Source organism: Burkholderia sp. LA-2-3-30-S1-D2 (assembly GCF_001523915.2).
Taxonomy (GTDB): Bacteria; Pseudomonadota; Gammaproteobacteria; order Burkholderiales; family Burkholderiaceae; genus Burkholderia; species Burkholderia diffusa.
The window spans coordinates 2348198-2570627 of sequence record NZ_CP013383.1 but is presented as its reverse complement, the minus strand read 5'-3'; the positions used below and the strand labels follow the sequence as shown (position 1 = coordinate 2570627).

Here is a 222430-nt window from a genome sequence, read left to right as displayed (position 1 = left end):
CGCACCGATCAGCGCGAGCCCCGCGAGGATCGCGACGAACGCCTTCGGCAGTGCAAAGAACAGCGTGACGATCGTCCCCGCGAAGAGCCCGCCGATCAGGTAGATCACGCCGTTCGCGATGCCCGCGATGTAGCGCCGGTCCGGATCCTCGTGCGAATCCTTGCCGGTGCACAGCGCCGCGGTGATCGCCGCGACGACGATCGTGATCCCGCCGAAGCACGCGACGACGAGCGACATCACGCTGGTTGCGGTGATGATCGGCCGCGCGGGCGTGTGATAGCCCGAGACGCGCAGGATCGTCATCCCCGGCAGGAACTGGCCGGTGAGACTGACGACGACGAGCGGCAGCGCGAGGCTGAGCGTGGTGCCGAGCGTCCATTCGGGCGCGATGAAGATCGGCCGCGCGATGCTCGGCGACACGTTGCCGAGATGCGCCATCCCAAGCAGCGTCGCGAGCGCGGCGCCCGTCAGCAGCACGAGCACGATGCTGTAGCGCGGCAGCAGGCGCTTGAAGATCACGTATGCCGCGATCATCCCGAACCCGAGCACCGGCTGCGCGGTCGCGGCGGAGAACGCATGCATGCCGAACGGCAGCAGGATCCCCGCCATCATCCCGCACGCGATGCCGCGCGGAATGTGGCGCACGAGCCGGTCGAAATAGCCGGTGATGCCGATCACGAGGATGATCAGCGCGGCCGTGATGTACGCGCCGACGGCCTGGCTCAGCGTCAGCTGCGGAAAGAGGCCGACGAGCAGCGCGGTGCCGGGCGCCGACCATGCGGTCACGATCGGCACCTTCAGTTTCCAGCTCGCGAAGAGGCCCGACACGCCCGCGCCGATCGAGATCGCCCAGACCCACGACGCCACCATCTCGTTGGAGACATGCGCGGCCTGCGACGCCTGAAAGAAGATCGCGAGCGGGCCCGCGTAGGAAATCAGCACCGCGAGAAAGCCCGCGGTCACCGCGGAGACGGACCAGTCGTTGCCGATCGAGCGGATCGCGCCGGGCGAGGTGTTCGGTTGCATTGTCGTAGGGGAGTGCGGCGCGCGGCCGGGCGGCTGAGCCGGGGCGAGTGATTGTCGGAGGCCCCGGACGATCCGTCATTCTGGGCATTGCCGCCGAAATTGGCAATTTGCCGATGCAGATCGATGTTGTCGGCTTTTCGTAAGAAATGCGCGTCGGGGCGGCCGTGCGGCATTGCGCGGGCGTCGTCGCATCGGGCGCCTTCACGGCGAAGCGCGACTCACTCAAGCACTACGTACTGATCTGAAGATACCCGTCGACGGCGGCGACCTTCGCACCACCGCCCGTCGACAGCGACGCCGTGCCCTGGTCGAACGGATGCACGGGCGTGTCGGTCGGCGTCCACGCATGGCGCGCCAGCAGTTCGCGATAGCCGCCGCGGATCACGAAGCCGCCGCATTTCTCCGCATACGCATCGCGCCGCATCCGGTACGCGCGCGGCAGGTCGTACCACGGCAGCGTCGGCAGGTCGTGATGCACGAGGTGATAGTTGTTGTTCAGGTACAGCAGCCGCATCGCGAAGCCGGCTTCGTTGATCGCGATGCGCGCCTTCGGGTGCCGCGCGGCGCGATGCTCGTACAGCGAACGGATCATCGCGAGCGACAGCGCGGGCCACGTGATGGCCAGCAGGTAGTACCACCACGGCACGCCGATTGCCCACTGCAGCCATGCGAGCAGCGCGACCACGCAGGCGGCGTGCGTGATCCACATCCGCAGATGGCGGAAGTCGCCGCGCCGGAACGCGGCGAATGCGTCGGCGAACATCGCGGCGACGCTCGTCGGCGGCCCGAACACGAGGCGTCCGGCGAAGGTGGTGCGCGCAACCGTCAGCGCGCGACGCCAGCGCAGCAGCTGCGCCCACCGCTCGCGCGACACGTAGTTCGTTTCCGGATCGACGCCCGGCACGGTCAGGTCCTCGTCGCCGTGATGGTCGAGGTGCGTGTCGCGATAGAGCGTGTACGGATACCAGATCGTCAGCGGCGGGTAGCCGAGCAGCCGGTTCACGAACGCGGAACGCGTCGGATGGCCGTGCAGCAGCTCGTGCTGCAGCGACAGGTGCCACGCGCCGAGCAGGATCAGCGGCGGCGTCGCGGCCGCGAGCGACAGGCGCTCGGCGCGTACGAGCAGCAGCACGGCGAGCCAGCCGCCGTAGATCGCGACGACCAGCAGCCACGTCGGCCACTCGGTGCGGGCTGTGAAGCGGGCGTTGAGTGCGGCGATCGCGCGCGCGTGGTCGACGTCGAAGTATTCGGCCATGGTGCTGGGGCGGGATGAAGCGGGTGATTCGGGTGCTATACGGGTAACGGGTAGCGGACGATCGCGCCGGCGTGGGCCGCGATGCTGTTGACAGACACGGGGCGCGGCGCGCGGTCGGCCGCTACAGCGGCTTGCGACGGTGTCGCGACACTGGAACGCTAACCGGCTCGCGTAGTCAGGCCAACCAAGCAATTCGCATTTGCTTATCGTTGCGCGGCAGATAAGCATTGACCGCCCCTGCGCATGCCGGACCGGCGCGAACCCCGGGCGAACGGGCTTTCTCCAACGCATCGCCGGTGCGTAGAATGCGCGAATGAGCCCATGGATCGCCGGACTGCCGATGTACAACGTGACGCCGCGCCACGCCGCACTGTGGCGCGCGTTGCTGCGTGACGCGCTCGATGCGTTCGCGCGTGCCGGCGGGCCTGCCGGCGTCGCGCTGCTCGACGAGCCGTTCGGGGATCTGCACGCGCTGTGGCACCGCAACGACTTGCTGTTGTCGCAGACATGCGGTTATCCATACCGGATGCTCGGATTGCGCGATGCCGTGCACCTGATCGCGACACCGGCATTCGATGCGCCCGGCTGCGACGGCGCGCGCTACAGCAGTGTGCTGGTGGTGTCGGCGCGCGTGCACGCAGGCGGCGCGACGACGCTGACTGCCTGTCGCGGATTGCGGGCAGCATTCAACGGCGCGGATTCACACAGCGGGATGAACGCGTTCCGGCATGCGGTCGCGCCGCATGCGCATGACGGGCGTTTCTTCAGTTCGGCCGTGTCGTTCGGCTCGCACCTGAACGTGCTGCGCGCGCTGGCGGCAGGCGTTGCCGATTGCGCGGCGATCGACTGCGTGACGTTCGCGTATGTGCGTGATGCACTGCCCGAGTTGTTGAACGACGTCCGGATCATCGGCATGACGGCGTCGGCGCCGGGCTTGCCGTTGATTGCGTCGAAGGCGCTGGACGCAACGCTGGCAGGCGCGTTGCAGGATGCGCTCGATCGCGCGGTCTCGGTCGATCCGGCGCGGGCGAACGCACTGCGGCTGAAGGGTTTCGAGCGTCTGCCGCCGAGTGCCTACGACACGATTGCCCGGCTCGCGCGGGACGCGGCCGCGCACGGGTATCCCGAGCTGGTGTGAGTGCAGCGTCCGCGCGACGGTGGCTAGAACGGCAAGGTGCCGGGCGGCGCGTTGCGTACCACGGCGAGCGTCGTGCCGATATGATCCTCGAGCGCGAGTGCCGCGCGCGCATCGGCGCGGCGCATCGCGGCCTCGAACAGGCATGTGTGCTCCGCATGCACGTCGCGCTTCGAATCGCCGAGCCCGATGCACACGCGCCGATAGCGTTCGCTTTGCTGCGACAGCATGCGCAGGATCAGGTACGTCCAGGGCGTCGCGGCCGCCGAAATCAGCGCTTCGTGAAAGCGCCGGTTGCACGCTTCCCATGCGGCGCGGTTTTCGATGGACACCGGCTGCTCCCAGGCCGACAGCATGTCGAAACTCTGCCGCACGCGTTGCGCCCATGCGTCGTCGCCGCGCCGCACGGAGTCGCGCAGCGCATCGACCTCGATATGAATGCGCAGCCGCGTGATGGCTTCGAGATCGTCGACCGACATCGGCGTCACGCGAAACCCGCGCTGCCCTTCGGCGACGACCAGCGCATCGCTGACGAGCCGCGTGAGCGCCTCGCGCAGCGTGCCCGCGCCGACGCCGTACACGTCCTTCAGATGCTCGACGCGCAGCTTCGTGCCGGGCGGGTGATGTCCCTCGATGATGTGTTGCCGGAGCTGGTGATAAGCATGCTCGCTGAGCGTGCGGGCATGCGGCTCGGCGGCGTCGGCGTCGGCCGGCTCGTGCGCCGGCGGCGGGTCGTCGAACGGATGGGCGGGCAGGATGGTGTTCATGTCACGCGTCCTCCTGATCCTGTTTGCGGTTGAGCCGATAGCTGAGTTGCGCGCGCGTCAGGCCGAGCAGGCGCGCGGCGGCCGACAGGTTGCCGTTCGCGCGGTCGACGGCCTCGTGCAGCAGCGCCCGCTCGAGGCCGTCGAGTCCGCCGCCGCCCTGCAACTGGTCGAGGATGGCGCCGCAGTCGATCGACATCGCGGCCGCCGGCCGGATCTGCCCGGCCCGATCGACCGTCGCGCCACCGGGCGCGCCGACGCCGGGGAACAGGTCCTTCGCGTCGACCGGACGGTTCGGGCGCGACAGGATCACCGCGCGCTCGATCAGGTTCTCGAGCTCGCGCACGTTGCCGGGCCAGCGGTAGCCGCGCAGCGTGTCGTAGGCGTAGTCGGTCAGCGTCGGCGCCGGCTTGCCGTGCACGGCCGCGAAGCGTTCGAGCATTGCGTCGGCGAGCGGCGCGATGTCGTCCTGCCGGTCGCGCAGCGGCGGAATCAGCACGGGGTAGACGTTGATCCGGTAATAGAGATCGGCGCGAAAGGTGCCGTCGCGCACGGCCTGCTCGAGATCGCGGTTGGTCGCCGCGACGACGCGGACATCCACCTTCCTGCCGTCGGTCGCGCCGAGCCGCTCGACCTCGCCCTCCTGAAGCACGCGCAGCAGCTTTGCCTGTACGTCGAGCGGCAGCTCGCCGATCTCGTCGAGAAACAGCGTGCCGCCGTCCGCGCGCTCGAAGCGGCCGGCGCGCGCGGCTTGCGAGCCCGTGAACGCGCCTTTCTCCGCACCGAACAGTTCGGACTCGATCAGCGCATGCGGAATGGCCGCGCAGTTGATCGCGACGAACGGCTTCTGCGCGCGCGGGCTGAGGCCGTGCAGCGCACGCGCGAAGCGTTCCTTGCCGACGCCCGTTTCGCCGGTGAGCAGCACGGCGACCTTGGTCGGCGCGGCCGTTTCAAGCAGCGCATAGGCTGCACGAAATGCGTCGGAACGCCCGACGAGCCGGGTCCGGCTGTCGTCCGGCGCGATCTCGAGGCGCAGCGATTCGACTTCGGTCTGCAGGTCGCGGATCGTGTTGATCAGCGAGTCGGCCTTGAACCACGAGGAGATCTCGTCGGCATCCGGCCATTCCTCGGCTGGCTTGCCGACGATCGTGCAGTGCGGGTCGTGCATGCCGACGCAGGCCGTTTCCTTGAACAGGATCGTCCGGCCGATGAACGCGCTGGTGTAGCCCGTCGCATAGCCGATCAGCATCCAGCAGACGGGTTCGGGCTGCGGCCCGAACGTGCGGCGGTGCACGTCGGCCTCCCATGAATGTTCCCAGCGGTACTCACAATAGAACGCGCCCGTCGCGGGATCGGCCTCGAAGCGCAACGGCGTGACCTGAACGGCGCCTTCGAGCATGTGCAGTTGCGGGCCGACATGGAACATGTCGAACAACGACGCGCCGCTGCGAATTTCGCGGGCGAGTGCGGCGTCCCGTTCTCCGGCGGCGAAGCCGACCCGCGTGAAGAAGCGTCGCGTCTGTGCCGGTCCGACGCTTTCCATCAGTTCCTGGCGCAGCGTCGCCAGTGCGCCGGCATGCAGCAGCACCATCCGCTGACCGGCCAGCCAGATGCGACCGTCGCTCGCCGAAAAATGGATCAGCTTGCGCAGGTCGGTGTCCGGCGGCAATGGGGGCAGGCTGGGCCGCATCGTGTCTCCTCCGTCGAGATTTCTCGTGATTTTCAAGGTTTTCGCCAGCGGCGCCGCGGCGGGCGGATCGATTTGATCATTTCGTCAAATGCGTTCGACGGTGTTGCTCAAATGATGAAAAGCGCCACCGGATATGGGTTCAGGCGCGGTCGCCGGCGAGCGATTTCCGTTCTGGTTAACCGCCATTGTGGATCGCGAATTTGAACTTCGCGTCAGGGCTTTCCCTCAATTATCGAGATTTTTTGAGCGCGTGCCCGCACGTGGCACGGATGCTGCATTGAAGTGCGGCATGGAGGCGACACCGATCATGAATCAGCACCCGACCGATCTTTCCCCGCTCGACCCTGGCCGCAAGTGTGCGCGCGTGACCGGCATGAACGTGCGCGGCTTCGTCGAATTCGAGTTTTCGCTCGGCGGCGCGCCGGATCTGTTCGTCGAGCTGACGTTGTCTCCTGCCGCCTTCGACGCGTTCTGCCGCGAACAGCAGGTGACGCGGCTCGACGTCGAAGCGAACCCATGACCTTGAGGAGCAAGAAGTGACCATCGAGCTGAAGACAGTCGACATCAAGCCGCTCCGGCACACCTTCGCGCATGTCGCGCAGAACATCGGCGGCGACAAGACGGCGACGCGCTACCAGGAAGGCATGATGGGCGCGCAGCCCCAGGCGAACTTCCATTACCGGCCGACCTGGGACCCGGACCACGAGATCTTCGATCCGTCGCGTTCGGCGATCCGGATGGCGAACTGGTACGCATTGAAGGATCCGCGCCAGTTCTACTACGCGTCGTGGGCGACGACGCGCGCGCGCCAGCAGGACGCGATGGAGTCGAACTTCGAGTTCGTCGAATCGCGCCGGATGATTGGCCTGATGCGCGACGACGTGGCCGCACAGGCGCTCGACGTGCTGGTGCCGCTGCGCCATGCCGCGTGGGGCGCGAACATGAACAACGCGCAGATCTGCGCGCTCGGCTACGGTACCGCGTTCACCGCGCCCGCGATGTTCCATGCGATGGACAACCTCGGCGTCGCGCAGTACCTGACGCGCCTCGCGCTCGCGATGGCCGAGCCCGACGTGCTCGATGCGGCCAAGGCCAGCTGGACGAACGACGCCGCATGGCAGCCGCTGCGCCGCTATGTGGAGGACACGCTGGTCGTGGCCGACCCGGTCGAGCTTTTCGTTGCGCAGAACCTCGCGCTCGACGGCCTGCTGTATCCGCTCGTCTACGACCGCTTCATCGACGAACGGATCGCGCTCGCGGGCGGCTCGGCGGTCGCGATGCTCACCGCGTTCATGCCGGAATGGCACGCCGAATCGAATCGCTGGATCGACGCGGTGGTGAAGACCATGGCCGCCGAATCCGACGACAACCGCGCGCTGCTCGCCCGCTGGACCCGAGACTGGTCCGCACGGGCCGACGCGGCGCTCGCACCGGTCGCGGCGCGCGCGTTGCAGGATGCCGGCCGGGCGGCGCTCGACGAAGTGCGCGAGCAGTTTCAAGCACGCGTCGCAAAGCTCGGCCTCGCGCTCTGACGCCGCGCATATCCCCTCAATCCAAGGAAAGCCAGCATGTCGAACGTATTCATCGCCTTTCAGACAAATGAGGACTCCAGACCGATCGTCGACGCGATCGTCGCCGACAACCCGCACGCGGTGGTGGTCGAGTCGCCCGGGATGGTCAAGATCGACGCACCGGACCGGCTGACGATCCGCCGCGAAACGATCGAGGAACTGACCGGCACGCGCTTCGACCTGCAGCAGCTGCAGGTGAACCTGATCACGCTGTCCGGCCACATCGACGAAGACGACGACCAGTTCACGCTGAGCTGGTCGCACTGAACGCCGCGCAACACGCACCGACAACACCGGAGACACGAATGGACACGCCAACGCTCAAGAAAAAGCTCGGCCTGAAGGACCGCTACGCGGCGATGACGCGCGGCCTCGGCTGGGAAACGACCTACCAGCCGATGGACAAGGTCTTCCCGTACGACCGTTACGAAGGCATCAAGATCCACGACTGGGACAAGTGGGTCGACCCGTTCCGCCTGACGATGGATGCGTACTGGAAATACCAGGGCGAGAAGGAGAAGAAGCTGTACGCGGTGCTCGATGCGTTCACGCAGAACAACGCGTTCCTCGGCGTGACCGACGCGCGCTACATCAACGCGCTGAAGCTGTTCATCCAGGGCGTGACGCCGCTTGAATATCTCGCGCATCGCGGTTTCGCGCACGTCGGCCGGCACTTCACCGGCGAGGGCGCGCGCATCGCGTGCCAGATGCAGTCGATCGACGAGCTGCGGCACTACCAGACCGAAACGCACGCGATGTCGACGTACAACAAGTTCTTCAACGGCTTCCATCATTCGAACCACTGGTTCGACCGAGTCTGGTACCTGTCGGTGCCGAAGTCGTTCTTCGAGGACGCGTATTCGTCGGGGCCGTTCGAGTTCCTGACGGCGGTCAGCTTCTCGTTCGAATACGTGCTGACGAACCTGCTGTTCGTGCCGTTCATGTCGGGCGCCGCGTACAACGGCGACATGTCCACCGTCACGTTCGGCTTTTCCGCGCAGTCGGACGAATCGCGTCACATGACGCTCGGCATCGAGTGCATCAAGTTCCTGCTCGAGCAGGACCCGGACAACGTGCCGATCGTGCAGCGCTGGATCGACAAGTGGTTCTGGCGCGGCTACCGGCTGCTCACGCTGGTCGCGATGATGATGGACTACATGCAGCCGAAGCGCGTGATGAGCTGGCGCGAGTCGTGGGAGATGTACGCGGAGCAGAACGGCGGCGCGCTGTTCAAGGATCTCGCGCGCTACGGCATTCGCGAGCCGAAGGGCTGGCAGGACGCGTGCGAAGGCAAGGATCACATCAGCCACCAGGCATGGTCGACATTCTACGGCTTCAACGCGGCGTCGGCGTTCCACACGTGGGTGCCGACCGAGGACGAGATGGCGTGGCTGTCCGCGAAGTATCCCGACTCGTTCGACCGCTATTACCGCCCGCGCTTCGACTACTGGGGAGAGCAGGCGAAGGCCGGCAACCGCTTCTACATGAAGACGCTGCCGATGCTGTGCCAGACCTGCCAGATCCCGATGCTGTTCACCGAGCCCGGCAACCCGACGAAGATCGGCGCGCGCGAGTCGAACTACCTCGGCAACAAGTTCCATTTCTGCAGCGATCACTGCAAGGAAATCTTCGACCACGAGCCGCAGAAGTACGTGCAGGCGTGGTTGCCCGTGCACCAGATCTATAAGGGCAATTGCTTCCCGCCCGATGCGGACCCGAGCGCGGAAGGCTTCGATCCGCTCGCCGCGGTGCTCGATTACTACGAAGTGCAGATGGGCCGCGACAACCTCGATTTCGACGGCTCGGAAGACCAGAAGAACTTCGCGGCCTGGCGCGGCCAGGCCACGAGCAACTGATCGATACACAACCTTGAACGAGACCGGCGTACGCGCGAATGCGCAAACGCCGGCCGACAGGAGACAAGCATGACCGTCATCGCGCTCAAACCCTACGACTTCCCGGTGAAGGACGCGGTCGAGAAGTTTCCGGCGCCGCTGCTCTACGTGTGCTGGGAAGACCACCTGATGTTCCCGGCGCCGTTCTGCCTGCCGCTGCCGCCCGACATGCCGTTCGGCGCGCTCGCGCGCGACGTGCTGCCACCCATCTACGGCTATCACCCCGACTTCGCGAAGATCGACTGGGGCCGCGTCGAGTGGTTTCGCTCTGGTGAGCCGTGGACGCCCGACGCAGCGAAGAGCCTGGCCGACAACGGCCTCGGGCACAAGGACCTGATCAGCTTCCGCACGCCGGGCCTCGACGGCCTCGGCGGCGCGAGCTTCTGACCGCCACGCGGACGAGCGAACCATCATGAGCCACCAACTTACCATCGAGCCGCTGGGCGTCACGATCGAGGTCGAGGAAGGACAGACGATGCTCGATGCCGCGCTGCGCCAGGGCATCTACATTCCGCATGCGTGTTGTCACGGCCTGTGCGGCACCTGCAAGGTCGCGGTGCTCGACGGCGAGACCGATCTCGGCGACGCGAACCCGTTCGCGCTGATGGATTTCGAGCGCGAGGAAGGCAAGGCGCTCGCGTGCTGCGCGACGCTGCAGGCCGACACCGTGATCGAGGCCGACGTCGACGAGGAACCGGACGCGGAAATCATTCCGGTCAAGGACTTCGCGGCTGAAGTGACGCGCATCGAGCAGCTCACGCCGACCATCAAGTCGATCCGACTGAAGCTGTCGCAGCCGATGCATTTCCAGGCGGGCCAGTACGTGCAGCTGGAGATTCCCGGTCTCGGGCAGAGCCGCGCGTTCTCGATCGCGAACGCGCCGGCCGACGTCGCGGCCACCGGCGAGATCGAGCTGAACGTGCGGCAGGTACCGGGCGGGCTTGGCACCGGCTACCTGCACGAGCAGTTGGCCACCGGCGACCGCATGCGGCTGTCGGGCCCGTACGGGCGCTTCTTCGTGCGTCGCTCGGCTGCGCGGCCGATGATCTTCATGGCTGGCGGATCGGGGTTGTCGAGCCCGCGCTCGATGATCGCGGACCTGCTCGCCAGCGGCGTCACCGCGCCGATCACGCTGGTCTACGGCCAGCGCAACGCGAAGGAGCTGTACTACCACGACGAATTCCGCACGCTCGCCGAACGCCACCCGAACTTCACGTACGTGCCGGCGCTGTCCGAAGGCGCGCCGGATGCCGGCGGCGACGTCGCGCAAGGGTTCGTGCACGACGTCGCGAAGGCGCATTTCGACGGCGACTTCTCGGGGCACCAGGCCTACCTGTGCGGCCCGCCCGCGATGATCGACGCGTGCATCACGACGCTGATGCAGGGGCGCCTGTTCGAGCGCGACATCTATCACGAGAAGTTCATCTCGGCGGCCGACGCGCAACAGACGCGCAGCCCGCTGTTCCGGCGGGTGTGACATGGATGCGGGTCGCGTATGCGGGACGGTCAGGATCGCGCAGACCGACGAGCGCTATGCGTGCGTGTCGGGCGAGTCGTTGCTGGCCGGCATGGCGAAGCTCGGCCGGCGCGGCATTCCGGTCGGCTGCCTGAACGGCGGGTGCGGCGTGTGCAAGGTGCGCGTGCTGCGCGGCGCGGTGCGCAAGCTCGGGCCGGTCAGCCGCGCACACGTCAGCGCCGAAGAGGAGAACGACGGCTATGCGCTCGCGTGCCGTGTGGTGCCGGACGGCGACGTGGAACTCGAGGTGGCCGGCCGGTTGAAAAAGCCGTTCTTCTGCGGCGCGGCCCGTGCCGGCGCGCCGACGATCGACAAGTAACCAGGAAACCAGGAGGAGACACATCATGGGTGTGATGCGTATTGGTCATGTCAGTCTGAAGGTGATGGACATGGAAGCGGCGCTGCGTCATTACGTGCGCGTGCTCGGCATGCAGGAGACGATGCGCGACGCGGCGGGCAACGTCTATCTGAAATGCTGGGACGAATGGGACAAGTATTCGCTGATCCTGTCGCCGTCCGATCAGGCGGGGCTCAAGCACGCCGCGTACAAGGTCGAGCACGACGCCGACCTGGACGCGTTGCAGCAGCGTATCGAGGCATACGGGATCGCGACCGAGATGCTGCCCGAAGGCGCGCTGCCGGCCATCGGCCGTCAATTGCGGTTCCTGCTGCCGAGCGGGCACGAACTGCGGCTGTTCGCGAAGAAGGAGCTGGTGGGCACCGCGGTCGGCTCGCTGAACCCTGATCCGTGGCCCGACGATGTTCCGGGCTCGGCCGTGCACTGGCTCGACCACTGCCTGCTGATGTGCGAACTGAACCCCGAAACCGGCGTGAACCGTGTCGAGGAGAACACGCGCTTCATGGCCGAGTGTCTCGACTTCCATCTGGCGGAACAGGTGATGGTCGGCCCCGGCAACACGATCCGGGCCGCGACGTGGATGTTCCGCAGCACGACGCCGCACGACATCGCGTTCGTCGGCGGCCCGAGCAACGGCCTGCATCACATCGCGTTCTTCCTCGACGACTGGGCCGACGTGCTGAAGTCGGCCGACGTCATGGCGAAGAACAAGGTGAAGATCGACGTCGCGCCGACGCGGCACGGCATCACGCGCGGCACCACCATCTATTTCTTCGATCCGAGCGGCAACCGCAACGAGACGTTCGCGGGGCTGGGTTATCTCGCGCAACCCGATCGCCCGGTCACGACGTGGACCGAGGAGGAGCTCGGGCGCGGGATCTTCTTCCACTCCGGCGAGCTGAACGAAGCGTTCACGACCGTCTACACCTGAGCTGCAAGGAGCCCAGCGTCATGGATCGAAACGACACGAACCGCAGCATCGACACGCGCGCGATCGACTGGCCCGCCGCGGCGCGCGCGGCGCAGGCGGCGGCCGAGGCCGCCGAACGGCTCGGCGTGCGCGTCAACGTCGCGGTCGTCGATGCGGCCGGACTGCTCGCGGCATTCGTCCGCATGCCCGGCGCACCGCTGCATTCGATCGATATCGCGATCGACAAGGCGTACACGGCCGCGAGCTTCGGTTTGCCCACCGGCGCGTGGCACGCCGTATTGGCGTCGCACTCGGACGCGGTGCGGCAAGGCCTCGTGCTGCGGCCGCGCTTCGTCGCATTCGGCGGCGGGTTGCCGATCGTCGAAGACGGCGCGTTGATCGGCGGCATCGGCGTATCGGGCGGCAGCGAGGCGCAGGACGAGCAATGCGCGAGCGCGGGGCTCGACGCGGCCGGCTTCGGCGGGCCATGACGCACGGCACGCAAACGCGCTCCACGAACCCACGGATTCACGACTATCGGCACACACATCATGTACGACACCGAACCCATCGCCGCGACACGCGGCCCCGCCGGCGGGCAGCCGGAACCGCGGCTCGTCCGCAACTTCATCGACGGCGACTATCGCGCGGGCGAACGCTGGTTCGACAAGCGCTCGCCGCTCGACAACGCGGTGATCGCGCGCGTCGCCGAAGCGAGCCGCGCGGATGTCGACGCGGCGGTACAGGCCGCACGCGCGGCGCTGGCCGGCCCGTGGGGCGGCCTGACCGTCGCGCAGCGCGTCGAGCGCCTGTATGCGGTGGCCGACGGCATCACGCGCCGCTTCGACGATTTCCTCGAAGCCGAAGTGGCCGACACCGGCAAGCCGGTGAGCCTCGCGAGCCATATCGACATCCCGCGCGGCGCCGCGAACTTCAAGGTGTTCGCCGACGTGGTGAAGAACGTGCCCGGCGAAACCTTCGAGATGGCGACGCCGGACGGCGCGGGCGCGCTCAACTACGCGATCCGCCGGCCGGTCGGCGTGGTCGGCGTGATCTGCCCGTGGAATCTGCCGCTGCTGCTGATGACGTGGAAGGTCGGGCCCGCGCTCGCGTGCGGCAACACGGTGGTCGTGAAGCCGTCGGAGGAGACACCGCAGACGGCCGCGCTGCTCGGCGAGGTGATGAACGCGGCCGGCGTGCCGCGCGGCGTCTACAACGTCGTGCACGGCTTCGGGCCCGGCTCGGCCGGCGAATTCCTGACGACCCATCCGGGTGTGAACGCGATCACGTTCACCGGCGAGACGCGCACCGGCGCGGCGATCATGAAAGCAGCGGCTGACGGCGCGCGGCCCGTCAGCCTCGAGATGGGCGGCAAGAACGCGGCGATCGTGTTCGCCGATTGCGATTTCGATGCAGCCGTCGAGGGCACGCTGCGCTCGTGCTTCGCGAACGCGGGGCAGGTTTGCCTCGGCACCGAGCGTGTGTATGTCGAGCGTCCGCTGTTCGAGCGTTTCGTCGCCGCGCTGAAGGCCGGTGCCGAACGGCTGCGGCCCGGCCGCCCGGAAGCGGAGTCGACCGGCCTCGGCCCGCTGATCAGCCAGGAGCATCGCGACAAGGTGCTGTCGTATTACCGCAAGGCGGCCGAACTCGGCGCGACGGTCGTGACGGGTGGTGGCGTGCCCGACATGCCGGAGGACCTGCGCGGCGGCGCGTGGGTGCAGCCGACGATCTGGACCGGCCTCGGCGACGATTCGCCGATCGCGCGCGACGAGATCTTCGGGCCGTGCACGCTCGTGATGCCGTTCGATTCCGAAGCCGAGGTCATCGGCCGCGCGAACGCGAATGCGTACGGGCTGTCGACCGCGATCTGGACGACCAACCTGTCGCGCGCGCACCGCGTCGCGGCGTCGATCGACGTCGGCATCGCGTGGGTCAATTCATGGTTCCTCCGTGACCTGCGTACCGCGTTCGGCGGCGCGAAGCAATCGGGCATCGGCCGCGAGGGCGGCGTGCATTCGCTCGAGTTCTACACGGAGCTCCGCAACGTCTGCATCAAGCTCTGACCTTCTGTTAATGACCGGAAAACTCTTATGGACTCCACGTTGATTACCACGCTGGGCGACCGGCTGTACGACGCGATGACGTCGCGCGAGCCCATCGCGCCGCTGACGTCGCAGCACGAGGACCTGTCGGTCGACGACGCGTACCGGATCCAGCAGCGCTTCGTCCAGCGCCGCCTGGATGCCGGCGAGACCGTCATCGGCAAGAAGATCGGCGTCACATCGAAGGCGGTGATGGACATGCTCGGCGTCTACCAGCCCGACTTCGGCTACCTGCTGTCGGGCATGGTGTACGGCGAGGGCGAATGCATCGCGCTCGACACGCTGATCCAGCCGAAGGCCGAAGGCGAGATCGCGTTCGTGCTGAAGCGCGACCTGCTCGGCCCGGGCGTGACGAACGCGATGGTGCTCGCCGCGACCGAGTGCGTGATGCCGTGCTTCGAGATCGTCGACTCGCGCATCCGCGACTGGAAGATCCGCATCGGCGACACGGTGGCCGACAACGCGTCGTGCGGCGTGTTCGTGCTCGGCGACCGGGCGGTGAGCACGCGCAGCGTCGATCTGTCGACCTGCGGCATGGTGCTCGAGAAGAACGGCGACGTGATCGGCACCGGCGCCGGCGCGGCCGCGCTCGGCTCGCCGGTCAATGCCGTCGCATGGCTCGCCAACACGCTCGGCCGCCTCGGCATCCCGCTGAAGGCCGGCGAAGTGATTCTGTCCGGCGCGCTCGCAGCGATGGCGCCGGTCGGGCGCGGCGACAACTTCCGCGTGTCGATCGGCGGGATCGGCGCGTGTTCGGTGCGGTTCGCGTGAGCGCCGCCCGTTCCCCTTTCCACGCAAACGAGGAATCCCCCATGACCCGAAAGATCCGTTGCGCGCTGATCGGTCCCGGCAACATCGGCACCGACCTGCTCGCCAAACTGATGCGCAGCCCCGTGCTCGAACCCGTGTGGATGGTCGGCATCGATCCCGATTCCGATGGCCTGAAGCGCGCGCGCGAACTCGGCCTCAAGACCACCTCGGACGGCGTCGACGGCCTGCTGCCGCATGTGCAGGCCGACGGCGTGCAGATCGCGTTCGACGCGACGAGCGCATACGTCCACGCGGAAAACAGCCGCAAGCTGAACGCGCTCGGCGTGCTGATGATCGACCTGACGCCGGCCGCGATCGGCCCGTACTGCGTGCCGCCCGTCAACCTGAAGGATCACATCGGCTCCGGCGAGATGAACGTGAACATGGTCACGTGCGGCGGCCAGGCGACGATTCCGATGGTGCGGGCGATCTCCCGCGTGCAGCCGGTCGCGTACGGCGAGATCGTCGCGACCGTGTCGTCGCGCTCGGTCGGCCCCGGCACCCGCAAGAACATCGACGAATTCACGCGCACCACGGCCGCGGCCGTCGCGCAGGTCGGCGGCGCGAACCAGGGCAAGGCGATCATCGTGATCAACCCGGCCGACCCGCCGCTGATCATGCGCGACACCGTGCACTGCCTGACCGAAACCGCGCCCGACGAAGCGCGCATCGTCGAATCGGTGCACGCGATGATCGCCGACGTGCAGCGCTATGTGCCCGGCTACCGGCTCGTCAACGGGCCGGTGTTCGACGGCAACCGCGTGTCGGTCTATCTCGAGGTCGAAGGTCTCGGCGACTACCTGCCGAAATACGCGGGCAACCTCGACATCATGACGGCCGCCGCTGCGCGCACCGCCGAGATGTTCGCCGAGGAACTGCTGGCCGGCCGCCTCACGCTGGCATCGGCCGCCCAGGCGGCCTGACGCCGGCAGACGCGACTTCCACGACCGGACGAAAGGAACGGAAATGAATCTCAAAGGCAAACGAATCACCGTCCACGACATGACGCTGCGTGACGGCATGCACCCGAAGCGTCACCAGATGACGCTCGACCAGATGCGCTCGATCGCGAGCGGGCTCGACGCGGCCGGCGTGCCGCTGATCGAAGTCACGCACGGCGACGGCCTCGGCGGCTCGTCGGTCAACTACGGCTTTCCCGCGCATACCGACGCGGAATACCTCGGCGCGGTGATCCCGCTGCTCAAGCGCGCGAAGGTGTCGGCGCTGCTGCTGCCGGGCATCGGCACCGTCGACCACCTGAAAGAGGCGCACGCGCTCGGCGTGCATACGATTCGCGTCGCGACGCACTGCACCGAGGCGGACGTCTCCGAGCAGCACATCGCGATGGCGCGCAAGCTCGACATGGATACCGTCGGCTTCCTGATGATGAGCCACATGAACAGCCCCGATGGGCTGGTGAAGCAGGCGAAGCTGATGGAGTCGTACGGCGCGAACTGCATCTACATCACCGATTCGGCCGGCTACATGCTGCCCGACGACGTGAAGGCCCGCCTGGCAGCCGTGCGCGACGCGCTGATGCCTGAAACGGAACTGGGTTTCCACGGCCACCACAACCTCGCGATGGGCGTCGCGAACTCGATCGCCGCGATCGAGGCCGGGGCGAACCGGATCGACGGCGCGGCGGCGGGGCTCGGCGCCGGCGCCGGCAACACGCCGCTGGAAGTGTTCGTCGCCGTCTGCGAGCGGATGGGCATCGAGACCGGCATCGACGTGTGGAAGATCCAGGACGTCGCCGAGGATCTCGTCGTGCCGATGATGGACTTCCCGATCCGCATCGACCGCGACGCGCTGACGCTCGGCTATGCGGGCGTGTACGGCTCGTTCCTGCTGTTCGCGAAGCGCGCGGGCGAGAAGTACGGGATTCCGGCGCGCGACATCCTCGTCGAGCTCGGCCGGCGCGGCATGGTCGGCGGGCAGGAGGACATGATCGAGGACACCGCGCTGACGCTCGCGAAGGCGCGCGCGGCGCAACCGAAGCGGGAGGCCGCATGAATCTGACGACCGACACGATCGAGTCGCTGGCCGCGCATCTCGACGACTGCATGCGCGAGGCGCGCGACACGCCGAAGATCACCGACCGTCATCCGGAGATGGACTGGGACGACGCGTACGCGGTGCAGGATGCGATCCGCCGCCGGCAGCTTGCGCGCGGCGCGCGGATCGTCGGCTACAAGGCCGGCCTGACATCGCACGCGAAGATGCGGCAGATGGGGGTGGACACGCCCGTGTTCGGCTTCCTGACCGACGTTCATGACCTGCCCGACGGCGGCGAGTGCGATACGTCCGCGCTGATTCATCCGAAGGTGGAGCCGGAGATCGCATTCGTGACGAAGGCCGAACTGAAGGGGCCGGGCTGCCATGTCGGCGCGGTACTCGCCGCGACGGACTTCGTCGTCGCCGGGATCGAGGTGATCGACAGCCGCTACCGCGACTTCAAGTTCGACCTGAAGAGCGTGGTGGCCGACAACACGTCGGCCGCGCGCTTCGTCGCGGGCGGACGGCCGCTGGCTGTGGACGGCGTCGACCTGCGCACGCTCGGCATCGTGCTCGAGAAGAACGGGCTGCCGGTAGCGTTCGGCGCCGGTGCGGCCGTGCTCGGGCATCCGGCCGCCGCGATCGCGATGCTCGCGAATCACCTAGGGGCGCGCGGCGAATCGATTCCGGCGGGCAGCCTGATCCTGTCGGGCGGCATCACGGAGGCGGTGGCCGTCGCGGCCGGCGACAACGTGACGCTGCGCGTGCAGGACATCGGGTCGGTCGGCCTGCGATTCATCTGAACGTTCCGAACGCAAAGGGAGGCCATCGTGCCGGTAGCACATCTGTACATCCTGGAAGGCCGCGACGACGACAAGAAGGAACGCCTGATCGCCGAAGTCACGGAAGCCATCCATCGCTCGCTCGACGCACCGCTCGAATCGGTGCGCGTGATCATCACCGAGATGCCGAAGGCGCACTTCGGGATCGGCGGTCAGAGCGCGAAGAAGCGCGGGCGCTGACGCGCCGCGCACCATCGAAAATCGACTGGAGGACGTCATGTCAACCAATCCCGAACGGGGCCGCCGGATCGTCGCGGGCGGCCTCGACACCAACTATCACGACGTCGGCGACGGGCCGCCCGTGCTGCTGATCCACGGTTCGGGGCCGGGTGTCACGGCCTACGCGAACTGGCGGCTCACGATGCCCGCGCTCGCCGAGCAGTTTCGCGTGATCGCACCGGACATGGCCGGATTCGGCGAAACCGAGCGGCCGCGCGATTACGTGTATTCGATGGACCACTGGGTCGACCACGCGCTCGGCCTGCTCGATGCGCTCGGCGTCGAGCGCGCGCACGTGATCGGCAATTCGTTCGGCGGCGCGCTGGCGCTCGCGCTGGCGATCCGCGCGCCGGAGCGTGTCGGCCGGCTCGTGCTGATGGGCGCGGCCGGCACGCGCTTCACGCTGACCGAAGGGCTCGACGCGGTGTGGGGCTACACGCCGTCGATCGCGAACATGCGCGGCCTGCTGGACATCTTCGCGTTCGATCGCACGCTCGTGAACGACGAGCTCGCGAAGCTGCGCTACGACGCGAGCGTGCGGCCCGGCTACCAGGAGGCGTTCGCGAACATGTTTCCGGCGCCGCGCCAGCGCTGGGTCGATGCGCTCGCGAGCGACGAGGTGAAACTGCGCGCGCTGCCGCACGACACACTGATCGTCCATGGCCGCGAGGATCGCGTGATTCCGCTCGACAGCTCGATGAGGCTGCTGGAACTGCTGCCGAACGCGCAACTGCACGTGTTCGGCAACTGCGGACACTGGACGCAGATCGAGCATGCGGCGCGGTTCAACCGACTGGTGATCGATCACTTCAGCGAGTCGACGGACTGATCGATCCGCGCCGACGACGGTATGCCGTGCGACGGCGCGCGGCAGGTTGGGTGTGGCACGAGGAATCGCATGTCGTGATCGTGCGGATTGCCGGACGGAGGCCGGCGAGATCCCGCTGATCGCGAGCCGGGCGCAATTTCAAGCGATGGATAGCAGCTTTATAAACGATTAGCACTATTTAATTATAAATGGGTAAGGAGACGTCCGTGAAAGGCATGTATGTTCGATTGGCAGTCGTGGCATGCGCCGCGGCATGGGGCACGCATGCGCGTGCGACCGACGTGTTCAATCTCGAAGGCTACGGTCCGGTCTCGCGCGCGATGGGCGGGACGGGCGTGGCCTACGACGTCGGCGGGGCGGCGATGATGCTGAACCCGGCCACGCTCGGCCTGATGACCGAGGGGCGCTATGTGGACCTCGGGCTCGACGTGGTCACGACCAACATTCACGTGAAGAACGCGTCGACCGGCGAGGGCGCCACGTCGGGCAATCACGGCAACAACAACGGGCCGTATTTCGCGCCGCAGCTGGCCGTCGTCTATCGCCGCGCGAACTATGCGTTCGGCATCGGCGCGTTCGCCGAAGGCGGGCTCGGTACGCAATTCGGCGGCAGCAGTTTCCTGTCGCGGACGGCGACCAACAACGTCGATACCGGGCTCGACCAGTTTTCGCGGCTGCTGGTGCTGCGCGTCCCGCTGTCCGCGGCGTACAACGTGAACGACCGGTTGACGGTCGGGGCGTCGCTGGACGTCGTCTGGACCTCGCTCAACCTGGGATCGCTGCTCGACGTGTCCCAGATCGGCACGCTGGCCGCGCAGCGCCGCGTGTCCGGGTCGCTGGTGCCGGCGCTGCTGAGCGTGCCCGGCCTGTCGGGCGGCTACGTCGGGTTTTCGCACAGCGGCATCGTCGGCGGCGGAGCCGACGCCTGGGGTGTCGGCGGCAAGCTGGGCCTCACGTATCTGCTGACGCCCGACACACGGGTCGGCATGGCGTACAGCTTCAAGACCGCCGTGGGCGATCTGCGCGCCGGGCATGCGAATCTGACCGCCGTCAGTTCGGTCGCGGGCAATATTCCGCTGAGCGGCGACATCGTCGTGAAGGACTTCCAGATGCCGGCCCAGTTCACGATAGGTATCAGCCACCGCTTCAACGACCAGTGGTCGGTTTCGGCCGACTACCAGCGCGTGTTCTGGTCGAGCGTGATGAAGGACCTGAACATGCGCTTCACGCAGGCCGGAACCGGCGCGAACCTGAACCTGTCGATCCCGCAGAATTATCGCGACATCAACGTCTTCGCGGTCGGCGCGGAATATCGCTACAACGCGAAGCTGACGCTGCGTGCGGGGTTCCAGTACGCGCAGGAGGCCGTACCGAACGACACGTTGCTGGCCGTCGTTCCGGCGATTCCGACGACGCACCTGAGCGCGGGCGCGTCCTACGCGTTCGACAAGGACGATCTCGTCAGCTTCGCACTATCGGTCGGCCTGCAAAAGACGTTGTCGAACGGCAGCCAGCCGAACACCGCGGTGCCCATCGTCGCAACGCACTCGCAAATCAACGCGGTCGTCGGATATCAGAAGCGCTTCTGACCGGACGCCGGGCGACGCGCATCGATGCCGCGTCGCCCGGCGCTTGTCGGGTCATTCGGCGGCGATGCCGTACTTGCGCAACCGGTAGGCCAGTGTCGGCCGGCTGATGCCGAGCACACGCGCTGCCAGCGAGAGGTTGCCGTTTGCCTCGGCGATCGCGGCGCGCAGCATCGCCACCTCGGTTTCGGCGAGCCCGGGGCGGGCGCCGGGGCCGGTCGAGGCCGGGGCCAGGGCCGTCTCGACCGGCTCGTCCATCAAGGCGATGTTGCCACTGCGTTTCAGAATGAACGACGACACGTCGATTTCCTCGCCGGTCGTGAACAGGTGGCAGAGGTCGAGCGCACCGCCGTCCTCGGCGAGAATCACCGCGCGTTCGATCATGTTCTCCAGTTCGCGCACGTTGCCGGGCCAGTCGTAGTTGAACATCGCGTCGACCGCGCGCTCGCGAAAGCCGGTGATGTGCTTGTCGTGCTTCTTGGCGAGCCGCTGAAGGAACCAGTTCATCATCAGCGGGATGTCGTCGCGCCGTTCGCGTAGCGGCGGCACCTGGATCGGAAACACGTTGAGGCGGAAGAAGAGATCCTCGCGGAATTGCCCGGCCTTGACGGCTTCCCGCAGGTTGACGTTCGTTGCGGCGATCACGCGCACGTCGATCTTGCGCGTCCGTGTGTCGCCGACGCGCTCCAGCTCGCCCTGCTGAAGCGCGCGCAACAGCTTGCCCTGCGCGGTGAAGCTGAGCGTGCCGATTTCATCGAGAAAGAGCGTGCCGCCATCGGCCCGCTCGAACCGGCCGGGCCGCGACGAGGTCGCGCCGGTATAGCCGCCGCGTTCGACGCCGAACAGTTCGGATTCCATCAGGTGTTCCGGAATCGACGCGCAGTTGACGGCCACGAACGGCTTCTCGGCCCGCTTGCTGAGCCGATGCAGGTTGTTCGCGAACACCTCCTTGCCAACCCCGCTTTCGCCGAGAAACAGCACGGTGGCCTCCGTGGGTGCCACCTTGTTGACCATGTGGCACACGGTGTTGAAGCCGGCCGAGATGCCGACGACGCCGAAACTGTTCTCGGGCGCGCGCGCGATCCGCTCGGCGATCCGGCTGGTGGCCGGCGGCATGGTCTGCGGCTCGAGCGACCATTTGACGAAATCGCCGATCTGCAGGAAGCGCAGATCGTCCTGCGGATCGTCCCATTCCTCGACCGGCTTGCCGACGACGCGGCATTTTGCATGCCCCATCCCGCGGCATTCGATTTCCCGCCACAGGATCGGCCGGCCCATGAACGAGCTGGTATAGCCGCACGCATAGCCGATCAGCATCCAGCAGACGGCGTCGTTGCCGATTCCGTAACTCGCGATGTGCGCCTCCGCCTCCGACGAGTCGATCAGATAGAAGTCGCCGAAATAGTGGCCGCGCTCGACATCGATGTCGAGCGCGATCGGTTCGCAGTGGACGATCCCTTCGAGCGAGACGAGCTGCGGGCCGGCCAGGAAGTCGTCGTAGGTGTTGAAGCCGGCTCGTACCTTGCGCGCCATGGCGGCATCGTGCGTGCCGGCCTGGTAGCCGATGCGGGTGATGAGGCCGCGTGCGGTTTCCTTGCCGAGGCTCTCGATCAGCTCCTGGCGCAGCGCGCCGAACGAACTGATGTGCATCAGCATCATGCGCTGGTCGTCGAGCCAGATCCTGCCTTGCTGGGGCGCGAATCGCAGACGCTTTGCGAGGTCGTGGATGGCGGGTACGCGAATCTCGGGATGCCCGGCATCGCGCGGAGAATGTCCCGCGCGATGCCGGGGCGCGGAACCCGGTTTGCCGTCGTGCATTTCGCTCCTTGACATGCTTGCCTCGCTTGCGGCCGGTTCGGCCGGTGCTCCCCTGTGCTGGTGATGCATGTGGCGCACGGGAACATGCATGCCGGCACGCATTGCGACCGAATCGCCCGGGTCAGCTTAGCCGGTGCGTGTCGTCGTGGCGATTGGTGAAACTACGCGCGGGAAATTCGCAGAGGAATGCACGCGGCCCGCCCGGGAGGGCCACGTGCAACGGGGTCAGACGAATCGATCGAAGTGGAGCTGTGCGAAGGGGACCTTGTGCCGGAGCATCAGCAGGTCCTGCACGGCCTCGATCATGGGCGGCGGGCCCGCGAAGTAGAAGCGGTAGCGGTCGAGCGGTTGCGCGAGCCCGCGCTCTGCCTCGTCGTGGACGAAGCCCGTCGCACCATGCCATGGCTGCGACGCATCCGGGGCGGACAGCACGACGGAAACCGACAGTCGTTCGTGCGCCAGCGCATCGAGTTCCGCCGCGGCGCCGAGATCCGCCTGCGAGCGCGCGCCGTAGAAGAAGTGGACACGCGGGGATCCCGGTTGCGCCAGCGCGCCGCGTGCGATCGACAGCATCGGTGCGAGCCCCGAGCCGCCGGCGATGCAGACGATGTCGCGGGCGTCGTCGTCGCGCAGGTAGGCGTGCCCGTAAGGCCCGTCGAGCAGCACGCGCTCGCCGATGGCGATACGGTCGAACAGCGCGTTGCTGCCCGCGCCGCCGGGCAGGCGCCGGATGACGAACTGCCAGAGGCCGTCGCCGTTCGGCAGATTCGACATCGAATAGGCGCGCGCGCCTTGTGCCGAAGGCGGATAGAGGAGTGCATACTGGCCGGCGCGGAACGCCGCCTCGCCCGGGGCGCGGAACGTGAATTCGCTCATGTCCGGCGTCACGCTGCGACGCGCGACCAGTTCCGCCTCCCGGCGCGACGGGGTGACGACGGGCAGGTAACTGTCGTCGCAGCGCACGCGGATCGTGCAATCGCCGGTCGGGCGCGACTGGCATGCGAGCCGCTTGCCGCGCTTGCGATCGCGTTCGGAGAGGCCCGGTGCGTCCGGCCACAGCGTGTCCATCGCGCCGGACACGAGCTCGAAGCGGCAGGCGCCACAGCCGCCCACGCTGCATTCGTGCGGCAGTCCCACGCCGGCACGCAATGCGCCGCGCAGCAGCGCGTCTTCCGACGCGTCGACGGCGAATGTCGCGCCGCCTTCAATCGTGATCTGATGTTCCATCTTCAGGTTCCGCGTTACGGGGGGCCGGCACGGGCCGGCCCCGGGTTCATCCAGCGGTCACAGGCCGACGCCGCGCCGGAATTCGCCGACCGCCGCGCGCGCACGCGCTGCCGCATCCTGCGCGTCGGGCAGTGCATCGCAATACGCGTCGATGGCGGCATCCGCGAGCGGCGCCCACTTGTCGATCCAGGCAGCGAGCACCGCGCGGTTGCCGTCCTGTTCCAGCGCCATGCGCACGAGCTCGCCTGCCCAGCGGCGATGCCGTTGCGCGTCGGCCAGTTGTGCATCGGTCAGCAGGCCGAGCAGCGTATCGCCGTTGTGGCGGGCCGTCTGGCCGAGCGTGCGCAGCACGGTCTCGTCGATGGCGGGCCGTGCGACCAGGTTCAGCGCGACGAAGCTCTCGGCCCAGTCCCATGCGACGAGCGCTTCCTCGACGAGCCGCCGCCAGCCCTGCCATGCGGGGCTCTGTTCCCAGATGCGACGTTCGTCGCTCGCGAAGCCGAGATCGGGAAAGGCCTGTGACAGCTCCCTGGTCCGATACGCGGTATGCGTGAGCCAGCGCAGGGAGTCGGCCGTCTGGTAGGCGGCGCAGTTGGAGATCGTCGACGCGGGCGCGAGCTGCGTCAGATAGGCGGAGCCCATCTGCAGCGCGTGGAACAGGTAGCGCGCGGGGGTATACAGATGCGCGAGGTGTTCCGCCCAGTCGCGCCCGAGCATCGTGTCATGGCCGCGCGACGAGAACTGGTCGAGCAGACCGAAGACGTATGTCTCCTGGCCGTCCTGCAGCATGTTGTAGGTGCGATAGACCAGCTCGTCGGGATCGCGGAACGCGTTCCAGTCGGCGTGTTGCAGCGGCGACGCGTTGCGGTATCGCTTGAACCACTGCGCCATCCCGAAGTTGGGGTCCAGTTCGAACGGCGCGTCGGGGTTGTCGGTCGTGTAATGGAGGTTGGTCGAGACGATCTCGTATTCGCTCGGCTTGCGCCGCCGCGCGGCCAGATGGCTCCACGTCTTGAGCGGCTTCAGGATTTCGGGTTGCGTCATGCTGGTCTCCGGTCAGAGCGTCTTTTCGTAATAGAAGCGGACGTAGTCGTCCGTCGTCTCGATGCGGCCCGCGAACGAGCTGAGGTTGATTTCCAGTTCCGACATCTTGAATGGCCGGCCGAGCGCGGCCTCCAGGGTCGCGCGGCGCAGGACCAGTTCGCCGTCGGTGTCGATGCGCACGTAGGCGAGCTTGTCGTCGATGCGGATCTCCTTGTCCGGGTTGTCTTCCTGGGCGGCCTCGATGACGCCGGCCGTGATGCTGCTCGCGCGCAGGATAGGGCCGACGCGGTTGTTGCGATAGGCGTCCGCCGTGTTGTCGTGACTCATGGTGTGTCCTACGTCAGGTCAGGAATGGGCGAAGAGCGGTTCGACGCCCTCCACGGCAACGAGGATGTCGTCCCCGTCGAGTTTCACGGCATATTCCGCGAGCCGGCAGTCGCCGGGATTGATGCCCTTGCCCGTATTCGCATCGAAGGTCCATTGATGTGCGCGGCACATCAGCACGCGGCCGTCGAACTTGCCTTCCGCGAGCGGAATGTCCTGGTGCGGACAGATGCCCTGGAACGCGCGCGGCTCGCCCCCTTCGGGGCGGACCAGCACGATCACGTGCCCTTCGACCTCGACTTCGGTCATGTCGCCTTCCCACAGCTCGTCGAGCGTGCATGCTTTGTGAAATGTCATGTCGGCCTCACGCGTCGCAGAAAATGAACTCGAGCGCTTCCATCGGCCGGATGTCCGTCTCGCCGAGCCGCGCGTCGCGCGGGAAGAACGTCTCGCTGCCCTGGCGCCGCACCCTCACGACCTTGTCCGGCCGCGGCGCGACGCGCCGGCCGACCGAGTGATGCGCGGCCGCGGCCGCGACCTCGTCCATGGTGTTGTCGGTATCGACCGCCACGAGCTGCAGCAGGAAGTCGTACTGGAAATTGGAAATCACCGGAAAAAGTGCCATGTCGTCCTCCATTGATCGGCCGTCTTACGCGGCTTTCTGTTGATTGCCGCGATTGCGGTAGGCCTCGACCCACGCGTATCGATGTGCGTCGTCGCCGCTCTCGCCGGGGGCGAGGCTCATGTACTTGAGCGCGCCCATCAGGTCGGGCGGCTGGATATGCCCGGCGAGGAAGCGATCGACGAGCGTCATGTGATCGCGATAGCGCAGCGGGTCCTGCTGGAAGACCCAGCGGTCGATTTCCGAGTTGAAGTGATAGGTGCGGCCGTTGTAGTCGAGCGGGTAGTCCTTCACGTTCCAGCCGTTGCCGGGAATCGCGCAGATCGGCAACTGGCTCATGTTGCAGACGATCGGCAGGGTTTCCGGCATCGTCAGGTGCGTCCGGCCCGCGACCAGGTTGTCGATGATGACGTCCCAGGCCTTGCCGAACGTGTCGTTCCAGCCGGGATACTTCTCTTCGAGCCAGTCGCGGCAATCCGGCGTCATGCCGGCGGCGGGGTTCCACCAGATGGTCGGCCGCCAGAACCAGATGCCCATCTGGTACGCGTGATGCTGGTAGTCGAACTCGTTGATCATCTGATCCCAGTACCACGGCAGGTCGAGGCCGAGATCGATCAGCGTGCGTTCGAACTGGCCGACGATCCACTCGCGCATGAACTCCTTGAACGATTGCTTGCGGTGATGCAGCGGCGTCGCGTAGTCCATCGAGGTGCCGGTCAGCAGGCAGAAGAGACGCCATGCGCGGGCGATGGCGACGTCGACGAGCTTCTGCGCCTCTTCCTTGCGGCCGTTCGCGATCAGGATCTGCAGCGCGGGGCCGCCGATCTGCGCATGGCGCGATTCGTCGGTCTGGATGCTCGAGATCAGGCTCGCGAACGTGAAATCGCCGGCTTCGGCGGCGTCCGCGGCGAGGCCCAGGAACTGCATGTTGGTGAAGCCGGTTTCGAACGCGAACGTGAGCATCACGGCGATCTCGAGCGCACTGCGCGACATGAACAGGTCGTCGAACGTGCTGCGCGCGGCGATCGCACCCCACTCGTTCGTGTGGTAGGCCTTGTGGGCCCAGTCGAACTGACGGTCCTTGTGGCAGTAATCGTGCGGGAAATACAGCTGCAGTTGCCCGTGGCGGTTCTCGTCCAGCATGCCGAACGTCGCCATGTTGCGCATGCCGGGGGCGCGGCCGAAGCGGGCCATGCGCGCTTCCGCGCTCATGGCGGCGTATTCGCCGAGCGCGATGGCGCCGTAGTGCGACTTCAGGATCGACAGCCAGCCGGGATCGGCCTCCTCGAACATGCGGCTGCGCTCCAGCGCGGCCTTCACGGAATAGGCGCCGGCATCCTTTTCGCGCTGAATGCGGACGTATTCGGAATAGGAAGTCTTGTACGGCTCGTCGTAGGCTTCCCACGTTTCCATCGGAATGCCTTGCGCGCCAGTCATGATCTCGGGGAAAAGGTCGGACTCCGTAACATATCGGGGGGTCCAGTTCGTCGAGCGGGCAATGTCGTACCACGCCGACCGTTCCAGTAACGCCATGGTCATGTCTCCTTGATTGGGATCGTTCGAACCGGTTGTCTGCGCACGGAGGGTGTCGCGCAAGGGGCCGGTGTGAATGACTGAGCAAGGGCAGTGCCAGGAACGGGCTGCAACGGGAATGTGTGCGCTGCAAAAATCCCGACATTCCTGGTTTGGCGGTATGAAGGGCGCGGCAGATATTTGGTATGGTGCGACGCACAAGCAACCTGGAATCAGGCCGATTTGATGATTTGGTCAAGCGAGTCCGGCCTGCGCGCGACGAACCCTGCTGATCTTTTGATAAAAATCTCGATATTCGTGCGTCGACAGTCGGCGATGCGCGCTCGCTTCACGGCCCGGCGTGGCTGTTTTCGATACGAAGCTGGCGCGGCGGACGGCAGGCAACCAAGCCGGGAAGGGGGCGCGACCGGCAGCCGCTCGCGAAGCGGCGCTCGATGAGCGTCGCGGCGTTGGCGGACGAACCGTTCATTTTCTATGCGGCCGACGGTGACGACGAAGGGCAGCTGGCGATCCTGCGGCGGGTGCTCGGCCGGGCGCCGCGCATCGTGCACAAGGTGAGCAGCACGCTGTCCGTGCTGGCGCTGGTGGGGGCCGGCCTCGGCGTGGCGCTGGTGCCGGCGCCGCTCAGCCGGATCGCGGCGCCGAACATCGTATACCGGAAACTCGCGGGCAACGTGCCGGGCGCCGAACTCGTCGTGCTCTGCCGAATCGGCGGGGAATGGGGAGCGGTACAGCAGTATCTGGCGATGCTGGGCGGGCGCGCCGCGTAAGCGTTTCGGCCCGCGCCGGCATCACGTCGTCATTCCTCGTCCATCAACCGGACCTTGACCCGCTTGCCCTTGATCTTCCCCGCATTGAGCTTGCGCAGCGCGTCGTGCGCGACGCCGCGCTCGATCGCGACGTAGGTCGAGAACTCGGTCACGTTGATCTTGCCGATCTGCTTGCCGTCGAACCCCGCGTCGCCGGTCAGCGCGCCGAGCACGTCGCCCGGCCGGATCTTGTCCTTGCGGCCGCCGAGGATCTGCAGCGTTTCCATCGGCGGCAGCAGCGTGTCGTTGCCGGCCGGCTTCAGTTCCGCGAGCGGATGCCATTCGACTTCGCGCTTTTGCGCCTGCTCGATCGCGCCGACGCGCCCCATCTCGTCCATGCTGGCGAGGCTCAGCGCCCAGCCTGCCTGGTCCGCGCGGCCGGTGCGGCCGATGCGGTGCACGTGCACTTCGGGGTCGGGCGTCACGTCGACGTTGATCACCGCCTCGAGCTGCGCGATGTCGAGCCCGCGCGCGGCGACGTCGGTCGCGACCAGCACCGAGCAGCTGCGGTTCGCGAACTGGATCAGCACCTGGTCGCGTTCGCGCTGTTCGAGCTCGCCGTGCAGCGCGAGCGCGTGGAAACCCTGTGCGTGCAGCACGTCGAGCAGGTCGCGGCATTGCTGCTTGGTGTTGCAGAACGCGATCGTGCTCACCGGCCGGTAGTGGTTCAGCAACTGGCCGACCGCGTGCAGCCGCTCGTTCTCGGTCACTTCATAGAAGCGCTGGCGGATCTTGCTGTCGTCGTGGCGCTCCGCGAGCTTCACTTCCTTCGGATTGCGCAGGAACTGCTGGCTCAGCTTCGCGATGCCGTCCGGATAGGTTGCCGAGAACAGCAGCGTCTGGCGCGTCGTCGGGCACATCCGCGCGACCTTCGCGATGTCATCGAAGAAGCCCATGTCGAGCATCCGGTCGGCTTCGTCGAGCACGAGCGTGTTCAGCGCGTCGAGCTTCAGGTTGCCGCGGTCGAGGTGATCCATGATGCGGCCCGGCGTGCCGACGACGATATGCGCGCCATGCTCGAGGCTCTGCGCCTGCGGCCGCATCGGCGTGCCGCCGCACAGCGTCAGCACCTTCACGTTTTCTTCGGCGCGCGCGAGGCGGCGCACTTCCTGCGCGACCTGGTCGGCGAGCTCGCGCGTCGGGCACAGGATCATCGCCTGCACGTCGAAGCGGCGCGCGTCGAGGCGCGCCAGCAGCGCGAGCGAGAACGCGGCGGTCTTGCCGCTGCCCGTCTTCGCCTGCGCGATGAGGTCCTGGCCGGCCAGCGCGATCGGCAGGCTCGCGGCCTGGATCGGCGTCATGTCGACATAGCCGAGCTGCGCGAGGTTCGCGAGCGAGGCGGGCGTCAGCGGCAGTGCGCTGAACGGCGTGGCGGGCGGCTGGCTCATTCCACGTCTCCGAGGTAGGGGCGGCCTTCCATCTGTTCGTAGACGACGTTGCCTTCGTCATCTTCGAAACGTTCGAGGTAGTTGCGCGCGCCGCACAGCGGGCAGCGGAACAGCAGCCCCTGGCCTTCGTCCTTGATGACGACGTCGGACTGTTCCCACTGCGTGCCGCAGCTCTGGTTTCGGCAGGTAAACAAGGTCTTTCTCCAGCTGAATTCGGTTGATGTGGCGCCCGGGCGGGCGCGGCAACGGCGGGCGGCGCTCGCGCGGCTCGGGCGCGGGCCGCATCGGGCGTCGCTTAGATTGCGTCGATGCGGATGATGGATCGGGCGGCGACGGGGTCGCGCGTGCCGCAATTCTAGCGGAAGCGAGGAGGCGAATGCGGACGATCGGCTGCGAGGGGCCGGTTGCGGACGACCGGTTGCGGGCGACCGGCTGCGGGCGATGCCTGCAAGGACAGCGCGCATTCAGCGCCCGTTGTTTCCGGAAAACAGGCCCCGATCGCCGCCATGACGAAAAACGGCCGCCCCGGAGGGCGGCCGTGTCGTGCGGCGCAACGGTGCCCCGCGGTGCCGCGCGGCACCCGGACGCGTTACAGCGCCATGTCGGCCGCAGCCTTTGCCGGGCGCGCCGGGGCGGCACCCGTTGCCTGCGACGGCACCGTCAGGTCGATCTTCGGCGGCGGCGAGAGCTGCAGCACGTCGCTCGTGTAGGTCCATTCCTCGACGACCTTCGCCGGGCTGTCGTTCAGCTTCGTGCCGTAGCTCGGCACGATCTGGCGGATCTTCTGCTGCCATTCGGGCGTCGCGACCTTGTCCTTGAACACCTTCTGCATCAGGTTCAGCATGATCGGCGCGGCCGTCGACGCGCCCGGCGATGCGCCGAGCAGGCCCGCGATGCTGCCGTCGTGCGAGCTGACGATCTCGGTGCCGAGCTTCAGCACACCGCCCTTCTTCGGGTCGCGCTTGATGATCTGCACGCGCTGGCCGGCCTGCCACAGGCGCCAGTCTTCCTTCTTCGCGTCCGGGAAATATTCCTTCAGCGCGTTGAAGCGGTCGTCGTCGGACAGCATCAGCTGGCCCGTGAGATACTGGACGAGCGGAAATTCGTCGACGCCCACGCGCATCATCGGTGCGACGTTGTGCAGGTTGGTGCTCCTCGCGAGGTCGAAGTACGAGCCGTTCTTCAGGAACTTGGTCGAGAACGTCGCGAACGGCCCGAACAGGATGATCTTCTTGCCGTCGATGATGCGCGTGTCGAGGTGCGGCACCGACATCGGCGGCGAGCCGACCGACGCCTTGCCGTACGCCTTCGCGAGGTGGCGCTTCACGACCTCGGGGTTGTCGGTCACGAGGAACGAGCCGCCGACCGGGAACGCGCCGTAGTCCTTCGCCTCGGGGATGCCCGACGCCTGCAGCAGGTGCAGCGCACCGCCGCCCGCGCCGATGAACACGAACTTCGCGTCGACGGCCTGCGGCGGGTCATCCGAATGCAGCTTCACCCACGACACGTGCCACGTGCCGTCGGCGTTGCGCGTGATCTCGCGCACTTCGCTCGACAGCGACAGCGTGAAGTTCGGCTGCGTCTTCAGGTAGCCGACGAACTGGCGCGTGATCTCGCCGAAGTTCACGTCGGTGCCGATCGGCGTCCACGTCGCGGCGACCTTCTGCTTGCGGTCGCGGCCTTCCATCATCAGCGGCACCCACTGCTTGATCTGGTCGTAGTCTTCCGAATACTGCATGCCGCGGAACAGCGGGCTCGTCTGCAGCGCGTCGTAGCGCTTCTTCAGGAAGCGGACGTTGTCGTCGCCCCACACGAAGCTCATGTGCGGCGTCGAGTTGATGAACGAGTGCGGATTCTTCAGCACGCCCTGCTTGACCTGCCACGCCCAGAACTGGCGCGAGATCTGGAACGACTCGTTGATCTCGATGGCCTTGGAGATGTCGATCCTGCCGTCCGCCTTCTCCGGCGTGTAGTTCAGCTCCGCAAGCGCCGAGTGGCCGGTGCCCGCGTTGTTCCAGCCGTTCGAGCTTTCCAGCGCGACGCCGTCGAGGCGTTCGACCATCGTCATCGACCAGTCGGGCTGAAGCTCGTGCAGCCACACGCCGAGCGTCGAGCTCATGATGCCGCCGCCCACCAGCAGGACGTCGACCTTCTTCGTATCGGCCGCGTGCGCGGACGACGCGGCGACGCACAGCGCGAGCGCCGACAGTATTACCCGTAACGTTTTGATCACAGCAGATCCCTTCTTCAACTTGGATGCATCGGTTTGCCATGCCGCCCGGCCGATGCGGATTCGCGTTCGGCCCGCGCATCCGGATATCCGGACCGCGAATCCGGAACTCCGGACCGGCCGCGTTCGCCGTTGCATTTGCGCACGCGAAGCCGTTGCGAAGGACACCTTCGGATCGGCTTCATGCGCTCATGCAATCGCATGCTTCACGTTCGCGCCATGCGTGCGCAAGCCCGTGCTGCAGGCCTCGCCGGACGGCGCTTCAGGCTGCGTCGAAAGAGGCCGCGCACCATGCGTTCCGCGGGGGCGGGATGGCAAGGGGCGCGTAATATAACCGAACTCGATTCCCGTGTCGCACGCGCGGAATATCCTTGCTTTCGTGGGGTTTCTTGCGTGTCCGGCTTTCCGGAATGACGGTGCGCGGAACCGGAAAAATGGCGGGAACGGACGGGGCGCGACGCGCGCGATATCGATACTGCATCCGGACCGTGGCGTTGCACCGCGATCCGGTTCCGATCACTTCATCACTTGGACGAACCGCTCCGGCAGAACTGGTCGTACCCCAGCGCCGAATTCGCGAAGCCTTGCGCCTTTGCGAGTTCCCACGGACGCTCGCATTGCTGCGTTCGCTCGCACCATGCGTAGCCGGCCGAGCCGATGCAGCCGTGCGCGTCGCGATCGCCGCCGACGACCGGCGGCGCGGCCTGGGCTGTTTGCGCCGTTTGCGAGGCCTGTGTGTCGTGGCCGGCGACATCGGGCGGGAGCGGATAAACCGGCTCATTCGCGCACGCGGCCAATGCTAACGCGCAGGCGATCATCGCGGCGATCGACGCGGAAGAAATGAAATGCTTCATACGGTAGCGCTCCATGGGATGAGGTTCGACGGTGGATGCCCGCGAACGGGCGCTTGAACGATTCGATCACACATCCGGCACCGGCACGCGCGACGAGAACTTGACCTCGCGCAGCGCGAGGCTCGACTGGATCGACGACACGCCGGCCTGCTTCCTCAGCACGCGTTCGACGAATTCCGCATACGCGTCCAGATCGGCGGCGACGACCTGCAGGATGTAGTCGGCCGCGCCGGTGATCTTGTGGCACGACGTCACTTCGTCGTGACGCCGCATCACGTCCTCGAAGTGGTCCGAATCCTGGTCCGAATGCATGTTGAACGTGACCTGCACGAACGCGAACACGTTCATCCCGAGCGCGCGGCGGTCCAGGTTCGCCTGGTAGCCGGTGATCACGCCTTCGTCCTCGAGCCGCTTGCGCCGCCGCCAGCAAGGCGTGACGCTCAGCGACAGCCGTTCGCCGAGCGTCGCGTTGGAGAGCGCGCCGTCTTCCTGCAGCAGGCGGAGCATCGCGCGATCGACGCCGTCCAGTTCCACCGAAGCGCGATTTTTGCTCATTCCAGGGTCTCCGTAGGCGGTTTTCTCAAAATTGTATGAAACGGGGAGGCGAAAAGCAAAGTTATTGCCGGCCGGCGTCAATAGACTGTTGCCATCCCCTTGAAGCGTTCAATGCAACGGTCAACCATGCTCACGGTCTACAGCAGCGATCACCATCTGCATCGCGGCGTCGAACTGAAGGACGGCGCGATCACCGATTCGTTCGAGAACCCCCTTCGCGCCGAGACGGTGCTCGCGCAGGTCCGCGCGTCCGGTCTCGGTGACGTGATCGCGCCGCGCGCGTTCGACCGCGCGTGCTATGCCGGCGCGCACAGCAAGCGCTATGTCGACTTCCTCGCCGGCGCATGGGACGAATGGACCGCGACCGGCCGCACCTGCCAGGCGCTGCCGCTCGTATGGCCGGTGCGCGCGATGCCGTCGGCCGCGACGCTGCCCGACTTCATCGACGGCAAGCTCGGCTTCTTCGCGATGGATGCCGGGGCACCGATCAACGCCGGCACGTGGGACGCGGTGAGCGCGAGCGCGAACTCGGCGCTCACCGGCACCGACCTGCTGTCGAACGGCGGTGCGCGCGCGGCGTTCGCGCTGTGCCGCCCGCCCGGCCACCATGCGGGCCGCGAGTACATGGGCGGCTACTGCTACCTGAACAACGCGGCGATCGCCGCGCAGCACGGCATCGCGAGCGGTGCCGCGCGCGTCGCCGTGCTCGACGTCGACTTCCACCACGGCAACGGCACGCAGGACATCTTCTACGCGCGTTCGGACGTGCTGTTCGCGTCGCTGCACGGCGAGCCGGCCGTGTCGTACCCGTACTTCTCCGGCTACGCGGACGAGCGCGGCGCGGGCGCGGGCGAAGGCTTCAACCTGAACCTGCCGCTGTCGAAGGGCACGCAGTGGGACACCTATGCGACGGCGCTCGGCCAGGCCGCCGCCGCGATCGCGCAGCACGCGCCCGACCTGCTCGTCGTGTCGCTCGGCGTCGATACGTTCGAGCACGATCCGATCAGCCATTTCAAGCTGCGCTCGCCCGACTACCTGCGGATCGGCGAAGCGCTCGCGCGCCTGAACCTGCCGACGCTGTTCGTGATGGAAGGCGGCTACATGGTCGAGGAAATCGGTATCAACGCGGTGAACGTGCTGCTCGGCTTCGAAGGGCGCGCGTGACCGCATCGCTTCGCCTGCAATCAACGACGGTCCTGATCACGAACCAAGAGCGACAAGGAAGGAGACGAACATGAATCGACATCGGAAGAAAGCGGCATGCGCGACCGCGGCCGCGCTGGCGTGCGCATTGCCTGCGTTGTCCGCGCACGCGGACGACGTCGTGCGCATTGGGCACGTCGCGCCGCTGACCGGTGCGATCGCGCACCTCGGCAAGGACAGCGAGAACGGTGCGCGGCTCGCGGTCGAGGAGATCAACGCGAAGGGGCTCGTGATCGGCGGCAGGAAGGTCACGCTGCAGCTCGACGCGCAGGACGACGCAGGCGACCCGCGCACCGCGACGCAGGTCGCGCAGCGGCTCGTCGACGACAAGGTGGTCGGCGTCGTCGGCCATCACAACTCGGGCACGTCGATCCCGGCGTCGCGCGTCTATCGCGATGGCGGCGTCGTGCAGATCTCGCAGGCCGCGACCAACCCGACGTACACGCAGCAGGGCTTCAAGACGACCTATCGCGTGGTCGCGACCGATGCGCAGCAGGGGCCCGCGCTGGCGATGTATGCGGCGAAGAACATGGGCATCAGGACGGTGGCCGTGGTCGACGATTCGACCGCGTACGGGCAGGGCCTGGCGACCGAGTTCGAGAAGGCGGCGAAGTCGGCCGGGATGAAGGTCATCTCGCGCGACGCGACCAACGACAAGGCGATCGACTTCCGCGCGATCCTCACGAAGATCAAGGGCGAGAACCCCGACGCGATCATGTACGGCGGGATGGATGCAACCGGCGGCCCGCTCGCGAAGCAGGCGCGCCAGCTCGGCATTCGCGCCAGGATCCTCGCCGGCGATGGCGTGTGCTCGACCGACCTGCCGAAGCTCGCGGGCCCGGCATCGGACAACGTCGTGTGCTCGGAAGCCGGCATCGCGCTCGAGAAGATGCCGGGCGGCGCGGCGTTCGTGAAGCGTTACGACGCGCGCTATCACCAGCCGATGCAGGTGTATGCGCCGTTCTCGTACGACGCGGTGTACATCATCGTCGACGCGATGAAGCGTGCGAACTCGACGGATCCGGCGAAGGTGCTCGCCGCCATGCCGGCGACCGATTATCGTGGTGTGATCGGCGAAACGAGCTTCACGCCGCAAGGCGATTTGAAGCATGGCGCGATCTCGGTGTTCACGTACAAGAGCGGCAAGAAGGCGCTGCTCGATATCGTCCGGATGTGACGCGGGCGGGGCGCACGGCGCGGCTTGCGCCGTCGTGCGCCCGGTTGTGTCGCGACGCGCGTCACGATGCCTGCACGCGGCGCGGGTCGGCCCGGCGCTGCTGTTCGGCGTCGTGCACGATGTGCAGCTCGCGCGTGCGGATGGGCAGTACGCAGTCCGCATCGGCAAGCGTCTTGCGTACCTGGCGCGCGAGGCGCCAGCGCAGCGCCCAGAACGTGTCGGTGTGCGTCCATACGCGCATGTTCGCGATCGCCGTGCTGTCGTCGAAACGCATCACCATCACGTCCGGTGCGGGCTCCTGCAGGACGTCGGGGTCGGCCTCGGCCAGCGCACGCAGCGCGTCGAGTGCGCGATCGATGTCGTCGTGCACGGACACTTCCACTTCGAGATCGAGACGGCGCGTCGGATTGCGCGTGTAGTTGCGGATCGCGCTGCCCCACAGCGCGCTGTTCGGCACGTATTCGCAGATGCCGTCCGGCTTGGTCAGCCGCGTCATGAAGAGCCCGACCTCGTCCACCGTCCCGGCGACGCTCGAGCCGCCGTCGATGAAGTCGCCCACCTTGAATGGCCGCAGCAGCAACAGCATGATGCCGGCCGCGATGTTCTGCATCGTGCCCTGCAACGCGAGCCCGATCGCGAGGCCGGCCGCGCCGAGCACCGCGACGACGCTCGCGGTTTCGATGCCGAGCTGCGACAGCGCGCCGACGATCGCGACGATGCGGATGCCCCACACGGCGACGTCGCAGAGGATCGGCCGCAGCGTGTCGTCGACGCGCTCCTTGTTCGCGAGCAGCCGGTTCAGCCAGCGGCCGATGCGTTTCGACAGCCACCAGCCCGCGACGAGCAGCGCGAGGGCGGCGCAGAGCCTGAGCGAGAGTGTGGACAACGCGTTCCACAGGAACGTCCAGCGCTCCGGATGAAGATGATCGAGAAACATGACGGGATTCCGGGTTGAGGGGCAAGCGCGCGACGGGCGCCCGCGTCCGTCATGGTCGGACGGGCATGCGCTCGCGCGTCGGCAGCCCTCGACTGTACACGCCATGCGGGTTTTCGCGCGAACGCATGGGTGACGGCACGCGATCTCCGGTTTCGCGGCTAGCGCGTTGCGGCGGTGTGGTTTCCCGCGGAAACGGGCTCGTGGGATGCCCGTGCTATGACCTCGACCTCGACCGTGCGCCGCTCGCAGACGCACGGTTCGCGATGCCGCCCGCAGGCGGCGAATGCGGCCGTGCTGCCCGGGCCGTCGGGCAGCGTCGATGCGGTCGCCACGCCGGACGGCGTGGCGAAGATCGACAGGATCGCGCTGCTTAGCCCAGCGGCCAGTTCAGGATCGCGATGCCGTCGTTGTAGTCGCCGTCCGTGCCGTCTTCCGAGCCGACCAGCCCGAAGTAGGTTTTCTTGAAGATGTCGACCTGGCGCGAGCCGATCTTCGACGGCTTGCCGTTCGCCATCACGACCACGCGCACCTTCCCCTTGCCCGAGTTCACGATCTGCGTGTTCAGGTTCGCGTCCTGCGTGCCGGCGCCCCGGAACGTCGCGGCCGGCTTCGGGTTGTCGTCGACATAGACTTCGATCGTCTGCTGCGCGGCCGAATTGACCAGCGCCGTCACGCCGAACGCGATGTTCGGCGGCAGGTTGAAGATGCCGTCGCGCTCGCCGCCGCCGGTCGTCGTGGGTTCCGGCTGCGCGGGTTGCGGCGTCGCCTTCGAGAAGTAATTGACGACCGCGCCGACGCCGAATTTCGCCGCCGCGCCGGGCAGTACACCGGGCGCGCCGGCCCACGTCACCGTGCACGCGATCACCTGGCCCGCCGCGTCGGCCTTCACCTTGTTCTGCCAGCTGCCGACGTCGAAGCTGTACGGGATGGTCGCGATGTCGACGAACACGTCGTATTGCGGCAATTTTTCCACGAGCTGCGCGGTCATGAACTGACGCATCCGGTCGAGCACCGCCTGGTCGCCGTTCGCCTGTACGGCGGTTGCGTCGTTGCCGGCGAGCTGCAGAAGCGCATACAGGTCGTCGTGGGTAAAGGGTTGTGTCATGTCGTCCTCGTTTTGATGAATTGTCTTGCGTGACGCGGCCGGCGATCGGATTTCGCCGTGTCGCGCGTGGCGCAGCGCGCGGGCAACCGATGGCGGCCCGCTCGGATCGCAATGCGCGGTGGGCTCCGCCGTCATTGCGATCCGGAAGGCGGCGCGCCGGACATGCCGCGCCGCGAATCTTCGTCAGCGTTGGTCCGTCAGCCGATCGGCCATTGCAGCACGACGATGCCGTCGTTGTAGTCGCTGTCGTGACCGTCTTCCGACACGACGATTCCGAAGTTGACCGTGAACGGCGAGCCGTCCGATTTCTTGCCGTTGATCGGCGCGAGGCGGGCGTCGGTGGCCGACGGCTTGCCGTTCACCGTCACTTCGAAGCGGAGCTTGCCGTTGCCGGAATTCAGCGTGGCTTCGCGCGGGCCGTCGCGCGTGGTCAGCTTGTGATAGGCGGCGGGTTCCTTGCTGTCACCGATGAACAGCTTGATGTGCTGCTGCTCGGCGGCATTCGCGAAGAAAATCGCGCGGAAGTCGGTGTTCGGCGGAATCGAAAACTCGCCGGCGCGATTCGAGGACGTTTGAGAGTCGGCCATGCTTGCCTCCTGAAGGTCGGTGGATAAGGCGTTTTGTGCGTCGCGCAAACGTTTGCCGTTTCAAACGCGACGCGGCCAGCATGGCGAAAAATAAATAAAAAAATATTCGGCCGGGAATGGAAATTGTCCAGAAAATCGGAGATCGAAACAGTTTGATTTAATGATGATCATTTAATCGAATACGATTCTGAATATCCGCGAAATGATATCGCTGCGTGTCACGCTTATTTGAACAATGAATGGGTGCGCGGGCGGGAATGGCCGGAGGATCGGGCTTCGGTGCCCGTCGGGGCGGGCTGATTCATTCCTTCGATGTTGCGATGCGCTCGCCTGATACACCTGACAGGCGATTAATTTCGAGATTAGAGGTATCGTGCACGGAGCGCGCGCGCTCGATATTCGGCGGCTTTTATTCAATTGGCCCGCTTGCCGGGCCCTTAAGAGGACAGTGCGATGACGAAACCCGATATTCTGAAAGGCGAGATCAAGGGGCAGGCCCAGGACGCAGACCGTCACAACCTGGCGCGGCCCGCGGTGAATGGCGCGTTGTGGGCGCGCGGCCTGACGACGCAGCGCGTGGCGGACCTGTTCAGAACCCTGCCGGGCCTTCCGGGGCACTGGATGCAACTGCAGAACGAGGTCAACGCAGGGAATCGCTATTTCTACGGCGTCCAGAACGGTCACCAGACGACCGACGAAGGAAAGGAACTGATCCGCTGGATCGCCGACGCGGTGGTCAGCGCCGCGCAGAGGGCGGGATTCGACTTTCCGTTGCAGCAGCTTCGGTTCACGGCCGATACGGGCTGGTTGAAGCTTCAGCGCGTGTCGGGGCGCGTGATGGTGTTGTCGAGGCCGTAAGCGTGGCGGGCGGCTGTCGGCGTATCGACATGTCGTGGGGCGGGTCAGCCGCGGCAGCGGGAACGCGCGCTGCCATCGACGATCGATCATGGCCTCGCGCAGGCTGCCGACGGGATCACTGACCGAAGCGCTGCGCCACGGCGTCCTTCAACCGCGCTGCGGTGATCTCACCCATGTGCGATTCGACGAGTTCGCCCTTCGCATCGAAGAACAGTGTCGTGGGCAGCCCGTGCGACCCGTACGCATGCATCGCACGCAACGGCGGATCGAGCAGCACGTTGTCGAAGCGTAGCCCCTGCTGTTCGAGGAACGCGCGCACCGCCTGCGCGTTTTCCCCCTGGTTGAGCATCAGCACCGTGATGCCGGGATGCTCGCGCTGCGCTTGTTCGAGGATCGGCATCTCGCGCCGGCAAGGCGCGCACCACGTTGCCCACAGGTTCACGACGACCGGCTTGCCGGCAAAGCGTTGCGGCAGCACGGGCGTCGAATCGAGCGCTTCGAGCTGCATCGCGGCGAACGGCGGCGCGGTGCGCTGCAGCGTCGCGAGCGTGCCTTGCGCGATGCCCCATGCGGCGAGACCCGCGACGATGCCGGCTGCCACCGGGCGGCGCAGGGCGGGCAGGCGACGGAGCCGCCACACGGCGAACACGAGCGCGGCGGCGACGCCGATGCGCCAGTCGAAGCCGCCGTCGCCGAGCGCGATGATGGACCGTGGCGTCGCTGCGTATTCGCGCCACCATTGCACGACGTAGCCGATGCGTGCGGCGACCAGCCCGATCAGCAGCACGTCGAGGATCAGGCTCGACGCGGTCTTGTGCTGGCCGTCGGGCGGGCGGCGCTGGATGAAGCGGGCGACGAGCCACGCCAGCAGCGCGGCGGCGGCTACCGCGACGACGCGGATCGAGAAGGGACCGATGCTCAACATGGGAAGAAAAGGGGTGCGGGGATCGTGGATCGACCGGTGAAGGCGACACCGTTGCCGGTCATGTGGCGTTTCGACCCTGTGCGACGCACGCGGGTTCCCGTTAGCACTCGCGACATGCATCGCCCTGCGCCCGCGAATTGCATGCCGAGTACCTGCATTCAGGATGACGTTGCTTTCGTCGAAGCGTCTCGAAGCATCAGGTCGACTGACGATCGCGCAGCACCGGTAATTACTGCCTGTTTCCGCCGGAGCCAGGCGACGCGCCGCCGAGCCGGTACGCGGTGAAGAACTCGTACCACGGCGACCCCTGACCGACCGGCACGCCGAGTGTCGACGTCCGCTGCTTCAACGCCGCGAACACATCGTTGATACGCGCGGCCTGCGCGGCATCGCTGAACGGGCGCGGCTTCGCCCTGCCGGCCGCGAACGCGCCGTAGGCGATCGCGAGCAGGCGCGCGCTGTCGTCGATCGAGAAGATCGACCCGTTGATCGCTTCGACGAAGCGCGGCCGGTCCGCTTCGCGCGATGCGGCGATGCACTGGAACACGATCGCCGACACTTCGTGCAGGTCGTTCGCGCGCAGCAATGCCGGCAGGCGTGCGGCGATCCGGTCGGCCGGTTCCTCATGCAGCGCGGCGCCGAAGTCGAGCACGGCGGCCATCGGGTTGCCGTCCTGCTTCACGCGATCGAGCGCCGATGCGGACGCGGCGGCCGCTGCCTGTGCGACTGCGCCGGGCGCGCCGCGCAGCACGTCCGCCACCTGCTCCTGCCACTCCGGAAAGATCATCCGCACGCTGCCGAATTGCTCGCCGCCTTGCGCGGCCGGATTCCACCGGTAGACGATCGTGCCGCCGTGAATGAATGGCGAATACAGATGCTCGGGCGTTTGCGGCAGCGGCCGCCGGTTGATCGGCAGCCATGCGAGCGTCAGCCAGTCGTAGCGGCCGGTGGCGGGTATCGACGGGCTCGAACTCGCGACGACCTGCCAGGTGCCGCGGTTCGCATAACGCCGGCGCGCGTCGGGCACCGCGACGGTTTGCTGTTTCGCGGTATCGAAGTAGGTCGTGCCGGTCACGTTTTCGCCGCTGTCCGGGGCCGGCGTGAGGGTGGCGATGACCCACGATGCACCGTCGGCCGAACGATAGTCCGACGGTTGCAGCGTGGCGACGTCGTGCACCATGCGCGTTTCGGCGGCGACGGGGCTCGGCGGAAGATGGGCGGGACCGGCGACGATACTCGGCATGGACATTCCTCGGAATCGGGTGCGTATCGGCGCACGCGAACCGAACGAGAAAGTGGGCGGCGCCGCGTGTCGTCTCTCGTAACTGTAGAACGCCGCCGCCGGAAACGGAAACCGAACGCGGCGGCAGCCACGCTCTGGAAATCGGCTGCGGCGCGCGACGGGTTGTCGAAGCATTTCGCGGGCTGACCGCTGCCGCCGCCTGACCGCGTCGACCCGGACACGCTGAAGCAGTGGTCGCGCGTACCGCTGTTCCTGTGGATCAAGGCGCGGCCGCTGGCGTGAAGCCGCCGCCGCGTGCGGCATGATCAACGTGGCAAGACCTTCCGGTAGATCACGAATCCGGTTTTTTCCGCGACGGTGTCGTAGAGCCGCATCGCGGTGTGATTCGTCTCGTGCGTTTGCCAGTACACGCGTTCGGCGCGTTGCGCCTGCGCGGCGTCGTACACGGCTTCGATCAACGCGCGGCCCACGCCCTTGCCGCGTTCGCTCTCGAGCGTGAAAAGATCCTGCAGATAGCAGGTTGGCCCGATCAGCGTCGTGCTCCGGTGATACAGGAAATGCACGAGCCCGACGAGCCGGCCGTCGCGTTCCGCGACACGCGCATGCACGGGCTCGTAGCCGTCGAAGAAGCGCGACCACGTGAGCTGTGTGATCTCGCGCGGCAGCGCGGTGTCGCCGAAGCGGCCGTAGAAGCGGTTGTAGCCGTCCCACAGCGGCAGCCAGTTGTCGAGATCGTCTTCGCGCACGGGGCGGACGGTCAGGCCGGTGTTGGTAGCGTTCATGGTCGCGAACCTTTCGAGGATGGATGAAATGAAGCGTTGCCGGCGCGGCCGGAAACGAGAACGGACATCCACGATAGAAAGTTCGTGGCACCATGTGTAGACCCATGACATTCCCACATTCTGGAGCCACGATGGATTACGCGGTGCTGCTGTCGACCTTCGAGCGCGAGGCGGGGCCGCACGCTGCCGCGCGGATGTCGCAGCAGCAGCGGCTGTACGCGTGTCTGCGCGACGCGATCCTGAGCGGCCGGATCGCCGAAGGCGCGCGGCTTGCCGCCTCGCGCACGCTGGCCGACGAACTCGGCATCGCGCGCAACTCGGTGCTGTACGCATACGAGCGGCTCGCATCGGAAGGGTTCGTGACCGGCACGCGGCAGGGCACGGCAGTCGCCCGGATGGGTTTGTGCGGGTCGCAGATCGCCGCTGCGGCGCCCGCCGGCGATGCGGCGATGCTGTCGCGGCGCGTCGCGCAGGCCGAGCGCGCGACGAGCGGCCTCGACGAATCGCTGCCGTTCATGCCGGGCGTGCCGGCCGTCGACGAATTCCCGCTCGCGCAGTGGCGGCGCTGCGTCGAACGCGCATGGCGCACGGCGGGCCCGGCGCAGCTCGGCTATCAGTCCGCGGAAGGCGACGCGGTGCTGCGCGACGCGATCGCCGGCTATTTGCGCGCATCGCGCGGCGTGCGTTGCGACGCCGCGCAGGTGATCGTCACCGACGGCACGCAGGGCGCGCTCGACCTGTGCGCCCGCGCGCTGGCGGACGCGGGCGACGTCGCATGGATCGAGAACCCCGGCTACCACGGTGCGCGCAACGCGTTTCTCGCGGCCGACCTGCGCGTCGAGCCGATCGGCGTCGATGCGCAGGGGCTGGCGCCGCATCCGGACGACTGGCGTGATCGTCCGCCGAAGCTCGTCTACATCACGCCGTCGCACCAGTATCCGCTCGGCGCGGTGATGAGCCTCGAACGGCGGCTCGCGCTCGTCGCGCAGGCGCGCGCGGCCGGCGCATGGATCGTCGAGGACGACTACGACAGCGAGTTTCGCCACCACGGCACGCCGCACGCGGCCGTGCAGGGGCTCGCGGACGATGCGCCGGTGATCTACCTCGGCACGTTCAGCAAGGTGATGTTTCCCGCGTTGCGGCTCGGCTTCATGGTCGTGCCGCCCGTGCTTGCGCAGCCGCTGCGCGACGCGGCGGGCGCGCTGATGTTGCAGGGCCGCGCGGTCGAGCAGCGCGCGCTCGCGGATTTCATCGAGGCCGGGCATTTCACGCGGCATCTGCGGCGCATGCGCCGCGTGTATGCCGAGCGGCGCGACGCGCTGCATGACGCGCTGGCGCGGCGATTGAGCACACGGCTGACGGTGTCGGGCGGCGCGGGCGGCATGCATCTGTCCGCGCGGCTCGACGTGCCGGTGGCGGACACGGCGCTGAGCCGCGTCGCGCAGGCGCACGGGCTGATCCTGCGGCCGCTGTCGTCGTTCTGCCTGCCGGGCACGGCGCACGGCTACAACGGGCTCGTGCTCGGCTACGGCGGCGTGCCGGCCGAGCGGATGGACGCGCTCGCGCGGCGGATCGGCGAGATGATCGACCGCGCGTTGGCCGGGCGGTGACGCCGGATGCGGCGCGGTAGCGGGCGACCCGGCTTCGAGCGCGACAGCGAACGCGGAAATCCCGGAAGCAGTTGCCCACGTTTCGTCATTTAGCTAATATTCGAAATGTTAAACGAGGCCGAACCATGGACGACGTCACCCGCATCAGCGCACTGGCCAACGAAAGCCGTCTGGCCGTGATGCGCTGGCTCAAGCAGCCGCGCAAGCATTTCCCGCCGCAGCCGCATGGCGACTTCGACGAGCTCGGCGTGTGCTGCACGTACATCACCGAGAAGCTCGGCATCGCGCCGGCGACGACCACGCGCCACATGCGCATCCTCGCGGATGCCGGGCTCGTGCGGGCGACGCGCGTCGGCAAGTTCACGTACTACAAGCGGATCGACGATGCGCTGCATCAGTTGGGCCGCGATCTCCTGCAACTCTGATCTTCACAGAGGCAAACGACATGGATGAACCCGCCCTGCTGGCCGACGCCGACCGGCGCGCGCACGCGTATCTCGCCGCGACCGGCGAACGGCGCGCCTATCCCGATGCGGCCGCGCTCGCCGGACTTGCGGCCTTCGACGAACCGCTGCCCGATACGGGCTACCCGGCCGACGACGTGCTGCGCCTGCTCGACGAGCGCGGCACGCCTGCGACCGTCGCATCGAACGGGCCGAACTACTTCGGCTTCGTGATCGGCGCGACGCTGCCGGCCGCGGCGGCGGCCGAGCGACTGATGCTTGCGTGGGACCAGTGCGCGTCGTCGTTCGCGAATTCGCCGGTGGCCGCGACGATCGAGCGGCAGGCCGCGCGCTGGGTCGTCGATGTGCTCGGGCTGCCGCAAGACAGCGCGGTCGGCTTCGGCACGAGCGCGACGGCCTGCACGCTGGTTGCGCTGGTTGCGGCGCGGCGTGCGCTGCTCGCGCGCAAGGGCTGGGACGTCGACGAAGAAGGCCTGATCGGCGCGCCAGAGGTGAAGGTCGTGCTCTCCGAGCTTGCGCACATCACGGTGAAGAAGGCGCTGCGGGTGCTCGGTTTCGGGATGAAGCGCCTGATCGTCGCGCCGGTCGACCCGCATGGCCGCATCGATCCCGCGCAATTGCCGCCGCTCGACGACATGACGATCCTCTGCGTGCAGGCCGGCGAAGTGAACACCGGCGAGTTCGATCCGTTTGCGACGCTGATTCCGCGCGCGAAGGCCGCCGGCGCGTGGGTGCACGTGGATGGTGCGTTCGGGCTGTGGGCGCGCGCGTCGTCGAAGCGTGCGCTGACCGACGGCATCGACGGCGCGGACAGCTGGACCACTGACGGCCACAAGTGGCTCAACACGCCGTACGACGGCGCGATGGTCATCTGCCGCGACGCGGCCGCGCTCGCGACCGCGATGAACAGCGATGCCGTTTACCTGAGCGGCGCGCAGGACGCGCAGAAGAACCTCAACCTCGAGTTCTCGCGGCGGGCGCGCGGCATTCCGGTGTGGGCCGCGCTGCGTGCGCTCGGCCGCGCCGGCGTGGCGACACTGGTCGAACGGCATTGTGCGCAAGCCCAGCGCGTCGCCGACGGTCTGCGCGCGGCCGGCTACGACGTGCTGAACCGCGTCGTGCTGAATCAGGTGCTCGTGCGCGCCAGCACCGACGACGAGACGATCGCGATCCTGCAGGCCGCGCAGGATTCGGGCGACGTATGGTTCGGGCAGACCGTGTGGCAGGGGCGGCCGGCGTTCCGGATCAGCGTGTCGTCGTGGCGCACGGAGGACGAACACATCGATCGCCTCATCGCGTTGCTGACGAAGCTGCGCGGCGTGCACGCGGGCTGATCGGCGTCGCCAGGTCGCGGTAGACGACGCGCATGCCGGTGATCTCGGCCGCATGAAAATGTCGGACAATAGCGCGGCATGCTCGCCGCGCCCGCCCGGGCGGCGCGTTCAACCGCTGCATTGACGCTGACGAGATCCCCATGTCCACGACACCTCCCCGGGAACTGCTGAAAGCCGCCGACATCGCGAAAATGGAACCGGCCCGCGCGGTGCATTCGCTCAATCCCAACGCCGTTCGCCTCAAACGACAGCTCAGCGACCTGACCGGCCTCACGCAAATCGGCGCGCACCTGCTCACGCTGATGCCCGGCCACGAATCGGCCGAATACCACCGCCACCTGTACGAGGAAGAATGCGTGTACGTGCTGTCCGGCACCGGCACGGCCACGATCGGCGAACGCACGTGCGAAATCGGGCCGGGCGATTTTCTCGGCTTTCCGCGCGGCGGCGATGCACACGCGTTGCAGAACACCGGCGACGTGCCGCTGGAACTGTTCATCCTCGGCCAGCGCCTCGAACACGACGTCTGCGAATACCCGAGAATCGGCAAGCGGCTTTACATCGCCGGCGAGCTCGAGGATTTCGTCGAGCTGCCGAAACGGCCGTAGACGCCACGCATCCGCATCGGCCGTCGTCATGCTTATGATGCGGGAACGCCACTGACAGGATTCCACGCCATGGACGCGCCGCATCCGCCGATGAATGCCCCCATCTCCGAAACGGAACCTGAAACCGAAACCGAAACCGTCACCGAGCCGCGCGCGTCGCGCGTGCAGCGGCCCGTCGCGCTCGTCACCGGATCGACGTCGGGGATCGGCGCGGCCATCGCGCGACGGCTGGCGGCGGACGGTTATGCGGTGATCCTGCATTCGCGCAATTCCGCTGCAACCGGTCGTGCGATGGCGCGCGAACTCGGCGCGGCCTACGTGCAGGCGGATCTCGCCGACGATGCGCAGCGCGTGCGGCTGATCCGCGACGCGGTGGCGGTGCACGGCCGCCTCGACGTGCTGGTCAACAACGCGGGCGTCAGCCGCGTGATTCCGCACGACGATCTCGCCGCCGCGACGCCCGACGTGTGGCACGAGATGCACGAAATCAACGTGATCGCGCCGTTCCGGCTCGTCGCCGAAGCGCAGCCCGCGCTGCTCGAAGCGGCGTCGAGCGGGCGCGCCGGGTGCGTGATCAACGTCAGCTCGCATGCGGGCGTGCGGCCGAAGGGCGCGTCGATTCCGTACGCGGCGGCGAAGGCCGCGCTCAATCACACGACGCGCTTGCTGGCGCGCACGCTCGCGCCGGCGATTCGCGTCAATGCGGTGGCGCCGGGGCTCGTCGATACGCCGCTGACCGCCGACTGGACCGCCGCGCAGCAGCTCTGGCGCGAGCACGCGCCGATGCGCCGCGCGGCCACGCCGGACGATGTCGCGCAGACGGTCGCGATGCTGGTCGCGTCCGATTACGTGACGGGCGAGATCGTGATGCTCGACGGGGGATTGAACCTGACGTGACCAGGGGACAGGTGATGCGGCCGGTGCGGTGAGGCGGCGGGGCGGCGTTGTGCCGGGGTGAGGCGCGCCGGCGGCGAAGCCGCCAGCCGGTATCACCCCCGAGGTCAGCCGAGGCTCGACCGAAGCCGCGCGAGCGCCTGGTCGTGCGTGCGTTCGAATTTCAGCGGCGTGACCGCGATATAGCCTTCGTCGAGCGCGACCGTCTCCGAATCCGCATCGTCGTCGCGCGGTGCGCGCGCCAGTTTCAGCCAGTGGTATTCGATGTCGCGCGGATCGCGCCCCGATACGATTTCGACGCCCTGCAGCGTGCCGGTGCCCTGGTTCGTCACCTTCAAGCCGCGCACGTCGTCGGCCGGCCGCGCCGGGAAATTCACGTTGAGGCACGCGTCGCTGTCCCAGCCGGCCACGACCAGCCGGCGAATCACGTCCGGTGCATGCGTGAGCGCCGTATGCCACGGCACCGCGTTGCGGGCGCGGAAGGCCTGGCTCAGTGCGATCGCCGGCACGCCGACCAGCATGCTCGTCATCGCGGCGCCGACGGTGCCCGAGAACACCGTTTCGGTGCCGAGGTTCGCGCCGCGATTCACGCCGGACAGCACGACGTCGGGCCGCGCGTCCTTCATCAGGTGGCTGACCGCGATCGCGACGCAATCGCCCGGCGTGCCGCGCACGGCGAAGCGGCGCTCGCCCTTGCGATGCACGCGCAGCGGTTCGTGCAGGCTCAACGAATGCGACGTGCCGCTCTGATCTTCCGCCGGGGCGACGATCCAGACTTCACGTGCCAGTTGCGTGGCGACCTGTTCGAGCACTTCAAGGCCGGGGGCGTCGATTCCGTCGTCGTTGGTGAGCAGGACGCGGTCGAACAGCGGGCGGGTTTCTTGCATCGGGATGATCCTCGCAGGCAGGCAATGAGGGGGAAGGCATCGCGGGTACAGCCGCAAGGCTAGCATCCCGTCGCGACGCGTGCCGCGTCATGCAGCGCCGCGGCCGGCGCGCGGATGCGAAAACGGGCGCATGGCGCGCCCGTTTTCCGGTTCGAGGTGCCGCCCGCGCGGCGCTCGGAACCGCGTTGGCCGATTACCCGAGCAGATGCCGCAGCAGGCCGGCCGACACGACGCCGACGATGACGGTCGACAGGATCGACAGGCGGGTCGCCGCGATCAGCGTGACGGCGAGTGCGAGCAGATCGGCCGGGCGCGTCGACACGAAGGCCGGCGCGATCACCGAGATCAGCACGCAACCGGGCACGTTCTCCATCACCGACGCCATCCGCGGGCTCAGCGTGCGGTTGCGTAGCAGCACGTAGCCGAGGATGCGCGACAGGTAGGTCGTCGACGCCATCAGCACGATGGTCGCGACCGTCGCGAAATCAGGCAGCATCGCGCGGCTCCCACAGCAGCGCGGCGATCAGCCCCGCGCACGCGCCGGCCGGGACGTACCACGCGCCGGGCACGGCCAGGTGCGTGGCGGCCGCGACGACGAGGCTCACGAACCACGGACGGCTCGCGCGCATGCCTTTCCACATCCCGCGCAGCAGCACCAGAAACACGGCCGTGAACGCCATGTCGAAGCCGTACTGCTCGACGTTGCCGATCGTCGGGCCGACCGCCGCGCCGAGCGTCGTCATCGAGATCCACGTCAGGTACAGCCCGGCGCACACGCCCGCGTAATAGGGAACGCTGATGTGCGTGGCGGAGCGCGAACGCGCGTCGGCGAGCGACATCGCCCAGCTTTCGTCGCACATGAAGAACAGCGCGGCGAACGCGCGGCGGCGCGGCAGGCGCCGGATGTACGGCGCGAACGCCGCGCCCATCAGGATGTGGCGTGAATTCACGAGGAACGACATCGCGACGATCAGCGCAATGTGCGGCGGCGACGTCCACAGATGGATCGCCGCGAATTCGGAGCCGCCGCCGAAATTCAGGCCCGTCATCATCGGGACCTCGAACAGGCTCAGCCCTTTTTGCGCGGCCTGCGCGCCGAGCACCAGCGCGAACGGCACGAAACCCAGCATGACCGGCAACGCCGCGCGCAATCCGCGGCCCATCTCGGCGACATAGGCGGGCTTGTCGCGAAGCCCGGACGACGTTGAAACGCTACTGCTCATTACTCCTCCTACGGGGAGGAGGATTGTCTGCTTTTTTGACTCGAATCGGGTTGCGTTGCGGATCGATATTCTTGAGAATTTGGCATTGAGTGAGTGATTTGCGATTTTTTTGGAATTTGATGCCAATGAAGCTTGACGCTATCGACCGGCGGATCCTGAGCGCGCTGCAACGCGACGGCCGCATGCAGAACGTGGAACTCGCGCACGAGGTCGGGCTGTCGCCGTCGCCGTGCCTGCGGCGCGTGCGGCTGCTCGAGGAAGCGGGCGTGATCGAGAAATACGTGGCCGTGCTGAACCCGGCGAAGGTCGGCAAGGGGCTGACGATCTTCACGCGCGTGTGGCTGAAGGGACAGGACGCCGAATCCGTGAACCGCTTCGCGGAGGCCGTCCAGCAGATGCCGGAAGTGGTCGAATGCCACCTGATGGCCGGCGACTGCGATTTCCTGCTGCGCGTGGTGGCGGCCGACATCGACGACTACCGGCGCTTCCAGATGGAATACCTGACGCGCATCCCGGGCGTGCTGAGCGTGAAGACCGACATTCCGATGCAGAAGGTCAAGCTCACGTCGGCGCTGCCGACGTAACGCGGCACGGGCGCATGACGACGATTCGGCGAATCGTCACCGGCCGGTGACATTTGGCCGATACACTGGGGGACGAGCCGCCTCGCCGCGCGCCGGCTGCATCACGGTGCGACTTCGATGCGCAAGCAACTAACGGTCAACCGCGAAGCGATCGACGAATACGCGCGCAGCGCGATGCGCGATGCGATCCGCCGGGCGGTGCGTCCTTCTTGTCGGGCCATTCATGCAGCCATTCAACAATCCGTGGAATTCGCTGGAAATCGTCAAGCTCGTGCTCGGCGTGCTGACGCCGTTGTCGGTCGCGTGTCTCGGCTGGCTCGTCGCGCGCCGGCTGAAGCGGCTCGAGCTCGTGCAGTGGACCAACCAGCGGCTGATCGAGAAGCGGCTCACGCTGTACGACACGGTCGCGCCGCAGCTCAATGCGCTGCTGTGCTTCTATACGTGGATCGGCTACTGGAAAGACATCTCGCCGGACGACGTGATCCGCGGGAAGCGCGAACTCGACCGCACGTTTCACATCTACCGCTACCTGTTCGACGACGACGTGTACGACGCGTATCACACGTTCATCCACGCGTTGTTCGAGATGCATACGGGGCCGGGGCGCGACGCGCGGATTCGCTCGCTGATCCAGTCGCCGGACGGCGACCGCAGCGTGCACGGCACATATGAGTGGAAGGCCGCGTGGTCCGAGCGGTTCTCGACCGCGAACGTGACGGACAAGGCCGATGTGGTGCGGCACTACACGCGGCTGATGGAGCGGCTGCGCGTGGCGCTCGGCGCGAATCGCTGACGATTGCCGACGCGGCATCGTCCGGGTTTTGAACAACGCTGGTGACGCGCGGGCCGCCCGAGCGACGGGCGGCCGGGAGCGATGAATCAAGCGAACGCCACCGCGCCGATCACTGTTTCCTGCAAGCCACCTGATAATCGATCACGGTATTCGCCGACGGCGTGTCCGGCTCGCCGCCGGCCGTCGTCACACCGAGCACGCCGGCCGCGCTCCGATACCGCAGCGCGCAATACCCCATGCCGGTGCCCGAGCACGCTTCGGCTTCGATGATCCCGTGCTTCGCGAGCGTGGCCGCGCCGTCCAGCGGGTCCGGCTTCTCGCGCGGACGCAGCGGCTGCCAGCCACGCGAGATCAGGATCCTGCGCGCCGCGTCGAGTGGCTTGCCGTACACGTTGGGCACGACTGCACGGCCGTGGCAGTACGTGCGTTCGGCGGCGACCGCGGTCAGCCGCAAGCCGCCATGCGCTTCGCGCAACTCGCCGACGGGCGCCGACGGGCCATCGCCACCCCAGACGAGCAGCGCGCCGCTTTCCAGCATCTCCACCGAGCCGAGCTGCCAGCCGGCCGAGCGTGCCGTATAGCCGAGCGCGACGAGCGTCGTGCCGTCGAAGACGCCGACGTTTGCGTTGCGCGCGTAACAGATCGCGCTTGTGCCCGGCTTGAAACCGCTCGCGAACGTGACGACCGTGTAGCGGCCGAGGGGCGCTTCCGACGTCACGATCCAGCCGAGCTTCGCTACGTCGCGGCCGGCCGCGGTTGCGGTCTTCGCACGATATTGCGCACAGAACGCGTCGAGCGTGCCGTTCTCCGGCGAGTGCGGCAGCGCGCCGAGCGGAACCAGGGACGCGCCGGCGATATCGGAAGCCGTGCGCAGCGTCTCGGCGGACGCCGCGCCGCCGAGCGCGACACACGCAAGGGCGGCGATCGATGCGACCCGACGGGCAATCGGCTGGACAGTCATGCGACGGATGTGGAGGGTCTTCGGGAAAGAACGGGCATCGACCGTTTGCGTGCGTGCCCGTCGCCGGGCATTCAAGCCTTCGCGACCACGTCGATCCGCAGCGCCTCGCCGCCGTCGACGATCGCCAGCAGACGATCGACGTTCGGGTGTGCGCCCGGGCGGTTACGCGCGTCGGCGGTGTGCTCCGCGAACACGGCGAGGCCGTGCTCGGCGGCCTTCGCGTCGAGCGTGCCGAATGCCTGCTTCAGGTAGTTGTACACCGCGAGCGAGCCCTGCTTGCCCGGCTGATTCTCGATGCTGGCGACCACGTCGCCGTTCGCGCCGACGAGATCGATGCGCGCGACACCTTCGATGGCCGGCAGTTGCGCGAGGTTGTCCTTGAATACTTGGGTCGGTTGAATCACTGAAACACTCCGTCGGTTCGGTCATGGGTCGATCGGCCAGTATCTTATCCGATCGACATGCCCGCTTCGCGCGCGCGGTCGATGTCGGGGCTGCGATAGGCGCGCTCCGGAATCTCGGCGAGCCGTGACGCATGCACCTGATGCGGCGCGAGGCCATAGAACTTCTGAAAACTCATGATCAGCGGCGACCATTTGTCCGGATCGATGCGGTCCGGATGACCGTCCATCAGCAGGTCGGGATGTACGTGCACGCGCTGGATGCGCACCTCGAACACGCGGATATGGCCGCGCAGGTCGGGCGCTTCGTCGCCGATGCCGTGCGTGGCGGCGACCACCGCTTCCAGATGCACCGGACATTCGAGCGCGCGCGGCGGTGCGATGGTCTGCGAGGCCGTTTCGGTGAGCCCGGCGGTGCCGAACTTGTCCGGTTCGTACACGTAGCCGCGCGCCTGCTTCGACTCGGGCACCGGATGCGTGCCCGTCGTGCGCGCGATGCGGTCGACGGCCTGCGCCTGCGCCGCCGACGGCAGGTTCAGCACGCATTCGCCGGTGCGCATCAGGTTGTGCGTGGTCTGCGAGCTGGCGGCGAGCCCGAGCATGCAGCGCCAGCCGAGCCAGAACGCGGACGACATCGGCGCAAGATTGGCCGTGCCGTCCGGATTCAGCGTGCTGATCAGCACGACGGGCGTGCCGAAATAGAGGATGTTCGGTTCAGTGATGCGATGCGCAGCGTTCATGGTCGGTCCTTCGTTGACGGGATCAGTTCGCATGCTGATCGCGTCGCCGCCGCGCGGCGCTCCGATTCTTGTCATGTCATTCGCACGGTGCGGGCGCCCTCGGCATCGCGCGTGCTTTTCCGCTAGAGTAGGAAATCGAAGGTCGCATGTGCCGCCCACGCCGGCGCGCCGCGGCCACGTTCCGCAATTGCACACGAGGGCCCGATGGACATCGAGCAACGCTACACCGCCAACGCGCCGACGCGCGCGGAAGTCGACGCACTGGCCGGTGCGACCGTCATCGAATTCGGCGCGAACTGGTGCGGAATCTGCGCGGGCGCGCAGCCTGCGATCGTCGCGTCGTTCTCCGCGCATCCGGCCGTGCGGCACCTGAAGATCGAGGATGGCCCGGGTCGGCCGCTCGGCCGTTCGTTCGGCGTGAAGCTGTGGCCGACGCTGGTATTCCTGCGCGACGGGGTCGAAGTCGCGCGCGTCGTGCGCCCCGCCGATGCCAGGCAGATCGAGGCCGACGGCTTCGCCGCGCTCGACTGAGGTCGTCGTCATGCAACAGGCCATCACGCATATCGGTGTCGACGCGCGCGGCAGCGGCCTCGTCGAGTTCACGCCGCAAGTGCGCGCATTCGTCGATCAGCAGGCCATCCGCACCGGGCTGCTGACCGTGTTCTGCCGCCATACGTCCGCGTCGCTGCTGATCCAGGAGAACGCGGATCCGTCCGTGCAGCGCGATCTCGAACGTTACTTCGCGACGCTCGCACCCGAAGACGACACGCGCTACGAGCACGACACGGAAGGCCCCGACGACATGCCCGCCCATCTGCGCACGGCGCTTACGCAAGTGCAGCTGTCGATCCCGGTCGAGCACGGACGCATGGTGCTCGGCACGTGGCAGGGCATCTATCTGTTCGAGCATCGTCGCGCCGCGCATCGGCGTGACATCGTGCTGCATTTGATCGGCGAGTAAGCGGGAAACGCGCAACGGGCCGCTGGAAGGCCTGCCCGTCACGCACCGCGGCCACGCTCAGCCGAGCAGCTTCTCGAGGAGCGCGCCAAGTTCGCGCAGGTGAACGGGCTTCGGCAGGAATGCGTCGAACACCCGCTGGTTCTCGCGCAGCGCGGTCGATTCGTATGCGCTGACACCGAGAATCGACGGAAACTTTCCGTCGTCGTCCGGTTGCGCGACCATCCGGATGCGGCGCGCGACTTCGAAGCCACTCACGTCCGGCAGTTCGAGATCGAGCACGACGAGGTCGTAATGCATCTCGCCGAAACGGGCGATGCCTTCCTGCCCGGTGCCGCACAGGTCGACGTCGAGGCCGAGCGCCGAGAGCATCGCGCCGAGCGTTTCGCGCGCGTTGTCGTTGTCGTCGACCACGAGCGCGCGGCGGTTGCGATGCGCGGCGGCGGCCGGCCACGCGGGTGCGTCGCCGGTCGTTTCGCCGGCATCCGGCACCTCGGCCGGCAGCGTCACGACGAACTCGCTGCCTTCGCCGACGACGCTGCGCACGTCCACGTGGCCGCGCAGCGTCGTCACGATCTCGCGCACGACCGCGAGCCCCATCCCGATTCCGTCCACATGCAGGCCGACCGCGTCGTTCGCGCGGTAGAACGGCTCGAAGATCTTCGACAGATGCTGCTTCGCGATACCGGCGCCCGTGTCCCGCACGGCGAGTTTCAGTTGCCGGCCGGCCGGCGCGTCGACGAGCATGATCGATACGTCGATCGATCCGCCGACGGTGTATTTCACCGAATTCTCGATCAGGTTCGACAGCACCTGACGCAACAGCTTGCGATCGGAGCGGATCGCGAGGTCGTGCGGCTCGACGCGCTGCGCGACGGCGATCCGCTTGGTCGCGATCTTCGCGCGCAGCGGATCGAGCACCTCGGCGAGCAGCGACGCCATGCCGACCGTTTCGGTTTCGGCGAGGCGCTTGGTCGAGCGCAGCTTGATGTAATCGGTGAGGTCCTTGACCAGCGCTTCGAGCGACGACGCGGAATTCTGCAGCCGCCGGATCGTCTTCAGGTTGGCGTCGGACTGCGGCCGCGCGAGCAGGATCTCGATCGAACCGCAGATCGCCTGCAGCGGCGTGCGCAGTTCATGGCTGACCATTCCGAGGAACGCGTTCTTCGCCTCGATCATCTCGAACGCGCGATCGGATGCCTTGCGCTCCGCATCGAGCGCGGCGTCCTGTCGTTCGAGCAGGGCGTCGCGCGTGCGCATCGTATAGAACAGCAGCAGGAACAGCGCGCACAGGATCACGCCGAGGATGATGCCGAGCGACACGATCGCCCGCTGCTTTTCCTTCAGCTGATGGAACGTGAAATCGCGCTGCGCCATCTCGATCGCGCGGAAGTAGTTCGCAAGGCCGTTGACCTTCGGCCAGTACGCGTTGACGTCGTCGATCACGTGCGGCGCAACGTTCGGTGCGTCGCGCAGCAGCGGCACGTCGTGCTTCAGGCGCGCCATGAATGCGCCGAGCACCGCGATTTCCGCGCGCGCGCGCGGGATGCGCAGCCAGTATTCGGACACTTCAGACGGCCGCTGCAGGAACCCGAACGACACCGACAGGCTGTCGAGCTGGATCTGCACGTGGTCGAAGTCGTCGTCCACGTGCGTCGAGTAGAGGATCAGCTGGCGGTCGAAGCGCGTGTAGGCGTTCCGGTATTGCGCGGCCGTCCAGAACACGCCTTCGCGCGGTCCTTCCAGCACGCCCTCGTTGACCGAGGTCGCGAGCAGGTCCCACAGCAGGAATGCCCATGCGGCGAATCCCAGGATCCACAACGATCCCAGGATGAGGATGATCTTTCTGTTCTTCCACCGCCCGCGCATCATGTCGCGCGTTTACTTCACGGTCAGGCCGATGATCTGCCATGCGAACTTGGCTTCGCCGAGCGGCGTCTTCAGCTCGTCGGGATACTGGTCGCGCGGATACATGATCCACAGCGGGCCGTAGTTGTCGTTGCCGAGCACCTTGCCGTTCATCGTGCGTGCGAGGATCACGCCGTACTTGTCGGCGTCCGACACGGGGATCGTGAACGTGTATTCGTCGATGCAGCGGAACTCGATCTGCGTGCCGTGCGCGTCGACGGTCTTCAGCACGTCGGACAGGCGCGGGCCGGTGAAGGTCGCTTTCGGTGTCCAGCTCGTCGACGTGACGATCGTGTGCTGCGGCAGTGCCATCAGCGCCTGCTCGGTAAAGACGAACGTCGTCTTGCCGGGCTGGTTGCTGCGGCCGATCTTGCCGTCGACGGTGAACGTGAACGACGCGGCCCAGCTCGCTGCGGCCATGCCGAGCAGGCCGGCCGTGATCAGGGTCTTGATCCAGAGGGTCGAAATTCGCATGTGTTTCCCTTTTTCGTGTTCGTGTGGTGGCCGGTTCTCGTCGTGGTCTCAGCTCGCGGCGGCGGCCGTGGCCACCGGCTGCGTGATCTTCAGTTCGCGCGCGACTTCGGCGAACAGGATCGGCAGGCGCACCGGCTTTTCCTCGCAGCGCGCGTTGTAGTGCGACACGATGTGCGCGATCTCGTCCTCGCTCGCTTCGCCGGTGGAGATCTTGCCGGTCAGCAGGAAGATCGGCGCGCCGCCGTTCTCGCTCGAGCGGATGCCGCGCACGAGCTCGGCGGCCGTCTGGTCGCCGAGCATCCAGTCGAGGATGTAGCCGTCGAAATCCTCGACTTCCAGCGCCTTGCGGAACGACGCGCCGTCATGGTACGGAATCGCGTTCACGCCTTTTTCGATGAAGTATTCGCACACGGTCTCGGCGACGTCCTGCGAATCGTCGACCACCGCGATCCGCGCCGCGTACACGGTCGGCTGGCTCGAGCGCAGTTCGATGACGTCGACCGGATAGAGGCGGCCTTCGCGCGCGTGCTGGCGTTCGGTGACGATCCATTCGCCCTGCCACTGCAACGCGACGAAATCCGTTTCGGCCTGACTGCTGGCCTTCGCCGAGATCGCCGCGCGGCAGCGGAAACGGCGCGACTCGATCACGAGCGTCGCGTCGATCATCTCGGCGGCGGCCGGCTGTGTGCCCTTGTCGTCGAGCAGGATCGCGGGCGGCACGCCGAAGTGCGTCGCGATGTCCTGCAACTGCGACAGGTTCCACGGGATCAGGCCTTTCATCTTGCGCGTGACGACCGAGAAACTGAGGCCCAGCACGTTCGCGATCGTCGTGTTGTGACTGCGCGGCGGAATCCCGTTGCGCGTCAGCAGATCGCGCACCTTGGTTGCGGTAATGAGATCGGCATTGGCCTGCTCGCTATTGGACATCTCGACGGGGTCTCCTGGTTTTAGCGACGAAGAGCATATTCAAAAGTGACGCGATACGCAAACTTTGAAATCGCGAATCACCTTGACATGCCATTTTTCTCCATTATTATTGCTCACCACGTCACTATTGTTTGCCGCGTCAGGTTGGGCGCCGGTGTCGACAACGATCGGCCCAGCGAAAAGCGGCAGCCAACGCGTGACTGAACGATACGAAGAGAGCCTGAGAGAGCCTTGGACCGCGTGTCGGCGTGGGTGAATTGTATTCGCCCCGCCGCGCGCGAGCCGGGTACGCGCTCGCGGGGTGAGATAGCGCGAAGCAGTGCGGCGCAAATAAATCGAGGGAAAAGTAAAAATGGTTCGCCGTTTTCTGGCACCGGGGCTGCTGTTGTTGCTGTTGGCCGCGTGCGCGCAGGATGCGTCCGTCACCGGCAACACGGTGCGGATCTGCGATGACACGGGGTGTTCCTATCGCCCTAAAGATCAGGTCTCCTATCAAAAAAGGGACGATTCCGACGATCGCGAGGATCCGCGCATCGTTTCGTTGAAGCAGGCCGCGAAGACGCAGCCGAAGGCCGCCTATGACCTCGGCCTGCGTTATTTCCGCGGCGATGGCGTGCGCCAGGACAGCTACCAGGCACTCAAGTGGATGCGCGATGCCGCCGAGCGCGGCGACCTGAACGCGCAGAAGGCGCTCGGCAGTTTCTACCTGTTCGGCCTCGAGGAGATGGGCTCCGATCCGCGCGAAGCGGACAAGTGGCTGTCGATCGCCGCGGGCCGCGGCGACAAGGAATCGAAAAAGCTGCTCGAGCTCGCGCGCAAGGCGAAGAAAGAAGACGAGGACGACTGGAAATGGCGCACGCAATGGCGTGACGTCTATTACGGCTACTGGTACTCGGGCTATCCGTACTACGGCGTCTGGCATCAGACGTACTGGTACTACTGACCGGGCCGAAAGCAACGGAGGCGGCTGCGGGGAGACCACCATCGCGCGCCACGCCGGGGGGCTTATCAAAGTTCGCACGAACACATAAGCCGAACAACGACTCTATCGATCGACAACGACATGAAGACCATCCTTTCCCAACGTCTCACTCAAGGTGCGCTGGTTGCAGCGCTTTGCGCGTCCGTCGCCGGCTGCGGCGGCATGGTGACGCCCGGCGGCCAGAACGCCGGCGTCACGGGCGCTGCCGCGGGCGGCGCGAGCGCCGGTGCGGATTCGCAACTGCAGCGCTGCGCGTCGCCGCTCGGCACGATCGCGGTCGACGACGGCCGCAATGCCGACTGGTGGGGCCCGTTCGGCAGCGCGACCAAGGTGACGAGCATCGACCCGCTGTTGCGCCTGGCCGTCCAGCAGTCGAACTGCTTCGTGATCACGTCGATCGGCAACCAGAAGAGCGATGCGCGCCTGTCGCGCATCACGCAGCTGCAGCGCAACTCGGGCGAATACCGTGCGGGTTCGAAGCAGCACAAGGGCCAGCGCGTCGCGGCCGACTACTACATGGAGCCGCAGATCGTGATCAACGATTCGCCGATCGGCGGCATCGGCAGCATGATCGGCGGGCTGATCGGCAACAGCGCGATCGCGGCGGTGGCCGGGCATCTGCAGACGAAGGCGTCGGTCGTGACGCTGACGCTGTTCGACGTGCGCTCGGCCGTGCAGATCGCGGCGTCGGAAGGCAGCTCGACGGCGACCAACTACGGCGCGGCGCTGGGCGGCCTGGGCGGTGGCGTGGGCGGCGGTCTCGCCGGCTTCTCGACGACGCCGGAAGGCAAGGCGACGGTCGTCGCGTTTATCGACGCGTGGAACAAGATGGTCGTCGCGCTGCGCAGCTACAAGGCGCAGGACGTCAAGGGCGGCCTTGGCCGCGGTGGTCAATTGCAGGTGAACTGACGTTCCGGGCCGGCGCTGCATGTCCTGACGTGCAGCACGGGTCGAACTGGGTGCATCCGGCGCATCGCGGCGTTCGCGGCGTGCGTGCCCGTCTGCGGCACTCGCGTGAGAACGCCGGCCTGGTCGGATCGACGCGGCCGTCCAGTGGGAGTCGGCAAGCGGCGGCACACCGGCGAGGCGGCGCCGACTTCGCGCACGCCTCGCCGGCGTGCCGCATCGCGCGATCAACCTTCCCGAAAAATCCCGCTATATGCACTCAACGCCGGCACCCCGCCAAGGTGCGCATACAGCACCTTCGACCCCGGCTCGAATTCCCCGCGCCGCACGTGGTCGATCATCCCGTGCATCGATTTCCCTTCATAGACGGGATCGGTCAGCATGCCTTCCAGCCGCGCACACAGACGAATCGCCTCCAGCGTGCCATCGTTCGGCAGTCCGTATTCCGGCCCGGCATAGCGCGTGTCGAGCACCACGTCCTTCTCCTCGATATCGCGCCCCAGCCCGACCAGCTCGGCCGTGTGCCGCGCGATGCGCGTGATCTGTTCATGCGTGCGCTCGGGCGTTGCCGACGCGTCGATGCCGATCACGCGGTCCGCGCGTCCGTCGGCCGCGAAGCCGACGACCATCCCCGCCTGCGTGCTGCCCGTGACCGAGCAGACCACGATGTAATCGAACTTGAAGCCAAGTTGTGCTTCCTGCTCGCGCACTTCTTCCGCGAAGCCGACGAACCCGAGTCCGCCGAGCGGATGCTCGGAGCACCCGGCCGGAATCGGATACGGCTTGCCGCCCGCCTGCCGCACGCTCTCCATCGCTTCTTCCCAGCTGCGGCGAATGCCGATGTCGAAACCGTCGGCAACGAGCCGCACGTCGGCGCCCATGATTCGTGACAGCTGGATGTTCCCGACGCGGTCGTACACCGGATCCTCGTAGTTGACCCAGTGCTCCTGCACGAGCACGCACTTCATCCCGAGATGCGCGGCGACGGCCGCGACCTGGCGTGTCTGGTTCGATTGAACGCCGCCGATCGACACGAGCGTGTCGGCGCCTTGCGCGAGCGCGTCGGGGACGAGGTATTCGAGCTTGCGCGTTTTGTTGCCGCCGAAAGCGAGGCCGCTGTTGCAGTCCTCGCGCTTCGCATACAGCTCGACCTTGCCGCCGAGGTGCGCGCTCAGACGCCTGAGCGGCTGGATCGGCGTCGGGCCGAACGTGAGCGGATAGCGGGGGAAACGTTGCAGGTTCATCGACAAGCTCCGAAAGGCTGTGGGCGGGAATTCGCATCGGACGGGGGCGGCCGGCACGCCGTGTCCCAATGGAAAAATGATAGGCAGGACGGCGCGAAATGAGCTTGCGAAATTAATAACGAGGGCCTACGTTGTCGATGAGATGCGGATCAGATAGATAATTTTCGTTCGTAAAAATTACAGGAAACGCAATGAAATTAGATCGTGGCAATGCCTTGCCGGCCGCCGCCGCGCCGGTGCTCGACCGCATCGACCGCGCGATCCTGCGGCAGTTGCAGCAGGACGCGTCGATCTCGAACGTAAGCCTCGCCGCGAAGGTGAAGCTGAGCGCGCCGGCGTGCCTGCGGCGCGTCGAACGGTTGAAGGAGATGGGGCTGATTCGCGGCATCGTCGCGCTGCTCGACCCGAAGCCGCTGGGTGCCGGGATGCTGGTCGTGATCGGCTTCGTACTCGATCGTTCGACGCCCGAGGCGTTCGCCGAATTCGAGAAGGCCGCGCAGAAGGTGTCGGGGTGTGTCGAATGTCACGTGGTAACCGGCGAATTCGACTACTTCATGCTGGTCCGCACGCGCGACAACGAGAGCTTCAACCGCTTGCACGCGGAACAACTGCTGTACCTGCCCGGTGTGCGGCAGGTACGTTCGTTCATGGTGCTCAAGGAGATTCTGTCCACGCATGCGCTGCCGGTGTAGCGCATCGCGATGTGATCGGCCGCGCAGGCTGCGTTGACGGCATGCGGACCGCGGAGCGCGCCGCATCGCAGGGCAGCTCCGTCGAGAAAACGACTGGCGTGCCGCGCTCTGCGTTGCCGCGTCGCCGCGCCCGTCCGCCGCCGCGTCGCTGCGTCGCCGCGTTGCCGCGCGTGCCGCTCGCATCGTCACGACGCCGCGCGGCACGATCGCGTATGCTCGTCCCGTCAGCGGCGACGGCGGCTGCCGTAGCCGGATCAATCGTGTAACGACCGATCAATCAGCGAGGGCATGATGGCTAGACAGACGATGGCGGAATACCTGGCGAAGACGCTGGCGGCAGCGGGCATCGAGCGGATCTGGGGTGTGACGGGCGATAGCCTGAACGGGCTGTCGTTCAGCCTGAGCCAGATCGGCTCGATCCGCTGGATGCATACGCGGCACGAGGAAAGCGCCGCGTTCGCGGCCGGCGCCGATGCCGCGTCGACCGGCCGGCTGGCGGTGTGCGCGGGCAGCTGCGGCCCCGGCAACCTGCACCTGATCAACGGCCTCTACGACTGCCATCGCAATCACCAGCCGGTGCTGGCCATCGCCGCGCACATCCCGTCGACCGAGATCGGCCTCGGCTACTTCCAGGAAACCCATCCGCAGGAGCTGTTCCGCGAGTGCAGTCATTTCGCGGAACTCGTGACCAACGCATCGCAGTTCCCGCGCGTGCTCGCGCGCGCGATGCGCACCGCGATCGAGGAACGCGGCGTCGCGGTGATCGTGCTGCCGGGCGACATCGCGCTCGGCGACGGCCCGGAAGAAGCGCCCGCGTGGAGCGGCTCGGCGCCGCCGTCGATCCTGCCGGCCGACGCCGATCTCGACCGGCTCGCGGCGCTGCTCGACGCGTCGGACGCGGTCACGCTGCTGTGCGGCAGCGGCACGCAGGGCGCGCACGACGAAGTGGTCGCGCTGGCCGACACGCTCGGCGCGCCGGTCGTGCATGCGCTGCGCGGCAAGCAGTTCGTCGAATGGGACAACCCGTTCGACGTCGGGATGACGGGGTTGATCGGCTTCAGCTCGGGCTATCACGCGATGGAATCGTGCGACACGCTGCTGATGCTCGGCACGGACTTCCCTTACCGGCCGTTCTACCCGACCAACGCGAAGATCGCGCAGATCGACTGCAAAGGCTCGCAGCTCGGGCATCGCGCGCCGCTTGCGTTGGGGCTCGTCGGCACCGTGAAGGAAACGATCACGGCGCTGCTGCCGCGCCTCACGCGCAAGACGCAGCGGCGCTTCCTCGAGAACGCGCTGAAGCACTACGCGGCCGCGCGCAAGGGGCTCGACGATCTCGCGGTGGCCGAGCCGCCGGGCCGCGCGATTCATCCGCAATACCTGACGAAGATCGTCGACGACGTCGCGGCCGACGACGCGATCTTCACGGCCGACGTCGGCACGCCGACGCTATGGGCCGCGCGCTACCTGACGATGAACGGCAAGCGCCAGCTGCACGGCTCCTTCAACCACGGCTCGATGGCGAACGCGATGCCGCAGGCGCTCGGCGCGCAGGGCGCGCATCCGGGGCGGCAGGTCGTGTCGCTGTCGGGCGACGGCGGGCTGTCGATGCTGCTCGGCGATCTGCTGACCGCGCGCCAGCTCAACCTGCCGATCAAGATCGTCGTCTACAACAACAGCCTGCTCGGCTTCGTGTCGATGGAGCTGAAGGCGGCCGGCTATCTCGACACCAACGTCGACCTGAGCCCGACCGACTTCGCGGCGATCGCGAAGGGCGCGGGCATCTTCAGCGTGCGCGTCGAACATTCGGAGAACGTCGAGCAGGCATTGCGCGCGGCGTTCGCGCATGACGGGGCGGCGGTCGTCGACGTCGTCACGTCGAAGTACGAACTGGCGATGCCGCCGAAGATCGAGCTCGCGCATGCGAAGGGCTTCAGCCTGTTCATGCTGCGCGCGATCCTGAGCGGGCGCGGCGACGAGATCGTCGAGCTGGCGAGGACCAACCTGCGGTGAAGTGGCGGAGCGGGGCGAACCGTCAGTTGTCCGACGCGTTACCTCCGGCAGCCGTCCATTCGCGCACGGCTTCGACGAACAGCCGCAGGGCGGCCGGCGGATGCCGGTTCGCCGGATAGTAGAGGCACAGGCTGTCGAACGTCTGCGCCCATTCGGGCAACACGCGCACGAGCCGGCCGTCGGCCAGATGCTCGGCGACCCGCGCGTGCGTGACCCATGCGATGCCGATGCCGGCGAGCGCCGCGTCGACCATCAGGCTCAGGTTACCGAGCGTCATCGGCCCGTCGACGTCGACGCTCACGCGCTTCCCGTCGCGCATCAGGTCCCATCGATAGAGCGCGCCGCTTTCGAAGCGGAACCGGATGCACCGGTGGCGCGTGAGGTCCTGCGGTGTGTCCGGCGCGGGGTGCCGCGCCAGGTAGTCGGGCGACGCCACCGCGACGAAGCGGACAGCGTCGCCGAACCGCACGGCGATCATGTCGCGCGGCACGTCCTCCCGCACGCGGATGCCGGCGTCGAAGCCGTGTTCGACGATGTCGATCAGCCGCGAATCGACGACGAACTCCATGTGGATGTCCGGATAGCGCGCGACGAAGCCGGGCAGCACATGCCGGATCAGCGGGCGCGACGCGGATTCCGACGCGCTGATCCGGATCTGGCCGGACGGCCGGTTGCGGGCGGTCGCGGCGTCGTTCATCGCGTCCTCGAGATCGGCGACGGCGGGCCGCACGCGCAGCAGCAACTGTTCGCCGGCTTGGGTCAGCGCGACGGAGCGGGTCGTGCGGTTGAACAGGCGCACGCCGAGCCGCGCCTCGAGATGACGGATCGCGTGGCTCAGCGCCGACGGCGACACGCCGAGGATGCGGGCCGCGCCGCTGAAGCTGCGCTGTTCCGCGATCGTGATGAAGGTCGTGAGTTCGCCGAGGCCGGTGCGCAGCATTAATGAAATTCCCTCAATAATGCATGAAATGGTACGCCGATTGTTGAGACGTATCCATCAACCTACACTCGCTTCCTCGGGCATCCCGTCAATCGTCTTCACCTTTCAGCAGGAGAAAGTCATGCAAAAGCGCATGCTTGGAAAGAGCGGCCTCGAAGTCTCGGCAATCGGGCTCGGCTGCATGGGATTGAGTTACGGCTACGGTCCGGCCACCGACAAGGCGAGCGGCGTCGCGCTGATTCGCGCGGCGTTCGAACGTGGCGTGACCTTCTTCGATACGGCCGAAGCGTACGGCCCGTTCGTCAACGAGGAACTGGTGGGCGAGGCGGTGGCGCCGTTTCGCGATCAGGTCGTGATCGCCACCAAGTTCGGTTTCGAGAATGGCGAGCCGATGAAGGGCGTCGACAGCCGGCCGTCGCAGATCCGCGCGGTGGCCGACGCAGCGCTCAAGCGGCTGAAGGTCGACCGCATCGATCTGTTCTATCAGCATCGCGTCGATCCGAACGTGCCGATCGAGGACGTCGCGGGCACCGTCAAGGATCTGATCGGCGAAGGCAAGGTCGCGCACTTCGGGCTATCGGAAGCCGGTGAGCAGACGATTCGCCGCGCGCACGCGGTGCAGCCCGTCGCGGCGCTGCAAAGCGAATATTCGCTGTGGTGGCGCGAGCCGGAGGAGCGCATCCTGCCGACGCTCGAGGAGCTCGGCATCGGCTTCGTGGCGTTCAGCCCGCTCGGCAAGGGTTTCCTGACGGGGGCGATCGATGCGAGCACGACGTTCGATGTGACCGACTTCCGCAATATCGTGCCGCGCTTCTCGGAAGAAAACCGCAGGGCCAACGCAGGCCTCGTCGACCTGCTAGGCCGGATCGCGGCCGACAAGGGCGTGACGCGCGCGCAGATCGCGCTGGCGTGGCTGCTGGCCCGCAAGTCGTGGATCGTGCCGATTCCGGGCACGACGAAGCTGCATCGGCTCGACGAAAACGTGGGCGCGGCCGCGGTGGTGCTGACGACCGACGAACTGTCGGCGATCGAGACGGCGCTGCGCCAGATCACGATCGTCGGCGAGCGGTATCCCGCGCAGCTTCAGCAGCGGGTCGACCGCTGATCGGGCAGCCGTCGGTTGCACGGCCCGCATCGATGACGCAATCAGGGACAATCTTCACGTCGCCTTAAGTTTGCATTTCCTAGAATCGATTGATCGCCGCGCGAGCGCGGCGGACCGATTTGTTCAGGAGGATGCACGTGAAAGAGCCCCGTGTCGTCGTAGCCCTGTTGCAGGCAGTCATTGGCACGTCGAAGCTGAAAGCGCAACCGCGCAAGGTTGGCCGATGATCTGGCCGAACGCGTTGCGTGTCTCGGCACTGTTCGTGCGCGAGTGGGTCGGCCGCCCGGCCGCGGTGGGCGCGTTGTGCCCGAGTTCGCGGCATCTGGCGCGCGAGATGGCCGATGCCGTGCCGGACGGCGACGGGCTCGTCGTCGAGCTCGGCGGCGGCACCGGCGCGATCACCGCCGCGTTGCTCGAACGCGGCGTCGCGCCACGGCGCCTCGTCGTGGTCGAGCGGTCGCCGGCGTTCGTGCAGCACCTGCGACGCCGCTTCCCCGGTATCTCGATCGTGTCGGGCGACGCGCGACAGCTCGAGCGGCTGCTGCCGTCCGACGCGGCGGTCGATGCGATCGTGTCCTGCTTGCCGCTGCGCACGCTGCCGCGCCAGGACGTGACGGCGATCGTCGGGCAGTGCGAGCGCGTGCTGTCAGTCGACGGCGTGATGATCCAGTTCACCTACGATTTGCGCGTGCCCGAGCGTCACCCGCTGCGCGATCCGGCATTTGTTGCCGACGCCAGCCGGATCGTGTGGGCAAATATTCCGCCCGCGCGCATCGTCACGATGCGCCGGGCCGCGATCGGACAGGCGGCGTGATGCCCACATCGTGCCGCGCTTCCTTTCATCGACCCTGCGGATGCCGTCGGCCGCGGCTCATGTCGCGGCGTCCGGCACGCGCGCCGCGGGCCGCGACGCGGCGCGCCGGATGATGCGGTCGAGCGGCGTCGCGTAGCCGCGCGCGACGGCCGCGCTCAATCCGGCCGACAACACCAGATACGCGACGAGCAGCACGAGCTTGCCGTTGCCGTGCATGGTGGCGGGCGGCCACACCGTGCGCAGCGCGCCGAGCGCGATCAGGTGAAACAGGTACAACTCGTAGCTGAGCCGGCCGCTCCAGCGCAGCGGCGCGAGCGCGCGGCCCGGTGCTCGCTCGCCGCGGGCATGCGCGCCGATCAGCAGCACGGCTGTGCCGAGCGCCATCGCGGATACGCCGATCACATGGCTCTGGGCGATCGGCCACGCGAGATAGAGCACGGTCATCGCGATCGCGGTCAGCCATTGCACGGGCGCGGCCGCGAGCCGCTGCCAGCCGGCGCGTCCGGCCAGCACCGCGGTGCAGCAGCCGATCGCGATTCCGTCGAAGCACGCGAAATACGCATACAGAAACCCGCCTTCGTCGCTCGCATGCGTGAAGCGGTACACGGGCCCGATCGCGACGACCGCCAGCCAGAACGCGAACAGTCGCGCGTCGCGGCGCAGGGCGATGCACAGCAGCGGAAACGACAGGTAGAACATCTCTTCGACCGACAGCGACCACAGCACGCCGAGCGCGTAATTGACCCATCCATACGTGCCGATCAACACGTTCATCCAGAACGTCAGCGATGCGAGATTGACGAGCCAGAACGACACGGCGACACCCTGCGGCGCGTGGTTCGCGAAGATCGGCACGCCGGTTGCCGCCAGCCCGTTGACAAGCGCGAGCAGCAGGAGCAGGCACGGGACGATGCGCGCGATGCGCGACACGTAGAACGCGCGCACGTCCACCGCGCCGAGGCTGCCCCAGCGGCGGCGCGCATTCGACGTGATCAGGTAGCCGGAGATCACGAAGAACATCGTCACGCCATAGTTGCCGTTGCGGACCACCGCGTGCACCGCGTCCCAGCCGAACATGCGCGCGACGGACGTGTCGCGCAGCGAATACGGGACGTTGAAGTGATGCAGCAGGACGAGCAGGATCGACACGCCGCGCAGCACGTCGATCCGGGCATTGCGCGGCCCGGCGCTCATTGCGGCCGGCCCGGTTGCGCGCGAGCCGGCCGCGCGGCCGGGAACGTGTCGCGTGAATGCCGCACGGTGTCGGATTGGGCGTCGGGCAGCGTGGGGCGCCAGGGGTTCAAGCAGGACTCCATCGGATCGGGATCGGGGCGACATGTGCGATGCAGGCTGGCCAACCGGAAGCGGTGGAGCGTGCGTGCAATTAAAGCGCCGTCCGGCATCGAGGACGCCGGACATCACGGTGGCACAAGTGTATCGGTGGATCGTTGGCGATTGTCCTGTCAGCGTTGACGGGGCGCACGCCGCGCAACCCGACCGGTATGTGCTGCTCTTCCGGCATGCCGTTTTTTGCACTGCAAAGCCGTTTTTTTGCACGGTATTTATGCGGCGCCTTCTAAGCTCGGGATGTGTCCAACAGCCAGGACGCCCTCCGACCGCACCATGACCTTCATCCATCCCGTACCCGGGTGCGACATCGCCGGCCGCCAGCTGCGTGCCGGCGCGCGCACTACCGTCGTCCCGCTCCCGCCGCCGCGTCCGCGCCTGCGGTTGCCCGTCACGCTGACGGCCGACACCGGCGCGCTCGCGCACGCCCGGCTCGCGGCGCTGCTGCATTCCCCGCTCGGCGTGTATGTGGTCAGCGCGCGTACCGTGCGCGACGTGATCCATGTGGAATTCGACATCGCGCCGGAGAATCTCGACTTCACGCTGCACATGCTGATCGCGCAGCAGGTCGATGCCGTGATCGGTCCCGTTGCCCGCCGTCTGCGCGTGGCGACGCAGGATCGCCAGGCCGGGGAACGCTGATTGCTCGTACGTTACGGTTTGCCGCCGATTCGCTGGCCGTCGTGCTATCCGCGGGCCGGTCGCGGCGCCGGCCCTCGACAGGGAGGATCCATGCACCTCATGGAAGAAGTGCAGACTACGCGTCCGGCAAGCGGCCGCTTGCGCGTGGCGACGTTGCCGTCGGGCACGCAGCTTGCCATGCAGCTGCGGGTGACCGTGCGCGCGGCGGAGGTGCTGCTGCGTCAGGCGATCCGGCTGCCGGATCGCCATCAGTGGTCGGTCGACCTCGAACGTGTCGACGCGGCCGGCGGACCGCTGGCCGCCTGGGATTCGCACGTCACGCTGCGCATCGCGAAGACGTTCGCGCCGTCGGCCGATGCGAACGCGCGCGCCGGCGATCCCGACCAGGTTGCGGTCGACATTCGGCTGTTTCTTCCGGAGCAGGCGTACCTGGGCGAGCAGCGCGTCGGCATCTTCGGCCGGCGGCACGGCGACCGGTTCGGGGCGACGCTGTCGGTGACGGCCGGGTCGCAATGGGGCGGCCGGCGTATCGAATGCATTCCGCCTGCCGGGCGGCATGTGCATGGCGACACGCTGGAAGCGCTCGTCGACACGGTGGCGGGCATCGTCAACGCGGCGCTGCTCGCGGCCGGCCATCCACGGCCCGGCGGTTCGTGACGGTGCAGGCGGCGCGCGCCCGACCGCGGTTCAGGCGTCGGCGGTCTGGCCGGTTTGCCGCTGCAGGTCTTCCATCAACTGCTCCGCGAGAAAGTCGCACGGCGGGCGCTTCGATTTCGTGCTGCGCGCGAGGATCAGCTCGAGCGGCGGCAGATCGGGCAGCCCGTGTGAGCGGCCGAGCATCGACAGCTGCGCGGGGATCGCGCAGCGCGCGAGCGGCGCGACCGCGAGGCCGGCTTCGACCATGCTGAGCAGCCCGAGCAGGCTCGGGCTTTCATAGGAGGTGCGGTACGGCACCTTCGCGCGTTCGAGGCTGCGGATCGCGTTCTCGCGCGCAACGCTGCCCGGCATGAACACCGCGATCGGGAGCGGCCGTTCTTCCCACACGCGCGGCCCGTTCGTCATCGCGGCCCATGCCATCGGCTCATGGCGGATGAAGTCGCCGGTCAGCCCCTTGATGCGCGTGCCGCACACGAGATCGACGGTGCCTTCCTTGATCAGCGGCGCGAGCGCGCTGCTCGGCAGCCCCATCACCTGGATCTCGACCTTCGGGTAGGTCGCCGAGAATTTCTTCAGAACCGACGGCAGCAGCGACGACGCATAGTCGTCCGGCACGCCGATCACGACCTTGCCGGTCACTTCCGGCCGCACCACGGCCGCCCACGCCTCGTCGCGCAGCGCCAGCATTCGTCTGGCGAATCCCAGCAGCACCTCGCCTTCGCGCGTCAGCACGATGCTGCGCGGTTTGCGCACGAACAGCGGCCGGCCGATCGCGTCTTCCAGGCTCTTGATCTGCATGCTCACGGCCGACTGCGAGCGGTTCACCGCTTCGGCGGCGCGGGTCATGTTGCCGGTTTCCGCGACGGCGACGACGGTGGCCAGCACGTCGTGATCGAGCATCTTCATGGGTATCAGGAAAACTGAACGTAACGATCAGCATTATGCGTTTTTATTGTTGCTGTGTGTCTGCCATAGTGGCATCGAGCCTGCCGTATCGTTCGATGCGGTGCGGCCAACACGCCGGCGAGCCCGGCACGCAGCGTTGAACAGGAAGAGTGGTGTACCGATGATGGATCATCCGTTGCGCGCCGCGCTGGCCGCGGAATTGCATGCCCGGCCGTTCCTGCGGCTCGCCGAAGCCGTGTCGCTCACGCACTACGCGATCTACGCGGACGGCCAGCCCGATATCCACGAAACGCTGCTGCACGCACTGTGCCGCGACACCGGCATCGTCGTGCCGCAGGACGGCGCGACCCACTATGCGGTGCAGTCGCCGTGCGGCTGGCATCTGAAGTGGGAGCGGCACACCGAATTCTCGACCTTCACGTTCGTCGCGCCGCGTCGCGACACCGGCTACTTCGACGATCTCGCGATCGAAGGCATTCCGGCTGCGTGGTTCGCGCGGCTCGCGGGCATCCGCTTCGTCGCGGTGCGCATGGAGCTGCTGACGGGCGACGCCGCGCGGCTCGTGTGTGGTGACATGCGCCGCTGGATCGACGGGCCCGCGCTCGTCGGCAGCAACGTGCTCGGCGGTGGCAAGGTGTACTGCGACTGGCACGTGCGCGACGACGGCTTCATGCGCTTTCTCGTCGTCGACGAGGATTTTCGCGAGGAGCAGGGCGGCCGACTGCTGCAGCGCCTGTATGAAATCGAGACGTACCGGATGATGGCGCTGCTCGCGTTGCCCGTCGCGCGCCGGATGAGCCGCGAGCTCGACGAGATCCACGCGGCGCTGCATGCATTGATGCAGCGGATGGACGCGAGCGGCGCAGACGGCGACGACACGGCGCTGCTCGTCAAGCTCACGCATCTCGCGGTGCGGGTCGAATCGCTGTCGGGATCGGGCGCACGTTTCAGCGCGTCGCGTGCGTACGAAAAGCTCGTGCTGGCGCGCATCCACGAATTGCGCGAGGAACGCATCGAAGGGATGCCGACGATCGCCGAGTTCATGGAGCGGCGCTTCGCGCCGGCGATGGAAACCTGCCGCAGCGTGTGGGCGCGTCACGAGCAGATCGCCGCGCGGATCGCGCGAGCGGTCGACCTGCTGCGCACGCGCGTGAATCTTGCTCAGGAAAAGGACGTGACGCGCCTGCTGGCGGGCATGGAGCGCACCGCGCGCAATCAGCTTCATCTGCAGCACGCCGTCGAAGGGTTGTCGGTGGCGGCCATTTCGTACTACGTGCTGTCGCTCGCGACGGCGGCGTTCAAGGCGCTGCACGTGATGAACCTGCCGGTCGATCCCGAACTGGCGGAAGGCCTGCTGATCGCGCCGGTCGTGTTCGCGGTGATTCACATCACGCGGCGCACGCGTGCGCAGCTGGCGCGGTCGGAGGCGGCGTACGACGGCATGCCGGTGCAGGCGGCGGCATTGAAGCAAGTTGGTTAGAACATCGAAAACATAAACAGATAAAACAGGTAAAGGAGTGGAGATGACTTTTTCGCAGAAGAAACCGGGGTTTTACAGTGATTTCGATGCCGCGTTCGACGAACCGGCACCGGATGAGCCGGGCGCGCCGGAAGCGCCGCGCGTGACCTCGTATCAGGCCGTGCTGCAGGAGCCGATGACGTCGCTCGTCGGGAATACGATCGACCGGCCGGACGTCGCGGCGGTGGCGATTCTCGGGTACAACTGACGCGGGGCCGGATGCGGTTCGCGCCCGGTCGCGTGTGCGGCCGGGCGGGCTTGCTGATTGGCGTGGTGTGTACTGCTCAGTCGCCGGAGAGGTCGCCGATCGACGCGCCGTGCGGAATCTGGCCGGACGTGACCTGCCTGACGTATTCGTCCTGCGCGTCCTTGATGTTCTTCGATACGTTGCCGAGGACTTTTTTCACGTAGTCCTTCGCGGCGTCGGTCTGGCGTGCGACCCAGCCTTTCTCCTCGATTTCGCGCAGTTGCATGAATACGCCGTCGCCGAGCGACACGTTGTTGGATGGCGTGATCGTGTTGTGTAGCTGATGGCATTGTGGATCACGGATGTACCGTGAGCGACAATTGTCTGTTCTCCCCGACTGGCAAGCGCATTCTTGCCGGCTTCGGTGACAATTTTCTTACCGGGATCCTTGATAAATTTGTCCTGTGCTTCCTTGCTTAATGCGGACGCGGTATCGGTTGCCACCTTCTTGAGGGTACCGGTTGTTTGAGTCGACAGGTCTCGACCCATTCCCTCGTAGTACGTCGCGTAGATGCCTAGCTCATCGCTGCTTTTTGCGTGGGCGTTATAGAGTCGACCAATATTCGAAAGATGATCGAGGTCGTCAAGGCTTTGTCCGAATCCATCAAAAAAGAAGCTCAGGTAGATTTCTTGAACACAACGAAAACATGGTGTCGGCGGTTCAGGCGGAAGTTGATCGCTGACACTGGCGGCTCGGGCAACGCGTGATGCACCGGATGCGGAGTCAGGCTGACCGGGTGCAGCGCTTTGCGCATACGCAGTTTCGTTCGACATCCTTCCCTCGCTATCCTAGTTGGTATTCGGAATATGCGGCTTCGTCGGCAGTTCGACCCACTTGGCGTCGATTTTTCTGTCCGGCAAGAAATGAAATTCGATGTATCCGTCGTGTTTGTTTGGCAAAGAGGGAACCGGGATATCTGTTTCGTATACGTCGTTCGGCAAATCTTTTTTGTACTGCTCCTGGGTCAGTTCGTAGACGATCTTGATATGCCATGTCTTTCTGTTTCGTGGCACGCTCATGCAACATACCGTTCCTCCGCCTCCGCCGGATTCATGTGCGTTGGAACCGCCGGCACCAAAGCCATCGATCGTGAAAAGCGCAATGCTTCGATCTGTATAGTTGTAGCCCGTAACGCGATAAGGACCGTAGCTCGTTGTCTGCGCATGCACCCACCACGCCCCGCCGAGCAGGAGCACCGCGACGACGATCGGGTTGCGAATGAGACGGCGAAGAAAATTCAGCATGTCGATGTTCCTGTCATTCGGTTCGTCGTGGACGACGCGTTGCTCGTGGTATTCGGGTTGCGCGGACCGGTCGGGTATTCGACCCATTGGGCTTCGATCTTGCGGTCGGGCAGGAAATGGAACGCGATATAGCCGTCGCGTTTGGTTGGCAGCTTCGGGACGGCAATGTCCGTCTCGTAGATTTCCGGCGACAGATTCCTGGCATCTTCTTCAGGCGTCAGGTCGTATGTGACCTTGAGGTGCCAGGTCTTCTTGTCGCGCGGCACCTCCATGCAACAGGCCATGCCTCCACTGCCGCCGAATTGACGGGCGTGCACAGTGCCGGCACCGAAACCGTCGACTACGAAGTTGTACACACCCCGGTCGGTGTAGTTGAAACCCGCGACGCGATACGGCCCGTCGCGCTCGGCATGTGCCTGCATACCCCACAAGCCGCCAGCGATCGCGATCCCTATTGCAGCCACCCGACGCATTCCCCTCAACATCCGCCTCTCCCGCCGCTCAACCGGCTTCGGGCTGCGCATCCACCGCCGCCGTCATTGCCTGCTGCCGCTCGGCCGCATAATCCGCCAGCGGATGCCCATCCAGCAACTCCGTCCACACATCCGCAGCGGCACCACTATCGCTTGCAGCCTTCTTGAGCGTGCCGACCGTCTGGTTGGGTAAATCACGGCCCATGCCTGCATAGTATGTTCGATAGATTCCGGTTGAATTGTCGCTTTCCATATGGGCCTTATACAGGCGCGCGATATTCGAAGGGTTATCGTCGTCGAGGCTTTGTCCGAAGCCGTCAAAGAAGAAGGACTGATAGATTTCCTGGTGGCAACGAAAGCATGGGCTGGGATGCTCGGCGGGAAGCTGTGTACTGACGCTGGCCGCCTGTGCGGCACGCGATGCTCCGGCATTGGCGCTGGATTGCACGGGCGTGGCGCCCTGGGCGGGGATTGTGTCGTTAGGCATGCTTTCCTCCCGGTTACTGCAAGTTCGGATTGTGAGGGTCAGTCGGCAGTTCGGCCCATCGCGCTTCAATTTTCTGTTTCGGCAAGAAATAGAATTCGATGTATCCGCCATGCTTGTCAGGAAGCGGCGGAATAGCAATGTCCGTCTCGAAGATGTCGTTGGGAAGGTTGTTTTTGTATTGTTCTTGAGTCAGCTCGTACTTGAGTTTGATGTGCCAGGTTTTCTTGCCCCGAGGTACATCCATACAGCATACGGTTCCACCGCCACCGCCTGGCTTATGCGCACGCACGTTACCTGCGCCAAATTCGTCGATCTTGAAACTGTAGATACTGCGATCGGTGAAGTTATAACCGATGACGCGGTACGGGCCGAAATCTGTGGTTTGCGCATGCACCCGCCACGCCCCGCCGAGCAGGAGCACCGCGACGACGATCGGGTTGCGAATGAGACGGCGAAGAAAATTCAGCATGTCGATGTTCCTGTCATTCAGTTCGTCGTGGACGACGCGTTACTCGTGGTATTCGGGTTGCGCGGACCGGTCGGGTATTCGACCCATTGGGCTTCGATCTTGCGGTCGGGCAGGAAATGGAACTCGATATAGCCGTCGCGTTTGGTTGGCAGCTTCGGGACGGCAATGTCCGTCTCGTAGATTTCCGGCGACAGATTCCTGGCATCTTCTTCAGGCGTCAGGTCGTATGTGACCTTGAGGTGCCAGGTCTTCTTGTCGCGCGGCACCTCCATGCAACAGGCCATGCCTCCACCGCCGCCGAATTGACGGGCGTGCACAGTGCCGGCACCGAAACTGTCGACTACGAAGTTGTACACACCCCGGTCGGTGTAGTTGAAACCCGCGACGCGATACGGCCCGTCGCGCTCGGCATGTGCCTGCATACCCCACAAGCCGCCAGCGATCGCGATCCCTATTGCAGCCACCCGACGCATTCCCCTCAACATCCGCCTCTCCCGCCACTCAACCGGCTTCGGGCTGCGCATCCACCGCCGCCGTCATTGCCTGCTGCCGCTCGGCCGCATAACTCGCCCGCGGATGCCCATCTTTTCAGAGAAAACGAGTCTTTTATATTGTTTTTCGCTGTAGTGCCAGCGGCAGCGGTACCTTCGAGAATCGCGGATCTGGCTCGGGTCCGTAGACCTTTGTCGCCGGCGTCGTTCATTGCCCGTTTTCGGATATCGTCGGCGACGGCCTTGGCAGGCCCTTTCAGAAACTTGTCGCTTGCCACCTTCTTGCCGGTGCCGACCGTCTGGTTGGCAAGGTCGCGGCCCATCCCGTCGTAGTACATCTTGTAGATGCCGCGCTCATCTTTTGTTTCCTCGTGTGCATTGAACAGTCGAAGGATATTCGACGGGTGATCGACATCCTTTAGCCCATGCGCAAATCCATCAAAAAAGGAAGGATTGGTAGATTTCCTGATGGCAGCGAAAGCAAGGGCTTGGCGGTTCGGGGGGGAGCTGCGCGCTGACGCTCGCTGCGCGCGATGCACGGGAGGCACCGGAGGCGGAATCGGATTGGCTTGAGTTGGCGCTTTGGGCAGGACTGGTTTCGTTCGACATGCTGCGCTCGCTATCTTAGTTTGCGTTCGGGATGTTTGCCTTGATTCGACGTTCGACCCACTGCGCTTCAATCTTTCGATCGGGTAGAAAATGAAATGCGATATACCCGCCATGCTTGTTTGGCAGAGGGGGAACGGGAATGTCGGTTTCGTAAACCTCATTCGGCACATTCTTTTGAGCCTGCTCTTTGGTCAAGTCATAGATGATCTTGATATGCCAGGTCTTTTTCCCTCGAGGGACATCCATGCAGCACACGATGCCACCGCCTCCTTGGGATTCGTGCGCATATGATCCCCCTGCGCCGAAATCGTCGATCTGAAAGCTGTAGATGCTTCGATCCGTGTGGTTATAGCTAATGACCCGATACGGTCCGTATCCTCCTGTCTGCGCATGCACCCACCACGCGCCACCGAGCAGCATCACGGCGATCGCGATCGGGTTGCGAATGAGACGGCGAAGAAAATTCAGCATGTCGGCGTTCCTGTCAGTCAGTTCGTCGCGGGCGACGCGTTGCTCGTTGTATTCGGGTTGCGTGGGTCGGTCGGGTACTCGACCCATTTGGCTTCGATCTTTCGGTCGGGCAGGAAATGGAATTCGATAGATCCGTCGTGTTTGTTGGGCAACGAAGGGACGGGGATGTCAGTTTCATCTACATCGTTCGGCAAATCTATCGATAAGGACCGTAACCAGCAGTCACCGCATGAACCCGCCATGCCCCGACAAGCAGCGGCACGGCGACCACGATCGGGTTGCGAACGAGCATCGTATCGTCCAGCGCGCCGTCGACGAGCGCGATGAGGCGCAACGGGCCCGTGTGCTCGATCCGCCGCGCGCGATGCCAGTCGCGCAGATCGTCGTGCCGCTGCTCCGCGGTCGTGCGTGGCCATTACGTTGGCAGCGGCAACGCGCGCGCCAAATCGCGAAACAGCTTCATGGAGGCAGCGTCGCTCATGTGCGGGGTGTCAGTGCGGACTTCATTTTCGCGGCGCTGCGGCAGCATTCCGAACATACGCCTTCGGGCAGGCGTGGCAGTGGATAGTCGAGGCTGTTCGGCCCCGAGAAGCATTGGCTCCCGGCGTCACGAAACGGCGGGTTCCGGATGTGCCCGTCGTTTGTATGTTCGTCAAGATCGGCACAGTCTCGCGCTGTCGGTGAACGCGCTATAGTCGTGCGACGCCCGCCGCGAACCCTGCACGTTCGGCGGCTCATTCACGCACGTCTCCATTCCATGACCGCGCATCCCGCCGCTTCCCTTCAGCTCACCGACACCGAACAACCGGCTGCCCGCGATTTCATCAGCCGCAAGCTCGGCGAATTCAACCACGCGATGACGGGCCGCAGCGACACGGCGGCGCTCGACGTCTACGTGACCGATCCCGCGACCGGCGAGGTCCTGGGCGGGCTCACCGGCCGAACCTCGCTCGGTCTCTTCTTCGTCGACCTCTTTTATCTGCCGGAATCGCTGCGTGGCGGCGGCTTCGGCAGCCGGCTGCTGCGCGAGGCTGAAACGGAGGCGAAGCGGCGCGGATGTGCCCGCGCGGTGCTGTACACGATTACGTTCCAGGCGCCGGATTTCTACCGGAAGCACGGGTACGAGGCGTTCGGCGAAGTGCCGTGCGAGCCGGAAGGGGCGGCGCGTGTGTTCATGGTCAAGACGCTATGAACGACGTTGCCTGACGTCACCGCGCCGGCGTCGCGCGCTCGACGATCATGTCGTACAGCGCCTGCGCCGCGGGCGACAACTGCGCGGCCCGGCGCTTGACCAGCACGAGCGTACGCGATACCGACGGCTCGACGAGCTCGATCGTGCGGATCATCGGATACGCGTTCTTCTGGATCGCGAGCTTCGGCACCACGGCCGCGCCGAGGCCTTCGGCGACGAGTCCGAGCGCGGTCGAACTGCGCTGCACTTCGTAGAACGAATGCAGCGTCACGCCGCTCGTCTTCAGCGCACCTTCGAGCAGCCCGCGATTGCCGCTTACTTCGCCAGCGAAGATCAGCGGATGCGGCTGCAGCGCGGCCCAGCGGATCCGCCGACGCTTCGCGAGCGGGTGATCGTCGCGGCAGACGAGCACGTACGGATCATGCGTGAGGGGCACGCTGACGAGTTCGGGGTGCTGGTCGCCCGCGATGCTGATCCCGAATTCCGCTTCGCGGCGCAGCACGGCCTGCAATACCGACGCCGACGCGTGGTCGAGGATCTTCACGCGATCGTGCGGCCGGTGCCCGGAGAATGCTCGCAGAATACGGGGGAGATACTGAACGCCGACCGTCGGCACGCACGCGATCGTCACGTCGCCGCGCTGGCTCAGGCCCGTTTCGCGGATTTCGGTCAGCGCATCCGACAGCTCGTTCAGCAGCCGGCGCGCCTGCGGCAGGAAACGCCGGCCGATTTCGGTGAGGGTGGTGCGGCGTGTCGTGCGCTCGATCAGCGCGACGCCGAGAAACGACTCGAGCTTGCGCAGCCGTTGCGTGATCGCCGTTTGCGTGACGTGCAGCGTGTCGGCCGCCTGCCTGAAGCTGCCGCCGTCGGCGATCGCGACGAAAGCCTGGACACCGAGCGTATCGATTTTCATCAGAAACATGAATCAATAACGATATTAAATTCATTTTACTGAAGAACGGCGAGATCGCAGAATGCGCTGCATCGATGACTGTCGGTATTCCGACGCCGTCCACGCCGACCAGGAGGCATACCGTGACGACCCCACTCGATCAATACGCCAACCAGTACGTGCGATTCGAAGACGAACGCACGCGGCCTGTGCGCGACCTGCTGGCCGCCGTGCCGGATACGCGGATCCATACCGCGATCGACATCGGCTGCGGGCCCGGCAATTCGACCGAAGCGCTGATCACGCGCGCACCCGACGCGACGGTTCGCGGGATCGACGCGTCGCCGGACATGATCGCGGCCGCGCGCAAGCGCCTGCCCGCGCTGCGTTTCGATCTCGCGGATGTCTCCGCCTGGGACGATCCGGGCGGCTACGACCTGATTCTGTCGAACGCGGTGCTGCAATGGGTGCCCGCGCACGACACGCTGTTTCCGTCGCTCGTCGGCCGGCTCGCGCCGGGGGGCCATCTCGCGGTGCAGATGCCCGACAACCTCGACGAACCCGCGCACCGGCTGATGCGCGAGGTCGCCGCGGGCGGGCGATGGGCGGACAAGCTCGAGGGCGCGGCGCGCACCGAACGGTTCGACGCACGGTATTACTACGCGCTGCTGTCGCCGTTGTGTTCGCGGGTGGATGTCTGGCGCACGACTTACTACCATCCGTTGCGCGGCGGGGCCGATGCGGTCGTCGAATGGTTCAAGGGCAGCGCGCTGCGGCCGTTTCTCGCGGCGCTGGACGAAAGCGAGCGCGACGCATTCGTCGCGAGCTATCGTGATGCGCTCGCTGGTCCGGACGGCTATCCGCTGCTCGACGACGGCACCGTGTTGCTGCCGTTCCCGCGCCTGTTCATCGTCGCGACGCGGAAGTAAGGCGAAACCAGGACCGGGGCGGTGCGGCGGCCGGTCGTCGGTCAGGATAGCGGCCGCATCGATTCCGGATCGACCGTCCGGCTCTTTGCGGACTGCCCGTCACGCAGATCCTTGTACCAGAAGAGGGCGACTTCCCCGTCATTCGCGCCGTCGGCGTACAGGAAGCGGTCGTGGCCGCCGATGACGAAGCCGGCGCGCGCGTACGTGCAGCAGGCCGCGACGTTGTTCGCCTGCGTTTCCAGCCGCATGAAGCCGAACCCGCGGTTGCGCGCCCATGCTTCCGCGGCCGCCAGCAGGAACTGGCCGATACCTTGCCGCCGGCAACCGCGGTCGACCGCGAGTTCCGCGATCTCGGCCATCCCATTCCAGCTTTCGGTGATCGCGACGAATCCCGCGAGGCGCCCGCCCGCGCTGGCGCGGAACAGCGCGGTGCCGCCGGACGCCTCGCGCGCCCAGCCGGCCGGGTCGAATCCGTAGTCCTTGCGCCGCACGGGCAGCGCGCGCAAATCGAGCAGATCCTGGTACGGCGCATTCAGCTCCCACGCGATCTCGAACGAAAAGTCGCATCCGTTCAGTTCGTCGGCGGGCAGATCGCCCGCCTGTTCGATGCTGATGTGCTCGGCTCGGTCCATGTGTCGGTGTCCTGTCTTCAGCGGGATTGCCGGGTATTCCCCCGGGGCGAGCGCCGCCGCCTTGCGGCGAGCCGGATCGCGCCCGTTCCTGATTCGAATTGCTGCGCTCGCACAATGCTTCCCTTCGCGGCGCGGTTCAACGCCCGATTATGCGGGATATCGGCGGCGACGCCGCACCTGGAACGGGTATGCAACCACGCCATGCATCGGCGCGGAACGCGAGATAGTCGGCGGTGCGTATCGAAATGATGATCGACTGCACCGACCGACATTCACCGGCACGGGAACACCATGCTGAATTCGACGCAGCGGGAAGCCGTCGGCGAAGCGTTTTCGCTCGACGCGAAGCGGCACGCAAGAACGATGACGTGGCACGCCGTCGACGCGATCGCGGATGAGGGGTATCGCGTCAGCGATTTTCCGCACGCGATCGACAAGGCCGGCAATCTCGGCGATTTCGGCGATTTCGACGGCGCGCCGGCCACCGGGCCGTGGATCCTGGAAATCCGAAAGCGCGCATCCGACACGGCCGTTCGGCGCGCTCTGTGAAGACTTGCTGATGCGAGCCCCAGCCGAGCGACGCGCGCCGTGAGCGCGCGTCGCCGGCCGCTCGTCAGATGCTGATCGCGACCGGGCCTGCCAGCGGCGTGTAGCCGTCGTCGAAGAGGAACCACGCATCGTACTGGCCCGACGCCAGCGCGCTGTTCGCCGTGGACGAGAAGAGCAGCGAGCCCGTGCTCTTCGGCAGATACGCCCACGACTTGTAGCCGCCCTTGGTCGGCTGCGCGCCGCGCGGGTAGATGCCGACCCAGTTCTTCGGGCTGTGGCGCCAGGGCGGCACGACGTAGTCGAACCGCAGCGTACCGTACGTCGACCCCTGCGACGACAGCGCGGGCACGAACTTTCCGTTCGTATTGCCAATCGCCGAATCGGTCAGCAGCGCGCCCGCTTGCGTCTGCACGCAGCCGGCCACGCGGCGCAGGAAGTTCGGATCGTTCGCGTCGCGGATGCTCGCGTCGTACCAGCCTGCGTCGCCGTACCACGTGACGGCCTGCGTCGCGCCGGCCGGCACGCTGACCGACTGCGGCGTGTTCATGCCGTACGCGTTGTCGACGAGCTGGAACGTTGCCGGGCTCGATCCGGCGGTGTTGTCGAGCGTGATCTGCACGTTGCCGTTCTGCACGTCATAACAAAGGCTCACTTCGGCCGACGAACCGGTATTTCCCGACGCGCCGACGTTGCCACGGAACGTCTGCAGGAATCCGTTCGGCCCGTAGACCGAATAGTCGTAGCCACCGGCCGAACTCAGCGCGAGCGAATCGGACAGGGTCGTGCACGCGTTCGCGCCGGCGCCGATCGTGTATTGCCGCGGGATCGTGCTGGTGCCGTCGACCCACGCCTGCAGATGCACGCCCGCCGTGCCGGTATTGGTCATCGTCAACGCGAGCGCCTTGCCGGACCGGTTGACCTTGCCCTGCACGAAGAACTCATATGGCAGCCGGCATGCCGCATTGCGGCCGGTCGTTTGTGCCGGCACCGCGGTGGTGGTCGCCGGCGGGATGACGACCGTCCAGCCGTTCGGGTCCATGTTGCTGGCCGGGCTCGGGATCGCGGGCACCGTCTGGTCGGGATTCGTGAAGTCGAACGCCGACGTGAGGTCCCCGCACACGGTGCGCCGCCACGGCGTGATGTTCGTTTCCTGGAGCCCGAAACGCGTTTCCAGAAAGCGGATCACCGACGTGTGATCGAACACCTGCGAGTTGACCTTGCCGCCTTTCGACCACGGCGAGATCACGAACATCGGCACACGCGGGCCGAGGCCGATCGGCACGTCGCCGCTGGCCGAGCCGTCGGACGCTGCGCCGCTGCTGCCGACGAATTCGGCCGCGGTCGAGACCGTCGACAGGCCGGTGCCCGCGTAGGCGCTGGATGGCACGGCGGGCGGCACGTGATCGAACAGGCCGTCGTTCTCGTCGTACATCACGAGCAGCACCGTGCTGGCCCAGACCTTCGGATTCGACGTCAGCACGTTGAGGACGTTGCTCACATACCATTCGCCGCCGCTCGCGGCCCACGACGGATGTTCGCAGTACGCGTAGGGCGCGGCGATCCACGATACCTGCGGCAGCGTGTCGTTCGCGACGTCGGCCTGCAACTGGCTGAACAGGCGCGTGTCGTATTCGGTGCCGCCACCCGTCGGGTCGATTTGCGTGCCGTTGAGCGCCGGCGCAAGCGGATCGTTCGCGCCGAGGTTCTGGTACTGCCTGAAGTTGAGGATGACGTTGTCACCGTAGTTGCCGTTCCACCAGAGATCCTTGCTGGAGCCGTTGTATTCGCCGTAACCGTGAGCGGCATCGAGCCCGTTGCCCTTGTCCTGATAGAACTTCCACGTGACGCCGGCTTCATTCAGCCGTTCCGGCATCGTAGTCCAGCCGGTGCCGGTCATCGTGTTGGTCGTGTACGGTGAATAGCCGGGCACGTTGCCGCAGCAACCGGTCCACAGATACAGGCGGTTCGGGTCGGTCGGCCCGAGCATCGAGCAGTGGTAGCTGTCGCACACGGTGAAGGCGCTCGCCAGCGCGTAATAGAACGGGATGTCGTTCTGCGTGAAGTAGTACATCGTACCGCTGGTCTTCGCGCCGGCCCAGTTGTCGTAGCGGCCGTTGTTCCATGCGCTGTGCGTGCCGTTCCAGCTGTGGTCGAGGTCTCCGTAATAGGTGTCGCCGTTCGCGCTGCCGGCCGGCGGCGACGGGTTGAACGGGAACACGTACGACAGCAGCCACGGCTGGCGCCAGACCGGATACCCGCTCGAGATCACGACGGGGCGCGGATCGCCGAAGCCGCGCGCGCTGCGCAGCGTGCCGAGGTAGTGGTCGAACGACCTGTTTTCCTGCATCAGGATCACGACGTGCTTCACGTCCTGGATCGTGCCGGTGACGGTTGCCGCCGGAATCGACTGCGCGCGCAGGATGCTCTCGGGCAGCATGCCGGTGACTGCCGTGGCGCCCGCGAGCTTCAGCGCATCGGCCAGGAACTGACGTCGTGTCGTGGATTTGTTTTGCATGTTCGCTCTCTGTCATGAATGGCCGGACGCCGCCGCGCTTCAAACGCCGCGCGTTGCAATGGCAGTCGCGCCGGACAAGGGCAGGTGCCCGTCAGTGGCAAGCCGTGGCGCAATGCAGGACCGGCGCGGCGGCCGGGCCCGATGCCGATGCGCGGTTCGCGGCGAGGTTGCCGGTCGCGCCGGAATCGCCATCGCCGCAACCGGCCAGCGTGCAGAGGAGTGCGATCATCAAAGCGCCGCGCCAGTGCGGAAAATGACTTTCCTTGCCGGCGGGCGGAGCGGGGTTGTCGCGACTCGATTCAAGTCGGATTCCTGAGTGATTGACGTGCGTCGTTCCTGTTCCTGCTTTCATTGCCCCTCCAGAAATGAAATGAACAGCGGAGAATAGCGCCCGTATCAGAACAACTTCATGACAGGCCATCCGCGCGTGCCGGCGACATGCGACAGCCTTGCATCGGGATTGGTCGCGACCGGATGCGTGACGTAGTCGAGCAACGGCACGTCGTTGATCGAATCGCTGTAGAAGTAGGTTCGTTCGAAATCCGACGGCGCGTAGCCGAGCGAATCGAGCCAGGCGTTCGTGCGCACGACCTTCCCTTCGCGAAAACTCGGCACGCCGGTGCTGCGTCCGGTGAACCGTCCGCCCGGCGTGCCGTCGTCGGTATCGAGCTCGATGCCGAGTAGATGCTCGATTCCAAACTCGGCGGCGATCGGCCCCGTCACGAATACGTTGGTTGCGGTGACGATGCAGCAGAGATCGCCGCTCTCGCGATGACGATCGACGAGCGCGCGCGCCTGCGGCGTGATGGCCGGCCGAATCACCTCGTCCATGAACTGCGCGTGCCAGCGTTCGAGCTGCGCCCGTGGATAGCGGGTGAGCGGCGCCAGCGTCACCGCGAGATACGCGTCCATGTCGAGCGTGCCGGCCGCGTAGCGGCCGTAGTGCTCGTCGATCAGCGCCGCGTGCGTGTCGTCTTCCAGCGAGCCGACCCGAGTGATGAAGCGGCCCCAGGCCTGATCGCTGTCGAGCGGCAACAGCGTGTGATCGAGATCGAACAGCGCGAGATTCCTGTGCATGTGAAAGTCCTTGTATTGCGTGGCTGCTGGCGTGCTCATGCGCCGATGAGTTTCTCGATCGCGTCCTTCGCGTTCTTCCCGTCGATGGTTGTGACGCCGTCGAGCCACTTCGACAGCACGCCCGGGTTCTTCCTCGCCCATTCTTTCGCGACCGCGACCGGATCCGCGTGATTCATGATCGGCACCATCAGCTGGTTCTCTTCGTCGGTCGTGAATTTCAGGTTGGTCAGCAGGCGGCCGACGTTCGGGCAGCGTTCGAGGTAGCCGGGCGTGACGAGCGTGTAGACCTTCGCCGAGCCGTAGTTCGGGCCGAACACGCCGTCGCCGCCTTCCAGGTACGCGATCTTGTAGTTGATGTTCATCGGATGCGGCTCCCACGCCAGGAACACGATCATTCGGTGTTCCTGCACCGCACGCGTCACCTGCACCAGCATCCCGGCCTCGCTGGACTCGACGAGCTTGAAGCCGCCGAGCCCGAATTCGTTCCTGTCGATCATCCGCTGGATCAGCGCGTTACCGTTGTTGCCGGCGCCGATCCCGTAGATCTTGCCGTCGAGCTGGTCGCGGAACTTCGCGATGTCGGCGAAGCTCTTCAGGCCCTTGTCCGATGCGTATTGCGGCACGGCCAGCGTGTAACGCGCGCCGACCAGGTTCGGCTGCGGCAGCAGGCGCACGGCGCCGGCGTCGACGAACGGCTTCACCGTCGGCGTCATGCTCGGATCCCAATAGCCGAGGAACGCATCGATCTGCGCCTTCTTCACGCCGGCCAGCACGATCGGCGGCGACGCGATCGTCTTGCTGGCTTCGTAGCCGAGCCCGTCGAGCAGCATCATCGCGACGCCGGTCGTGGCCGCGATGTCGCTCCAGCCGACATCGCCGAGCGTCACCTTCCTGCAGACGTCGCCTTCGGATGCGTGAACGGGCGCCGTCGCGATCGACGCGAGCAGCATTGCGGCCAGCATCCATGCCTTCTTCATCATGTTGGTCTCCTAAGCAAGTGTTCCGGATCGGGTTGCGTGAGTGGTCCGACGATCGATCGTATTGATCGGATGAAACGAATGAACTTGGGTCTAGCCGTGCGGTTTTTCGTAACGTATATTAGAAAGCACAAATTCGCAAGTTCGCACAAAAATACAACCTGCGGCGCGTGCGAACCGTCAGCCGGACGAAAGCAGAACATGTCGGGCGGCGGTCCGGGCGGGTCGCGTTTCGTCAAGTCGGTCGAAGAATGGAGGCATCGCATGATCAGTCAGATGGAAATCATCTCCCGCCTGTTGCTGGCCGCGCTGCTCGGCAGCATCATCGGCATCGAGCGCGAACGGCTGTCGTGGGCGGCCGGGTTGCGCACGCACATGCTGGTGGCCGTCGGCGCGGCGCTCGTGATGGTCGTGTCGGCGTTCGGCTTCGCGGACATCCAGAACGCGAAGAACGTGTCGCTCGACCCGTCGCGGGTCGCCGCGCAGGTCGTATCGGGCATCGGCTTTCTCGGCGCCGGGTCGATCATGCTGCGCGGCGAGATCATCCGAGGGCTGACGACGGCGGCGAGCCTGTGGGTCGTCGCGGCGGTCGGGCTGGCGGTGGGCGGCGGCATGTACATCGCCGCGATCGCTGCAACGGCGATCGTGCTGACGATCCTCGCCGGCCTGAAGCCGATCGAGAAGCGCTTCTTCGCCGCGCGGCAGCGCTGGGGCGTGCGCATCCTCGCGAGCCGCGGCGCGGTGAAGCTGACGTCGCTGCAGGCGATGCCCGGGATCGACCAGGCGCGCATCGTCCAGTTCGTCATCGAACAGGACGACGCGACACCGGACGACGACCGGATCCATGTGGTGTTCTCGAAGATGACGAGCCGCGAGTTCCAGATGGTCCGTCAATCCCTGCAGACCCTCGGCGGGGTCAAAAAGATGGAGGAGAGCGCCGCGTAGCCGCGGTTCGAATACCATTGACGTTCATTTCCAAGGACATTTCATGTGGCAAGAAGAGCGATATCAGAGGATCCGGCTTCTGTTATCGAAGATGCAGCGTGTCTCCACCGACCGGATCATGGCCGATCTGAACGTGTCGCGGGAAACCGTGCGCCGCGATCTCGTCGATCTGGAAGCGATGGGGGAGCTGAAGCGCGTGCACGGCGGCGCGGTGCAGGTGGGCGACGAAGCGCCGATCGCCGAACGCGCGCAGACGCACGTGAAGGCGAAGCAGGCGATCGCGCGCGCCGCGGCGCGGCTCGTCACGGGCTCGCAGACGCTGTTCATCGACGCGGGCACGACCACCACGCTGCTGGCCGAGGAGCTGGCGAAGCTGTCCGGCCTCACGGTCGTCACGAATTCGATCGACGTCGCATTGAAGATGCGCTCGAGCGACCCCGGGCAGGCGAAGAACGAAACGATTCTGCTCGGCGGGATGATCGGCAGCCGCGCGGCCGCGACGGTCGGCGACGGGACGATCGCCGAGATCTTCCGCTATCGCGCCGATCTCGCGTTGCTGTCGCCGGTCGGCGTCGACCACGTGCGCGGCGCGACGAACTACGACCGGATGGAAACGGAAGTCGCGCGCGCGATGGTCGCCAACGCGGCGGACGTCGCGATCCTGGCCGACTTCAGCAAGCTCGGCACGAATAGCCGGATCGGCTTTTGCGAACCCGCGCGGATCGGCACGCTCGTGACGGACCAGAAGGCGGAGTCGGTCGACAGCTACCCGAGCATCAGGAAGGTCATCCGGAACATCGTGCTGTCGTGATGCGCGTGGCGGCGCGCCGCGTCATGTGAAGCGGCTGGCACGACGCGCTTGCGCCGCAGCATCGACAGTGACTGCGCCGCGGGTGCGGCCGGATCGTCGGTCGATGCCTGCACCGTCCGTTCGATCGCGCTCGCCTCGGCGCGCAGCGCTTTCACCATCGCCATCAAGTCGTCGAGCCGCGCGCGCATCGCACGCGCGCTTGTCTGTTCCGCCGCCTCGCGGCGGCTCGTGTGCAGCGCAACCGGGTCGTCGTGCTCGGCACGCAACGCTGGCATGTTCATGCCACAGGCCGCACGTACGAAGACGACTGGGCGCATCTGTTCACGATCGAAAGCGGGAAGATCGCGACGTTTGTCGAGTATCACGATACCGAGGCCGAAGCGGCGGCACATCGACCGTGACGACGCCGTATTCGCGCACGGACATCGTCATCATCGGAAGCGTGCATCGCATGCTTCGGCCGGCCGCCCCGGTCAATCGATCGCGCGCATCGCGTGGCGCAGTTCCTGGTAGCTGCGCAGGCCCGTCACGCCGAGTTCGCGTCCGATCCCGCTGAGCCCGAAACCGCCCCAGCACACGTGCGGGTAGATGAGCTGCGGTGCGTTGATCCACACGAGCCCGGCGCGCACGCGTGCCTGGAACTGCTTCGCGATTTCCGCGTCGCGCGTCACGACGGTCGCGACGAGCCCGTAGCGCGTGTCGTTCGCGAGCGCGATCGCCTCGTCGTCGGTGCGGAACGACTTCACGCACGCGACCGGGCCGAACACCTCGTCAGTCCACAGCAGGTTGTCGACGGCCGGTTCGGCGACCACGACCGGCGCCATGAAGAAGCCGTTACCGCCCCCCTCGGCGACGCACCCGCTGAACGCGACGCGGGCGCCGGCCGCGATGCCTTGCTCGAGCATCGCCTCCACGCGCGTGCGCTGCGCGGCCGAGATCAGCGGCCCCATCGCGACGTGTTCGGCGGAAGGCGGCGCGACGACGAGCGCGCGAACGGCCGTCTCGAACGCGGCCATGAAGCGGCGGTACACGCTGTCGTGCACAAGGATGCGCGCGGTGGCCGAGCACATCTGGCCCGCGTTCGTGAACGCACCGGCCACCGCCAGCGACACCGCGACGTCAAGATCGGCGTCGTCGCGCACGATCAGCGACGACTTGCCGCCGAGTTCGAGCGTCACGCGCTTCATGTCCTCGGCCGCGGCCTGCATGACCTTGCGGCCGGCGGCCGTGCTGCCGGTAAACGAGATCTTGTCGATCAGCGGATGCGCGGTCAGCGCCGCGCCGACTTCCGCGCCGCCGTTGACGACGTTGACGACGCCGTCCGGCACGCCGGCCTCGGCGATCAGGTCGAGCAGTGCGTGCTCGGTCGGCGACGTCAGTTCGGACGGCTTCATCACGACCGTGCAGCCTGCCGCCAGCGCGGGCGCGAGCTTCCACGCGGTCGTGACCATCGGGAAATTCCACGGCATGATCAGCGCGGCCACGCCGACCGCATCGTGAAAGCGTTCGGCCGCAACGGTGTCGCTGGGCAGCGCGACCGGCTCGGCCGCGAACAGCGCAGGGTTCTCGCACAGCTGCGCGTAGTACGCGAACGTCGCGGCGACGTCGCCGACGTCGGCGTCGGCCTCGAACGGCGGCTTGCCGCTCACCTGCATCTGCAGCGCCGCAAGGCGTTCGCGGTTGGCGTCGACGCGCGCGGCGATCGTCGCGAGCAGGCGGCCGCGCTCGGCGGGCTGCGTGTCGCGCCAGCCGGCGAACGCGTCGCGCGCGGCGCGGACCGCGGCGTCGACGTGCGCGGCCGTCGCGAATTCCTGCCAGCCGATCGTCTCGCCGGTCGATGCATTGAAGATCGGCGCACCGGCTTCAGCGGAATGCGTGCGCACGGATCGGCCGGCGATGCGCGCGGCCGGCAGCACGATGGCGGTGGCGGAAGGGGAAAGCTCAGCGGTGGACATGAACGTTTTCCTGTCGATCGGGTTAGCGGCAGGCGACGCCCGGCATCACGCAGAGCATCTCGAACGCGAGGTTCGCGCCGACGAGCGCGGTGGTGCCGGTCGGATCATACGGCGGCGACACTTCGACGAGATACGCGCCGACGATGTTCAGCCCCTTCATCCCGCGAATGATCTCGAGACCCTGCTGCACCGACAGCCCGCCGATTTCCGGCGTGCCGGTGCCGGGTGCGAACGACGGATCGAGACCGTCGATGTCGAAGCTGAGATAGACCGGCGTGTCGCCGATGCGTTCGCGCACCTGCGTCATCAGCGGCGCGAGCGACTTGTGCCAGCATTCCTCCGCCTGCACGACCGTGAAGCCCTGCTGGCGGCACCAGTCGAAATCGTCCGCGTGGTAGCCGGTGCCGCGCAAGCCGATCTGCGTGACCTTGTCGCATTGCAGCAGGCCGTCCTCCACCGCGCGGCGGAACGGCGTGCCGTGCGCGATCTTCTCGCCGAACATCGTGTCGTTCACGTCCGCGTGCGCGTCGACGTGCACGACGGCGACCTTGCCGTACTTCTTGTGCAGCGCGCGCAGGATCGGCCATGCGATCGTGTGGTCGCCGCCGAGCGTGATCGGCCGGCAGCCGTTCGCGACGATCTCGTCATACGCTTCTTCGATGCGGCGCACCGAATCCTTCAGGTCGTACGGATTGGTCGCGACGTCGCCGATGTCGGCGACCTGCAGCGAATCGAACGGTGCCGCGCGCGTGGCCATGTTGTACGGGCGAAGCAGCACGGATTCGGTGCGGATCTGGCGCGGGCCGAAGCGCGAACCCGAGCGGTTCGACGTGCCGAGGTCCAGCGGCACGCCGACGAAGCACACGTCGAGGCCGTCGGTGGTGTCGGCCTGCGGCAGGCGCATCATCGTGGCGATGCCGCCAAAGCGCGGCATCTCGTTGCCGCCCATGGGTTGGTTCAGTTCGCGTTGCATCGGGCCGTCTCCTCTTTCTGGTGAAAAGCGATCGGCCGATGGTAGAGGAGAACGCGCATGCGAAGATCGTGAAGTCGCAACGTTTACATCGACGGCGCTCGATGCGAGTGGCGTTGCCGCATCGAAGCGGCGTGACCGTCGGCGGACCGTCGGCGTCGGACCGGATCAGCGCGCGATCGCGGGCGGCGGCGCGCCGTCGCCGTCGTGCGCCGCGGCCGCACGAAACGCCGGCGCGGCCGAGCCCCATGCAGCAAGCTCGCGCTTCGTGCGCACACCGAGCTTCGCGAACGCGCGCTTCACGTACGACTCGGCCGACGCGACCCGCACGCCGAGGATGTCGGCGGTTTCCGGCACGGTCTTGCCGGAGATCAGATGCTTGCAGGTTTCGTATTCGCGCTTCGACAGCTTCACGCCGTCGGCCGCGATCCGCGCATCGAACTGCGCGAGCGGATGCACTTCGGGTGTCGGATGCGCGACGCGCCGCGCGGCGGTGGTCGACGCGTGCAGCTCGAGCAGCGGGAACAGCACATCGCTGACGTTGCGAAAGCGGTTCATCTCGGCGAGCGTGAACGGCGGGCGGTCACGGCCGCGTTCCAGCGCGATCGAATGCTGCGCGTAGCGGGTGCCGCGCGCGAGCACGCATTCGTGGCCGATACGCACGTCGTCGAACAGCCGCTGGCGGAATTCGCCGGGCGGAATCGCCGCGATATCGCGCACGACCAGCATCGTGCCCGTCTTGCCGCGCAGCCCCGCGAACAGCGGGTCGCTGTCGAGAAAGCGCTCGTAGTAGAGCGTCATCACGTCGGAGATCGCGGCAGTCGCGGTGCCGATGCCGCTGCTGCCGATCCATTCGCAGCGGTAGCCGGTGGGCATCGTGCCGTCGACGCGCGAACGTTCGACGTGCGCCACGTCGAGCGGTACCACGTCGTTCAGCAATTGCGTGAGACGCGGCACGAAGTGCGGCGTGCCGACCGTCTCGATCAGCTCGCCCAGCGCCTTGAACGACACGACGAAGCGGTCGGTGTCGCGGTCTGAGGGGTTCACGTTGAGCAGCATGCGGTTCCCCGGTGAAAAGCGGCCGCGATTTTAGCGTCCGAAGTCCGAAACGTCATTAAGGGGAAATGCGGTATGGCGCCCTGCGACCTGGCGCACCCCGGAAAACGCGACTTGTCCCCCCCGAAGGGGGGCATACCGGGGCAGTGTAAATGAGTAACTTTGTCTCTGCTTTTTCAATCCAGAGACGAAAGATTCAGATGACCAAACTGATCAAGGACATCCTGCCGCTCGGCGCAGGCATTGGCGAATTCACGAAGCTCGACTTCGGGATGGACGAAAGCGACTGGCGCGCGGCCGAAGGCAAGAGCGGCAGCTATCTCATCGGCTGGTGGGAAGGCAAGGTCGGCTCGGTGGAGTTTCCGGAAACGGCGGCGGACGAGGCGGTGTGGCTCGTCGAGGGCCGGATCGCGCTGACCGACGTGGACGGCAACCGGAAGGAATTCACGCCGGGCCAGGGGTACCTGCTGCCGGCCGGTTTCGCGGGCCGCTGGGAGACGATCGAGGACGCGAAGAAGTTCTACGTGCTGCTCGAGAAGTCGTGATGCGAGCGACCGCCGCCGTGGTGTCGTCGTCGGATTGACGCGCGGCCCACCGGCGGTTGCGTTTTCGATCGACCGCTAGCGAAGTCCGTCGCGCTTTTGCCGACAGGACGCATCGCGACTTGCAGTGCATGCGCCGCAAGTCGCCATCGGCGAAATCGGCGAAATCGGCGAATGCGGCACGCCGCGCACGCTCGACCCGTGCGGGCCGCGATCACGTGGGATGGCTGGGATCATGGAAATGGAAGTCAACGAAGCAACACGGGCCGCACCGGCGCACGCACACGCCGCGCGTCGCGCACCGGTCGCACTGGGCACCGCCGAGGCGCTCGCGAATACGAAGCTGTTCCCGTACTGGCTCGACAACCCGGCCGCACCGGCCACCGAGCCGGAACTCGTCGGCGACGCGACGGCCGACCTGCTGATCGTCGGCGGCGGCTTCACGGGGCTGTGGGCGGCCGTGCAGGCGAAGGAGCAGATGCCGCACCTGAACGTGGTGCTGATCGAGGCCGGCAAGGTCGCGCACGGCGCATCGGGCCGCGCGGGCGGGATCATCTCGACGTCGGTGATGCACGGGCTGCCGAACGCGGTGCGCGTGTTCCCGAACGACATCGCGCAGCTCGAGGCTTTCGGCCATCGCAACCTAGACGGCTTCGAGGAAACGCTGAAGCGCTACGACATCGACGCCGACATCGAGTGGAACGGCGAGATGACGGTGGCGGTCGACCCCGAGCACCTCGCGCATCTGAAGGGCGACTACGACCTGCATCGCGAATACGGACACGACGTCGTGCTGCTGAACCGCGACGAAACGCTCGAACAGCTGAACTCGCCGCTGTTCGCGGGCGCACTGTGGTCGCGCAACCGCAGCGGCATCGTGCATCCGGCGAAGCTCGCGTGGGGGCTCAAGCGCGCGGCGCTGTCGCTCGGCGTGAAGCTGTACGAACACACGCCGCTCACCAAGGTGACCGACGAAGGCGGCACGGTGTACGTGAAGACGCCGAAGGGCGGCGTGCGCGCGCCGCGCGTCGTGTTCGGTAGCGGCACGGCGAAGGTCGGCATTCCCGACATCAACCGCCGGGTGATGCAGGTGCGCGACCACGTGCTCGCGACCGAGCCGCTCACCGACGAACAGCTCGCGCGCATCGGCTGGAAGAATCGCCAGGGCGTGTACGACACGCGCACACAGCTGAACTATTTCCGGCTGACGAAGAACAACAACATCATCTTCGGCGGGCTGGTCAGCTATCACTTCGACGGCGATCCCGAGCCGCACCAGGACGGCGAGCGCGAAACCTATTACCGGCTCGCGGAGGCGTTCTATCGCACGTTCCCGCAGCTTGCCGACGTGCGCTTCTCGCACGCGTGGGGCGGCCCGATCGACTACTGCTCGCGCGGCTCGGTGTTCGCGAAGCGCTATCTCGGCGACAAGGCCGTGTTCGTCGCCGGCTACACGGGTTTCGGCGTCGCGGCGAGCCGGTTCGGCGCGTTCATGGGGCTGAACATCCTGTTCGATCGCGACAGCCCGGAACGCAAGCTCGACATCGCGAACCAGAGCCCGAGCTACATCCCGCCCGAGCCGATGCGCTGGGTCGCCGCGAAGATCACGTTCCATGCGTTCGACGGCGCGGATGCCGAAGGCGGCTGGAAGCGCGCGTGGATAAACGGGATCAAGGCGATGGGCTTCCCGATGTAGGCGACGCGCGATGTCCGCGAGCGACGCGTATGGCGCGTGCCGTTGCCGATGGCGGCACGCGTCCGGCAAGGTTCATCGGCAAAGACGGCCGGTATCGCGCCGGCCCGACAACGCGCTCAGGCGCAGCGGCTCGAAGCATGTTTTCGAATACCACCGATCTCGATCTCCGGCTCATCCGGGTCTTTCTCGCCGTCGTCGACGCACGCGGCATCACGGCGGCCGAGGCATCGCTCGGCGTGCGGCAGTCGACGATCAGCACGCAGCTGTCCGCGCTGGAAGCGCGCGTCGGTTTCAAGCTGTGCGATCGCGGCCGCGGCGGCTTTCGGCTGACGTCGAAGGGTGAACGCTTCGCGGCCACGGCACGCACGCTCGTCGCGGCGACGTCCGAGTTCGTCGCGCGTGTGCGCGACATCGACCGCAAGCTCGTCGGCACGCTGTCGATCGGCCTGATCGGGCAGGCGCCGCTCGTCGAAAACGCGCGCCTGGCCGATGCCATCGGCGCGTTTCGCAAGCGCGACCAGGCCGTTACGTTTTCGATGAAGGTCGCGTCGCCGCAGGAACTCGAGGAAAGTCTCGTCAACAACCAGCTCGATCTCGCGATCGGGTATTTCTGGCACCGCGTGCCGGGGCTCGACTACACGCCGTTGTTTACCGAGGAACAGGTGATCTACTGCGGGCGCGGCCATCCGCTGTTTCATGCGTCATCGCCGGTGTCCGCCGACGACCTGCACGCGCACGACTGGGTATGGCGCACTTATCCGGTGCCGGAGGAGCAGTATCCGCTGCCGGAGCGGCGCGTGACCGCGAGCGCGGACAGCATCGAGGCCGCGACGATCCTGATCCTGTCGGGCGGCCATCTCGGCTATCTGCCCGCGCATTACGCGGAGCCGTTCGAGCAGCGCGGGCTCGTGAAGGCCATCGGCCGCGCGACGCTCAGCTTCGACGTGCCGCTGCATCTCGCGATGAAGCGCAGCGCGAGCGACAGGCCGATCGTCGACGCGTTCTGCGAGGATTTGCTGCGCGCGTTCAACATCAAGGCGGTCGCGCTGGCCGCGTAGCGCGGCACCTGCTCAGGCATCGATGCGTTCGACCTTGCCGACCAGCAGCCCGTACGACAGGCTGCCCGCGAGCGCCATCGCGGCGATGCAGGTGATGGCGCGCGAGAAGTCCGCGCCGTCGACGAGCAGCCCGATCACGATCGGCGTCGCGATCGCGGCCAGATTGCCGGTGAGGTTGAACACGCCGCCCGTGAGGCCGAGCAGCCGCGCGGGTGCGAGGCCCGACACGAGCGGCCATGTGATCGATGCGAAGCCGTTGCCGAAGAACGCGATCGTCATGAACGCGATCACCCATCCCGTCGACGTGACGTAGTTCGCGCCGATGATGCAGGTCGAGATCCTGGCCGCGTGCGCGGCGGCAATCGATGCGCAGCACGCGGCCAGCAGCGCGCAGCGCAGGAGAAGCGGTTGGAATCGCGCAGCACGCGTCATGGGCGAAGCGCGAACGCGCGAGATGTGAACGCGTGCCGGGCAGGGCGGGTTACGTGCTTGCGCTGTCGTCGCGATATCCGCTCTTGCCGTCGAAGATTTCCTTGAGCGCGGCACGCAGCACGACCGGATCGTGCTCGCCGGGCGCGAGATGAATCACGTAATGTGTGTTGCCGTCGAGACGCGCGGCGGTGCGCTCATCGAGCTTGACTTCGATCGTGTCGCCCGTGAGGCGCACCGTCAGATCCTTCACGTGCGCGGTGAGCTGGTCGAGCACCATCACCTCGATCGACGTTTCCTCCGGAAAGCGCAGCAGCGAGAAGCAATAATTCTGCGCCGCGTCGTGGCAATAGATGTTCGCGCAACTTTCGTCGTCGTCGATGTCGGACGTTGCCGCGCCGACGGTGGCATGTAGTTCCATGATGTTTCTCTCGATGAGGGGTTATCGGGGCAGCGCGGCTTCCGCTTCAACCTCGCAGTGCGCATCGCGCGCCTTCAGCCACAACCCGAACTCGCGCATGACGTCGACGACGGGCCGCAGCCGGTCGCCGTCCGCGGTCAGATCGTACTCGACGCGCACCGGCACTTCCGGATACACGGTGCGCCGCACGAAGCCGGCGTCCTCGAGCGCGCGCAGATCGAGCGTCAGCATGCGCTGCGAGATGCCCGGCATGTCGCGGCGCAGGTCGCTGAAGCGCTTCGGCCCGTCGAGCAGATACGACACGAGCAGCAGCCGCCAGCGGCCGGCGAGCAGGCGCATCGCTTCTTCCACGGAACATCCTGTCGCACTCGTTTTCATCCTGCTGAACCCCGGTTGGTAACTTTTTTGTGACTACGGCACAAACGACTGCCTTCTTCTCAGCGCTGCGCCGATGCGAGATATTAGCGCCCGCGTCGCGGCGAATCGAGAGTCGAACCACCCAACCAAGGAAACACATGAAGCTCTATCACGCTCCCGGCAGCTGTTCGCAGGCGATTCGCATCGTGCTGCGCGAAGCGGGCATCGACGCGAAGATCGTCACGGTCGACGCGCGCAAGCACCGGATCGAAGGCGGTCGCGACTATTTCGACGTCAACGAACTCGGCTACGTGCCGCTGCTCGAACTCGACGACGGCACGATGCTGCGCGAAGGACCGGTGATCGCGCAGTATCTCGCCGACCTGCGCCCCGACGCGGGGCTCGTACCCGCGTACGGCACCCTCGCGCGCTACCGGCTGATGGAATGGCTGAACTTTCTGGGCACCGAGATCCACAAGGGCTTCATCCCGCTGCTGTACGCGGTGCAGGCGGGGAAATACGTCGACCCGGCGCGGCAGAAGCTCGACAGCCGCTTCGCATGGATCGACCGCCAGCTCGACGGCAAGACCTTCGTCACGGGCGACTCGTTCACGATCGGCGATGCGTACCTGTTCGCGCTGACGGGTTGGGGCAAGGCTGACTGGATGCGTTCGGTGTACAACGCCGACATCGACTTGAGCCGGTACACGAACCTGCGCGCGTGGTACGAGCGGGTGCGGGCGCGGCCGGCCGTGCAGCAGGTGCTGCAGGCCGACGCCCGGCCCGATGTGTCGTGATTGAAGCGCGTCGCGCAGTCAGCGCGTCAGCGTCACGAACAGATAGCCGACATACCCGGCCCCGTTTGCCAGCAACGCCCAGATCGCGAGCCCGCGCGCGCGGGCATTGACGCGCAGCCACACCGCCGCCGCGAGCGTGATGATCACGCCGGTCAGCACTTCGGGGCGCGGTTCCCACGGCGTCAGCATGATGCCGATCGCCGGCAGCAGCGTGCCCTGGAACACCATCGCGCCGGTGATGTTGCCGAACGCGAGCGTGTCCTTCTTGCGACGGATCCACAGCACGCTGTTGACCTTTTCCGGCAATTCCGTCGCGATCGGCACGATGATCAGCGACAGCAGCAGCGCGGAGATGCCGAGCAGGTGCGACACCCCCTCGACGCCGTGAATGAAGCCCTTCGCCCCGCCGACGAGCAGCGCGACACCGAGCGCGAGTTGCAGCGCGATGGTCGCCAGGTTGGTCGGCAGCCCGACGCGAGACAGGAACATCGCGTGCGGCGCCTCGGTGCCGTGCCCGGCATCGACGAGTTGCGTCGACGCGCGGAACGTCATCAGGACGTACGTCACGTAGATGCCGACCAGCATCGCGGCGAGCAGCGCGCGGACCGCCCACACGTGATGCGGAACGAACATCGCGATGGTGGCGAGTGCGAATGCGGCGATGAAGTAGTTCAGGTCGCGCACGAAGCCGGTGCGCTCGGGCGCGATCGTGCCGGTCAGTCCGCGTGAGCGGATCACGGCGATCGTCATCAGGAAGGTCGTCAGCGTCGCGAGCATCAGCGGCGCGCCGAGAATCGCGCCGACGCCGATTTCCTCGTTCACGGCCGCGTTCGACGTGCCGCCCGCGAGCGCGAGCAGCGGCACCATCGTTTCGGGAAGCGCGGTGCCGACTGCGGCGAACAGCGAGCCGGTCACACCTTCCGAAATCTTCAGCCGCTCGCCGAGATGTTCGAGCGCATTCGTGAAGAGTTCGGCGGCGATCAGGATGACGATCAGCATGACCGCCAGTTCGACGAGCATCAACGTCATGCGGCACCTCCGCAGGCAGGCACGCAGGCAGTGGCGGAACGGACGCAGCGAACGAGACGCAGGGGGAAGGCTGGAAGGAACATGGGGACTCCGTGGTCGGACGTGGACGAACCATGACGCATCTGCCGACGTCCGACCAGGAACGACGCGATGCGTCGATGGTCTCGCCAGACCGATTAGGCCGAACGCGCCACGGCCGCAGGCCGAGTGTGTTGACGCGTTCGCTTTCCGGGGGATGGAAAGCAGGCTACTCCCCAAAGACGAAGGGCAGTCTAGCCGAGCTGGCCGCTTTCGGCAAGCGCGCGCGGCGGCGTCATCCGCGCGTCACGAAACGCGGGCCGGGAAGTGAAGCGCGAAGGTTGTCCGTCCGTCGCGGCTCACGACCTCGACCTTGCCGCGATGCAGCTCGACGATCGACTTGACGATCGCGAGCCCGAGCCCGGTGTTGCGCGCCGCGCCGTGCCGCGACGAATCGATCCGGTAGAAGCGCTCGAAGATCCGCTCGATCTGTTCGGGCGGAATCGCGACGCCGCGGTTCGTGACCTCGACGACCGCGTAACCGGGCTGGGTCGATACGGCCAGCTCGATCGTCGATCCGGCTTCCGCGTGTTCGAGCGCGTTCGAGACGAGGTTGCTGACGGCGCGCCGGAACAGTGTCGCGTCCGCGACGACCCGCGCTGCGCCGTGTACGTCGAGGCGCACGCCGGCCTCGTCGGCCAGCGCCTGGAAATACGACGCGAGCCGGCGCAGCTCGTTGCCGGCGTCGAGTTCGGCGGTCTTCAGGTGCTGCCGCGCATTGTCCGTGCGCGCGAGAAACAGCATGTTCTCGATCATCCGCTGCAGCCGTTCGCATTCCTCTATGTTCGAATCGATCAGCGCTTCGTATTCCTCGGTGGTGCGGGCACGCGACAGCGTGACCTGCGACGCGCTGATCACGTTCGCGAGCGGCGTGCGCATGTCGTGCGCGAGATCGGACGAGAACTGGGACAGCCGCACGAACGCGCGCTCGAGCCGGTCGAGCATCCGGTTGACCGACGTGGCGAGCTCGCGCAGCTCGATCGGGCCGCCGCGCGCATCGAGGCGCGCGGCCAGGTTGTGCGCCTCGATGCGCGACGTCTGCCGGCCGAGGCTCTCGACCGGACGCAGGCCGCGGGACGCGACCGCGTAGCCGAGCGCGCCGACCAGGAGCGCACCGAGCGCGGCCGCGAGCCAGATGTCGACGCGATAGCTTTCCAGCAGCGACTGGCGATCCGCCGCCGTGCGCGCCAGCGCAACCTGAATGGTTTCGCCCGACGGCAGCGTGGCGCGCGCACGGACACAGCGCGACGTGCCGATGCCGGGCGGCGAGCACGTGAATGGGCTGGCGGCCGCGCCTGCTGCACCGGCCGGCTGCGGCCGCGCGATCACCGACGCGAGCGTATGGCCGGCATCGTCGGTGTGTTCGACGAGCGGGCGGTTCGCGCCGTCGTAGATGCCGAGATAGACGCCCGGATGCGACAGCAGCACTTCATGGAAGACGGCCGGATCGGCGCGCACGGCGGCGGTCGAACCGCTCGCCCGCGCGAGCTGCAGGAACTGGTTGAGCTTGCCGGCGATCTCGATATCGTCGCGCCGGGTCAACTCGGCGGACAGCGAGCGATACAGGTACGCGCCGGTCAGCGCGAACACGAGCGCGGCCACGACCGCGAACGCGAGCGTCAGGCGCCGGAGCAGCGAATAGGGCGCGGGGCCGCCTTTCACGCGCGATCCTCGAGCACGTAGCCCATCCCGCGGATCGTGTGGATCAGCTTCTTCTCGTATGCGTTGTCGATCTTCGCGCGCAGGCGCTTGATCGCCGCATCGACGACGTTCGTGTCGCTGTCGAAATTCATGTCCCAGATCTGCGACGTGATGAAAGTGCGCGTCAGCACCTCGCCCTCGCGTTCCGCGAGCAGCTGCAGCAGAGCGAACTCCTGCGCGGTCAGGTCGATGCGGGCGTCGGCGCGTCGCGCGCGGCGCTTGATCAGGTCGACTTCGAGATCGGCGATGTGCAGGATGTCTCGGGAATTGCGCGGCACGCGCCGCAGCAGCGAACGGATGCGGGCAAGGAACTCCGCGTACGCGAACGGCTTGAGCAGGTAGTCGTCGGCACCCAGTTCGAGCCCCGTGACCTTGTCCTCGATCGCTTCCCGGGCCGTCAGCAGCAGCACCGGCGTCTGCTTCTGCGCGCGCAGCCGCCGGAGCACCTCGAAGCCGTCCAGTTCCGGCAGCATCACGTCGAGCACGACGAGATCGAAATCCTCGTGCAGCGCGAGGAACAGCCCGTCCTGGCCGTTCTCGGCCACGTCGACCGTGTAGCTTGCCTCCGTCAGCCCTTTGCGGAGGTACGACGCCATCTTGGGTTCGTCTTCGACTATCAGTATCCGCATGGTGGAGCAGGCCGTTCGTGATTCCAGCCGGTCAGTGTAACGCGTGAGCTTACGGCGCAGCGGGTGCGCGAACGATGACCGCCGGATGACGGAATTTTCATGAAGCGCGCGTGCGATGCGTCGCCGTACTTCATGAAAATTCCGTCATGTTTCGGCCATGTCGTCGTCACGCCGGCGGCGATAAGCTGCGTCCGTCTCGTATCCGGCGCGCGTCGTCGCGGCGCCGCTCCCGTTCATCCGGTCATCGTCTGCCTGATTCCGCATCCATGTCGTATTGGCGCAAATTCATCCTCGTTGTGCTGCTGGCGCTGTGCGTGCCGATCCAGTCGTTCGCGACCGTGTCGACGCAGTGCGCGGGTGCCGCCGCGTCGCATGCGGGGGCCGGCGCGGAGGCCCAGGCTGCGTCGCATGCGATGCCGAGCGCGCACGGCGAGCGGCATGAGCACGACGACCACGCACGGCACGGGGCGCCTTGTTCCGCCTGCGGGTCCTGCTGTTTCGGCTCGGGCATGGCGGAGGTGCCTGCCGTGTCCGTTACGTCGGACGTCGGCCTCGCGGTCGTCACGTTCGCGCCGTCGACGGTCGTCGTGTCGTTCTTGACCGGCGGTATCGACCGGCCGCCGCGCCGGATTCCCGTCTAGGTCGTGTTCACACTAGCGCAGGGCTTCGACGATCAGGGCAAAGTTGATAAAAGCAATGAACATCAAATCGAGTTTGTCGAAGCGGGAGAAGATGCGACGAAAGCCCTTCAACCGGCGAAACAACCGCTCGACTTCGTTGCGACGTTTGTACATTTCCCGGTCGTACTCCCAAGGCTCGACGCGCGTGCTCAACGGAGGAACGACAGGGATAAAGCCGAGATCGAGCGCGAGTTGCCGGGTTTCGTTTCCTTCGTACGCCTTGTCCATCAATAGATGCAGCGGTCGATTCGGCGGTCCCAGGCGTTCGAGCAGTGCACGGCCGTGCGGCGCATCGCCGGCCTGACCGGGAGACAGTGCGAACGTTATGGCTGTTCGAGCATCCGCGGCAACCATATGAATCTTGGTTGTCCATCCTCCGCGAGATTTGCCGATGGCTTGGGGTCCATTTTTTTTAACGCACCGGTACCGTCAGGATGAACCTTCACGATCGTGCTATCCAGCGACACCGCTTCAATTCGAACGCGGATGATCTGTGCGCGCTGCAACTCCGTGAACACTCGGTCCAGGACGCCGTTGCGAGACCAGCGGTTCATGCGCGTGTAGATCGTGTGCCAGCGGCCAAAACGTGGCGGCAGGCCGCGCCATTTACACCCGTGCTCGGCAACATAGAGGATCGCGTTGAGCACTTGCAGGTTCGACAGGCTCACATTACCCCGCTGTCGCGGCAAGCAATGTTCGATCTGTTTGAATTGGGCTTCGGAGATTTCCATCTCCGAAGCATATCCTTAAATCTATGTAGTGTGAACAGGCCCTAGTCCGTGTCCGCGGCCGACCGGCCGCGATCCGCAAACCGTGCCGGCGAACGCTCGACATCCGCCGCACGACTCACGACGAGAAACATCCATGCGATTGATTACTGCGGCGCTGCTTGGCGCGGCGGCGCTCGTGCCGTCGCTCGCGCCCGCGCAAACCGCCTTTCCCGATCCGGCCGACGCGGCCGCGCCGGTGCCGGACGTCACGGTGACGTCCGCGTTCGACGGCTACGCGCCGTATCGGGACGACGCAGGCCCGGGCTGGAAGCAACTGAACCGGGACGTGATGGCGCGGCCCGCGAAGGGCGGCACCACCGGACACGCGAAACCCGAAAATGCGGCAGCCGGCGCGGCCCATTCGATGCACGGAGGGGCCGGGCAATGACGAGACTTGCGATTTCACCGCGGTTCGGCGCAACCGTGCTCGTGCTGGCATTCCTCGCCGGCTGCACGACATTCTCGAAGGACGGCGGCTTCGACGCCGTGTCGTCCGTCGCATCGGAGCGCATCGGGAAGGTCGCGGTCATCGTCAGGACCGACGCCGACCGTGCGGCCGTCGACAAGCGGACGAAGGAACTGCTCGAGAAACCGCTGTCGATGGACGACGCGGTGCAGCTCGCGCTGCTGAACAACCGTGGCCTGCAGGCGTCGTACGCGGAACTCGGGCTGTCGGAGGCCGATCTCGTGCAGGCAGGCCGGCTGCCGAACCCGCGCTTCTCGTTCAGCCGCACGCGGGCCGGTGACGGTGAACTGAGCCTCGGCCGCACGTTCTCGGCCAACGTGTTCGCGCTGCTGACGCTGCCGCTCGCGACGAACATCGAACGCCGCCGTTTCGAGCAGACTCGGCTCGAAACCGCCGACGCGATGCTGAGGGTCGCGGCCGACGCGCGCCGCGCTTATGTCGAAGCCGTCGCGGCCGAACAGGCCGCGAATTATGCGCAACAGGTCCGCGACGCCGCGAGCGCCGGAGCCGAACTCGCGCTGCGCATGCGCCAGGCCGGCAACTTCAGCCGGCTCGACTACGCGCGCGAACAGGCGTTCCATGCGGATGCTGTCGCGCAGCAGGCGAAGGCGCGGCAGCAGGCCGTGGCCGCGCGCGAGAAGCTCACGCGCGCGATGGGGCTGTGGGGCGAGCGCACGCGGTACGCGCTGCCCGAGCGCTTGCCCGACCTGCCGAAGGCACGCCCCGATCTGCCCGATCTCGAACGCTATGCGATGAGCAATCGCCTCGACATCCAGGCCGCGAAGCTGCAGACGCGGGGCGTCGCGTCGTCGCTCGGGCTCAGCAAGGCGACGCGCTTCGTCAACGCGGTCGATCTCGGCTACGTGAACAACTACGAGACCGCCAAGGGGCACGAGCACGGCTACGAGATCAGCGTCGAGATTCCGCTGTTCGACTGGGGCGGCGCGAAGGTCGCGCGGGCCGAGGCCGTCTACATGCAGTCGGCGAACCGGCTCGCGCAGACGGCGATCGACGCGCGCTCGGAAGTGCGCGAATCGTACGCGGCATACACGACGAGCTACGACGTCGCGAAGCACTATCGCGACGAAGTCGTGCCGCTGCGCAAGACGATCTCGGACGAGTTGCTGCTGCGCTACAACGGGATGCTCGCGAGCGTGTTCGAGCTGCTGGCCGATGCGCGCGAACAGGTCGGCGCGGTCAACGGCTACATCGATGCGCTGAAGGACTACTGGCTCGCCGAAACCGATCTGCAGGCGGCCGTCGGCGGCCGGCTGCCGACCGCGCAGCCGACGCAGCCGACGCAGCGTGCGGACGCGCCCGCCGCACCCACGACCGACGCTGCACCGCAGCCGGCTTCTTCACCTGTGGCGCAACCGGCGCCCGCAACGCATCCGGAAGGTCATTGACATGGTGTCCCGTCGACAATTTCTCAGCGGCTCGGGCGCCGCGCTGCTCGGTGCGGCGATGGTCAGCAAGGCCGGTGCGGCGTCGCTGCCCGAAGCGCCCACGATGGCGAAGGCCGGCACGCAGCCGCCGCTCGTGCCGCCCAACGGCCGCCCGTACACGCCTGTCGCGACGCTGAACGGCTGGACACTGCCGTGGCGAATGAAGAACGGCTGGAAGGAATTCCACCTGACGGCCGAGCCCGTCGTGCGCGAGATGGCGCCCGGGATGAACGCGAACCTGTGGGGCTACAACGGCCAGTCGCCAGGCCCGACGATCGAGGCCGTCGAAGGCGACAAGGTCCGGATCTTCGTGACGAACCGGCTGCCCGAGCACACGACGATCCACTGGCACGGGCTGCGGCTGCCCAACGGGATGGATGGTGTCGGGGGCCTCACGCAGCCGCACATTCCGCCGGGCAAGACCTTCGTCTACGAGTTCCAGCTGGAGGCGCACGGCACGTTCATGTATCACCCGCATGCCGACGAAATGGTGCAGATGGCGATGGGGATGATGGGCATGTTCATCGTGCACCCGAAGGATCGCGCGACGATGCCGGTCGATCGCGACTTCGTCTTTCTGCTCGCCGCGTACGACATCGATCCGGGCAGCTACACACCGCGCGTGAACGAGATGACGGACTTCAACATGTGGACGTTCAACTCGCGCGTGTTCCCGGGCATCGACCCGCTGCCGGTGCGGGCGGGCGACCGCGTGCGGATTCGTTTCGGCAACCTGACGATGACGAACCATCCGATCCACCTGCACGGCTACAGCTTCGAGGTGGCCGGTACCGACGGCGGCTGGATTCCGCCGGCGGCGCGCTGGCCGGAGGTGACGGCGGATGTCGCCGTCGGCCAGATGCGCGCGATCGAGTTCACCGCCGATCGCCCGGGCGACTGGGCGTTCCATTGCCACAAGTCGCATCACACGATGAATGCGATGGGGCATCAGGTGCCGAACCTGATCGGCGTGCCGCAGAAGGACCTCGCGAAGAAGATCGGCAAGCTCGTGCCCGACTACATGGCAATGGGCAGCACGGGCGGCGCGATGGGCGGCATGGAAATGCCGCTGCCCGACAACACGCTGCCGATGATGACGGGCACCGGCCCGTTCGGGCCGCTGGAGATGGGCGGCATGTTCACGGTGCTGAAGGTCCGGCAGGGGCTCGGCCGCAACGACTATCGCGATCCGGGCTGGTTCCGGCATCCGAAGGGCACCGTCGCGTACGAATACACCGGCGAATTGCCGGACGGTTGAGCCGCGGGCAGCATGCGGCGGCCGTGACGATGCGGCCGCCGGTTTTCGTTTCATTCACTCAGGAGCACGCACGATGAAGAAGGAACTGGTTTCGATTGCAACGGGTTGCATGCTGGCGTTTTCCGCCGCGTCGTACGCGGCCGGCGACATGGCCGGCATGGATATGAGCGGCGGCGCGATGCAGGGCACCGCCGCAAAGCGCGAGATGTCGCACGGCGAGATTCGCAAGATCGACACGGGCACGGGCAAGCTGACGATCAAGCACGGCCCGCTGGACAACCTCGGGATGGACGCGATGACGATGGCGTTCAAGGTGAAAGACCCGGCGATGCTGTCGCAGGTGAAGGTGGGCGACCAGGTCGACTTCGTCGCCGAGGACGTGGGCGGCACGTTGACCGTCGTCGAGCTGAAGAAGCCGTGACGCCGGGCATGACCATGAAAATCACCACGCTCGGGCGGCTGGCCGCCCTCGCCGCGGCCGGCGCGATCGCCGCCGCCGTGCCGGCCGCGGCATTCGCGCACGGCAAGCTGGAAAGCGCCGCACCGGCGACGGGCAGCGCGGTCGACACCGCGCCCGACACGTTGCGGCTGACGTTCAACGAAGACCTCGAACCGGCGTTCAGCTCGGTGAAGGTGTCGGACGCGAACGGCAATGCCGTCGCGCACGAAAAGGCGAAAGTCGATGCGTCGAATCCGCGCGTGATGACCGTCGGGATACCGAAGCTTGCGCCCGGTGCGTACACGGTGCAGTGGGTGGCGATGACGGCCGACGCGCATCGCACCAAGGGCACCTATGCGTTCAGGGTGAAGGGGTGAACGAGGGCCTCGTCGGCCTTCTGAGGCTCGTGTCGGTGGCGATCCAGAACACCGGGTTCACCGTCATCGTCGGCGCGCTGCTCGGCAGCCACTGGCTCGCGCGCGGCGAGTCGGCATGGCAGCACGGCATCGCGCGGCGTCTCGTCGCGACGCTGCGCATCGCGTCCATCGTGTCGCTGCTCGCGAGCATCACCGCGTTCTGGGCGCACTGCGCGCTGATGAGCGATGTGTCGATGCGCGACGCCTGGCCGGCCGTCCGCGCGATGCTCGCCGGCACCGGCTTCGGCCACGCGTGGCTGGCCGGCGCGGTGTTCACGGCCGTCGTCGTGCTGCTGTCGTTGCTCCGGCGTGCGAACGACACGCGCTTTCCGTTCGTGATGTGGGCCGCGCTCGCAGGTGTCGCACTCGCGCGCAGCAACGGCGGGCATCCGGTCGACGCGGGCCTGTTCAGCGTGCCGATGTGGGTCGACTGGCTGCATCTGCTGGCAATCAGCGCGTGGGTCGGGCTCGTGTTCGTGACGGCGTTCGGCGTGATGCCGCGTCTTGCCGGCATGCCCGCGAGCGAACGCACGACCGGCGCATCGTTCGTGCAGTCGCTGTCCGATGCGTCGACGTACGCGTTGATCGTGCTGTTCGCGACCGGCGCTTACAACGGCTGGCGCGGTGTCGATACGCCCGCGAACCTGCTCGGGTCGACGTACGGGCAGATCCTGCTGTTCAAGCTCGCGCTCGTGCTGATCGCAGCGGCGCTCGGCGGACACAACCGGTTCTTCGAGATGCCGAAGCTGCTGGCCGCGCTGAAGGACCCGGCGGCCGCGACGCCGGCCGACCTGTTGCGACGGTTCGGCGCGGTGTTGCGGATCGAGGCGGTTGTGCTGGCCGGCGCGCTGATGGTGGCCGCCGTGCTCGTGTCGAGCGCGTTGCCGGGGACGGTTTAGCGCCACGGCCGGCAGGCGAAGCCGGTATCGGGAAATCGTCGGAACAGCGGCGGTTTTGATCGGAGGATTTCGCGCTTTCCGACCGTGAGCGCGATGTCGGATTATTACATCCATCTATCTTCTGGTTACTAACAACTGTCATCGAGCGCCGCTAAGCTTTCGCCATCCTCACAACCGGGATTCCCCGTCATGCGCTCGACAATCCGCCTGTTTGCCCCGCTATTGCTGCTGCCCACGCTTGCCGCACCGGTCTTCGCCGCCACCGCCGCTCCCGTCAGTCCGAACTGCGGCGGCAGCACGACGCCGATCGCCGACATCCAGGGGCCCGGCGCGCCGTCGCCGCTCGCCGGCCAGAACGTGTCGATCGAAGCGGTCGTCACCGCCGATTTCGGCGGCACGGACGGCTTCGGCGGCTTCTTCGTCCAGCAGGCCGACGCGCAGCGCCGCAACCAGCCGGGCGTCTCCGAAGGCCTGTTCGTCTATGCGCCGAAAGTGCGCGCGAAGGCCGGCGATCTCGTGCACGTGACGGGCAAGGTCGAGGAAAAATACGGGCAGACGCAGCTCACGCTGTCGGGCGCGATCGCGGTGTGCGCGAACAACCAGACGGTCATGCCGGCGACGCTCATGCTGCCGGTCGACAACCCGAACGCATTCGCCGCATATGAAGGGATGCGCGTGCGCCTGCCACAGACGCTCACCGTCACAGAAAATTACGAACTCGGCCGCTACGGCAGCGTGTTGCTGAGCAACGGCCGCCTGCGCACACCGACGAGCGTGGTGCCGCCGTCGCAGGCGCAGACGCAGATCGATGCAAACGCACGCAACCGGCTGGTCCTCGACGACGGCTCGAACAAGCAGAACCCGGCGACCGTGCCGTATCCGGCGCCGGAACTGTCGGCCGCGAACACGTTGCGCTCGGGCTACACCGTGCGCGACGTCGAAGGCGTGCTCGAGGTGCGCTACGGCGCATGGCGCGTGCAGCCGCTGCCCGGCGCGGCCGCGCCTGCTTTCGACACGCGTTCGAACCCGCGCACCAACGCACCGGCGCGCGATCCGAAATCGAACCTGCGCGTCGCGTCGTTCAACGTCCTCAACTACTTCAACGGCAACGGTCTCGGCGGCGGCTTCGATGATCCGAACAACCGCGGCGCGAAGAACTACCAGGAATTCCAGCGCCAGGAAGCGAAGATCGTCAGCGCGCTGAAGGCGCTCGACGCCGACGTGATCGGCCTGATGGAAATCCAGAACAACGGCTACGGCGAACTGAGCGCGGTGCGTCAGCTCGCGGCGAAGCTCGGCAGCAACTGGCGCGTCGTCGATCCGGGCACGTCGCGCCTCGGCGGCGACGCGATCACGGTCGCGATGATCTACGACAGCCGCGCGGTCGAACCCGTCGGCCGCGCGTCGACGCTCGCGATCGACGACAAGAACCGCCAGCCGCTCGCGCAGTCGTTCCGCCGGATCGGCGGCAAGCAGGCGTTGACGATCGCGGTCAACCACCTGAAGTCGAAGAACTGCCCGGACGCCGCGAACGACGACCTCGACCAGGGCGACGGCCAGGGCTGCTGGAATCCGACGCGCACGCGCGCGGCCGCGAAGCTGGCCGACTGGCTCGCCGGCAACCCGACGGGCGTCGCAGGGCAGGGCACGCTGCTGATCGGCGACTTCAACAGCTACACGTATGAAGACCCGATCCGCCTGCTCGAATCGCGCGGCTACCGCAACCTCGTGTCGCGCTGGATCGGCGCCAATGCGTACAGCTACGTGTACAACGGCGAAGCGGGCTACCTCGATCACGCGCTCGCGTCGCTGCCGCTCGCATCGCACGTGAAGGCCGTGCACGAATGGCACATCAACGCGGACGAGCCGCTCGCGCTGCAGTACACGCTCGCGTACAAGTCGGCCGAGCAGCAGAAGACGTTCTACGCGCCGGATGCGTATCGTTCATCGGACCACGATCCGGTGCTGATCGATATCGCGTTGCCGGGCAACGGGCGCTGATCGCTGAATCGCGTGTCTGAAGTACGGCGTGCGACGTTGCCGCACGTCGTCGCGCGGGCGGTGGTTGTGCCGCTCGCGCTGCCTCTCTCCCCCTCGGCCGTCACGTGCCCGATTCGCGATCGCTGTCATGCGATCCGGAATGCGTGGCGCGAATGACGGCTTCTTCATTGCGAATGCCCTCGCATTACGCATCGATGCCGCTTGGCGCACTCCGCGGTTTAATTCCAATGCCGGGTAAATAATTCCATGGCGTGTCCGGGAGATAATCAGAATCGGTATTTTTTGGACAATGCCGATTTTTATTCAATGAATCGCGCCAATCGATTCGGGATAATTAAAATGAAAGAAAAATCCTGTCGATCTGAAGGGCGTCCATGCGCAATCCCGAAGCCTGGAAGATTGTTCAACATACCAGAACGCCGCCGCATTCCAATAAAAACGACTCATATAACAAGCCAGGCGCGAACAATCGTGTTTTCTTTCAAATGCCAGACACTGATCGCCGTTTGCATCATAAGAGATTTTTTAATATCGGAATGATCTTTGACAACGCGGCGCAGCACCGCCTATTTTTGTGATGTCGTAAATTTTGGTCATACGATAAGTCGTTGAAACTGCAAAGGGGGCGGCGTTACCCGCATCATTCTCCGCCAGCAGTTTGCTGTGTCTGTATCAAGTTCAGTCTCTCGAAGAAATCCAGTCCCCAACCGCCGTCTGCCGACCGTGCAACGCGAGTGGCGGGTATGCCTGCGCGTTTTTCGCCGGCGATGGCGGCCCGTGTGAAGCGGTATCCGACCCAAGGACAGAGATGAAACCAGACAGGAGCAGTACCGGCAGCCGCCGCGCGCGTCGCGGCTGGCCGGCCGGGCTAGGCGCATTGACCGTCGTGACGCTCGTGCTCGCGGGCTGCGGCGGCGACGATTCGTCGTCGGTCGGCGCGTCGAGCCTCGCGCAGGCCACCGCCAGCCAGCAGGCCAGCGCGCAAGCGGCGGCGGACAGCCAGTCGCCGGCGGCGAACCAGCCTTACGTCGACCCCGTCGCCTATTCGATGAACGCGACTGACGGCCTCGCGGCCGCGCAGGTCTCGGAGAAGGCGGCGGTGATGCATTACCAGTGGAAATCCGGCGGCACGACGGTCAGCTACACGACGACCACGGGCCACCTGACTGCGCAGGACGCGAACGGCAACGCGGAAGCGTCGATGTCATACGTCGCGTACACCGCGCCGAGCACGAACGGCAAGCCGCGCCCCGTCACGTTCGTCTATAACGGCGGCCCCGGATCGTCGTCGATCTGGCTGCGCCTCGGCTCCTTCGCGCCGACGCGCGTCGCCACGCCCGATCCGCTGTTCGGCAACAACTGGCCGAACTATCCGCTCGTCGACAACGCGGAAAGCCTGATCGACACGACCGACCTCGTGTTCATCGACCCGCCGGGAACCGGGCTGTCGGAAGCCGTGCTGCCGAACACCAACCAGAAGTACTGGGGTTCGGACGCGGACGTCAACATCATGCGCGACTTCATCCAGCGCTACCTGACCGTCAACAGCCGCGGCACGTCGCCGATCTACCTGTACGGCGAGTCATACGGCACGCCGCGTACCGACATGCTCGCTCTGGCGCTCGAATCGGCCGGCGTGCACCTGACCGGGATCGTGCTGCAGTCGTCGATCCTGAACTACTTCGCCGATGCGGTGGAAGCGGTGGCAATCACGCAGTCGACCGAAGGGCTGCTGCTCGAGACCGATACCGTGGCCGGCTACCTGCCCGGTTATGCAGCGGTAGCGGCGTACTTCAACCAGGTGTCGCCGGCGCCGGTCAACCCGTATCTGTATGCACTGCAGACCGAGTTGTTCACGACGCTGATCTACAACCAGTTGCAGCAGTACTCGCAGTCGTGGGTGCTGAGCCAGCTCGGCATTCCGGATGCGCTCGGCACGCCGGTGTTCCCGAGCGATGCGACGCTGAAGCTGTGGTCGCTGCCGTCGAGCCTCACGCAGCAGGCGCTGCGCGGCTACTTCAACGCGAATCCGTTCGGCACAAGCCTGCTGCCCGGCACGACGATCGGCCGCTACGACGGACGTGTGTCGTTGCCGAACTCGGATCCGCGACTGCAAGCGGACGGCGATCCGTCGGACATCCTGATCTCGCAGCCGTTCACGAACGCGCTCGCGACGCAGATGCCCGACTACCTCGGCTACACCGCGCCGAACGCGACTTACCTGCCGCTGAACGACAACATCATCCAGGTGTGGGACTTCTCGCATGACGGCCAGCCGATGCCCGACTCGATCCCCGATCTGCTCGGCGCGCTGCAGCTCAATCCGAAGCTCCGGGTGCTCGCGGAAAACGGCCTTCACGATCTGGCGACGCCGTTCTTCAACACCGAGAAGCAACTCGCGCGGCTGCAGACCGTGAAGGGCCTGAACCCGAAGCTGCAGGTGAACTTCTTCCAGGGCGGGCATATGACGTATCTGGATGACGTGGCCCGTCCGCAGATGAAGCGCGACCTGAAGATCTTCTATCAGGGCAGGCGGATTCCGACGGCGCTGACGCTGCGCACACTGCCGCCGCCGTGGCCGGACGAGAACCCGGCCGGCACGCCGACCGGCAGCGTGCCGGGCGCGACGGCCGCGACGACGCTGGCGGTGGCACCGTAAACGACGAACTCCTTGCGAAAAGGAACCCTCTATTCATCCATTGAATGCGAGTGATCATGTCCCTAATCAACTTGATGCGGCGTATGTCTGCGTTGACCGTCCTCGGTGCCGCGATGAGCAGCGCCCATGCACTGCCGCCGCAGGCGGTGGCACCGGTGAAGCTGCCGCACGGCGGGCACGGTGTCGACGGTCCGTTCTTTCCTTCGACCCGCGTGGCGCCGATATTGCCGTCGACCGGCGCGACGCTGCAGCAGCAGGCGCAGCGGCGCGTCGACGCCCGGCTCGGCGGCAACACGGTGCTGAGCAACGGCGCGGCGGTGACGAAAGCGCAGGCGCAGAGCAGCGGGCTGGGCTTCGTCGCGAAGCACTTCGACGAGATCGATGCGAAACACACCGGTCGCGTGACGATGAGCGACGTGCGGCAGTTCATTCAGCAGCGACAGGTGCAGGCGGAGCAGGAACAGCAGGAGTGACGGCGTAGCGAGGTCGTGCGCAGGGTGGTGGCCGGTGCCGGCCGCCCCCTGCTGCGGCGGCCTGCTTTCAACCCGCCGCGGCGCATGTCCGGCCGCGGCTTTCTTCATGGAAGCTCGGTTCATGCGCAGGCAACGCGAAGCCGCGTCACGTATCACGTGATCGATGTTCGGCTTCCCGGTGCGCGTAACGCCGCGCCGTCGCCGACGGCAACTCGCCGAACATCGCGCGGTAGTCCTGCGCAAAGCTGCTCAGGTGCCAGAAGCCCCACTTCGTCGCAGCCGACGTCACGGACCCGCCGAGCCGCAGCTCGCGGCGAACGTGATTCAGCCGGACGGCGCGCAGATAGGCGATCGGATTCAGATTGAGCGTGTCGTTGAACGCATATTGCGCGGTACGCCGGCTGATGCCGAGCTGCACGCACAGTTCGGCGATCGACAGCGGGCACGTCGACGCATCCTGCAGCCGCTCCTGTACCGCGTTCACGAGCGACCAGTACTTCGTCCGCCGCGTCGCGAGGGCGTCCGCGTCCGGCGCGGGCATCGTCATCGCTTCGGAAATCGCATACAGCACGGTCCGCTCGAGCAGTTCGATCCGCTCCTGCGTCGTCACGTCCTCGATCAGCGTGCTTTTCGCGGCCGCGGCCATCGTGTGGCGCAGCAGGTCGCGCAATCGGTCCGCGACCTGGGGCGTCATCGGGATCAGCGGCGCGAAGGTACGCGCGCGCAGCGACGCGGCGAGCGTGCGCATCGCCTCCGTCGACAGCTTGTCGGGTTCGATCTCGACGTTCACGAGCACGTGCCGGTCGGGCGAATAGAATTCGAACACGGGCTGGCTCGAGAACACGTGCAGGCTGTCGCGCCCGCTCTTCTCCCCGCACATGCGTGCATGGCCTTCGAGTTCCAGCGGCACGGCCACCGCGATGCGGTCGGACGGCACCGCGCCCTGCTGCAGGATCACCTTGTCGAGGTCCTCGACCAGGAGCCGGATGCCGCCGAGCGACACGATGGACGACGAGCCATGAAACAGGCCGCCCGAGATCTGCGTGTAGTTGAGATCCCAGCCGTCGAAGATCCGCGCCTGTTCCTCCACGTCGGTGAACGCGCAGAACGCCACCGTTCGCGCAAACGGCGGGGCGCCAGAAAAATCGCTCGGATCGGCGGACGGCGTCATCGGAGTCGGGAAGGGGCGGGCCGGATCGATGCATTGTAGCCGCTGCACGAGCCGGTCAAAAACCCCGATGGCCCGATTCCCCGAAGAGACCCTCGCTTGCCGAAATCCGATAGTGAAAAGCCGGCTGGCGCAATACCTTTGGCACGAACGGAACACAACGCATCGCATCGCGCCGGCGCCGGGAGCATCCCGCTTCGTTGCCGGACGAACCGAACACGGCTGCCGGCGTGGGACCGGCGGCACACTTCTGGAGGGACGTCGATGGAGCTTCCACGTGGCGGATTCTGGCGGAACTGGGTGGGCAATCAGTCGTGCGTTGCCGCGCACATCGCGTCGCCGACCAGCGAGGCGGAGATCGCCGAGCTGGTGCATGCGGCGACGAGCCAGGGCAAGAACGTCCGATGCTCGGGATCGGGACATTCGTTCACGCCGGTCGTCGCGACGAGCGGCCTGTTGCTGTCGCTGAAGGACCACCAGGGCATCGTCGCGGTCGACGAGCAGCGAAAGCGCGTCACGGTGAAGGCCGGCACGCGGATCAACGCGGTGACGCGTCATCTGAAGGACATCGGCTTTTCGCTCGTCAACCAGGGCGACATCGATTCGCAGGCCATTGCCGGTGCGCTCGCAACCGGCACGCACGGCACGGGGGTGACGCTGAGCAATCTGTCGTCGCAGGTCGTCGGGATGCGGATCGTTCGCCCCGACGGCTCGATCATGGAGGTGAGCGACAGGCAGGACCTCGACCTGCTGCACGCGACGCAGGTGAACATCGGCCTGTTCGGCGTGGTGTCGGAGCTGACGCTGCAGATGACCGACGCGTTCTGGCTGCACGACCGCGTGTGGCGCGAGGACTTCGAGGCGCTGATGGAAAAGTACGACGACCTCGCGGCCACGCACCGGCATTTCGGTTTCTTCTGGTGCCCGACGTCCGAAAGCCGCCACCTGTACTGCCTGCCCGACACCGCGAAGGTGTCGAACGCGAAGAAAGACTACGACGTGTGCGAAATCAAGGTGATGGACATCACCGACGAACGCACGTTCTTCGAAGGCGAGCACGAGAAGATCGCGTACAGCGCCGAGGTCTATGCGATTCACTACGTCGCGAACTTCCACGAACTCGAATACGCCGTGCCCGCCGAACACGGCAAGGAAGCGCTGCGCCGCGTGCGCGACCTGATCCTCACGAAGCATCGCGACTGCATCTTCCCGGTCGAGTACCGCTTCACGAAGGGTGATCCGGCGTGGATCAGCCCGTTCAACAATCAGGACAGCGTAACCATCTCGTGCTCGGGCGGGCCGAACGGCGTCGACTACTGGCCGTTCCTGAAGGACGTCGACGACATCCTGCGCGATTACGGTTCGCGTCCGCACTGGGGCAAGCTGCACTTCACGAACCGCGATGACGTGGATCGCTGGTTCCCGAAGGCCGAACCATTCCGCGAACTGCGCCGCAGCGTGGACCCGGAAGGCCGTTTCCTCAACGATCATCTTCGGACGCTGTTCAGCTGAGCGGTCCGAACGAACCAGACTGGAGAGCGACGAATGAATGCCAAGATTGACGGGCGCCTGGCCGGCAAGGTCGCCATCGTGAGCGGCGGCGCGGGCGGATGCGGCGGCGCCGCGTCCGAACTGTTCGCCGCGCAGGGCGCGAAGGTGGCGATCATCGACCGCGACGGCGACGCGGCCGAAACGCTCGCGTCGCGGCTGCGCGATGCCGGCTTGCAGGCGATGGGCGTCGGCGCCGACGTGTCGAAGCAGTCGGAGGTGCAGGCGGCGGTCGATGCGGCACGCCGGCAGTATGGCAATGCGGACATCCTGTTCAATCACGCGGGCACGCTGATCGTCAAACCGTTCCTCGACATCGAGGAGTCGGAATGGGACTGGCTGATGGGCGTGAACGTGAAGAGCATGTTCCTGATGACGAAGGCGGTCCTGCCGCAGATGCTGGAACAGGGGCGCGGCAGCATCGTCTGCACGTCGTCGATCTCGGCCGTCTGCGCGACGCCCGGCGAGGTGCTGTATGACGCGACTAAGGGCGCGTGCCACATGTTCGCGCGGGCGATCGCAGTCGAATACCGCGACCGCGGCATCCGCTGCAACGCGCTGGCGCCCGGGTTCATCCGCACGCCGCACGGGATGCGCGAGCTCAAGGATCTGCAGGCGATGGGCGTGGACGCGACCGAAGCGGCTATCGCGGTGCAGCAAGGCCGGCTGTGCGAACCGTCGGAAGTGGCCGCAGCCGCGCTGTTCCTGGCGTCGGACGAATCGAGCTTCGTCAACGGTACCCATCTGTTCGTCGACAACTGTTTTTCCGCTGTTTAGGCCCCGATATTCGCAGGAGGCCGAAGGGCAGGCACGAATTCTCCAGGAGCGGCAGGTCCCGTCGAAGGTTCCGCAGCGATGCGGGCCTTCGATTTTTTTGCGGGTTCGCCGCGCGATGCGTCCTAGCGGATTGTCGTAATCCTTCTATCTGAACGAATTTGCGTCTGTTGGAATGGCAATGCCGAATCACCGTTCAGCCGGCATCGCGGGGCGGCATGGTTGATGACGTCATCGAGCGCCGGTCCGGCGCTCGGCTTCGCGGGTCCGGGCAAGTCCGGCATACCAGGGTCAATCCATCACTTTCTTTTGATCAATCATCATGTTCAATCGCACTACCAGCACCGTCGCCAACGTCGATCCGGAACTCTGGACTGCCATTCAGGACGAGAACCGCCGCCAGGAAGAGCACATCGAGCTGATCGCGTCGGAAAACTACACGAGCCCGGCCGTGATGGCCGCACAGGGCTCGCAGCTCACGAACAAGTACGCGGAAGGGTATCCGGGCAAGCGCTACTACGGCGGCTGTGAATACGTCGACGTGGTCGAGCAGCTGGCGATCGACCGCGTGAAGCAGCTGTTCGGCGCGGAAGCGGCGAACGTGCAGCCGAACTCGGGTTCGCAGGCGAACCAGGGCGTGTTCTTCGCGATGCTCAAGCCGGGCGACACGATCATGGGGCTGAGCCTCGCGCACGGCGGCCACCTGACGCACGGCTCGCCGGTGAACATGTCGGGCAAGTGGTTCAACGTCGTGAGCTACGGCCTGAACGAAAACGAAGACATCGACTACGACGCAGCCGAGCAACTGGCGAACGAACACAAGCCGAAGCTGATCGTCGCGGGCGCGTCGGCATTCGCGCTGAAGATCGACTTCGAGCGTCTGGCGAAGATCGCGAAGTCGGTCGGTGCGTACCTGATGGTCGACATGGCGCACTACGCGGGGCTGATCGCGGCGGGCGTGTACCCGAACCCGGTGCCGCACGCGGACTTCGTGACGACGACGACGCACAAGAGCCTGCGCGGCCCGCGCGGCGGCGTGATCCTGATGAAGTCGGAATACGAGAAGCAGATCAACTCGGCGATCTTCCCGGGCATCCAGGGCGGCCCGCTGATGCACGTGATCGCGGCGAAGGCGGTGGCGTTCAAGGAAGCGCTGTCGCCGGAGTTCAAGGCTTACCAGGAGAAGGTGGTCGAGAACGCACGCGTGCTGGCTGAGACGCTGGTCAAGCGCGGGCTGCGGATCGTGTCGGGCCGTACGGAAAGCCACGTGATGCTGGTGGACCTGCGCGCGAAGAAGATCACGGGCAAGGCGGCGGAAGCGGCGTTGGGCGCGGCACACATCACGGTGAACAAGAACGCGATCCCGAACGATCCGGAAAAGCCGTTCGTGACGAGCGGGATCCGTCTGGGTTCGCCGGCGATGACGACGCGCGGCTTCGGCCCGGCGGAAGCGGAGACGGTCGGCAACCTGATCGCCGACGTGCTGGAAGCGCCGGAAGATGCGGCGACGATCGAGCGCGTTCGTGGCCTGGTCGCGGAGCTGACCAAGCGTTTCCCGGTCTACGGCTAAGACGCGGCAATCGGGTTCGACCGCCAACGCGGTTGAACCTCGTTCGCTGCGACGCGACGTAAAACCATCCGGCTCGCAAACCGCGAGCCGGATTGTTGCGCTGTGCGCGAATCGGTGTCGCGTCACACGATCGGATCGACATTCGCCTCGAGTTCGCGAATGCGCGCGTCATTGCGCGTGTCCTTGAGCATCGGCGGCCCGGCGAAGGTCGTGCGCACACCGAAGCCGTACCAGATGATCATCAGTACTGCCACGAACGCGACGAGCACGTAGAGCACCTTCTCGTTGGGCGGCTGGATGCCGACGTACGCGAGCACGCAGGCGCCTACCAGCGCGAGCAGCGCGCACGGCTTCGACCAGATGCCCAGCCGGAACGGGCCCATTTCGGTCCACGTGCGGCCTTCGGCGAGCATCCCCGAGCCGATCGGCATCGCATACGAGATGAACAGGAACACGGCACTGCCCGCGCTCAACACCGAGAACGCGTCGCCGTACAGCGTGATGACGATTGCAAGCACCGCGCAGGTCCAGATCGCGGGCCCGGGCGTTCGATGATTGTGATTCACGCTGCGCAGCAGCTTCGACGCCGGCAGCCCCCCGTCGCGCGCGAACGCATACATCATGCGCGAGGTCGACATGATCGCGGCGAGCCCGCACACGTAGTTGATGAAGAACATCGCGAGCTCGAGGCACACGCGCAACGTCTTCGGAATCGGCGCGAGGATGGCTTCGAAGAAGCCGGTGCCCTGCTTCATCGCGGCGGTCAGGTCCGGCATGACCAGCACGAACGCGCACACCATCACGTAGCCGAACGCCGCGGACCAGAACACCGAGCCGATGATGCCGCGCGGCACGTTCTTCGCCGCGTCGTGCGTTTCTTCCGACGTGTGCGCGGATGCGTCGAAGCCCGTGATCGTGTAAGTCACCAGCAGCAGGCCGGACAGGAACGCGAGCGGCATGCTCTGTTTCGGCCAGGCGCTGCCGTCGACGTGCGTGTAATTGGTGAAGGTGACGAGCCGATGCAGGTCGAACGCGACCGGTGAGTAGACCAGGAGCGACACGACCAGCGCGATCGTCACGACGAAGATCAGGTAGCCGGACAGGTCGGTGATCTTGCTCGCGATCCTGATGCCGCGTGCGTTCAGGATTGCCTGCGACAGGGTGATGACCGCGATGAACGCGGTCTGATGCCACCATGTCAGGCTGTCCGGACTGACGCCGAACATCGGTGCGATCAGCGTCTTGAAGAACGGATCGTAGGTGCCGAAGTTGATCGCTGCGATCACGAAGATCAGGCCGATCAGGTTGAGCCATGCCGTCATCCACCCCCATTTCTTCCCGCCAAGGATGGCGCCCCAGTGATAGAGGCCGCCGGCGGTCGGAAACGCGGACGCGATCTGCGACATCGATACCGCCACGATCAGCGCGAACAGCGAGCCGAGCGGCCAGCCGAGGCCGATCGATGCGCCCCCGGCCGCGGAAAACGCCAGTTGAAACGCCGTGATGCCGCCCGACAGAATGCAGATCACCGAAAACGACACGGCGAAGTTCGAGAAGCCGTTCATGCGTCTCGACAGCTCCTGCGCGTATCCCATCTTGTGGAGAAGGCTTACGTCACTGTCGGTGCCCAAGTCAGGCTGGATTTTCGCGTCCATGTTCGCTCCGTCACGAATGTCCTGCATGGCAGGACCGTCATCGCTGCCCGGGCCCGGCACGGCGGCCCGCTCCTGGAATTCGTCGGCGGCACGCGACGTCATGGGTGAACGACGAGTCGCTTTCCGGTCCGATGCGGGAACGTTATGAAGCCAAATCTCGCGGCGCTATCGGATTTCGGCAATGCACCCGAAACTCCGGGCGGATGCACCGTTCGGAGGCATCGCATGCCGGGTTGAAGTTTTGTAAGAAATCCGTACGGATCGCGGATGGTCCGCGCTTGTCGAACCTCGATACCCGGGGAAAAGTGCCCGCTGGAGTGGCATCAACCCGCGTGGCGAAGCGGGTTGACGGAAGAGGCGTCTTCAGGAGACGGGCAGATGGATGCGGAACGGCGCAGTATCGAATTCATCCCGGTCACCGAATGGTACGGGACGCCCGCGCGGCGCTCCACGATCCTGTTCAGCGTGAACATTCGGGTGACGGTGCTCGTGCCCGCGCGATCGCGCACCGTGCCGTTGGCTTCGTGCGCGAACGCGGGCAATGCTCGGTTACATGCGGGTTGCGCTCAGGCCGTTTCGGTCCGCCGCGCCGTCAGGCGATTCCACAGCATCCCGGCGCGGCTCCCGCTGCGGCAATACGCGAGCACCGGCTTCGGCAGCGCATCGACCAGCGCGCCGAACGCATCGACTTCCGCATCGCCGATCCGGTCGCGTTCGACCGGCAGATAGCGCGCGTCGAGGCCGAGTTCGCGCGCGGCGGCGGCGATTTCCTCGAATGCCGGCTGATCGGCGCTTTCGCCGTCCGGCCGGTTGCAGATCACCGCGCGAAAGCCTGCGTTGCGAATCGCCTTCAGGTCCGCCGGCGTGATCTGTCGCGATGCGGTGAACCCGGTCGCCGCCGCGTCACGGCATTGCTCGAGCGCGCACGCGAAACACGCGATCGCGAAATCGACGTCCTGCTCCGTCGTGAAGCGGCCAAAGCTGATGCGCACGGTGCGGCCCGCGGCTTCGGCGTCGAGGCCGATCGCGGTCAACACGTGGGACGGCGCGCCGCTGGTCGAGTTGCACGCGGAGGTCGACGACACGGCGAGCGAATCGCCGAGCATGAACGGGAAGAAGCCCGGCACGTTGACCGTGAGGCTCAACGTGTGCGGGATGCGGCGTGCCGCCGCCGCGTTGTGCGTGACGCCGCCGAGCGCGAGCAGCGCGTCCTTCAGGCGTGCGCTGAGCGCCGCGATCCGCACGGCTTCGCGCTCGAGTTTTTCCGCGGCCAGCTCGCAGGCGGTGCCCATGCCGACGATCTGGTGCGTCGCGAGCGTGCCCGAGCGCAGGCCGCGCTCGTGTCCGCCGCCGTGGATCTGCGGCGCGATGCGATCGGCGATCTCGCGGCGGACGAACAGCGCGCCGATGCCCTTGGGGCCATACACCTTGTGCGCGGACATCGACAGCAGATCGATGCCGAGCGCGCGCACGTCGATCGGTGTCTTGCCGAGCGCCTGCGCGGCGTCGACGTGCAGCAGCGCGCCGGCCGCATGCACGATGCGCGAGATCGCGCCGACGTCGGTCAGCGTGCCGAGTTCGTTGTTGACGAGCATCAGCGACACCAGGCCCGTGTCGGGGCCGATCGCCGCGGCCACGGCGTCGACGGTGATTTCGCCGTCGGCGGTGGGCGACAGGTAGGTCGCGGTCATGCCGCGCTTCGACAGGTTCGCCATCGTGTCGAGGATGGCCTTGTGTTCGATGCGGCTCGTGATCAGGTGGCGCTTGTCGGTCGCGGTCTCCGCATAGCCTTTCAGCGCGAGGTTGTTCGATTCGGTGGCGCCCGACGTCCAGACGATCTCGTCGGCATCCGCGCCGATCAGCGCGGCGACCTGCGCGCGTGCGTGCTCGACCTTTTCCTTCGCCAGCCGGCCGGCAGCGTGTGAACTCGACGCGGGATTGCCGAAGATGCCGTCGGCGCCCAGGCAGGCCGTCATCGCTTCGATCACGCGGGGATCCGCGGGGGTGGTGGCCGCGTAGTCGAGGTAGTGCAGCGGGGTGGTATCGCTCATGTCCTTCTCTGGCTCTTTCTTTTCGTAACGGGAGAAATGATACGAGGAGGAGCGGGGAAAAAGGATCCAAAATGGGTTGGCGCTTCGCTGATGCGTGGAAAAATATTCCATCGACGTTGATTTAAGTGGAATCGTATCCTGTTGTCTCCTGGTGGCACCCGGCAACGATCGGCCGATGTCCATGAGGGATTCCCCCGGTGACGCACGCATTCGCGCTGTTTCGTCCGTGCCGCTGCGCGCTCCGCGCTGCCCGCTGACGCCTCCCGCACCGATGCCCCGATTATTTGCGTTTCGCGAATGGCGCGTTCGCCGGATGTTCCATACCCGATTTGCGTGCGCGCACCTATCGTTCGGGCGTCGGCTGATTGAATTCGACGCCTGCAACCGGAAAGGCGGCCGCCACTTCCTCGCGACTCACGTCGCATCGCACACACAAGACAACGGACCTGGCTCATGCGCGGACGCCCCCGGCGCGTGCAGGCGGACCGGTCCACGGAGACGGACATGAAAGCAAACGAGTGGGATACCTCCTATGAGTGGAAGGCGGTGACGCTGCTGGCGCTCGGTTTCGGGTTGGTCGGCCTCGACCGCTGGCTCATCGCGCCGCTGTTCCCTTCGATCATGAAGGACCTGCACCTGACCGCGCAGGACGTCGGCAACTGCATCGGCGTGCTCGGCCTGTCGTGGGGCATCTTCGCGGCGCTGATGGGCGGCATTTCCGACAAGATCGGCCGCCGCAAGGTCCTGATCCCGGCGATCATCGCGTTCTCGCTGCTGTCGGGCTTCTCGGGGCTCGCGGGCGGGCTGCTCGGGCTGATCGCGATTCGCGCTCTGATGGGCGTCGCCGAAGGCTCGTTCTGCCCGACCAGTTTCGCGGCCACCGCCGACGCGTCGCATCCGCGGCGGCGCGGCCTGAACCTCGGGCTGCAGCAAAGCGGCTTCGCGCTGTTCGGGCTCGCGCTGTCGCCGATCATCGCGACGCAGCTGCTCAACGTCGTGTCGTGGCGCTGGGTGTTCGCGCTCGTGGCGATTCCCGGGCTGATCCTCGGCGCGATCATGTTCGTCGTGATCCGCGAACCGAAGCGCGCGAGGGAGGTGGTGTCGGAACACGCGCCGGCGTCGCTCGGCCATGTGCTGAAGAGCCGCAACATCCTCGTCGCGATGGGCGCGCTGTGTTGTGCGATGACCGGCGTGTTCGTGCTCGGCGCGCTACTGCCGCTGTACCTGACGGATTACCTTGGGCTCGGCACGCAGAAGATGGGCCTCGTGGTGTCGGCGATCGGCTTCGGCGGCTTTCTCGGGCAGTTCGGGCTGCCGGGCCTGTCCGACCTCGTGGGCCGCCGCCTCGCGAGCATCGTCGGTTTCGCCGGCACGGCGGTGATGCTCTACGTGTTCCGCGGGCTGGGTCCGCAGCCGCTCGTGCTGTTCGCGGTGCTGTTCGTCGCATCGTTCTTCACGCTCGGTCTGGTGTCGCTGCTGTCGGGCCCCGTGGCGACCGAAGCCGCGCCCGTCGGCCTCGTTTCGACGTCGATCGGCGTGGTGGTCGGTTGCGGCGAGATCTTCGGCGGCGGCATCGCACCGGCGATGGGCGGCTACGTTGCCGCACACTTCGGAATCCAGAACATTCTGTGGCTGCCGATGGGGGCAGTGCTGCTCGGCATCGTGGTCAGCTTGCTGCTGCGGGAAACCGCGCCGGCCGTGCTGCAGCGTCGCGTGGGCTTGCAGCCGGAGCTGTCGGCAGGCAAGCAGCCGTAACGTACCCTCGGTCATACTCGTGCCAGGCTGTCGGCGGGATTGACACCCGCCAGGTGACAGTGTGACGCGTTCGGCATGACCCAACCGGCCGGCAGGTGCGGTTAGACTGCCGGTTTCGCTTTCGGAAAGGGCGCGGTATGGACCGGTTTCTGAGCATCGAGGCATTCGTCAGGGTTGCGGAGGCGAGCAGTTTTGCGGAAGCGGCGCGACAGCTTGGGGTCACCAGTTCGGTCGTGACGAACCGCATCCAGCAGCTGGAGAAGTTCGTCAACGCGCCGCTGTTCCATCGCAGCACGCGCCACGTGCGCCTGTCCGAAGTCGGCGAGACCTTCTACCGCGAATGCGCCGAGGTGGTCGGGCGCGTCAACGAGCTGACCGACCAGATGCGCGAACTGCGCGCGACGCCGACCGGGCGGCTGCGGATCCAGATGCTGCCCGGTTTCGCGCTCGATCACTTCGGCGTGCCGCTCGCCGAATTCAATCGCCGCTACCCAGGCATTCAGCTCGACATCATCGTCAATGACCGTGTCGTGGACCCTGTCGAAGAAGGGTTCGACATCGCGTTCCAGATCTTCCCGCCGATATCCGAATCGCTGATCGAGCGGCGCCTGTTCGTGGTGCGACGCCTTTTCTGCGCGTCGCCGGCCTACCTCGAAGCGCATGGTGCGCCACAACATCCACGCGAATTGCTGCAGCACACCACGGCGCTGTATTCCGGCTATCCGTCGCGCAACCGCTGGACCCTGACGCGCGGCGACGAGGTCGTCGAGATGGAGTTGCCCGGCATGATCCGCTCGAACTCCGTGCACCTGCTGCGCGAGTATGCGCTGACGGGCGGCGGTGTCGTCTGCCTGCCCACGCTGGTTGCGAGCGACGCGCTCGTTGCGGGCCGGCTGGTGCCCATCCTCACCGATTTCCAGATCGCGCCGCTGAGCTTTGCCGCCGTCTATCCTGCAACGCAGCGACAGGCGTTGAAGGTGAAGGCGCTGGTCGAATTCCTCGTCGAATACATCGGCGACGAGTCGCCGTGGGACCGTCCACTGCTGGAGCGCGGCTGGGTTCGCTGAACGAAGCGATTATTCGCGAATCGCAAATGCCGTAGTCGCGCTCCGTTGCCTTGTTGAGGGGCGCCCTTGCCCCTAGAGTTGAATCCAACAAGCGGTTCAACTCAGGAGACAGCAATGACCGACGCGGCATTCCATACCGTCTTTGGCTCGCTCGACAGCCATACCAAGGGCGAGATCGAAATCACCAGCGGCAGCGCAAAACACTACGCCTTCTCGAACGTATTCGAGATCGCATCGAAGTCGGCTCCCTACGAAAAGGTCGTCGCCGGCAAGAACCTCGAATACGTGATCGAAGTGCTGCGGACCGACGGCCAGTCGCCATGGTTCGCGTGCGCGCACGACGAGTTCGCGATCCAGATGGATGGCGAAGTCCGCATCGAATTCATCAAGCTCGACAACCCGCCGACCACCGGCCGCGGCACCGTGAGCGCCGGCACGCAGCCGGCGGGCCGCGAGATGGGCTACGTCGTCCTGCGCAAGGGGCATCAGGCACTGCTGCCGGCCGGCTGCGCGTATCGCTTCGCCGCCGGCAAGCCGGGCGTCGCGCTCGTGCAGACCGTGCTCGGCGAGCTGTCCGTCGAGAAGTGGGCCGACATCTGCCTGCGCTGATCCATCCGACTGCCCCGTTCAAACATTCCAGGAGACACGTTATGGCCACCCTCGAGACCCTCGATCTTTCCGCTGGCTTTGCCGCCGATCTGGTGCAGGCCACGGAAGCCGATGCCGTCACCGGTTACCGCCGCTTCCGGCTCGGCGAGTTCGCGTTCCAGCGCGACGAATACTTCGTGAAAATCAGCTGGCCTGCGAAAGGCCGCACGCGCACGCATGCGATGCCCGCGGACGCGTTCCTGCGCGCGATGATGCGTGACGTCGCATGGGGTTTCTTCTACGGCTGGGTGAACTTCGATCACGTGTTCGGCACGCGCAATCACTACGGCAAGGTCGACGTCTATGCGGGCACGTTCAACGGGATCCTGAAGGAAGCCGGCGTCGACTACACCGAGACGTTCGAAACACCGACGATCATGGCGACCTTCAAGGCCATGCTGCACGACTGGACCAACGAAGGCTTCGATCCGTTCGCCGCACCCGAGGAAACCGGCACGGCATTCGGCCGCAAGCACGGCGAAAACGGCGCGGCGATCGAACGCACGCGCATCGCGACGCGCCGCATGCCGGGCCTCGAAGGCGACTCGCCGCTGCGCGACGATCTGCCGGTCAACCGCGCGTTCCTCGACGTCGGCCAGGACGAACCTGAAGTGCACGTGAAGCCGGGCTTCGAAGGCGAACTGCACGCGTTCAACCTGTTCAAGTACCTGTCGCGTTCGGACGTGACGTGGAATCCGTCGGTCACGTCCGTGTGCGGGCGCAGCCTGTTCTGCCCGACCACCGAGGAATTCATCCTGCCGGTGTTCCACGGCAACGACCGCGTCGAATGGTTCCTTCAGTTGTCCGACGAAATCGTATGGGACATCGGCGACAAGAACACCGGTGCGCCGCGCGCGCGCATCACGATGCGGGCCGGCGACATCTGCGCGATGCCCGCCGACATCCGCCACCAGGGCTATTCGACGAAGCGCTCGATGCTGCTGGTCTGGGAAAACGCGACGCCGGACCTGCCGCAGCGATACGAGAGCGGCGAGCTGGCGCCGTATCCGATCGAGTTTTAAGCCGCACTTCAGCAAAAAATCGAGGACGATTCATGCAAACCCAACTTTTCATCGACGGGCGCTTCGTTGACGCCGTCGAGCGCGGCACGATCGACGTGCTCAATCCGCACGACGGCTCGCTGATCACGAAGATCGCCGCCGCCACCGCGGCGGACGTGGATCTGGCGGTCGAAGCCGCGACCCGCGCGTTCCCGGCGTGGTCGGCCATGGCGGCGGCCGAGCGCGGCCGATTGCTGCTGCGCCTCGCCGACGCGATCGAAGCCAGCGCCGAGGAACTCGCACAACTGGAATCGCTGGACACCGGCCACCCGATCCGCGATTCGCGCGCGCTCGACGTGCCGCGCACGGCAGCATGCTTCCGCTACTTCGGCGGCATGGCCGACAAGCTGCAGGGCTCGGTGATTCCCGTCGAAACCGGCTTCCTGAACTATGTGCAGCGCGCGCCGATCGGCGTCGTCGGCCAGATCGTGCCGTGGAATTTCCCGCTGATGTTCACGAGCTGGAAGATGGGGCCGGCGCTGGCGGCAGGCAACACGGTCGTGCTCAAGCCGTCGGAGATCACGCCGCTGTCGACGCTGCGCATCGTCGAACTGATGGCCGAGGTCGGGTTCCCCGCAGGTGTCGTCAATATCGTCCCCGGCTACGGTCATACGGCAGGCCAGCGGCTCGCCGAGCACCCCGGGGTCGGGAAGATCGCGTTCACCGGTTCGACGGCAACGGGCCGCCGGATCGTCGAGGCCTCGCAGGGCAACCTGAAGCGCGTGCAGCTGGAACTGGGCGGCAAGGGCGCGAACATCGTCTTCGACGATGCGAACCTCGATGCCGCCATCAACGGCGCCGCGTGGGCGATCTTCCACAATCAGGGGCAGGCGTGCATCGCGGGTTCGCGCCTCGTGTTGCATGAGCGCATCGCCGACGAATTCCTCGAGCGCTTCGTGTCGCTGGCTTCGTCGATCCGCGTCGGCAACCCGCTGGACCCGGACACCGAGATGGGCCCGCTGACGTCGAAGCAGCACCTCGATCGCGTGCTGTCGTTCGTCGACGTCGCGCGCGAGCAGGGCGGCCGCGTGCTCGCGGGCGGCAGTGCGCCGCAGGATGCCGCACTCGCCAACGGCTATTACGTGCGCCCGACCGTCATCGAAGCGAAGCATGCGACCGATCGCGTCGCGCAGGAGGAAGTGTTCGGCCCGTTCGTCACCGTGCTGCGCTTCGGCAGCGACGAGGAAGCGCTGTCGATCGCCAACGCGACCGAATACGGGCTCGGCAGCGGCCTGTGGACCAACGATCTTTCCCGCGCACACAAGATGGCGTCGCAGATCGACGCGGGCATGTGCTGGATCAACTGCTACAAGCGCGTCAATCCGGGCAGCCCGTTCGGCGGTGTCGGCAAGTCGGGCTACGGCCGCGAGATGGGCTTCGAGGCGATGCACGACTACACGGAAGCGCGCTCGGTGTGGGTCAACGTCGACGGCAAGGTGCCGCCGCACTTCAAGCGTTGAGGCCGGGATGGAGCGCTTCGTCTATCAGGGAACGCCGTCCCGCGTCGTGTTCGAATGGGGTGCGCTCGAACGGTTGCCGGACGAGTTGTCCGCGCTCGGCGCGCAGCGGGCGCTGATTCTGTCGACGCCGGAACAGCAGCCGCTCGCCGAACGGGTCAGGGGCGTGCTCGGCGAGCGCGCGGCCGGCGTATGCGCGCAGGCCGTGATGCACGTGCCGGTCGAAGTCGCGCGTGCCGCACGCGAGATGGCCGCCGAACTCGGCGCGGACTGCTGCATCGCGATTGGCGGCGGCTCGACGATCGGGCTCGGCAAGGCGATCGCGCTCGAGTCGTCGCTGCCGATCCTCGCCGTGCCGACGACTTACGCGGGCTCGGAGATGACGCCGATCTTCGGGCTCACGGAAGGCCGGCTGAAGCGCACCGGGCGCGATCCGCGCGTGCTGCCGCGGACGGTGCTCTATGACCCGTCCCTGACGCTGTCGCTGCCGCCGGGGATTTCGGCGGCGTCGGGCGTCAATGCGATGGCGCACGCGGTCGAAGCGCTCTACGCGGAAGATGCGAACCCGGTGATCAGCCTGATGGCCGAGGAGTCGATTCGTGCGCTCGGCGAGGCACTGCCCGCGATCGTTCGCGCGCCCGACGACCGCGAGATGCGCAGCCGCGCGTTGTATGGCGCATGGCTCGCCGGCACGTGTCTCGGCGCGGTCGGCATGGCGTTGCACCACAAGCTGTGTCATACGCTCGGCGGCACCTTCAACCTGCCGCATGCGCAGACGCACGCCGCGATGTTGCCGCATACCGCCCACTACAACCATGCCGCGGCGCCCGACGCGCTGCGCCGTGTCGCGCGGGCGCTGGGCGGCACCGACGCGGCCGACGCCGGCCCGCTGTTGTTCCGGTTGAATCGGCAACTGGGCCTGTCGGCTGCGCTTGCCGACATCGGGATGCCGGAAGCGGGCCTCGACGAAGCCGCCGACCTCGCCTGCCGGAATCCGTATGCGAACCCGCGGCCGATCGAACGTGCGCCGATTCGCGAATTGCTTCAGCATGCGTGGGAAGGGCGCGAGCCGCATTGAGCGGCCGGCTGCATCACAGGAGACGAACGTGACGAATGAGCATCATGATGACGGCGATACGCGGCTGACCGAGCAGGTCGTCGCCAGCTTCGACGGTACGCCGAACCCGCGCTTGCGCGTGCTGATGCAGAGCCTCGTGCGGCATCTGCATGCGTTCGTGCGCGAGACGGAGCTGACCGAGGACGAGTGGATGGCCGCGATTCGCTTCCTGACCGAAACCGGGCAGATGTGCGACGACGTCGTGCGCCAGGAATTCATCCTGCTGTCGGACACGCTGGGCGTGTCGATGCTGGTCGATGCGATCAATCATCGCTTCGCCACCGGCGCGACGGAAACGACCGTATTCGGCCCGTTCTACATCGAAGGCATGCCCGAGCGCGCGTATGGCGAGAACATGGCATTCACGCCCGGCACGCCCGTCGTCGTGCATGGCCGCGTGCTCGACACCGACGGCGCGCCGGTGCGCGACGCCGTGCTCGACGTGTGGCAGACCGCGGAGAACGGCATGTATTCCGGGCAGGACAAGGCGCAGCCGCACGGCAATCTGCGCGGCCGCTACCGGACCGATGCAGAAGGCCGTTATGCGATCACGACGATTCTGCCGGTCAGCTACCCGATTCCGACCGACGGCCCGGTCGGGAAGATGCTCGATGCCACCGGCCGTCATCCGTGGCGGCCCGCGCATCTGCACTTCATGATCGACGCGCCGGGCTACCGCAAGCTCGTCACGCATCTGTTCGACGAGGAGGACGCGTATCTGAACTCGGATGCCGTCTTCGGCGTGAAGCCGTCGCTGATGGTTGCCTATCGTCCGCGTGCGGCGGGCGATGAACTCGCGCGCCGTGTCGGAGTGAGCGGCGCATACCGCGAAGCGACGTATGACTTCGTGCTCGACCGGAGCTGACCAATATGGCGCGATTCTTTGCAGTGTTTGCAACGGACCAGCCCGGGATGCGCGACGTGCGCGACCGCGTGCGGTCCACGCATCGGACCTATCTTCGCGCCGCCGCGCAGCACGGTGTGTATGTGCGGCTCGGCGGGCCGACGCTCGATCCGCAGGGCGATGCGATGAACGGCACGCTGCTCGTCGTCGAGGCGGACGACATCGATGCGGTGATGCAGTTCGTCGGCAACGATCCGTACGTGAAAGAAGGGCTGTTCTCGCGGGTGGAGGTTCGACCGTGGGACTGGAGCCTTGGCAATCCCGAGCGGAGAGCGTGAGTCATGGGTGCCGCGCAACTCTGCCGCTTCTCCGATGTGCCGGATGGCGGGGCACGGGTCGTCGACGAAGCGTGCATCGGGCGTCCTGTCATCGTCGTGCGGCGTGGAGAGCAGGTGTGGGCTTACGTGAATCGTTGCCCGCATTTCTCGGTTCCGCTCGACTTCGTGCCGGGCAACGTTTCCTGTTACCGATCCCAGGTGCTGATGTGTGCGCATCACAGCGCGCTGTTCAGGTTCGACGATGGCGTGTGCATCGACGGACCGTGTTCGGGTGCCGGGCTGGAAGCCGTGGCTGTCGAGGTGGATTCGGCGGCGTGGGTGATCTGTCGGAGCGCTTGATCCGGAAGGTCGGATTGCCCAGCGGAAATCGGGCCGTGCGGTAATCGCATCACGCGGGATGAAATGGGGAATGAGCGGGACTTCATTCGTTCAATTCAATCAGTAAAGCTAATCGAATACCAGTTTTCCGACCTGGATGAATGCGAAGCCGGGCCGGGGAAGTCGTTGTTTCACGAAGCATCGGGCGAGTACCCGCGAGACAGTGGGCGACCGGTTCGCATTGACAGAAAAAAGACGGAGACACAATGAAACTGAGGTTTGGAGCAGTTGCGATGCTTGTCATCGCGCAGGGTGCATACGCGCAGAGCAGCGTGACCATGTTCGGTCTGATCGACAGCGGCATCTCGTATGTCAGCAACGAGGCTGGTGGAAAGAACGTCAAGTTCGACGACGGCATCTTCACGCCGAACCTGTTCGGCTTGCGCGGCACGGAAGATATCGGTGGCGGATATCACGCGACGTTCGCGCTCGTGAACCAGTTCTCGATGGCGAACGGCAGCATCGTCGGGACCGGACTCTTCGGGCGCAACGCATACGTGGGCATCGAGAGCGACCGGTTCGGCGGCGTCAGGCTGGGGAATCAGTACGACTTCATGGTGGATTCCCTGTTTGCGAAGGGGAACGCGATCTCGATGGATCTTACGGGGCTGTACGGGTTCAGGAATGGCCCGTTCCAGCGTCTCGCGCTGCCGGGCAATCCGACCGGCGCATTCGACTGGGACCGCACGGCGGGCAGCAAGCCGGTCGCGAATTCGGTCAAATACAGCTCGCCGACGATTGCCGGGTTTTCCGGGGGCGTGATGTATGCGTTTGGCGGTGTGGCCGGTTCCGTCGGCGCGGACAATACCGTGAGTGCCGGGCTGAACTACGAAGCCGGGGCGTTCGGTGTCGGTGCGGCCTATACGAACGAGAAGTATGGTCCGGCGCCGGGCACACCGTCGACCAGTGTGCGCAACTGGGGCGTCGGGATGCACTATGACTTCGGCGCGGTCACCGCGAAGGCGCTGCTGACCACCGTACGCAATTCGTTCAACGACGCAGGCGTGTGGATGGCCGAAGCGGGTGGGGTGTGGCGCATCCGGCCGGATGTCTTTCTCGGCGCGAAGTACATGTACATGAAGGGCAACGAAGCTGTGAACGACAACCACGCGCATCAGGTCAGCGTCGCGCTTCAATACCTGTTGACGAAACGGACGATGGTTTACGTGTCCGCGGATTATCAGCGCGCGAACAGCGGGGCGAACGCGCAGATCAACGGTGTGCTCGATCCGAACGGAGCGTCGAGTTCAGCGAGTCAGGCCGTGGCGCGCGTCGGGGTGCATACGATGTTTTGACGGGTTGCGGGGCGGAACACGCATCGAGGTCCGCCCCGCACCGGACTATCTCGCAGCGGACGCCGCCTCCTTGGCCTTGTCCTGCTCCGCCGCGAGTGCCGCATCTGCCGCCTGCGCGCGCTGGATGGCCGGGCGAGCCAGCACGCGATCGATATAGGCGCGAATGCGCGGCGTCTCGGGCACCAGCTTGAACATCGTGGTCCAGTTCAGCGCGGAGCCCCACAGCACATCTGCCGCCGTGAAGCGCTCGCCCAGCAGCCAGGGCCCCTGTGCCAGTTGCGCATCGATCGCGTTGATGACGGCATCGAAGTCGCCGTAGGGTGACGTCGAGTAAGCCGCGGGCGGACGATTCATCGAGCGGTCGACGATGGCCGGCTCGAAGCACGAGCCATAGAACGTCATCCAGCGCAGGTACGGGCCGCGCAGTGAATCGCCCGGCGCCGGCGACAGGCCGGCTTCCGGATACAGTTCCGCCGCGTACATGTAGACAGCGGCCTGCTCGGTCACGATCACGTCGCCGTGACGCAGTGCGGGCACCTTGCCCATCGGGTTGATGCGGAGGTATTCGGCGTCGTGATGTTTGCCTGCGGAGAGGTCGAACGCGTGCAGTTCGTAGTCGGCGCTCAGTTCCTCGAGCAGCATCCGCGCGCCGGCCGATCGGCTGCGCGGCGAGTGGTACAGGGTCAGGTGACGGTCTTGCGGCATCGCGGGCTCCGGTGTGCGTTCGGGACAAGTATTCCAATGTAGGACGGCCGCGCGGCTTCGTCTTGGAAAAATCCGCTGTGGCGGTGCATCATCACGCCGTCACCTCAACGGTTCGTCACCATGGCCGACTTGCGTAACGTGACCGAGACGCCCAAAGGCGTCGTCGGCCCGAAAGCCTTCAATCAGCGCTTCCGGCTGAATCGCTATTACCCGTGTGCCGAACTGGCCGGGGTGCTGGATCACCACTGGATCGTCGAATGGGATCTGCGCGACCAGCCGCCGTATGTGCAGCGCACGCTGCCGTATCCGTGCGTCAATCTGGTGTTCGACCGGCGGCAGACGGGGATCTTCGGTGTGGTGTCGGGGGCGTTCGAGACGACGCTGGCCGGCGCCGGGAGGGTGATGGGCTTGCGGTTTCGGCCGGGGGCGTTCCGGGCGTTCTTCGGCAAGCCCGTGCATTTGTCGACAGACAAGGTGCTTCCCGTGTCGACGCTGCTCGATTGTGGCGATGCGCAATCCGAAGACGCCGTGCTCGGTGCCGAGGCGGATGCCGGGATGGTGGCCGCCGCGGAGGCGTTGCTGTTGCGGGTGCTGCCGCCGGCCGATCCGCAGGTCGAGCGCGCGGGGTTGAGCGAGCGCACGCTGCAGCAACTGTTTTCCAACTATGTGGGCGTGTCGCCGAAGTGGGTGATTTGTCGTTATCGCCTGCATGAGGCTGCGGACAAACTCGCCGGCGGCGAGCCGGTCGATCTCGCGGAACTGGCTCAGGCGTTGGGGTATTTCGACCAGGCGCATTTCACGCGCGATTTTCGGAAAATGGTGGGGAAGGCGCCGGCGGAGTATCGGCGGGGGGATGGGCGGGGGTGAGGGGCAGGCTCTTGATCGGCGACCGTACCATGGGTAACTTCAAACGGTGGGTGCGTTGCCGGTCAATCCACCCTATAGTGCTCGTCGTTGACCGATCTGCGAGAAAATCAGGAGTTCGCCGTGCTTCACATCAAATCCGAGTTGCGTCGTTCGAACTTCGCGTGGGTCGTCGCCTTGGCGATGATGCTGGCGCCAGTGGCGGCGCATGCGGAGGCGGAGGCTGTCGACGGCACGGCGCGCATCGCGCCCGTTGCCGATCACGAGACCTCGCCCAGCCGGTCGATTGTCGGCGACGATCCGGTGGCCATCCGGGATGCGCTGAAGAAGCAGCACTTCAGCGCCGCCGCGCCGTCCTTGAGTGCACGGGTTCGCGGCCTGGTCTCCAGCGCCACCGATCGGCATGGCCCGAACCCCGACCTTGCAGCCGTCGATCTCGATCGTGACGTGACGTTCGTGGTGCCGGTGCGGTACGGGCTGAGGTACCGGTCGCAGCAGCACCTGCTGACGCTGGACGTCGACCTGTTCGACGCGGAGCGCGACGACCGGACGAGCATCCTGCTCAGAAAGGTCACGACGGGGCCGCGAGGACGAGGGCTCGTGATTGCACCCGAAGCGAAGGCAAAAGGATATATCCAGCAGGTCGACATCATCGAACTCGAGTCCGGGCAAGGGAAAAAGACCACGGTTCGCAGCCGCATGCGGCTTTCGCCCGCCGTGTACGCCCAAGCGCATGGCGACTTCGCGCTCGTGTTTTCCGGGCGCCTGGTTCGGCCTTACCTGACCGAACAAGTCGAACATGCCGAACCGAGCATCGAGGAGCCCACCGACATTACGACCCGGATCTCCACGTTGCACATGGATCTCCAGTCCATCCGGCTGGTGAGCCCGTCGAGCGGTGTCGTGCTGTCGAAGAAGCTGAGTTTGTCGAAGTAGCGATTTTCTTGTGCGAGGCGATGATTCCGATGGGGCGCCGGCGTGGCCGTGGCGGAAAATCCGCACGGCTACCCTCACTCCACCGTCACCGACTTGGCAAGATTCCTCGGCTTATCGATATCCGTCCCCCGCGCCAACGCCGCGTGATAAGCCAGCAACTGCATCGGCACCGTATGCAGAATTGGCGAAAGCGGCCCGTAGTACTCGTTAAGCCGAATCACCTCGATCCCCTCACTCGGCACCAACCCGCAGTCCACATCCGCGAACACGAAAAGCCTGCCGTTGCGCGCGCTGACCTCGTGCATGTTCGACCTGAGCTTTTCCAGGAGCACGTCATTCGGCGCCACGGCAATGACCGGCATTTCGTTACTGACCAACGCCAGCGGCCCATGCTTCAACTCCCCTGCGGGATAAGCCTCCGCGTGGATATACGAAATCTCCTTCATCTTCAGCGCGCCTTCGAGCGCGATCGGATAGTGCATCCCGCGTCCGAGAAACAGCATGTTGTCGCGTCGTGCGAGCAGCTCCGACCAGCCCATGATCTGCGGCTCCAGCGCGAGCACCTTCGACATCGCATCGGGCAGATGCCGCAGCGCACGCAGATGCGCCTTCTCCTCGTCATCGCTCAACCGCCCGCGCACCTGCGCCAGTGACAAAGTCAGCAAGAACAGCGCCACGAGCTGCGTCGTAAAAGCCTTTGTCGAAGCCACCCCGATCTCGATCCCCGCACGCGTGACGAACTGCAGCACGCATTCGCGCATCAGCGCACTCGTCGCGACGTTGCAGATCGCGAGCGTATGCGTCATCCCGCGCTGCTTCGCGACATGCACGGCGCCGAGCACGTCGGCCGTCTCGCCGCTCTGCGACACCGCGACGACCAGCGTGCGCGGATTCGGTACGCTGTCGCGATAGCGAAACTCGCTCGCGATCTCGACGCTCGCCGGCAGCTTCGCGATGCTCTCGATCCAGTATTTCGCGGTCAGCGCCGCGTGATAACTGCCGCCGCACGCGAGCAGCAACACCGAGTCGATGTCGTTGAACACGCGCCACGCGCCGTCGCCGAACAGCTCGGGCATGATCGACCCGACATCGAGCAACGTATCGGCCACCGCCTGCGGCTGCTCGAAGATTTCCTTCTGCATGTAGTAGCGATACGAGCCGAGGTCCGCCGCGCCGCTGTGCGTGGCCACCCGCTGCACCGCGCGCTCGACGCGCTGGCCGGCCGCATCGACGATCCAGTAGCGATGCAGCTGAATATCGGCGACATCGCCATTCTCGAGGTAAGCGATGCGATCGGTGATGCCCGACAACGCGATCGCATCCGACGCCAGGAAATTCTCGCCATCGCCGACACCGACGACGAGCGGCATCCCGTCGCGCGCACCGACGATCCGGTGCGGTTCGTCGCGGCACATCACCGCGATCGCGTAGCTGCCGCGCAGCCGCGCGACCGCGCGGCGCACCGCGTCGAACAGGTCGCCGTCGTACAGGTGGTCGATCAGGTGCGCGATCGCTTCGCTGTCGGTCTGGCTCGCGAACACGTAACCGTGCGTCTGCAATTCCGCGCGCAGTTGATCGCAGTTCTCGATGATGCCGTTGTGCGACAGCGCGATGCGCGCGTTGTCGTCGCTCGGCGAGAAGTGCGGATGCGCGTTGAGCGTGACGGGCGCGCCATGCGTTGCCCAGCGCGTATGCGCGATGCCGGTGTAGCCGGACAGCGCGTGCGCGGCGATCTCGCGCTGCAGGTTGGCGACGCGGTCGACGCTGCGCGCCCGTGCCAGCGCACGGTCGCGATAGACCACGACGCCGCACGAGTCGTAGCCGCGGTATTCGAGCCGCTTCAGCCCGTCGACGAGGTTCGGCAGGATGTCCCGCTGGGCCACCGCCCCGACAATTCCACACATATCGCGCTCCGTAAATGTCCTGTCTGGACCCGTGACAGCGATGGTAGAAGCAGTCGAGTGGAATTAAATTTCAAAATACACAAGAAGATGAAGCATACGAGACGTCGGCTATCATGTTGAAATTAAATTTCACGAACCTGACCGGAAGGAGCCACCGATGACTGGCATCACGCTCGACGATCTCGACCTGCGCATTCTCGCGATCCTGCAGGACGACGCATCGGTGTCGAACCTGCAACTCGCCGAGCGCGCGCTGTCGTCGCCGCCGACGTGCATGCGCCGCGTGCGGCGGCTGACGGAAGCGGGCGTGATCCGCCGCCAGGTCGCGGTGCTCGACCCGGTCGCGATCGGCACGGCCGTCACGGCGTTGATCGAGATCAGCCTCGACCGGCAGACGGCGGAAGACTACGACGCGTTCGAGGCCTACGTGTGCGCGGAGCCGGCGGTCACGCAGTGCTATCGCGTGTCGCCGGGGCCGGATTTCGTGGTGGTGGCCGATCTGGCCGACGTCGCCGAATACGACGCGTTCGCGCGGCGGCTGTTCACCGGCGCATCGAACGTCCGCAACGTGCGGACGTTCTTCTCGACGCATCGCGCGAAGTTCGAGGCGAACGCGCGGGTCACGCATGCGATGCGCAAGCGCGGCGACGCCTAGACCGCACGACACACGTCGAACGGCACGCGCGCGGCGTCAGAACGCGAACGTCTGCTGCATCGGATGGCGCTCGCCGCGCGCGAACCCGGCGCCTTCGAGCGACAACAACGCGCGTTTGCGATCGATGCCGCCTGCATAACCGGTCAGGCTGCCCGACGCGCCGATCACGCGATGGCACGGCACCATGATCGATACCGGGTTGCGGCCGACCGCGCCGCCGACGGCGCGCGCGGCACTCATCGGCAGCCCGACGCGTTCGGTGATGTCGCCGTACGACACGAGCTTGCCGAACGGAATCGCGAGCAGTTCCTTCCACACGCTGCGCTGAAACGCGGTGCCGCGCAGATGAATGGGCACCGAGAAGGTTTCGCGCGTGCCGGCGAAATATTCGGCGACTTCTTCGGCAACCTTGCGCGCGAGCGGCGACGCGTTGCGTACGTCCGCATCCGGTGCGATCCCGAGCGACGGATAGTATTTCTGGCCGACGAAGAAGAGGCCCGTCAGGGCATCGTCTTCGATACGGATGGCGATGTCGCCCAGCGGGCTCGGAATCAGATGAGCGGGAGTCATCGCGAAGCTTCTCCATGAAGGCGCCACACATGCAGTGCGGCATACGCGCGCCATGGCGCCCAGCGCACCGCTTGCGGCGCCGATGATGCGATGCTGCGCGGACGCTCGGTGGCGGCGGCGCGCGATGCAAGCCACGCGTCGTCTGCGGGGAACGCGTTCGGCCAGGCCATCGCACGCATCGCGACATACTGCACCGCGCGTTCGTCGAAGCCGGGCAGCGCGCGCAACGCAGCGAGCGTCGCATCGAGCGGCGCCATCGGTTCGAGCGCGAGCGTGCCGTCGGCGACTGCATGTGCCAGCGACACGATCGCCCGCGCCGCATCACGCGCCGCGCCGATTGCTTCGAGCGCCGCCGGCGGCACCCTCGCCAGCGTCGCGACGGAAGGCAACGCATGCGTGAGCCCCGGCGGTGCGTGGTCCACCGGCGTGCCGAAGCGTTCGGCCACACGCGCCAGCACGGCGCCTGCCTGCATCGCAGCCAATCGTTCGCCCGCGATCGCACGAATCGCGATCTCGAGCCCGTCGAACGCGCCGGGCACGCGCAAGCCGGGCGAGCCGTCCGCGAGTTCGCCCAGATGCGCGTCGATCACGTCGGGGCGGCTGTCTAGATCGAACAGCCGCCGCACGCGCGCGAGCACGGCCGGGACGACGGGCGTCAGCGCGGGCGACACGGTCACCGCGAGCGCGAACCGCTGCGGCACGTGCGTGACGGACAGCCAGCCCGTCACCGGAGCGTCGCCGTGCCCGTTCGGCAGGGCGACGACGCGTGCATAGCCGTGCGCATCGATACGCTCGACGCCGTCGAGTTGCCGCTGCGCGAGGAAGCGCATCAATTCGGCCCAAGCGAACGGCGGCCGGTACGGTAGCGGGAAGGTCATGTCGCCGCTGGCGGATGCGCCGGCGCCCTTGCGCAGGCGCAGCGGATTGAGACCGTAGCGCTGGCGGAACAAATCGTTGAAGCGTCGTACGCTGCCGAACCCGGCAGTCGAAGCAACCACGGCCACCGGCAGCGCGGTGTCGGTCAGGAGGCGCTTGGCCATCAGCAGACGGTGCGTCTGCGCGAATTCGACCGGCGACACGCCGAACTGCGCGGCGAAGATTCGGCGCAGATGGCGCTCGGTCACGCCGACTCGCCGCGCGAGCGCATCGACGGAATGCGCGTTCAGGAAACCGTCCTCGATCAGCGAGGCGGCTGCGTCGGCGAGATTGCCGGACAGGTCGAGCAGCCCGTGGCCCGGTGCGAGCTCGGGGCGGCACCGCATGCACGGCCGAAAGCCGGCTTTTTCCGCGGCGGCGGCGGTCGGGTAATAACTGCAGTTCCGCGCCTTCGGTGGTTTCACCGGGCAAACGGGGCGGCAATACACGCCCGTCGTCGACACACCGACGAAGAACCAGCCGTCGAAGCGGCGGTTCCGCGAAAGCAGGGCGTCGTAGCAGGTGTCTGGATCGAGGTGCATGAGACGACTGTAAACCATCCGTGCTGCCGATTCCGGCTGGAATCGGACATGTGTATCGACGCGCCGGCTCGCGTCATGGCCCCCTTTCGCACACGGGAAAATCCTCAAAAAACGGTTAATGCCACTTTGCGAAACAGTCGTCTTTTTTGCGCGGCCGGATTTGAGATGACTCATCGAAATCCCCGACTGACACGGTACCGGGCCAAGCCCTATCCTTTGAAAAACGTTTTCCAGAACTCGACGGACGAGCGGCCGTGCCACGCAAGGGGCGGGCCGCCAGTCCGCTCCGGCGCCCGTCGCCGGTCACGGACAGACAACATCCAGCGGCGCGACGGGCGCGGCCGCGCATCGGAGACACTCATGCAATCTGCCGTCGTCGGCGCGGTGCGCGCGGCCGCCAGCCGCTACCGCTGGACCGTCTGTGCGCTGCTGTTCTTCGCGACCGTCATCAACTACATGGATCGACAGATCCTCGGCCTGCTCGCGCCGATGCTTCAGCACGACATCGGCTGGAGCCAGGTGCAGTACGGCCGCATCGTGATGGCGTTTTCCGCGTTCTATGCGATCGGCCTGCTCGGCTTCGGGCGCATCGTCGACTGGCTCGGCACGCGCATCTCGTATGCGGTCGCGATGCTGGTGTGGAGCATCGCGGCGATGCTGCACGCGGCGGTCGGTTCGGTGATGGGCTTCGCGGCCGTGCGCGCGCTGCTCGGGATCGGCGAGGGCGGCAACTTCCCGGCCGCGATCAAGACGACGGCCGAATGGTTTCCGCGTCGCGAGCGCGCGCTTGCCACCGGTATCTTCAACTCGGGCGCGAACATCGGCGCGGTGTTCGCGCCGGCGATCATCCCGGCGATCGCGGTGGCTTACGGATGGCGCGCGGCATTCGTGATCATCGGCGCGATCGGCATCGTGTGGCTCGCGGTCTGGCTGGTGATGTATCGCACGGCCGACACGCGCGCGCTCGCCGCGGAATACGACGAGCCGCGCGACGAAGCCGAAGCGCTCGACGCGGCGAACGCGAATGCCGGTGCGCCGCGCTGGGGCGAACTGATCCGCAAGCGCGAGACGTGGGCGTTCCTGATCGGCAAGTTCCTGACCGACCCCGTGTGGTGGTTCTACCTGTTCTGGCTGCCGAAGTGGCTCAACGAGTCGCGCGGGATGGACATGCAGCATATCGGCCTGCCGCTCGTGTGCATCTATGCGCTGACGACGGTCGGCAGCATCGGCGGTGGCTGGCTGTCGTCGATGCTGTTGCGCGCGGGCTGGAGCGTGAACGGCGCGCGCAAGACGGCGATGCTGATCTGCGCCTGCTGCGTGCTGCCGATCGCGTTCGTGTCGCAGGTGCAGAGCCTGTGGGGCGCGGTGCTGATCGTCGGCCTCGCGGCCGCCGCGCACCAGGGCTGGTCGGCGAACCTGTTCACGACGGCGTCCGACCTGTTCCCGCGCCGCGCGGTCGCGTCGGTTGTCGGCATCGGCGGGATGGCCGGTTCGATCGGCGGCGTGCTGTTCTCGGAAGTGATCGGCCAGGTGCTGCAACGCACGGGCCACTACTGGGTGCTGTTCGCGATCGGCGCGCTGGCCTACCTGCTCGCGCTGGCGGTCATGCACGTGCTCACGCCGAAGATGAAGCCAGCGAAGCTCGACGCTTGATCGCGTGCCGGCAAACGAACGCGCCGCCCGGAGGCGGCGCGTTTTTATTTGCGATGCACAGCGGCGCAGTGACGACGAAGCGGGGGCAGGCCGTGGACGCGACTGCGCAATTCAACTGGCCGCGGCCGTCGATGCACGCATGATCAGTCGCGGCTCGAACGTCGAATAGCTGGCGTCGGTGCGCCCGGCGAGCGCGTCGATCAGTTTCTGCATCGCGAGCTCGCCCATGTTCTCGCTCTGGATGTCGATGGTGGTGAGCGCGGGTGCCGCGTATTCGCCGTACGGCACGTTGTCGACGCCGGCGACGGACACGTCCTGCGGCAGCCGGAACCCGAGCGACGCGGCTTCCTTCATGAAGCCGAGTGCGATCAGGTCGTTGTAGCAGATCACGGCTTGCGGACGGTTCGGGCCGAGCATCACGCGCGAGCATGCGCGCTCGCCGGCTTCGGCGGTCGGCGCATGCGCATCGTGCACGTCGAGCGTGAGCCCCGCTTCGGCGAGACAGTCGCGCGCGCCCTGGATCCGTTCGTCGTTGACGCGCGCGGGGCCGAAACCGAGGTACGCGATGCGCGTATGGCCGAGATTGAGCAGGTGGCGCGCGAGCATGTAGGTCGCGAGCCGGTTGTCGATGCCGACGCTCGGAATCGGCAGGCCGGGGCTGCGCCTGAGCAGCACGAGCGGCTTGTGCAGGTCGAGCATCCAGCCGGCCTGGTCGTCGGGCATCCGCGTGCTGACGATCAGCCCGTCGACGCGCTGCGCGAGCGCCTCGATCAGCGAGCGTTCGCGCGCCTGGTTCTCTTCGGTATCGACGAGCAGCAGCGTGTAGTCGTGCTGGAGCGCGACGCGGTTCGCGCCCTTGACGACGTTCGTGAAGTGCGGGTTGCTGATGTCGAGGATCACGAGGCCGATGGTGCGCGTGCGCCCGGTGATCATCGAGCGCGCGAGCGGGTTCGAACGGTAGCCGAGCCGCTCGATCGCTTCCTTGAGCCGCGCTTCGACGGTTGGCGAAAAGCGTTGCGTGCCGTTTACGTACTTGGATACCGTCGCGACCGACACACCGGCTTCCGCCGCCACGTCGCGGATCGTCGGGGAAACTTTTTTCATCGGAAGGGTAACGTTTTCGTTCGATTGCACCGGATTGTGGCAGAAAAAGCCGGCGTCCGGCCACCGACCGATATCGGGAAAGTGCGGATGGCTGCGGGCAGATTCGACCATTGACGTTCGGCTTTTGTCCCGCGTATAGTTGGAAAACGTTTTCCGATTCCGTCGGGTTCGGACGACGTCCAGGACACTTCAGAACAGATTCAAGGAGATTCGATGAACGCCACATCCACCGGCGCACGCAAGCCGTTCGGGCGCCTGCTGCTGACCGGCGCGGCCGGCAACCTTGGCCGTCAGGTGCGCGGCGCGCTGGCGAGCTGGGCCGACATCGTGCGCGTGAGCGACATCGCCGCGCTGGACGATGCGGCCCCGCACGAGGAAATCCGGGTCGTCGATCTGGCGGACCGGCCGGCGGTGATGGCGCTCGTCGACGGTGTCGACGCGATCGTCCACCTCGGCGGCATTTCGGTCGACGCGCCGTTCGACGATCTCGTCGATGCGAACATCACCGGCACGTACAACCTGTACGAAGCCGCACGCAAGCATGGCGTGAAGCGCGTCGTGTTCGCGAGCTCGAACCATGCGATCGGTTTTCATCCGGTCACGGAAGTGCTCGACGCCGATTCGCCGCTGCGCCCCGACAGCCTGTATGGCGTGACGAAGTGCTTCGGCGAATCGCTGTCGCGTTACTACTTCGATCGCTTCGGGATCGAGACGGTGTGCCTGCGGATCGGTTCGTCGTTCGAAGTGCCGAAGAATCCGCGCATGCTCGTGACGTTCCTCAGCTATCGCGACTTCATCGAGCTGGTGCGCTGTTCGCTGCTGACGAACCGCGTCGGCCATGCGATCGTGTACGGCGCGTCGGACAACCCGGTGAAGTGGTGGGACAACACGAAGGCGGGCTTCCTCGGCTTCCGCCCGCGCGACAGCTCCGAGCAGTTCGCCGGGTTGTTCCCGGTGGCGGCGCCGACCGCCGACTACGACGATCCCGCGCAGCGGTTCCAGGGCGGCGGGTTCGTCGTGGGCGAGCCGATGGAGCGCAACGCGAAGTAAGCATCGCAGGCGCCGCCGGCGTCGCGGATCAGCGCAGGATGTCCGTCGCCTTGTGCCGTTCGTCCACGCCGTCGATCAGGATCAACGGGCCGCTCGCGTGCCGCGCGCGCAGCGGCTGGATCCGCCGGTAAGCATCCGATTCGTACCACGTGCGCGCTGTATCGAGATCGGGAAACGCGATCGCGATCAGGTCGCCGCGCCACACGCCTTCGCGCACGTCGGGCCGCGCGCCGTGAATCACGAAATGACCGTCGAACGGCGCGAGCGTGCCGTCGATGCGTTCGAGGTATTCGACGATGTCGTCGCACATTTCAACGTCGTGCAGGTGGGCGATGGCGTAGGCGGTCATGGCGGGCTCCGTGGCGTCGACGCGATGCGTCGATCGGTGAAGCCATGATCGGCGCGCGGGCGGCGCGCGTCGATTACCTGCGACGTAAGCACATCCATGTGGCCGTGCGCGATGCCGGCCGCGCGTGGGCGCGCATACTGGGTGCCGCGTGTCGCGTGTCGCGTGCGGCACGTCACGGACATCGGGCGCGCGACGCACTCACGCGTGCTTGCGGATCGGCCGCGGGTGCGGCACAGGTTCCGGCTCCGACTCGGCGGCTTCCTTGCACAGCTTGTCGAGCATGCGTTGCGCGGCGCCCGCGCAATCCTCGCCGGCGGGCTTGTTCGCGATCTCGTCGATCAGCGCCTGCAGGTTGCGCCGGTTCTGCGCGAGCCGCTGTTCGAGCAGCGCGATTTCGTCGACCTTGTTCCGCAACGCCTGCAGCAGTTCGTCGCGCGGCCACGCGCCGAGATTGGGCGGCAGCACCGCGCGGATCTCGTCGAGCGCGAAGCCCGCGCGCTGCGCGCGGTCGATGATCGCGAGCCGCGTCAGCGCTTCCGGCCCGTATTCCCGATAGCCGTTCGCCTGCCGGCGCGCCGGTTCGAGCAAGCCGCTCGCTTCGTAGAACCGGATGCGCGATGCCGCGATGCCGCTGGTTCGCGCCAGTTCGCCGATCTTCATCTTTGTGCTCCAGGGGGGCTTGACCTTGAAGCTGACTTTAAAGTTATGGTTGGGCATCGTCAATCGAGGATGTTCACCATGAACCTGTTTGCGCCCCTCACACTGCCCAATGGCGCGGTGATCCCGAACCGGCTCGCCAAGGCCGCGATGGAAGAGAACATGGCCGATGCGGACCACGCGCCGTCCGACGCGTTGCTGCGCCTGTACCAGGCGTGGGCGGACGGCCGGGCGGGCCTGATCCTGACCGGCAACGTGATGGTGGACGGCCGCGCGATGACGGGGCCGAACGGCGTCGTGCTCGACAGCGACGCGCATCTCGACCGCTTTCGGCGGTGGGCGCAGGTCGCGCGCTCCGGCGGTGCGCACGTGTGGATGCAGATCAACCATCCGGGGCGCCAGATGCAGGCGGCGCTCGGCCAGACGACGCTCGCGCCGTCGGCCGTGCCGCTCGCGCTCGGCGCGCTGTCGAAGCAGTTCCCGGTGCCGAAGGAGATGACGGAAGCCGACATCGTCGATGTGCGGCAGCGCTTCGTGCGCGCCGCGCAGCTCGCCGAGCAAAGCGGCTTCACCGGCGTGCAGATCCACGCGGCGCACGGTTATCTGCTGAGCCAGTTCCTGTCGCCGCTGACGAACCGCCGGCAGGACGCGTGGGGCGGCAGCATCGAGCACCGCGCGCGGCTGCTGCTCGACATCGTGCGCGACGTGCGCGCGACGGTGTCGCCGGCGTTCGTCGTGTCGGTCAAGCTGAATTCGGCCGACTTCCAGCGCGGCGGCTTCAGCGCGGACGATGCGAAGCGCGTCGTCGAACTGTTGAATCCGCTCGGCGTCGATCTCGTCGAGCTGTCGGGCGGCAGCTACGAAGTGCCGGCGATGCAGGGCGAGGCGCGCGACGGGCGCACGCTGGCCCGCGAAGCGTATTTCCTCGAATTCGCACGGGACATCACGGCCGTCGCGGCCATGCCGCTGATGGTCACGGGCGGAATCCGGCGCCGCGCGGTGGCCGAGCAGGTGGTCGCCAGCGGCGTGGCGATGGTCGGCATCGCGACCGCGCTGTCGATCGAGCCGAACCTGCCGCGCGACTGGCAGGCCGGCAAGGACAGCGCGCCGGCGCTGCAGCCGATCCGCTGGAAGAACAAGGCACTGGGTGCGCTGGCGAACATGGCCGTCGTGAAGTTCCAGCTCGCGCGGTTGAGTGTGGGGCGGCGCACGCACCCGGGCGTGTCGCCGCTGCGCGCGCTGGTGTCGCAGCAACTCGCCGCGCAGTGCCAGACGCGGCGTTACCGCAAATGGATGGCCGGGCGGGCGGCGCGCTAGCCGCGAAGGCGCCGCGTTGGGCTGCCCGATGCCCGCTCACACCGGATACGCATCGTCGACCTTCAGGTTCGCGAGCCGGAACAGCGTGCGCAGCGTCTGCGGATGAATGTCGCGGTGCGCGGCGAGCGACGTCAGCATGAAGTCGAGGACCTTCGCGTAGCGCAGCAGCACGAGGCAGCGCGCGAGATCCGCGTTGCCGCCGCGCATGCCTTCGGCGAAGTGGACCATCTGGGTCGACAGCGTGCGTGCCATCTCGAGTTCCATCTGCTGTTTTTCCGTCCACTCGGGCTGCGGCTGGTCGAGCAGTTTCGCGAGAAAGATCTGGAACGACGTATCGGATGAGTTGGGCAGCGCATCCATGAAGAGCCTCGTAACTTGCGTGGATCGTTCGGGCGTGTCCGATGGAGGGTCCCGATCCGGGTTCATGTCCGCGCCGATCGGCGGCGCGATTGTCATCCGACGGGAATGCACGTTCCGTACCAGCCCCGCGATCCAAGTGTTGAGCAATGTTGACGCCGGGCGTGGCAGCGGTCGTCGCGTCCCGCCGATACTGGCTTGCACGAAAAATCGAGAAGGGAATCCATACGCTGCGCGCGAGCGCGAGCGGCAGCGCGACAGGGGCCGGATGAATGAAATGCTTCAGCGATGTAACGTAACGCCGGGCTGAAACCGGCCGAGTGTTTCGGTCGACGAATCGGGGAATGTCGTGTCTCGCGCGTGCCGGTGCCGCTCCCGGCGTCGGCACGAGGTCGGGACGGTCTCGCGCGGCGAGCCGCGGCGCCACCCGCCTCACGATGAAAGCGCACGATGGATGCGCCGGATGTTTCATATCCGAGACGTCTTGTTCGCGGCCCGCCGGATGCATGCGCAACCTGTGGACGCGCGGCGCCCAACTGGCCCAGCGAATAACCGGACAACTGTCCATGGGCAGCCGCGTCGTGTTTGCGAACAATCATCGCATCATCTCCGCGAGGTTCGACATGAGCGCCCACGCCTTCTTCTCGGCGAATCTGCTGCTGGCCTACACGGCCTATTTCGTCGGTACGGCCAGCCCCGGCCCGAGCAATCTCGCGATCATGTCGGTCGCCGCGAATCACGGCCGCAAGGCGGCGCTCGCGTTCGCGCTCGGCGTCATCTCGGGCTCGATGTTCTGGGCGACGGTGGCCGCGCTGGGCGTGTCGGCCGCGCTGCTCGCATGGTCGCAGTTGCTGGTCGCGATCAAGCTGTTCGGCGGCGTGTACCTGCTGTGGCTCGCGTTCAAGTCGGGCCGCACCGCGTGGTCGGCCAGGGCGGCCGACACGCCGAAGGCGACGGCCGATCGGAAGCTGTCGCGCTTCTACGCACGCGGCGCGATGCTGCATCTGACGAATCCGAAAGCGATCCTGGTGTGGGTGTCGATCGTCGCGCTGTCGTCGAACGGCGCGGGCGCGTCGCACGGCGCCGTCGTGCCGGGCTGCATCGCGATTGGATGCCTGGTGTTCGGCGGCTATGCGCTGGTGTTCTCGACGGACGGCGCACGCCGGCTGTACGTGCGCGGACGCCGCGCGATGGAAGCGTGTCTTGCCGTGGTGTTCGGCGTGGCGGGGATCCGGTTGCTGGCGTCGAACGTGTGAACGGACAACCCGCACGCGTCCAGCCAGACGAACGATCCGCCGCGCGAACACGCGGCGGATCGGCTTCGGCGCTTCAGAAAATGAAGCCCGTGTTGATGAACTTCGAGTGGTGATCCGACACGATCGAGTCGAGCAGCTGCTTGCTGCCGTCGGTCTGCTTCGCCGCGACCATCGAGCGGATCGAGAACGCACGCAGCGCGTCGGTCACCGACAGCGTGCCTTCCGCCGAATCCTTGCGCCCCGCGAACGGGAACACGTCAGGCCCGCGCTGGCACTGGCAGTTGATGTTCACGCGGCACACCTGGTTGACGAGCGGATCGACGAGCGCGCCGATCTGCGCCGGATCGGAACCGAAGATGCTGACCTGCTGGCCGTGCTCCGACGTCGTCACGTAGTCGAGCGCGGTTTCCACGTCGTCGAACGGCGCGACCGGAATGATCGGCCCGAACTGCTCCTCGCGATACAGCTTCATCCCTTCGGACACCGGATACACGACGGCCGGGTAGAACAGCGTCTTGCTGAATTCGCCGCCCGAATGGTTGACGACCTGCGCGCCCCTGGCCTTCGCGTCGTCGATCGCGTCGGTCATGTACGCGGTGCGATGCATGCCCGGCAGCGGCGTGATGCTGACGCCTTTTTCCCACGGCATGCCGATCTTCAGCTGTTCGAGCGCAGCGGTGAAGCGCTTCAGGAATTCGTCGACGATCGAGCGATGCACGAGCAGCATCTTCAGCGCGGTACAGCGCTGGCCATTGAACGACAGCGCGCCGAGCAGGCACTCCTTCACGGTGAGATCGAGATCGGCGTCGGGCAGCACGATCGCCGCGTTCTTCGCATCGAGGCCGAGGATCGCGCGCAGGCGGTGCGACTTCGGATGCTGCTTCTTCAGGTGATCGGCGACCTTGCTCGAGCCGATCAGCGCGAGCACGTTGATCTTGCCCGACGCGAGCATGTGCGGCACGACCACCGCGCCCGGCGCGTAGATCGTATTGATCACGCCTTTCGGGAACGCGTCGCGGAACGCCTCGAGCAGCGGCTCGAACAGCAGCGTGCCGTACTGCGGCGGCTTGAACACCACGGTGTTGCCCATCAGCAGCGCGGGGATCAGCGTCGCGAAGGTCTCGTTCAGCGGATAGTTGTACGGCCCCATGCACAGCACGACGCCGAGCGGCGTGCGGCGGATCTGGCCGATCGTGCCTTCCGCGATCACGAAGCGCGAGTTCGCGTTGTCGAGCTCCTTCAGCGCGTCGATCGTCTGCGTCATGTACGTGACGGTGCGGTCGAACTCCTTCTGCGAATCGGCGAGGCTCTTGCCGATCTCCCACATGATCAGGTTCACGACCAGCTCGCGCTGCGCGACCATCCGCTTGATGAAGTCCTGCATGCACGCGATGCGCTGCTCGACCTTCATCGTCGGCCACTCGCCGCGGCCCGAGTCGTACGCGCGCACCGCGGCGTCGAGCGCCGCATCGCTTTCCGTCTCGCTCATCACCGGATAGCTGCCGATCTCCATCTGCGCGACGCTGCCGTCCGGCTGTCGCACGCACACGGGCGACAGCACGGTCTTGGTCGCGCCGTCCCACGGGCGCAACTCGCCGTCGACCAGCGACACGCGCTGGTGGATCGGCGCGGCGAGCCGGAACTCGGCGGGGATGTCTTGATAGGCGGGAAACAGCTGCTGCAGGGAGGCGGAATCGGGCATGACGGTCTCGTTTGACGGGGTGTGTCCGGGAAGGACGGGCGATGCGGAATCCTGAGCTGAACGATCCTCGAACCTGAATCGGCATCATGACGCGCGGACGAAGCGGCGTCACGCGGCGGCATGGCCGAAACGCGGAATGGAACCAGTTCCATTTAAAAGGAACGCCGAACCGATTGCAAGATTTGCCGAACGCGATCGCACGATACGTAAGCTATTTGAAGGAATGTGTCCGAATGGCGGGTATAAGTCGCCTGGTGCATGCGCAAACGTTTCACTTCGGCCGGATTGGGCGGATAATGGCTCGGCGCGGCGAAGCAAAAATTGCCCCGGAACCTGAGAGAAAACACACGCAGTGAAGAAAAGAGAGAAGGTCCGCCGCGCTGCCGAAGCGAGGTCGGCTGCCCGGAGCGCCGGGTCGGGGTTGCCCGCCCGGCGCGCACCGGACTTTCGCAGCCGGCCACCCGCGTCGCCCGACCTCGCGATGCCTCGCGTTATTCGACGTCCTCGTCGTCTTCATCGTCCTCCATTTCGTTCTCGTCCCGCCCCGGCGCCGCATACGCGCTCGCCTGCTCCAGCAACCATGCACGAAACGACTCGAGCGGCTTGCTGTGACTGAGCTCCGTCGGATAAACGAGGTAGTACGCCGAATCGCCAACCGTCGCCGCGTCGCACGGCACGACGAGGCCGAGCTGCTGCAACTGCTCCTCGACGAAGAACTTCGGCACCAGCGCGATCCCGAGCCCGGCCGCGGCCGCGCTGATCAGCATCGTGTGCAACTCGTAGCGCACGCCCTGCATGGTGCGGATGTCCTCGATGCCGTGCGTCTCGAACCATTGCGCCCAGGCGCCGGGACGCGTGGTCGAGTGCAGCAGCGGATACGCGAGCAGATCCTCCACGCGTTCGACCGGCCCGTCGAGCAGCGCGGGCGAGCAGATCGGCACGACTTCCTCGCCGAACAGGTAATCGGACGACGTGCCGGGCCAGGTCGGCTTGCCGTAGTGGATCGCGGCTTCGAAGTGCGTGTCCTCGAACGAGAACAGGTCGGTGCGGCTGCCCATGTTCACGCGCACGTCCGGCGTGCGGTCATAGAAGCTCTTGATGCGCGGGATCAGCCAGTGCGACGCGAAGGTCGGCAGCACCGCGAGCTCCAGGTAGCCGCCGCCGCTGCCGTGCGCGATGATCGACAGCGTGTCGCGATCGAGCGCCTCCAGCGCGCGCCGCACCTGCGTGCCGTACAGTTTGCCGGCGCGCGTCAGCACGACGCGCTGTTTCACGCGCGCAAACAGCCGCACGCCGAGGCTCGCCTCGAGCGTCGCGATCTGCCGCGATACCGCGCTTTCGGTCAGGAACAGTTCCTTGGCCGCGTGCGTGAAGCTCTCGTGGCGCGCCGCGGCTTCGAAAGCCACGAGCGCACCCATGTTGGGGATCTTGAATTTGCGCATGATGCTCGTTTTGTCTGACGAACGGACCCGCCCGCGGCGGGCCGGAGGACGAGTGCGGAGACGACCGATAATTCCAAAAACTCATCACGTCTCAATTTAATCTCGCTTTACGCCCTGCTGCAACCCTTTGAATAATGCATCCCACGCAAGGCCAGGCGCCCGCTGGGCGGCCGGCCATTCGAGTTGCCGGCACGCTTGCCGGCGGTCCCCCGAACACGAGAATCCTGATGCGCAATCCGAATATCGAGAGCCTGCTGACGAAGCTGCTGGGACAGGCGAAGACCGACGCCCTGTTCGCGACCCTGAACATGCCGGCCATCCTCGACGAATGGGAAACCGACGTCGTCACGCGCGCGGAAATCGCGCAGGCGATGAACATGGCGCTGTTCGAAGGGCTGCTCGAACGTTCGGCGAACGGCCGCGCGTACACGGCCGACGCGATCGAAAACGGCGGCTCGGTCTACTTCGACCACGGCGCGCTGCGAACGGTGCGCTGGCCGCACACGGGCGCGCTGCCGCCGGGCGAAGCCGCGTTCACGCGCATCCTGCGTCCGCTCGGCTTCCGCCTGAACGGCCGTTATCCGCTCGACAAGCTCGGCATGACGGGCCGCGCGTATGCGCATGAAGACGCACCGGACGAGATTGCGCAGTTCTTCGTCAGCGAACTGCATCCGGAGCGCTTCTCCAGGGAATTTCAGCAGGCCGTGACGAACGTCGTGAGCTCGTCGCGCGATCCGCTGTCGCCGGCGTCCGTCGCGCTGTTGTGGGAAATCGAGCGCGAAGGCTGGCTCCCGCTCGACGCCGCGCATGCGCTGCTGCCGGAGATCGTCGGCGCATTCGCGCGCCAGCACGACCTGCCGAACGAACTCGACTACGAGACGCTGCTGCTCGAATCGGCCGAGATGGCGTGGATCGCGACCGAAGGCAATGCGTTCAACCATGCGACCGATCGCGTGGCCGACGTGTTCAAGCTATCCGATGACGAGAAGGCGAAGGGCCGGCCGATGAAGCCGGAAGTCGAGCGCTCGCGTTCGGGCCGCGTGTTCCAGACCGCCTATCGCGCGGACATCGTCGAGCGCGAATTCCGCACGCGCGACGGCGGGACCGTGAAACGCAACGTGCCGGGCTCGTTCTACGAGTTCATCACGCGCCGCCGCACGTTCGACCAGGCGGCGCGCCGCTGGGTGACGGACCTGCGTTTCGACGCGGGCAACGCGCAGGGCATCTTCAAGATGACGGCGAACGCGGCGAAGTAGACGCGACGCATGCAGACAAACGGGCCGGCGGCTGTTGAAAGCCGCCGGCCCGTTTGCGTTGGATGGGCGGCGCGATCGTCAGAACAGGTGCGTGACCAGATAGAACAGCACCAGCACGCCGAGCGGTACGCCGAGCAGCCATGCGATCAGATATTTGCCCATGTCGTGGTCCTCCGCGTGGCCGCGATGCAGGACGCATCGCGGCGGGGTGAGGCGACGTCGCGTCAAAGGTCGCGATCGAACTCCTTCAACTGCTTCTCGGCTTCGTCGCGTGCGATCCCGTAACGCTCCTGGATCCTGCCGGCCAGATAGTCGCGGTTGCCTTCGGCAACCGCGAGATCGTCGTCGGTCAGCTTGCCCCACTTGGCCTTCAGCTTGCCGGTCAACTGCTTCCATTGACCCTTGATCTTGTCTTCGTTCATCGTGTGCTCCTGGAATAAGGGGAAAAAGCGCGACGCTCGGCCGCGCGACGGTTCAGGCCTTCGCCTTCAGGCCGGATGCGTCGACGTGCTTCACGCCCTTGATCGAGCGCGTCACGGCGACGGCCTTCTTCACCGCGGTCTTCGACGGCAGCACGCCCGTCAGCGTGACGACGCCATCGACCGTCTTCACGTTGACGTGGACGCTTTTCACGCCGTCCGTGGTCGCGAGTTCGCTCTTCACCTTGGTCGTGATCCACGTGTCGGTGACGGGCTGGTTCGATTCCGCCTTCATGCCGTCGTCGGACGACGACGATGCCTGTGCGTTCGTGAGCGGGGCGGCGCAAAGCAGGAACGCCGCGCTGACGGCGAGCAGCGCCGACAGGTTCGAGGTCTTGTTCATGGATGTGCTCCTTCGATTGACGTGGTGGATGGGAATCGGCGCAGGCGCGCCGCGCGTTACCGTGCGATCGGCGTGTCGTAGCCGGGCTCGCGCGGCGGCATGTCGGGGCGCGGCACGTCGGGCGGCAGCGGCACCGGCGGATCGGTGCCAGGCGACGGTTCGGGCGGATGGTCCGGGGCCGGCTCGGGTCGCGTCGGATCGGGTGTCTGATGCAGCTTCATCAGGGGATCCTCCTCTGCGGTATGAAAGGGCGGCGCATGGGCGCCGATGCACTACCAGCGTACCGGCGCGAATGCACGCGGACATCGCGCAAATTCACCGGATCGGCTAGTGCGTTTGCACGGGGACGGAACGAAGGAGCGGGAACGGGACGTGCGTCGTGATGCGCGCGATGCGGGATGATCGGCGCGCCAGTCGTGCCGCGCGCCGCTCGGCGGGATAGCGCACGCAGGCGGCGCGGCGTGCGAATGTACTATTGCGCATGGTGCATCCGCGCCTGTCGATTGCATCGGCCGCACGCGATCATCGCGTGCACGCGCCAGCCGGCGCAGGTTGGCGCGGAGGCGACCGGCCCGTCAACCATGTCGACCATGTGGACCACCGATCAATGGACGAACGCGTAAACGAACAGGCGCTGAAGTCGCATACCGACAGGCGCCAGCTGCACCAGATCATCGCGGGGCTCGCCGAGGGCGTGATCCTGATCGAGCCCGACCAGCGCATCGTGTGGGCGAACGAGGCCGCGCTCGCGATGCACGGCGTCACCGAGCTCGACGCGCTCGGCGCGGACGTCACCGAATATCGCGAGCGCTTCCGGCTTCGCTACCGGAACAATCATCCGGTGCGCGACGGCCACTATCCGATGGATCGCGTGATCGCGGGCGAGGAATTCAGCGACGTGACCGTCGAAGTCGAATCGGCCGCCGACGAGAACGTGAGCTGGGTCCACCGCATCCGCAGCCTCGTGCTGACGAACGCGGCCGGCGAGCCCGACTGCCTCGCGCTCGTGCTGCACGATGCGACCGAATGGGCGAGCGCCGAGGACCGCTTCGAGCGCACGTTCAACGCGAACCCGGCGCCGGCCGTGATCTGCCGGCTCGACGACCTGCGCTACGTGAAGGTCAATCAAGGCTTCCTCGAGATGACGGGTCATGCGCGCGACGACGTGCTCGGCCGCTCCGTCTACGAAGTCGACGTGCTCGAACAGGCCGAGCGGCGCGAACTCGCGATCGAGCGGCTGGGTGAGGGCGCGACGATCCCGCAGATGGAGGCCGTGCTCAAGTGCGCGGACGGCGGCACGAAGGCGGTGGTGGTTGCCGGGCAGCCGATCGACATGAACGGCGAGGCGTGCATGCTGTTCACGTTCATGGATCTCGAGCCGCGCAAGCAGGCCGAGCTCGCGCTGCGGCAGAGCGAAGAGCGTTTCGCGAAGGCGTTCCGGATGGCGCCGGTCGCGACCGCGATCGTCACGGCCGGCCGCTTCGAGCTGCTCGACGTGAACGATGCCTTCGTCGGAATGGCCGGCCATGCGCGCGACGATCTGCTCGGCAAGTCGGCGGACGAGATCGGGCTGTGGGCCGACCGCGGGGCCCGGCAGCGCATCGACAGCCAGCTCGCGCGCGACGGCAACGTGCGCAACGCGGACGTGCAGATCCGCACGCGCGACGGCGACGTGCGCGATTGCGTCGTGTCGGCCGAACCGGTCGCGATTCACGGGCAGGATTGCCTGCTGATCGCGCTGCTCGACATCAGCGACCGCAAGCGCACCGAGATGGAGCTAGTCTATGCGATCGAGACCGCGATGCAGGACGCGTCGTGGTTCAGCCGCACGCTGATCGAAAAACTGGCGAACGTGCGGCGCGCGAATGCGCCGGACGCGGGCGCGCAACTGTCGGACCTCACCGCGCGCGAGCGCGACGTGTTCGACCTGCTGTGTCACGGCCTCGCCGACAAGGAGATCGCCGCGCGCCTCGGGCTCGCGCCGAACACGGTCCGCAATCACGTCGCGACGATCTACGCGAAGCTCGACGTGCATAGCCGCGGCGAGGCGATCGTGTGGGCGCGCGAGCGGGGGATCGTCGGCGCGTCCGACGCGAACGGCGTGCGGGGCGAGAAGGGCGGCGAGAAGGGCGCTGACAAGGGCGCTGACAAGGGCGCTGACAAGGGCGCTGACAAGGGCGGCACGAGCGGCAAGGACTGACGCCGGGCGTCGGGCCATCGGTGCGAATGCACCATGCAGGCTGGTGCATCCGCATCTGCCGCGCGCGGCGCGCGGCTGCGATCCTGTCCACTCGGCGGTGCGGCGCAGGCTGCCGTGCCGTCGGCTCTCTCTCCCAACTCATCGCAGGAGACGACCATGGACAGGAATCGCATCGAAGGCAAACTCAAACAAGTGAAGGGTTCGGTCAAGGAAGCGCTCGGCAAGGTGACGGGCGACCGCGAGACGGAAGCGGAAGGCGTGGCGGAACAGCAGGCCGGCGAGGTCCAGGAGAAGGCCGGCGAGGCGGCCGATGCCGTGCGCAAGCAGACGGGCACCGACAGGCATTGACCGGCCCCGCGTCATCGACCGAATCGCGCGATGTGCCGAGCGTTGCCGCTGCCTGATTCGGTGATGATGCTTCATCGGCATTACCCCCGCGCAGCCTCGGTGCAACGGGGCATGCGCGCACGCCGCTGATGTTTGTTCTCCCCGGCCCGCCGTCGCGCGGGCCGCGTGCCGTCGGTAGCGTCGGCACTTGATGATAATTCCTCACAACGTAGTTCCGATATTTCGTTTGCTGCACGCGTATTGGCTACCCACAATCGGTTCACCTCTTTCGCGCCGACAGGTTTCCCGGAGACGGAACCGCGAAGATCGACCGGCAAGTGACGCGCCATCGGCGCCAGGCCGGCGACAGAACAATCACCGGCACGCGGGAGGTCGCCGGCGCGCGATGATCGCGCGTCGCATCCCGACCCACAGAAGAAGGATTGGCTGATGACGTTCCGCATTCGTTCGCTTTCCGGTATTGCACTGACCGCCGCGATCCTCGCATTCCAGACGGGCGCGGCCCACGCGCAGGAGACGGTCGTCAAGGTCGGCGTGGCCGTGCCGCTGACCGGCGGCGGCGCCGCGTACGGCAAGGACATCGAGAACGGCGTGCGCATGGCCGTGGATGAAGCGAACGCCGCGCACACGACGATCGGCGGCAAGCCGGTGAAGTTCGTCGTCGCGTCGCAGGACGACCAGAGCGATCCGCGCATCGGCGTGCAGGCCGCGCAGCAGCTGACCGACGCGCAGGTGGCCGTCGTGATCGGCCATTTCAATTCCGGCACGACGCTGCCCGCGTCGAAGATCTACGCGAAGGCCGGCATTCCGATGATCACGCCGTCGGCGACCAATCCGGACATCACGCGCGCCGGGCTCGGCACCGTGTATCGCGTGATCGCGACCGACGCGCAGAACGCCGGCAACGCCGGTGCGTATGCGGCGGGTGTGACCAAGGCGAAGCGCATCGCGATCATCGACGACCGCACCGCGTTCGGCCAGGGCGAAGCGGACGAGTTCGAGAAGGCCGCGAAGGCGAACGGCGGCACGATCGTCGCGCGCGAATTCACGAACGACAAGGCCGTCGACTTCAGCGCGCAGCTCACGAAGATCAAGAGCACGAATGCCGACCTGGTGTTCTTCGGCGGCCTCGACGCGCAGTCCGCGATGCTGGTCAAGCGCATGCGCCAGCTCGGCATCCGCGCGCAGTTCCTGGCCGGCGGCGGCGTGATGAACGCGAACTTCATCAAGCTCGCCGGCAACGCGGCCGAAGGCGCGGCCGTGTGGGAATACGGGCAGCCGCTCGCGCGTCTCGCGAAGGGCAAGCAGTTCGAAACGAAGTTCCGGCAGAAGTACGGCGTCGACATGCTCGCTTATGCGCCGTTCGCGTACGACGCGACGTGGATCGCGATCAACGCGATGCAGAAGGCGAACTCGACGAAGCCGGCCGATTTCAACGGCGCGCTGAAGGGCACGCGCTACGACGGCATCACCGGCACGATCGCGTTCACGAACACGGGCGACCTGAAGAACCCGAGCTCGACGCTGTATGAAGTGAAGAACGCCGCGTGGCAGCCCGTCACCACGCAAACGGCGGACTGAATACCCGAACGCGCGCGGACTTTCGCGGCGATGCAGGACGTGCTGAAATAGCCGAAGCGATCGGATGCGGTCGCGGTGCACGTCGGGGCGATTCGCCGGGTGGTCCGCTCGCACGGCGCCGCGCGCGACGCGGCACGAACAACCTTCGGCGCGGCCGGCCGCGCCTTTCACGTGCAACTGGAGTCAGTCGTGAGTTCTCAAGTCGTCATCGTCGGCGGTGGTGTGATCGGCAGCTCGATCGCCTATTTCCTGCGTGCTACCGATCCGACGGTGTCCGTGACCGTCATCGAACGCGATCCCACCTATGCGAGGTCGTCGTCGGCGCTGTCGGCCGCGTCGATTCGCCAGCAGTTCTCGACGCCGCTGTCGATCGAGATGTCGCTGTTCGGGATCGACTTCCTGCGCACGATCGGCGAACGGCTCGAGGTCGACGGCACGCGGCCGTCGATCGATCTGCACGAAGGCGGTTATCTGTTTCTCGCGACGCCGGCGGGCGATGCGACGCTGCGCGAGAACCATGCGCTGCAGACGAAGCTCGGCGCCGATATCCTGCTGATGGATCGCGATGCGCTGCGCGCGAAGTTTCCCTGGCTGAACGTCGACGATCTCGTGTCGGGCTGCTATGGCGTGAGCGGCGAAGGGTGGTTCGACGGTTACGGGCTCGTGCAGGCGCTGCGCAAGAAGGCGCAGGCACTGGGCGCGCGGTATGTGCCGGCCGATGTGACCGGCGTCGTTCGCGACGGTCGCAAGGTCACGCACGTGGTGACCAACGACGGCGAGCGCTACGCATGCGACACGCTCGTCAACGCGGCCGGTGCGTGGACGCGCACGCTGTCGTCGATGATGGGCATCGACATCCCCGTGTATGCGCGGCGTCGCAGCATCTTCAACGTGTCGTCGCCGGCGAAGCTGACCGATTGCCCGCTGCTGATCGATCCGACGGGCGTGTATTTCCGGCCGGAAGGGCGCACGTACATCTGCGGAACATCGCCGAGCCCGGATCGCGATCCCGACGACCTGCCGCTCGACGAGGTCGATCACGACCTGTTCGACGAGGTGATCTGGCCGACGCTCGCCAATCGCGTGCCGGAGTTCGAAGCGCTGCGCGTGGAGAACTGCTGGTCCGGGTACTACGAGTACAACGTGTTCGATCACAACGCGATCATCGGATATCACCCCGAACTCGACAACGTGGTGTTCGCGAACGGGTATAGCGGGCACGGGCTGCAGCAAGGGCCCGCGACGGGGCGTGGAGTGAGTGAACTGATCCTGGGCGGGCGGTATGAATCGCTCGACCTGTCGTCGCTCGGCTGGGAGCGTGTGCTCGAAAACCGGCCGATCGTCGAAAAGAACGTCGTGTAGCGCGGCGTGACCGCCCGGTGTGGGGTGGGCGGGATTCTCCTTGTGTCTCAATCTGATTGGCCCGGCTTTGCCGGGCTTTTTTTCGGAGCGGGGATGCAGGATGCGCCGCTCTCGCGCGCGCAACTCACGCCAGCAGGCACGCGATCAGTTCGTGGGTCGTGCGTACCTCGTATTTCCTCAACAAGCTCGCGCGATGAATATCGACCGTGCGCGGGCTGATGCTCAGTTCCTTGCCGATTTCCTTGCTGGTGAGCCCGTGAACCAGGAATGCCGCGACGTCGCGCTCGCGATCGGTCAAGGTGCTGGTGACGTCGGGATGCTTGGCGTTCTCCGACAGGTCGGTGAAGGTCCAGATGGCCAGTTCGAAGGGCCGCTTCGGGTTGTAGCCGAAGCCGCACACGGTGACCCAGAAATGACTGCCGTCGACGCGACGCATGATGCGGTCGTCGCTGAACCCCTCATGTTTCGCGAGCAGCGGCGCGAGGCGGCGGCCCGTCGTCGCGAAGTCCTTCCGCTGCGGATACAGCTTCGCGAACGACTGGTCGATGATGTCGTCGCGGGTCGCCCGGAACAGTTGCAGCGCCTTCTCGTTGCAGTCGAACATGATGCGTTCCCTGGCGACGATGGCCGCGACGGGCAGATGCCTGAAGAGATCTTCGTAGTCGAGGCTTGGCATCGTGTCGGTCATGGTCGGCATCTTGTCGACGGGTCCGAACCGTGTTCGGACCAAGGCTATCGGGCGGGTTCGCTCCCGTCGGATTGTAGCGCTTGCAACGGTTTGCGCCCGACATGAAAGACACAGCAGTCGTGTCCTTCTCCCGCACACCGGACCTCCGAAGCATGCGCGCGCGGGCCCTTGCCCGCCGTGTCGAGCGCGGTGTCGTTGACCCAGTCCATCGCGCCGGCGAACCAGCCCGCGAACATGTAGCAGAGCTTGCCGTGCTTGTCGGGCTGCGCCAGCACGAACGACGAGTGGTGCAGATGGATGCGCGCATGCGACGTCGCCGGATCGGCTTCGGCGATGCTGAACACGCCCCAGCCGCGCTGCGACAGCCGTTTCAGATAATGTTCGAACACGGCCATGCCGCCGATGCCGTGCTGCTTCGCTTCCTTGTCGCACCAGTGATGGGCGGACTTGTAGCCGGCCGTGTAGAGAATCGACGCGTAGGCGGCGCGGCCGAGCGCTTCCTCGACGGCGACATGATTGTTCGTGAAGAAGTGGCGCGGCACGTACAGCATCGGCAGCGCGTCGGTGGTCCAGACACCGGTGTCCGGATCGACGTCGATGGGCAATCGCGGTTGCATGGCGGGTGTGTATGCGTCGTGCGATTCAGGCGTTCCAGACTTCGCCGAACACCCGCAGCCAGTTCTCGCCCATCACTTTGCGGATGCGCGATTCGCTCCAGCCGGCGCGTTGCATCGCGGCCGTGAGGTTCGGGAATTCGCCGATCGTTCGGATGCCTTCCGGATTGACGACCTTGCCGAAATCCGTCAGGCGACGATAGCGGCCCTTGTCGTGCGTGATCCAGTCGAAGAACTCGGTGCTGTAGCCCTGCGTGAAGTCCGTGCCGATACCGACCTTGTCCTCGCCGATCAAGTCGATCACATATTCGATTGCTTCCAGATAATCGTCGATGGTCGCGTCGGCGCCGCGTCGCAGGAACGGCATGAACATCGTCACGCCCACGAAGCCGTTTGCTTCCGCGATCTCGCCCAGCTGATCGTCCGTCTTGTTGCGCGGATGCGCCTTCAGCGCGGACGGGCAGCAGTGCGAATAGGTGACCGGCTTCTTCGAACAGGCGATCGCGTCGGACGACGTCTTCGCGCCGACGTGCGAGAGATCCACCATGATGCCGACCCGGTTCATCTCCTGAATCACTTCGCGGCCGTATCCGGACAGCCCGCCGTCGGGTTCGTAGGAACCCGTGCCGACGAGGTTCTGCGTGTTGTAGCAGAGCTGCACCACATTCACGCCGAGTTCCTTGAATACCTCGATATAGCCGAGGTTGTCCTCGAACGCATACGAGTTCTGGAAGCCGAGAATGATGCCGGTCTTGTTCTCCCGCTTCGCGCGCACGATATCGTCCGTCGTGCGCACGAGCGTGAGGATTTCGCTGTATTCGCGGATCTGCTGCTTCATTTCCGCGATGTTGTCGATCGTCTTCTGGAAGTCTTCCCACACGGAGACCGTGCAGTTGACGGCAGTGACGCCGCCCGCGCGCATGTCTTCGAACACCGAACGCTCGAATCGGGAAATGTTCAGGCCGTCGATGATGATGCTGGAGTCGTGAAGGCTGGTCATGGTGTCTGTCGATGCGTTGGATGCTTGCGGACAGGCTGCGGAAGCGGCGCCCGTGCTCAAACGGCGCCTTCGACGCCGCGCTTGGCGGACCGGACGGCGCCCGCGATCGCCGGACCGGCTTCCTCGAGTGCCGTCTTCGACGTTTCCGGCAGGGACAGGCCGCCGATCATCGCTAAGAGCGACACGGCGATCAGGTAGTACGCGGGCGACAGGTTCGTGCCGGTCGCGGAGATCAGCCACGTGGCGACGAGCGGCGCGGTACCGCCGAAGATCGTGTAGGCGAGGTTGTACGTGATCGCCGATGCCGTGTAGCGCGTTTTCGTCGCGAACACTTCCGACATCAGCGGTGCCGTCACCACGCCCGAGAACACCGCGCCGATCGCAAGCAGCGCGACGCCGATCATCGATTGCGACAGCACGCCCGAGCCGCCGAGCGAGAACGCCGGATAAACCGACACGATGATGAAGATGCCGGTCGTGGCGATCGTCGCGCGGCGGCCGACGAGGTCGGAGAACAAGCCGGCGACCGGGCACAGGGCCGCGGCGAAGAAGAGCGCGAGCACCGTCACGAGAAGCGACGTGCCGCGAGACAAGTGCCCGGCCACTTGAAGGTAGGTCGCGAAATACGTCGTGAACGTGTAGAACGACAGCGCCGTCACGGACACGAACGCGCCGAGCTTCAGGATATTCAACGACTGCGAATGCAGCGTTTCCATCAGCGGGGCATGCGCGATGTCGTGCTTGCCTTCGAGCGCCTGGAACGCGGGCGTTTCATTCAGGTTCACACGCAGGTAGACGCCGATGAGGCCGACCGGTGCCGCGATCAGGAACGGCACGCGCCAGCCCCATTCGACCATGGCCTGCGACGACAGCGACGATTCGAGCAGATAGGCCACCACCGCCGCGCAAGCGAACGACGAGAAGGTCGAGACCGGCACGAAACTGCCGAAGAAGGCGCGGCGGCGGCGCGGTGCATGTTCCATCACGTACGCGCATGCGCCGGCGTATTCGCCGCCTGCGGAGAACCCCTGGACGCAGCGAATGATCGTGAGCAGCAACGGTGCCCAGTAGCCGATGCTCGCGTAGGTCGGGAGCAGGCCGATCAACGTCGTCGAGCCGGCCATCATCAGGATCGTCAGCGCGAGGGTGCGCTTGCGTCCGATCCGGTCGCCGATCACGCCGAAGACGAGGCCGCCCAGCGGCCGGAATGCGAAGGCTACCGCGAACACCGCGAAAGTCTTCAGGAGCCCGATCGTTGGGTCGCCGCTGGGGAAGAATTCGCGCGTCAGGATGGTGGCGAGAAAGCCGTATGCGGCGAAATCGAACCATTCGACGAAATTGCCGATCGAGGCTGCGGCGATCACGCGTCGTAGCGTGCTGGTATCGACGTCCTGGGTGGTCATGGTCGTGTCCTCTTTATGTGGGCGCTTGGATTCGCGTCGAAAACCATGGTAAGGAGGACAATTACCTAGGTCTATACGTGTCAATTACCTAGGTAATCAGGGCGGGCTGCGAGGCTGCCGACCTTTGAACCGGGCAACCGGGGGTTGCCGTTTTGACGGTGTTACCGTCCCGCGAGCATGGCGCTGCGTTGTAAAAGTCGGCGCGCGGCCGATGAAGAGAATGTCGTCAGAACAGGAGTCCCAGAATGGTCGCCTTGACCGCGGCTTCGGTCTTGTTGGACGCATTCAGCTTGCGCATCGCATTGACGAGGTGAAATTTCACGGTGCGCTCGTCGACATGCATGATCTTGCCGATCTCGACGTAGGTTTTCCCCGCAGCAGACCATTGCAGCGACTCCCGCTCGCGAGCCGTCAACTCGACGGCATATTCGGGCGCACGCTGCGCGAGCAGATGCATGCTCATCGCGCAGTTGGCTGTGTTCGCGAGCCATGACATCTGGTATCCCTTTTCCTCGAGTTCGCACTCGTCGATCGGCTCGCTCGATCGCACCATGGTCACGAGTCCAATCGCGCCGGTGCGGCTGACGGACGGCATGCACCAGCCGTGACGCAAGCCGAAGTGATCCGCTTCCTTCCAGAATTCGAAGCTTTGAGTCGGGGTGTCGGCGCGCCAGATCATTGGCATCAACTGGCTGAGCCCGTGTCGGACGGTCGGGTCGACGGCAAAGTAGTTTTGACTCACATAGCGCTTGACCCACGGCTCCGGATAATTGGACTGCAGCATGAACTGCGGATTGGTCACCGGGAACGGAATGCGCAGGCCGAACGAACAATACTCGAATCCGAGTGCTCGCACATCCGCCGTCAACTCCAAAAACACGTCAGCCTCGGATTTTGCCGCGGCGTATCCATTCAGATACTTCTCTTTCCATGCATGCATATCGTTACCTTTGCGGTCAATCTTGCCCCAAGGGATCGTGTTCCCGGGGGCGTTGGCCGGTCCTTCAAAAGTCATTCAGGGCTGGTCTTGCGCTTCGACGTTTCAAGCGTCAAACATGACGTCGAATGCAATTTTCTATCGAATCGATTTCGGGATAGTGTCGGGACTTGCCGTCGATTGAATTGCGCGATCTTGCATGTGGGTATGTATATATTTGGACTGCACGGAGTTCAGACTCCGCAAATCGCAAGTTCGAAAATCCTGGCATTGCTTCGTGATCGTGCGTGATCTCGATGATGCAATGGCATTTCCCGAGTGGTCTGTAATAATCGTAAATAACCTGCGCGTGATCGCAGTGGATATTCACAAGCCGCAACACGAGCGCTACGCGTGTCGAAAGGCCTCGCGGCCCGTTTCCACTGCTAATCTTGCCAGGCTATGCCGTGCCAATTTTAACAGGTGCCACGTTGAGAGAACGAACATGCCAAAAAAGCTGAATGATGGATACGTGCGATTGACCCTGCCGGCGTTCTACGCGCTGCGTTTCCGTCAGCATATGTGTCAGCAAGCCCCGGATTTGTTACATGACTTATGGGGTGAGGGGATCAGCGCCGTCGATGCCGGCTACTACGAACTGGTCTGCACCGAGACGCAACCGGCCGCGAGCGTCGGCTGCGTATGGTACGTGGCAGTGGGGCGGCCCGATGTGAACGTCGGGGCGGACGACATCAGCAGCAATGTCATGCTTCTCGATACGGACGGCGACGATTACGGCGCGCGATACAGCCAGGCGTTAATCCAGAACTGGCTGTGCTCGGGAGCGCGCCAACGCGAACTTGAATCGACTATTTTTGCCGATCACTGATTTCGTGTTCAAGGCGCTTCATTATTTCTCGGCGAGTAAATAATGCTTTGGCATTAAAGTTTCGTGCCGCGCAACCGCCCGTTTCCGCCGATCGTCCTCATCGGCTTCAGCGATGATTCGATGGCGGGCACGATTATCCATACCGTGACGCGGCACCACGAGAGGCTTGCTTCGAGCCGTTCATGACAGGCGTGCTCGCGATGGTTCGTTCGACCGCCCCACTGGCCGTCGCCAGCTAAATCCAGAATCCGCTTTCCCGCCGGAGTGTTTCAGCGCATTCGGCGTGATGAGTCTCGTCCAAAGCGCCCACCCTGCCCATTCGGGCAGCTATGTTGTCGCGGCAATTTCGGGTTCAATCGCGCTAACAATTCTGAGATGAGAGAGAGGGCTTTCAGATGCTGACTTTGTTGTCGGGGCGAAGCGCTGATTTGAGTCGCGAGGTGATGTATCGACTTGCGAAGTTTCGGCATAAGGTCTTCATACAGGAACTCGGTTGGTCATTGCCGACCGACAACGGCATCGAATTTGACGATTTCGATCACGCGGACACTCTTTACGTTGTCGCTTTCGATCGCAACCGTGAAATTGTCGGTTGCGGTCGATTGCTGCCGACCGACGAGCCCTATCTGCTCGGTGATGTTTTCTCGGATTTGATGGGCGACGCTTCTCTCCCCCGTGCGCGTGATGTTTGGGAGTTGTCCCGCTTCGCGATGAGCATGCCGCGCGGCGAGTCGTTGACTGCCGAGGAGTCGTGGCAAAACACGCGCGCGCTCATGTCCGAAATCGTCCGCGTCGCGCACGCACATGGCGCGAACCGTCTCATTGCATTTTCCGTGCTCGGCAACGAACGGCTTCTGAAGCGCATGGGTGTCAATGTGCATCGCGCCGCGCCGCCCCAAATGATCGAAGGTAAGCCGACCCTGCCGTTCTGGATCGAGATCGATGAACAGACGCGCTCCGCGCTGGACCTCGACGGATCGGAGTACGGCGTGCCGCTCGACATGCCGCGCGCTCCGCGTGCGTCGCATGCGTTCGGGCAAGCGGTGTGAGTGCGCGACGCGCATGGTGAACGTCTGCGCTCCGCCCATCCGGCGGGCCCGGGCGCTTCCGGAGTGGCGCGTGCATGCAGTGTTTCAAAGGTGCGCATGAAGATGAACGGCTTTAATGATGTGGCTCGGCAAGTCCCGGTCCGCGAGAGGAATGTGAAATGACGCTTCGAGTGGTAGTAACCGGTATGGGCATTGTGTCTCCGCTGGGTTGCGGCAAGGAATTGGTGTGGCAGCGCCTGATCGGCGGATCCTCGGGGCTTCGCCGGCTCGGTGACGATATCGTCGGTGACCTGCCGGCCAAGGTCGGCGGGACCGTACCGGCGAAGGCCGACGATCCTGACGGTGGTTTCGATCCGGAGTGCTCGGTGCCGAACAAGGAACTGAGGAAGATGGACCGTTTCATCCAGATGGCGATGGTTGCCGCGGATGAGGCGCTCGCGGAAGCGGGGTGGGCGCCGCAAGCGGAACATCAACGCGAGCGGACGGCCACCGTCGTGGCGTCGGGCATCGGCGGATTCCCGGGTCTGGCCGAGGCGGTGAGAATCGGCGAGACGCGCGGCGTGCGGCGGTTGTCGCCATTCACCATTCCGTACTTTCTGTCGAACCTGGCCGCCGGCCAGATTTCGATCAAGCATCAGTTTCGCGGGCCGCTGGGCTGTCCCGTGACTGCCTGTGCGGCGAGCGTGCAGGCAATCGGCGATGCGCTGCGCCTGATCCGGAACGGCGAGGCCGATGTCGTGCTGGCCGGCGGCGCGGAAGCGGCATTCGACAAGGTGAGTCTGGGCGGATTCGCCGCGGCGCGAGCGCTGTCGACCGGCTTCGGCGATCAGCCGGTTCGCGCCTCGCGGCCATTCGACCGCGATCGGGACGGATTCGTCATGGGTGAGGGGGCTGCAATGCTGGTCGTCGAGTCTCTCGACCATGCCATCGCGCGTGGCGCCCGCCCCATCGCGGAGATCATCGGGTACGGAACCACGGCGGACGCCTACCACATGACCGCCGGGCCCGACGACGGATCCGGCGCAATGCGCGCGATGAAACTGGCCCTCGCGATGGGCGACATCGCCCCGGAGCAGGTCGACTACGTCAACGCGCACGCGACATCGACGCCAGTCGGCGATTCCGGAGAAATCGAGGCGCTGAAGACTGTCTTCGGCGTGGGTGCCGGCCCGGCGATTTCGTCGACCAAGTCGGCGACGGGGCATTTGCTCGGGGCGGCCGGCGCGATCGAAGCGGCATTCTCCATTCTCGCGCTGCGGGATGGCGTGATGCCCGGCACGCTGAATCTCGAGCACCCCGACGAGGCTGCCGCCGGACTCGATCTGATCGGACCCTCGGCCCGGCACGTTCCCGTCGAAATTGCGCTGTCCAACGGTTTCGGATTTGGTGGCGTGAATGCGTCGGTGCTGTTCAAGCGATACCCGCCGGATCGGGCTGCAGAAACGCATTGAGCGACGCGCACCGGCTGCGCGCACGCGTCCGATTTCGCAAATACGTCGCATCGTCCGTATCCGCTGCTTCTTCATCGACTCGCTGGTGACGGCGATGGCGAGGTCGCGTCACGTGCAATTCCGGTTCTTGTCGTCATCCTAAGGAAATTCTCCGTGTTAGACACCCTCATCGTTGGCGCCCGCTGCGCGGGCGCCACGCTCGCGATTCATCTGGCGCGCGCCGGCAAGCGCGTTCTGGCAATCGATGCGAGCAACCTGCCGAGCGACCAGCCAATGTCCACGCACTGGATTTCGCCCTACGGCATGGCGCTGCTTGACGAACTGTCGCTTGGCGACAAGGTGCGCCGTTTCGCGCCGCCGGTGCCCAGCATGATGTATGGGGTCGATGACATACTCGGCCGCGTCGAGTATCCCGTCGGCGGACGCTGCTCCTGTCCGCGTCGCATGGATCTCGATGCACTGTTGCTGGAGGAGGCGCGAGCGTCGGGGGCTCAGGTCCGCACGCGGACCCGGCTGGTCGGTCTGTTGCGCGACGGCGAACGGGTGACGGGCGCCGTGGTGGAACATGACGGGGTGCGTGAAGAGATCCGCGCGCGAGTCGTGGTGGGCGCGGACGGCGCGCACTCGACGATGGCGGAACTCGTCGGTGCCGAGGAGTACCACGGCTACGACTGCCCGCGTGCCATGTATTGGGCGTACTGGCCGCGGCCGGACTGGTTCGATACCGATCCGCGCTATCGCGGCGGGGCGATGAACGGCACCTTCGGCGACGATGTTGTCTTCGTCTTTCCCACCAATCGGGACTTGCTGCTGATTGGCGTGGCGTTCCCGAAAACGGAGTTGCCGGAATGGAAAGGCCGCGCGCTCGAGAAGCTCACGGAGACGCTGAAGAGCAACCCCCATACGGCCCCGCTGATTGCCGACGCGCCCGCCAGCAAGCTGCTCGGCGCATTGAAGCTGCGCTTTTTCTTCCGTCAGGCTGCAGGGCCCGGCTGGGCCCTGGTGGGCGATGCGGGCCTCTTCATGGACCCGTCGCCCGGGTTCGGGATTACCGACGCACTTCGCGATGCGCGCGCGCTCGCCCAGGCAATCGTCGACGGGGATGACCATGCGCTGGAGTGCTACTGGCGCCAGCGCGACGCAACCTCGATCGACCTGTTCGAATACTCGCGCGGCCGCGGCGCACTCGGCCACAACAATCCGCTCAGCCGGATCCTTTACCGCAAGCTTGCGAGCGACCCGGTGCTGCAGGCGCGCTTGCTCGCTTCGCAGAGTCGCCAGTGCTCGCCGTTTGCCGTATTCGATCCGAGCGATATCAAGCAGTGGGCGGACGAGGCAATTGCCGGCGGAGAAACCGGCGTGATCCAGCCGTTGATCGACATGTCCCGGCGAGGCGAGGCGATTCGCGCCGAGATGGCGCGGCGCGTGCGTCTTGCAGAAGAGGCGCGTGCCCGGCGGTCCCGCGCGCCCTGGTCGGACGAACTTGAATCGTCCGCAGCCGGCGTCGAGCGCGACGCGTCAGTCGGGGAATCCATGTGAGCGCGCGGAACATCGGTGCGTGGTCGTTGCGGCCACGTGATTTCAAGCCACGGCGCGGCCCGTTCGCCAATCGTCAGCACTGCGTCGCATCAATCGAGGAGAGAGGCCATGACCATCGCAGCCACGTTGGACAGTGACGTCACATTGTCGCGGCTCAAGCTGCCACGGCACTTCCATCGGATCAGCTCGGTCGCCACGATTCTCTATCTGGCACACGCGCTCGCGTTCTTCCTGATTCCGGCCGCGGTGGCGTTCGCCATCGTCGATATTCCGGCGTCGGCGCCGGTCCGTATTGCGATGGCCATCGTCCTGGGTGTGATCGGCGGACATGGCATGCATTTGCTGACCTTCGTCGGGCACGAGGGGATGCATACGAACCTGCATCGCAACAAGTACGTGAGCGCCGCGCTGGCGCTGATCTGTTCGTCATTGGTGCCGGGTTTCCTGATCGTTGGCTTCAGCATGACTCACTGGAAGCACCATCGCTTCACTGGACAGGACATCGATCCGGATGTCCAGATCTATTCGCAGTACAGAACCTTCTGGTCGCGCTTCTTTCTCGCGCGTTCCAAGGGCGTGAGGATTTACACCAGGAACGCCATGCGCATGGCGGCAGGCTTGCCGTGGCCGGAGAACACGCGGCTGCCGTTCAGCCAGCGCGAAATGCGCTGGATTTCGCGGATCAACATCGCGCTGAGCCTGTGCGCGATAACAGCCTACGGATTCATCTGGCATCGCTCGCTGTGGCTCGGTTTCACGGTCATGCTGATTCCGTATATCGGGGTGTACGTATTCAGCACCATCCGCGCGTACATCGAACACACGGATACCGTGCCGGGGCGATATCGCGACAGTCGCAGCTACACGTCGCCGATCTATACCGCGCTGTTCTTCGGCAGCAACTTCCACCTTGAACACCACCAGTATCCGGCCGTCCCGTGCTACCGGTTGCCCGCGCTTCACACGTACCTGTCGTCGCATGGGCTGTTCGAGGCGGCAGGTGCGCCGGTCGAGCCGTCCTTCCTTGGCGCGCTTCGTTATACGACCGGCCGCTTCCAGTATCCCTGCGTCAGTTTGCAGTCGGCGTCGGACGAATTTCTCGAGCGGATGGCGGACGGCCGTCTTGATCGCGAAGCGGCCGGAGCAGAGGCTCGGGACGACGACCAGCTGGTCGCGGTCGCGCGCAGGTAGGACAGATCGAACGCACACGGCGACTCGAGCTCGCGTCGGGTGCGCCATATCGCCGCCCAAGTAGCAAAGTGAGGAATTATGTTTATCCAGAATGCGTGGTACGCAGCAGCACTTTCAGCGGAAGTCCAGCGGGAGCCCTTTGGCCGGACGATTCTGAACCAGAAGATCGTCATGTACCGCACGCAGGCGAATCAGATCGTCGCGCTTGAAGATCGGTGCCCGCACCGGCAGGTTCCGTTGTCGCGGGGGCGGGTGGTCGGCGACGAAATCCAGTGCTGGTATCACGGGCTCAGGTACGACTGCTCCGGCGCGTGCGTCGGCATTCCGAGCCAGAGCGTGATCCCGAAGGGCGCACGCGTGCGGTCGTTCCCCGCCGTCGAGAAATACGGCTTCATCTGGCTGTGGACCGGCGAGCCCGACAAGGCCGACGAGGCGGCAATCCCCGACCACCGGGTGTGTTCGGCGCCCGAGCTTGCCGGGACGATGAGTTATTGCACGATCGCGTGCAGCTACCTGTTCGGCATCGACAACATCCTCGACATCTCGCACGCCGCCTTCGTGCATGCGAAGACGCTCGGCTCGCTCGACATCGTCGAGACGCCGCCCGAAATCGTGATCAACGACGGCGAAGTCCGCGTGCGCCGCTACTTGCGCCGCGAGAAGACGCCGCCGCTCTACACCCATATCCTGAAGCTCGACTACATCGACCGCTTCCAGGAGGTGCTCTACTGGCCCATCGGCAACACACGGGTCGAAACGAGGGCACATGCCTGCGACGATGCGAGCGGCCAGGTCTTCCATGTCTATACGACGACGATCTTCACGCCCGCCACGGATACCACGACGCATGTCTTCGTGGGCATGCATCGCGATTTCGACGTCGACAACGAACGGTTTACCGAGTTCACCGCGAAGGAAGTGTTCGCCACCGTGATGGAGGACAAGGATGTTGCGGAGAGCCTGCAGGCGAACTGGAGCCCCACGGCGCCGATGATCGACATCCAGCTCGATCGGCCGGCGTTCGCCGCGCGGCGGATATTGGAGCGAATGGGTGCGAACGCATCCATTCGGGCGTCCGTATGACGCCCGTCGGGACGGAGCGCGTGCCGCACGCGCAGGAAGAAGCGACGATGATCGGGAAGGACGCGACGATGCATCACCAGGGACAGTCCAGCCTCTATGTCGGCGAGTTGCTGCGCGAACTCGGATCGTCGACGCAGGACGAGGTCAGCTTGCTACATCCCATGACGTTTGGAGCGATCGTCGGTCGCGCCCGCGTCGAGCGTCTTGCGACTGCCGCCGCCGGCATCTTTTCCGAAGTCGAGTCGAAACACGCATGGAGCGGTGCGGACATCGGCGGGCGCGAATGGCTCGGCCACTTCCAGGGCCGTCAAATTCGCGGCGTGACGGTGGCACGCCGGTCCGGCACGCGCATCCAGGTCGACATCTTCCTTGGCTCGTTTCCCGCGCCGGTGCGGCGGGCGCTGTATGACGCGAGCCGGGATCTCGTCGACGCGGACGCGTGGGTGCTGCCCCCGGGAATCGATACCGCGTTGCCGCCGATACCTGCTGACGAAGTGCTGGACGCCAAGTTGCCGTTCCCCATCATCGACGAGATGTTTCTGACCAGCCCGGTTGCCTGCAAACCGATTCGCGGCCGCGATGACGTCGAGCGCGTTTGCGGTCATTCGATGGCGGTCTACGGTGGACGAGCGAGCGGGCCGCGTCTGTCGGAAAGCGCGACGACGCTGAGCCTCTGGACAGGCGAGGTTGGCGGGTTGCCGCTGGAAGTGGCGAACGTCATCTACTGGGAAGATGCCCGGACGGTCAAGGGCATGGCAATGGCGATGCGCCCGTGGCCGGTCGTTGCGCTGTTTCAGGCGCGGATGCAGGCGCGAACGCTCCCGTTTCTCGATCCGTCGTATTTCGAATCCGAATCGCGTGACGGTGTGACGCCCGTTCAGCTTGGCGAGGTGTAAGTCCATGAACGGACCCAGCGTGTCCGCCGCGCAGGCGCAGCCGAGCTTGATTTCACCGTGGCCGGTATTCTGGATCGCCAGCGTGGCGGTGTTTCTCGTCTCGATCGACGTGACCGTGCTCTATGCGGCATTTCCCGCTTTGCGACGGGCGTTTCCCGATGCCGACTCTGCCGGCCTGTCGTGGGTTCTGAACGCGTACACGCTCGTCTTCGCCGCGTTGCTCGTGCCGGCGGGCCGCCTTGCCGACTTGCGCGGCCGCAAGCGCACGTTCCTGTTCGGACTCGCCATGTTCCTGGGAGGATCTTTCGGCTGTGGCGTTGCCACCCATGTCGAGATGCTCTGGGCAATGCGCGCGGTGCAAGGAGCGGGGGCGGCGCTGTTGTTGCCTGCATCGCTGTCGATCCTGCTGGCGGCGTTCCCGGTCGGCAAACGGTCAGTGGCCGTGAGCCTGTGGGGCGCAGTCAGCGGCGTAGCCGGGGCATTGGGGCCGAGCCTCGGATCGTTCTTGGTGGATCGCTTCGGCTGGCCCTGGGCCTTCTTTCTCAACCTGCCGCTCGGCGCAATCGCGCTATGGCAGGGGTGGCGCATTCTCGACGAGTCGCGTGATCCCGAGCGCGGTGCACCGCTCGATCTGGTGGGGGTGGTCCTGCTGATTCTTGGCGTCGGCGCCATCGCGGTCGGCCTGGTGCGGTCCGAGGCGGTCGGCTGGACTTCGCCGGAAGTGGCATTCGCAGTCGCAGGCGGGATGGGCATGCTGGCGGCATTCGTTGCATGGGCTCGCAGGGTGCGTACGCCGGCAATCGATCTCTCGCTGTTTCGGGATCGGACTTACTGCTTCATCAATCTTGCTTCGCTGTGCTTCGCGATCGGCTTTGCGATGATGTTTTTTCAGACGTTCCTGTTCACCACGGGTGTCTGGTCGTATTCGCTGACGCGTGCGGGACTGGCCGGCAGCCCCGGGCCGCTGCTCGTCGTTCCCACGGCGATCGTGTGCGGACGGTTCGCGGCGCGCGCGGGGCACCGGATTCTGCTGGTGACGGGCAGCCTGATCTCCACGGCGGCGAGCATCTGGTTCGCGCTGGTGCCCGGGGTCAATCCGGATTATGTGCATGCGTGGCTGCCGGGTGCGCTCCTCACCGGGCTGGGGGTCGGCATGGTCATGCCTTCGCTGTCAGCGGCGGCCGTCGCGCATCTGCCGCCCGCGCGATTTGGCGTGGGCTCGGCGGTCAACCAGGCGATACGCCAGGTGGGATCCGTTTTCGGCGTCGCGCTGACGGTTGCCATCACCGGCAATGCGATAGCGCGCCTCGCCGAATTCCGCACCCTCTGTTATCTGCAGATCGCGCTTGGCCTGGCTACCGCGATCCTGTGTGCGCCGGTCGATACCCGACCTCGAGCGCTTGCATCCGCGGCCGCGCGCTGATGCAAGCGTGTCGTCCGGCACGGGTTCGCGCACGAAGCTTTTACAACAACAACATCGATTATCCGAGGGCCTCATGATGACCGGTAGTATTCCCCCCTCCGCCGAGATGGCGGAGCGCTCGTCCCTGCTCGACATTCTTCGAGCGCGCGCCGAGCAAACGCCGGAGCGGATCGCATTTCATTTTCTTCGCGACGGCGAGGACGATGTCGTGAACTGGTCGTACGGGCAGTTCGCCGCCGCTGCCGTCCATGTGCGGGACATGGTTCTGCAGCACCCGCTGCACGAGCGGCGCGTATTGCTGCTGCTCGAACCCGGTCTGGGTTACGTCGCGGCGCTGTTCGGCATCCTGCTGGCGGGTGCCACCGCGGTACCCTCGTTTCCGCCGGCAGGCGCGCGCGCGGTGGCCCGCTTCGCATCGATTTGTCGCGATGCTCACCCGGACGTGGTCATAGCCGGCAAGCTTCATCGCTCACTGCAGCCACAGCTCGACGCGCTCTACGGTGGTCAGCGTGACGCGCCTGCATTGCTGACGCTCGACGAAAGTGCGTTCCACGAAATCGAAGCGTCGGCATATGGCATGCGGGACGCGGTGCGGGGTGTCGACCTGGACCGGCCGGCGCTGCTTCAGTACACGTCCGGATCGACGGGCGAGCCCAAGGGCGTAGTCGTCACGCACGAGAACCTCGTCAGCAACTGCGCGGTGATCGCCGAACGGATCGGCCCGGATCGCGATCGTGTCGGGTGCACGTGGCTGCCGCCGTATCACGACATGGGACTGATGGGCGCGCTGCTGCTCGCGGTGTTCAGCGGCTTTCCCCTCGTGATCCTGTCGCCGCAGCATTTCGTCCAGCGGCCGTATCGCTGGCTCAAGGCAATCAGCGATTACCGCGTGACCACCAGCGTCGCGCCGAATTTCGCGTTCGACCTGTGCGTCGACAACATCAGCGACGAAGAGGCAGACACGCTCGATCTCGGCTCGCTGCAGCACGTATTTTGCGGCGCGGAGCCGGTGAGCCACGCGACGCTCGAACGTTTCTTCGCGCGCTTCGGCCGGTATGGCTTCGAGCGTCGCGCCGTGGTGCCCTGCTACGGGATGGCCGAGGCGACGCTCTATGTATCCGGCAAGGTGGGGCGTTCGCCGATCACCCTGATCGATGTCGACAAGGATGCACTTGCTCATGGCCGGTGCGAGCTACACGCGTCGGAATCCGATGTGCGCGGGCGTACCACGCTGGTCGGGTGCGGCCCCGTGGCAGCCGGGCATCGGCTGCTGATCGTCGATCCTGAGACGAAGCGCGTACTGCCGGACCGGGCCATCGGTGAAATCTGGTTCAGTGGCCCGAACGTTGCCGCGGGCTATCTGAATCGCGACGACAGCGCCGACGTTTTCGCGGCCTCGCTCAGTGACGGAGACGGCGAGGGCGAACCCGTGCGCTACCTCCGCACGGGCGACCTCGGCTTTCTGAACGACGGCGAGCTGTTCGTGACCGGGCGGATCAAGGACATCGTGATCGTCGCCGGGCGCAATCTCTATCCGAACGACATCGAAGGATCGGTGCAATCGGCGCACGACGCGATTCGCACGAACGGCGTGGTGGCGTTTTCGATCGACGGCGGTCCAGCGGAGTCGCTCGTCATCGTCGCGGAACTCAAGCGCTCGCGCCGGCTGAATCCCGAGCAAATGCGCGAGGTGCGCGCGGCGATCACGTTGGCGGTCACGCGGGACCACGGGGTGTCGCCGGCGGTGGTGCACCTGGGGCCGACCGGCTCGATTCCGCTTACGACCAGCGGCAAGGTGCGCCGGCAAGCGTGCAAGCAGGCGTTCCAGCAAGGTCGCCTGAGCGCGCTCGAGGCACGCACGTGAGCCGCCCGCCAGCACTTCATTTCCAAATTCCATCGTCGCTTTCTTTCTTCGGAGCCAGTCATGGCTGAAGCGGATTCCTTGGCTTCGCGTACGCCGGCAGCCACCCCTGTCGCGGAAGCCGATACCGACGTGCGCGCACGCAGGCTTGCTTATCTGACCGTGGGCATTCCCGCGCTCGGTTTCGCGCTAGCGATCGCCTACACGTGGATATTCGGCGTTCGCACAACAGACTTCGTGCTGCTGGCGGTGATGTATTTCTCGACCGCGATCGGCGTCGAAACCGGCATGCACCGATATTTTTCGCACCGCTCGTTCAAGGGGCGGCCGATCGTCACCGTGATGCTTGGCGTACTCGGCAGCATGGCTGCCCAGGGGCCGATCCTGTTCTGGGCCGCCACGCACCGGATGCATCACGCGTTCACCGATCAGGACGGCGATCCGCATTCGCCGCGCCCGCGCGCGAACCGGCACGGCAAGCCGAGCCGGCTCGCGGGCCTTTGGCACGGTCACGTGGGCTGGCTGTTCACCGTGCGGCGCGAGAACTGGAGCGCGTATGCCGCGGACCTGCTGCGCGACCGCCTGATCGTCAATCTCAATCTTCGATACGCGTGGTGGGTGGTGCTCGGCCTCGCAATACCCGCGCTCGCGGGTGCGCTGCTCGCGCCCGCGGGGCAGGCCTTGTTCGGGGCCGTCGGTGGCTTCCTGTGGGGCGGTCTCGCACGAATCTTCCTGCTCGATCAATCGACATGGGCCGTCAATTCTCTGTGCCACACCATCGGCACCCGTCCGCACGCGACGCGCGACCACAGTCGCAATCTGGGCCTGCTCGCGATCGTTTCGGTGGGCGGCGCGTGGCACAACAACCATCACGCGCAGCCGGCCTTCGCCAACAACGATCACACGTTCTGGCAACTCGATCCCTCCGCCTGGATCATCCGCCTGCTCGACGCGCTGGGGCTCGTCACGGAGGTGCGCTACGCCCCGAAGCGCCGCGCGGCGGCCCCCTCAACTTCGCCGTAATCCTGTTAGCGTTTGGAGAATCCTATGAATTCGTCGATTCAGGTTGCACCCGGCGTGACTGCCGCCGGCGGGCTGTCGGCCGCCGACGGTGAGATCCCCGGAGTTTCGCCGCTAAAGGGCAGTGGTGCGCGCGTCAAGCGCTATACCGCCCTGGCCGTGATGCTGGTGCCGCTCGCCGGCTTTGCGCTGGCGGCACGCCAACTCGTGCTGGGAGACTTCACCGTCACCGATCTGGTGCTGTTCGGGGTGTTCTATTTTCTGCATATGGGCGGGATCACGATGGGCTTCCATCGGTATCTCGCGCACAAGACGTTCCGGACCTCGAAGTGGTTCGAGGGGCTGCTGCTGATCTGCGGGTCGATGGCCGCCCAAGGACCGATCATGTTCTGGGTGACGACGCATCGCCGTCATCATCTGTACAGCGACCAGCAAGGCGATCCGCATTCACCGAACCTGGTCGGAGAGGGCCTGTTCGCCAAGCTGCGCGGCCTTTGGTATGCGCACATGCCGTGGATGCTGGCCGCGGACGTATCGGGCTGGACGTTCTTCGCACCCGACGTGTTGCGTGATCGCCGTCTGTTTTTCTATCACCGTACCTATGTCTGGTGGATCGTGCTCGGTCTCGTGCTGCCAGCCGGGATCGGCGGCGCCATTGCCGGCTCCTGGCACGGCGCGTGGAACGGTCTGTTGTTCGGCGGTTTCGCGCGGATTTTCCTGGCCAACCAGGCCGCCTGGTGCGTGGGTTCGGTGTGCCACATGTTCGGTGGACGGCCGTTCAGGACAGACGACAACAGCGCAAACAACTGGACGGTCGCCGTGCTCACGTTCGGCGAAGGCCTGCAGAACAACCATCACGCATTCCCGGCTTCATATCGCCACTCGGTGAAGTGGTACGAGCCGGATCTCAGCGCGTGGGTGCTGTGGACACTCGGCAAGCTGGGCGTCGTGTGGGACCTGCGCCAACCCGGGCCGTCCGCAATCCGCAAGCTCGCCAAGCAGCCGTATTGAAGAAAGTTGCCGTCGTGATTTCGTTCATTTCCCTCGTATAGAAGGATTATTCATCATGTCTCAAGCTGGAATTCTGGGTGGTCTGTTCGGCCGCAAGAAGGCGATGGCCGCCGATATCGGCCCCCTCACCGAAGCGTCGATCCGTAGCTGGCTGATCGACCGGCTCGCCAGGCAGTTGAAGGTGGACCGGGCTGCCATCGACCCCGCGAAGCGCTTCGACGAATATGGACTCGATTCGATCGTCGCGGTGCAGGTGTCGGGCGATCTGGAGAAGGTCGTCGAGCAGCGGCTGTCTCCGGCGCTGCTGTTCGAACACAACAGCATCGACGAACTGGCGCGCCACCTGTCGACCGAGCTCGGCTTGCAGGCTGCGTAAGCGGGAGATCGACATGACGAAAAAATACACCGTCCCGAGCGCGCCGCCCGCGCGTTTCGACGAATTCCTGCAGAAATCGAAGGCGCTCGAGGGCGTGCGGCTGACCGACGCGATTCCAAAGTCGTTGTACGAACCGCGTGCGTGGCGTGGCGTTCTCGGTTTCGTGGTGAGCTATGCCGCGTACATCGGCGCGATAGTCGGCATCGCGTACGCACCGCACTGGCTGTTCTATGTTCCGCTGTGGCTGCTCGCAGGGCTGGGCGGCTGGGGGTTGCACTGCATCGCGCACGATTGCGGGCACAACTCGTTCTCCCGCTCTCGATGGTTCAACCTGGCGATCGGTCATTTGTCGCTTCTGCCGCTGTTGTATCCGTTCCACGCGTGGCGCCATACGCACAACCTGCATCACGCGAACACCAACAACCTCGAACTCGACACGGACTGGCGGCCCATTCCCGCGCCGCTTTACGATCGCATGTCGCTCCTGAAGCGTCTCGAGTACGCCGGTACCCGCAAGTGGCTGTTCTGGGCAGGTACGGTCAGCTACTGGAGGGAATCGGGATTCCGTCCGGGCTTCTATCCGAAGCGCGAGATGCGGCGCGACGTGAAACGCTCGATTGCGTTCGTGCTGATCGCGTCGGCGCTCTACTTCCCGGCGCTGATCTACTTCACGGGCATCACGGGCCTGTTCCTGTACTTCGTCGTGCCGTGGCTCATGATTCACGCTTGGTTCAGCGCCACGACGCTGATGCACCACACGTCGGACGACATCCCGTTCCTGCCGTCGCAGCACTGGACGCCGAACGCCAGTCGCCTGCTCGTGACGACCGACTACCGGTATCCGAAGTGGCTGCATTTCATGACTCACAACATTTCGGTGCATACGGCGCACCACGTCGCGCCGATCGTGCCGTTCTACAACTTGCCGAAGGCCCAGGCGGCGCTCAAGGAGGCGTTCCCGGGAATGATCCGCGAAAAGGATTTCACGTTCGGCGATCTTTGGCACGTGATTCGTCATTGCCATTTCTACGACACCGAGTCGGGCTACTACCGGAGCCTGTCCCGGGAAGCCGTGCCCGTCGGCGCGCATACGGCGGCGGAGGGCCGGTGATGGTGTCCGCGAACCATACGGAAGCCTCGCCGATCGCACGGCGCAAGGCGAATGCGCCATCGTTGCGCGTGCAACTGAGTCGCCGTGCGTTCCGGATGCTGAATGCCTTCGCGCCGCGCATTGCCGGGAGGCGGGCGGCCGACGCGTTCGGCTTCACGCGCGGCTACGGGCTGCCTGTCAGCGATCGGGTGCCACTCGGCGCCACGGAGACGCCGATCGAGGGCAATGCGGATATCGACCGGGCTTATTGCTGGGAGGGCGGGGCGTCGCGCGTGCTGCTCGTGCACGGCTGGGGCACCGACAGTAGCAGCATGCTGAGCTTCGTGAAGCCGATGCAGAACCTGGGCTTCTCGGTGGCGTCATTCGACGCGCCTGCTCACGGTCGTTCGCCGGGCAAGCATACGACGATGACGCAGTTCACCCGCGCGACGGGCGCGGTGCTCGACGCGATCGAAGGCGCGCACGTGGTGATCGCGCATTCGCTCGGTTCGATCGCGGCGGTTTCCGCACTGGCGGAACGCTCGCGCCGCGCATCGTTGCGCTGCATCGTGCTGATCGCTCCGACGAGCGGGCTGACCGAGGTGCTGGAGCGCTGGGCGAGCCGCGACATGGCGCTCCCGCGCCCGGTGGTCGAGCGCATTTTTGCGGAGCTGCATCGCCGCAACGGCGTACCGGTCAGCCATTGGGACATTCTCGCGCGCGGCACGTCGCTCGATGTTCCGGTGCTGGTCGTGCACGATCCGGCCGATTCTGTGGTGCCGTACTGCGAGGCGCAGCGGGTCGTGGCCGGTCTTCAGGAGGCGACGCTGTGGCCGGCCCCGGGCGCGGGGCATGGGCGAATCCTGTCCGACGCGAGGGTGCGCGAGCAGGTGCGCGAATTTGTGACGCGACAGATGTCGAATTTTGGAGAGTTGGCGAGATGAGCACGACAGCGGTGGAGATGCGGACGTTGATGTGTCTGGTGTGCGGCTGGATTTATTCGGAAGAACGGGGGGCGCCGGACGACGGCATCGCGCCGGGAACGCGCTGGGAAGACATTCCAGCCAAGTGGAAATGTCCGGAGTGCGGCGTCGGCAAGGAAGATTTCGAAATGGTGTCGATCTGACGTGATGGAGGGGCGCGCGTCGCCTTTCCTCGCGCCCGGCAGCGCAACAGCAGGTTTTCCGCGTGTGCCGGGCAGGCGCTGCGGTACCCCATCCCGGCAGGCGACTCGTGCGGCGGCGGTGCTATCCGTTCAGCCGGAACCGACCTTTGAATGGAGTGTGGAAATGGTTGCACGACAGGTAGTGATCTGCAGTCCCGTCAGAACGCCCATCGGCGCGTTCGGCGGCGCGTTGAAGGACGTTGCCGCGACCGCGCTCGGCGCAGTCGTGGTCCGCGAAGCGGTACGTCGCAGCAACGTCGATCCGGCGGAATTGGCCGCGGTCGTGATGGGCAACGTCGTCCAGGCAGGAAACAAGATGAATCCCGCGCGTCAGGCAGCCATCGGGGGTGGCGTTCCGGTGGCTGTGCCTGCGCTTACTGTGAACCGCGTGTGTGGCTCGGGTGCCCAGGCTATCGTGAACGCGGCCCAGGAAATCTGGCTTGGATTCGGTTCGGTCGCGGTAGCGGGCGGAATGGAAAACATGGACCGCGCCCCGTATCTGCTGGAAAGCGGGCGATGGGGCCATCGGATGGGGAATGCAGGGATCGTCGACAGCATGCTTGGGGACGGCCTCGTCGACGCGTTTTCCAACCGGCATTCCGGATGGCACACGGAGGATCTCGTTGCAGCAATGGGGATCACGCGCGCGCAGCAGGACCGGTGGGCGGCGCGTTCGCAGCAGCGCTTCGCGCAGGCTCAGGGACGCGGGGCGTTCGACCCGGAGCTTGTCGCGGTCGAAATCGAGGGGCGGAAACAGACCGTCAGATTCGAGCGCGACGAGCAGCCGCGGCCGGACACGACGGTCGAGTCGCTTGCCGGATTGAAGCCCGCGTTTCGCTCCGACGGCACCATCACCGCGGGCAATGCGCCCGGATTGAACAGCGGTGCGGCGGCGATGATCGTGGCGGAGCGGGAGTATGCCGAGGCGCGTGGTATCGAGCCGATCGCGACGCTCGTGTCGTATGGCGTGGGTGCGGTCGAGCCAGGCATGTTCGGACTGGGGCCCGTGCCGGCAGTCAGGATGGCGCTCGCGCGTGCCGGATGGTCGTTGAACGACGTGGAGCGTTTCGAGATCAATGAGGCGTTTGCCGCCGTGCCGATCGCGGTCGTCCGGGAGCTCGGCATCGACGAGGAACGGGTGAATGTCGAAGGCGGGGCGATTGCGCACGGTCATGCCATCGGCGCAACCGGTGCCGTCTTGACGACCCGCCTTGCGCGTTCGATGCGCCGCGATGGCGTGAAACGCGGCATGGTGACGTTGTGCATCGGCGGCGGCCAAGGCATCGCCCTCGCCCTGGAGGCCGTCTGACGGCGTCTCGATCGCGACAGGAGCCGGCAACGTCCCGACCATCAGCAATCACGGAGAAGACATGGACCAGCGTTCAGCACTGGAAGACCTGTGTGCCCCTGCCGCGACAGGGCACACGACGACGCAGACGGAACTCGCGCGCATGTGGTTGACCCACTTCGGTGCCGACCGCGTGCAGGACCTCGACGTCGGCATGCTCGAGGCGATTGCCTGCTACGTCAGGAAGGGAGTCTCTCCTCCGGGCGAATAGCTCGCGATTCACGTGCGCCCATTGCGTGTCCAGCGCGCGTGACCGGCCGGGCCAAGGGTGCAAGCGCGGCGCAGCTTGCCCCTGGCCTGGCTCGATCCGATCGCACGCAGGCGTGTCGCCCGGCGTCATGGCGTTGATGGTGTCGCGGCGTGTGCGGGCCGGACGGACGTGGACGAAACGCGGCTCTGCCTCAAGCGCGGACGCCGCGGGCGTGCCTGGAATTCTGCGCAGACCCTGGCCACCCGCCTCGCACACAGCCCTCAACGAACCGTCGCCTCGACGCGCGCATCGCCGCCGACTTCCCGGCGCTTAGTCGCCAATACGGTGGCCGGTACATGCGGTCCCGGCACCCGGAATACGGCGACCCTGCGAATCAGATACAGCGTGATAAAGCTGACCGTCACCGCGATGCATTTCGCGGCGTTATTGCCGAGCAGTGCCGAAGCAACGTGCACGATGCCCCCAGTTAGCAGCGAACCGAACCCGCAGCTCGCCGCGAACAGCAGCGCTTCGCCGAGCTGCCGGCGGCCGGTCGTCTCCGAGCGGAATACGAAGCGGCGCGAAAGCATGTAATTCACGACGCCGCCGATCAGGTACGCCATCCACGCCGACATTCCGGCATCGATCTGCATGGTCGAGGTCAGCGCGAGGAACAGAGACCAGTCGGCGACGAGCGACAGTGCGCTCACGACGAAATAGCTGGAAAACATCATGTCCGCCCCCACTGAACAGTGCGGGCCGGGACCGCGCGCAACCCCGATGCGCCGGCTTGCGGTTCGCGGCCACTCTCGTGATATTCCGCGTCCTCATTGACGGCCCAGACGTCGCGAAGCTTGTGCCCGGCGACGATGTTCTCGACGGTCAACATCGCGGTCATCATCGCGTGATCCTGATTGTTGTACTTGTGCATTCCGTTACGGCCGACGAGATGCAGGTTCGGATAGTGCTCGGCCAGATCCGTGCGGACCTGATCCACGATGTCGCGATATTCGTCGTCGTACACGGGATATGCTTTCGGCTGACGAACGACGCGCGATCCGCGAATCTGGTCGCGCGTTGCAAGACCGATTTTCTCGAGTTCAACGATCGCGAGTTCGGTGATATCGGCGTCGCTGCTTTCCCACATCGAATCGCCGTTGAAGCAAAAGTATTCGAGTCCGAGGCAACCGCCCGTCGCCGCGTCCGGCACCATCTCGGGCGACCACGACGCGAAATTCTGGATGCGCCCGACCTTGACGGACGGGTCGTGGATGTAGATCCAGTTGTCCGTGAATGTGGCGGGCCGATCGAGTATCAGTGCGACCGTGATGAAGTCTCGATACTGCAGCTTCGACGCCGCAGCCGCGGATGACGGAGCGGGTGAAATTGCGTTAAGCGTTTCACGCAGCGGCGCGGTGCACACCACGTCGCGCGCGCTGATGCGATTTATCTGGCCGTCCTGGCCGAGGGTTTCGACGAGCCAGCGCTGCGCGCGGCAGTCGTAGTGCATCGCGCCGGCAGCTTGTCCCATCAACAGTCGTCCGCCCTGATCCTGGAATTTCCGGGCGGCGGCTTCCCACAGCATGCCGGGGCCGCGGCGCGGGTAATGGAAGGATTCGATCAGGGTCTTGACCTGGGTCTTGCGCGACCGGATGCCGAGTGAGCGCTTCACTGCACTGACGATGGCGGTAGACAGGCTCAGGCCCTTGATGCGTTGCGCGGCCCAGTCGGCCGAAATCTCGTCGCACGACATGCCCCAGACCTTTTCGGTATACGTCTTGAAGAAGATCGAGAAAAGTCGTTCTCCGAATTGATTGGCGACCCATTGATGAAAGGACTTCGGGTTCGGGCAAGGCTTGACGCGGGCTGCAAGGTACGAAAGCACGCAGCGAGTACTTTCGATGATGCCGAGATTTAGCAGGGCCTCGATTCCGTCGAGTGGGTAACGGTAGAACTTGTTTCGGTAAAAGATGCGCGAGCTGCGCGGGCGCTCGATGAAGTCGTCCGGCAACAGTTCATGCCACAGTGCGACCACGTCCGCGGATTTGGAGAAGAAGCGGTGTCCCCCGATGTCGAAGCAGTGGCCGTTGAACCGTTCGGTACGACTGATGCCGCCGACATAGTGAGGATCCTTCTCGACGAGTGCGACCGACAGCTCGGTCTGCTTGGTCAGCAGATAGCCGGCGGTGAGGCCGCCCGGCCCCGCGCCGATGATGAGTACGTCAACCGATTGATCCATGTTGTCACCCCGAGTCTTAGGTCGCTGGTCCATTGACTTTCGTATCGGCCGCGCCAGCTGGACGGCAAACTGCCATGTCGAATCGATGATTGGGATTTCGCGTTCAAACGTCGTGTGCTGGCGCGGGCCGAGATCGGGATGCATCGCCTCGAGCGGCAGTTGGTGGTCGCGCGGGCACCGCGTTGATCTTGTTGGCTTGTTGCGTGCTCATGAATGACGCGTTCCGAGCTGCGGCAGTCGTCCTGATGCTGCGGCAGTCGTACAGCCAGACAGTGTTGTTGGGTTCGGGTGACCAGGCGTAGCGGGTCACCAGCTCCGGATAGCGCTGATGCGACACGATGAAATCCAGCACCGGGTCTGCACAGATGTGCTGGATGCCCGCTCGGGTCAGCGGAACGTATTCATACCTGGACACGAAAACGGTCGACTTTTTTTCCGTGCCGTTGTCGCCGCGTGGTCGCGCGGCATACGGGTCTTGCTTGATCAGTTCGACCCGCCGTACGGCCTCGAAGGTAGTCCGGCGGTGGAAGATCAGACCCGCAGCCTGTGTCGACGAGTAATAGCTCGACGTCTTCATCATTAGCCACGGATAGACGACTTCGTCCTCCGGGCCGTCCCAATAGACGATGTCGCCGCGTGCGACCGTACCTTCGAATGGCGCGAGGTCCGCGCGGTCGGCGCCAGCTTCCATTATCTTGGCCGGTTCCGAGCGCTGGTCGATATTGACAAGTCCGTAGCCGGCGAATGCGGCCAGCATGACGGGTAGACCGATGACCGCGATGCGTTTGCGCGACAGATTGAGCATGGCGAACAACGCGACCAATGTGACGGCCAGGTGCGTGTGAATGAGCGTTTCGAGCCACGGGATGTCCAGCATCACGCTGCCGGTCGGATATGCGACGCGACCGACCTGATACGCGCACTGGAAGACGATCCAGACCGTCGCGGCAACGAGCGTCGTGCCGATCCACGTATAGCGAAGTGCCGGGGCGAGGTCGCTGAGAAGTGCCCTCGGAGCGCCGGGTGCCGGCCGTCCGGCCGTCGCGTTGTGCGCCACGGAGATTGCCAGCGCGATGATTCCGCCGCCGACGTCGAGCAGTAGCCAGCAAATCGCGAACAACCAGATCAGCGTCGGTTGCGTGTGACACTCGCGTCGCACGAGCAATATCGCCGCAGGCCATTGCATCAACGTCAGCAGCCACAGCGCGCGCCAAGGTTGCAGCTGTATCCAGACCGCGTCCTGTCCGGTCAAGTCCGCGATCGTGGTTAGCGCGACACCGGCAACACCGATCAGCGTGAGGTTCGACCACAGCGTCCGGTGATCCTGAATTTGGGTCGCACATAGCGTGGCAGGAAGTGCGATAGCCCAACACACCTTGCTCCACACAGTGAGCGACCATAAGGTCGGAAACAGGAATGGCGCGTTGTAGCGCGCGATCGACCGCCATTCCGGATCGAACGGATACAGGTGAAGCGCCTTGAACGGCGGCATCTGGACGACGGCGAAAGCGATCAGCGCGAGCGGCAATAGCCGCCACCACTTCGCCCGTGGCATCCGGCCGAGTACGACGAAGACAAACGAAGCGCCGCCGATCAGCGGATGAACGGCAGTTGCGACGATTGTCAGCGCAATGGCAATGCGATATCGGCGCTCGAGCATCGACGCAAGCGCCCACAGGCCAAGCGCTTCGGCAGGAAGCCGGGCGGTGAGAAAGCCTTCGTCGTACGAGAAGATCAACCCTGCGCCGTAATCGGACGGCATGCAGGCAACGAAGAACAATGCGAGCCAATGCCATGGTTCGGGCAGCAGTTTCTTTGTCAGCCGCCACATGCCGCTCCACCAGAGTGCCTGCGCTGCGATCAGGCACGCGAGATTGCTCGCGCGGAGCCCGAACGCTGAGACGAGCTTCGCGAAGATTCGGCCATAAATCGTCCAGCGATCCTGGGAGCCATATTCAAAGAACAGGTCGTGCGAAAAATTCTCGGGATGAGCGTTATATAGCGCCTGCGCGGTATACAGGATCGCGTCGTGTCGAATGCCTGTATAAGGGTGAGTTATCAGGAACAGAACGACCAGCGAAAGCGCAAGTGCGATGACCGAATAAGGTCGTTTCCGAGTCCGATTCATGATTGAATGGAAGACTTTTATCGACGATATTTCATGAGCCCGGCAATCCGTACGCGGCGGAGCGAACCGTGGGGTTCAGGCTTCGCTGACGGCGGCGGGTACATCCTGACGGTCCGGGCCTTTCGGTGAAAGGCCGGGCGGCGCTCAGGGCGTGCGTTGCGGCTTGCAGTCCATAGCCCGCGATACGCGGGTGCTCATGCCGACGACGTGAGAGGTGGCATGGTGCGGTCGTGCGCGCACAGACTTCCGCGGTTTCTGATTCGGCGCGGATGCCTGTCGGAATGTCCGGCAACTGCCGGAGACCGCTCCCGGTGCGATCGTTGCTGCGCCGCTGCTCATCCCCGACGCCGCCGCGATCGAAATGATGATGCTTGTTCTCATCGTGTCCCCCGATGCGTTCTGCACCGAAAAAGCGCTTTTACTGGTGCGTCGGACGCGGACTCTGTAGAAATTTTTGGTTAAGCGCCGGGACGGCTGGCCCAGCGCGTTTGACGCGAACGCACGGAGCGTGCCACGGCGTTCGGAGCGTGCGTTCCAGGCTCATGAGGCGGCATCGATGCGAGCCGAAGTCCCGGTTGTCGTGCGAAATGTGTCAGTCTTGAAACCACCGGATCGGCTCGGCAGTCCATCGCGGCGCGGTTGAACGTGGACGGCGGGCACATCACGATCGGTTTTGATCTTGAAGCAGCGGCCGGCGAGCGATGGCGAGACCCTCCCCCGGCGAGCGAGTCCTCGGTGTCGGACAGGCAACCAGGCACTCGCCGACCGCGAGCATGGCGGGAATCAGCGGTTGTGTCGGCGCATGTGCGCATGGGGTGCGCCCGGACAACCGGAACGTGCGCAATGTTTCAGATTTGAAACGTTGCTTTGGAAAATGCCCTTGCGATCACGCTGAGCCGAAAGTCGGCAACGGGTCGAGAACCGCCGGTCATCTCGACCACCCGGTCCACCCGGTCGCGTGCTTTCGCACCGCCGGCAAGCACCGGCCTGCTGCCGCCAATTGATGACCAAACCGCAAGACCTAGTGCATAGATATCGTTTGCCGCGGCGTTAATGACTATCGACAATCGTGGCTCGAATTCCCGCCGTTGCGCCAGAAGCGCGCCTTGGCGGGCGGCCCCTGTCGGCTATCCCGGCCGTCGCCGCCACCCAGATCACGACGACATGTACGCGTTCACGCCTTCATTCCAGAATCCCGCCGGTTCGCCGATCCGCGAGCTGTTCAAGTACCTCTCCGAGCCGGGGATGATTTCGTTCGCGGGCGGCTACCCGGCCAGCGACCTGTTCGACGTCGACGGCCTGAACACGGCTGCCGAACGCGCGTGCGCGCAGCCGGTCCGCTGCCTGCAATACGGCCCGACCGACGGCCTTGCCGAACTGAAGCAGCAACTGATCGCGTTGATGGCGCGTCGCAACGTGACGTGCACGCCGGCCGAACTCCTCGTCACGACCGGCTCGCAACAGGGCCTCGATCTGCTGCTGCGCGTGATGGTCGCCCCGGGCGACGTCGTGCTGACCGAACAGCCGGCGTATCCTGCGACGCTGTCGGCGATGCGCCTGCAGCAGGCGCGCATCGTGACGATCCCCGTCGACGGCGATGGCCTCGACGTCGACCGCCTCGCGTCGCAACTCGCATCCGACGCGATCGTGCAGCCGAAGCTGCTCTACACGGTGCCGACCTTCGCGAATCCGACCGGCGCGACGCTTGCGCGCGAACGCCGCCTGAAGCTGCTGCGTCTCGCAGTGCAATACCGTTTCCTGATCGTCGAGGACGATCCCTACGGCGACCTGCGTTTCGCGGGAGAACCGGTGCCGTCGATGCTTGCGCTCGCGAACGAAGTCGAAGGCGCACGCGACTGGATCGTGCACTTCGCAAGCCTGTCGAAAATCGTCGCGCCGGGGCTGCGCGTGGGCTGGACGATCGCGCCGGCCGAAATCGCGCGGCGCTGCGTGATCGCGAAGCAGACGGTCGACCTGTGCAGCGCGCCGTGGACGCAAGCCACCGCCGCCGAATATCTCGCCGCCGGCGCGCTCGAGCGTCATCTGCCGCGCATCACGGCGGCCTACAAGCGCAAGTGCGATGCGATGTGCGACGCGCTGCGCGACGGCTTCGGCGATGCGATCACGTTCCATCGTCCCGAAGGCGGGATGTTCGTGTGGGCGCGGATCGGCGCGGTGTCGTCGGACATGCTGCTGCAACAGGCGATCGCGAACAAGGTCGTGTTCGTGCCGGGCAAGGCGTTCTTCGCGGACAACGTCGACGCCGCTTCGCTGCGGCTGTCGTTCGCCGCGCCCGACGTCGACGCGATCCGGGAAGGCGTGGCGCGCCTCGTGCGCGCGTATGGTGCGGCGCTGGCCGCGTGAGGAGGAGAGACACATGAGTATCGTCGTCAACGACACCGCACGGATGGACGAAGCGCCGCGCATGGCCGGTATCCTTCCCGTCGAACACAAGTCATCGCAGATCGGCGCGGGTCCGCAGTACGTCGCCGACGTGCTCGGCCGCTTCGGCGCGGATTCGACCGACACGCGCGACGCCGCACCCGTCGTCCTCGGCTACAACTGAACCGCATGGCGGGGGCCTGCAACGCAATCCCGCCGCCGAAACGATTAAGCTGGCGTGATCGAACCACGCAGGATCGCCAGATCATCATGTCCGACATCGATATCGAATCGCTCACGGAAACGTACGACCGCCTCTGGTCGTGCCTCGAGTCGGGCGTCGGCGCACAGCGCTCGCCGTTCACCATGGTGCAGGCCGCGACGCTCGGCCTCGACGGCGCGCCGAAGGTGCGCACGATCGTGCTGCGGCAGGTGAGCCGCGCCGATCATCGGCTGTCGTTCCATACCGATGCGCGCTCGGAGAAGGTCGTGGAGCTGCGCCGCGATCCGCGTATCGCGATCGTCGCGTACGATCTCGATTCACTCGTGCAGATTCGCGCGGAAGGCGTTGCGACGATGTGCGACGACGAAGCACAACGTCGCGCGGTCTGGCAATCGAGCCGTCCGCATACGCTGCTGCTGTATCGTGCACCGCTGCGCCCGGGCACACCGATCGAGTCGCCGGAAGACGCGCACGTCACCGCAAGCCCGGGCACGGGCACGGCGACCACCGACGACGGCTACCGGAACTTCTGCCTGCTCCACGTCACGGTGACGCGCATCGACTGGCTCGACCTCGCCCGCGACGGCCATCGTCGCGCGGTGTTCGACGTGAGCGGCGACGGCTACGAAGGCCGCTGGATCGCGCCCTGACGGCGCGGGTCGCGTCCCGGCTACAAACGCGTACAAACCAGACACATCCCCGATACGTCAGACCTTTCAAATGGGCAACGCCGCGCAACCGGCGCCCGCCCGAATGAAAGCGAAAGCGCGCCCCGCCGCGCGGCATGTTCACTTTCCACTTCACGAAAGGAGATGCCGAACGATGTCTTCCACACCGTTTTCCCCGATGCGTCGCCACCTGCTGGCCACTTCCGTGGCCGCCGGCGTATCCGCGATGCTGCCCACCGCGCTGCAGGCGGCAACCGGCGGCGTCGGCATACGTCCGTTTACCGCCCATATCCCCGATGAAGCGCTGGCCGACCTGCGCCGCCGCATTGCAGCGACGCGCTGGCCGGGCCGCGAGACCGTCGCCGACGAATCGCAGGGCGTGCGGCTCGCGCGCATGCAGGCGCTGCTCCGTTACTGGGGCACCGACTACGACTGGCGCAAGGGCGAGGCGCGCCTGAACGGTTTCCCGATGTTCATCAGCGAAATCGACGGGCTCGACATTCACTTCATCCACGTGCGTTCGCGGCACGCGAACGCGATGCCGATGATCATGACGCACGGCTGGCCGGGTTCGATCTTCGAGCTGCTGAAGGCGATCGGCCCGCTGACGGATCCGACCGCACACGGCGCGAGTGCCGACGATGCGTTCCACGTCGTCGTGCCGTCGCTGCCGGGTTTCGGTTTTTCGGGCCGTCCGACGAAGACGGGCTGGGGCTCCGATCACATCGCGCGTGCATGGGGCGAGCTGATGGCGCGCCTCGGCTATACGCGCTTCGTGTCGCAGGGCGGCGACTGCGGCTCGGTGATCTCGCACCGGATGGCGATGCAGCGCGTGCAGGGCCTGGCCGGGATTCACGTGAACATGCCGGCGACCGTGCCGCCGGATATCGCGACGCTGCTTCAGACCGACGCGCCGGCACCGGCATCGCTGTCGCCGAAGGAGAAGGCCGCGTACGAGAAGCTCGCGACGTTCTACCGCGACAACTGCGGCTACTCGGCGATGATGGTCACGCGCCCGCAGACGGTCGGCTATGCGCTCGCCGATTCGCCGTCGGGTCAGGCCGCGTGGATGTACGACAAGATCTCGCAGTGGACCTACAGCGGCGGCGTACCCGAACGCTCGATCCCGCGCGACGAGATTCTCGACGACATTTCGTTGTACTGGCTGACCGGCACGGCGACGTCCGCCGCGCAGATCTACTGGGAGGATCACTCGAACAACTTCAACGCGGTGGACATCTCGCTGCCGGCGGCGATCACGGTGTTCCCCGGCGAGATCTACCAGGCGCCGCGCAGCTGGGCCGAGCGCAGCTATCGCAACCTGATCTACTTCAACGAAGTCGACAAGGGCGGGCATTTCGCGGCCTGGGAGGAGCCGGAGCTGTTTGCCCGAGAAGTGCGTGCCGGGTTCCGGCCGTTGCGTCGCGCGTAAGCGGGGTTTGACGGGAAAACGCGGGCCGGTTGCGATGCCGGCCCGCGTTCATTGCGACGTGAGCGTCTTCAACGCGTGCGCAAACCGCTTGTCGGCCAGATACGCGACGTTGAACCGGCAATACGCGGACGGCTGATCGGCCTGCGGCGAGAACACCGCGCCCGGCGCGAGGATCACGCCGCGCTCCAGCATCGCCTGCGCCAGTGCCATCGAATCCGGCCAGCCGGGCATCGCGGCCCACAGATACAGGTTCTGCTCGCACGGCCGATAGACCTGTGCGCCGAGCCGGTCGAGCGCGTCGAGGGCGGTGCCGGTCGCACGTCGCAGCTTCTCCTGAAGATGATTCGTATGCCGGAGAAAATGCCCGTCGCTGACGATTGCGTCGAGCGTGCGCTCGCAATACTCGGAGCTGCTCACATGGGTCAGCATCTTGACGTCGGCGAGGTCGCTCGCGAGTGCCGCATTGCACGCGAGGAAACCCACGCGCAGCGCTGCCGATACCGATTTCGAGAAACTGCCGATATAGATCGTGCGGCGCAACTGATCGAGTGTCGAGATGCGCGTGAGCGAGCGTGGCCGAAGGTCGGCCAGCGCGTCGTCCTCGACGATGATCAGGTCGTGCGCCTCGGCGAGCTGCAGGATGCGGTGCGCCTTGGCCGCACTGGTATCGGTCGCGGTCGGGTTGTGCCCGACCGATTGCGTGAAGAACAGCTTCGGCCGGTAGGCGGCGATATGCTCGGCCAGCTTCGCGACATCGGGGCCGTCGATCTCGCGCGGCACGCCCACGACGTTCGCGCCGCTCAGCTTGAGCTTGCCGAACAGCGGGTAGTAGCCCGGGTCGTCGACGAGCACGGTGTCGCCGGGGCGCACGAAGTAGCGCAGCACGAGATCCATCGCCTGGTTCGCGCCGTGCGTGAGTACGATCTGCGCGGGCGGTGCCTCGATTTCGTAGCCGGCGAGCTTCTGCTGCAGCGACTGGCGCAGCGGCAGATACCCGAAGCGGCTGCCGTAGCGGAACAGCGACGCGGAGCCGGTACGCATGATGCGCTGCTGGTACTGGTTCAGCCGCGTCTCCTCGAGCCATTCGATCGGCGGGAAGCCTTCGCCCAGATTGAGCACGTCGGGCTTCTCGTGAAGCTGCTCGCGCATCAGCCACACGATGTCCATCGCGCGGTCGAGCGAGCTCGGCTCGTCGATGGTGGGCGCGGCCGCCGCGCGCCGCGTGACGAAGAAGCCGGAGCCGCGGCGCGGCTCGATCAGGCCATCGGCGGCGAGCAGCTCGAACGCGCTGATCACGGTGTTCTTCGAACACCCGGACGCCTCGGCGTATTCCCTGATGGAAGGCAGTTTCGCGCCGGCCGTCAACACGCCTTCCTCGATCTGTCTGGCGAGATTGTCCGCCATGGCGCCAGACAGGCTGGCTCTTGCACGCTGTTTCATCGCGATGTTCCGTCGGGCGGATTCACTGTCATGGGTACGGATGTCCGGCTGTCTGGTCGGTCTGTACCTTTTCAATGGGTACAGCGTGACTATTATTCGGCTATCCGCTGCCCGCCGCAACCGTGGCAGGCCACACCACCACCCCGAGACAGAACGACATCATGTCCATCGATTCCGCGTTGCCGAATTTCCGTGCGCTGACGCCCGCACAACGTTTGTCCCACCTCGCCCGCGTCGTCGGGCTCGGCGATGCCGAGCACGCGCTGTTCGCTTCGCCGGGCGCGCTGCCGCTCGATACCGCGAACGGGATGATCGAGAACGTGATCGGCACGTTCGAGCTGCCGATGGCCGTGGCCGGGTACTTCCGGATCAACGATCGCGACGTGATCGTGCCGATGGCCGTCGAGGAGCCGTCGATCGTGGCGGCCGCATCGTATATGGCGAAGCTGTCCCGCGCGGCCGGCGGCTTTCGCACGTCGAGCAGCGGCCCGCTGATGCGCGCGCAGGTGCAGGTGATCGGCGTCGGCGACCCGTACGGCGCGCGGCTCGCGATCCTGCGGCACGCGGCCGAACTGATCGAACTGGCGAACAGTCGCGACAAGGTGCTCGTCGGCCTCGGCGGCGGTTGTCGCGACATCGAGGTACACGTGTTTCCCGACACGCCGCGCGGTGCGATGGTGGTCGCGCACCTGATCGTCGACGTGCGCGACGCGATGGGCGCGAATACGGTCAACACGATGGCCGAAGCCGTCGCGACCCGCATCGAAGCGATCACCGGCGGGCAGGTACGGTTGCGGATACTGTCCAATCTCGCCGATCTTCGCCTGGCGCGCGCAGAGGTACGGTACTCGGCGCAGACGCTCGCGACCGACGACTATTCGGGCGAAGCGGTGATCGATCGGGTGATCGATGCATACGTATTCGCGGCGACCGACCCGTACCGCGCCGCGACACACAACAAAGGAATCATGAACGGCATCGATCCGGTGGTGGTCGCGACCGGCAACGACTGGCGCGCGGTGGAAGCCGGCGCGCACGCGTATGCGAGCCGCAACGGCCGCTACACGTCGCTGACGACGTGGGAGAGGGCCGACAACGGCGACCTCGTGGGCACGATCGAGATGCCGATGCCGGTCGGGCTCGTCGGCGGCGCGACGAAGACGCACCCGCTCGCGCGTCTCGCGCTGAAGATCATGAACGTGACGTCGGCGCAGGAACTCGGCGAGATTGCGGTCGCGGTCGGGCTTGCGCAGAATCTCGGGGCGCTGCGCGCGCTCGCGACCGAAGGGATCCAGCGCGGCCACATGGCGCTGCATGCGCGCAACATCGCGGTGGCGGCCGGCGCAACCGGCGCGGACATCGACCGGATCGCGCAACGGATGGTCGCGGCGAACGACGTGCGCACGGATTTCGCGGTCGCGTTGCTGGCAGGGCGCAGCGACGGCTGATCCGCGGCCCTCGTGCGGCATGCCGCATGACGCGCCGGTACGGCCGGCGACATATCAATCAAGGAGGAGACACATGGAACAGACCGGTTCAAGCGCCGTATCGGCGGTGCCGCATCGCGGACGGCCAGCCGCGCATGTCGATGCGTCGGCCGACACGCTCGTCGAGGTGTGGGGCGACACGGTCGCCACGAAACACCTGGCATGGTCGGTCCTGCTCGGCGTCGCGATCAGCCTCGGCGCCTTCGAGGCCGGCCGGTTCGCACTCGCGTCGTTCGTGCGGGATGCGGCCATCGCGCGGGCTTATGCAATGCTGATCGGCCTCGGCGGCTGCCTGCTGGGCGGCGTGCTGTGCGCGTTGCTGTTCAAGCCGAAGCGCACGGTGATCGAGCACGCGGCCGGCGGCCCCGAGCGCGACGAAGCGCTCCGGCAACTTGCCGAAGCATCGGGCGGCCTCGGCTCGGCAAGCGACCTGTCACCGAGTGCGCGTGCCGAAATGGAAGAACTCGGGCTGCTCGACCTGTTCGCTTCCTACGAAGCGTCGTCCGCGCGGGCGCGCACGGGAGGCCGCTGATGGACGCATTCGTGCATGCGTTGCCGTCCGCGCTGGCGATGGGGCTGCTCGGCGCGATCGTGTTCTCGGGCATCGGCCTGATCTCCGGCACGGACGAAACGACGACGATCGCGCCGCTTACGCTGCTTGTCGCGCTGCTCGGCGTGCCGCCCGCCGGCGTGTTCACGTTCTTTCTCGCGGGCGCGGTGGCCAAGCACATCACGCATTCGATCCCGACGGCGCTGCTCGGCATTCCCGGCGACACGATGGCCGCGCCGCTGTTGCAGCAGGCGACGCTGCTGCGCGCGCTCGGCGTACCGCACATCGCGCTGCGCAAGATGATTTCCGGCGCGATCGTCGCGGCGTTCGTCGCGCTGCCGCTCGCGGTGCTGTTCGCGTCGCTGCTCGCACCGTTCGGCACGGCGATCGCGAAGGCCGCACCGTGGGTGTTCCTCGCGGCAGCGGTCGGCATCGCATATTTTTCGGCGAGGCGCTGGGCGTCGGTGCTGCTGCTCGTGCCGTTCGTGATGCTGGTGGTCGGGCTGCAGGCGCTGACCGGTCGTTACGGCGTGAAGCTGAGCGTCAGCTACTTCCTCGGGATCGCGATCGGTCCGTTGGTCGCCGATCTGTTCGCGATCCTGTCCCCGGCCGAGCGGCGGCGCATGCGCCGCGACGGGCCGTCGACGTTCGTGCTCGCGCCGGACGTGAAGGGCTGGCGCGGTTACTTCCCGAATCCGCTGAAGGTGCTCGACCGCGAACAGGTCGGATGGACGGTCGGGACGGCCGTCGTGTCGAGCGCGACCTTCGTGTTCAGCCCGGTCGCGATGACGGTGCTGATGGGCGAGATCGTCGGCGCGCGCGTGCGCCATGCGTATCAGCGACTGACGACCGTGATCGCCGCGCGCAACGGCGTGACCGAGGCGACCTACATCGCGGAGGCGCTGATCCCGCTGATCGCGTTCGGGTTGCCGCTGAGCCCGGTGGCGGCAGGCCCGGCCGCGCCGCTGTTCAATGCGCCGCCGCGCTTCACGGTCGACGCGGCGAGCGGGCAAATTCACAACCTGCATACGCTGATGAGCTGGCCGGAGTTCCTCGGCTACGGCCTGCTGTCGATCCTGCTGGCCGCGCTGATCGCGTATCCGCTCGCGATGCATCACGCGCACCGCGCGGCGGCGTTCGTCGCGCGCAAGCTGAGCCACGAGGCGATCATCGCGACATTCGCGGGGCTGATCGTCGTGATCGGCGTGTGGGAAGGGCAGTTGCCGGGGCTCGCGGTGATCGTCACGGTCGGCCTGTTCGGCGGGATGCTGTCGCGCCTGTTCGCATTCAACACGGGCGTGCAGTTCATGGGGTATTACGTCGCGGTGCTCAGCGTACCGGCGATCGTCAAGCTGTTCTGAAGCGCCGGCGCACCGGGTCGCGTGTGCCGCGCGGCCCCGGGACGCGCCGTTTCGCAGGTGATTTTTGAATCGCTGTATGTCGTACCGGAACACAGATACGTTGGGATACAAAGCCTCCGGATGGTTCGGATATAAAACCGGTGAAGCGATTCACAAGGGCGGCGCGGTGCCACGTGCCGCCGCCGTGAACGGCGATACCTGAACGCCCGCACGCGCCGCGGGCCACTTCCTTAGCGATCGACAATGGAGAACGCGTCATGCCTGATACCGTGAACACCCGCCGCCGCCTGATTCTGGGCACGACACTCGCCAGCCTGAGCCTCGCCGACCTCGGGTTCGGCTCGCTGGCACGCGCGCAGTCGGCGCCCGATGCGTCTGCGCCGAAGCGCGCGGCCGGCGCGGCCTCGCTCGGCAAGATCCACCAGATCGACGCGGGCGTGCTGAACGTCGGGTATGCGGATCTCGGACCGAAGAACGGCCCCGTCGTGTTCCTGCTGCACGGCTGGCCGTACGACATCTACAGCTACGCGGAAGTCGCGCCGCTGCTCACGGCGGCCGGCTATCGCGTGATCGTGCCGTACCTGCGCGGCTACGGGTCGACGACGTTCCGCTCGGCCGACACCGTGCGCAACGGCCAGCAGGCGGTGACGGCCGTCGACATCGTCGCGCTGATGGATGCGTTGAAGATCGATCGCGCGGTGTTCGGCGGCTACGACTGGGGTGCGCGCACGGCCGACATCATCGCGGCACTCTGGCCGCAGCGCGTGAAGGCGCTGGTGTCGGTGAGCGGCTACCTGATCGGCAGCCAGGAGGCGAACCGCAAGCCGCTGCCGCCGCAGGCGGAATTCCAGTGGTGGTATCAGTTCTACTTCACGACCGAGCGCGGTGCGCTCGGCTACGCGGCGAACCGCGACGCGTTCAACAAGCTGATCTGGCAACTCGCGTCGCCGAAGTGGCAGTTCTCCGACGAAACCTACGCGCGCAGCGCCGCATCGTTCCAGAACCCCGACCACGTGGCCGTCGTGATCCACAACTATCGCTGGCGCCTCGGGCTTGCGAAGGGCGAAGCCCAATACGACGACATCGAGCGGCGGCTCGCCGCCGGCCCGGCCATCACCGTGCCGACGATCACGATGGAGGGCGACGCGAACGGCGCGCCGCATCCGGAGCCTGCCGCTTATGCGAAGAAGTTCACGGGCAAGTATCAGCACCGGACCATCACCGGCGGCATCGGCCACAACCTGCCGCAGGAAGCGCCGCAGGCATTCGCGGATGCGATCCTGCAAGTGGAACACCTGTGATGCGGGCAGACACGGGTGCGTTGCGCCGCGGCGCGCGCCGTGCGCTCGTCGCGGGCGCGCTGCTGGCGAGCGCGTGGTCGGCGAGCGGTCCGGCCGCGTTCGCGGAGCAGCCGAAGCCGGCGGCGTCGCCGATCTACGGCGTGACGATCCCGCCCGGCTACCGGAAGTGGGAAATGGTTGCGCCGGCCGAGGAAGCGGCGCCGCTCGACGAATTGCGCGTGGTCCTCGGCAATCCCGTCGCGATCCGCGCGCTCGAACGGTCGACGCTACCGTTTCCGGACGGTACGATCCTCGTGAAGCTCGCGTATAAGCGCAAGCAGTCCGAAGAGTTTGCGCCGGCGACGGTGCCCGGCCAGGCGACGACCGTGCAGGTGATGGTGAAGGATTCGCGCCGTTACGCGTCGACGGGCGGCTGGGGCTTCGGGCGCTTCATTAACGGCGTGCCGGCTGATATCGGTCAGCACCAGACCTGCTTCGCGTGTCATCAGGCGCGCGTGAAGAATCACGATTTTGTGTTCACGCGGCTTGCGCCCTGATGTGACCTGACCGGATCGGTCTGACGGAAAGGCGTGCCGCGCGTGGCACGCCTTTTTTCATGGTGGAGGGGCGGGCGAGCGGTGTGTTGGTTACCGGGTTTGTATCGCACTGTATCGGGAACCGCTGCGGAAACATCGGATTGCACAACGCCCCTGTTTCGGAAACATGCCGGATACGTGAGCGGGTTCTACTGTCGACATGCAGCAAACGTTCGGTGCGAGACGTTCGCACCGGATGCCGAGTGATCGATACCCCAACTTCCTCCAAGGAGAAATCTCATGAAAGCCGCTCGAATCCTCGCAGTTGCCGTGCTCGCTTCGATCCCCGCATTGTCGTTCGCCGATACCGGTCACGGCCTCACGCGTGCCGACGTGCGCGCCGACCTCATCCGGCTCGAGAAGGCCGGCTACAACCCCGCCGGCAGTGAAGCGCATTACCCGGACGATATCGCCGCCGCAGAGAGCGCCGTCGCCGCGGCGCAGCAGGTGGCACGCTCGGACCAGAACGGCCCGTCGAAGTCGCAGGACGACAACGTGGCTGCCGCGTCGGCGCCTGCCACCCGCTACGCCGCGGCCGACAAGCGCGCCGCACGGAACGCGCGGACGGACACCGACGATCTGTACGCGCATTCGTGATGCATTGCCGCGCCTGCCGCGCGCGGGCGCGGCCGCATCGGAAACACTTCAGATGAACGACACGACGGAAAGGAGCATGAAGATGATCGGTTTGACGAAACGGGTTCTGGTGTCCGCGGCGGTGCTCGGCGGGCTGTTCGGTGCGGTCGCGGCGCAGGCCGCGCCGAAGGAAGACCTGAAGGGCACGAACGTCGTGCTCGTGCACGGCGCATTCGCCGACGGGTCGAGCTGGAACCGCGTGATTCCGCTGCTCGAAGCGCGCGGCCTGCACGTCGTGTCGGTGCAGAACCCGCTGAGCTCGCTGGCCGACGACGCAGCCGCGACGAAGCGCGCGATCGACGAACAGAAGGGCCCTGTCGTGCTGGTCGGCCATTCGTGGGCCGGTGTCGTGATCAGCGACGCCGGCAATGACGACAAGGTGAAGTCGCTCGTCTACGTCGCGGCATTCGCGCCGGACAACGGCCAGTCGATCGCCGATGTCACGCAGGGGTTGCCGGCGCCGTCGTGGGCCGGCGAGCTGCGCAAGGACGGAGGCGGTTTCGCGACGCTGTCGGACAAGGCGATCGCGCAGGATTTCGCACCGGACCTTCCGCCCGCGCAGCAACGCGTCGTCGCGGCGACGCAAGGGCCGTGGTACGGTGGCTGCATCTCGGAGAAGGTCGCGCAGGCCGCGTGGCATGCCAAGCCGTCGTCGTTCGTCGTCACGACGCAGGACCGGATGATCGATCCGAAGCTGCAAGAGGCGATGGCGAAGCGGATCGGCGCGACGGTCACGCGCGTGAACAGCAGCCACGTCGCGATGCTGAGCCAGCCCAAGGCCGTGGCCGACGCGATCATCGCGGCCGCGGAACGTGCGAAGCAGGATGCGCAGTGAGTGAATGCGGCGCCGCGTGGCGGATGACGTGGCGCCGTCGGTGATTGTGATGTCCTTTCACGAGGAGAAGTCATGACGCAGCAACTCTGGCAACTGTCGGCGACTGAAATTGCGAAACGCGTGCGGCAACGTGAAGTGTCCGCGCGGGAAGTGGCGGATGCCGCACTGGCCCGCCTCGACGCGGTGAACCCGGCGATCAATGCGGTGGTCGAGCACCGCCCCGACGACGTGCGGCGGCAGGCCGACGACGTCGATCGCGCGATCGCCCGCGGCGACGATCCGGGCCCGCTTGCCGGGGTGCCCGTGACCGTGAAGATCAACGTCGACGTCGCGGCGTTCGCGACGACCAACGGCACGCGGTTGCAGGAAAACCTGATCGCGAGCGCCGACAGCCCGTCGGTGTCGAACCTGAGAAAGGCCGGCGCCGTGCTGCTCGGCCGCACCAATTCGCCGACGTTCGCGCTGCGCTGGTTCACGTCGAACCTCGTGCACGGCCATACGTACAATCCACGCAACCGTTCGCTGACGCCGGGCGGTTCGAGCGGCGGCGCAGCCGCTGCCGTTGCGGCCGGGATCGGCCCGATCGCGCTCGGCACCGACATCGGCGGCTCGGTGCGTTATCCGGCCTATGCGTGTGGCGTGCATGGCATCCGGCCGTCGCTCGGGCGTGTGCCGGCATTCAATGCGTCGTCGCCGGAGCGTGCGATCGGCGCGCAACTGATGTCGACGACGGGGCCGATCGCACGCACGATCGACGATCTCGCGCTGGCGCTGCGTGCGCTCGCCGCACCGGACCCGCGCGACCCGTGGCACGTGCCGGTGCCGATCGACGGTCGCCCCGTGCCGAAGCGCGCGGCGCTGTGCGTGCGTCCGCGCGGTCTGGAAGTCGTGCCCGAGGTCGAGGCCGCGTTGCGCGATACCGCGCGACGGCTCGTCGACGCGGGATGGGCCGTCGAAGAAATCGACGATACGCCGCCGATGCGCGAGGCCGCGCTGTTGCAGGAGCAGCTCTGGCTCGGCGACGGATTCGATGCGCTGGCAAACGCGGTGGCGAGCGACGGCGATCCGGGCGCGGCCGCGGTGATCGCCGCCGTGCGCGGCAAGGTGCGCGATCTGCCGGCCGATGTGATCAGCCGTGCGCTCGTGAGGCGTACGACGCTGACGCGGCAGTGGCGCCTCTTTCTCGACGAATATGCGGTGTTGTTGTTGCCGGTGTCGTCCGAGCTTCCGTTTCCCGACGATCTCGATCGGCAAGGGCCGGAAGCGTTCGAGCGCGTATGGGAAGCGCAGCTCACGCTGCGGGCGCTGCCGGCGTTGGGGCTGCCGGGGCTCGCGGTGACGACCGGGATCGTGAACAACGTGCCGGTGGGTGTGCAGGTGGTTGCCGCGCATCATCGCGAGGATCTGTGCTTGCTCGCGGGGCGTGACATCGAGGGGCGCGGCGCGCCGATCGTGGCAGTCGATCCGGTACGCTGATGCCGTGACGGGCGTGGTGCGTCGACGACGCGTCACGCCCGTCGGCCATCGATCCATCGATCCATCGATCCATCGATCCATCGTTCCATCGAAGCGCGCCATTCGACCCGGCGCGCGATTTCATTTCGGATTCCGTTTCAACGTGTGGCGCATCGCGTGCAAGGTGTCGCAAGTTGCCCCTTTCCGTGGCGATGCGGGGCCGCAATGGCGCTCAGCGCCCTGCCAGCATCCGCCCGCCAAGCCCCATCAGCAGCAGCCCGGCCGTCGTGTCGAGCACGGTCTTGCGTCGGATCAGCAGCCGACGCACCGACGGGTGCGACGCGAGCAGCGCCATCGTGCAGTACCACGCGCCCGAAATTCCGATCGACAGCGCGACGACCGCGAGATCGAACCACGCCGGCGCATGAGCCGGCACCATCAACGCGAAGATGCTGCCGTAGAACGCGACGGATTTCGGGTTCGTCATGCTGACCACGTAACCCTTCTTCGCGGCATGCCAATCGGAGGACGCGGCCGGCGCGGAAACGGCGAGCGGCTGGCGCGCGGTCAGCACCATTTTCAGGCCGAGCCAGATCAGGTACGTGGCGCCCGCGAGCCGCAGCGCGCTGTGCACCCAGGCGACGTGGGTCACGAGCAGGCCGAGGCCGGCAACCGCGATCGCGGCCCAGGTGCCCGATGCGGCCGCGAGGCCGAGCCCGGTCATCACGCCGGCGCGGCGCTGCGCGACCGCGGTCGACGTGACGATCACGAAGTTCGGGCCCGGGCTGGCCACGCTCAGGAGCAGGACGCCGGCGAGCGGCAGCAGGGGGGCGATGGTGGTCGACATGGCTTGGGCGGCGAAGCGACGGAAGGAGCGTCCATCTTACCCGCGCGCGACGCTCCGGGCGTTGCACGGCTGCTACCGCGATTGTTGACGGCGTTGGAAAGGTCCAATCCAGAAAGAGCAATAGGTGTTGCGAATATGACCGATTATTCTCCCGAGCGCTATACCGGCAGGCGGACACGAATGCTGTCGGACTGCTTACAAAATCAATCGCTCAGGGAGGCCTTTCATGAAACGCATCGTCGTATCCGGTGGTGTCGGCGCGATATTCGTCTTGACCGCGGCATCGTCCGCATTTGCGCAGAGTTCCGTCACGTTGTATGGCCTCGTCGATACGGCGATCCGTTATCAGACGAATGCCGGCCCCGACGGGAAGGACCTGATCGGAATGACGGTCGGCCCCGAAACGCACAGCCGCTGGGGCTTGCGCGGCAGCGAGGATCTCGGCGGCGGCCTGTCGGCGATCTTTCGTCTGGAGAACGGTTTCGAGCTCGGCGACGGCAAGCTGCACGTCGCGAACACGCTGTTCAGCCGGCAGGCATACGTCGGCCTGTCGAGCGACCGGTACGGCTCACTGACCTTCGGCAACCAGTACGCCCCGCTGTACGACACGATGGGCGACGTGTTCGATCCGATGACCGTCGGCGACTACTGGCAGGACAGCTGGGCGTACAACGGCATCGGCAATTACCTGACGGTGCCGAACTCGGTGAAGTACAAGTTCTCGTACAGCGGCTTCAGCGTCGATGCGATCTACGGGTTCGGCAATCATGCCGGCGCGATGGGCCTCGACAGCACGTACGGCGTCGAGCTGACCTACGCGCAAGGGCCCGCGTCGATCAACGCCGGCTACCAGCAGACCTCGGTGTCGTCGGTGAACGGCAGTTCGGTCAACGGCGCGAAGGTGAGCTTCGTGCACGTGAGCGGCGCGTATCAGGTCACGCCGTCCGTGCGCCTGCTGGCCGGCTGGCTGCACGGTCAGGACAAGACGGGCACGACGGACTTCAACATGCAGCAGGCCGGGGCGCCCACGCTCGGCGGCGGCAGCCCGAATCGCATCGACGATACGTTCTACGTCGGCGCGAACTGGCAGGCCACCGCGCCGCTGCTGATCACGGTGGCCGGTTATTACGGCCATGCGCGCAATGCGGAGCGGCTCGACGGCACGCTCGGCTCCGGGATCAACTACTCGGCGACCGTGCTTGCCGAATATGCGCTGTCGAAGCACACCGAGGTGTACGGCACGGTCGATTTCGCACGCGGCAACGGCGCGTTCGCGGCCGACTATCCGGGTGCCACCAACCGGCTCACCGGCAAGGTCGACCAGATCGGCAGAACCAACAACGTCGGGGCCGCGATCGGCCTGCGCCAGATGTTCTGACGACGGCGCGCGCGGCTGGCGCGAAGCGTGCGGCGAGGAGAAGGCGGCGTGCGCCGCCTTCATCCGTCACGACGCGACGCGAATCACGACCTTGCCGAAATGCTGTCCCGACTGCAGGCAGGCATAGGCCTGCGGCGCTTCGTCGAAACCGAACACGCGATCGACCACCGGCTTGATCCGTTTCGCGTCGACGAGCCGCACGACGTCGTCGAGCATCGCGCGGCTGCCGACCATGAAGCCGTGCAGCTTCCTGAAGCCGCCGATCAGCGAAAGCAGCCCGAGTTCCGGGCCGCCGAAGCTGCTGAGGCCGCCGATGACCGATACGATGCCGCCCATTTTCGTCGCGGCGACCGAGCGCGCGAGCGTATCGCGTCCGCCGACTTCGATGACGAGATCCGCGCCCGCACCGTCGGTGAGCCGCAGCACTTCATGCTGCCATTCGGGTGTCGTGCGGTAGTTGATCGTTGCGTCCGCACCGAGTGCGCGGGCGCGTTCGAGCTTTGCATCGCTCGACGAGGTCACGATCGTGCGCAGTCCGGCCGCATGCGCAAGCTGCAGCGCGATGATCGATACACCGCCCGTGCCGAGCAGCACGACCGTCGCACCCGGTCCCAGCCCGCCGTCGACGAACAGCGCATTCCACGCGGTGATGCCCGCGCACGACAGCGTTGCCGCCTCGTCGTAGTCGAGATGCGCGGGAATCGCGACGAGCGCGGTTTCGTCGGAGACGAAGCGTTCCGCGAGCACGCCGTCGAAATGCGAGCCGGGTGACCCCGAGACCTTCCTCGGCGTGGGCGGCCCGTCGATCCAGCGCGGGAAATACGTGTTGATCACGCGATCGCCCGGCTTGAACCGCGTGACGTCGCGACCGGTTTCGACGACTTCGCCGGCGCCGTCGGCGACGGGTATCAGCGCTTCGGTGCCGATGCCGAGATAGTCGCCGCGCGCGAACATCAGGTCGCGATAGTTCAGTGCGGCCGAGTGGATCTTCACGACGACGTCGGTCGGCCCGACCGGGCGAAGCGTCGCGTCGACGCGGCGGAGCCCGGCAATGCCGTCCCCCGGTTTGATTTGCCATGCATGCATGTCGACTCCTTTTTCGAGATGGACCGGACTATCATAGTGTTGCGCAGCGGGACGCATTGGCGAGAATTCGGCCAATGATTGTCGCCGTGGCGGACACAAACCTGTCATCCCACCGGAGCGGAATTGCATGGACGAGCGGCTGAGAGGCATCGCCGAATTTGTCGACGTCGTGGAGTCGGGCAGCTTCGCGGCGGCGGCGCTGCGCCTCGGCATGACGCGCTCGGCTGTTGCGAAGATCGTCGCGCGGCTCGAACAGCGGCTCGGTGCGCGGCTCTTGCAGCGCACGACGCGCCAGATCGGCTTGACCGACGAAGGGCTCGTCTATTACGAGCAGTGTCGGCGGTTGCTGGCCGAACTCGGCGAGACGGAAGCCGCGCTCGACGCGGGCCGGCGCGAGCCGACCGGGCGCGTGCGGGTCAGCGTGCCCGTGCTGTTCGGCCGGCAATGCGTGGCGCCCGTCGTGCGCCGCCTCATCGAGCGCCATCCGCGGCTTGAAATCGACGTGTCGTTCAGTGATCGCGTCGCCGATCTCGTCAACGACGGCTTCGACATCGCGGTGCGTATCGGCCCGCTGGCCGATACGAGCGCGCTGGTCGGCCGCAAGCTTGGGGTGCAGCGCATGGGCATCTGCGCGTCGCCGACCTATCTCGATCGTCATGGCCGGCCGTCGGGGCTCGACGAACTCGCACTGCACGACGGCATCGCCTATTCGCGCGGCGGGCAGCCGACGCCGTGGCGCATCATCGGCGCGGACGGCGCGGTGCACGACCATCGCCCGGCAGGCCGCCTGCGATTCGACGACCTGCAGGCGATCGCAGACGCGGCGGCATCCGGCGCGGGCCTCGCGTGGCTGCCGTGCTGGCTGATGGCGCCCTACGTGCGCGACGGCCGTCTCGCGCTCGTGATGGACAGCGACAGCGTGTCGGGCGCCGAAGTGTTCGCGGTGCGGCCGGCGTCGCGCAACGTGCCGATGAAGGTGCGCGTCGTCATCGATGCGCTCGTTGACGAGATTCCGCGCATGCTGGCGTCGGACGACGCAGACGGCGAGCGCGTGCCGCAGCGCATCGTCCACGCTTCGTAGCCACGACGCACGCGCGCGCGTTTGCGCACAGGCTCGGCCGCGACCTGCCGACCGAAGCAGAATGGGCATGCGCGGGCAAGGCCGGTCGCGACGACGCATCGCTCGACACCCGGCTACCTCGGCGAGGAGGCATGGGAGAACACCGAGGCGGGGCCGATCCGGAACGTTTGCTACCGGGAATCGGAAGCCGCGCTGCAACGGTTGATTCGGCATCCCGCGCATCTGGAAGCGAAGGCGAAGCAGGCACACTTCCCGGACGTTCGCGTGAACGACGCACCGTTCAGTTTTCGCGTTGCTGGGCGACGTCGCGCGGCGCGTCCGTCTGCGTCGCGCGCTCCCAGATCGGGAACATCGCGTTCTGTACCGACGTCTGCGCGTCGATCACCTTGCGATGATCGATGCCGGGCAGGTCGAGCAGCCGGTCGACCGCCGCCTTCGCGCCTTCCGCGTCCTGCGGGAACGCGCAGGCAAGCTGCTTGCGCGTGTCGAACAGCATCCACCACACGTCCGACACGAACGGCCCCTGGTCGTTGGTCTCGATCGCCACCGCGCCGAGTGCGGATAGCGCGATTCCGCGTATCGCGCCTTGCGGGTCGATTGCGCTGATCTGCGTGTCGGTCGCGGTGACGGTCCATCCGCCCGGCTTGCCGATCGAGCGGATCGGCACCGTGCCGGCATTCGACGCATCGGCGGCGCCGTTTTCGGCCGCGGCGGAAACCTCGCCCGCCGCGACAGCGCCTCTCATCTTGCGCTCACCGACCCACGGCAATGCCGCCGCGCCGACCATCGCCGCGATCCACAGGTAGTACCCGAATCCGAAATCGCTGATCGTTTCGACCCGTGCGTCGGTCGGCAGCGTGTGCCACGCGAGCGCGAGCACCACGACGATGCCGAGCAGCCCCGACACCGTCCGGTTCGGCTTGACCAGCGCGGCGACGAGCAGCGGATTGCCGAGCCAGGCGAACTGCAGGTCGAGCATCCCGAGCCAGCCGAGCGCGAGCACCGTGTAGCCGTGCCACCAGCTCACCGCACCGGCCCCATTGGGCGGCTCGGCGAACGCGGGCAGCAGCAGCGACGCGACATACACGGCGATGACGACGATGCGCGCGCGTTTCAGGGAAGGAGGGAAAGCGGTGCGGGTCTGCATGTCTGCCTTCTTGTTTCTTGTCGTGCAGGGGCGTGCGAAACGATGAATGCCTGACGGCCATGCCGGCATTCACAACGCGAAGCGGGTGTCACAAGTGTCGAGTGCGATTGTGTGCGATTCGCGCGGCGATGTCGAACCACCTCAAAGCGCCTCGACCAGCAACCGGTTGCTCTTTTCGCAATACTCCTGACAGGCAGCCCGCGCCGCGATCGACGCCCCGTGCACGAACTTCGGCGCGTCCGCCCGCCGCGACATCGACACGACGATCGACGGCGGCGACGGCTGCAGCGGTAGCTCGACGACCTCGCCGCTGGCGATCAACGCATCGACGAACAGCACCGGAATTGCCGCCACGCCGTAGCCGTCGCGCACGAGCTGCACGATCACCGAGATCGACGGCGAGCCGGTGATGCGCGTCTCCGACAGCGGCACGCCATGCGCGTGCGCCAGCGTGCGCACGATGTCCTCGAGCGCGCGGTGGGGCGCGGTGCCGCGACCGTAGGTCAGGATCGGCTGGCGCAGCACCTGCCGTGCGAGGCCCGTGCGCGTGGTGGGCAGCAGCCCCGCGCGCGCGATCCAGCGCACCGGATAGTTCGCGAGCGCGTCGCAGACGACCGATGCCTCGTCGCTGCCTTCCACGCGAATGATCAGGTCGAGTTCGCCGGCCATCAGCCGGCGCTGCAGCACGACGCTGACGTCGACGGTCAGGTCGATCTCCAGCTGCGGATAGTCGGCGGCGAGGCGGCGCAGGTAATGCGGCAGCCAGCTGTGCACGACCGTCTCGATCACGCCGAGCCGCAGCTTGCCGCGCAGCGCGCTTTCGCCGGCAGCGGCGGCCTGCAGCTCGTGCGTGGCCTCGACGACGGCCTTCGCATAGCCGAGCAGATATTCGCCGTTCGGCGTGAGCCGGAACTCGCGGCTGTCGCGATCGACGAGCACGGTCTGCAATTCGTCCTCGAGCGCCTTCAGGCGCTGCGAGATCGCGGCCGGTGTCGCGTGCAGCGCGGCGGCCGTCGTGCGGAAGTTGCGCAGCTTCGCGAGCGTGACGAAGGTTTCGAGGAAACGCGTGTTCATGGCGATCGGGCGGACGGTGGATGCGCAGCTTGCCGGTGAAGAAAAGTGAACGGGACCGGGGAAAACCCCGAGATCCGTTAAGAAATTCTATACACGCGGTGCAAAAAAACTCGTTGGCGACGAAATTTTTTCTTTTCTATTCTTCGCCGTATCCGCTGACGCAACCGTCATCCCGACGACATATCGATCTGCCAACGACCATCATGACGCCTACCGAATTCCGCCAGTCCGTACGCAACGGTGCATTCCGCAGCCCGACGGCCGGCCAGTGCGGCCCGTTCGCGCAAGCGAACCTCGCGATCCTGCCGGACGTGTACGCGCACGATTTCCTGCGCTTCTGCCAGGCGAACCCGAAGGCGTGCCCGCTGCTGGGCGTGGGCGAACCGGGTGCGTTCCGGCTCGACGTGCTCGGCGAGGATCTCGACATCCGCACCGACGTGCCGAGCTACAACGTATACCGCGACGGCCGCCTGACCGAGCGGGTCGAGTCGCTCGAAGCGCTGTGGCGTGACGATTTCGTCGTGTTCGCGATCGGTTGCTCGTTCTCGTTCGAGGACATGCTGGCGCGCGAAGGGATCGGGTTGCGCCACATCGAGGAGGGGCGCAACGTGCCGATGTACCGCACGTCGATTCCGAATCGCCGCGCAGGGATCTTCGGCGGCCAGCTGGTCGTGTCGATGCGCCCGCTGCGCGGCGCCGACGCGATCCGCGCGGTGCAGATCACGAGCCGGTTCCCGGGCGTGCACGGCGCGCCGGTCCATATCGGCCATCCGCGTGAGCTCGGCATCGCCGATCTCGGCGCCCCCGATTTCGGCGATGCGGTGACGGTGCGCGACGACGAACTGCCGGTATTCTGGGCGTGCGGCGTGACGCCGCAAACCGCGCTGATGGAGGCGAAGCTGCCGCTCGCGATCGCGCATACGCCCGGCTACATGCTGATGACGGACATCACGAACGCGTCGCTGGCCGTGTTCTGATCCGGCTGGCGCCGGCGGCCCGCACGGTTGCTGGTCTGGCCCCGACGGGGCGGCGCGTCGCGACCGCAGACGATCCGCCCGACCGGAGGGCGGCGCGCAGCCGCAGCCCGGCGATCGCTAGCACGACGTACGACGCACCACGCACCACGCACCACGCACCACGCACGACACGCACGGTTTCGACCGCACATTTCGACAGGAGCTTCACCATGGAAAGCAAGACCCTCGCGGCGCCCGCCGCCGACCCCGCGGGCCCCGCGCGCAACGGCCTGTTCGGATGGTATGCGGACGCGCAGCCGCGCGAGCGACGCGCGTTCTGGAGCTGCAAGGTTGGCTACATGCTCGACGGGATGGACACGCAGATGCTGTCGTTCGTGATCCCGACGCTCGTCGCGACCTGGGGCATCTCGCTGGCGGACGCCGGCTTCATCGGCACGGTGACGCTGCTCGCGTCGGCGGCGGGCGGCTGGATGGCGGGCATCCTGTCCGACCGGATCGGCCGCGTGCGCACGCTGCAGCTGACGGTGCTGTGGTTCGCGGTGTTCACCGCGCTGTGCGGGCTCGCGCAGAACTACCACCAGCTGCTCGCGGCGCGCGCGCTGATGGGCTTCGGCTTCGGCGGCGAATGGACGGCCGGCGCGGTGCTGATCGGCGAAGTGATCCGCGCGCGCGATCGCGGCAAGGCGGTCGGCCTCGTGCAGTCGGGCTGGGCGATCGGCTGGGGGCTGTCCGCGCTGCTGTATGCGCTGCTGTTTTCTGTGCTGCCGGCCGAGCAGGCATGGCGCGCGCTATTCCTCGTCGGCCTCGCGCCCGCGCTGCTGGTGGTCGTGATCCGCCGCTACGTGAAGGAGCCCGACGTCTACGAGAAGGAGAAAGCCACGCAGGCGAAGGTGGCAGACGCGCCGCGCCTTACCGAGATCTTCGCGCCGAAGCTGCTGTCGACGACGCTGCGCGCGGCGCTGCTGACGACCGGCGCGCAAGGCGGCTACTACGCGATCACGACCTGGCTGCCGACGTTCCTCAAGACCGAGCGGCACCTGACCGTGATGGGCACCGGCGGCTATCTCGCGATGATCATCCTCGGCTCGTGGGTCGGCTACCTGACGAGCGCATACCTGACCGACCGCCTCGGCCGCAAGCCGAACTTCATCCTGTTCGCGGTCGGCTCGATGGTGATCGCGTTCTCGTACACGTCGCTGAACCTGACCAACGCGTCAATGCTGTGGCTCGGCTTCCCGCTCGGTTTCTTCGCATCGGGCATCTTCTCCGGGATGGGGGCGTTCCTCACCGAACTGTTCCCGACTCGCGTGCGCGGCTCCGGGCAAGGCTTCTGCTACAACGTCGGCCGCGCGATCGGCGCACTGTTCCCGTTCCTGATCGGCGCGCTGTCCAAACAATACGGGCTCGGCATGAGCATCGGCATCTTCGCGGTCGCCGCGTACGGCGTGGTGATCGTCGCGGCGCTGACGCTGCCTGAGACGCGCGGCCGCGAACTCGACGCTGCCTGAACGCGCACCCGCCCGCCACCGTTTTACCTCTCCCTGTTCATCGAAGCCCTCACGCGGCGCGCGACGCGCGCCGTGCGGCGGCGCTCGTCTTTCGAATCAACGACGCATCGAGTTCATCGCCATGACTGATCGACACATCTTCCCCGTTTCCTCCGACGCCGCGCGCTGGCAATTCTGGATCGACCGCGGCGGCACCTTCACCGACATCGTCGCGCGCCGGCCCGACGGCTCGCTCGTCACGCACAAGCTGCTGTCGGAGAACCCCGAGCAGTATCGCGATGCGGCCGTGGCCGGCATCCGCCACCTGCTCGGCCTCGCCGACGGCGAGCCGATTACGCCCGAACGCGTCGACATGGTGAAGATGGGCACGACGGTGGCGACCAATGCGCTGCTCGAACGCAAGGGCGAACGCATTGCGCTCGCGACGACGCGCGGCTTTCGCGACGTGCTGCGCATCGCGTACCAGAACCGCCCGCGCCTGTTCGACCTCGACATCGTGCTGCCCGATGCGCTGTACGAGACCGTCGTCGAAATCGACGAGCGGATCGGCGCGCACGGCGACGTCGTCGTGCCGCTCGACGTGCAGGGTGCGCAAGCAGCGTTGCGCCGCGTGTTCGACTCGGGCGTGCAGGCACTGGCCATCGTGCTCATCCACGGCTATCGCTACACGGCGCACGAACGCGCGCTGGCCGACCTCGCGCGCCGGATCGGCTTCACGCAAGTGTCGGTGTCGCACGAGGTGTCGCCGCTGATGAAGATGGTGTCGCGCGGCGACACGACCGTGGTCGACGCGTACCTGTCGCCCATCCTGCGCCGCTACGTCGAGCAGGTCGCGCACGAGATGCCCGGCGTGAACCTGCAGTTCATGCAGAGCAGCGGCGGCCTGACGCGCGCCGATGCGTTCCAGGGCAAGGACGCGATCCTGTCCGGCCCGGCCGGCGGCATCGTCGGAATGGTGCGCGCCGCGCGCGCGGCCGGCTTCGACCGCGTGATCGGCTTCGACATGGGCGGCACGTCGACCGACGTGTCGCACTACAACGGCGAATTCGAGCGCGTGTTCGAGACGCAGGTGGCCGGCGTGCGGATGCGCGCGCCGATGATGAGCATCCACACGGTCGCGGCCGGCGGCGGCTCGGTGCTCGGTTTCGACGGCGCGCGCCTGCGCGTCGGGCCCGAATCGGCCGGCGCGAACCCGGGGCCGGCCGCGTACCGGCGCGGCGGCCCGCTGACGGTGACCGACTGCAACGTGATGCTCGGCAAGATCCAGCCCGATCACTTCCCGCGCGTATTCGGCCCGCATGCGGACGAGCCGCTCGACCGCGACGTCGTGGTCGCGAAATTCGCCGCGCTCGCCGACGAGATCCACGCGGCGACCGGGCGGCGCGACACGCCCGAGGCGCTGGCCGAAGGGTTCCTGGAAATCGCGATCGGCAGCATGGCGAACGCGATCAAGAAGATCTCGGTGCAGCGCGGCCACGACGTGTCGCGCTACGTGCTGACGACGTTCGGCGGCGCGGGCGGCCAGCACGCGTGCGGCGTGGCCGACGCGCTCGGGATGACGCAGGTGTTCGCACATCCGCTCGCGGGCGTGCTGTCCGCCTACGGGATGGGGCTTGCCGACCAGACCGCGATGCGCGAGCGCGCGGTGGAGGCCGTGCTGTCCGATGAATCGTTGCCGGCGCTGAATGCCGCGCTCGACCGGCTGACCGACGAAGCCGTCGGCGCGCTGCTCGAACAGGGCGTGCCGCCGGAGCGCATCGCGACCGAGCGTCGCGTGCACCTGCGCTATCAGGGCACCGATTCCGCGCTCGACGTGCCGGCCGGCAGCGTCGCGGCGATGCAGCGGGCGTTCGAAGCCGCTTACCGGCAGCGTTACGCGTTCCTGATGCCCGGCACGCCGCTGGTCGCCGAACTGGCATCGGTCGAGGCGATCGGCCGCTCCGATGCGCCGGTCGAGATCGCACCGCTCGTGCCGCGCGACGAGGGCGCGGCGCCGCACGCGCACGGCGCCGTGCGTTTCTATTCCGGCGGCCAATGGCATGACGCGGCGCTGTACGTGCGCGACACGCTGCTCGCCGGCGACGCGATCGATGGCCCCGCGATCGTCGCGGAGAAGAACGGCACGACCGTCGTCGAACCCGGCTGGCGCGCGCGGATGACCGCGCAGGGCAATCTCGTGCTGACGCGCACGACGCCGCTGCCGACGCGCCGCTCGCTCGGCACCGACGCCGACCCGGTGCGGCTCGAGATCTTCAACAACCTGTTCATGTCGATCGCCGAGCAGATGGGGCTGCGGCTGCAGAACACCGCGTATTCGGTGAACATCAAGGAGCGGCTCGACTTCTCGTGCGCGATCTTCGACGGCGACGGCAACCTGATCGCGAACGCGCCGCACATGCCCGTGCACCTGGGCTCGATGGGCGAGAGCATCCGCACGGTGATCGAGCGCAACCGCGGCCGCATGCGCGACGGCGACGTGTTCATGCTGAACGACCCGTATCACGGCGGCACGCATCTGCCGGACGTGACCGTCATCACGCCGGTGTTCGCGGACGGCTCGGACACACCGCTGTTCTACGTCGGCTCGCGCGGCCACCACGCGGACATCGGCGGCACCACGCCGGGCTCGATGCCGCCCGATTCGACGCACATCGACGAAGAGGGCGTGCTGATCGACAACTGGCAGCTCGTGTCGGCGGGCGCGCTGCGCGATGCCGACACACGCGCGCTGCTCGCGTCGGGCCGCTATCCGGCGCGCAACGTCGAGCAGAACATGGCCGACCTGCGCGCGCAGATCGCGGCGAACCAGAAGGGCGTCGACGAACTGCGGCGGATGGTCGAGCAGTTCGGCCGCGACGTCGTGCTCGCGTTCATGCGACACGTGCAGGACAACGCGGAGGAGGCGGTGCGGCGCGTGATCGGTGCGCTGCAGGACGGCGCGTACCGCTATCCGCTCGACAACGGCGCGGAAATCCATGTCGCGATCCGCGTCGATCGCACGGCGCGCCGTGCGGAGATCGACTTCACCGGCACGTCCGCGCAGCTCGACAACAACTTCAACGCGCCGAAGGCCGTCTGCATGGCCGCGGTGCTGTACGTGTTCCGTACGCTGGTCGGCGACGACATCCCGCTGAACGCCGGCTGCCTGAAGCCGCTGACGGTGATCGTGCCGGCGCGCTCGATGCTGAACCCCGAGTATCCGGCGGCGGTCGTGTCGGGCAACGTCGAGACGTCGTCGGCGATCACCAACGCGCTGTACGGCGCGCTCGGCTGCGTCGCATCGAGCCAGGGAACGATGAACAACTTCACGTTCGGCAACGATCGCTACCAGTACTACGAGACCATCGCCGGCGGCAGCGGCGCGGGCGACGGTTTCGCGGGCGTCGGCGCGGTGCAGACGCACATGACGAACTCGCGGCTGACCGACCCGGAGGTGCTCGAGTGGCGTTTCCCGGTGCGGCTCGACTCGCATCGGCTGCGCGCGGGCTCCGGCGGCGGCGGGCGCTGGCGCGGCGGCGACGGCGCGGTGCGGCGGATCCGCTTCCTAGAACCGATGACCGCGTCGATCCTGTCGAACAACCGGATCCACGCACCGTTCGGCGCGGCGGGCGGCGAGGCCGGCGCGCTCGGCCGCAACACGATCGAGCGGGCGGACGGCACGGTCGAGACGCTCGAGCACGTCGGCCGCGCGCAGATGGCGCCGGGTGACGTGTTCGTCGTCGAAACGCCGGGCGGCGGCGGTTACGGCGCGGCGGGCTGAGCGGCGCGGCGAGGCGAAGCAACGCGCGGAAGCGGTGCGGCGGCGTGCCCGCCGGACGGTTTTTGCGCGTCGCGGCCGGGTAATCGCACCGGTTCCATCGCATGCCGCCGCCGTGCCTGCGCGAGGCGGCGATATGGTCGCTCGCACTAATCGGCCCGCTATTGCACGAGTCATGGGAATAATGACGCGCATTCCCGCATGAACGGAAGTGGAAATTCCCCATTCCGCGTGCCGCCCAATGCGATCCGACCCCGCCAGAACGCAATTGGGGGCAAATCGCTGACGGGCGATGGCGATTCCCCGCAAACGCCCGCCTGGCAAGGCGCGCCGAGGGATCCGCCGGCCCCGCTCAGGGCCGCTGCGAGCACCCGCGCGCCGGTCGCCGATCACGAAAAATCCCGCGTGCCAATCGAGTGCCGATTCCTTGACACCCCGTGTCAAATGTGAGTGCCAATCCTTGTCGTCATTTGATAAGATGGCTTCCATCATTCGCTTGGAAACCTGCGCGCGACATGCGCGAACGCCGGTTCGCATTGGTTGGAAACAAGTACGGAACGAGGGCCGCTGGCACAGTCATCACGACTGCCCCGCCGGGTACCCGCGCAGCGCGCCCGGGGATCGGTGGCGGCCGGCTCGCCTCCGTCTACACTGTGCGTTTTTTCTGGATCGGGGCGTGTCCATGGATGACGAAAACGATAGCGCCGTGCTCGAAGCGCATCTCGGTACGCGTAGCCCATGCTGGCGTCTCGGCAGCGACAGCAATGCGCTCGAACTGGCCGCCGTTCGCGGCCTGACCAATGTCGCGGTGGCACTGACCGGCGAGCAGGCTGCGCGGATCCGCGGGCTGACCGGCGTCACGTCGCACCTCGTGCTCGAACTCGCGCTGTTCGGCGATCCGGTCAGCCTCCATCTGGTCGGCCGGAAGGTCGATACCGCCAATTGGGCCGGCACGGCCTCCGCCTATTCCGATACCGCGTCCGTCGCGAGCGACCTCGCGCACGGGCTCGCGTTCGCCGAGCAGGTCGTGTCCGAAGTGAATTCGCTCGTCGTGATCCTCGACCGCAACGGCATGGTGCAGCGCTTCAACCGCCTGTGCGAGGAAGTGACGGGCAAGCGCGAGGTCGACGTGATCGGCCGCAGCGCGTTCGAGCTGTTCATGAGTCCCGAGCAGGGGGCGCAGTCACGCAGCAACATCACCGGCTTTTTCGAGAGCAACCGCTCGTTCGCGGTCGAGCGCTACATCAACACGGTCAACGGCCCGCGCCTGTTCCAGTTCCGCAACAAGTTCGTGCAGAGCGGCAGCGGCGTCGACGAGCAATATCTGATCTGCTCGGGCATCGATGTCACCGAGGAGCGCAAAGCGCAGCAGCGGCTCACCGAACTCGCGAATACCGACGTGCTGACCGGCTTGCCGAACCGTCATGCAATCAGCGAGCGCATTCGTGTCGCGCTGGCCGCGGACCGCACCGACGTGCGCGGCCAGGTCGGCATCCTGTTCCTCGATCTCGACAACTTCAAGCGCGTCAACGACCACTACGGGCACATCACCGGCGACCGCCTGCTGCAGGACGTGTCCGCGGTCATCGGCGGCTGCCTGCCGTCCGGCGCGACGCTCGCGCGGCTCGGCGGCGACGAATTCCTGGTGCTGTTCGAGCACGGCACGCGGCCGCTGCTCGAGGCGACCGCGCAGATCATCCTCGAGCGGCTGCGTACGCCGATCCACCTCGGGCTGGTGGAGGTCTACACGAGCTGCTCGATCGGCATCGCGATGTATCCGCAGCATGGCGATTCGCTCGAAACGCTGATCCGCAGCGCCGACACCGCGATGTACGTCGCGAAGGAAGAGGGCAAGCATACGTACCGCGTGTTCTCGCTGGAGATGAACCAGAAGGTCGCTAAGTACATGTGGCTCGACACGAACCTGCGCAAGGCGCTCGAGGAAGAGCAGTTCGTGCTGCACTACCAGCCGGTCGTCGACATCGCGACCGGCGACGTGCACAGCGTCGAGGCGCTGATCCGCTGGCAGTCGCCGGATCGCGGGCTCGTCGCGCCGATCGAGTTCATCCGTTTCGCGGAGGAGTCGGGGCTGATCGGGCCGCTCGGCCGCTGGGTGATGCGCACCGCGGCCGCGCAGGCCGCCGCGTGGAAGGCGAAGGGGCTCGGCGTGCGGATCGCGGTGAACGTGTCGGCGCGGCAGTTGCAGGACATGAACATCGTCGACCAGTTCGCGTCGATCCTCGACGGCGCGGGGCTGAAGCCGAGCCTCGTCGACATCGAGCTCACCGAAAGCAGCTTCATCGAGGACGAGGAATCGGCGCACGAGCTGATGAAGCAGTTCCGCCAGCTCGGCGCGGAGATTCACCTCGACGATTTCGGCACCGGCTATTCGTCGCTGTCGCAGTTGTCGCGGCTGCCGCTCGATTCGATCAAGCTCGATCGCACCTTCATCACGGGCATCGACCGCAACCCGCGCTCGCAGGCGCTGGTGCGCTCGGTCGTGTCGCTCGCGAAGGCGCTCAGTTTCTCGGTGGTCGCCGAAGGTGTCGAGACGCACGCGGAAGCCGAATTCCTGAAACAGATCAACGTCGATCACGCGCAGGGGTTCTACTTCGCGCGGCCGATGCCGGCCCAGGCGTTCGAGGCCTGGCTCGCGGAAACGAGAAAGCTCAGGCTGATCGCCTGAGCTCCACCGCATGACGGGCGCCGCTGCTTTCGCGGCGGCGCTTCGCTCACATCACACCGTGCGCAGCTTCGACACGCGCCGGTTCTGCAGCATCACCAGACGTTCCATGTACGCGAGATCCTTCGGCTCGATCGTGAACGCCGCGTGAACCCATTGCTCGGTGATGTCCATCAGCTCTGAACGCGTGAGATTGAACACGCGCTCGCGTGCGCGCAGCATCGCGCGGATGCCGTTCAGCTTCGGCTTCATCACGTCGATGAAGGTGCGCGTTGCGAGATACGCGTCGCCCGCGTCGAACGTCTGGTCGATCAGCCCGCGATCCTCGTACCACTCGGCCGCATGCGCCTCGCCGGACGAGATCAGCGATTCCGCGACCCCTCGGTCCGCCTTCCGTGCGACCAGCGAATAACCGCCCATGCCCGGGAACAGGTTGAACGCGATCTCGGGAAAGCCGAGTTTCACGCCCTTCTGCGCGAGCATGTAGTGGTGCGCGAGGGCGGCCTCGAAGCCGCCGCCCAGCGCGCTGCCCTCGACCATCGCGATCGAAATCGAACCGGTGCCGAAGCCCGTGTAGATCTCGTACACGCCGTCGATGCACGAGCGCGCGTAGGCCATCAACTGGTCGCGGCGGCCGCTGCGGATCGCGTCGACGAAGAAGCTCAGGTCGCCGCCGACGTTGAACAGCTCGGGGACGAGCGAGCCCGTCACCCAGAAGTCGAACGGCAGGCCCGAGTCGCGTGCGACGCGCGCGAGATGGATGATGTCGGTGACGAGTTGCTGGTTGAAACACGGCCGCGGCTCCGATCGCAGCATCATCCACATGACGTTGCGGCCTTCTTCGTAGAACGCGGTCAGTTGCGTGAGTTCGCCGGCTTCGTAAAACGGACGGCACGCCGGATGGGATTGGAGTTGCATGGTATGTCCTCGTGAGATGTGGTTTTCAAGAACCGCCGCGGCCGGCGTCGTGGAAACATGCCCCCGGGCGGCGCCGGCCGCGAGGCACCGCCATTGTTGCGCGCGCACAAATGTCGAATTGCGCGGAGCAACGCATGAACGGGACGCGAGTGGGCAGCGCGTTCGGCGCGAACCATGCGAGCCGTGCGAATGACGCAATCGATGTGATCGTTCGGCGGGAAAACGACGACGAGGAAGGCCGGGATTGGGCGCGGGGTCCGGGGCGCGCGGCGGTGAGGGTGGTCGGTGTGACGATGCGGTGAGCGTTCGCGCGACCGGGCCGTCGGCCGGTGCGGTTACGCGGCCGAGGGGCGGCGCGACATGTCGGTCGCTTACGCGTTGAAAGCGGCGCCGCGCCGTCGGTCGCGTCTCTTGGAATGTGCGGACTGGTGCGGCGGCCGATCTTCATCGGCTTCGTCGTCCTGCACTTCGGGCTGATCGTGTATGGCGTCGCCGTGCACGGCAGCAACCTCGCGACGATCGTGCCCGATGCTGTGCACGAGGCGCACGTGATGTCGCAGTCGCTCGGCGTGTTCGTGATGCTCGCGTTCTCGCTCGGCGGCGGCACCTATACGGGCCTCGAGGCCGTGTCGAACAACGTGAACATGCTCGCCGATCCGCGCGTGCACAACGGCAAGGTGACGATGTGGTACATGTCGACGTCGCTCGCGTTCACGGCAGGCGGCATCATCCTGCTGTACATGCTGTGGCACGCGCAGCCGGTCGAAGGCCAGACGCTCAACGCGGTCGTGTTCGGCAGCGTGATCGACCATCTCGGGCTCGGCTCGGCTCGGCTCGGCGTTCGCGTGGCACGCGCTGCTCGCGGCCGTGCTCGCGTTCGAGGCCGGGCTGCTGATGGTCGCCGCCACGGCATCGCCGCCGACTACCGGATCGCGTTCGGTACGAATCCCGTCGTGGAATTCATGAACCTCGCATCGTCGACGCTCGACGACTATCCGAACGCCGTGTGCTTCGCGAGCAAGCTGATCTTCAGGCGCGTGAACTTCCTGACCGCGTGGTTGCACAACCAGACACCGGTCGAGTTGCAGGCGCGCCTGCATGTCGAGGGCAAGCAGATGGTGCTGCTGCCGATGAACGTCGGGTAGCGGTGGCGCGGCAAGCGCGTGAGCGACTGCCGGTGGCAGCCGTCAGGGTTGATGATGCCGATGCGGGCGGTTGGGCCGCCGCAGCGGCGGATGACGGAATTTGGCTCTCAGCCGGTCGCGCCCCGGACGCTTGACGAAGAACAGCACGGCGAGCGCGACGAACGCCAGCAGCACGACGATTTCCACGATCCCGTTTTCCATGGTGCCTCCTCGTCGCGCGCGGACGATCCATCGCCGTCGTTCGGCGATCGAGCCGATGCCGGCGGCCGCACGCGATGACGCTTCCATGTCTCATTGTAGGTCGGCGCGCAACGGCTTGACGCGTGCGGGTGCGGCGCCCACACTGGCCGACACGAGGGGGCGCGGTCAGCCCTGTCCGCTGCGTGACCGCGCTTTCCTTGAACCGCGACGAGGTGCGATGTGGTGCGCTTTTCTGTCGGCCTGGCCGGCTGGATGCTGGCATGCGCCGCCGCGTTCGGCGCATCGAACGCCGTCGGTGCGACGCCGGGCGCGGGCCCGGCCGTGGACGCAGCGAACGACGTGGCCGACGAAGCACCCGTCACGCTCGTCAGCGATGTCCACGAATTCGTGATTCAGCACGACGGTTCGCTCGACGAGCACGACGATTCGACCTTGCGCGCGAACAACGCGAACGGCATCGATGCGGTCGCGCAGCGCTACGTGTGGTTCGACAAGAACCTGGAGAAGGTCGACCTGCTCGCGGCCGAGACGATCGACCGCGACGGCGTCGCGCATCCGGTCGGCCCCGACGGCATCCGCGACGTCCAGGAGCCGCGCTCGGCCGGCGCGCCGACGTTCCAGGACGGGTTGCTGCGCACGGTCGTGTTTCCGGGTGTCGAGGCCGGGTCGGGCACGCGCATCGCGTTCCGCAAGTCGCGCACGAGGCCGGTCAACGCGGGTTATTTCGGCTACTACGTCGAGCCGTCGCGCGAGCCGGTGGAGAACCAGCGGCTGATCTTCGACGTGCCGGCCGACATGACGCTGCACGCGGACGCGCGCGGATACGTCGCGCTGCCGCCCGTGACCGCGAACGGCCGCACGCGCTACGAATTCGACTACCGGCACGGCCCGTACGACCGCATCGAAAATGGTTCGATCGGTTACCCGACCTACGGCGACCGGCTCGTCGTGTCGACGCTGCCCGACTACGCGGCGTTCGCCGCGCGCTACCGCAACGCGGCCGTCGACCCGAGCGCGAACGATCCGGCCGTCGTGCAGCTCGCACGCGCGCTCACCGCCGACGCCGCCGATCCGCACGACAAGGCACGCATCCTGTACGACTGGGTGCAGGCGAACGTGCGCTACGTCGCGCTCTTTCTCGGCGAAACGGCCGCCGCGCCGCATCGCGTGACCGACATCCTGCGCAACCGCTACGGCGACTGCAAGGACCACGTCGCGCTGTTCGGCGCGTTGCTCGCGGCGGTCGGCATCCGCAGCGAACCGGTGCTGATCAATCTCGGCTCCGTGTACACGCTGCCGTCGGTGCCCGGTTACGGCGGCGGCGCGATCAATCACGCGATCACGTGGCTGCCCGATCTCGGCCGCTACGCCGACACGACGACGGCCGGCATCGCGTTCGGCTACCTGCCGCCGATCGTGATGGATCGGCCGGCGCTGCTCGTCGACACCGGCGTGCTGTCGCGCACGCCCGCCATGCAGCCGAAGCGCCGCACCGCGCGCGTGGCGATCGATGCCGTGCAACCGGGCGCCGCGCGGTTTCACGCGCTCGTCGAGGACGACGGCTGGACCGCCGAGCTCGAGCGCACGCTGTTTCGCCGCGCAGCGCCCGACCGCATCCGGCAGCTCGCGAACGAACGCTTGCGGCAAAGCGGGCTGCGCGGTCGCGCACGGATCACGACGAGCGATCGTCGTGCGACGGGCGGCCCGTTCGATGTGACGTATGACGGCACGCTCGATCACTTCGTGTGGCCCGACGGCACGACCGCCGTGCCCGTGCTGTCGAGCCTCACGGGCGGCATCGCGACGCAGGTCGAGGGCTGGCTGGCCGAACCCGTGCGCACGCAGCCGTGGACGTGCATCGGCGGCCGTTTCGAGGAGACCGGCCAGATCGCGCTGCCGGCCGACGTTGCGGTGAGCGACCTGCCGACCGATGCGGCCGTGCACGACCGCTTCGTCGACTTCGCGTCGCATTACGTATTCGATGCGGCCACGCGGATCGTGCAGGTCACGCGGCGGATGACGGCCGAATTCGGCCGCCAGGTCTGCACGCCCGACGAGTTCACGGCGCTGCGCGCGTCGCTCGAACGCATCGAACGCGACACGCAGGCGCAGATCGTCGTGCGGGCGAAAGGGCATTGAGCGGGCAGCGGCAATGAGCGCGTCGCCGTCATCGGCCGGCGCGCAGGAGGGACATCATGACGGAACGGGAACACGAGATCGCCGACCTGGCGAAGGAATTGCTGGGCCGGATCGTGCAGGGCGCGATGACGAACGGCGAGCCGGTCGATGCGCAACAGTGCGCGGCATTGGCCGTGGAGTGCGCGACGGCGCTGGTGGACACGCTCGACGCGCACAGCGGTTGAACGCAATCGTCACGGGCGACGGCGCATCGAGCGATGCCGGCGTGACTCGGCAGGCGTTCGCTTGGCCCCGCGCTGCACGCGAAGCGTTACACGTCACACGTCGGCGTGCGTGTCGCCTTCGGCACGCACGGCGCCCGGCGGCCTGCCGACCACGCGCTTGAACGCACGGCTGAACGCGGCCAGCGAACCATAGCCGAGCCGGTACGCGACGGCTTCGATCGTCTCGCCCTCGCGCGCGATCCACTGCGCGGCGAGCCGCATCCGCAGCTCGGTCAGGTAGCGCACGGGCGTCATCCCGGTCGCCGCGAGAAAGCGCTCGGCGAACACCGAGCGCGACACGCCCGCTTCGGCGGCCAGCTCCGCGACGCTCCAGTTGCGGCCCGGGTCGCGATGCAGCGCGACGATCGCGCGGCCCAGCTTCGGCTCGCGCAGCGCCTGCACCCAGCCCGTCGCGTCGCCGCATCCGCACTCGACCCAGCCGCGCACGATGAATGCCGCGACCACGTCCGCGAGCCGCGCGAGGATGCCCGCGAAGCCCGCGCGCTCGGAGCACGATTCACGTTCCATCGCGTCGAGCATCGGGCGGATTTCCGGGTAGCGCGCGAGCAGCGTGCCGACGTGCATGAACTCGGGCATCGCGCCGACCAGCGGCTGCATGCCGCCGAGGTCGAGCTCCATGCATGCGCTGAAGATCAGCGCGTCGCCGGCGCCCGGCTCCGTCGTTGCGCAGGCCGCGGGCGACGTGCCGGCCGATGCCACCGATGCGACCGTATCGCAGATCTTCGCGGCTTCGAAGCCGTGGATCTCGCGGCACGGCGCATCCGGATCGGACACCAGCGCATGCATGCGCCCGTGCGGCAGCAGGATTGCATCGCCGGCCTCGAGCCGCATCGTTGCGCCGGCTTCGTCGCGCAGCAGCACGGGTCCGCGCCCGACGAAATGGAACTGCGCGCGGCCCGGCGCCTGGCCGAAGCTCAGCCCGAACGGCCGTGCGACCTGGATGCGGCGGTACTGGACGCCGCTCAGGCGCATCCCCAGCAGCAGCTCGCTGACGAGGTCGTGCACGTCGGGGACGGGAGGAAGCAGGGGCTCGGACATCGCGAAATTCGGACGATCGATCAATAAGAACGGATTGTATGTCATAGACCGTCCTGTCGTCGTTCCTTACGATACGCCGTCATCAGTATTTTCCCTACACGACTCGGAACGACGCATGAATCCCGGAATCTCCTCTGCCGCCAGCACGGCGGCCCCCCGCGAGCCGGCCTGGGGCGCTGTCTTCGCGATGACGCTTGGCGTGTTCGGTCTCGTCACCGCCGAATTCCTGCCCGCGAGCCTGCTCACACCGATGGCCGACAGCCTCGGCGTGACCGAAGGCGTGGCCGGCCAGGCCGTCACGGCCACCGCGACGGTCGCGCTCGTCACGAGCCTGCTGATCTCGGCGCTGACGCGCACGATCGACCGCCGGCGCGTGCTGCTCGCATTCTCGCTGCTGCTCGTCGCGTCCAATCTCGCGGTCGCGTTCGCGCCCAACCTGACGACGCTGCTGATCGGCCGCGTCGTGCTCGGCGTCGCGCTCGGCGGCTTCTGGACGATGGCGACCGCCACCGCGATGCGGCTCGTGCCGACGGCGATGGTGCCGCGCGCGCTGTCGATCATCTTCAGCGGCGTGGCGGTCGCGACGATCGCCTCCGCGCCGATGGGCAGTTATTTCGGGCACCTGATCGGCTGGCGCAACGTGTTCCTGATCGCGGCCGGGCTCGGCGGTCTCGCGTTCGCGTCGCAGGTGATGACGCTGCCGTCGATGCCGCCGAGCGGCACGACGCGGCTGCGCACGCTCGTCGACGTGCTGCGCCGGCCGACCGTCGGCCTCGGGATGTTCGCGACGATCCTCGTGTTCACCGGTCATTTCGCGTTCTTCACGTATCTGCGGCCGTTCCTCGAACAGGTCGCCGGCGTTGGCGTGAACGGGCTGTCGGCGATCCTGCTCGGCTACGGCATTGCCAATTTCGTCGGCACGTCGCTCGCGGGCCGCGTGCTCGAACACCGGTTGCGGCCGATGCTGATCGGGATGCCCGCGCTGATGGTCGTGCTCGGCGTCGCGCTCGTCGCGCTCGGCCGCGCACCGATGATCGACGCGGTGCTCGTGGCGTTGTGGGGGATGGCGTTCGGCGGCGTGCCGGTCGCTTGGTCGACGTGGGTCACGCGCACCGTGCCCGATGAGGCCGAAAGCGCGGGCGGGCTGATCGTCGCGGCGATCCAGCTCGCGATCGCGACGGGCGCGGCGGCAGGCGGCGTCGTGTTCGACGCGAACGGCGCGGGCGGCGTGTTCCTGGGCGCGGCCGCGGTGCTGGCCGTGGCGGTCGCGACGATCGTGACCGGCGTGCCGAAGCGGGTGGGCGTGGCGCCGGCGCTCGCCGAGTGAGATGCATGCGGGCGATCGACGCGAGCGCGGATCGGCCTGCTGTTCGGACCGGGGAGAAACCGGCGTGTCTGGATGAAGTGACCCGCGCGGGCACGCTGCACGTTGCGGCGCGCCCGCTGTCACCGCGTGCGCGCCGCGTCAGCCGCGCGTAGCCGGATCCTCCGACAGCGCGCGCAACTGCCCGCGCAACACATCGACTTCGCCCGCTGCGAACGGTCGTTCGATCTCGGCGTGCGTTTGCTGCCATAGCGGGAACGCTTCGGCCAGCAACTGATGGCCGGCCGGTGTGAGTTCGAGCAGGCGGCTGCGCTTGTCGTTCGGATCCTGCGTGATCGTGAGCAGCCCGCGCCGCTCGAGCGGCTTGAGCGCGGCGGTGAGCGTGGTGCGGTCCATCGCGAGCAATGACGCGACCGATTTCATCGCGGCCGGCTGCGGCCGGTTCAGCGACATCAACAGCGAAAACTGGCCGTTGGTGAGATCCAGCGGACGCAGCACATCGTCGAAGATGCGCGCGAGATTACGCGCCGCGCGCTGCATGTGCAGGCACAGGCAGCAATCGCGCACCATCAGCGTCGTTTCGAAAGGGAGCTGTTCTTTGCGTGCCATGTTGCAATTGTGTTGATATCAACCTATTGTGTCAAGGGCGGGGAGCGGCAGCCCGTCGTTCCCGCCATCGGACGGAGGAAGCATGAGTGCGCAACAACAGTTGTATCTCGCGGTATTCCTCGGCAGCAAGCATAGCCCGGGCATGAAGGCGTGGATGGCGCTGCCCGAGGACGAGCGGCGTGCGCGGGAGCGCGAGGGGATCGCCGCGTGGCACGCGTGGGTCGACCGGCATCGCGATGCGATCGTCGAGCTCGGCGGGCCGCTCGGCAAGACCAAGACCATCGGCGCGGGCGGCGTGACGGACACCACCAATGCGATGAGCGGCTTCACCGTCGTGCGCGCCGCATCGCACGACGCGGCCGCCGCGCTGTTCGAAGGCCATCCGCATTTCACGCTGTTCCCTGGCGACGCGATCGACGTGATGCCGGTGCTCGCGGTGCCGGGCATGTGAGCGGCGACAGGCGCTGCGTGCGCGGTCGTCGCGGCCGATGGGCCGTCGCCTGCGCGCGGCGATTTTCCCCGACATTATCGATGGAGACATTGCGATGAAGCTCTACGGATTCGCCGGCACGCGCTCGCAACGCGCGCTCTGGGGGCTCAAGGAACTGGATGCGGATTTCGAGTTCGTGTCGGTCAACCTGCTCGAGGGCGAGCACAAGCGGCCCGAATTCCTGCGCCTCAATCCCGCCGGCAAGGTGCCCGTGCTCGTGGACGGCGACCTGGTGATTCCCGAGTCGGCCGCGATCGTGCTGTATCTCGCGGACAAGTACCCGGAGAAGGCGCTGTTGCCCGTCGATCTGGCGCTGCGCGCGCAGGCCTATCGGTGGGTGATGTTCGCGGTGACGGAGCTTGAACAGCCGCTGTGGCGGATTACGCGCCATTCGTTCCTCTATCCGCCCGAAAAGCGCTCGCCGGCCGATATCGAGCTGGCGCGTGAGGATTTCGCGACGATGGCCGCGATCCTCGACAAGCATCTCGAAGGACGCGAATTCATCGTCGGCGACGCGTTGACGGTGGCCGATTGCGTGACGGTCTACCTGATCGACTGGGCGAGCGAATGCCACCTGATCGAACCGTTCCCGCAATTGCGCGCGTATCTCGAGCGGCTTTATGCGCGACCGAAGGCGCCGCAACGGATCGCGGACGCGCGCAAGGCGGCGTGAAACGGTGGTCGGTCGTGCCGATGGGGGCGATCGACCTCGACCGCGCGAACTCGCAGCCTTGCGGGCTCGCGGTTACGACGCGTCGACGGGGCCGCCGAGCGCACGGCACAGCGCCGACAAGTCACGAACGGTCAGATGTGGGGACGGGGCACGCCGCGCGGCGTGCTCCGCTTCCGTCCCCGGGTGGCGCACGACCCATGCTGCCTGCAGTCCCGCATTCAACGCGCCGACGATATCGAGGCGAAAGTCGTCGCCGACGTGGAGCAGTTCCGCCGCAAGCACGCCGAGTTTCGCGGCGGCCGCATGGAAGATTTCCGGCTCGGGTTTCGCGAACCCGCACGCACGCGCGCTGAGCGTTTCGCGGAAGAACTCGCCGCCGCCGGTCAGCCGAAGGTCCGCATTGCCGTTCGTCACCGCGATCAGCGGAAATCGCGCGCTCAACCACTCGAGCGCCGGCAATGCATCGTCGAAGAACTCGACCTGGTTTCGCATGGAATAGAACACGTCGTACGCGCGGTCGGTCAGCGTGACGTCTTCGTTCGCGCGTTCGAGCGCAAGCCGGATCGATCCGATGCGCAACGCGCGAAAGTCGCTGACGAGGTCCGGCCGCGAGCGTTCGTATTCGATGCGCAGCTGGCCCAGTGCCTGCGACGTGGGCACGACGCTCGCGGTAGCGGGCGCGTGCGCGATCAGCCACGCATGCAGCGACGCCTCGGCCCGTTCGACGGACGGTCCGAACGGCCAAAGCGTGTCGTCGAGATCGAACGAGAGGGCGGAAACTCTGGATAGGCGCATGGCGATGGAAGATAGCACGCAGTGCCGTTCACCACGGCCACGGGATCGAACGTCCCGCGTCGTTTTCGACGGCCTGCCGGTACAGGAAACGCGCAACGGTCAGGTCCTGCAGCGCGAGTCCCGTCATGTCGAACACGGTGATCTCGTCCGGCGATCGATCAACGGGCACGGTGCCGGCAAGCACGTCGCCGATTTCAGCACGCGGCAGATCGGGCGCCCATTGGCATTCGCCGATGCTGCGCGCCTGCTCGTGATCGTCCACGAAAATGCGCGCGCGCGCCAATACGCCTTCGGGAAGCTCGCGCTTGCCCGCGGTGTCCGCGCCGACGCAGGTCAGGTGGGTGCCGGGCTGAACCGCGTCCGCGTCGAACAGCGGGCCGCCGCCCGGCGTTGCCGTGATGACCACATCGCTGTCGGCCACGGCATCGTTCCGGTCCCGTGCGACACGGATGTCGCAACGTTCGCGGAATGCCGATTCGAACACCGCGTCCGGTTCGCCGCTGACGTTCACATACTGCACCGAGCACCGTTGCGGCAGCAGACTGAGCGCGTAGTCGAGCTGGACGCGCGCCTGCACGCCGGTGCCGAACACGCAGATGCGGGTGCTGTCGCGGCGTGCCAGCGCCTGCAGGCCGAGGCCGCCGGCCGCACCGGTCCGGGCGGTGGTGATCGCATTGCCGTCCATGATGCAGAGCGGACGGCCGGTGGCCGGATCGAACAGCGCGATCGTCGCCTGATGCGGCTCGCCGCCCCGGCTTCGATTACCGGGCCAGAAACCGGCTGCCTTGAAGCCGAGCAGATCCTGGCCAGCGACGTCGCCGGACTTGATGCCGAACACGCCGCCGGTGTGCAATCTTTCGCGCACGACCGGGAACACGCGCCCCGCACGTCGACTGTGCAGCACGAAGGCTTCGCGCACCGCCGCCATCACCGGTTCGGCTTGAAGGGCCGGTTCGACGACATCCCGGTCGAGAAGAAGGAGGTGGGCGTCAGTCAGCATGGTGGGAGAGCCTGTCGGATGCGATGCGAATCGCGATCTTTAAAGTTTGTATAGTTTTGGAAAAATAGTCAATTCCGATCGGGCGACGGTGCGGTGGCCGGTTTCGTCGTTCGACATCCGCTGCACCGATCGTCGCCTTCAGGTGTCCTACCATCCGTAGAAGCGCGGCCAGGTCTGCACGGTGCCGTCGCTGCCCAGCGCGTGGTATTCCGGGTGCTGCGCACCGGTCGCGCATGCGTGGTTCGGGAGGATCCGCAAACGGGTGCCGATCGGAAACCGCTTTGCGATCGCGGTGTCGGCCATTCCCGCGCGAGACACGATGCCGTGCTCCTGGTTGGCCGCGCTCATCACGTACTCGCCGAGCACTTCACCGTCTTCGGTACACACCTGCCCGTAACCGAAATCCCGCGCCTGCCGCTGCGTGCCGCGATCGCGGCTCATCGCCATCCAGCCCGCGTCGACGATGGCCCAGCCTTTTTCTTCCTGGTGTCCGATGACGGTGGTCAGCACCGACAGCGCGATGTCGGACAGCGCGCACACACCGACGTTGTGCATCACGAGGTCGAACAGCACGTACACGCCCGCGCGGACTTCTGTCACGCCGTCGAGGTGCTCCGCGGACAACGCGGTCGGCGTCGAACCGATGCTCACGATCGGGCAGGGCAACCCCGCGGCCCTGAGGCGTTCCGCGGCGCGCACGGTCCGGCTGCGCTCCTGTTCGGCGATCGCGACCAGCGCGTCGCGGGTGTCGTAGTCGTAGCTGGAGCCGGCATGCGCGAGCACGCCGCCGAGCGTCACCCCGCCGTCGACCAGCGCGCGGCCGACGTCGATCAGCAGATCGTCGTCGGGCACGATCCCCGAGCGGTGACCGTCGACGTCGACTTCGATCCAGACTTCGAAGCGCTCGCCGTGCTCGCGCCCGAATTCGGCGATGGCGTGCGCGGTCTGCAGGCTGTCGGCGACGATCTTCAGGTCGCAGCCCTGCCGGCGCAGCGCGAGCGCCTGGCCGAGCCTGGCGGGAATCATCCCGACCGCATAGACGATGTCGCGTACGCCGCCCGCGAAGAATTGTTCGGCCTCCTTAAGCGTCGACACCGTGATGCCCTGCGCACCGGCCGCGATTTGCGCGTCGACGACATGCTGGCATTTGGTGGTCTTCACGTGCGGCCGGAACCTGACGCCGAGTGCGTCCAGATGCGCCTGCATGCGCGCGATGTTATGACGCATGCGACCGACGTCGATCAATGCGGCGGGGGTATTCGGAAGCGGAATGACCATAGTGCGTTGCCTCGGTGGTTTGCCGACAGCGAACACTGTAGGGTGTTTGGCCAGAAGCGTGTTTAACGTGTGCCAAATCGATCATTAAGCGCGATTTAATCGCGGGAAGCCGCTCACGCCTTGCCGCGCCACGGCGGCGGATCGAAAAATCGCGTCGCGGCTTCGAGGAAGACCCGTTGCCGCGCGGAGCGGCCGGTGCGCGACGGCAGCAGCGCGGTCACTGGCGCGGGCGGCAGATGCCAGTCGGGCAGCAGCCTGACCAGCTTGCCGCTGGCCAGCAGCGGCGCGACGTCCCACTCGGAGCGTTCGACGATGCCG

Annotated in this window: 226 protein-coding genes, 5 pseudogenes and 1 riboswitch (2 of these 232 cut by a window edge); of the genes and pseudogenes, 131 read left to right on the top strand and 100 right to left on the bottom strand. The window is 66.3% G+C overall.

The annotated features are described in order from the left end of the window. Both WS66_RS11890 and WS66_RS11885 read right to left on the bottom strand, forming a co-directional pair. Positions 1 to 1026: the 5' portion of a benzoate/H(+) symporter BenE family transporter gene (locus WS66_RS11890; protein ID WP_059604899.1), read on the bottom strand. Its footprint begins 177 nt before the window's first position; 1026 of the gene's 1203 nt are visible here — the first part of the coding sequence; it begins with the start codon at positions 1024 to 1026; its stop codon lies off the left edge, out of view. 229 nt (positions 1027 to 1255) lie between these two features. Further along, positions 1256 to 2281, bottom strand: coding sequence for a fatty acid desaturase (locus tag WS66_RS11885; protein WP_059604902.1), 1026 nt, complete (start codon positions 2279 to 2281; stop codon positions 1256 to 1258). A 313-nt stretch (positions 2282 to 2594) separates the two neighbouring features. Here WS66_RS11885 and WS66_RS11880 point away from each other — a divergent pair, with 313 nt between their 5' ends. Continuing rightward, the gene (locus tag WS66_RS11880; RefSeq protein ID WP_059604905.1) at positions 2595 to 3419 is read left to right on the top strand and encodes a phosphate/phosphite/phosphonate ABC transporter substrate-binding protein; all 825 of its coding nucleotides are present in this window, start codon (positions 2595 to 2597) and stop codon (positions 3417 to 3419) included. A 23-nt stretch (positions 3420 to 3442) separates the two neighbouring features. On the opposite strand, the gene WS66_RS11875 is transcribed toward WS66_RS11880, so the two are convergent. Together WS66_RS11875 and WS66_RS11870 are read right to left on the bottom strand one after the other, a co-directional pair. Beyond that, the gene (locus WS66_RS11875; RefSeq protein WP_059604908.1) at positions 3443 to 4183 is read right to left on the bottom strand and encodes a GntR family transcriptional regulator; all 741 of its coding nucleotides are present in this window, start codon (positions 4181 to 4183) and stop codon (positions 3443 to 3445) included. Position 4184: 1 nt separating this feature from the next. Next, the gene (locus tag WS66_RS11870) at positions 4185 to 5870 is read right to left on the bottom strand and encodes a sigma-54-dependent Fis family transcriptional regulator (protein WP_059604911.1); all 1686 of its coding nucleotides are present in this window, start codon (positions 5868 to 5870) and stop codon (positions 4185 to 4187) included. Between the two features lie 133 nt (positions 5871 to 6003). Between WS66_RS11870 and WS66_RS34385 the strand changes: the two genes are divergently transcribed. The 17 genes from WS66_RS34385 to WS66_RS11785 all read left to right on the top strand — a co-directional run bounded on the left by WS66_RS34385 (position 6004) and on the right by WS66_RS11785 (position 20506). Then, entirely contained in the window at positions 6004 to 6390 is a 387-nt protein-coding gene (locus tag WS66_RS34385) for a phenol hydroxylase subunit (protein ID WP_236872900.1), read from the top strand. 16 nt (positions 6391 to 6406) lie between these two features. Continuing rightward, positions 6407 to 7402 (top strand): phenol hydroxylase, encoded by a 996-nt coding sequence (locus WS66_RS11860; protein ID WP_059604917.1) that lies wholly within the window; start codon positions 6407 to 6409, stop codon positions 7400 to 7402. Positions 7403 to 7438: 36 nt separating this feature from the next. Continuing rightward, complete coding sequence (locus WS66_RS11855) at positions 7439 to 7708, top strand: MmoB/DmpM family protein (protein WP_059604920.1); 270 nt, start codon at positions 7439 to 7441, stop codon at positions 7706 to 7708. A 38-nt stretch (positions 7709 to 7746) separates the two neighbouring features. After that, entirely contained in the window at positions 7747 to 9297 is a 1551-nt protein-coding gene (locus WS66_RS11850; RefSeq protein WP_059604923.1) for an aromatic/alkene/methane monooxygenase hydroxylase/oxygenase subunit alpha, read from the top strand. 69 nt (positions 9298 to 9366) lie between these two features. Further along, positions 9367 to 9723, top strand: a complete 357-nt coding sequence (locus tag WS66_RS11845) for a phenol hydroxylase subunit P4 (RefSeq protein WP_059604926.1) — start codon at positions 9367 to 9369, stop codon at positions 9721 to 9723. A gap of 25 nt (positions 9724 to 9748) precedes the next feature. Beyond that, positions 9749 to 10813 (top strand): NADH:ubiquinone reductase (Na(+)-transporting) subunit F, encoded by a 1065-nt coding sequence (locus WS66_RS11840; RefSeq protein ID WP_059604928.1) that lies wholly within the window; start codon positions 9749 to 9751, stop codon positions 10811 to 10813. Position 10814: 1 nt separating this feature from the next. Then, entirely contained in the window at positions 10815 to 11171 is a 357-nt protein-coding gene (locus WS66_RS11835; RefSeq protein ID WP_059604931.1) for a 2Fe-2S iron-sulfur cluster-binding protein, read from the top strand. 25 nt (positions 11172 to 11196) lie between these two features. Further along, the gene (locus tag WS66_RS11830) at positions 11197 to 12141 is read left to right on the top strand and encodes a catechol 2,3-dioxygenase (RefSeq protein ID WP_059604934.1); all 945 of its coding nucleotides are present in this window, start codon (positions 11197 to 11199) and stop codon (positions 12139 to 12141) included. Between the two features lie 20 nt (positions 12142 to 12161). Beyond that, positions 12162 to 12611 (top strand): GlcG/HbpS family heme-binding protein, encoded by a 450-nt coding sequence (locus tag WS66_RS11825; RefSeq protein ID WP_059604937.1) that lies wholly within the window; start codon positions 12162 to 12164, stop codon positions 12609 to 12611. A gap of 60 nt (positions 12612 to 12671) precedes the next feature. Next, positions 12672 to 14183 (top strand): 2-hydroxymuconic semialdehyde dehydrogenase, encoded by a 1512-nt coding sequence (locus WS66_RS11820; RefSeq protein WP_059604940.1) that lies wholly within the window; start codon positions 12672 to 12674, stop codon positions 14181 to 14183. A gap of 27 nt (positions 14184 to 14210) precedes the next feature. Further along, positions 14211 to 14993, top strand: a complete 783-nt coding sequence (dmpE, locus tag WS66_RS11815; protein ID WP_059604944.1) for a 2-oxopent-4-enoate hydratase — start codon at positions 14211 to 14213, stop codon at positions 14991 to 14993. Positions 14994 to 15034: 41 nt separating this feature from the next. Further along, a complete protein-coding gene (locus WS66_RS11810; protein WP_059604948.1) occupies positions 15035 to 15955 on the top strand; it encodes an acetaldehyde dehydrogenase (acetylating) in 921 nt (306 codons plus the stop codon). A gap of 43 nt (positions 15956 to 15998) precedes the next feature. Beyond that, the gene (gene dmpG / locus WS66_RS11805) at positions 15999 to 17045 is read left to right on the top strand and encodes a 4-hydroxy-2-oxovalerate aldolase (protein WP_059604951.1); all 1047 of its coding nucleotides are present in this window, start codon (positions 15999 to 16001) and stop codon (positions 17043 to 17045) included. Continuing rightward, entirely contained in the window at positions 17042 to 17830 is a 789-nt protein-coding gene (gene dmpH / locus WS66_RS11800; RefSeq protein WP_059604954.1) for a 2-oxo-3-hexenedioate decarboxylase, read from the top strand. Before dmpG ends, dmpH begins: the two co-directional genes overlap by 4 nt. 27 nt (positions 17831 to 17857) lie before the next feature. Continuing rightward, a complete protein-coding gene (locus tag WS66_RS11795; protein ID WP_044845485.1) occupies positions 17858 to 18049 on the top strand; it encodes a 2-hydroxymuconate tautomerase in 192 nt (63 codons plus the stop codon). A gap of 37 nt (positions 18050 to 18086) precedes the next feature. Continuing rightward, positions 18087 to 18917, top strand: coding sequence for an alpha/beta fold hydrolase (locus tag WS66_RS11790; protein ID WP_059604957.1), 831 nt, complete (start codon positions 18087 to 18089; stop codon positions 18915 to 18917). A 206-nt stretch (positions 18918 to 19123) separates the two neighbouring features. After that, entirely contained in the window at positions 19124 to 20506 is a 1383-nt protein-coding gene (locus WS66_RS11785; RefSeq protein ID WP_059605190.1) for an OmpP1/FadL family transporter, read from the top strand. Positions 20507 to 20557: 51 nt separating this feature from the next. Here the strand turns inward: WS66_RS11785 and WS66_RS11780 are convergent, their stop codons facing one another. From WS66_RS11780 to WS66_RS11750, 7 genes are all read right to left on the bottom strand, one after another. After that, positions 20558 to 22336: a sigma-54-dependent Fis family transcriptional regulator gene (locus WS66_RS11780; RefSeq protein WP_226115330.1), complete on the bottom strand. Its 1779-nt coding sequence runs from the start codon at positions 22334 to 22336 to the stop codon at positions 20558 to 20560. 210 nt (positions 22337 to 22546) lie between these two features. Then, a complete protein-coding gene (locus WS66_RS11775; protein WP_059604960.1) occupies positions 22547 to 23548 on the bottom strand; it encodes a 2Fe-2S iron-sulfur cluster-binding protein in 1002 nt (333 codons plus the stop codon). A gap of 57 nt (positions 23549 to 23605) precedes the next feature. Beyond that, positions 23606 to 24592, bottom strand: coding sequence for an aromatic/alkene monooxygenase hydroxylase subunit beta (locus WS66_RS11770; RefSeq protein WP_059604962.1), 987 nt, complete (start codon positions 24590 to 24592; stop codon positions 23606 to 23608). Between the two features lie 12 nt (positions 24593 to 24604). Then, positions 24605 to 24919, bottom strand: a complete 315-nt coding sequence (locus WS66_RS11765; RefSeq protein ID WP_059604967.1) for an MmoB/DmpM family protein — start codon at positions 24917 to 24919, stop codon at positions 24605 to 24607. A gap of 18 nt (positions 24920 to 24937) precedes the next feature. Next, positions 24938 to 25273 carry a Rieske 2Fe-2S domain-containing protein gene (locus tag WS66_RS11760; RefSeq protein WP_059604970.1) on the bottom strand — a complete coding sequence of 112 codons (336 nt, stop codon included), beginning with the start codon at positions 25271 to 25273 and terminating at the stop codon, positions 24938 to 24940. 7 nt (positions 25274 to 25280) lie between these two features. Continuing rightward, the gene (locus WS66_RS11755) at positions 25281 to 25541 is read right to left on the bottom strand and encodes a toluene-4-monooxygenase system B family protein (RefSeq protein ID WP_059605196.1); all 261 of its coding nucleotides are present in this window, start codon (positions 25539 to 25541) and stop codon (positions 25281 to 25283) included. 24 nt (positions 25542 to 25565) lie between these two features. Further along, complete coding sequence (locus WS66_RS11750) at positions 25566 to 27071, bottom strand: toluene monooxygenase (protein ID WP_059604973.1); 1506 nt, start codon at positions 27069 to 27071, stop codon at positions 25566 to 25568. Between the two features lie 434 nt (positions 27072 to 27505). Here WS66_RS11750 and WS66_RS11745 point away from each other — a divergent pair, with 434 nt between their 5' ends. Continuing rightward, positions 27506 to 27841, top strand: a complete 336-nt coding sequence (locus WS66_RS11745; RefSeq protein WP_236872899.1) for a LysR substrate-binding domain-containing protein — start codon at positions 27506 to 27508, stop codon at positions 27839 to 27841. Between the two features lie 29 nt (positions 27842 to 27870). On the opposite strand, the gene dbpA is transcribed toward WS66_RS11745, so the two are convergent. The 5 genes from dbpA to WS66_RS11720 form a co-directional block, all read right to left on the bottom strand. Further along, the gene (gene dbpA, locus WS66_RS11740) at positions 27871 to 29268 is read right to left on the bottom strand and encodes an ATP-dependent RNA helicase DbpA (protein WP_059604976.1); all 1398 of its coding nucleotides are present in this window, start codon (positions 29266 to 29268) and stop codon (positions 27871 to 27873) included. Continuing rightward, complete coding sequence (locus WS66_RS11735) at positions 29265 to 29462, bottom strand: hypothetical protein (protein WP_059604979.1); 198 nt, start codon at positions 29460 to 29462, stop codon at positions 29265 to 29267. Before WS66_RS11735 ends, dbpA begins: the two co-directional genes overlap by 4 nt. 395 nt (positions 29463 to 29857) lie before the next feature. After that, positions 29858 to 31519 (bottom strand): malate dehydrogenase (quinone), encoded by a 1662-nt coding sequence (gene mqo / locus WS66_RS11730; RefSeq protein ID WP_179955243.1) that lies wholly within the window; start codon positions 31517 to 31519, stop codon positions 29858 to 29860. A gap of 503 nt (positions 31520 to 32022) precedes the next feature. Next, a complete protein-coding gene (locus WS66_RS11725; RefSeq protein ID WP_059605199.1) occupies positions 32023 to 32352 on the bottom strand; it encodes a hypothetical protein in 330 nt (109 codons plus the stop codon). A gap of 66 nt (positions 32353 to 32418) precedes the next feature. Beyond that, a complete protein-coding gene (locus WS66_RS11720; RefSeq protein WP_059604985.1) occupies positions 32419 to 32907 on the bottom strand; it encodes an Lrp/AsnC family transcriptional regulator in 489 nt (162 codons plus the stop codon). A 126-nt stretch (positions 32908 to 33033) separates the two neighbouring features. Between WS66_RS11720 and WS66_RS11715 the strand changes: the two genes are divergently transcribed. Together WS66_RS11715 and WS66_RS11710 are read left to right on the top strand one after the other, a co-directional pair. Next, positions 33034 to 34071, top strand: coding sequence for a histone deacetylase family protein (locus WS66_RS11715; protein ID WP_059604988.1), 1038 nt, complete (start codon positions 33034 to 33036; stop codon positions 34069 to 34071). Between the two features lie 70 nt (positions 34072 to 34141). Further along, entirely contained in the window at positions 34142 to 35287 is a 1146-nt protein-coding gene (locus WS66_RS11710) for a branched-chain amino acid ABC transporter substrate-binding protein (protein WP_059604991.1), read from the top strand. 61 nt (positions 35288 to 35348) lie between these two features. On the opposite strand, the gene WS66_RS11705 is transcribed toward WS66_RS11710, so the two are convergent. The 3 genes from WS66_RS11705 to WS66_RS11695 all read right to left on the bottom strand — a co-directional run bounded on the left by WS66_RS11705 (position 35349) and on the right by WS66_RS11695 (position 37916). Further along, complete coding sequence (locus WS66_RS11705) at positions 35349 to 36224, bottom strand: mechanosensitive ion channel family protein (protein ID WP_059604994.1); 876 nt, start codon at positions 36222 to 36224, stop codon at positions 35349 to 35351. A 370-nt stretch (positions 36225 to 36594) separates the two neighbouring features. Next, positions 36595 to 37329, bottom strand: a complete 735-nt coding sequence (locus WS66_RS11700) for a fucose-binding lectin II (RefSeq protein ID WP_059605202.1) — start codon at positions 37327 to 37329, stop codon at positions 36595 to 36597. Between the two features lie 197 nt (positions 37330 to 37526). After that, positions 37527 to 37916: a fucose-binding lectin II gene (locus tag WS66_RS11695; RefSeq protein WP_059604998.1), complete on the bottom strand. Its 390-nt coding sequence runs from the start codon at positions 37914 to 37916 to the stop codon at positions 37527 to 37529. Positions 37917 to 38369: 453 nt separating this feature from the next. Here WS66_RS11695 and WS66_RS11690 point away from each other — a divergent pair, with 453 nt between their 5' ends. Then, positions 38370 to 38774, top strand: a complete 405-nt coding sequence (locus WS66_RS11690) for a hypothetical protein (RefSeq protein ID WP_059605000.1) — start codon at positions 38370 to 38372, stop codon at positions 38772 to 38774. Positions 38775 to 38889: 115 nt separating this feature from the next. Here WS66_RS11690 and WS66_RS11685 read toward each other — a convergent pair whose 3' ends face one another. Together WS66_RS11685 and WS66_RS11680 are read right to left on the bottom strand one after the other, a co-directional pair. Continuing rightward, positions 38890 to 39699, bottom strand: a complete 810-nt coding sequence (locus WS66_RS11685) for a TlpA disulfide reductase family protein (protein ID WP_059605003.1) — start codon at positions 39697 to 39699, stop codon at positions 38890 to 38892. Positions 39700 to 39928: 229 nt separating this feature from the next. Further along, entirely contained in the window at positions 39929 to 40942 is a 1014-nt protein-coding gene (locus WS66_RS11680; protein WP_059605205.1) for a hypothetical protein, read from the bottom strand. A 192-nt stretch (positions 40943 to 41134) separates the two neighbouring features. Here WS66_RS11680 and WS66_RS34380 point away from each other — a divergent pair. After that, positions 41135 to 41224: pseudogene (locus WS66_RS34380) on the top strand (class I SAM-dependent methyltransferase); the annotation flags it as partial. A 23-nt stretch (positions 41225 to 41247) separates the two neighbouring features. Here the strand turns inward: WS66_RS34380 and WS66_RS11670 are convergent. Beyond that, positions 41248 to 41724, bottom strand: coding sequence for a GNAT family N-acetyltransferase (locus WS66_RS11670; protein ID WP_059605006.1), 477 nt, complete (start codon positions 41722 to 41724; stop codon positions 41248 to 41250). Between the two features lie 131 nt (positions 41725 to 41855). Here WS66_RS11670 and pdxR point away from each other — a divergent pair, with 131 nt between their 5' ends. From pdxR to WS66_RS11645, 5 genes are all read left to right on the top strand, one after another. Continuing rightward, positions 41856 to 43334 carry a MocR-like pyridoxine biosynthesis transcription factor PdxR gene (pdxR, locus tag WS66_RS11665; protein WP_059605009.1) on the top strand — a complete coding sequence of 493 codons (1479 nt, stop codon included), beginning with the start codon at positions 41856 to 41858 and terminating at the stop codon, positions 43332 to 43334. Positions 43335 to 43459: 125 nt separating this feature from the next. Then, a complete protein-coding gene (locus tag WS66_RS11660) occupies positions 43460 to 43759 on the top strand; it encodes an ArsR/SmtB family transcription factor (RefSeq protein ID WP_059605012.1) in 300 nt (99 codons plus the stop codon). Positions 43760 to 43779: 20 nt separating this feature from the next. Next, the gene (locus WS66_RS11655) at positions 43780 to 45132 is read left to right on the top strand and encodes a pyridoxal phosphate-dependent decarboxylase family protein (protein ID WP_059605015.1); all 1353 of its coding nucleotides are present in this window, start codon (positions 43780 to 43782) and stop codon (positions 45130 to 45132) included. 140 nt (positions 45133 to 45272) lie between these two features. Beyond that, positions 45273 to 45740 carry a cupin domain-containing protein gene (locus tag WS66_RS11650; protein WP_059605018.1) on the top strand — a complete coding sequence of 156 codons (468 nt, stop codon included), beginning with the start codon at positions 45273 to 45275 and terminating at the stop codon, positions 45738 to 45740. A gap of 69 nt (positions 45741 to 45809) precedes the next feature. Then, entirely contained in the window at positions 45810 to 46637 is an 828-nt protein-coding gene (locus WS66_RS11645) for an SDR family NAD(P)-dependent oxidoreductase (protein WP_059605022.1), read from the top strand. A 104-nt stretch (positions 46638 to 46741) separates the two neighbouring features. Here the strand turns inward: WS66_RS11645 and surE are convergent, their stop codons facing one another. The 3 genes from surE to WS66_RS11630 form a co-directional block, all read right to left on the bottom strand. Continuing rightward, the gene (gene surE, locus WS66_RS11640) at positions 46742 to 47521 is read right to left on the bottom strand and encodes a 5'/3'-nucleotidase SurE (protein ID WP_059605025.1); all 780 of its coding nucleotides are present in this window, start codon (positions 47519 to 47521) and stop codon (positions 46742 to 46744) included. Positions 47522 to 47714: 193 nt separating this feature from the next. Beyond that, the gene (locus WS66_RS11635; RefSeq protein WP_082728998.1) at positions 47715 to 48017 is read right to left on the bottom strand and encodes an AzlD family protein; all 303 of its coding nucleotides are present in this window, start codon (positions 48015 to 48017) and stop codon (positions 47715 to 47717) included. Next, on the bottom strand, positions 48007 to 48744 hold the full coding sequence (locus WS66_RS11630) for an AzlC family ABC transporter permease (protein WP_059605028.1): 738 nt from the start codon (positions 48742 to 48744) through the stop codon (positions 48007 to 48009). The genes WS66_RS11635 and WS66_RS11630 overlap by 11 nt, the downstream gene beginning before the upstream one ends. Positions 48745 to 48869: 125 nt before the next feature. On the opposite strand from WS66_RS11630, the gene WS66_RS11625 reads away from it, so the two are divergent. Next, a complete protein-coding gene (locus WS66_RS11625; protein ID WP_006486309.1) occupies positions 48870 to 49328 on the top strand; it encodes an Lrp/AsnC family transcriptional regulator in 459 nt (152 codons plus the stop codon). A 223-nt stretch (positions 49329 to 49551) separates the two neighbouring features. Continuing rightward, entirely contained in the window at positions 49552 to 50121 is a 570-nt protein-coding gene (locus tag WS66_RS11620) for a hypothetical protein (protein WP_059605031.1), read from the top strand. A gap of 109 nt (positions 50122 to 50230) precedes the next feature. Here WS66_RS11620 and WS66_RS11615 read toward each other — a convergent pair whose 3' ends face one another. The 3 genes from WS66_RS11615 to WS66_RS11605 form a co-directional block, all read right to left on the bottom strand. Beyond that, positions 50231 to 51082 carry a hypothetical protein gene (locus WS66_RS11615; protein WP_059605034.1) on the bottom strand — a complete coding sequence of 284 codons (852 nt, stop codon included), beginning with the start codon at positions 51080 to 51082 and terminating at the stop codon, positions 50231 to 50233. Positions 51083 to 51153: 71 nt separating this feature from the next. Then, positions 51154 to 51486 (bottom strand): DUF2322 family protein, encoded by a 333-nt coding sequence (locus tag WS66_RS11610; RefSeq protein ID WP_059605037.1) that lies wholly within the window; start codon positions 51484 to 51486, stop codon positions 51154 to 51156. Positions 51487 to 51530: 44 nt separating this feature from the next. Next, positions 51531 to 52223, bottom strand: a complete 693-nt coding sequence (locus tag WS66_RS11605) for a flavin reductase family protein (protein WP_059605040.1) — start codon at positions 52221 to 52223, stop codon at positions 51531 to 51533. Positions 52224 to 52427: 204 nt separating this feature from the next. Between WS66_RS11605 and WS66_RS11600 the strand changes: the two genes are divergently transcribed. After that, positions 52428 to 52754: a thioredoxin family protein gene (locus tag WS66_RS11600; RefSeq protein WP_059605042.1), complete on the top strand. Its 327-nt coding sequence runs from the start codon at positions 52428 to 52430 to the stop codon at positions 52752 to 52754. A gap of 10 nt (positions 52755 to 52764) precedes the next feature. After that, the gene (locus WS66_RS11595; protein ID WP_059605044.1) at positions 52765 to 53184 is read left to right on the top strand and encodes a secondary thiamine-phosphate synthase enzyme YjbQ; all 420 of its coding nucleotides are present in this window, start codon (positions 52765 to 52767) and stop codon (positions 53182 to 53184) included. 57 nt (positions 53185 to 53241) lie between these two features. On the opposite strand, the gene atsR is transcribed toward WS66_RS11595, so the two are convergent. Genes atsR through WS66_RS11580 form a run of 3 tightly spaced genes read right to left on the bottom strand, consistent with a single transcriptional unit; the run spans position 53242 to position 56490 of the window. Continuing rightward, positions 53242 to 55053 (bottom strand): hybrid sensor histidine kinase/response regulator AtsR, encoded by a 1812-nt coding sequence (atsR, locus tag WS66_RS11590; protein ID WP_059605047.1) that lies wholly within the window; start codon positions 55051 to 55053, stop codon positions 53242 to 53244. A gap of 9 nt (positions 55054 to 55062) precedes the next feature. Continuing rightward, complete coding sequence (locus WS66_RS11585) at positions 55063 to 55563, bottom strand: molybdopterin-dependent oxidoreductase (protein WP_059605050.1); 501 nt, start codon at positions 55561 to 55563, stop codon at positions 55063 to 55065. A gap of 48 nt (positions 55564 to 55611) precedes the next feature. Continuing rightward, positions 55612 to 56490 carry a response regulator gene (locus tag WS66_RS11580; RefSeq protein WP_059605053.1) on the bottom strand — a complete coding sequence of 293 codons (879 nt, stop codon included), beginning with the start codon at positions 56488 to 56490 and terminating at the stop codon, positions 55612 to 55614. A 352-nt stretch (positions 56491 to 56842) separates the two neighbouring features. On the opposite strand from WS66_RS11580, the gene WS66_RS11575 reads away from it, so the two are divergent. Both WS66_RS11575 and WS66_RS11570 read left to right on the top strand, forming a co-directional pair. After that, entirely contained in the window at positions 56843 to 57433 is a 591-nt protein-coding gene (locus WS66_RS11575; RefSeq protein WP_059605056.1) for a tetratricopeptide repeat protein, read from the top strand. A gap of 120 nt (positions 57434 to 57553) precedes the next feature. Continuing rightward, entirely contained in the window at positions 57554 to 58381 is an 828-nt protein-coding gene (locus WS66_RS11570) for a hypothetical protein (RefSeq protein ID WP_059605061.1), read from the top strand. A 224-nt stretch (positions 58382 to 58605) separates the two neighbouring features. Here WS66_RS11570 and WS66_RS11565 read toward each other — a convergent pair whose 3' ends face one another. Then, positions 58606 to 59622 (bottom strand): 1-aminocyclopropane-1-carboxylate deaminase, encoded by a 1017-nt coding sequence (locus WS66_RS11565; RefSeq protein ID WP_059605063.1) that lies wholly within the window; start codon positions 59620 to 59622, stop codon positions 58606 to 58608. Between the two features lie 191 nt (positions 59623 to 59813). Here WS66_RS11565 and WS66_RS11560 point away from each other — a divergent pair, with 191 nt between their 5' ends. Both WS66_RS11560 and poxB read left to right on the top strand, forming a co-directional pair. Next, positions 59814 to 60314: an Lrp/AsnC family transcriptional regulator gene (locus WS66_RS11560; RefSeq protein ID WP_059605069.1), complete on the top strand. Its 501-nt coding sequence runs from the start codon at positions 59814 to 59816 to the stop codon at positions 60312 to 60314. 291 nt (positions 60315 to 60605) lie between these two features. Beyond that, positions 60606 to 62327 carry a ubiquinone-dependent pyruvate dehydrogenase gene (gene poxB / locus WS66_RS11555; RefSeq protein WP_059605211.1) on the top strand — a complete coding sequence of 574 codons (1722 nt, stop codon included), beginning with the start codon at positions 60606 to 60608 and terminating at the stop codon, positions 62325 to 62327. 22 nt (positions 62328 to 62349) lie between these two features. Here poxB and WS66_RS11550 read toward each other — a convergent pair whose 3' ends face one another. Beyond that, on the bottom strand, positions 62350 to 63267 hold the full coding sequence (locus WS66_RS11550; RefSeq protein ID WP_059605072.1) for a LysR family transcriptional regulator: 918 nt from the start codon (positions 63265 to 63267) through the stop codon (positions 62350 to 62352). Positions 63268 to 63388: 121 nt separating this feature from the next. Here WS66_RS11550 and WS66_RS11545 point away from each other — a divergent pair, with 121 nt between their 5' ends. Both WS66_RS11545 and WS66_RS11540 read left to right on the top strand, forming a co-directional pair. Beyond that, the gene (locus WS66_RS11545; RefSeq protein ID WP_059605075.1) at positions 63389 to 64372 is read left to right on the top strand and encodes an aldo/keto reductase; all 984 of its coding nucleotides are present in this window, start codon (positions 63389 to 63391) and stop codon (positions 64370 to 64372) included. 223 nt (positions 64373 to 64595) lie between these two features. Continuing rightward, positions 64596 to 65186 carry a class I SAM-dependent methyltransferase gene (locus WS66_RS11540; protein WP_059605078.1) on the top strand — a complete coding sequence of 197 codons (591 nt, stop codon included), beginning with the start codon at positions 64596 to 64598 and terminating at the stop codon, positions 65184 to 65186. Between the two features lie 57 nt (positions 65187 to 65243). Here the strand turns inward: WS66_RS11540 and WS66_RS11535 are convergent, their stop codons facing one another. Further along, positions 65244 to 66380 carry an acyltransferase family protein gene (locus WS66_RS11535; RefSeq protein ID WP_059605081.1) on the bottom strand — a complete coding sequence of 379 codons (1137 nt, stop codon included), beginning with the start codon at positions 66378 to 66380 and terminating at the stop codon, positions 65244 to 65246. 429 nt (positions 66381 to 66809) lie between these two features. On the opposite strand from WS66_RS11535, the gene WS66_RS11530 reads away from it, so the two are divergent. After that, a complete protein-coding gene (locus WS66_RS11530) occupies positions 66810 to 67175 on the top strand; it encodes a hypothetical protein (RefSeq protein ID WP_059605083.1) in 366 nt (121 codons plus the stop codon). Between the two features lie 90 nt (positions 67176 to 67265). Next, positions 67266 to 67832: a hypothetical protein gene (locus WS66_RS11525; RefSeq protein ID WP_059605085.1), complete on the top strand. Its 567-nt coding sequence runs from the start codon at positions 67266 to 67268 to the stop codon at positions 67830 to 67832. 30 nt (positions 67833 to 67862) lie between these two features. On the opposite strand, the gene WS66_RS11520 is transcribed toward WS66_RS11525, so the two are convergent. Continuing rightward, positions 67863 to 68738: a LysR family transcriptional regulator gene (locus tag WS66_RS11520; protein ID WP_059605089.1), complete on the bottom strand. Its 876-nt coding sequence runs from the start codon at positions 68736 to 68738 to the stop codon at positions 67863 to 67865. 160 nt (positions 68739 to 68898) lie between these two features. Between WS66_RS11520 and WS66_RS11515 the strand changes: the two genes are divergently transcribed. Together WS66_RS11515 and WS66_RS11510 are read left to right on the top strand one after the other, a co-directional pair. Further along, positions 68899 to 70218: a DUF3422 family protein gene (locus WS66_RS11515; protein WP_059605092.1), complete on the top strand. Its 1320-nt coding sequence runs from the start codon at positions 68899 to 68901 to the stop codon at positions 70216 to 70218. 43 nt (positions 70219 to 70261) lie between these two features. Next, positions 70262 to 70465: a hypothetical protein gene (locus WS66_RS11510; RefSeq protein ID WP_059605215.1), complete on the top strand. Its 204-nt coding sequence runs from the start codon at positions 70262 to 70264 to the stop codon at positions 70463 to 70465. A gap of 76 nt (positions 70466 to 70541) precedes the next feature. Here WS66_RS11510 and WS66_RS11505 read toward each other — a convergent pair whose 3' ends face one another. From WS66_RS11505 to WS66_RS11475, 9 genes are all read right to left on the bottom strand, one after another. Then, complete coding sequence (locus WS66_RS11505) at positions 70542 to 70730, bottom strand: hypothetical protein (RefSeq protein WP_159086543.1); 189 nt, start codon at positions 70728 to 70730, stop codon at positions 70542 to 70544. A gap of 391 nt (positions 70731 to 71121) precedes the next feature. Continuing rightward, the gene (locus WS66_RS33650; RefSeq protein ID WP_159086542.1) at positions 71122 to 71259 is read right to left on the bottom strand and encodes a hypothetical protein; all 138 of its coding nucleotides are present in this window, start codon (positions 71257 to 71259) and stop codon (positions 71122 to 71124) included. Positions 71260 to 71293: 34 nt separating this feature from the next. Then, positions 71294 to 71749, bottom strand: a complete 456-nt coding sequence (locus WS66_RS11500; RefSeq protein ID WP_059605098.1) for a DUF3304 domain-containing protein — start codon at positions 71747 to 71749, stop codon at positions 71294 to 71296. Beyond that, positions 71743 to 72234, bottom strand: coding sequence for a DUF3304 domain-containing protein (locus tag WS66_RS11495; RefSeq protein ID WP_059605218.1), 492 nt, complete (start codon positions 72232 to 72234; stop codon positions 71743 to 71745). Before WS66_RS11495 ends, WS66_RS11500 begins: the two co-directional genes overlap by 7 nt. A gap of 16 nt (positions 72235 to 72250) precedes the next feature. Continuing rightward, a complete protein-coding gene (locus WS66_RS11490; RefSeq protein WP_059605102.1) occupies positions 72251 to 72709 on the bottom strand; it encodes a DUF2235 domain-containing protein in 459 nt (152 codons plus the stop codon). Between the two features lie 13 nt (positions 72710 to 72722). Then, the gene (locus WS66_RS11485; RefSeq protein ID WP_059605105.1) at positions 72723 to 73178 is read right to left on the bottom strand and encodes a DUF3304 domain-containing protein; all 456 of its coding nucleotides are present in this window, start codon (positions 73176 to 73178) and stop codon (positions 72723 to 72725) included. Positions 73179 to 73195: 17 nt separating this feature from the next. Then, entirely contained in the window at positions 73196 to 73663 is a 468-nt protein-coding gene (locus tag WS66_RS11480; RefSeq protein WP_082728999.1) for a DUF3304 domain-containing protein, read from the bottom strand. Beyond that, entirely contained in the window at positions 73657 to 74208 is a 552-nt protein-coding gene (locus tag WS66_RS33645) for a hypothetical protein (RefSeq protein ID WP_159086541.1), read from the bottom strand. The genes WS66_RS11480 and WS66_RS33645 overlap by 7 nt, the downstream gene beginning before the upstream one ends. Positions 74209 to 74293: 85 nt before the next feature. After that, positions 74294 to 74749, bottom strand: a complete 456-nt coding sequence (locus tag WS66_RS11475; protein WP_059605221.1) for a DUF3304 domain-containing protein — start codon at positions 74747 to 74749, stop codon at positions 74294 to 74296. Between the two features lie 229 nt (positions 74750 to 74978). On the opposite strand from WS66_RS11475, the gene WS66_RS33640 reads away from it, so the two are divergent. Together WS66_RS33640 and WS66_RS11465 are read left to right on the top strand one after the other, a co-directional pair. Next, positions 74979 to 75317, top strand: coding sequence for a hypothetical protein (locus tag WS66_RS33640; RefSeq protein WP_159086540.1), 339 nt, complete (start codon positions 74979 to 74981; stop codon positions 75315 to 75317). A 189-nt stretch (positions 75318 to 75506) separates the two neighbouring features. Then, on the top strand, positions 75507 to 75941 hold the full coding sequence (locus WS66_RS11465; protein WP_059605111.1) for a GNAT family N-acetyltransferase: 435 nt from the start codon (positions 75507 to 75509) through the stop codon (positions 75939 to 75941). Between the two features lie 16 nt (positions 75942 to 75957). Here WS66_RS11465 and WS66_RS11460 read toward each other — a convergent pair whose 3' ends face one another. Beyond that, positions 75958 to 76854, bottom strand: coding sequence for a LysR family transcriptional regulator (locus WS66_RS11460; protein WP_059605224.1), 897 nt, complete (start codon positions 76852 to 76854; stop codon positions 75958 to 75960). A 122-nt stretch (positions 76855 to 76976) separates the two neighbouring features. On the opposite strand from WS66_RS11460, the gene tam reads away from it, so the two are divergent. Further along, a complete protein-coding gene (gene tam, locus WS66_RS11455; protein ID WP_059605114.1) occupies positions 76977 to 77762 on the top strand; it encodes a trans-aconitate 2-methyltransferase in 786 nt (261 codons plus the stop codon). A gap of 41 nt (positions 77763 to 77803) precedes the next feature. Here tam and WS66_RS11450 read toward each other — a convergent pair whose 3' ends face one another. Then, positions 77804 to 78394 carry a GNAT family N-acetyltransferase gene (locus tag WS66_RS11450; RefSeq protein ID WP_059605117.1) on the bottom strand — a complete coding sequence of 197 codons (591 nt, stop codon included), beginning with the start codon at positions 78392 to 78394 and terminating at the stop codon, positions 77804 to 77806. Positions 78395 to 78685: 291 nt separating this feature from the next. On the opposite strand from WS66_RS11450, the gene WS66_RS11445 reads away from it, so the two are divergent. Further along, entirely contained in the window at positions 78686 to 78943 is a 258-nt protein-coding gene (locus WS66_RS11445) for a hypothetical protein (RefSeq protein ID WP_059605120.1), read from the top strand. A 64-nt stretch (positions 78944 to 79007) separates the two neighbouring features. Here WS66_RS11445 and WS66_RS11440 read toward each other — a convergent pair whose 3' ends face one another. The 4 genes from WS66_RS11440 to WS66_RS11425 all read right to left on the bottom strand — a co-directional run bounded on the left by WS66_RS11440 (position 79008) and on the right by WS66_RS11425 (position 83515). Then, a complete protein-coding gene (locus tag WS66_RS11440) occupies positions 79008 to 81458 on the bottom strand; it encodes a phosphocholine-specific phospholipase C (RefSeq protein ID WP_059605122.1) in 2451 nt (816 codons plus the stop codon). Positions 81459 to 81549: 91 nt separating this feature from the next. Next, a complete protein-coding gene (locus WS66_RS34370; RefSeq protein ID WP_236872898.1) occupies positions 81550 to 81687 on the bottom strand; it encodes a hypothetical protein in 138 nt (45 codons plus the stop codon). Between the two features lie 167 nt (positions 81688 to 81854). Beyond that, positions 81855 to 82535 carry an HAD family hydrolase gene (locus WS66_RS11430; RefSeq protein ID WP_059605227.1) on the bottom strand — a complete coding sequence of 227 codons (681 nt, stop codon included), beginning with the start codon at positions 82533 to 82535 and terminating at the stop codon, positions 81855 to 81857. A 35-nt stretch (positions 82536 to 82570) separates the two neighbouring features. Continuing rightward, entirely contained in the window at positions 82571 to 83515 is a 945-nt protein-coding gene (locus tag WS66_RS11425; RefSeq protein WP_059605128.1) for a choline ABC transporter substrate-binding protein, read from the bottom strand. 261 nt (positions 83516 to 83776) lie between these two features. Between WS66_RS11425 and WS66_RS11420 the strand changes: the two genes are divergently transcribed. Both WS66_RS11420 and WS66_RS11415 read left to right on the top strand, forming a co-directional pair. Continuing rightward, a complete protein-coding gene (locus WS66_RS11420) occupies positions 83777 to 84457 on the top strand; it encodes an MgtC/SapB family protein (RefSeq protein WP_059605230.1) in 681 nt (226 codons plus the stop codon). 43 nt (positions 84458 to 84500) lie between these two features. After that, positions 84501 to 85268 (top strand): DeoR/GlpR family DNA-binding transcription regulator, encoded by a 768-nt coding sequence (locus WS66_RS11415; RefSeq protein WP_059605131.1) that lies wholly within the window; start codon positions 84501 to 84503, stop codon positions 85266 to 85268. Here the strand turns inward: WS66_RS11415 and WS66_RS11410 are convergent. From WS66_RS11410 to WS66_RS11390, 4 genes are all read right to left on the bottom strand, one after another. After that, positions 85223 to 85543 carry a hypothetical protein gene (locus tag WS66_RS11410; protein ID WP_236872897.1) on the bottom strand — a complete coding sequence of 107 codons (321 nt, stop codon included), beginning with the start codon at positions 85541 to 85543 and terminating at the stop codon, positions 85223 to 85225. The genes WS66_RS11415 and WS66_RS11410 overlap by 46 nt on opposite strands. A 198-nt stretch (positions 85544 to 85741) precedes the next feature. Next, positions 85742 to 87223: an aldehyde dehydrogenase family protein gene (locus WS66_RS11400; protein ID WP_059605138.1), complete on the bottom strand. Its 1482-nt coding sequence runs from the start codon at positions 87221 to 87223 to the stop codon at positions 85742 to 85744. Between the two features lie 22 nt (positions 87224 to 87245). After that, positions 87246 to 88196 carry an agmatinase gene (gene speB, locus WS66_RS11395; RefSeq protein ID WP_059605141.1) on the bottom strand — a complete coding sequence of 317 codons (951 nt, stop codon included), beginning with the start codon at positions 88194 to 88196 and terminating at the stop codon, positions 87246 to 87248. A gap of 165 nt (positions 88197 to 88361) precedes the next feature. Then, positions 88362 to 89252 (bottom strand): helix-turn-helix transcriptional regulator, encoded by an 891-nt coding sequence (locus WS66_RS11390; protein ID WP_059605145.1) that lies wholly within the window; start codon positions 89250 to 89252, stop codon positions 88362 to 88364. Positions 89253 to 89449: 197 nt separating this feature from the next. Between WS66_RS11390 and WS66_RS11385 the strand changes: the two genes are divergently transcribed. From WS66_RS11385 to WS66_RS11375, 3 genes are all read left to right on the top strand, one after another. After that, positions 89450 to 89794: a cupin domain-containing protein gene (locus tag WS66_RS11385; RefSeq protein WP_059605149.1), complete on the top strand. Its 345-nt coding sequence runs from the start codon at positions 89450 to 89452 to the stop codon at positions 89792 to 89794. A 232-nt stretch (positions 89795 to 90026) separates the two neighbouring features. Then, positions 90027 to 91487 carry an NAD(P)/FAD-dependent oxidoreductase gene (locus WS66_RS11380; protein ID WP_059605233.1) on the top strand — a complete coding sequence of 487 codons (1461 nt, stop codon included), beginning with the start codon at positions 90027 to 90029 and terminating at the stop codon, positions 91485 to 91487. A gap of 137 nt (positions 91488 to 91624) precedes the next feature. Then, on the top strand, positions 91625 to 92545 hold the full coding sequence (locus tag WS66_RS11375) for a LysR family transcriptional regulator (RefSeq protein ID WP_059605151.1): 921 nt from the start codon (positions 91625 to 91627) through the stop codon (positions 92543 to 92545). A 12-nt stretch (positions 92546 to 92557) separates the two neighbouring features. Here WS66_RS11375 and WS66_RS11370 read toward each other — a convergent pair. The 3 genes and pseudogenes from WS66_RS11370 to WS66_RS11360 form a co-directional block, all read right to left on the bottom strand. Continuing rightward, positions 92558 to 92884, bottom strand: a pseudogene (locus WS66_RS11370) (MFS transporter); the annotation flags it as partial. Between the two features lie 142 nt (positions 92885 to 93026). Next, on the bottom strand, positions 93027 to 93395 hold the full coding sequence (locus WS66_RS11365; RefSeq protein WP_059605157.1) for a hypothetical protein: 369 nt from the start codon (positions 93393 to 93395) through the stop codon (positions 93027 to 93029). 21 nt (positions 93396 to 93416) lie between these two features. Further along, on the bottom strand, positions 93417 to 93773 hold the full coding sequence (locus WS66_RS11360; protein WP_059605162.1) for a winged helix-turn-helix transcriptional regulator: 357 nt from the start codon (positions 93771 to 93773) through the stop codon (positions 93417 to 93419). A 137-nt stretch (positions 93774 to 93910) separates the two neighbouring features. On the opposite strand from WS66_RS11360, the gene gstA reads away from it, so the two are divergent. After that, entirely contained in the window at positions 93911 to 94549 is a 639-nt protein-coding gene (gene gstA / locus WS66_RS11355) for a glutathione transferase GstA (protein ID WP_059605165.1), read from the top strand. An 18-nt stretch (positions 94550 to 94567) separates the two neighbouring features. Here the strand turns inward: gstA and WS66_RS11350 are convergent, their stop codons facing one another. The 3 genes from WS66_RS11350 to WS66_RS11340 form a co-directional block, all read right to left on the bottom strand. Next, on the bottom strand, positions 94568 to 95578 hold the full coding sequence (locus WS66_RS11350) for a sodium:calcium antiporter (protein WP_059605168.1): 1011 nt from the start codon (positions 95576 to 95578) through the stop codon (positions 94568 to 94570). A gap of 84 nt (positions 95579 to 95662) precedes the next feature. After that, positions 95663 to 95846, bottom strand: a riboswitch (yybP-ykoY riboswitch). Positions 95847 to 95902: 56 nt separating this feature from the next. Then, positions 95903 to 97318, bottom strand: coding sequence for a heavy metal sensor histidine kinase (locus WS66_RS11345; RefSeq protein ID WP_059605171.1), 1416 nt, complete (start codon positions 97316 to 97318; stop codon positions 95903 to 95905). Next, the gene (locus WS66_RS11340) at positions 97315 to 97986 is read right to left on the bottom strand and encodes a heavy metal response regulator transcription factor (protein ID WP_059605175.1); all 672 of its coding nucleotides are present in this window, start codon (positions 97984 to 97986) and stop codon (positions 97315 to 97317) included. The genes WS66_RS11345 and WS66_RS11340 overlap by 4 nt, the downstream gene beginning before the upstream one ends. Before the next feature lie 266 nt (positions 97987 to 98252). On the opposite strand from WS66_RS11340, the gene WS66_RS11335 reads away from it, so the two are divergent. Next, positions 98253 to 98627, top strand: a complete 375-nt coding sequence (locus tag WS66_RS11335) for a hypothetical protein (protein ID WP_059605178.1) — start codon at positions 98253 to 98255, stop codon at positions 98625 to 98627. A gap of 12 nt (positions 98628 to 98639) precedes the next feature. Here the strand turns inward: WS66_RS11335 and WS66_RS11330 are convergent. Further along, positions 98640 to 99397, bottom strand: a protein-coding gene (locus WS66_RS11330; protein WP_108064602.1) for an IS5 family transposase whose coding sequence is annotated in 2 segments (ribosomal slippage) — positions 98640 to 99082 and positions 99082 to 99397 — 759 coding nt in all. Because the reading frame shifts where the segments join, the coding sequence is not laid out codon by codon here. Positions 99398 to 99530: 133 nt separating this feature from the next. Between WS66_RS11330 and WS66_RS11325 the strand changes: the two genes are divergently transcribed. The 10 genes from WS66_RS11325 to WS66_RS11280 all read left to right on the top strand — a co-directional run bounded on the left by WS66_RS11325 (position 99531) and on the right by WS66_RS11280 (position 109492). Then, positions 99531 to 99824 carry a hypothetical protein gene (locus tag WS66_RS11325; protein WP_059608036.1) on the top strand — a complete coding sequence of 98 codons (294 nt, stop codon included), beginning with the start codon at positions 99531 to 99533 and terminating at the stop codon, positions 99822 to 99824. Beyond that, entirely contained in the window at positions 99821 to 101308 is a 1488-nt protein-coding gene (locus WS66_RS11320; RefSeq protein ID WP_059608037.1) for a TolC family protein, read from the top strand. Before WS66_RS11325 ends, WS66_RS11320 begins: the two co-directional genes overlap by 4 nt. A gap of 1 nt (position 101309) precedes the next feature. Continuing rightward, positions 101310 to 102605, top strand: a complete 1296-nt coding sequence (locus tag WS66_RS11315; protein WP_059608038.1) for a multicopper oxidase family protein — start codon at positions 101310 to 101312, stop codon at positions 102603 to 102605. Positions 102606 to 102678: 73 nt separating this feature from the next. Next, the gene (locus WS66_RS11310) at positions 102679 to 103026 is read left to right on the top strand and encodes a copper-binding protein (protein WP_059608039.1); all 348 of its coding nucleotides are present in this window, start codon (positions 102679 to 102681) and stop codon (positions 103024 to 103026) included. A 14-nt stretch (positions 103027 to 103040) separates the two neighbouring features. Beyond that, positions 103041 to 103421 carry a copper homeostasis periplasmic binding protein CopC gene (gene copC, locus WS66_RS11305; protein WP_059608047.1) on the top strand — a complete coding sequence of 127 codons (381 nt, stop codon included), beginning with the start codon at positions 103041 to 103043 and terminating at the stop codon, positions 103419 to 103421. Then, positions 103418 to 104359, top strand: coding sequence for a copper resistance D family protein (locus WS66_RS11300; protein WP_059608040.1), 942 nt, complete (start codon positions 103418 to 103420; stop codon positions 104357 to 104359). The genes copC and WS66_RS11300 overlap by 4 nt, the downstream gene beginning before the upstream one ends. Positions 104360 to 104548: 189 nt before the next feature. Next, positions 104549 to 106360, top strand: a complete 1812-nt coding sequence (locus WS66_RS11295) for an ExeM/NucH family extracellular endonuclease (RefSeq protein WP_059608041.1) — start codon at positions 104549 to 104551, stop codon at positions 106358 to 106360. A 374-nt stretch (positions 106361 to 106734) separates the two neighbouring features. Continuing rightward, entirely contained in the window at positions 106735 to 106938 is a 204-nt protein-coding gene (locus WS66_RS33635; RefSeq protein ID WP_159086539.1) for a hypothetical protein, read from the top strand. A 230-nt stretch (positions 106939 to 107168) separates the two neighbouring features. Further along, a complete protein-coding gene (locus tag WS66_RS11285) occupies positions 107169 to 109019 on the top strand; it encodes a S10 family serine carboxypeptidase-like protein (protein ID WP_059608042.1) in 1851 nt (616 codons plus the stop codon). A 44-nt stretch (positions 109020 to 109063) separates the two neighbouring features. Beyond that, positions 109064 to 109492 carry a hypothetical protein gene (locus tag WS66_RS11280; RefSeq protein ID WP_059608043.1) on the top strand — a complete coding sequence of 143 codons (429 nt, stop codon included), beginning with the start codon at positions 109064 to 109066 and terminating at the stop codon, positions 109490 to 109492. 145 nt (positions 109493 to 109637) lie between these two features. Here the strand turns inward: WS66_RS11280 and WS66_RS11275 are convergent, their stop codons facing one another. Beyond that, a complete protein-coding gene (locus WS66_RS11275) occupies positions 109638 to 110663 on the bottom strand; it encodes a helix-turn-helix domain-containing protein (protein ID WP_059608044.1) in 1026 nt (341 codons plus the stop codon). Between the two features lie 261 nt (positions 110664 to 110924). Between WS66_RS11275 and WS66_RS11270 the strand changes: the two genes are divergently transcribed. The 3 genes from WS66_RS11270 (at position 110925) to glyA (ending at position 114552) form a co-directional block, all read left to right on the top strand. After that, positions 110925 to 112172: a D-arabinono-1,4-lactone oxidase gene (locus WS66_RS11270; protein WP_059608045.1), complete on the top strand. Its 1248-nt coding sequence runs from the start codon at positions 110925 to 110927 to the stop codon at positions 112170 to 112172. Between the two features lie 33 nt (positions 112173 to 112205). Beyond that, positions 112206 to 112985: an SDR family NAD(P)-dependent oxidoreductase gene (locus WS66_RS11265; protein WP_059608046.1), complete on the top strand. Its 780-nt coding sequence runs from the start codon at positions 112206 to 112208 to the stop codon at positions 112983 to 112985. Positions 112986 to 113304: 319 nt separating this feature from the next. Continuing rightward, complete coding sequence (gene glyA / locus WS66_RS11260; RefSeq protein WP_108064651.1) at positions 113305 to 114552, top strand: serine hydroxymethyltransferase; 1248 nt, start codon at positions 113305 to 113307, stop codon at positions 114550 to 114552. Between the two features lie 122 nt (positions 114553 to 114674). On the opposite strand, the gene WS66_RS11255 is transcribed toward glyA, so the two are convergent. After that, on the bottom strand, positions 114675 to 116207 hold the full coding sequence (locus WS66_RS11255) for an amino acid permease (RefSeq protein WP_059601795.1): 1533 nt from the start codon (positions 116205 to 116207) through the stop codon (positions 114675 to 114677). 566 nt (positions 116208 to 116773) lie between these two features. Then, the gene (locus WS66_RS11250; RefSeq protein ID WP_059601007.1) at positions 116774 to 118258 is read right to left on the bottom strand and encodes an aminotransferase class V-fold PLP-dependent enzyme; all 1485 of its coding nucleotides are present in this window, start codon (positions 118256 to 118258) and stop codon (positions 116774 to 116776) included. Between the two features lie 504 nt (positions 118259 to 118762). On the opposite strand from WS66_RS11250, the gene WS66_RS11240 reads away from it, so the two are divergent. The 10 genes from WS66_RS11240 to WS66_RS11195 all read left to right on the top strand — a co-directional run bounded on the left by WS66_RS11240 (position 118763) and on the right by WS66_RS11195 (position 128218). Next, the gene (locus WS66_RS11240; protein WP_059601797.1) at positions 118763 to 120013 is read left to right on the top strand and encodes an MFS transporter; all 1251 of its coding nucleotides are present in this window, start codon (positions 118763 to 118765) and stop codon (positions 120011 to 120013) included. A gap of 137 nt (positions 120014 to 120150) precedes the next feature. Further along, positions 120151 to 121080, top strand: coding sequence for a LysR family transcriptional regulator (locus tag WS66_RS11235; protein ID WP_059601009.1), 930 nt, complete (start codon positions 120151 to 120153; stop codon positions 121078 to 121080). A 114-nt stretch (positions 121081 to 121194) separates the two neighbouring features. Beyond that, entirely contained in the window at positions 121195 to 121689 is a 495-nt protein-coding gene (locus tag WS66_RS11230; protein ID WP_059601011.1) for a hypothetical protein, read from the top strand. A gap of 41 nt (positions 121690 to 121730) precedes the next feature. Beyond that, positions 121731 to 122750: a hypothetical protein gene (locus WS66_RS11225; protein ID WP_059601013.1), complete on the top strand. Its 1020-nt coding sequence runs from the start codon at positions 121731 to 121733 to the stop codon at positions 122748 to 122750. Between the two features lie 32 nt (positions 122751 to 122782). Next, entirely contained in the window at positions 122783 to 124249 is a 1467-nt protein-coding gene (locus tag WS66_RS11220; RefSeq protein WP_059601015.1) for an aldehyde dehydrogenase family protein, read from the top strand. Between the two features lie 7 nt (positions 124250 to 124256). After that, positions 124257 to 125324, top strand: a complete 1068-nt coding sequence (locus WS66_RS11215; protein ID WP_059601017.1) for a maleylacetate reductase — start codon at positions 124257 to 124259, stop codon at positions 125322 to 125324. A 28-nt stretch (positions 125325 to 125352) separates the two neighbouring features. Next, positions 125353 to 126228 (top strand): intradiol ring-cleavage dioxygenase, encoded by an 876-nt coding sequence (locus WS66_RS11210; protein WP_059601799.1) that lies wholly within the window; start codon positions 125353 to 125355, stop codon positions 126226 to 126228. 5 nt (positions 126229 to 126233) lie between these two features. Beyond that, positions 126234 to 126545, top strand: a complete 312-nt coding sequence (locus WS66_RS11205) for a YciI family protein (protein WP_059601019.1) — start codon at positions 126234 to 126236, stop codon at positions 126543 to 126545. 3 nt (positions 126546 to 126548) lie between these two features. Beyond that, entirely contained in the window at positions 126549 to 126884 is a 336-nt protein-coding gene (locus WS66_RS11200) for a Rieske (2Fe-2S) protein (protein WP_059601022.1), read from the top strand. A gap of 245 nt (positions 126885 to 127129) precedes the next feature. Further along, positions 127130 to 128218: a porin gene (locus WS66_RS11195; RefSeq protein ID WP_059601025.1), complete on the top strand. Its 1089-nt coding sequence runs from the start codon at positions 127130 to 127132 to the stop codon at positions 128216 to 128218. A gap of 45 nt (positions 128219 to 128263) precedes the next feature. Here WS66_RS11195 and WS66_RS11190 read toward each other — a convergent pair whose 3' ends face one another. Then, positions 128264 to 128923, bottom strand: a complete 660-nt coding sequence (locus tag WS66_RS11190; protein ID WP_059601027.1) for a glutathione S-transferase family protein — start codon at positions 128921 to 128923, stop codon at positions 128264 to 128266. Between the two features lie 120 nt (positions 128924 to 129043). Here WS66_RS11190 and WS66_RS11185 point away from each other — a divergent pair, with 120 nt between their 5' ends. Together WS66_RS11185 and WS66_RS11180 are read left to right on the top strand one after the other, a co-directional pair. Continuing rightward, positions 129044 to 129790, top strand: coding sequence for an AraC family transcriptional regulator (locus WS66_RS11185; protein WP_059601029.1), 747 nt, complete (start codon positions 129044 to 129046; stop codon positions 129788 to 129790). A 120-nt stretch (positions 129791 to 129910) separates the two neighbouring features. Further along, positions 129911 to 130723: a hypothetical protein gene (locus tag WS66_RS11180; protein WP_059601801.1), complete on the top strand. Its 813-nt coding sequence runs from the start codon at positions 129911 to 129913 to the stop codon at positions 130721 to 130723. A 74-nt stretch (positions 130724 to 130797) separates the two neighbouring features. Here WS66_RS11180 and glmS read toward each other — a convergent pair whose 3' ends face one another. Further along, positions 130798 to 132627 (bottom strand): glutamine--fructose-6-phosphate transaminase (isomerizing), encoded by a 1830-nt coding sequence (gene glmS / locus WS66_RS11175; protein ID WP_059601031.1) that lies wholly within the window; start codon positions 132625 to 132627, stop codon positions 130798 to 130800. Positions 132628 to 132784: 157 nt separating this feature from the next. Here glmS and WS66_RS11170 point away from each other — a divergent pair, with 157 nt between their 5' ends. Beyond that, complete coding sequence (locus WS66_RS11170) at positions 132785 to 133282, top strand: Lrp/AsnC family transcriptional regulator (RefSeq protein WP_059601033.1); 498 nt, start codon at positions 132785 to 132787, stop codon at positions 133280 to 133282. Positions 133283 to 133318: 36 nt separating this feature from the next. On the opposite strand, the gene WS66_RS11165 is transcribed toward WS66_RS11170, so the two are convergent. Both WS66_RS11165 and WS66_RS11160 read right to left on the bottom strand, forming a co-directional pair. Next, on the bottom strand, positions 133319 to 133852 hold the full coding sequence (locus tag WS66_RS11165; protein WP_059601035.1) for a methylated-DNA--[protein]-cysteine S-methyltransferase: 534 nt from the start codon (positions 133850 to 133852) through the stop codon (positions 133319 to 133321). Beyond that, positions 133849 to 135327 carry a DNA-3-methyladenine glycosylase 2 family protein gene (locus WS66_RS11160; RefSeq protein WP_059601037.1) on the bottom strand — a complete coding sequence of 493 codons (1479 nt, stop codon included), beginning with the start codon at positions 135325 to 135327 and terminating at the stop codon, positions 133849 to 133851. Before WS66_RS11160 ends, WS66_RS11165 begins: the two co-directional genes overlap by 4 nt. 342 nt (positions 135328 to 135669) lie before the next feature. On the opposite strand from WS66_RS11160, the gene WS66_RS11155 reads away from it, so the two are divergent. Further along, positions 135670 to 136962: an MFS transporter gene (locus WS66_RS11155; protein ID WP_059601039.1), complete on the top strand. Its 1293-nt coding sequence runs from the start codon at positions 135670 to 135672 to the stop codon at positions 136960 to 136962. 111 nt (positions 136963 to 137073) lie between these two features. Here WS66_RS11155 and WS66_RS11150 read toward each other — a convergent pair whose 3' ends face one another. Next, a complete protein-coding gene (locus WS66_RS11150) occupies positions 137074 to 138177 on the bottom strand; it encodes a LacI family DNA-binding transcriptional regulator (RefSeq protein WP_059601041.1) in 1104 nt (367 codons plus the stop codon). Between the two features lie 102 nt (positions 138178 to 138279). Between WS66_RS11150 and WS66_RS11145 the strand changes: the two genes are divergently transcribed. Beyond that, the gene (locus tag WS66_RS11145) at positions 138280 to 139116 is read left to right on the top strand and encodes an NAD-dependent epimerase/dehydratase family protein (RefSeq protein WP_059601044.1); all 837 of its coding nucleotides are present in this window, start codon (positions 138280 to 138282) and stop codon (positions 139114 to 139116) included. A 28-nt stretch (positions 139117 to 139144) separates the two neighbouring features. Here WS66_RS11145 and WS66_RS11140 read toward each other — a convergent pair whose 3' ends face one another. Beyond that, positions 139145 to 139465, bottom strand: coding sequence for a DUF1330 domain-containing protein (locus WS66_RS11140; protein WP_059532307.1), 321 nt, complete (start codon positions 139463 to 139465; stop codon positions 139145 to 139147). Between the two features lie 198 nt (positions 139466 to 139663). Continuing rightward, positions 139664 to 140125 carry a MerR family transcriptional regulator gene (locus WS66_RS11130; protein ID WP_059601048.1) on the bottom strand — a complete coding sequence of 154 codons (462 nt, stop codon included), beginning with the start codon at positions 140123 to 140125 and terminating at the stop codon, positions 139664 to 139666. Positions 140126 to 140203: 78 nt separating this feature from the next. On the opposite strand from WS66_RS11130, the gene WS66_RS11125 reads away from it, so the two are divergent. Beyond that, positions 140204 to 141439 (top strand): NADH:flavin oxidoreductase/NADH oxidase family protein, encoded by a 1236-nt coding sequence (locus WS66_RS11125; protein WP_059601803.1) that lies wholly within the window; start codon positions 140204 to 140206, stop codon positions 141437 to 141439. 36 nt (positions 141440 to 141475) lie between these two features. On the opposite strand, the gene WS66_RS11120 is transcribed toward WS66_RS11125, so the two are convergent. Then, a complete protein-coding gene (locus WS66_RS11120; RefSeq protein ID WP_059601050.1) occupies positions 141476 to 141799 on the bottom strand; it encodes a hypothetical protein in 324 nt (107 codons plus the stop codon). A gap of 620 nt (positions 141800 to 142419) precedes the next feature. Here WS66_RS11120 and WS66_RS11115 point away from each other — a divergent pair. Further along, on the top strand, positions 142420 to 143052 hold the full coding sequence (locus tag WS66_RS11115; RefSeq protein ID WP_059601804.1) for a LysE family translocator: 633 nt from the start codon (positions 142420 to 142422) through the stop codon (positions 143050 to 143052). Between the two features lie 73 nt (positions 143053 to 143125). Here WS66_RS11115 and WS66_RS11110 read toward each other — a convergent pair whose 3' ends face one another. Further along, a complete protein-coding gene (locus WS66_RS11110; protein ID WP_059601052.1) occupies positions 143126 to 144754 on the bottom strand; it encodes an NADP-dependent glyceraldehyde-3-phosphate dehydrogenase in 1629 nt (542 codons plus the stop codon). 491 nt (positions 144755 to 145245) lie between these two features. Then, complete coding sequence (locus WS66_RS11105) at positions 145246 to 146196, bottom strand: LysR family transcriptional regulator (RefSeq protein ID WP_059601054.1); 951 nt, start codon at positions 146194 to 146196, stop codon at positions 145246 to 145248. Between the two features lie 227 nt (positions 146197 to 146423). Between WS66_RS11105 and WS66_RS11100 the strand changes: the two genes are divergently transcribed. Further along, complete coding sequence (locus WS66_RS11100) at positions 146424 to 147452, top strand: DUF1338 domain-containing protein (protein WP_059601056.1); 1029 nt, start codon at positions 146424 to 146426, stop codon at positions 147450 to 147452. 78 nt (positions 147453 to 147530) lie between these two features. On the opposite strand, the gene WS66_RS33630 is transcribed toward WS66_RS11100, so the two are convergent. From WS66_RS33630 to WS66_RS34065, 4 genes are read right to left on the bottom strand one after another with little or no spacing between them, the layout of a single operon-like run. Continuing rightward, complete coding sequence (locus tag WS66_RS33630) at positions 147531 to 147680, bottom strand: hypothetical protein (RefSeq protein ID WP_156429781.1); 150 nt, start codon at positions 147678 to 147680, stop codon at positions 147531 to 147533. Then, positions 147677 to 147874 (bottom strand): CsbD family protein, encoded by a 198-nt coding sequence (locus tag WS66_RS11095; protein WP_059601059.1) that lies wholly within the window; start codon positions 147872 to 147874, stop codon positions 147677 to 147679. Before WS66_RS11095 ends, WS66_RS33630 begins: the two co-directional genes overlap by 4 nt. A 52-nt stretch (positions 147875 to 147926) precedes the next feature. Then, complete coding sequence (locus WS66_RS11090; RefSeq protein WP_059601062.1) at positions 147927 to 148274, bottom strand: BON domain-containing protein; 348 nt, start codon at positions 148272 to 148274, stop codon at positions 147927 to 147929. 56 nt (positions 148275 to 148330) lie between these two features. After that, on the bottom strand, positions 148331 to 148495 hold the full coding sequence (locus tag WS66_RS34065) for a hypothetical protein (RefSeq protein ID WP_162840554.1): 165 nt from the start codon (positions 148493 to 148495) through the stop codon (positions 148331 to 148333). Between the two features lie 386 nt (positions 148496 to 148881). Between WS66_RS34065 and WS66_RS11085 the strand changes: the two genes are divergently transcribed. From WS66_RS11085 to WS66_RS11070, 4 genes are all read left to right on the top strand, one after another. After that, positions 148882 to 150474: a helix-turn-helix transcriptional regulator gene (locus WS66_RS11085; RefSeq protein ID WP_059601805.1), complete on the top strand. Its 1593-nt coding sequence runs from the start codon at positions 148882 to 148884 to the stop codon at positions 150472 to 150474. Positions 150475 to 150630: 156 nt separating this feature from the next. Continuing rightward, positions 150631 to 150822, top strand: a complete 192-nt coding sequence (locus WS66_RS11080) for a CsbD family protein (RefSeq protein WP_059601065.1) — start codon at positions 150631 to 150633, stop codon at positions 150820 to 150822. Positions 150823 to 151251: 429 nt separating this feature from the next. Continuing rightward, positions 151252 to 152403 carry a branched-chain amino acid ABC transporter substrate-binding protein gene (locus tag WS66_RS11075; RefSeq protein WP_059601068.1) on the top strand — a complete coding sequence of 384 codons (1152 nt, stop codon included), beginning with the start codon at positions 151252 to 151254 and terminating at the stop codon, positions 152401 to 152403. Between the two features lie 189 nt (positions 152404 to 152592). Next, complete coding sequence (locus tag WS66_RS11070; RefSeq protein ID WP_059601807.1) at positions 152593 to 153765, top strand: NAD(P)/FAD-dependent oxidoreductase; 1173 nt, start codon at positions 152593 to 152595, stop codon at positions 153763 to 153765. Between the two features lie 124 nt (positions 153766 to 153889). On the opposite strand, the gene WS66_RS11065 is transcribed toward WS66_RS11070, so the two are convergent. The 5 genes from WS66_RS11065 to WS66_RS11045 all read right to left on the bottom strand — a co-directional run bounded on the left by WS66_RS11065 (position 153890) and on the right by WS66_RS11045 (position 158485). Next, entirely contained in the window at positions 153890 to 154462 is a 573-nt protein-coding gene (locus WS66_RS11065) for a PAS and helix-turn-helix domain-containing protein (RefSeq protein WP_059601070.1), read from the bottom strand. A 35-nt stretch (positions 154463 to 154497) separates the two neighbouring features. Beyond that, the gene (locus tag WS66_RS11060; RefSeq protein WP_059601072.1) at positions 154498 to 155070 is read right to left on the bottom strand and encodes a DUF5943 domain-containing protein; all 573 of its coding nucleotides are present in this window, start codon (positions 155068 to 155070) and stop codon (positions 154498 to 154500) included. A gap of 25 nt (positions 155071 to 155095) precedes the next feature. After that, the gene (locus tag WS66_RS11055) at positions 155096 to 156067 is read right to left on the bottom strand and encodes a dipeptidase (RefSeq protein ID WP_059601074.1); all 972 of its coding nucleotides are present in this window, start codon (positions 156065 to 156067) and stop codon (positions 155096 to 155098) included. Positions 156068 to 156123: 56 nt separating this feature from the next. Continuing rightward, positions 156124 to 157470: an MFS transporter gene (locus tag WS66_RS11050; RefSeq protein WP_059601076.1), complete on the bottom strand. Its 1347-nt coding sequence runs from the start codon at positions 157468 to 157470 to the stop codon at positions 156124 to 156126. A 226-nt stretch (positions 157471 to 157696) separates the two neighbouring features. Then, positions 157697 to 158485, bottom strand: a complete 789-nt coding sequence (locus WS66_RS11045; protein ID WP_236872896.1) for a LuxR family transcriptional regulator — start codon at positions 158483 to 158485, stop codon at positions 157697 to 157699. A gap of 406 nt (positions 158486 to 158891) precedes the next feature. On the opposite strand from WS66_RS11045, the gene WS66_RS11040 reads away from it, so the two are divergent. The 17 genes from WS66_RS11040 (at position 158892) to WS66_RS10960 (ending at position 175989) form a co-directional block, all read left to right on the top strand. Next, positions 158892 to 159275 (top strand): DUF4902 domain-containing protein, encoded by a 384-nt coding sequence (locus WS66_RS11040; protein ID WP_059601081.1) that lies wholly within the window; start codon positions 158892 to 158894, stop codon positions 159273 to 159275. Between the two features lie 395 nt (positions 159276 to 159670). Then, positions 159671 to 160324, top strand: a complete 654-nt coding sequence (locus WS66_RS11035; RefSeq protein ID WP_059601084.1) for an acyl-homoserine-lactone synthase — start codon at positions 159671 to 159673, stop codon at positions 160322 to 160324. Positions 160325 to 160482: 158 nt separating this feature from the next. Further along, complete coding sequence (gene fabF, locus WS66_RS11030; RefSeq protein WP_082728914.1) at positions 160483 to 161775, top strand: beta-ketoacyl-ACP synthase II; 1293 nt, start codon at positions 160483 to 160485, stop codon at positions 161773 to 161775. A 153-nt stretch (positions 161776 to 161928) separates the two neighbouring features. Further along, positions 161929 to 163314 (top strand): NAD(P)/FAD-dependent oxidoreductase, encoded by a 1386-nt coding sequence (locus WS66_RS11025; RefSeq protein ID WP_059601090.1) that lies wholly within the window; start codon positions 161929 to 161931, stop codon positions 163312 to 163314. A gap of 36 nt (positions 163315 to 163350) precedes the next feature. Beyond that, positions 163351 to 164505, top strand: coding sequence for a fatty acid desaturase family protein (locus WS66_RS11020; protein ID WP_236872895.1), 1155 nt, complete (start codon positions 163351 to 163353; stop codon positions 164503 to 164505). Between the two features lie 78 nt (positions 164506 to 164583). Further along, complete coding sequence (locus tag WS66_RS11015) at positions 164584 to 165588, top strand: aromatic ring-hydroxylating dioxygenase subunit alpha (RefSeq protein ID WP_059601095.1); 1005 nt, start codon at positions 164584 to 164586, stop codon at positions 165586 to 165588. Positions 165589 to 165635: 47 nt separating this feature from the next. Then, positions 165636 to 166484: a hypothetical protein gene (locus WS66_RS11010; RefSeq protein ID WP_236872894.1), complete on the top strand. Its 849-nt coding sequence runs from the start codon at positions 165636 to 165638 to the stop codon at positions 166482 to 166484. Positions 166485 to 166488: 4 nt separating this feature from the next. Beyond that, positions 166489 to 167907: an MFS transporter gene (locus tag WS66_RS11005; RefSeq protein ID WP_059601099.1), complete on the top strand. Its 1419-nt coding sequence runs from the start codon at positions 166489 to 166491 to the stop codon at positions 167905 to 167907. A gap of 73 nt (positions 167908 to 167980) precedes the next feature. After that, positions 167981 to 169771 (top strand): fatty acyl-AMP ligase, encoded by a 1791-nt coding sequence (locus WS66_RS11000; protein ID WP_236872893.1) that lies wholly within the window; start codon positions 167981 to 167983, stop codon positions 169769 to 169771. A gap of 60 nt (positions 169772 to 169831) precedes the next feature. Continuing rightward, on the top strand, positions 169832 to 170791 hold the full coding sequence (locus WS66_RS10995; RefSeq protein WP_059601101.1) for an acyl-CoA desaturase: 960 nt from the start codon (positions 169832 to 169834) through the stop codon (positions 170789 to 170791). Between the two features lie 24 nt (positions 170792 to 170815). After that, positions 170816 to 171799: an acyl-CoA desaturase gene (locus WS66_RS10990; protein ID WP_059601103.1), complete on the top strand. Its 984-nt coding sequence runs from the start codon at positions 170816 to 170818 to the stop codon at positions 171797 to 171799. 55 nt (positions 171800 to 171854) lie between these two features. Continuing rightward, entirely contained in the window at positions 171855 to 172175 is a 321-nt protein-coding gene (locus WS66_RS10985; RefSeq protein ID WP_059601105.1) for an acyl carrier protein, read from the top strand. A gap of 13 nt (positions 172176 to 172188) precedes the next feature. Continuing rightward, the gene (locus WS66_RS10980) at positions 172189 to 173286 is read left to right on the top strand and encodes a fatty acid desaturase (protein WP_059601107.1); all 1098 of its coding nucleotides are present in this window, start codon (positions 172189 to 172191) and stop codon (positions 173284 to 173286) included. Next, positions 173286 to 174209, top strand: coding sequence for an alpha/beta hydrolase (locus WS66_RS10975; RefSeq protein WP_059601110.1), 924 nt, complete (start codon positions 173286 to 173288; stop codon positions 174207 to 174209). The genes WS66_RS10980 and WS66_RS10975 overlap by 1 nt, the downstream gene beginning before the upstream one ends. Then, entirely contained in the window at positions 174206 to 174391 is a 186-nt protein-coding gene (locus tag WS66_RS10970; protein ID WP_059532220.1) for a rubredoxin, read from the top strand. The genes WS66_RS10975 and WS66_RS10970 overlap by 4 nt, the downstream gene beginning before the upstream one ends. 163 nt (positions 174392 to 174554) lie before the next feature. Then, a complete protein-coding gene (locus WS66_RS10965; protein WP_059601113.1) occupies positions 174555 to 175739 on the top strand; it encodes a thiolase family protein in 1185 nt (394 codons plus the stop codon). Positions 175740 to 175800: 61 nt separating this feature from the next. Further along, complete coding sequence (locus tag WS66_RS10960) at positions 175801 to 175989, top strand: hypothetical protein (RefSeq protein ID WP_059601115.1); 189 nt, start codon at positions 175801 to 175803, stop codon at positions 175987 to 175989. A gap of 260 nt (positions 175990 to 176249) precedes the next feature. Here the strand turns inward: WS66_RS10960 and WS66_RS10955 are convergent, their stop codons facing one another. From WS66_RS10955 to WS66_RS33625, 4 genes are all read right to left on the bottom strand, one after another. Continuing rightward, on the bottom strand, positions 176250 to 176678 hold the full coding sequence (locus WS66_RS10955) for a GtrA family protein (protein WP_236872892.1): 429 nt from the start codon (positions 176676 to 176678) through the stop codon (positions 176250 to 176252). 20 nt (positions 176679 to 176698) lie between these two features. Further along, complete coding sequence (locus WS66_RS10950) at positions 176699 to 178351, bottom strand: NAD(P)/FAD-dependent oxidoreductase (protein ID WP_236872891.1); 1653 nt, start codon at positions 178349 to 178351, stop codon at positions 176699 to 176701. Continuing rightward, entirely contained in the window at positions 178311 to 180335 is a 2025-nt protein-coding gene (locus WS66_RS10945; protein WP_059601122.1) for a hypothetical protein, read from the bottom strand. Before WS66_RS10945 ends, WS66_RS10950 begins: the two co-directional genes overlap by 41 nt. Before the next feature lie 848 nt (positions 180336 to 181183). Further along, positions 181184 to 181402 (bottom strand): hypothetical protein, encoded by a 219-nt coding sequence (locus WS66_RS33625; protein ID WP_159086538.1) that lies wholly within the window; start codon positions 181400 to 181402, stop codon positions 181184 to 181186. A gap of 97 nt (positions 181403 to 181499) precedes the next feature. On the opposite strand from WS66_RS33625, the gene WS66_RS10940 reads away from it, so the two are divergent. The 4 genes from WS66_RS10940 (at position 181500) to WS66_RS10925 (ending at position 185040) form a co-directional block, all read left to right on the top strand. Further along, complete coding sequence (locus WS66_RS10940) at positions 181500 to 182699, top strand: aminotransferase-like domain-containing protein (protein WP_059601125.1); 1200 nt, start codon at positions 181500 to 181502, stop codon at positions 182697 to 182699. A gap of 13 nt (positions 182700 to 182712) precedes the next feature. Then, positions 182713 to 182901, top strand: coding sequence for a hypothetical protein (locus tag WS66_RS10935; RefSeq protein WP_059601811.1), 189 nt, complete (start codon positions 182713 to 182715; stop codon positions 182899 to 182901). Positions 182902 to 182987: 86 nt separating this feature from the next. Then, complete coding sequence (locus WS66_RS10930) at positions 182988 to 183590, top strand: pyridoxamine 5'-phosphate oxidase family protein (protein ID WP_059601127.1); 603 nt, start codon at positions 182988 to 182990, stop codon at positions 183588 to 183590. A gap of 172 nt (positions 183591 to 183762) precedes the next feature. Continuing rightward, on the top strand, positions 183763 to 185040 hold the full coding sequence (locus WS66_RS10925; RefSeq protein ID WP_059601130.1) for an epoxide hydrolase family protein: 1278 nt from the start codon (positions 183763 to 183765) through the stop codon (positions 185038 to 185040). Positions 185041 to 185088: 48 nt separating this feature from the next. On the opposite strand, the gene WS66_RS10920 is transcribed toward WS66_RS10925, so the two are convergent. Beyond that, on the bottom strand, positions 185089 to 186480 hold the full coding sequence (locus tag WS66_RS10920) for an aminotransferase-like domain-containing protein (protein ID WP_059601132.1): 1392 nt from the start codon (positions 186478 to 186480) through the stop codon (positions 185089 to 185091). 161 nt (positions 186481 to 186641) lie between these two features. On the opposite strand from WS66_RS10920, the gene WS66_RS10915 reads away from it, so the two are divergent. From WS66_RS10915 to WS66_RS10875, 8 genes are all read left to right on the top strand, one after another. Further along, a complete protein-coding gene (locus tag WS66_RS10915) occupies positions 186642 to 187928 on the top strand; it encodes a hydroxymethylglutaryl-CoA reductase, degradative (RefSeq protein ID WP_059601134.1) in 1287 nt (428 codons plus the stop codon). 73 nt (positions 187929 to 188001) lie between these two features. Continuing rightward, positions 188002 to 188499, top strand: coding sequence for a hypothetical protein (locus WS66_RS10910; protein ID WP_059601137.1), 498 nt, complete (start codon positions 188002 to 188004; stop codon positions 188497 to 188499). Then, a complete protein-coding gene (locus WS66_RS10905; protein ID WP_059601140.1) occupies positions 188499 to 189878 on the top strand; it encodes a tripartite tricarboxylate transporter permease in 1380 nt (459 codons plus the stop codon). The genes WS66_RS10910 and WS66_RS10905 overlap by 1 nt, the downstream gene beginning before the upstream one ends. A gap of 257 nt (positions 189879 to 190135) precedes the next feature. Beyond that, the gene (locus tag WS66_RS10895) at positions 190136 to 191179 is read left to right on the top strand and encodes an alpha/beta fold hydrolase (protein ID WP_059601144.1); all 1044 of its coding nucleotides are present in this window, start codon (positions 190136 to 190138) and stop codon (positions 191177 to 191179) included. Then, a complete protein-coding gene (locus WS66_RS10890) occupies positions 191179 to 191715 on the top strand; it encodes a cytochrome P460 family protein (protein ID WP_059601145.1) in 537 nt (178 codons plus the stop codon). The genes WS66_RS10895 and WS66_RS10890 overlap by 1 nt, the downstream gene beginning before the upstream one ends. A 279-nt stretch (positions 191716 to 191994) precedes the next feature. Further along, on the top strand, positions 191995 to 192351 hold the full coding sequence (locus WS66_RS10885) for a DUF4148 domain-containing protein (protein WP_059601148.1): 357 nt from the start codon (positions 191995 to 191997) through the stop codon (positions 192349 to 192351). A gap of 82 nt (positions 192352 to 192433) precedes the next feature. After that, a complete protein-coding gene (locus tag WS66_RS10880; RefSeq protein WP_059601813.1) occupies positions 192434 to 193225 on the top strand; it encodes an alpha/beta fold hydrolase in 792 nt (263 codons plus the stop codon). Between the two features lie 72 nt (positions 193226 to 193297). After that, complete coding sequence (locus WS66_RS10875) at positions 193298 to 194701, top strand: amidase family protein (RefSeq protein ID WP_059601151.1); 1404 nt, start codon at positions 193298 to 193300, stop codon at positions 194699 to 194701. A 211-nt stretch (positions 194702 to 194912) separates the two neighbouring features. On the opposite strand, the gene WS66_RS10870 is transcribed toward WS66_RS10875, so the two are convergent. Then, positions 194913 to 195527 (bottom strand): LysE family translocator, encoded by a 615-nt coding sequence (locus WS66_RS10870; RefSeq protein WP_059601153.1) that lies wholly within the window; start codon positions 195525 to 195527, stop codon positions 194913 to 194915. 226 nt (positions 195528 to 195753) lie between these two features. Here WS66_RS10870 and WS66_RS10865 point away from each other — a divergent pair, with 226 nt between their 5' ends. After that, the gene (locus WS66_RS10865) at positions 195754 to 196905 is read left to right on the top strand and encodes a porin (RefSeq protein WP_059601155.1); all 1152 of its coding nucleotides are present in this window, start codon (positions 195754 to 195756) and stop codon (positions 196903 to 196905) included. Positions 196906 to 196971: 66 nt separating this feature from the next. Here WS66_RS10865 and WS66_RS10860 read toward each other — a convergent pair whose 3' ends face one another. Then, positions 196972 to 197991 (bottom strand): zinc-dependent alcohol dehydrogenase family protein, encoded by a 1020-nt coding sequence (locus WS66_RS10860; RefSeq protein ID WP_059601157.1) that lies wholly within the window; start codon positions 197989 to 197991, stop codon positions 196972 to 196974. A 127-nt stretch (positions 197992 to 198118) separates the two neighbouring features. Here WS66_RS10860 and WS66_RS10855 point away from each other — a divergent pair, with 127 nt between their 5' ends. The 3 genes and pseudogenes from WS66_RS10855 to WS66_RS34365 form a co-directional block, all read left to right on the top strand. Next, a complete protein-coding gene (locus WS66_RS10855) occupies positions 198119 to 199072 on the top strand; it encodes a LysR family transcriptional regulator (RefSeq protein WP_059601159.1) in 954 nt (317 codons plus the stop codon). An 11-nt stretch (positions 199073 to 199083) separates the two neighbouring features. Beyond that, a pseudogene (locus WS66_RS34770) lies at positions 199084 to 199179 on the top strand (SUMF1/EgtB/PvdO family nonheme iron enzyme); the annotation flags it as partial. Further along, positions 199169 to 199330, top strand: a pseudogene (locus WS66_RS34365) (antibiotic biosynthesis monooxygenase); the annotation flags it as partial. The pseudogenes WS66_RS34770 and WS66_RS34365, both read left to right, overlap by 11 nt. A gap of 22 nt (positions 199331 to 199352) precedes the next feature. Here the strand turns inward: WS66_RS34365 and WS66_RS10840 are convergent. Beyond that, positions 199353 to 200219: a hypothetical protein gene (locus tag WS66_RS10840; protein ID WP_059601162.1), complete on the bottom strand. Its 867-nt coding sequence runs from the start codon at positions 200217 to 200219 to the stop codon at positions 199353 to 199355. Between the two features lie 141 nt (positions 200220 to 200360). Next, positions 200361 to 201293, bottom strand: a complete 933-nt coding sequence (locus tag WS66_RS10835) for a LysR family transcriptional regulator (protein WP_059601165.1) — start codon at positions 201291 to 201293, stop codon at positions 200361 to 200363. A gap of 203 nt (positions 201294 to 201496) precedes the next feature. On the opposite strand from WS66_RS10835, the gene WS66_RS10830 reads away from it, so the two are divergent. The 4 genes from WS66_RS10830 (at position 201497) to pdeR (ending at position 210221) form a co-directional block, all read left to right on the top strand. Continuing rightward, complete coding sequence (locus tag WS66_RS10830) at positions 201497 to 202270, top strand: putative hydro-lyase (RefSeq protein ID WP_059601167.1); 774 nt, start codon at positions 201497 to 201499, stop codon at positions 202268 to 202270. A gap of 209 nt (positions 202271 to 202479) precedes the next feature. Beyond that, entirely contained in the window at positions 202480 to 203778 is a 1299-nt protein-coding gene (locus WS66_RS10825) for an MFS transporter (RefSeq protein ID WP_059601170.1), read from the top strand. A 121-nt stretch (positions 203779 to 203899) separates the two neighbouring features. Then, complete coding sequence (locus WS66_RS10820) at positions 203900 to 207538, top strand: hydantoinase B/oxoprolinase family protein (RefSeq protein WP_059601172.1); 3639 nt, start codon at positions 203900 to 203902, stop codon at positions 207536 to 207538. Positions 207539 to 208217: 679 nt separating this feature from the next. Next, complete coding sequence (gene pdeR / locus WS66_RS10815; RefSeq protein ID WP_059601174.1) at positions 208218 to 210221, top strand: cyclic di-GMP phosphodiesterase; 2004 nt, start codon at positions 208218 to 208220, stop codon at positions 210219 to 210221. Between the two features lie 51 nt (positions 210222 to 210272). Here pdeR and WS66_RS10810 read toward each other — a convergent pair whose 3' ends face one another. Beyond that, complete coding sequence (locus tag WS66_RS10810) at positions 210273 to 211136, bottom strand: crotonase/enoyl-CoA hydratase family protein (protein ID WP_059601177.1); 864 nt, start codon at positions 211134 to 211136, stop codon at positions 210273 to 210275. 425 nt (positions 211137 to 211561) lie between these two features. Here WS66_RS10810 and WS66_RS10800 point away from each other — a divergent pair. Next, positions 211562 to 212281 (top strand): annotated as a pseudogene (locus WS66_RS10800) (hypothetical protein); the annotation flags it as partial. Between the two features lie 42 nt (positions 212282 to 212323). Here the strand turns inward: WS66_RS10800 and WS66_RS34060 are convergent. After that, entirely contained in the window at positions 212324 to 212482 is a 159-nt protein-coding gene (locus WS66_RS34060; RefSeq protein WP_174909089.1) for a hypothetical protein, read from the bottom strand. Positions 212483 to 212734: 252 nt separating this feature from the next. On the opposite strand from WS66_RS34060, the gene WS66_RS10790 reads away from it, so the two are divergent. Further along, a complete protein-coding gene (locus WS66_RS10790) occupies positions 212735 to 214621 on the top strand; it encodes a DUF3857 domain-containing transglutaminase family protein (protein ID WP_108064671.1) in 1887 nt (628 codons plus the stop codon). 56 nt (positions 214622 to 214677) lie between these two features. Further along, on the top strand, positions 214678 to 214845 hold the full coding sequence (locus WS66_RS34055) for a hypothetical protein (protein WP_175814644.1): 168 nt from the start codon (positions 214678 to 214680) through the stop codon (positions 214843 to 214845). Between the two features lie 93 nt (positions 214846 to 214938). Here the strand turns inward: WS66_RS34055 and WS66_RS10785 are convergent, their stop codons facing one another. Continuing rightward, positions 214939 to 215988, bottom strand: a complete 1050-nt coding sequence (locus WS66_RS10785; protein WP_059601187.1) for an AraC family transcriptional regulator — start codon at positions 215986 to 215988, stop codon at positions 214939 to 214941. A gap of 70 nt (positions 215989 to 216058) precedes the next feature. Between WS66_RS10785 and WS66_RS10780 the strand changes: the two genes are divergently transcribed. After that, the gene (locus WS66_RS10780) at positions 216059 to 217270 is read left to right on the top strand and encodes an MFS transporter (protein ID WP_059601189.1); all 1212 of its coding nucleotides are present in this window, start codon (positions 216059 to 216061) and stop codon (positions 217268 to 217270) included. A gap of 138 nt (positions 217271 to 217408) precedes the next feature. On the opposite strand, the gene WS66_RS10775 is transcribed toward WS66_RS10780, so the two are convergent. Continuing rightward, a complete protein-coding gene (locus WS66_RS10775; protein WP_059601191.1) occupies positions 217409 to 217876 on the bottom strand; it encodes a MarR family winged helix-turn-helix transcriptional regulator in 468 nt (155 codons plus the stop codon). A gap of 82 nt (positions 217877 to 217958) precedes the next feature. Here WS66_RS10775 and WS66_RS10770 point away from each other — a divergent pair, with 82 nt between their 5' ends. Then, positions 217959 to 218327 (top strand): hypothetical protein, encoded by a 369-nt coding sequence (locus tag WS66_RS10770; protein ID WP_059601193.1) that lies wholly within the window; start codon positions 217959 to 217961, stop codon positions 218325 to 218327. A gap of 94 nt (positions 218328 to 218421) precedes the next feature. Beyond that, the gene (locus WS66_RS10765) at positions 218422 to 219039 is read left to right on the top strand and encodes a glutathione S-transferase family protein (protein WP_059601195.1); all 618 of its coding nucleotides are present in this window, start codon (positions 218422 to 218424) and stop codon (positions 219037 to 219039) included. Positions 219040 to 219111: 72 nt separating this feature from the next. On the opposite strand, the gene WS66_RS10760 is transcribed toward WS66_RS10765, so the two are convergent. From WS66_RS10760 to WS66_RS10745, 4 genes are all read right to left on the bottom strand, one after another. Then, a complete protein-coding gene (locus WS66_RS10760; protein ID WP_059601198.1) occupies positions 219112 to 219834 on the bottom strand; it encodes an HAD family hydrolase in 723 nt (240 codons plus the stop codon). A gap of 28 nt (positions 219835 to 219862) precedes the next feature. Next, the gene (locus WS66_RS10755; protein WP_059601201.1) at positions 219863 to 220834 is read right to left on the bottom strand and encodes an ornithine cyclodeaminase family protein; all 972 of its coding nucleotides are present in this window, start codon (positions 220832 to 220834) and stop codon (positions 219863 to 219865) included. Positions 220835 to 220981: 147 nt separating this feature from the next. Further along, positions 220982 to 222112: a DSD1 family PLP-dependent enzyme gene (locus WS66_RS10750; RefSeq protein ID WP_059601202.1), complete on the bottom strand. Its 1131-nt coding sequence runs from the start codon at positions 222110 to 222112 to the stop codon at positions 220982 to 220984. A 113-nt stretch (positions 222113 to 222225) separates the two neighbouring features. Next, a protein-coding gene (locus WS66_RS10745; RefSeq protein ID WP_108064670.1) for a LysR family transcriptional regulator crosses the window boundary here: on the bottom strand, positions 222226 to 222430 show its 3' end. The gene runs 722 nt beyond the window's last position; the window shows 205 of its 927 coding nt (coding positions 723-927); the start codon falls outside the window, past its right edge — the gene reads right to left on this strand; the stop codon is at positions 222226 to 222228.

What these genes read in the sequence shown, in the direction of transcription:
- dmpH (WP_059604954.1), top strand. Translation starts at nt 17,042, where the DNA reads ATGAATCTGACGACCGACACGATCGAGTCGCTGGCCGCGCATCTCGAC.
- WS66_RS10920 (WP_059601132.1), bottom strand. Translation starts at nt 186,480, where the DNA reads ATGAAACAGCGTGCAAGAGCCAGCCTGTCTGGCGCCATGGCGGACAAT.
- WS66_RS11215 (WP_059601017.1), top strand. Translation starts at nt 124,257, where the DNA reads ATGGAGCGCTTCGTCTATCAGGGAACGCCGTCCCGCGTCGTGTTCGAA.
- WS66_RS11445 (WP_059605120.1), top strand. Translation starts at nt 78,686, where the DNA reads ATGCTGAATTCGACGCAGCGGGAAGCCGTCGGCGAAGCGTTTTCGCTC.
- WS66_RS11280 (WP_059608043.1), top strand. Translation starts at nt 109,064, where the DNA reads ATGCGAGTGATCATGTCCCTAATCAACTTGATGCGGCGTATGTCTGCG.
- WS66_RS34055 (WP_175814644.1), top strand. Translation starts at nt 214,678, where the DNA reads ATGACGGAACGGGAACACGAGATCGCCGACCTGGCGAAGGAATTGCTG.
- glmS (WP_059601031.1), bottom strand. Translation starts at nt 132,627, where the DNA reads ATGTGTGGAATTGTCGGGGCGGTGGCCCAGCGGGACATCCTGCCGAAC.
- speB (WP_059605141.1), bottom strand. Translation starts at nt 88,196, where the DNA reads ATGCAACGCGAACTGAACCAACCCATGGGCGGCAACGAGATGCCGCGC.
- WS66_RS11820 (WP_059604940.1), top strand. Translation starts at nt 12,672, where the DNA reads ATGTACGACACCGAACCCATCGCCGCGACACGCGGCCCCGCCGGCGGG.
- WS66_RS11855 (WP_059604920.1), top strand. Translation starts at nt 7,439, where the DNA reads ATGTCGAACGTATTCATCGCCTTTCAGACAAATGAGGACTCCAGACCG.
- WS66_RS10785 (WP_059601187.1), bottom strand. Translation starts at nt 215,988, where the DNA reads ATGACATACAATCCGTTCTTATTGATCGATCGTCCGAATTTCGCGATG.
- WS66_RS11040 (WP_059601081.1), top strand. Translation starts at nt 158,892, where the DNA reads ATGCCAAAAAAGCTGAATGATGGATACGTGCGATTGACCCTGCCGGCG.
- WS66_RS11195 (WP_059601025.1), top strand. Translation starts at nt 127,130, where the DNA reads ATGAAACTGAGGTTTGGAGCAGTTGCGATGCTTGTCATCGCGCAGGGT.
- WS66_RS11295 (WP_059608041.1), top strand. Translation starts at nt 104,549, where the DNA reads ATGCGCTCGACAATCCGCCTGTTTGCCCCGCTATTGCTGCTGCCCACG.
- WS66_RS11535 (WP_059605081.1), bottom strand. Translation starts at nt 66,380, where the DNA reads ATGAGCGCCGGGCCGCGCAATGCCCGGATCGACGTGCTGCGCGGCGTG.
- WS66_RS11400 (WP_059605138.1), bottom strand. Translation starts at nt 87,223, where the DNA reads ATGTCCACCGCTGAGCTTTCCCCTTCCGCCACCGCCATCGTGCTGCCG.
- WS66_RS10810 (WP_059601177.1), bottom strand. Translation starts at nt 211,136, where the DNA reads ATGCAACTCCAATCCCATCCGGCGTGCCGTCCGTTTTACGAAGCCGGC.
- WS66_RS11320 (WP_059608037.1), top strand. Translation starts at nt 99,821, where the DNA reads ATGACGAGACTTGCGATTTCACCGCGGTTCGGCGCAACCGTGCTCGTG.
- WS66_RS11825 (WP_059604937.1), top strand. Translation starts at nt 12,162, where the DNA reads ATGGATCGAAACGACACGAACCGCAGCATCGACACGCGCGCGATCGAC.
- WS66_RS10770 (WP_059601193.1), top strand. Translation starts at nt 217,959, where the DNA reads ATGAGTGCGCAACAACAGTTGTATCTCGCGGTATTCCTCGGCAGCAAG.
- WS66_RS11055 (WP_059601074.1), bottom strand. Translation starts at nt 156,067, where the DNA reads ATGACCAGCCTTCACGACTCCAGCATCATCATCGACGGCCTGAACATT.
- WS66_RS11840 (WP_059604928.1), top strand. Translation starts at nt 9,749, where the DNA reads ATGAGCCACCAACTTACCATCGAGCCGCTGGGCGTCACGATCGAGGTC.
- WS66_RS10865 (WP_059601155.1), top strand. Translation starts at nt 195,754, where the DNA reads ATGAAACGCATCGTCGTATCCGGTGGTGTCGGCGCGATATTCGTCTTG.
- WS66_RS11830 (WP_059604934.1), top strand. Translation starts at nt 11,197, where the DNA reads ATGGGTGTGATGCGTATTGGTCATGTCAGTCTGAAGGTGATGGACATG.
- WS66_RS11465 (WP_059605111.1), top strand. Translation starts at nt 75,507, where the DNA reads ATGACCGCGCATCCCGCCGCTTCCCTTCAGCTCACCGACACCGAACAA.
- WS66_RS10880 (WP_059601813.1), top strand. Translation starts at nt 192,434, where the DNA reads ATGATCGGTTTGACGAAACGGGTTCTGGTGTCCGCGGCGGTGCTCGGC.
- poxB (WP_059605211.1), top strand. Translation starts at nt 60,606, where the DNA reads ATGGCTAGACAGACGATGGCGGAATACCTGGCGAAGACGCTGGCGGCA.
- WS66_RS11385 (WP_059605149.1), top strand. Translation starts at nt 89,450, where the DNA reads ATGACCAAACTGATCAAGGACATCCTGCCGCTCGGCGCAGGCATTGGC.
- WS66_RS11425 (WP_059605128.1), bottom strand. Translation starts at nt 83,515, where the DNA reads ATGATGAAGAAGGCATGGATGCTGGCCGCAATGCTGCTCGCGTCGATC.
- WS66_RS34385 (WP_236872900.1), top strand. Translation starts at nt 6,004, where the DNA reads ATGGGTTCAGGCGCGGTCGCCGGCGAGCGATTTCCGTTCTGGTTAACC.
- WS66_RS11015 (WP_059601095.1), top strand. Translation starts at nt 164,584, where the DNA reads ATGTTTATCCAGAATGCGTGGTACGCAGCAGCACTTTCAGCGGAAGTC.
- WS66_RS11035 (WP_059601084.1), top strand. Translation starts at nt 159,671, where the DNA reads ATGCTGACTTTGTTGTCGGGGCGAAGCGCTGATTTGAGTCGCGAGGTG.
- WS66_RS11080 (WP_059601065.1), top strand. Translation starts at nt 150,631, where the DNA reads ATGGACAGGAATCGCATCGAAGGCAAACTCAAACAAGTGAAGGGTTCG.
- WS66_RS11495 (WP_059605218.1), bottom strand. Translation starts at nt 72,234, where the DNA reads ATGTTGAGGGGAATGCGTCGGGTGGCTGCAATAGGGATCGCGATCGCT.
- WS66_RS11645 (WP_059605022.1), top strand. Translation starts at nt 45,810, where the DNA reads ATGGACGCGCCGCATCCGCCGATGAATGCCCCCATCTCCGAAACGGAA.
- WS66_RS10930 (WP_059601127.1), top strand. Translation starts at nt 182,988, where the DNA reads ATGTCCGACATCGATATCGAATCGCTCACGGAAACGTACGACCGCCTC.
- WS66_RS11690 (WP_059605000.1), top strand. Translation starts at nt 38,370, where the DNA reads ATGACGAAACCCGATATTCTGAAAGGCGAGATCAAGGGGCAGGCCCAG.
- WS66_RS11095 (WP_059601059.1), bottom strand. Translation starts at nt 147,874, where the DNA reads ATGAACGAAGACAAGATCAAGGGTCAATGGAAGCAGTTGACCGGCAAG.
- WS66_RS11620 (WP_059605031.1), top strand. Translation starts at nt 49,552, where the DNA reads ATGCAGCCATTCAACAATCCGTGGAATTCGCTGGAAATCGTCAAGCTC.
- WS66_RS11695 (WP_059604998.1), bottom strand. Translation starts at nt 37,916, where the DNA reads ATGGCCGACTCTCAAACGTCCTCGAATCGCGCCGGCGAGTTTTCGATT.
- WS66_RS11410 (WP_236872897.1), bottom strand. Translation starts at nt 85,543, where the DNA reads ATGCCAGCGTTGCGTGCCGAGCACGACGACCCGGTTGCGCTGCACACG.
- WS66_RS10860 (WP_059601157.1), bottom strand. Translation starts at nt 197,991, where the DNA reads ATGCATGCATGGCAAATCAAACCGGGGGACGGCATTGCCGGGCTCCGC.
- WS66_RS11750 (WP_059604973.1), bottom strand. Translation starts at nt 27,071, where the DNA reads ATGGCGTTACTGGAACGGTCGGCGTGGTACGACATTGCCCGCTCGACG.
- WS66_RS11885 (WP_059604902.1), bottom strand. Translation starts at nt 2,281, where the DNA reads ATGGCCGAATACTTCGACGTCGACCACGCGCGCGCGATCGCCGCACTC.
- surE (WP_059605025.1), bottom strand. Translation starts at nt 47,521, where the DNA reads ATGCAAGAAACCCGCCCGCTGTTCGACCGCGTCCTGCTCACCAACGAC.
- WS66_RS34370 (WP_236872898.1), bottom strand. Translation starts at nt 81,687, where the DNA reads ATGATCGCACTCCTCTGCACGCTGGCCGGTTGCGGCGATGGCGATTCC.
- WS66_RS10885 (WP_059601148.1), top strand. Translation starts at nt 191,995, where the DNA reads ATGAAAGCCGCTCGAATCCTCGCAGTTGCCGTGCTCGCTTCGATCCCC.
- WS66_RS11160 (WP_059601037.1), bottom strand. Translation starts at nt 135,327, where the DNA reads ATGGTTTACAGTCGTCTCATGCACCTCGATCCAGACACCTGCTACGAC.
- WS66_RS11580 (WP_059605053.1), bottom strand. Translation starts at nt 56,490, where the DNA reads ATGTCCAATAGCGAGCAGGCCAATGCCGATCTCATTACCGCAACCAAG.
- WS66_RS11835 (WP_059604931.1), top strand. Translation starts at nt 10,815, where the DNA reads ATGGATGCGGGTCGCGTATGCGGGACGGTCAGGATCGCGCAGACCGAC.
- WS66_RS11060 (WP_059601072.1), bottom strand. Translation starts at nt 155,070, where the DNA reads ATGCAACCGCGATTGCCCATCGACGTCGATCCGGACACCGGTGTCTGG.
- WS66_RS11490 (WP_059605102.1), bottom strand. Translation starts at nt 72,709, where the DNA reads ATGCCTAACGACACAATCCCCGCCCAGGGCGCCACGCCCGTGCAATCC.
- glyA (WP_108064651.1), top strand. Translation starts at nt 113,305, where the DNA reads ATGTTCAATCGCACTACCAGCACCGTCGCCAACGTCGATCCGGAACTC.
- WS66_RS11105 (WP_059601054.1), bottom strand. Translation starts at nt 146,196, where the DNA reads ATGCGCAAATTCAAGATCCCCAACATGGGTGCGCTCGTGGCTTTCGAA.
- WS66_RS10755 (WP_059601201.1), bottom strand. Translation starts at nt 220,834, where the DNA reads ATGCTGACTGACGCCCACCTCCTTCTTCTCGACCGGGATGTCGTCGAA.
- WS66_RS11875 (WP_059604908.1), bottom strand. Translation starts at nt 4,183, where the DNA reads ATGAACACCATCCTGCCCGCCCATCCGTTCGACGACCCGCCGCCGGCG.
- pdxR (WP_059605009.1), top strand. Translation starts at nt 41,856, where the DNA reads ATGGATTACGCGGTGCTGCTGTCGACCTTCGAGCGCGAGGCGGGGCCG.
- WS66_RS10960 (WP_059601115.1), top strand. Translation starts at nt 175,801, where the DNA reads ATGGACCAGCGTTCAGCACTGGAAGACCTGTGTGCCCCTGCCGCGACA.
- WS66_RS10750 (WP_059601202.1), bottom strand. Translation starts at nt 222,112, where the DNA reads ATGGTCATTCCGCTTCCGAATACCCCCGCCGCATTGATCGACGTCGGT.
- WS66_RS11275 (WP_059608044.1), bottom strand. Translation starts at nt 110,663, where the DNA reads ATGACGCCGTCCGCCGATCCGAGCGATTTTTCTGGCGCCCCGCCGTTT.
- WS66_RS11630 (WP_059605028.1), bottom strand. Translation starts at nt 48,744, where the DNA reads ATGAGCAGTAGCGTTTCAACGTCGTCCGGGCTTCGCGACAAGCCCGCC.
- WS66_RS11845 (WP_059604926.1), top strand. Translation starts at nt 9,367, where the DNA reads ATGACCGTCATCGCGCTCAAACCCTACGACTTCCCGGTGAAGGACGCG.
- WS66_RS10820 (WP_059601172.1), top strand. Translation starts at nt 203,900, where the DNA reads ATGACTGATCGACACATCTTCCCCGTTTCCTCCGACGCCGCGCGCTGG.
- WS66_RS11790 (WP_059604957.1), top strand. Translation starts at nt 18,087, where the DNA reads ATGTCAACCAATCCCGAACGGGGCCGCCGGATCGTCGCGGGCGGCCTC.
- copC (WP_059608047.1), top strand. Translation starts at nt 103,041, where the DNA reads ATGAAAATCACCACGCTCGGGCGGCTGGCCGCCCTCGCCGCGGCCGGC.
- WS66_RS10855 (WP_059601159.1), top strand. Translation starts at nt 198,119, where the DNA reads ATGGACGAGCGGCTGAGAGGCATCGCCGAATTTGTCGACGTCGTGGAG.
- WS66_RS11565 (WP_059605063.1), bottom strand. Translation starts at nt 59,622, where the DNA reads ATGAACCTGCAACGTTTCCCCCGCTATCCGCTCACGTTCGGCCCGACG.
- WS66_RS10790 (WP_108064671.1), top strand. Translation starts at nt 212,735, where the DNA reads ATGCTGGCATGCGCCGCCGCGTTCGGCGCATCGAACGCCGTCGGTGCG.
- WS66_RS10915 (WP_059601134.1), top strand. Translation starts at nt 186,642, where the DNA reads ATGTCCATCGATTCCGCGTTGCCGAATTTCCGTGCGCTGACGCCCGCA.
- WS66_RS11775 (WP_059604960.1), bottom strand. Translation starts at nt 23,548, where the DNA reads ATGGAACATCAGATCACGATTGAAGGCGGCGCGACATTCGCCGTCGAC.
- WS66_RS11810 (WP_059604948.1), top strand. Translation starts at nt 15,035, where the DNA reads ATGACCCGAAAGATCCGTTGCGCGCTGATCGGTCCCGGCAACATCGGC.
- WS66_RS10840 (WP_059601162.1), bottom strand. Translation starts at nt 200,219, where the DNA reads ATGCAGACCCGCACCGCTTTCCCTCCTTCCCTGAAACGCGCGCGCATC.
- WS66_RS11110 (WP_059601052.1), bottom strand. Translation starts at nt 144,754, where the DNA reads ATGCCCGATTCCGCCTCCCTGCAGCAGCTGTTTCCCGCCTATCAAGAC.
- WS66_RS10910 (WP_059601137.1), top strand. Translation starts at nt 188,002, where the DNA reads ATGGAACAGACCGGTTCAAGCGCCGTATCGGCGGTGCCGCATCGCGGA.
- WS66_RS11550 (WP_059605072.1), bottom strand. Translation starts at nt 63,267, where the DNA reads ATGCTGCGCACCGGCCTCGGCGAACTCACGACCTTCATCACGATCGCG.
- WS66_RS11255 (WP_059601795.1), bottom strand. Translation starts at nt 116,207, where the DNA reads ATGGACGCGAAAATCCAGCCTGACTTGGGCACCGACAGTGACGTAAGC.
- WS66_RS10965 (WP_059601113.1), top strand. Translation starts at nt 174,555, where the DNA reads ATGGTTGCACGACAGGTAGTGATCTGCAGTCCCGTCAGAACGCCCATC.
- WS66_RS11010 (WP_236872894.1), top strand. Translation starts at nt 165,636, where the DNA reads ATGATCGGGAAGGACGCGACGATGCATCACCAGGGACAGTCCAGCCTC.
- WS66_RS11115 (WP_059601804.1), top strand. Translation starts at nt 142,420, where the DNA reads ATGAGCGCCCACGCCTTCTTCTCGGCGAATCTGCTGCTGGCCTACACG.
- WS66_RS11485 (WP_059605105.1), bottom strand. Translation starts at nt 73,178, where the DNA reads ATGCTGAATTTTCTTCGCCGTCTCATTCGCAACCCGATCGTCGTCGCG.
- WS66_RS11525 (WP_059605085.1), top strand. Translation starts at nt 67,266, where the DNA reads ATGCACCTCATGGAAGAAGTGCAGACTACGCGTCCGGCAAGCGGCCGC.
- WS66_RS11480 (WP_082728999.1), bottom strand. Translation starts at nt 73,663, where the DNA reads ATGTTGAGGGGAATGCGTCGGGTGGCTGCAATAGGGATCGCGATCGCT.
- WS66_RS34060 (WP_174909089.1), bottom strand. Translation starts at nt 212,482, where the DNA reads ATGGAAAACGGGATCGTGGAAATCGTCGTGCTGCTGGCGTTCGTCGCG.
- WS66_RS11615 (WP_059605034.1), bottom strand. Translation starts at nt 51,082, where the DNA reads ATGACTGTCCAGCCGATTGCCCGTCGGGTCGCATCGATCGCCGCCCTT.
- WS66_RS11585 (WP_059605050.1), bottom strand. Translation starts at nt 55,563, where the DNA reads ATGCGAATTTCGACCCTCTGGATCAAGACCCTGATCACGGCCGGCCTG.
- WS66_RS11765 (WP_059604967.1), bottom strand. Translation starts at nt 24,919, where the DNA reads ATGAGTCACGACAACACGGCGGACGCCTATCGCAACAACCGCGTCGGC.
- WS66_RS11685 (WP_059605003.1), bottom strand. Translation starts at nt 39,699, where the DNA reads ATGTTGAGCATCGGTCCCTTCTCGATCCGCGTCGTCGCGGTAGCCGCC.
- WS66_RS11250 (WP_059601007.1), bottom strand. Translation starts at nt 118,258, where the DNA reads ATGAGCGATACCACCCCGCTGCACTACCTCGACTACGCGGCCACCACC.
- WS66_RS11715 (WP_059604988.1), top strand. Translation starts at nt 33,034, where the DNA reads ATGCTCACGGTCTACAGCAGCGATCACCATCTGCATCGCGGCGTCGAA.
- WS66_RS11515 (WP_059605092.1), top strand. Translation starts at nt 68,899, where the DNA reads ATGATGGATCATCCGTTGCGCGCCGCGCTGGCCGCGGAATTGCATGCC.
- WS66_RS11760 (WP_059604970.1), bottom strand. Translation starts at nt 25,273, where the DNA reads ATGACATTTCACAAAGCATGCACGCTCGACGAGCTGTGGGAAGGCGAC.
- WS66_RS11545 (WP_059605075.1), top strand. Translation starts at nt 63,389, where the DNA reads ATGCAAAAGCGCATGCTTGGAAAGAGCGGCCTCGAAGTCTCGGCAATC.
- WS66_RS11375 (WP_059605151.1), top strand. Translation starts at nt 91,625, where the DNA reads ATGTTTTCGAATACCACCGATCTCGATCTCCGGCTCATCCGGGTCTTT.
- WS66_RS11350 (WP_059605168.1), bottom strand. Translation starts at nt 95,578, where the DNA reads ATGACGTTGATGCTCGTCGAACTGGCGGTCATGCTGATCGTCATCCTG.
- WS66_RS11420 (WP_059605230.1), top strand. Translation starts at nt 83,777, where the DNA reads ATGATCAGTCAGATGGAAATCATCTCCCGCCTGTTGCTGGCCGCGCTG.
- WS66_RS11310 (WP_059608039.1), top strand. Translation starts at nt 102,679, where the DNA reads ATGAAGAAGGAACTGGTTTCGATTGCAACGGGTTGCATGCTGGCGTTT.
- WS66_RS11230 (WP_059601011.1), top strand. Translation starts at nt 121,195, where the DNA reads ATGACCGACGCGGCATTCCATACCGTCTTTGGCTCGCTCGACAGCCAT.
- WS66_RS10950 (WP_236872891.1), bottom strand. Translation starts at nt 178,351, where the DNA reads ATGCATCCCGATCTCGGCCCGCGCCAGCACACGACGTTTGAACGCGAA.
- dmpE (WP_059604944.1), top strand. Translation starts at nt 14,211, where the DNA reads ATGGACTCCACGTTGATTACCACGCTGGGCGACCGGCTGTACGACGCG.
- WS66_RS11570 (WP_059605061.1), top strand. Translation starts at nt 57,554, where the DNA reads ATGAAGACCATCCTTTCCCAACGTCTCACTCAAGGTGCGCTGGTTGCA.
- WS66_RS11850 (WP_059604923.1), top strand. Translation starts at nt 7,747, where the DNA reads ATGGACACGCCAACGCTCAAGAAAAAGCTCGGCCTGAAGGACCGCTAC.
- WS66_RS11190 (WP_059601027.1), bottom strand. Translation starts at nt 128,923, where the DNA reads ATGCCGCAAGACCGTCACCTGACCCTGTACCACTCGCCGCGCAGCCGA.
- WS66_RS11390 (WP_059605145.1), bottom strand. Translation starts at nt 89,252, where the DNA reads ATGCTGCTCAACGTGAACCCCTCAGACCGCGACACCGACCGCTTCGTC.
- WS66_RS11635 (WP_082728998.1), bottom strand. Translation starts at nt 48,017, where the DNA reads ATGCTGCCTGATTTCGCGACGGTCGCGACCATCGTGCTGATGGCGTCG.
- gstA (WP_059605165.1), top strand. Translation starts at nt 93,911, where the DNA reads ATGAAGCTCTATCACGCTCCCGGCAGCTGTTCGCAGGCGATTCGCATC.
- dbpA (WP_059604976.1), bottom strand. Translation starts at nt 29,268, where the DNA reads ATGAGCCAGCCGCCCGCCACGCCGTTCAGCGCACTGCCGCTGACGCCC.
- WS66_RS11505 (WP_159086543.1), bottom strand. Translation starts at nt 70,730, where the DNA reads ATGCAACTGCGCGAAATCGAGGAGAAAGGCTGGGTCGCACGCCAGACC.
- WS66_RS10890 (WP_059601145.1), top strand. Translation starts at nt 191,179, where the DNA reads ATGCGGGCAGACACGGGTGCGTTGCGCCGCGGCGCGCGCCGTGCGCTC.
- WS66_RS33635 (WP_159086539.1), top strand. Translation starts at nt 106,735, where the DNA reads ATGCGCAATCCCGAAGCCTGGAAGATTGTTCAACATACCAGAACGCCG.
- WS66_RS11670 (WP_059605006.1), bottom strand. Translation starts at nt 41,724, where the DNA reads ATGAACGCTACCAACACCGGCCTGACCGTCCGCCCCGTGCGCGAAGAC.
- WS66_RS11745 (WP_236872899.1), top strand. Translation starts at nt 27,506, where the DNA reads ATGAGCGTCGCGGCGTTGGCGGACGAACCGTTCATTTTCTATGCGGCC.
- WS66_RS11170 (WP_059601033.1), top strand. Translation starts at nt 132,785, where the DNA reads ATGACTGGCATCACGCTCGACGATCTCGACCTGCGCATTCTCGCGATC.
- WS66_RS11625 (WP_006486309.1), top strand. Translation starts at nt 48,870, where the DNA reads ATGAAGCTTGACGCTATCGACCGGCGGATCCTGAGCGCGCTGCAACGC.
- WS66_RS11660 (WP_059605012.1), top strand. Translation starts at nt 43,460, where the DNA reads ATGGACGACGTCACCCGCATCAGCGCACTGGCCAACGAAAGCCGTCTG.
- WS66_RS11150 (WP_059601041.1), bottom strand. Translation starts at nt 138,177, where the DNA reads ATGGTCGAATCTGCCCGCAGCCATCCGCACTTTCCCGATATCGGTCGG.
- WS66_RS11185 (WP_059601029.1), top strand. Translation starts at nt 129,044, where the DNA reads ATGGCCGACTTGCGTAACGTGACCGAGACGCCCAAAGGCGTCGTCGGC.
- WS66_RS11415 (WP_059605131.1), top strand. Translation starts at nt 84,501, where the DNA reads ATGTGGCAAGAAGAGCGATATCAGAGGATCCGGCTTCTGTTATCGAAG.
- WS66_RS11450 (WP_059605117.1), bottom strand. Translation starts at nt 78,394, where the DNA reads ATGGACCGAGCCGAGCACATCAGCATCGAACAGGCGGGCGATCTGCCC.
- WS66_RS10985 (WP_059601105.1), top strand. Translation starts at nt 171,855, where the DNA reads ATGTCTCAAGCTGGAATTCTGGGTGGTCTGTTCGGCCGCAAGAAGGCG.
- WS66_RS11700 (WP_059605202.1), bottom strand. Translation starts at nt 37,329, where the DNA reads ATGACACAACCCTTTACCCACGACGACCTGTATGCGCTTCTGCAGCTC.
- WS66_RS10975 (WP_059601110.1), top strand. Translation starts at nt 173,286, where the DNA reads ATGGTGTCCGCGAACCATACGGAAGCCTCGCCGATCGCACGGCGCAAG.
- WS66_RS11335 (WP_059605178.1), top strand. Translation starts at nt 98,253, where the DNA reads ATGTCGTATTGGCGCAAATTCATCCTCGTTGTGCTGCTGGCGCTGTGC.
- WS66_RS11090 (WP_059601062.1), bottom strand. Translation starts at nt 148,274, where the DNA reads ATGAACAAGACCTCGAACCTGTCGGCGCTGCTCGCCGTCAGCGCGGCG.
- WS66_RS10825 (WP_059601170.1), top strand. Translation starts at nt 202,480, where the DNA reads ATGGAAAGCAAGACCCTCGCGGCGCCCGCCGCCGACCCCGCGGGCCCC.
- WS66_RS10870 (WP_059601153.1), bottom strand. Translation starts at nt 195,527, where the DNA reads ATGTCGACCACCATCGCCCCCCTGCTGCCGCTCGCCGGCGTCCTGCTC.
- WS66_RS11340 (WP_059605175.1), bottom strand. Translation starts at nt 97,986, where the DNA reads ATGCGGATACTGATAGTCGAAGACGAACCCAAGATGGCGTCGTACCTC.
- WS66_RS11710 (WP_059604991.1), top strand. Translation starts at nt 34,142, where the DNA reads ATGAATCGACATCGGAAGAAAGCGGCATGCGCGACCGCGGCCGCGCTG.
- WS66_RS33640 (WP_159086540.1), top strand. Translation starts at nt 74,979, where the DNA reads ATGAACCCGCCATGCCCCGACAAGCAGCGGCACGGCGACCACGATCGG.
- WS66_RS11755 (WP_059605196.1), bottom strand. Translation starts at nt 25,541, where the DNA reads ATGGCACTTTTTCCGGTGATTTCCAATTTCCAGTACGACTTCCTGCTG.
- WS66_RS34065 (WP_162840554.1), bottom strand. Translation starts at nt 148,495, where the DNA reads ATGAAGCTGCATCAGACACCCGATCCGACGCGACCCGAGCCGGCCCCG.
- WS66_RS10970 (WP_059532220.1), top strand. Translation starts at nt 174,206, where the DNA reads ATGAGCACGACAGCGGTGGAGATGCGGACGTTGATGTGTCTGGTGTGC.
- WS66_RS11520 (WP_059605089.1), bottom strand. Translation starts at nt 68,738, where the DNA reads ATGAAGATGCTCGATCACGACGTGCTGGCCACCGTCGTCGCCGTCGCG.
- fabF (WP_082728914.1), top strand. Translation starts at nt 160,483, where the DNA reads ATGACGCTTCGAGTGGTAGTAACCGGTATGGGCATTGTGTCTCCGCTG.
- WS66_RS11325 (WP_059608036.1), top strand. Translation starts at nt 99,531, where the DNA reads ATGCGATTGATTACTGCGGCGCTGCTTGGCGCGGCGGCGCTCGTGCCG.
- WS66_RS11650 (WP_059605018.1), top strand. Translation starts at nt 45,273, where the DNA reads ATGTCCACGACACCTCCCCGGGAACTGCTGAAAGCCGCCGACATCGCG.
- WS66_RS11360 (WP_059605162.1), bottom strand. Translation starts at nt 93,773, where the DNA reads ATGAAAACGAGTGCGACAGGATGTTCCGTGGAAGAAGCGATGCGCCTG.
- WS66_RS11240 (WP_059601797.1), top strand. Translation starts at nt 118,763, where the DNA reads ATGAAAGCAAACGAGTGGGATACCTCCTATGAGTGGAAGGCGGTGACG.
- WS66_RS11575 (WP_059605056.1), top strand. Translation starts at nt 56,843, where the DNA reads ATGGTTCGCCGTTTTCTGGCACCGGGGCTGCTGTTGTTGCTGTTGGCC.
- WS66_RS11165 (WP_059601035.1), bottom strand. Translation starts at nt 133,852, where the DNA reads ATGACTCCCGCTCATCTGATTCCGAGCCCGCTGGGCGACATCGCCATC.
- WS66_RS10895 (WP_059601144.1), top strand. Translation starts at nt 190,136, where the DNA reads ATGCCTGATACCGTGAACACCCGCCGCCGCCTGATTCTGGGCACGACA.
- pdeR (WP_059601174.1), top strand. Translation starts at nt 208,218, where the DNA reads ATGGATGACGAAAACGATAGCGCCGTGCTCGAAGCGCATCTCGGTACG.
- WS66_RS11270 (WP_059608045.1), top strand. Translation starts at nt 110,925, where the DNA reads ATGGAGCTTCCACGTGGCGGATTCTGGCGGAACTGGGTGGGCAATCAG.
- atsR (WP_059605047.1), bottom strand. Translation starts at nt 55,053, where the DNA reads ATGATGCGCGGGCGGTGGAAGAACAGAAAGATCATCCTCATCCTGGGA.
- WS66_RS11560 (WP_059605069.1), top strand. Translation starts at nt 59,814, where the DNA reads ATGAAATTAGATCGTGGCAATGCCTTGCCGGCCGCCGCCGCGCCGGTG.
- WS66_RS10765 (WP_059601195.1), top strand. Translation starts at nt 218,422, where the DNA reads ATGAAGCTCTACGGATTCGCCGGCACGCGCTCGCAACGCGCGCTCTGG.
- WS66_RS11705 (WP_059604994.1), bottom strand. Translation starts at nt 36,224, where the DNA reads ATGTTTCTCGATCATCTTCATCCGGAGCGCTGGACGTTCCTGTGGAAC.
- WS66_RS11235 (WP_059601009.1), top strand. Translation starts at nt 120,151, where the DNA reads ATGGACCGGTTTCTGAGCATCGAGGCATTCGTCAGGGTTGCGGAGGCG.
- WS66_RS11460 (WP_059605224.1), bottom strand. Translation starts at nt 76,854, where the DNA reads ATGAAAATCGATACGCTCGGTGTCCAGGCTTTCGTCGCGATCGCCGAC.
- WS66_RS10760 (WP_059601198.1), bottom strand. Translation starts at nt 219,834, where the DNA reads ATGCGCCTATCCAGAGTTTCCGCCCTCTCGTTCGATCTCGACGACACG.
- WS66_RS11125 (WP_059601803.1), top strand. Translation starts at nt 140,204, where the DNA reads ATGAACCTGTTTGCGCCCCTCACACTGCCCAATGGCGCGGTGATCCCG.
- WS66_RS11075 (WP_059601068.1), top strand. Translation starts at nt 151,252, where the DNA reads ATGACGTTCCGCATTCGTTCGCTTTCCGGTATTGCACTGACCGCCGCG.
- WS66_RS11200 (WP_059601022.1), top strand. Translation starts at nt 126,549, where the DNA reads ATGGGTGCCGCGCAACTCTGCCGCTTCTCCGATGTGCCGGATGGCGGG.
- WS66_RS10905 (WP_059601140.1), top strand. Translation starts at nt 188,499, where the DNA reads ATGGACGCATTCGTGCATGCGTTGCCGTCCGCGCTGGCGATGGGGCTG.
- WS66_RS11085 (WP_059601805.1), top strand. Translation starts at nt 148,882, where the DNA reads ATGGACGAACGCGTAAACGAACAGGCGCTGAAGTCGCATACCGACAGG.
- WS66_RS11500 (WP_059605098.1), bottom strand. Translation starts at nt 71,749, where the DNA reads ATGCTGAATTTTCTTCGCCGTCTCATTCGCAACCCGATCGTCGTCGCG.
- WS66_RS10980 (WP_059601107.1), top strand. Translation starts at nt 172,189, where the DNA reads ATGACGAAAAAATACACCGTCCCGAGCGCGCCGCCCGCGCGTTTCGAC.
- WS66_RS10940 (WP_059601125.1), top strand. Translation starts at nt 181,500, where the DNA reads ATGTACGCGTTCACGCCTTCATTCCAGAATCCCGCCGGTTCGCCGATC.
- WS66_RS10945 (WP_059601122.1), bottom strand. Translation starts at nt 180,335, where the DNA reads ATGAATCGGACTCGGAAACGACCTTATTCGGTCATCGCACTTGCGCTT.
- WS66_RS11155 (WP_059601039.1), top strand. Translation starts at nt 135,670, where the DNA reads ATGCAATCTGCCGTCGTCGGCGCGGTGCGCGCGGCCGCCAGCCGCTAC.
- WS66_RS10925 (WP_059601130.1), top strand. Translation starts at nt 183,763, where the DNA reads ATGTCTTCCACACCGTTTTCCCCGATGCGTCGCCACCTGCTGGCCACT.
- WS66_RS11130 (WP_059601048.1), bottom strand. Translation starts at nt 140,125, where the DNA reads ATGAAGATCGGCGAACTGGCGCGAACCAGCGGCATCGCGGCATCGCGC.
- WS66_RS11120 (WP_059601050.1), bottom strand. Translation starts at nt 141,799, where the DNA reads ATGGATGCGCTGCCCAACTCATCCGATACGTCGTTCCAGATCTTTCTC.
- WS66_RS11725 (WP_059605199.1), bottom strand. Translation starts at nt 32,352, where the DNA reads ATGAAGCATTTCATTTCTTCCGCGTCGATCGCCGCGATGATCGCCTGC.
- WS66_RS10990 (WP_059601103.1), top strand. Translation starts at nt 170,816, where the DNA reads ATGAATTCGTCGATTCAGGTTGCACCCGGCGTGACTGCCGCCGGCGGG.
- WS66_RS11770 (WP_059604962.1), bottom strand. Translation starts at nt 24,592, where the DNA reads ATGACGCAACCCGAAATCCTGAAGCCGCTCAAGACGTGGAGCCATCTG.
- WS66_RS10835 (WP_059601165.1), bottom strand. Translation starts at nt 201,293, where the DNA reads ATGAACACGCGTTTCCTCGAAACCTTCGTCACGCTCGCGAAGCTGCGC.
- WS66_RS11205 (WP_059601019.1), top strand. Translation starts at nt 126,234, where the DNA reads ATGGCGCGATTCTTTGCAGTGTTTGCAACGGACCAGCCCGGGATGCGC.
- WS66_RS11100 (WP_059601056.1), top strand. Translation starts at nt 146,424, where the DNA reads ATGCGCAATCCGAATATCGAGAGCCTGCTGACGAAGCTGCTGGGACAG.
- WS66_RS11050 (WP_059601076.1), bottom strand. Translation starts at nt 157,470, where the DNA reads ATGACCACCCAGGACGTCGATACCAGCACGCTACGACGCGTGATCGCC.
- WS66_RS11225 (WP_059601013.1), top strand. Translation starts at nt 121,731, where the DNA reads ATGGCCACCCTCGAGACCCTCGATCTTTCCGCTGGCTTTGCCGCCGAT.
- WS66_RS11045 (WP_236872896.1), bottom strand. Translation starts at nt 158,485, where the DNA reads ATGACTTTTGAAGGACCGGCCAACGCCCCCGGGAACACGATCCCTTGG.
- WS66_RS11530 (WP_059605083.1), top strand. Translation starts at nt 66,810, where the DNA reads ATGACCTTCATCCATCCCGTACCCGGGTGCGACATCGCCGGCCGCCAG.
- WS66_RS11365 (WP_059605157.1), bottom strand. Translation starts at nt 93,395, where the DNA reads ATGGAACTACATGCCACCGTCGGCGCGGCAACGTCCGACATCGACGAC.
- WS66_RS11430 (WP_059605227.1), bottom strand. Translation starts at nt 82,535, where the DNA reads ATGCACAGGAATCTCGCGCTGTTCGATCTCGATCACACGCTGTTGCCG.
- WS66_RS11605 (WP_059605040.1), bottom strand. Translation starts at nt 52,223, where the DNA reads ATGAACGCTGCGCATCGCATCACTGAACCGAACATCCTCTATTTCGGC.
- WS66_RS11285 (WP_059608042.1), top strand. Translation starts at nt 107,169, where the DNA reads ATGAAACCAGACAGGAGCAGTACCGGCAGCCGCCGCGCGCGTCGCGGC.
- WS66_RS10830 (WP_059601167.1), top strand. Translation starts at nt 201,497, where the DNA reads ATGACGCCTACCGAATTCCGCCAGTCCGTACGCAACGGTGCATTCCGC.
- WS66_RS11870 (WP_059604911.1), bottom strand. Translation starts at nt 5,870, where the DNA reads ATGCGGCCCAGCCTGCCCCCATTGCCGCCGGACACCGACCTGCGCAAG.
- WS66_RS11265 (WP_059608046.1), top strand. Translation starts at nt 112,206, where the DNA reads ATGAATGCCAAGATTGACGGGCGCCTGGCCGGCAAGGTCGCCATCGTG.
- WS66_RS10935 (WP_059601811.1), top strand. Translation starts at nt 182,713, where the DNA reads ATGAGTATCGTCGTCAACGACACCGCACGGATGGACGAAGCGCCGCGC.
- WS66_RS11655 (WP_059605015.1), top strand. Translation starts at nt 43,780, where the DNA reads ATGGATGAACCCGCCCTGCTGGCCGACGCCGACCGGCGCGCGCACGCG.
- WS66_RS10780 (WP_059601189.1), top strand. Translation starts at nt 216,059, where the DNA reads ATGAATCCCGGAATCTCCTCTGCCGCCAGCACGGCGGCCCCCCGCGAG.
- WS66_RS11000 (WP_236872893.1), top strand. Translation starts at nt 167,981, where the DNA reads ATGATGACCGGTAGTATTCCCCCCTCCGCCGAGATGGCGGAGCGCTCG.
- WS66_RS11595 (WP_059605044.1), top strand. Translation starts at nt 52,765, where the DNA reads ATGCAACAGGCCATCACGCATATCGGTGTCGACGCGCGCGGCAGCGGC.
- WS66_RS11600 (WP_059605042.1), top strand. Translation starts at nt 52,428, where the DNA reads ATGGACATCGAGCAACGCTACACCGCCAACGCGCCGACGCGCGCGGAA.
- WS66_RS11540 (WP_059605078.1), top strand. Translation starts at nt 64,596, where the DNA reads ATGATCTGGCCGAACGCGTTGCGTGTCTCGGCACTGTTCGTGCGCGAG.
- WS66_RS11440 (WP_059605122.1), bottom strand. Translation starts at nt 81,458, where the DNA reads ATGCAAAACAAATCCACGACACGACGTCAGTTCCTGGCCGATGCGCTG.
- WS66_RS11145 (WP_059601044.1), top strand. Translation starts at nt 138,280, where the DNA reads ATGAACGCCACATCCACCGGCGCACGCAAGCCGTTCGGGCGCCTGCTG.
- dmpG (WP_059604951.1), top strand. Translation starts at nt 15,999, where the DNA reads ATGAATCTCAAAGGCAAACGAATCACCGTCCACGACATGACGCTGCGT.
- WS66_RS33650 (WP_159086542.1), bottom strand. Translation starts at nt 71,259, where the DNA reads ATGCGCAAAGCGCTGCACCCGGTCAGCCTGACTCCGCATCCGGTGCAT.
- WS66_RS10995 (WP_059601101.1), top strand. Translation starts at nt 169,832, where the DNA reads ATGGCTGAAGCGGATTCCTTGGCTTCGCGTACGCCGGCAGCCACCCCT.
- WS66_RS11005 (WP_059601099.1), top strand. Translation starts at nt 166,489, where the DNA reads ATGAACGGACCCAGCGTGTCCGCCGCGCAGGCGCAGCCGAGCTTGATT.
- WS66_RS10875 (WP_059601151.1), top strand. Translation starts at nt 193,298, where the DNA reads ATGACGCAGCAACTCTGGCAACTGTCGGCGACTGAAATTGCGAAACGC.
- WS66_RS11475 (WP_059605221.1), bottom strand. Translation starts at nt 74,749, where the DNA reads ATGCTGAATTTTCTTCGCCGTCTCATTCGCAACCCGATCGCGATCGCC.
- WS66_RS11140 (WP_059532307.1), bottom strand. Translation starts at nt 139,465, where the DNA reads ATGACCGCCTACGCCATCGCCCACCTGCACGACGTTGAAATGTGCGAC.
- WS66_RS11380 (WP_059605233.1), top strand. Translation starts at nt 90,027, where the DNA reads ATGGAAATGGAAGTCAACGAAGCAACACGGGCCGCACCGGCGCACGCA.
- WS66_RS11680 (WP_059605205.1), bottom strand. Translation starts at nt 40,942, where the DNA reads ATGCCGAGTATCGTCGCCGGTCCCGCCCATCTTCCGCCGAGCCCCGTC.
- WS66_RS11510 (WP_059605215.1), top strand. Translation starts at nt 70,262, where the DNA reads ATGACTTTTTCGCAGAAGAAACCGGGGTTTTACAGTGATTTCGATGCC.
- WS66_RS11065 (WP_059601070.1), bottom strand. Translation starts at nt 154,462, where the DNA reads ATGCCGACCATGACCGACACGATGCCAAGCCTCGACTACGAAGATCTC.
- WS66_RS10775 (WP_059601191.1), bottom strand. Translation starts at nt 217,876, where the DNA reads ATGGCACGCAAAGAACAGCTCCCTTTCGAAACGACGCTGATGGTGCGC.
- WS66_RS11315 (WP_059608038.1), top strand. Translation starts at nt 101,310, where the DNA reads ATGGTGTCCCGTCGACAATTTCTCAGCGGCTCGGGCGCCGCGCTGCTC.
- WS66_RS11880 (WP_059604905.1), top strand. Translation starts at nt 2,595, where the DNA reads ATGAGCCCATGGATCGCCGGACTGCCGATGTACAACGTGACGCCGCGC.
- WS66_RS11220 (WP_059601015.1), top strand. Translation starts at nt 122,783, where the DNA reads ATGCAAACCCAACTTTTCATCGACGGGCGCTTCGTTGACGCCGTCGAG.
- WS66_RS11780 (WP_226115330.1), bottom strand. Translation starts at nt 22,336, where the DNA reads ATGTCAAGGAGCGAAATGCACGACGGCAAACCGGGTTCCGCGCCCCGG.
- WS66_RS11720 (WP_059604985.1), bottom strand. Translation starts at nt 32,907, where the DNA reads ATGAGCAAAAATCGCGCTTCGGTGGAACTGGACGGCGTCGATCGCGCG.